At 43.9% G+C, this 230,686-nt stretch carries 223 protein-coding genes, 3 pseudogenes and 1 other annotated feature (2 of these 227 only partly in view); of the genes and pseudogenes, 34 read left to right on the top strand and 192 right to left on the bottom strand.

The features are described 5' to 3' along the window. The 8 genes from K4H96_RS02280 to K4H96_RS02315 all read right to left on the bottom strand — a co-directional run. Positions 1–498, bottom strand: partial view of a glycogen/starch/alpha-glucan phosphorylase gene (locus K4H96_RS02280; RefSeq protein ID WP_223337567.1) — the 5' portion only. The gene continues 1,899 nt to the left of window position 1, outside the view; the window shows 498 of its 2,397 coding nt (coding positions 1–498); the start codon lies at positions 496–498; its stop codon lies beyond the left edge, outside the window. Positions 499–710: 212 nt separating this feature from the next. Beyond that, positions 711–2,141: a glycogen synthase GlgA gene (gene glgA / locus K4H96_RS02285; protein ID WP_223337566.1), complete on the bottom strand. Its 1,431-nt coding sequence runs from the start codon at positions 2,139–2,141 to the stop codon at positions 711–713. Next, positions 2,138–3,277: a glucose-1-phosphate adenylyltransferase subunit GlgD gene (gene glgD, locus K4H96_RS02290; RefSeq protein ID WP_223337565.1), complete on the bottom strand. Its 1,140-nt coding sequence runs from the start codon at positions 3,275–3,277 to the stop codon at positions 2,138–2,140. Before glgD ends, glgA begins: the two co-directional genes overlap by 4 nt. Next, positions 3,267–4,409: a glucose-1-phosphate adenylyltransferase gene (locus K4H96_RS02295; protein WP_002912070.1), complete on the bottom strand. Its 1,143-nt coding sequence runs from the start codon at positions 4,407–4,409 to the stop codon at positions 3,267–3,269. Before K4H96_RS02295 ends, glgD begins: the two co-directional genes overlap by 11 nt. 6 nt (positions 4,410–4,415) lie before the next feature. After that, positions 4,416–6,326, bottom strand: a complete 1,911-nt coding sequence (gene glgB / locus K4H96_RS02300; protein ID WP_223337564.1) for a 1,4-alpha-glucan branching protein GlgB — start codon at positions 6,324–6,326, stop codon at positions 4,416–4,418. A 384-nt stretch (positions 6,327–6,710) separates the two neighbouring features. Continuing rightward, entirely contained in the window at positions 6,711–8,135 is a 1,425-nt protein-coding gene (locus K4H96_RS02305) for an NADP-dependent glyceraldehyde-3-phosphate dehydrogenase (RefSeq protein ID WP_223337563.1), read from the bottom strand. A 234-nt stretch (positions 8,136–8,369) separates the two neighbouring features. Next, a complete protein-coding gene (gene ptsP, locus K4H96_RS02310) occupies positions 8,370–10,103 on the bottom strand; it encodes a phosphoenolpyruvate--protein phosphotransferase (RefSeq protein ID WP_002900755.1) in 1,734 nt (577 codons plus the stop codon). A 1-nt stretch (position 10,104) separates the two neighbouring features. Next, positions 10,105–10,368 carry a phosphocarrier protein HPr gene (locus tag K4H96_RS02315; RefSeq protein ID WP_223337562.1) on the bottom strand — a complete coding sequence of 88 codons (264 nt, stop codon included), beginning with the start codon at positions 10,366–10,368 and terminating at the stop codon, positions 10,105–10,107. A 597-nt stretch (positions 10,369–10,965) separates the two neighbouring features. On the opposite strand from K4H96_RS02315, the gene nrdH reads away from it, so the two are divergent. The 3 genes from nrdH to nrdF all read left to right on the top strand — a co-directional run bounded on the left by nrdH (position 10,966) and on the right by nrdF (position 14,620). Continuing rightward, positions 10,966–11,184: a glutaredoxin-like protein NrdH gene (nrdH, locus tag K4H96_RS02320; RefSeq protein ID WP_002897920.1), complete on the top strand. Its 219-nt coding sequence runs from the start codon at positions 10,966–10,968 to the stop codon at positions 11,182–11,184. A gap of 160 nt (positions 11,185–11,344) precedes the next feature. Then, positions 11,345–13,504 carry a class 1b ribonucleoside-diphosphate reductase subunit alpha gene (gene nrdE / locus K4H96_RS02325; RefSeq protein WP_223314602.1) on the top strand — a complete coding sequence of 720 codons (2,160 nt, stop codon included), beginning with the start codon at positions 11,345–11,347 and terminating at the stop codon, positions 13,502–13,504. Positions 13,505–13,660: 156 nt separating this feature from the next. Continuing rightward, a complete protein-coding gene (gene nrdF, locus K4H96_RS02330; RefSeq protein ID WP_002896021.1) occupies positions 13,661–14,620 on the top strand; it encodes a class 1b ribonucleoside-diphosphate reductase subunit beta in 960 nt (319 codons plus the stop codon). Positions 14,621–14,676: 56 nt separating this feature from the next. Here the strand turns inward: nrdF and K4H96_RS02335 are convergent, their stop codons facing one another. The 23 genes from K4H96_RS02335 to nagB form a co-directional block, all read right to left on the bottom strand. Further along, positions 14,677–14,982 (bottom strand): hypothetical protein, encoded by a 306-nt coding sequence (locus K4H96_RS02335; protein ID WP_223337561.1) that lies wholly within the window; start codon positions 14,980–14,982, stop codon positions 14,677–14,679. Between the two features lie 76 nt (positions 14,983–15,058). Then, positions 15,059–15,676 carry a DUF6287 domain-containing protein gene (locus K4H96_RS02340; RefSeq protein ID WP_223337560.1) on the bottom strand — a complete coding sequence of 206 codons (618 nt, stop codon included), beginning with the start codon at positions 15,674–15,676 and terminating at the stop codon, positions 15,059–15,061. Positions 15,677–15,726: 50 nt separating this feature from the next. Further along, complete coding sequence (locus K4H96_RS02345) at positions 15,727–16,341, bottom strand: DUF6287 domain-containing protein (RefSeq protein ID WP_223337559.1); 615 nt, start codon at positions 16,339–16,341, stop codon at positions 15,727–15,729. A gap of 71 nt (positions 16,342–16,412) precedes the next feature. Continuing rightward, entirely contained in the window at positions 16,413–17,348 is a 936-nt protein-coding gene (locus tag K4H96_RS02350) for a helix-turn-helix domain-containing protein (protein ID WP_223337558.1), read from the bottom strand. Between the two features lie 352 nt (positions 17,349–17,700). Then, positions 17,701–18,618, bottom strand: a complete 918-nt coding sequence (locus K4H96_RS02355) for a diacylglycerol/lipid kinase family protein (RefSeq protein ID WP_223337557.1) — start codon at positions 18,616–18,618, stop codon at positions 17,701–17,703. Between the two features lie 161 nt (positions 18,619–18,779). Then, entirely contained in the window at positions 18,780–19,433 is a 654-nt protein-coding gene (locus K4H96_RS02360; protein WP_223337556.1) for a CPBP family intramembrane glutamic endopeptidase, read from the bottom strand. Positions 19,434–19,454: 21 nt separating this feature from the next. Further along, complete coding sequence (locus K4H96_RS02365) at positions 19,455–20,156, bottom strand: CPBP family intramembrane glutamic endopeptidase (RefSeq protein ID WP_223337555.1); 702 nt, start codon at positions 20,154–20,156, stop codon at positions 19,455–19,457. Next, positions 20,153–20,695 (bottom strand): DUF3267 domain-containing protein, encoded by a 543-nt coding sequence (locus K4H96_RS02370; protein WP_002912055.1) that lies wholly within the window; start codon positions 20,693–20,695, stop codon positions 20,153–20,155. Before K4H96_RS02370 ends, K4H96_RS02365 begins: the two co-directional genes overlap by 4 nt. A 28-nt stretch (positions 20,696–20,723) precedes the next feature. Then, on the bottom strand, positions 20,724–21,488 hold the full coding sequence (locus K4H96_RS02375; RefSeq protein WP_002912054.1) for a DUF3169 family protein: 765 nt from the start codon (positions 21,486–21,488) through the stop codon (positions 20,724–20,726). A gap of 97 nt (positions 21,489–21,585) precedes the next feature. Beyond that, a complete protein-coding gene (locus tag K4H96_RS12315; RefSeq protein ID WP_032913376.1) occupies positions 21,586–21,795 on the bottom strand; it encodes a helix-turn-helix transcriptional regulator in 210 nt (69 codons plus the stop codon). Positions 21,796–21,951: 156 nt separating this feature from the next. Beyond that, positions 21,952–23,094 (bottom strand): acetylornithine transaminase, encoded by a 1,143-nt coding sequence (locus tag K4H96_RS02385; RefSeq protein WP_223337554.1) that lies wholly within the window; start codon positions 23,092–23,094, stop codon positions 21,952–21,954. Between the two features lie 2 nt (positions 23,095–23,096). Next, positions 23,097–23,834: an acetylglutamate kinase gene (gene argB, locus K4H96_RS02390; RefSeq protein ID WP_002902681.1), complete on the bottom strand. Its 738-nt coding sequence runs from the start codon at positions 23,832–23,834 to the stop codon at positions 23,097–23,099. 11 nt (positions 23,835–23,845) lie between these two features. After that, positions 23,846–25,039, bottom strand: a complete 1,194-nt coding sequence (gene argJ, locus K4H96_RS02395; protein WP_002902680.1) for a bifunctional glutamate N-acetyltransferase/amino-acid acetyltransferase ArgJ — start codon at positions 25,037–25,039, stop codon at positions 23,846–23,848. Between the two features lie 17 nt (positions 25,040–25,056). Beyond that, the gene (gene argC, locus K4H96_RS02400) at positions 25,057–26,079 is read right to left on the bottom strand and encodes an N-acetyl-gamma-glutamyl-phosphate reductase (protein WP_002912050.1); all 1,023 of its coding nucleotides are present in this window, start codon (positions 26,077–26,079) and stop codon (positions 25,057–25,059) included. 241 nt (positions 26,080–26,320) lie between these two features. After that, on the bottom strand, positions 26,321–28,939 hold the full coding sequence (alaS, locus tag K4H96_RS02405; protein WP_223337553.1) for an alanine--tRNA ligase: 2,619 nt from the start codon (positions 28,937–28,939) through the stop codon (positions 26,321–26,323). Between the two features lie 38 nt (positions 28,940–28,977). Further along, positions 28,978–29,559 carry an LURP-one-related/scramblase family protein gene (locus K4H96_RS02410; protein WP_223337552.1) on the bottom strand — a complete coding sequence of 194 codons (582 nt, stop codon included), beginning with the start codon at positions 29,557–29,559 and terminating at the stop codon, positions 28,978–28,980. 140 nt (positions 29,560–29,699) lie between these two features. Then, the gene (prsA, locus tag K4H96_RS02415; RefSeq protein ID WP_223337551.1) at positions 29,700–30,707 is read right to left on the bottom strand and encodes a peptidylprolyl isomerase PrsA; all 1,008 of its coding nucleotides are present in this window, start codon (positions 30,705–30,707) and stop codon (positions 29,700–29,702) included. Between the two features lie 113 nt (positions 30,708–30,820). Beyond that, positions 30,821–31,504 (bottom strand): O-methyltransferase, encoded by a 684-nt coding sequence (locus K4H96_RS02420; RefSeq protein ID WP_223337550.1) that lies wholly within the window; start codon positions 31,502–31,504, stop codon positions 30,821–30,823. Position 31,505: 1 nt separating this feature from the next. Next, the gene (pepF, locus tag K4H96_RS02425; RefSeq protein WP_223337549.1) at positions 31,506–33,308 is read right to left on the bottom strand and encodes an oligoendopeptidase F; all 1,803 of its coding nucleotides are present in this window, start codon (positions 33,306–33,308) and stop codon (positions 31,506–31,508) included. A 34-nt stretch (positions 33,309–33,342) separates the two neighbouring features. Beyond that, on the bottom strand, positions 33,343–34,287 hold the full coding sequence (locus K4H96_RS02430) for a competence protein CoiA (protein WP_223337548.1): 945 nt from the start codon (positions 34,285–34,287) through the stop codon (positions 33,343–33,345). Between the two features lie 116 nt (positions 34,288–34,403). Continuing rightward, positions 34,404–35,573: an MFS transporter gene (locus K4H96_RS02435; RefSeq protein WP_223337547.1), complete on the bottom strand. Its 1,170-nt coding sequence runs from the start codon at positions 35,571–35,573 to the stop codon at positions 34,404–34,406. 94 nt (positions 35,574–35,667) lie between these two features. Beyond that, positions 35,668–37,023 (bottom strand): DUF1958 domain-containing protein, encoded by a 1,356-nt coding sequence (locus K4H96_RS02440; protein WP_023915963.1) that lies wholly within the window; start codon positions 37,021–37,023, stop codon positions 35,668–35,670. 149 nt (positions 37,024–37,172) lie between these two features. After that, positions 37,173–37,880: a glucosamine-6-phosphate deaminase gene (nagB, locus tag K4H96_RS02445; RefSeq protein ID WP_223337546.1), complete on the bottom strand. Its 708-nt coding sequence runs from the start codon at positions 37,878–37,880 to the stop codon at positions 37,173–37,175. 134 nt (positions 37,881–38,014) lie between these two features. Here nagB and K4H96_RS02450 point away from each other — a divergent pair, with 134 nt between their 5' ends. From K4H96_RS02450 to K4H96_RS02460, 3 genes are read left to right on the top strand one after another with little or no spacing between them, the layout of a single operon-like run. Continuing rightward, positions 38,015–38,194: a hypothetical protein gene (locus K4H96_RS02450; protein ID WP_002897949.1), complete on the top strand. Its 180-nt coding sequence runs from the start codon at positions 38,015–38,017 to the stop codon at positions 38,192–38,194. Between the two features lie 9 nt (positions 38,195–38,203). Further along, entirely contained in the window at positions 38,204–39,232 is a 1,029-nt protein-coding gene (gene queA, locus K4H96_RS02455) for a tRNA preQ1(34) S-adenosylmethionine ribosyltransferase-isomerase QueA (RefSeq protein ID WP_223337545.1), read from the top strand. A gap of 16 nt (positions 39,233–39,248) precedes the next feature. Beyond that, positions 39,249–39,719, top strand: coding sequence for an arginine repressor (locus K4H96_RS02460; protein WP_002917512.1), 471 nt, complete (start codon positions 39,249–39,251; stop codon positions 39,717–39,719). 138 nt (positions 39,720–39,857) lie between these two features. Here K4H96_RS02460 and K4H96_RS02465 read toward each other — a convergent pair whose 3' ends face one another. From K4H96_RS02465 to K4H96_RS02545, 17 genes are all read right to left on the bottom strand, one after another. Further along, a complete protein-coding gene (locus K4H96_RS02465) occupies positions 39,858–41,195 on the bottom strand; it encodes a dipeptidase (RefSeq protein WP_223337544.1) in 1,338 nt (445 codons plus the stop codon). Between the two features lie 21 nt (positions 41,196–41,216). After that, positions 41,217–42,728, bottom strand: a complete 1,512-nt coding sequence (locus tag K4H96_RS02470) for a YfcC family protein (protein ID WP_223337543.1) — start codon at positions 42,726–42,728, stop codon at positions 41,217–41,219. Between the two features lie 205 nt (positions 42,729–42,933). Next, complete coding sequence (arcC, locus tag K4H96_RS02475) at positions 42,934–43,881, bottom strand: carbamate kinase (protein ID WP_223337542.1); 948 nt, start codon at positions 43,879–43,881, stop codon at positions 42,934–42,936. 166 nt (positions 43,882–44,047) lie between these two features. Continuing rightward, positions 44,048–45,064, bottom strand: coding sequence for an ornithine carbamoyltransferase (argF, locus tag K4H96_RS02480; RefSeq protein WP_002925466.1), 1,017 nt, complete (start codon positions 45,062–45,064; stop codon positions 44,048–44,050). 50 nt (positions 45,065–45,114) lie between these two features. Continuing rightward, positions 45,115–46,344 carry an arginine deiminase gene (arcA, locus tag K4H96_RS02485; RefSeq protein WP_125356513.1) on the bottom strand — a complete coding sequence of 410 codons (1,230 nt, stop codon included), beginning with the start codon at positions 46,342–46,344 and terminating at the stop codon, positions 45,115–45,117. Positions 46,345–46,633: 289 nt separating this feature from the next. Beyond that, entirely contained in the window at positions 46,634–47,320 is a 687-nt protein-coding gene (locus K4H96_RS02490) for a Crp/Fnr family transcriptional regulator (protein ID WP_002912020.1), read from the bottom strand. Positions 47,321–47,367: 47 nt separating this feature from the next. Beyond that, positions 47,368–47,865: a DUF1648 domain-containing protein gene (locus tag K4H96_RS02495; protein WP_223337540.1), complete on the bottom strand. Its 498-nt coding sequence runs from the start codon at positions 47,863–47,865 to the stop codon at positions 47,368–47,370. After that, a complete protein-coding gene (locus K4H96_RS02500; RefSeq protein ID WP_223337539.1) occupies positions 47,852–48,133 on the bottom strand; it encodes an autorepressor SdpR family transcription factor in 282 nt (93 codons plus the stop codon). Before K4H96_RS02500 ends, K4H96_RS02495 begins: the two co-directional genes overlap by 14 nt. Continuing rightward, positions 48,111–48,899: a YhfC family intramembrane metalloprotease gene (locus K4H96_RS02505; RefSeq protein ID WP_223337538.1), complete on the bottom strand. Its 789-nt coding sequence runs from the start codon at positions 48,897–48,899 to the stop codon at positions 48,111–48,113. Before K4H96_RS02505 ends, K4H96_RS02500 begins: the two co-directional genes overlap by 23 nt. Positions 48,900–49,158: 259 nt before the next feature. Continuing rightward, positions 49,159–50,238, bottom strand: coding sequence for a serine hydrolase (locus K4H96_RS02510; RefSeq protein ID WP_317628000.1), 1,080 nt, complete (start codon positions 50,236–50,238; stop codon positions 49,159–49,161). A 135-nt stretch (positions 50,239–50,373) separates the two neighbouring features. Beyond that, positions 50,374–50,979, bottom strand: coding sequence for a superoxide dismutase SodA (gene sodA, locus K4H96_RS02515; protein ID WP_002896081.1), 606 nt, complete (start codon positions 50,977–50,979; stop codon positions 50,374–50,376). A 62-nt stretch (positions 50,980–51,041) separates the two neighbouring features. Beyond that, positions 51,042–52,088, bottom strand: a complete 1,047-nt coding sequence (gene holA, locus K4H96_RS02520; RefSeq protein ID WP_223337537.1) for a DNA polymerase III subunit delta — start codon at positions 52,086–52,088, stop codon at positions 51,042–51,044. 250 nt (positions 52,089–52,338) lie between these two features. Then, positions 52,339–53,475, bottom strand: coding sequence for a DUF805 domain-containing protein (locus K4H96_RS02525; protein ID WP_223337536.1), 1,137 nt, complete (start codon positions 53,473–53,475; stop codon positions 52,339–52,341). 130 nt (positions 53,476–53,605) lie between these two features. Further along, entirely contained in the window at positions 53,606–55,846 is a 2,241-nt protein-coding gene (locus K4H96_RS02530; protein WP_223337535.1) for a DNA internalization-related competence protein ComEC/Rec2, read from the bottom strand. Further along, positions 55,830–56,510: a helix-hairpin-helix domain-containing protein gene (locus K4H96_RS02535; RefSeq protein WP_223337534.1), complete on the bottom strand. Its 681-nt coding sequence runs from the start codon at positions 56,508–56,510 to the stop codon at positions 55,830–55,832. The genes K4H96_RS02530 and K4H96_RS02535 overlap by 17 nt, the downstream gene beginning before the upstream one ends. A 148-nt stretch (positions 56,511–56,658) precedes the next feature. Further along, positions 56,659–57,207 carry an HXXEE domain-containing protein gene (locus tag K4H96_RS02540; protein ID WP_223337533.1) on the bottom strand — a complete coding sequence of 183 codons (549 nt, stop codon included), beginning with the start codon at positions 57,205–57,207 and terminating at the stop codon, positions 56,659–56,661. A gap of 72 nt (positions 57,208–57,279) precedes the next feature. Continuing rightward, complete coding sequence (locus tag K4H96_RS02545; protein WP_223337532.1) at positions 57,280–58,020, bottom strand: lysophospholipid acyltransferase family protein; 741 nt, start codon at positions 58,018–58,020, stop codon at positions 57,280–57,282. Positions 58,021–58,177: 157 nt separating this feature from the next. Between K4H96_RS02545 and K4H96_RS02550 the strand changes: the two genes are divergently transcribed. From K4H96_RS02550 to K4H96_RS02565, 4 genes are all read left to right on the top strand, one after another. Continuing rightward, entirely contained in the window at positions 58,178–60,517 is a 2,340-nt protein-coding gene (locus K4H96_RS02550) for a cation-translocating P-type ATPase (RefSeq protein ID WP_125338231.1), read from the top strand. Positions 60,518–60,646: 129 nt separating this feature from the next. Then, positions 60,647–61,393: a tRNA1(Val) (adenine(37)-N6)-methyltransferase gene (locus K4H96_RS02555; protein ID WP_002900845.1), complete on the top strand. Its 747-nt coding sequence runs from the start codon at positions 60,647–60,649 to the stop codon at positions 61,391–61,393. Then, the gene (locus K4H96_RS02560; RefSeq protein ID WP_002900846.1) at positions 61,383–61,646 is read left to right on the top strand and encodes a GIY-YIG nuclease family protein; all 264 of its coding nucleotides are present in this window, start codon (positions 61,383–61,385) and stop codon (positions 61,644–61,646) included. The genes K4H96_RS02555 and K4H96_RS02560 overlap by 11 nt, the downstream gene beginning before the upstream one ends. After that, positions 61,639–62,505, top strand: coding sequence for a DapH/DapD/GlmU-related protein (locus K4H96_RS02565; RefSeq protein ID WP_002900847.1), 867 nt, complete (start codon positions 61,639–61,641; stop codon positions 62,503–62,505). The genes K4H96_RS02560 and K4H96_RS02565 overlap by 8 nt, the downstream gene beginning before the upstream one ends. Before the next feature lie 45 nt (positions 62,506–62,550). Here the strand turns inward: K4H96_RS02565 and K4H96_RS02570 are convergent, their stop codons facing one another. From K4H96_RS02570 to K4H96_RS02580, 3 genes are all read right to left on the bottom strand, one after another. Then, positions 62,551–63,084, bottom strand: coding sequence for an isoprenylcysteine carboxyl methyltransferase family protein (locus K4H96_RS02570; RefSeq protein WP_002896094.1), 534 nt, complete (start codon positions 63,082–63,084; stop codon positions 62,551–62,553). Between the two features lie 183 nt (positions 63,085–63,267). Beyond that, a complete protein-coding gene (locus K4H96_RS02575; RefSeq protein WP_002900848.1) occupies positions 63,268–64,014 on the bottom strand; it encodes a DeoR/GlpR family DNA-binding transcription regulator in 747 nt (248 codons plus the stop codon). Positions 64,015–64,399: 385 nt separating this feature from the next. Continuing rightward, positions 64,400–65,971, bottom strand: coding sequence for a DEAD/DEAH box helicase (locus K4H96_RS02580; RefSeq protein WP_002915658.1), 1,572 nt, complete (start codon positions 65,969–65,971; stop codon positions 64,400–64,402). Between the two features lie 357 nt (positions 65,972–66,328). On the opposite strand from K4H96_RS02580, the gene K4H96_RS02585 reads away from it, so the two are divergent. After that, positions 66,329–66,727 carry a hypothetical protein gene (locus K4H96_RS02585; protein ID WP_061589218.1) on the top strand — a complete coding sequence of 133 codons (399 nt, stop codon included), beginning with the start codon at positions 66,329–66,331 and terminating at the stop codon, positions 66,725–66,727. Positions 66,728–66,758: 31 nt separating this feature from the next. Here K4H96_RS02585 and icd read toward each other — a convergent pair whose 3' ends face one another. The 4 genes from icd to K4H96_RS02605 form a co-directional block, all read right to left on the bottom strand. After that, positions 66,759–67,970 (bottom strand): NADP-dependent isocitrate dehydrogenase, encoded by a 1,212-nt coding sequence (gene icd / locus K4H96_RS02590; RefSeq protein WP_223337531.1) that lies wholly within the window; start codon positions 67,968–67,970, stop codon positions 66,759–66,761. Next, on the bottom strand, positions 67,957–69,075 hold the full coding sequence (locus K4H96_RS02595; protein WP_223337530.1) for a citrate synthase: 1,119 nt from the start codon (positions 69,073–69,075) through the stop codon (positions 67,957–67,959). Before K4H96_RS02595 ends, icd begins: the two co-directional genes overlap by 14 nt. Before the next feature lie 2 nt (positions 69,076–69,077). Further along, the gene (acnA, locus tag K4H96_RS02600) at positions 69,078–71,741 is read right to left on the bottom strand and encodes an aconitate hydratase AcnA (protein WP_223337529.1); all 2,664 of its coding nucleotides are present in this window, start codon (positions 71,739–71,741) and stop codon (positions 69,078–69,080) included. A 211-nt stretch (positions 71,742–71,952) separates the two neighbouring features. Continuing rightward, a complete protein-coding gene (locus K4H96_RS02605) occupies positions 71,953–72,861 on the bottom strand; it encodes a magnesium transporter CorA family protein (RefSeq protein ID WP_223337528.1) in 909 nt (302 codons plus the stop codon). A 521-nt stretch (positions 72,862–73,382) separates the two neighbouring features. Here K4H96_RS02605 and K4H96_RS02610 point away from each other — a divergent pair. Continuing rightward, a pseudogene (locus tag K4H96_RS02610) lies at positions 73,383–73,799 on the top strand (hypothetical protein). A 138-nt stretch (positions 73,800–73,937) separates the two neighbouring features. Here K4H96_RS02610 and K4H96_RS02615 read toward each other — a convergent pair. The 28 genes from K4H96_RS02615 to K4H96_RS02745 all read right to left on the bottom strand — a co-directional run bounded on the left by K4H96_RS02615 (position 73,938) and on the right by K4H96_RS02745 (position 103,030). Next, a complete protein-coding gene (locus K4H96_RS02615) occupies positions 73,938–74,702 on the bottom strand; it encodes a CPBP family intramembrane glutamic endopeptidase (protein WP_227956340.1) in 765 nt (254 codons plus the stop codon). Between the two features lie 593 nt (positions 74,703–75,295). Continuing rightward, positions 75,296–76,840 carry a peptide chain release factor 3 gene (locus K4H96_RS02620; protein WP_002915665.1) on the bottom strand — a complete coding sequence of 515 codons (1,545 nt, stop codon included), beginning with the start codon at positions 76,838–76,840 and terminating at the stop codon, positions 75,296–75,298. Between the two features lie 529 nt (positions 76,841–77,369). Beyond that, a complete protein-coding gene (locus K4H96_RS02625) occupies positions 77,370–78,056 on the bottom strand; it encodes a YwaF family protein (RefSeq protein WP_223337527.1) in 687 nt (228 codons plus the stop codon). An 18-nt stretch (positions 78,057–78,074) separates the two neighbouring features. Continuing rightward, the gene (locus tag K4H96_RS02630) at positions 78,075–78,761 is read right to left on the bottom strand and encodes a YwaF family protein (RefSeq protein ID WP_223337526.1); all 687 of its coding nucleotides are present in this window, start codon (positions 78,759–78,761) and stop codon (positions 78,075–78,077) included. A 107-nt stretch (positions 78,762–78,868) separates the two neighbouring features. Continuing rightward, positions 78,869–79,480 (bottom strand): NUDIX hydrolase N-terminal domain-containing protein, encoded by a 612-nt coding sequence (locus K4H96_RS02635; protein ID WP_223337525.1) that lies wholly within the window; start codon positions 79,478–79,480, stop codon positions 78,869–78,871. Further along, entirely contained in the window at positions 79,470–80,840 is a 1,371-nt protein-coding gene (locus K4H96_RS02640; protein ID WP_223337524.1) for a UDP-N-acetylmuramoyl-tripeptide--D-alanyl-D-alanine ligase, read from the bottom strand. Before K4H96_RS02640 ends, K4H96_RS02635 begins: the two co-directional genes overlap by 11 nt. Before the next feature lie 75 nt (positions 80,841–80,915). Continuing rightward, positions 80,916–81,962: a D-alanine--D-alanine ligase gene (locus tag K4H96_RS02645; protein ID WP_223337523.1), complete on the bottom strand. Its 1,047-nt coding sequence runs from the start codon at positions 81,960–81,962 to the stop codon at positions 80,916–80,918. Positions 81,963–82,180: 218 nt separating this feature from the next. Further along, positions 82,181–82,777: a recombination mediator RecR gene (gene recR, locus K4H96_RS02650; RefSeq protein WP_223337522.1), complete on the bottom strand. Its 597-nt coding sequence runs from the start codon at positions 82,775–82,777 to the stop codon at positions 82,181–82,183. 103 nt (positions 82,778–82,880) lie between these two features. Then, positions 82,881–84,947, bottom strand: coding sequence for a penicillin-binding protein PBP2B (pbp2b, locus tag K4H96_RS02655; RefSeq protein ID WP_223337521.1), 2,067 nt, complete (start codon positions 84,945–84,947; stop codon positions 82,881–82,883). A gap of 209 nt (positions 84,948–85,156) precedes the next feature. Then, positions 85,157–85,849, bottom strand: coding sequence for a phosphoglycerate mutase (locus tag K4H96_RS02660; RefSeq protein WP_002898001.1), 693 nt, complete (start codon positions 85,847–85,849; stop codon positions 85,157–85,159). 149 nt (positions 85,850–85,998) lie between these two features. Next, positions 85,999–86,718, bottom strand: coding sequence for a hypothetical protein (locus tag K4H96_RS02665; RefSeq protein WP_223337589.1), 720 nt, complete (start codon positions 86,716–86,718; stop codon positions 85,999–86,001). Between the two features lie 495 nt (positions 86,719–87,213). Next, positions 87,214–87,657 (bottom strand): Fur family transcriptional regulator, encoded by a 444-nt coding sequence (locus K4H96_RS02670; protein ID WP_223337520.1) that lies wholly within the window; start codon positions 87,655–87,657, stop codon positions 87,214–87,216. Between the two features lie 205 nt (positions 87,658–87,862). Then, the gene (locus tag K4H96_RS02675; protein WP_002925541.1) at positions 87,863–88,183 is read right to left on the bottom strand and encodes a hypothetical protein; all 321 of its coding nucleotides are present in this window, start codon (positions 88,181–88,183) and stop codon (positions 87,863–87,865) included. Positions 88,184–88,401: 218 nt separating this feature from the next. Next, entirely contained in the window at positions 88,402–91,971 is a 3,570-nt protein-coding gene (locus K4H96_RS02680; protein ID WP_223337519.1) for an LPXTG-anchored SHIRT domain periscope protein, read from the bottom strand. A gap of 332 nt (positions 91,972–92,303) precedes the next feature. Continuing rightward, complete coding sequence (locus K4H96_RS02685) at positions 92,304–92,579, bottom strand: HU family DNA-binding protein (RefSeq protein WP_002896125.1); 276 nt, start codon at positions 92,577–92,579, stop codon at positions 92,304–92,306. 112 nt (positions 92,580–92,691) lie between these two features. Next, positions 92,692–93,525, bottom strand: a complete 834-nt coding sequence (locus K4H96_RS02690) for a DegV family protein (RefSeq protein ID WP_223337518.1) — start codon at positions 93,523–93,525, stop codon at positions 92,692–92,694. A 284-nt stretch (positions 93,526–93,809) separates the two neighbouring features. Further along, positions 93,810–94,538, bottom strand: coding sequence for a metallophosphoesterase (locus tag K4H96_RS02695; RefSeq protein WP_002915678.1), 729 nt, complete (start codon positions 94,536–94,538; stop codon positions 93,810–93,812). Between the two features lie 52 nt (positions 94,539–94,590). Further along, on the bottom strand, positions 94,591–96,249 hold the full coding sequence (gene recN / locus K4H96_RS02700; protein WP_223337517.1) for a DNA repair protein RecN: 1,659 nt from the start codon (positions 96,247–96,249) through the stop codon (positions 94,591–94,593). 8 nt (positions 96,250–96,257) lie between these two features. Next, complete coding sequence (locus K4H96_RS02705; RefSeq protein ID WP_223337516.1) at positions 96,258–96,689, bottom strand: arginine repressor; 432 nt, start codon at positions 96,687–96,689, stop codon at positions 96,258–96,260. Then, entirely contained in the window at positions 96,682–97,497 is an 816-nt protein-coding gene (locus tag K4H96_RS02710) for a TlyA family RNA methyltransferase (RefSeq protein WP_223337515.1), read from the bottom strand. Before K4H96_RS02710 ends, K4H96_RS02705 begins: the two co-directional genes overlap by 8 nt. Continuing rightward, on the bottom strand, positions 97,490–98,365 hold the full coding sequence (locus K4H96_RS02715; protein WP_223337514.1) for a polyprenyl synthetase family protein: 876 nt from the start codon (positions 98,363–98,365) through the stop codon (positions 97,490–97,492). Before K4H96_RS02715 ends, K4H96_RS02710 begins: the two co-directional genes overlap by 8 nt. Next, on the bottom strand, positions 98,362–98,574 hold the full coding sequence (locus K4H96_RS02720; protein WP_002896137.1) for an exodeoxyribonuclease VII small subunit: 213 nt from the start codon (positions 98,572–98,574) through the stop codon (positions 98,362–98,364). Before K4H96_RS02720 ends, K4H96_RS02715 begins: the two co-directional genes overlap by 4 nt. Then, positions 98,552–99,892: an exodeoxyribonuclease VII large subunit gene (xseA, locus tag K4H96_RS02725; RefSeq protein WP_223337513.1), complete on the bottom strand. Its 1,341-nt coding sequence runs from the start codon at positions 99,890–99,892 to the stop codon at positions 98,552–98,554. The genes K4H96_RS02720 and xseA overlap by 23 nt, the downstream gene beginning before the upstream one ends. Next, complete coding sequence (locus tag K4H96_RS12320) at positions 99,837–100,073, bottom strand: hypothetical protein (protein WP_002896141.1); 237 nt, start codon at positions 100,071–100,073, stop codon at positions 99,837–99,839. Before K4H96_RS12320 ends, xseA begins: the two co-directional genes overlap by 56 nt. After that, positions 100,049–100,891 (bottom strand): NAD(P)H-hydrate dehydratase, encoded by an 843-nt coding sequence (locus K4H96_RS02730; protein WP_002896142.1) that lies wholly within the window; start codon positions 100,889–100,891, stop codon positions 100,049–100,051. The genes K4H96_RS12320 and K4H96_RS02730 overlap by 25 nt, the downstream gene beginning before the upstream one ends. Positions 100,892–100,985: 94 nt before the next feature. Continuing rightward, positions 100,986–101,759 (bottom strand): HAD hydrolase family protein, encoded by a 774-nt coding sequence (locus K4H96_RS02735; protein WP_223337512.1) that lies wholly within the window; start codon positions 101,757–101,759, stop codon positions 100,986–100,988. Further along, positions 101,756–102,610: a bifunctional methylenetetrahydrofolate dehydrogenase/methenyltetrahydrofolate cyclohydrolase gene (locus K4H96_RS02740; RefSeq protein WP_002921925.1), complete on the bottom strand. Its 855-nt coding sequence runs from the start codon at positions 102,608–102,610 to the stop codon at positions 101,756–101,758. Before K4H96_RS02740 ends, K4H96_RS02735 begins: the two co-directional genes overlap by 4 nt. Before the next feature lie 189 nt (positions 102,611–102,799). Next, positions 102,800–103,030, bottom strand: a complete 231-nt coding sequence (locus K4H96_RS02745; protein ID WP_002896146.1) for a DUF1797 family protein — start codon at positions 103,028–103,030, stop codon at positions 102,800–102,802. A gap of 249 nt (positions 103,031–103,279) precedes the next feature. Between K4H96_RS02745 and K4H96_RS02750 the strand changes: the two genes are divergently transcribed. Next, on the top strand, positions 103,280–105,550 hold the full coding sequence (locus tag K4H96_RS02750) for an ATP-dependent Clp protease ATP-binding subunit (RefSeq protein ID WP_002902602.1): 2,271 nt from the start codon (positions 103,280–103,282) through the stop codon (positions 105,548–105,550). A gap of 48 nt (positions 105,551–105,598) precedes the next feature. Here K4H96_RS02750 and K4H96_RS02755 read toward each other — a convergent pair whose 3' ends face one another. Together K4H96_RS02755 and K4H96_RS02760 are read right to left on the bottom strand one after the other, a co-directional pair. Beyond that, on the bottom strand, positions 105,599–106,213 hold the full coding sequence (locus K4H96_RS02755; protein ID WP_223337511.1) for a GyrI-like domain-containing protein: 615 nt from the start codon (positions 106,211–106,213) through the stop codon (positions 105,599–105,601). Between the two features lie 59 nt (positions 106,214–106,272). Further along, positions 106,273–107,172 (bottom strand): helix-turn-helix transcriptional regulator, encoded by a 900-nt coding sequence (locus tag K4H96_RS02760; protein ID WP_223337510.1) that lies wholly within the window; start codon positions 107,170–107,172, stop codon positions 106,273–106,275. A 224-nt stretch (positions 107,173–107,396) separates the two neighbouring features. Between K4H96_RS02760 and K4H96_RS02765 the strand changes: the two genes are divergently transcribed. Both K4H96_RS02765 and K4H96_RS02770 read left to right on the top strand, forming a co-directional pair. Next, positions 107,397–107,846: an NUDIX hydrolase gene (locus K4H96_RS02765; RefSeq protein WP_223337509.1), complete on the top strand. Its 450-nt coding sequence runs from the start codon at positions 107,397–107,399 to the stop codon at positions 107,844–107,846. 67 nt (positions 107,847–107,913) lie between these two features. Then, on the top strand, positions 107,914–108,216 hold the full coding sequence (locus K4H96_RS02770; protein ID WP_002896152.1) for a DUF1827 family protein: 303 nt from the start codon (positions 107,914–107,916) through the stop codon (positions 108,214–108,216). Between the two features lie 26 nt (positions 108,217–108,242). Here K4H96_RS02770 and K4H96_RS02775 read toward each other — a convergent pair whose 3' ends face one another. Continuing rightward, positions 108,243–108,677, bottom strand: coding sequence for a GNAT family N-acetyltransferase (locus tag K4H96_RS02775; protein ID WP_223337508.1), 435 nt, complete (start codon positions 108,675–108,677; stop codon positions 108,243–108,245). A gap of 22 nt (positions 108,678–108,699) precedes the next feature. Between K4H96_RS02775 and K4H96_RS02780 the strand changes: the two genes are divergently transcribed. After that, on the top strand, positions 108,700–109,155 hold the full coding sequence (locus tag K4H96_RS02780; RefSeq protein ID WP_223337507.1) for a MarR family winged helix-turn-helix transcriptional regulator: 456 nt from the start codon (positions 108,700–108,702) through the stop codon (positions 109,153–109,155). 135 nt (positions 109,156–109,290) lie between these two features. Here the strand turns inward: K4H96_RS02780 and ileS are convergent, their stop codons facing one another. From ileS to typA, 13 genes are all read right to left on the bottom strand, one after another. Next, positions 109,291–112,083 carry an isoleucine--tRNA ligase gene (gene ileS / locus K4H96_RS02785; RefSeq protein WP_223337506.1) on the bottom strand — a complete coding sequence of 931 codons (2,793 nt, stop codon included), beginning with the start codon at positions 112,081–112,083 and terminating at the stop codon, positions 109,291–109,293. 284 nt (positions 112,084–112,367) lie between these two features. Beyond that, a complete protein-coding gene (locus tag K4H96_RS02790; RefSeq protein ID WP_002907042.1) occupies positions 112,368–113,162 on the bottom strand; it encodes a DivIVA domain-containing protein in 795 nt (264 codons plus the stop codon). 9 nt (positions 113,163–113,171) lie between these two features. Next, the gene (locus K4H96_RS02795; protein WP_223337505.1) at positions 113,172–113,957 is read right to left on the bottom strand and encodes a YlmH family RNA-binding protein; all 786 of its coding nucleotides are present in this window, start codon (positions 113,955–113,957) and stop codon (positions 113,172–113,174) included. After that, the gene (locus K4H96_RS02800) at positions 113,954–114,229 is read right to left on the bottom strand and encodes a YggT family protein (protein ID WP_002896162.1); all 276 of its coding nucleotides are present in this window, start codon (positions 114,227–114,229) and stop codon (positions 113,954–113,956) included. The genes K4H96_RS02795 and K4H96_RS02800 overlap by 4 nt, the downstream gene beginning before the upstream one ends. A 5-nt stretch (positions 114,230–114,234) precedes the next feature. Further along, the gene (locus tag K4H96_RS02805) at positions 114,235–114,822 is read right to left on the bottom strand and encodes a cell division protein SepF (RefSeq protein ID WP_002896164.1); all 588 of its coding nucleotides are present in this window, start codon (positions 114,820–114,822) and stop codon (positions 114,235–114,237) included. A 9-nt stretch (positions 114,823–114,831) separates the two neighbouring features. After that, positions 114,832–115,503: a YggS family pyridoxal phosphate-dependent enzyme gene (locus K4H96_RS02810; protein ID WP_223337504.1), complete on the bottom strand. Its 672-nt coding sequence runs from the start codon at positions 115,501–115,503 to the stop codon at positions 114,832–114,834. Between the two features lie 8 nt (positions 115,504–115,511). Next, positions 115,512–116,789, bottom strand: coding sequence for a cell division protein FtsZ (ftsZ, locus tag K4H96_RS02815; RefSeq protein WP_223337503.1), 1,278 nt, complete (start codon positions 116,787–116,789; stop codon positions 115,512–115,514). Between the two features lie 16 nt (positions 116,790–116,805). Then, positions 116,806–118,164: a cell division protein FtsA gene (ftsA, locus tag K4H96_RS02820; RefSeq protein WP_223337502.1), complete on the bottom strand. Its 1,359-nt coding sequence runs from the start codon at positions 118,162–118,164 to the stop codon at positions 116,806–116,808. A gap of 121 nt (positions 118,165–118,285) precedes the next feature. After that, positions 118,286–119,497, bottom strand: a complete 1,212-nt coding sequence (locus K4H96_RS02825) for a cell division protein FtsQ/DivIB (RefSeq protein ID WP_223337501.1) — start codon at positions 119,495–119,497, stop codon at positions 118,286–118,288. Continuing rightward, entirely contained in the window at positions 119,494–120,564 is a 1,071-nt protein-coding gene (locus tag K4H96_RS02830; protein ID WP_223337500.1) for a UDP-N-acetylglucosamine--N-acetylmuramyl-(pentapeptide) pyrophosphoryl-undecaprenol N-acetylglucosamine transferase, read from the bottom strand. Before K4H96_RS02830 ends, K4H96_RS02825 begins: the two co-directional genes overlap by 4 nt. Before the next feature lies 1 nt (position 120,565). Continuing rightward, positions 120,566–121,918, bottom strand: a complete 1,353-nt coding sequence (gene murD, locus K4H96_RS02835) for a UDP-N-acetylmuramoyl-L-alanine--D-glutamate ligase (protein ID WP_223337499.1) — start codon at positions 121,916–121,918, stop codon at positions 120,566–120,568. Positions 121,919–122,153: 235 nt separating this feature from the next. Continuing rightward, the gene (locus K4H96_RS02840; RefSeq protein ID WP_002898040.1) at positions 122,154–122,423 is read right to left on the bottom strand and encodes a DUF3165 family protein; all 270 of its coding nucleotides are present in this window, start codon (positions 122,421–122,423) and stop codon (positions 122,154–122,156) included. Between the two features lie 23 nt (positions 122,424–122,446). Then, positions 122,447–124,294: a translational GTPase TypA gene (gene typA / locus K4H96_RS02845; protein ID WP_032914933.1), complete on the bottom strand. Its 1,848-nt coding sequence runs from the start codon at positions 124,292–124,294 to the stop codon at positions 122,447–122,449. Positions 124,295–124,474: 180 nt separating this feature from the next. On the opposite strand from typA, the gene K4H96_RS02850 reads away from it, so the two are divergent. Then, on the top strand, positions 124,475–125,200 hold the full coding sequence (locus tag K4H96_RS02850) for a pseudouridine synthase (protein ID WP_223337498.1): 726 nt from the start codon (positions 124,475–124,477) through the stop codon (positions 125,198–125,200). 32 nt (positions 125,201–125,232) lie between these two features. Here the strand turns inward: K4H96_RS02850 and K4H96_RS02855 are convergent, their stop codons facing one another. The 4 genes from K4H96_RS02855 to K4H96_RS02870 all read right to left on the bottom strand — a co-directional run bounded on the left by K4H96_RS02855 (position 125,233) and on the right by K4H96_RS02870 (position 126,769). Continuing rightward, entirely contained in the window at positions 125,233–125,472 is a 240-nt protein-coding gene (locus K4H96_RS02855) for a DUF4190 domain-containing protein (protein ID WP_002896181.1), read from the bottom strand. 89 nt (positions 125,473–125,561) lie between these two features. Next, complete coding sequence (locus tag K4H96_RS02860; RefSeq protein ID WP_002900929.1) at positions 125,562–125,942, bottom strand: rhodanese-like domain-containing protein; 381 nt, start codon at positions 125,940–125,942, stop codon at positions 125,562–125,564. A gap of 1 nt (position 125,943) precedes the next feature. Beyond that, complete coding sequence (locus tag K4H96_RS02865) at positions 125,944–126,162, bottom strand: YqgQ family protein (protein ID WP_002898045.1); 219 nt, start codon at positions 126,160–126,162, stop codon at positions 125,944–125,946. A 91-nt stretch (positions 126,163–126,253) separates the two neighbouring features. Beyond that, positions 126,254–126,769 (bottom strand): Dps family protein, encoded by a 516-nt coding sequence (locus K4H96_RS02870; protein WP_125330616.1) that lies wholly within the window; start codon positions 126,767–126,769, stop codon positions 126,254–126,256. 166 nt (positions 126,770–126,935) lie between these two features. Here K4H96_RS02870 and K4H96_RS02875 point away from each other — a divergent pair, with 166 nt between their 5' ends. Then, positions 126,936–127,598 carry a prepilin peptidase gene (locus tag K4H96_RS02875; protein ID WP_223337497.1) on the top strand — a complete coding sequence of 221 codons (663 nt, stop codon included), beginning with the start codon at positions 126,936–126,938 and terminating at the stop codon, positions 127,596–127,598. Here the strand turns inward: K4H96_RS02875 and K4H96_RS02880 are convergent. Then, positions 127,592–128,041 (bottom strand): effector binding domain-containing protein, encoded by a 450-nt coding sequence (locus K4H96_RS02880; protein WP_223337496.1) that lies wholly within the window; start codon positions 128,039–128,041, stop codon positions 127,592–127,594. The two genes, K4H96_RS02875 and K4H96_RS02880, sit on opposite strands and share 7 nt — an antisense overlap. Before the next feature lie 78 nt (positions 128,042–128,119). On the opposite strand from K4H96_RS02880, the gene K4H96_RS02885 reads away from it, so the two are divergent. Further along, positions 128,120–129,019 carry a helix-turn-helix transcriptional regulator gene (locus K4H96_RS02885; protein ID WP_223337495.1) on the top strand — a complete coding sequence of 300 codons (900 nt, stop codon included), beginning with the start codon at positions 128,120–128,122 and terminating at the stop codon, positions 129,017–129,019. Between the two features lie 205 nt (positions 129,020–129,224). Here K4H96_RS02885 and trpA read toward each other — a convergent pair whose 3' ends face one another. The 15 genes from trpA to K4H96_RS02965 form a co-directional block, all read right to left on the bottom strand. Then, positions 129,225–130,004, bottom strand: a complete 780-nt coding sequence (trpA, locus tag K4H96_RS02895) for a tryptophan synthase subunit alpha (protein ID WP_223337494.1) — start codon at positions 130,002–130,004, stop codon at positions 129,225–129,227. Next, positions 129,997–131,220 carry a tryptophan synthase subunit beta gene (gene trpB, locus K4H96_RS02900; RefSeq protein WP_046165903.1) on the bottom strand — a complete coding sequence of 408 codons (1,224 nt, stop codon included), beginning with the start codon at positions 131,218–131,220 and terminating at the stop codon, positions 129,997–129,999. The genes trpA and trpB (K4H96_RS02900) overlap by 8 nt, the downstream gene beginning before the upstream one ends. Then, complete coding sequence (locus K4H96_RS02905) at positions 131,210–131,797, bottom strand: phosphoribosylanthranilate isomerase (protein ID WP_223337493.1); 588 nt, start codon at positions 131,795–131,797, stop codon at positions 131,210–131,212. Before K4H96_RS02905 ends, trpB (K4H96_RS02900) begins: the two co-directional genes overlap by 11 nt. Next, complete coding sequence (gene trpC / locus K4H96_RS02910; protein WP_223337492.1) at positions 131,784–132,551, bottom strand: indole-3-glycerol phosphate synthase TrpC; 768 nt, start codon at positions 132,549–132,551, stop codon at positions 131,784–131,786. The genes K4H96_RS02905 and trpC overlap by 14 nt, the downstream gene beginning before the upstream one ends. Further along, the gene (trpD, locus tag K4H96_RS02915) at positions 132,548–133,552 is read right to left on the bottom strand and encodes an anthranilate phosphoribosyltransferase (protein WP_223337491.1); all 1,005 of its coding nucleotides are present in this window, start codon (positions 133,550–133,552) and stop codon (positions 132,548–132,550) included. Before trpD ends, trpC begins: the two co-directional genes overlap by 4 nt. A 10-nt stretch (positions 133,553–133,562) precedes the next feature. Then, positions 133,563–134,126 carry an aminodeoxychorismate/anthranilate synthase component II gene (locus K4H96_RS02920; protein WP_223337490.1) on the bottom strand — a complete coding sequence of 188 codons (564 nt, stop codon included), beginning with the start codon at positions 134,124–134,126 and terminating at the stop codon, positions 133,563–133,565. After that, positions 134,123–135,481, bottom strand: a complete 1,359-nt coding sequence (trpE, locus tag K4H96_RS02925) for an anthranilate synthase component I (RefSeq protein ID WP_223337489.1) — start codon at positions 135,479–135,481, stop codon at positions 134,123–134,125. Before trpE ends, K4H96_RS02920 begins: the two co-directional genes overlap by 4 nt. Positions 135,482–135,882: 401 nt before the next feature. Next, on the bottom strand, positions 135,883–137,064 hold the full coding sequence (trpB, locus tag K4H96_RS02930; RefSeq protein WP_002900945.1) for a tryptophan synthase subunit beta: 1,182 nt from the start codon (positions 137,062–137,064) through the stop codon (positions 135,883–135,885). 61 nt (positions 137,065–137,125) lie between these two features. Continuing rightward, positions 137,126–137,355, bottom strand: a binding site (T-box leader). A 74-nt stretch (positions 137,356–137,429) separates the two neighbouring features. Beyond that, a complete protein-coding gene (locus K4H96_RS02935; protein WP_223337488.1) occupies positions 137,430–137,969 on the bottom strand; it encodes a VanZ family protein in 540 nt (179 codons plus the stop codon). Then, on the bottom strand, positions 137,956–139,044 hold the full coding sequence (rlmN, locus tag K4H96_RS02940; protein WP_223337487.1) for a 23S rRNA (adenine(2503)-C(2))-methyltransferase RlmN: 1,089 nt from the start codon (positions 139,042–139,044) through the stop codon (positions 137,956–137,958). The genes K4H96_RS02935 and rlmN overlap by 14 nt, the downstream gene beginning before the upstream one ends. Continuing rightward, positions 139,041–139,622: a YutD family protein gene (locus K4H96_RS02945; protein WP_223337486.1), complete on the bottom strand. Its 582-nt coding sequence runs from the start codon at positions 139,620–139,622 to the stop codon at positions 139,041–139,043. The genes rlmN and K4H96_RS02945 overlap by 4 nt, the downstream gene beginning before the upstream one ends. A gap of 181 nt (positions 139,623–139,803) precedes the next feature. Beyond that, positions 139,804–140,847, bottom strand: a complete 1,044-nt coding sequence (locus K4H96_RS02950; RefSeq protein WP_223337485.1) for a SepM family pheromone-processing serine protease — start codon at positions 140,845–140,847, stop codon at positions 139,804–139,806. Beyond that, positions 140,834–141,328, bottom strand: a complete 495-nt coding sequence (gene coaD, locus K4H96_RS02955) for a pantetheine-phosphate adenylyltransferase (RefSeq protein ID WP_002896217.1) — start codon at positions 141,326–141,328, stop codon at positions 140,834–140,836. Before coaD ends, K4H96_RS02950 begins: the two co-directional genes overlap by 14 nt. Next, the gene (gene rsmD, locus K4H96_RS02960) at positions 141,318–141,866 is read right to left on the bottom strand and encodes a 16S rRNA (guanine(966)-N(2))-methyltransferase RsmD (protein ID WP_002896218.1); all 549 of its coding nucleotides are present in this window, start codon (positions 141,864–141,866) and stop codon (positions 141,318–141,320) included. The genes coaD and rsmD overlap by 11 nt, the downstream gene beginning before the upstream one ends. A 69-nt stretch (positions 141,867–141,935) precedes the next feature. Beyond that, positions 141,936–142,424 (bottom strand): YcxB family protein, encoded by a 489-nt coding sequence (locus K4H96_RS02965; protein ID WP_223337484.1) that lies wholly within the window; start codon positions 142,422–142,424, stop codon positions 141,936–141,938. A gap of 142 nt (positions 142,425–142,566) precedes the next feature. On the opposite strand from K4H96_RS02965, the gene K4H96_RS02970 reads away from it, so the two are divergent. From K4H96_RS02970 to K4H96_RS02985, 4 genes are read left to right on the top strand one after another with little or no spacing between them, the layout of a single operon-like run. After that, positions 142,567–143,244 carry a helix-turn-helix domain-containing protein gene (locus K4H96_RS02970; RefSeq protein ID WP_223337483.1) on the top strand — a complete coding sequence of 226 codons (678 nt, stop codon included), beginning with the start codon at positions 142,567–142,569 and terminating at the stop codon, positions 143,242–143,244. A 4-nt stretch (positions 143,245–143,248) separates the two neighbouring features. Beyond that, the gene (locus K4H96_RS02975) at positions 143,249–144,664 is read left to right on the top strand and encodes a Y-family DNA polymerase (protein ID WP_011836626.1); all 1,416 of its coding nucleotides are present in this window, start codon (positions 143,249–143,251) and stop codon (positions 144,662–144,664) included. Then, entirely contained in the window at positions 144,661–145,035 is a 375-nt protein-coding gene (locus K4H96_RS02980; RefSeq protein ID WP_011836625.1) for a hypothetical protein, read from the top strand. Before K4H96_RS02975 ends, K4H96_RS02980 begins: the two co-directional genes overlap by 4 nt. After that, positions 145,013–145,306: a DUF5960 family protein gene (locus tag K4H96_RS02985; RefSeq protein WP_002910360.1), complete on the top strand. Its 294-nt coding sequence runs from the start codon at positions 145,013–145,015 to the stop codon at positions 145,304–145,306. The genes K4H96_RS02980 and K4H96_RS02985 overlap by 23 nt, the downstream gene beginning before the upstream one ends. A gap of 271 nt (positions 145,307–145,577) precedes the next feature. On the opposite strand, the gene K4H96_RS02990 is transcribed toward K4H96_RS02985, so the two are convergent. Together K4H96_RS02990 and K4H96_RS02995 are read right to left on the bottom strand one after the other, a co-directional pair. Continuing rightward, positions 145,578–147,056, bottom strand: coding sequence for a flotillin family protein (locus K4H96_RS02990; protein WP_125381900.1), 1,479 nt, complete (start codon positions 147,054–147,056; stop codon positions 145,578–145,580). A 104-nt stretch (positions 147,057–147,160) separates the two neighbouring features. Continuing rightward, positions 147,161–147,691 (bottom strand): YceD family protein, encoded by a 531-nt coding sequence (locus tag K4H96_RS02995; RefSeq protein WP_168956058.1) that lies wholly within the window; start codon positions 147,689–147,691, stop codon positions 147,161–147,163. A gap of 99 nt (positions 147,692–147,790) precedes the next feature. On the opposite strand from K4H96_RS02995, the gene K4H96_RS03000 reads away from it, so the two are divergent. After that, on the top strand, positions 147,791–148,660 hold the full coding sequence (locus tag K4H96_RS03000) for an Rgg/GadR/MutR family transcriptional regulator (RefSeq protein ID WP_223337482.1): 870 nt from the start codon (positions 147,791–147,793) through the stop codon (positions 148,658–148,660). Between the two features lie 351 nt (positions 148,661–149,011). Then, positions 149,012–150,253, top strand: coding sequence for an MFS transporter (locus tag K4H96_RS03005; RefSeq protein WP_223337481.1), 1,242 nt, complete (start codon positions 149,012–149,014; stop codon positions 150,251–150,253). A 129-nt stretch (positions 150,254–150,382) separates the two neighbouring features. On the opposite strand, the gene K4H96_RS03010 is transcribed toward K4H96_RS03005, so the two are convergent. From K4H96_RS03010 to K4H96_RS03025, 4 genes are all read right to left on the bottom strand, one after another. After that, positions 150,383–155,095 (bottom strand): glycoside hydrolase family 70 protein, encoded by a 4,713-nt coding sequence (locus K4H96_RS03010; protein WP_223337480.1) that lies wholly within the window; start codon positions 155,093–155,095, stop codon positions 150,383–150,385. Positions 155,096–155,164: 69 nt separating this feature from the next. Then, positions 155,165–156,046, bottom strand: a complete 882-nt coding sequence (locus tag K4H96_RS03015) for a helix-turn-helix domain-containing protein (protein WP_223337479.1) — start codon at positions 156,044–156,046, stop codon at positions 155,165–155,167. A gap of 460 nt (positions 156,047–156,506) precedes the next feature. After that, a complete protein-coding gene (gene htpX / locus K4H96_RS03020; RefSeq protein ID WP_011836621.1) occupies positions 156,507–157,403 on the bottom strand; it encodes a zinc metalloprotease HtpX in 897 nt (298 codons plus the stop codon). 1 nt (position 157,404) lies between these two features. Beyond that, positions 157,405–157,974, bottom strand: coding sequence for a LemA family protein (locus tag K4H96_RS03025; protein ID WP_002898080.1), 570 nt, complete (start codon positions 157,972–157,974; stop codon positions 157,405–157,407). Positions 157,975–158,127: 153 nt separating this feature from the next. Between K4H96_RS03025 and K4H96_RS03030 the strand changes: the two genes are divergently transcribed. The 5 genes from K4H96_RS03030 to rsmG all read left to right on the top strand — a co-directional run bounded on the left by K4H96_RS03030 (position 158,128) and on the right by rsmG (position 163,998). Beyond that, a complete protein-coding gene (locus K4H96_RS03030; RefSeq protein WP_011836620.1) occupies positions 158,128–158,745 on the top strand; it encodes a TetR/AcrR family transcriptional regulator in 618 nt (205 codons plus the stop codon). A gap of 62 nt (positions 158,746–158,807) precedes the next feature. Next, positions 158,808–160,091, top strand: a complete 1,284-nt coding sequence (locus K4H96_RS03035) for an MFS transporter (protein ID WP_011836619.1) — start codon at positions 158,808–158,810, stop codon at positions 160,089–160,091. Then, positions 160,066–162,402: an ABC transporter permease gene (locus K4H96_RS03040; RefSeq protein WP_223337478.1), complete on the top strand. Its 2,337-nt coding sequence runs from the start codon at positions 160,066–160,068 to the stop codon at positions 162,400–162,402. Before K4H96_RS03035 ends, K4H96_RS03040 begins: the two co-directional genes overlap by 26 nt. Positions 162,403–162,459: 57 nt before the next feature. After that, a complete protein-coding gene (locus K4H96_RS03045) occupies positions 162,460–163,203 on the top strand; it encodes an ABC transporter ATP-binding protein (protein WP_223337477.1) in 744 nt (247 codons plus the stop codon). Between the two features lie 81 nt (positions 163,204–163,284). After that, positions 163,285–163,998: a 16S rRNA (guanine(527)-N(7))-methyltransferase RsmG gene (gene rsmG / locus K4H96_RS03050; RefSeq protein ID WP_223337476.1), complete on the top strand. Its 714-nt coding sequence runs from the start codon at positions 163,285–163,287 to the stop codon at positions 163,996–163,998. A 33-nt stretch (positions 163,999–164,031) separates the two neighbouring features. Here rsmG and K4H96_RS03055 read toward each other — a convergent pair whose 3' ends face one another. The 32 genes from K4H96_RS03055 to K4H96_RS03210 form a co-directional block, all read right to left on the bottom strand. Further along, a complete protein-coding gene (locus tag K4H96_RS03055) occupies positions 164,032–164,493 on the bottom strand; it encodes a putative immunity protein (RefSeq protein ID WP_223337475.1) in 462 nt (153 codons plus the stop codon). A gap of 18 nt (positions 164,494–164,511) precedes the next feature. After that, on the bottom strand, positions 164,512–165,348 hold the full coding sequence (locus K4H96_RS03060; RefSeq protein ID WP_223337474.1) for an energy-coupling factor transporter transmembrane component T family protein: 837 nt from the start codon (positions 165,346–165,348) through the stop codon (positions 164,512–164,514). After that, positions 165,341–167,026, bottom strand: coding sequence for an ABC transporter ATP-binding protein (locus K4H96_RS03065; protein WP_223337473.1), 1,686 nt, complete (start codon positions 167,024–167,026; stop codon positions 165,341–165,343). The genes K4H96_RS03060 and K4H96_RS03065 overlap by 8 nt, the downstream gene beginning before the upstream one ends. Positions 167,027–167,035: 9 nt before the next feature. Beyond that, complete coding sequence (locus K4H96_RS03070) at positions 167,036–167,797, bottom strand: nucleoside phosphorylase (protein WP_002898090.1); 762 nt, start codon at positions 167,795–167,797, stop codon at positions 167,036–167,038. 220 nt (positions 167,798–168,017) lie between these two features. Beyond that, complete coding sequence (locus K4H96_RS03075; RefSeq protein WP_002898091.1) at positions 168,018–168,278, bottom strand: SemiSWEET family transporter; 261 nt, start codon at positions 168,276–168,278, stop codon at positions 168,018–168,020. Between the two features lie 181 nt (positions 168,279–168,459). Then, a complete protein-coding gene (locus K4H96_RS03080; protein WP_223337472.1) occupies positions 168,460–169,377 on the bottom strand; it encodes a DUF4299 family protein in 918 nt (305 codons plus the stop codon). A 293-nt stretch (positions 169,378–169,670) separates the two neighbouring features. After that, a complete protein-coding gene (locus K4H96_RS03085; RefSeq protein ID WP_223337471.1) occupies positions 169,671–170,030 on the bottom strand; it encodes a TfoX/Sxy family protein in 360 nt (119 codons plus the stop codon). A 9-nt stretch (positions 170,031–170,039) separates the two neighbouring features. Further along, a complete protein-coding gene (locus K4H96_RS03090) occupies positions 170,040–170,453 on the bottom strand; it encodes a VOC family protein (protein ID WP_223337470.1) in 414 nt (137 codons plus the stop codon). Between the two features lie 56 nt (positions 170,454–170,509). Further along, entirely contained in the window at positions 170,510–171,313 is an 804-nt protein-coding gene (locus tag K4H96_RS03095) for a helix-turn-helix transcriptional regulator (protein ID WP_223337469.1), read from the bottom strand. A gap of 157 nt (positions 171,314–171,470) precedes the next feature. Beyond that, on the bottom strand, positions 171,471–172,457 hold the full coding sequence (gene trhO / locus K4H96_RS03100) for an oxygen-dependent tRNA uridine(34) hydroxylase TrhO (protein ID WP_227956342.1): 987 nt from the start codon (positions 172,455–172,457) through the stop codon (positions 171,471–171,473). Positions 172,458–172,598: 141 nt separating this feature from the next. Beyond that, a complete protein-coding gene (locus K4H96_RS03105) occupies positions 172,599–173,087 on the bottom strand; it encodes a DUF6773 family protein (RefSeq protein ID WP_223337468.1) in 489 nt (162 codons plus the stop codon). A 14-nt stretch (positions 173,088–173,101) separates the two neighbouring features. Continuing rightward, positions 173,102–173,299, bottom strand: a complete 198-nt coding sequence (locus tag K4H96_RS03110) for a helix-turn-helix transcriptional regulator (RefSeq protein WP_002896268.1) — start codon at positions 173,297–173,299, stop codon at positions 173,102–173,104. Further along, positions 173,292–173,480, bottom strand: coding sequence for a potassium transporter (locus K4H96_RS03115; protein WP_223337467.1), 189 nt, complete (start codon positions 173,478–173,480; stop codon positions 173,292–173,294). Before K4H96_RS03115 ends, K4H96_RS03110 begins: the two co-directional genes overlap by 8 nt. Positions 173,481–173,615: 135 nt before the next feature. Continuing rightward, positions 173,616–174,158 (bottom strand): ECF-type riboflavin transporter substrate-binding protein, encoded by a 543-nt coding sequence (locus K4H96_RS03120; protein ID WP_002900998.1) that lies wholly within the window; start codon positions 174,156–174,158, stop codon positions 173,616–173,618. Between the two features lie 11 nt (positions 174,159–174,169). Further along, positions 174,170–175,015, bottom strand: a complete 846-nt coding sequence (locus tag K4H96_RS03125) for an SAM hydrolase/SAM-dependent halogenase family protein (RefSeq protein WP_002911906.1) — start codon at positions 175,013–175,015, stop codon at positions 174,170–174,172. Positions 175,016–175,046: 31 nt separating this feature from the next. Next, on the bottom strand, positions 175,047–175,640 hold the full coding sequence (locus K4H96_RS03130; RefSeq protein WP_223337466.1) for an MptD family putative ECF transporter S component: 594 nt from the start codon (positions 175,638–175,640) through the stop codon (positions 175,047–175,049). Between the two features lie 16 nt (positions 175,641–175,656). Beyond that, the gene (locus K4H96_RS03135; protein WP_223337465.1) at positions 175,657–177,039 is read right to left on the bottom strand and encodes a M20/M25/M40 family metallo-hydrolase; all 1,383 of its coding nucleotides are present in this window, start codon (positions 177,037–177,039) and stop codon (positions 175,657–175,659) included. Positions 177,040–177,155: 116 nt separating this feature from the next. Next, on the bottom strand, positions 177,156–177,983 hold the full coding sequence (locus K4H96_RS03140; RefSeq protein ID WP_126435842.1) for an amino acid ABC transporter substrate-binding protein: 828 nt from the start codon (positions 177,981–177,983) through the stop codon (positions 177,156–177,158). Positions 177,984–178,100: 117 nt separating this feature from the next. After that, a complete protein-coding gene (locus tag K4H96_RS03145) occupies positions 178,101–179,243 on the bottom strand; it encodes a M20 peptidase aminoacylase family protein (protein ID WP_223337464.1) in 1,143 nt (380 codons plus the stop codon). Positions 179,244–179,355: 112 nt separating this feature from the next. After that, positions 179,356–180,462, bottom strand: a complete 1,107-nt coding sequence (locus tag K4H96_RS03150; protein WP_317627999.1) for a DUF4352 domain-containing protein — start codon at positions 180,460–180,462, stop codon at positions 179,356–179,358. Between the two features lie 123 nt (positions 180,463–180,585). After that, a complete protein-coding gene (locus K4H96_RS03155) occupies positions 180,586–181,302 on the bottom strand; it encodes a YebC/PmpR family DNA-binding transcriptional regulator (RefSeq protein ID WP_002901009.1) in 717 nt (238 codons plus the stop codon). A gap of 268 nt (positions 181,303–181,570) precedes the next feature. Further along, entirely contained in the window at positions 181,571–181,936 is a 366-nt protein-coding gene (locus K4H96_RS03160) for a hypothetical protein (RefSeq protein ID WP_317628005.1), read from the bottom strand. A gap of 230 nt (positions 181,937–182,166) precedes the next feature. Further along, the gene (locus tag K4H96_RS03165) at positions 182,167–182,970 is read right to left on the bottom strand and encodes a DUF6612 family protein (protein WP_227956344.1); all 804 of its coding nucleotides are present in this window, start codon (positions 182,968–182,970) and stop codon (positions 182,167–182,169) included. Between the two features lie 206 nt (positions 182,971–183,176). Next, on the bottom strand, positions 183,177–184,271 hold the full coding sequence (locus K4H96_RS03170; RefSeq protein WP_223337460.1) for a nucleotidyltransferase: 1,095 nt from the start codon (positions 184,269–184,271) through the stop codon (positions 183,177–183,179). 1 nt (position 184,272) lies between these two features. After that, a complete protein-coding gene (locus K4H96_RS03175) occupies positions 184,273–185,007 on the bottom strand; it encodes a class I SAM-dependent DNA methyltransferase (RefSeq protein ID WP_223337459.1) in 735 nt (244 codons plus the stop codon). Between the two features lie 74 nt (positions 185,008–185,081). Continuing rightward, positions 185,082–185,447: a ribosome silencing factor gene (rsfS, locus tag K4H96_RS03180; protein WP_045772873.1), complete on the bottom strand. Its 366-nt coding sequence runs from the start codon at positions 185,445–185,447 to the stop codon at positions 185,082–185,084. Positions 185,448–185,456: 9 nt separating this feature from the next. Further along, positions 185,457–185,960: a cysteine hydrolase family protein gene (locus K4H96_RS03185; RefSeq protein WP_223337458.1), complete on the bottom strand. Its 504-nt coding sequence runs from the start codon at positions 185,958–185,960 to the stop codon at positions 185,457–185,459. Continuing rightward, the gene (gene yqeK / locus K4H96_RS03190; RefSeq protein WP_223337457.1) at positions 185,957–186,556 is read right to left on the bottom strand and encodes a bis(5'-nucleosyl)-tetraphosphatase (symmetrical) YqeK; all 600 of its coding nucleotides are present in this window, start codon (positions 186,554–186,556) and stop codon (positions 185,957–185,959) included. The genes K4H96_RS03185 and yqeK overlap by 4 nt, the downstream gene beginning before the upstream one ends. After that, positions 186,553–187,185, bottom strand: a complete 633-nt coding sequence (locus K4H96_RS03195; protein WP_125356153.1) for a nicotinate-nucleotide adenylyltransferase — start codon at positions 187,183–187,185, stop codon at positions 186,553–186,555. The genes yqeK and K4H96_RS03195 overlap by 4 nt, the downstream gene beginning before the upstream one ends. Before the next feature lie 28 nt (positions 187,186–187,213). After that, positions 187,214–187,525, bottom strand: coding sequence for a ribosome assembly RNA-binding protein YhbY (yhbY, locus tag K4H96_RS03200; RefSeq protein ID WP_002896287.1), 312 nt, complete (start codon positions 187,523–187,525; stop codon positions 187,214–187,216). 106 nt (positions 187,526–187,631) lie between these two features. Further along, positions 187,632–188,738 carry a ribosome biogenesis GTPase YqeH gene (yqeH, locus tag K4H96_RS03205; RefSeq protein ID WP_223337456.1) on the bottom strand — a complete coding sequence of 369 codons (1,107 nt, stop codon included), beginning with the start codon at positions 188,736–188,738 and terminating at the stop codon, positions 187,632–187,634. Positions 188,739–188,740: 2 nt separating this feature from the next. After that, entirely contained in the window at positions 188,741–189,268 is a 528-nt protein-coding gene (locus K4H96_RS03210; RefSeq protein ID WP_223337455.1) for a YqeG family HAD IIIA-type phosphatase, read from the bottom strand. A gap of 131 nt (positions 189,269–189,399) precedes the next feature. On the opposite strand from K4H96_RS03210, the gene K4H96_RS03215 reads away from it, so the two are divergent. After that, positions 189,400–190,026, top strand: a complete 627-nt coding sequence (locus tag K4H96_RS03215; RefSeq protein ID WP_011836599.1) for a TVP38/TMEM64 family protein — start codon at positions 189,400–189,402, stop codon at positions 190,024–190,026. A gap of 68 nt (positions 190,027–190,094) precedes the next feature. Next, positions 190,095–190,199 (top strand): annotated as a pseudogene (locus K4H96_RS03220) (transposase); the annotation flags it as partial. A 104-nt stretch (positions 190,200–190,303) separates the two neighbouring features. Here the strand turns inward: K4H96_RS03220 and K4H96_RS03225 are convergent. The 10 genes from K4H96_RS03225 to K4H96_RS03270 form a co-directional block, all read right to left on the bottom strand. After that, positions 190,304–191,350, bottom strand: coding sequence for a 2,3-butanediol dehydrogenase (locus tag K4H96_RS03225; protein ID WP_223337454.1), 1,047 nt, complete (start codon positions 191,348–191,350; stop codon positions 190,304–190,306). Positions 191,351–191,471: 121 nt separating this feature from the next. Beyond that, positions 191,472–191,828, bottom strand: a complete 357-nt coding sequence (locus tag K4H96_RS03230; protein WP_002907115.1) for a hypothetical protein — start codon at positions 191,826–191,828, stop codon at positions 191,472–191,474. Between the two features lie 93 nt (positions 191,829–191,921). After that, positions 191,922–193,355: an Asp-tRNA(Asn)/Glu-tRNA(Gln) amidotransferase subunit GatB gene (gene gatB, locus K4H96_RS03235; protein ID WP_002901040.1), complete on the bottom strand. Its 1,434-nt coding sequence runs from the start codon at positions 193,353–193,355 to the stop codon at positions 191,922–191,924. Continuing rightward, the gene (gatA, locus tag K4H96_RS03240; protein ID WP_223337453.1) at positions 193,355–194,821 is read right to left on the bottom strand and encodes an Asp-tRNA(Asn)/Glu-tRNA(Gln) amidotransferase subunit GatA; all 1,467 of its coding nucleotides are present in this window, start codon (positions 194,819–194,821) and stop codon (positions 193,355–193,357) included. The genes gatB and gatA overlap by 1 nt, the downstream gene beginning before the upstream one ends. Further along, on the bottom strand, positions 194,821–195,123 hold the full coding sequence (gene gatC, locus K4H96_RS03245; protein ID WP_223337452.1) for an Asp-tRNA(Asn)/Glu-tRNA(Gln) amidotransferase subunit GatC: 303 nt from the start codon (positions 195,121–195,123) through the stop codon (positions 194,821–194,823). Before gatC ends, gatA begins: the two co-directional genes overlap by 1 nt. 203 nt (positions 195,124–195,326) lie before the next feature. Then, on the bottom strand, positions 195,327–197,063 hold the full coding sequence (gene aspS / locus K4H96_RS03250) for an aspartate--tRNA ligase (protein WP_223337451.1): 1,737 nt from the start codon (positions 197,061–197,063) through the stop codon (positions 195,327–195,329). A gap of 312 nt (positions 197,064–197,375) precedes the next feature. Beyond that, positions 197,376–197,933, bottom strand: a complete 558-nt coding sequence (locus tag K4H96_RS03255) for a cysteine hydrolase family protein (protein WP_223337450.1) — start codon at positions 197,931–197,933, stop codon at positions 197,376–197,378. Continuing rightward, on the bottom strand, positions 197,933–198,721 hold the full coding sequence (gene codY / locus K4H96_RS03260) for a GTP-sensing pleiotropic transcriptional regulator CodY (RefSeq protein WP_002896308.1): 789 nt from the start codon (positions 198,719–198,721) through the stop codon (positions 197,933–197,935). The genes K4H96_RS03255 and codY overlap by 1 nt, the downstream gene beginning before the upstream one ends. 201 nt (positions 198,722–198,922) lie before the next feature. Continuing rightward, on the bottom strand, positions 198,923–201,499 hold the full coding sequence (locus K4H96_RS03265) for an SEC10/PgrA surface exclusion domain-containing protein (protein ID WP_223337449.1): 2,577 nt from the start codon (positions 201,497–201,499) through the stop codon (positions 198,923–198,925). 321 nt (positions 201,500–201,820) lie between these two features. Further along, the gene (locus K4H96_RS03270) at positions 201,821–203,035 is read right to left on the bottom strand and encodes a pyridoxal phosphate-dependent aminotransferase (protein ID WP_009659361.1); all 1,215 of its coding nucleotides are present in this window, start codon (positions 203,033–203,035) and stop codon (positions 201,821–201,823) included. A gap of 344 nt (positions 203,036–203,379) precedes the next feature. On the opposite strand from K4H96_RS03270, the gene K4H96_RS03275 reads away from it, so the two are divergent. Next, a complete protein-coding gene (locus tag K4H96_RS03275) occupies positions 203,380–203,832 on the top strand; it encodes a universal stress protein (RefSeq protein WP_002896311.1) in 453 nt (150 codons plus the stop codon). A 21-nt stretch (positions 203,833–203,853) separates the two neighbouring features. Here the strand turns inward: K4H96_RS03275 and K4H96_RS03280 are convergent, their stop codons facing one another. Then, the gene (locus K4H96_RS03280; protein WP_317628004.1) at positions 203,854–205,245 is read right to left on the bottom strand and encodes a Cof-type HAD-IIB family hydrolase; all 1,392 of its coding nucleotides are present in this window, start codon (positions 205,243–205,245) and stop codon (positions 203,854–203,856) included. Between the two features lie 180 nt (positions 205,246–205,425). Here K4H96_RS03280 and K4H96_RS03285 point away from each other — a divergent pair, with 180 nt between their 5' ends. Further along, positions 205,426–206,388 carry an asparaginase gene (locus K4H96_RS03285; RefSeq protein ID WP_223337447.1) on the top strand — a complete coding sequence of 321 codons (963 nt, stop codon included), beginning with the start codon at positions 205,426–205,428 and terminating at the stop codon, positions 206,386–206,388. A gap of 714 nt (positions 206,389–207,102) precedes the next feature. Here the strand turns inward: K4H96_RS03285 and recG are convergent. The 24 genes and pseudogenes from recG to K4H96_RS03405 all read right to left on the bottom strand — a co-directional run. Next, positions 207,103–209,118: an ATP-dependent DNA helicase RecG gene (gene recG / locus K4H96_RS03290; RefSeq protein WP_223337446.1), complete on the bottom strand. Its 2,016-nt coding sequence runs from the start codon at positions 209,116–209,118 to the stop codon at positions 207,103–207,105. A 105-nt stretch (positions 209,119–209,223) separates the two neighbouring features. Beyond that, positions 209,224–210,330: an alanine racemase gene (gene alr, locus K4H96_RS03295; protein ID WP_317628003.1), complete on the bottom strand. Its 1,107-nt coding sequence runs from the start codon at positions 210,328–210,330 to the stop codon at positions 209,224–209,226. Next, positions 210,320–210,682: a holo-ACP synthase gene (gene acpS, locus K4H96_RS03300; protein WP_002896329.1), complete on the bottom strand. Its 363-nt coding sequence runs from the start codon at positions 210,680–210,682 to the stop codon at positions 210,320–210,322. Before acpS ends, alr begins: the two co-directional genes overlap by 11 nt. A gap of 107 nt (positions 210,683–210,789) precedes the next feature. Beyond that, positions 210,790–211,821, bottom strand: coding sequence for a 3-deoxy-7-phosphoheptulonate synthase (locus K4H96_RS03305; protein WP_002907129.1), 1,032 nt, complete (start codon positions 211,819–211,821; stop codon positions 210,790–210,792). A 1-nt stretch (position 211,822) separates the two neighbouring features. After that, positions 211,823–212,854, bottom strand: a complete 1,032-nt coding sequence (locus K4H96_RS03310) for a 3-deoxy-7-phosphoheptulonate synthase (RefSeq protein ID WP_002901054.1) — start codon at positions 212,852–212,854, stop codon at positions 211,823–211,825. A gap of 21 nt (positions 212,855–212,875) precedes the next feature. Beyond that, positions 212,876–215,395 (bottom strand): preprotein translocase subunit SecA, encoded by a 2,520-nt coding sequence (gene secA, locus K4H96_RS03315; protein ID WP_223337444.1) that lies wholly within the window; start codon positions 215,393–215,395, stop codon positions 212,876–212,878. 290 nt (positions 215,396–215,685) lie between these two features. Then, positions 215,686–216,885, bottom strand: coding sequence for an acetate/propionate family kinase (locus K4H96_RS03320; protein ID WP_223337443.1), 1,200 nt, complete (start codon positions 216,883–216,885; stop codon positions 215,686–215,688). A gap of 133 nt (positions 216,886–217,018) precedes the next feature. Next, positions 217,019–217,732, bottom strand: a complete 714-nt coding sequence (locus tag K4H96_RS03325) for an MIP/aquaporin family protein (protein WP_125340462.1) — start codon at positions 217,730–217,732, stop codon at positions 217,019–217,021. 188 nt (positions 217,733–217,920) lie between these two features. Next, positions 217,921–218,454 (bottom strand): GlcG/HbpS family heme-binding protein, encoded by a 534-nt coding sequence (locus tag K4H96_RS03330; protein WP_223337442.1) that lies wholly within the window; start codon positions 218,452–218,454, stop codon positions 217,921–217,923. A gap of 58 nt (positions 218,455–218,512) precedes the next feature. Further along, positions 218,513–218,893, bottom strand: a complete 381-nt coding sequence (locus K4H96_RS03335) for a glycerol dehydratase reactivase beta/small subunit family protein (RefSeq protein WP_002910467.1) — start codon at positions 218,891–218,893, stop codon at positions 218,513–218,515. Next, complete coding sequence (locus tag K4H96_RS03340) at positions 218,874–220,730, bottom strand: diol dehydratase reactivase subunit alpha (RefSeq protein WP_223337441.1); 1,857 nt, start codon at positions 220,728–220,730, stop codon at positions 218,874–218,876. Before K4H96_RS03340 ends, K4H96_RS03335 begins: the two co-directional genes overlap by 20 nt. A 98-nt stretch (positions 220,731–220,828) precedes the next feature. Continuing rightward, on the bottom strand, positions 220,829–221,344 hold the full coding sequence (locus K4H96_RS03345) for a diol dehydratase small subunit (protein WP_002903911.1): 516 nt from the start codon (positions 221,342–221,344) through the stop codon (positions 220,829–220,831). A 30-nt stretch (positions 221,345–221,374) separates the two neighbouring features. Then, positions 221,375–222,043: a propanediol/glycerol family dehydratase medium subunit gene (locus K4H96_RS03350; protein WP_223337440.1), complete on the bottom strand. Its 669-nt coding sequence runs from the start codon at positions 222,041–222,043 to the stop codon at positions 221,375–221,377. Positions 222,044–222,054: 11 nt separating this feature from the next. Next, positions 222,055–223,716: a propanediol/glycerol family dehydratase large subunit gene (locus tag K4H96_RS03355; protein WP_002910470.1), complete on the bottom strand. Its 1,662-nt coding sequence runs from the start codon at positions 223,714–223,716 to the stop codon at positions 222,055–222,057. A 21-nt stretch (positions 223,717–223,737) separates the two neighbouring features. Continuing rightward, a pseudogene (gene pduB, locus K4H96_RS03360) lies at positions 223,738–224,448 on the bottom strand (propanediol utilization microcompartment protein PduB); the annotation flags it as partial. Between the two features lie 432 nt (positions 224,449–224,880). Then, positions 224,881–225,330 (bottom strand): cupin domain-containing protein, encoded by a 450-nt coding sequence (locus K4H96_RS03365; protein WP_223337438.1) that lies wholly within the window; start codon positions 225,328–225,330, stop codon positions 224,881–224,883. 17 nt (positions 225,331–225,347) lie between these two features. After that, entirely contained in the window at positions 225,348–226,442 is a 1,095-nt protein-coding gene (locus tag K4H96_RS03370; RefSeq protein ID WP_002896353.1) for an ethanolamine utilization protein EutH, read from the bottom strand. 16 nt (positions 226,443–226,458) lie between these two features. Beyond that, on the bottom strand, positions 226,459–226,740 hold the full coding sequence (locus K4H96_RS03375) for a EutN/CcmL family microcompartment protein (protein ID WP_002896356.1): 282 nt from the start codon (positions 226,738–226,740) through the stop codon (positions 226,459–226,461). Positions 226,741–226,754: 14 nt separating this feature from the next. After that, the gene (locus tag K4H96_RS03380) at positions 226,755–227,402 is read right to left on the bottom strand and encodes an ethanolamine utilization protein (RefSeq protein WP_223337437.1); all 648 of its coding nucleotides are present in this window, start codon (positions 227,400–227,402) and stop codon (positions 226,755–226,757) included. Positions 227,403–227,433: 31 nt separating this feature from the next. Then, entirely contained in the window at positions 227,434–228,060 is a 627-nt protein-coding gene (eutD, locus tag K4H96_RS03385) for an ethanolamine utilization phosphate acetyltransferase EutD (protein ID WP_002896361.1), read from the bottom strand. Positions 228,061–228,083: 23 nt separating this feature from the next. After that, positions 228,084–228,725 carry a hypothetical protein gene (locus tag K4H96_RS03390; protein ID WP_223337436.1) on the bottom strand — a complete coding sequence of 214 codons (642 nt, stop codon included), beginning with the start codon at positions 228,723–228,725 and terminating at the stop codon, positions 228,084–228,086. Between the two features lie 195 nt (positions 228,726–228,920). After that, positions 228,921–229,196, bottom strand: a complete 276-nt coding sequence (gene pduA, locus K4H96_RS03395) for a propanediol utilization microcompartment protein PduA (RefSeq protein WP_002896373.1) — start codon at positions 229,194–229,196, stop codon at positions 228,921–228,923. A 55-nt stretch (positions 229,197–229,251) separates the two neighbouring features. Then, complete coding sequence (pduA, locus tag K4H96_RS03400) at positions 229,252–229,533, bottom strand: propanediol utilization microcompartment protein PduA (RefSeq protein WP_002898203.1); 282 nt, start codon at positions 229,531–229,533, stop codon at positions 229,252–229,254. Positions 229,534–229,567: 34 nt separating this feature from the next. Further along, positions 229,568–230,686, bottom strand: partial view of an acetaldehyde dehydrogenase (acetylating) gene (locus tag K4H96_RS03405; protein ID WP_002901059.1) — the 3' portion only. Its footprint extends 360 nt past the window's final position; the window shows 1,119 of its 1,479 coding nt (coding positions 361–1,479); its start codon lies off the right edge, out of view — the gene reads right to left on this strand; the stop codon is at positions 229,568–229,570.

The raw sequence follows: 230,686 nt of genomic DNA on the forward strand, positions 1-230,686 counted from the left end.
ACTGCCAAACCAAGCATCAGGAATTTCTACCTGATAGCCATCTACGATGCGTTGCTTAAAGAGGCCATAGCGATAGCGAATCCCATTTCCAAATCCTGGATAGCCAGTGGTTGCCAGCGAGTCCATAAAGGCAGCCGCCAAGCGGCCCAGACCGCCATTCCCCAAGGCCATGTCATACTCAGCATTCTTAACATCTTCAAAGTCAACGCCCAAATCGGCAAAGCCTTCCTTAACCATATCGAGGATACCTAAGTTGAGCAGATTGGTTTCCAGCATGCGCCCTGGAAGAAACTCAATAGAAAAGTAATAAGCTGTCTTTTGCTGCTGCTCAATCAACTGATTGCGGCGCTCCAGCCAAAGGGGCGTGATATACTTGCGGACAGTGCTGGCCAAAGCCTGAAAAAGCTCCACTGAAGTCGCATCGGCAACCTTAATCAGCTGTCTTTCATGTAGAATATCCTTAAAATCTCGAATAAAACGTTCTTTTGTTAGTTCCATAGTGGATGGTTATCTCCCTTTCTTAATAGCGGGAAGCAGATTTAAACGTAGAAATACTTTTTTCAATCAAGATGGGAATAGCTCACTTCAGCCACAAGCAAAAACAGAGCTCCAACACAGTATGATAATATATAAAAATGTAATTCTCACGGAAATCCTCCCTTGTCCAATGGGCAAGAGAGGATTTGCTTATACTGATTCCAAAGTAAATGTTATAGGAGTGATTGATATAAATCACTGTATGCCTTGCTGGCTGTATCCCAAGAGAAGTCTCTCTCCATCGCCTGCTCTTGCAGAGATTTCCAAGCTTTCTTGTCATCGGCATAAAGCCTGAGTGCTTCCTTGAAGGTCCAAGTCAGCCAGTAGCCAGAAAAGTTATTGAAGCTAAAGCCAGTTCCCTGTCCTGTATAGGCATTGTAAGGCTCGACGGTATCACGCAGACCGCCCACTTCATGCACCAAAGGCAGGGTTCCGTAGCGCATAGCCATCATTTGTGACAGGCCACAAGGTTCGAAACGGCTTGGCATGAGGAAAATATCGCTGGCAGCGTAAATCTCCTGAGCCAAGGTCACATCAAAGAGGATGTTGGCTGAAAGCTTATTAGGATAGGCATGACCAAACCAAGCGAAAGCCTGCTCAAAAGCTGGATCGCCTGTTCCCAAGAGGATAATCTGCACATCTTCCTGGAGGAGATTATGCAGCTCTTCCACTACCAAGTCAAAGCCTTTCTGACGGGTCAGACGGGAAACAATCCCAACTACCGGCACATCGTCACGCACAGGCAGACCAACCCGTTCTTGCAAAGCCCGCTTGTTTTCTAGTTTACCAGATAAGTCAGATTTGTCAAAGTGATGGGCTAATAGCGGATCCGTTTCTGGATTATAGATATCTGTATCTATACCGTTGACAATTCCGACCAGCTTACCAGACTCCATCCGCAGGATTTGATCCAAATTACAGCCAAATTCTGGTGTACGGATTTCACCTGCATAGCTTGGTGATACAGTTGTCACTCGATCCGCATAGAGAATACCAGCCTTCATCCAGTTGAGACAGTCATTCCAACGCAGGGTTCCGTCTGCATAGCGCTCATAGCCCACTCCAAACAGTTCCCAAAGCATGCTGTCAGGGAATTGACCCTGGAACTCCAGATTATGGATGGTCAAGACAGTCTTGATATTCTGATATGCTTGAATCCAATGGTATTTTTCCTTAACCAAGAAAGGAATCATAGCTGTATGATAATCGTGAACATGCAGAACATCTGGAATGAAATCAATCCGCTCCATCAGCTCAACTGCTGCTAACTGGAAGTATGCAAAGCGCTCACCATCATCAAAATCCCCGTAAACATGGCCGCGGAAGAAATAATGCTGATTGTCAATAAAATAGAAGGACACACCGTTCAAGACCAGTCGCTTGACCCCAACATACTGACGACGCCAACCAACGCTGACTTCAAAATAGAAAAGGTCTTCCACTTGGTCGCCAAATTTGGCATGGGTCATGTCATAGTATGGCAGAATGACACCAACTTCATGGCCATCCTTGACCAGTGATTTGGGGAGAGCGCCGATAACGTCTCCCAAACCACCTGTCTTAGAAAATGGGGCTCCTTCTGCTGCTGCAAATAAAATCTTCATCGAATTATGTCCTCTGTAACTTTTTGGCCCTTCTTGACTACGATTGGGTCTTCTGCTGTTCCGCGAATCACCACTCCTTCGCCAATTTCAACACCCTTGTCCACAATCGCGTACTCGACAGTTGCATTTTCTCCAACTTTCACTCGAGGGAAGAGAACACTGTGTTTGACACTGCTTCCAGTCTTAATCTTGGTATTCCGTGAAATCACAGAATTGATGACCTCACCTTCCACAATACTTCCTGACGCAAACTGGGAGCGAGATACTTTTGAAGACTCAGCATAGTAAGTCGGCTCTTCATTCTTAACCTTGGTGTAAATCTTTTGGTTCGGACTGAAGAGAGAGTAGAATTTCTTACTTTCAAGCATATCGATATTGGATCTGTAGTAGGTCTCTACAGAATAGATATTCGCCAGATAGCCTGTATATTCGTAAGCAAATGCCCCTTCCTGAGTTGCTAAATCACGCAGGACATAGCGCAGCTTTTGCGGATGGTCTTTCTTAGCTTCTTCTTCCAGCTTTTCAATCAGCCATGGAGTATCCACTACAAAGATATCTGTAGACATATTGAAGAGCTCAGCATCTTCTCGGCCATCAAAGAGTTTATGCCCTCTGACATGGTCCGTTTCGCCAATATCTAGGACAGCATTCACATCTGAGATATTTTCCTTGTGCAATTTCTTGTAGACAACTGTAATCGGCTGCTCTGTTGTATTATGCAAGTGGAAAACTTGATTGAGGTCAATATTAACCAAGATATCACAGTTAAGTGCAACAGTTTGGTTGGAACCAGAACGTTTGAGGTAGGTCAAAAGCTGCTTATAGTATTCCTCACCGACTGTAGAGCTTTCTACACGAGTATTGTAGATTCCCAGGTAATAGTGGCTAAGCAAGGTAGACAGACCCCACTCACGACCAGAACGAATATGGTCAAAGACAGAGCTGATATTGTCCTGCTGGAAGATACCAAAGACACTGCGAATACCAGCATTGGCAAGGCTTGAAAGCGGGAAGTCAATCAAGCGATATTTCCCACCGAATGGCAAGCTGGCTACTGGACGATGATTTGTCAGAGTTGACATATCATGGAAGCCGACTGTGTTTCCTAAAATTGCTGAGTATTTATCAATCTTCATCTTTTGGTACCCCCACTTTCTCGTTGTATCCGACAACATATACTTCCTCTGTGCCATCAATCTCTACACCATCAGAGATGATAGCACCTTCGCCGATAATGGCCCGCTTGATCTTAGCGTCTTTGCCAATAACAGCTCCACTCATGATGACAGAGTCTTCAATGACTGCGCCCTTTTTGACTTGAGCACCAGTAGAAAGAATAGAGTGTTTTACTGTACCGTCAACGAAACATCCATCAACGACCAGCGAGTCTTCTACATGGGAATTTTCACTGATGAAGTTTGGCGGAGAAATCAAGTTGCGAGAATAAATCTTCCAGCGACGATTGCGGCTATCTAGAGCATTTTCTGGGCTGATGTATTCCATGTTGGCTTCCCAGAGAGACTCTACTGTACCAACGTCTTTCCAATAGCCTTCAAAATCATAAGCATAAACGCTTTCACCAGATTCAAGATAGTTAGGGATAACATTCTTACCAAAGTCAGACATATCCACATTACTCTTTTCAGCAGCTACCAGCATATTACGCAGACGTTGCCAGTCAAAGATATAAATCCCCATAGAAGCCTTGGTTGACTTAGGATGTTCTGGTTTTTCTTCAAATTCAACAATCCGATTATTAGCATCTGTATTCATGATACCAAAACGGCTGGCTTCTTTGAGAGGCACATCCAGAACGGCTACTGTCAGGCTGGCATTGTTGTCCTTGTGAGATTGAAGCATATCATCATAATCCATCTTATAGATATGGTCCCCAGACAAAATCAGGACATATTCAGGATTAATGCTGTCGATATAGTCAATATTTTGATAAATCGCATGGCTGGTACCTTCAAACCAGCGATTTCCTTCGCTCGCAGAATAAGGCTGAAGAATGGACACGCCTGAGTTAATACCATCGAGCCCCCAGCTAGAACCGTTTCCGATATGACTGTTCAGAGCTAGTGGTTGGTATTGAGTAATGACACCGACATTATGAATACCGGAGTTGGCACAGTTAGACAAGGCGAAGTCAATAATACGATAGCGGCCGCCAAACTGTACCGCAGGTTTTGCGATACTCTGTGTGAGCTTTCCAAGACGAGTTCCTTGCCCGCCGGCAAGAATCAAAGCTAGCATTTCATTCTTCATAGACTATTACTCCTTTGTGGAATCTTTTTTAACATTTTTACGAGCAATCCGACGCTTGATCTTCCAGATGCTGGCTCCAAGAGCTGGCAGTGTAAAGGTCAAGGTCTGTGGATAATCTTTCCAAAGTCCTTCTTGAGACTGAACTGTTTCGTTATGTCCCTTCCAAACACCTCCCCATTCTTCTAATTCAGTGTTCCATACTTCTTCATAAATGGCTTCCACTGGAACACCAATGGTAAAGTTCTTCCGCTCTACCGGCGCCATATTGAATACACAAACTAACATATCTCCTTTTTCCGTTTTACGAATGAAGGAGAGGACACTTTGATCGGTATTATCCGCATCTATGATTTCGATGCCATCGTAGCTCAGATCAATTTCCCAAAGCGGACGATTGTCTTTATAGAAGGCATTGAGTGCAGCAGTAAAGCCCTGCATCTTCTTGTTCATCTGATCGTCCAGATTCGACCATTCTAGTTGCTCTTCTGACTTCCATTCTAGGAACTGACCAAATTCTGAACCCATAAAGAGCAATTTCTTGCCCGGATGGCAGATTTGATAAGTCAGCAAGTTGCGGAGCCCTGCAAATTGATTGTAACGGTCACCCCACATCTTGTGCATGAGACTCTTCTTACCGTGAACCACTTCGTCGTGCGAGAATGGCAGGAGGAAGTTTTCAGAGAAAGCGTACATAAAGCTAAAGGTCACTAGATTAAAATCGTACTTACGATAAATCGGATCTTCTTCGTAGAAGCGAAGGATATCATTCATCCAGCCCATATTCCACTTGTAGTCAAATCCAAGACCACCCAGCTCTCTCATACCAGTAATCTTGGTCTCTGAGGAGCTTTCCTCTGCAATCATCATGACATCAGGATGAGCTAATTTGATAACCGTATTGAGGCGTTGCAGGAAGTAATAACCTTCATAGTTGCGATTGCCGCCATCTTTATTTGGCTGCCATGGACCGCTGTCATAGTCTAGATAGAGCATATTGCTGACAGCATCAACCCGAATCCCATCCAGATGGTAAAAATCAATCCAGAATTTAATGCTGGAAATCAAGAAAGACTGAACTTGATTTTTACCTAAATCAAAGTTGAGAGCACCCCAGCCATAGTTATGAGCCCGATCGTGATCCTGATACTCGAAAGTCGGTGTCCCATCATAGTAGGCCAGAGCATCATCATTAATAGTGAAATGACCTGGTACCCAGTCCACAATGACACCGATATTATTTAAGTGGCATTCTTCAACGAAGTCTTGAAATTCCTCAGGTGTGCCATAGGTATGCTCAAAGGCGAAGTAGCCCATAAGCTGATAGCCCCAGCTAAGCCCCAGCGGATGAGCCATAAGCGGCATGAATTCCACATGTGTGTAGTTCATCTCCACCAGATACGGAATCAAGTCTTCTTTTAACTGGGCAAAGCTATAAGGACTGCCGTCTTCATTGCGTTTCCAAGAGCCAGCATGCACTTCATAGATATTGACCGGCCGAGAGAAGAAGCCCCAACGCTTCCGGCGTGCCAGCCAAAGACCGTCTTTCCACTTCTTCTCAGGAATAGTGCGAATAACTGCTCCCGTGCCCGGACGCTCTTCCAGATAGATAGCCAGCGGATCAATTTTCAAAATTTCCTGACCACTGCTGCGCTTGATATTGTACTTGTAAATATCTCCTTCCTTAGGCAGTTCTGTGAAGACTTCCCAAACGCCCGCTTCATTTCGGACCATAGGGATCTGCTCTTCATACCAATTGGTGAAATCTCCAATCAAATGGACACTCTGAGCATTAGGCGCCCAAACGCGGAAAGAGTAGCCAGACTTGCCGTCCACTTCATCCTGATGCGCCCCTAGATAATGCTGTAAATGAAAGTTTTCACCTGTTGTAAAGGTTCTTAATGCTTCGTTCTTATCCATGCGATCACCTTTCTATTTGTAAGCGTTTTCTATAATACTATTCTACATTATTTTTATCTCTTTTTCAAGTAAATTTCAAATATCCTTACGGAAAATCACTAAAAACGAACATTAGCTAAAATTAGTAATAAATGAGAGAGAAAACACTGCATTTTGTGCCTCTAAGTATGTTTTTATTCCTTTTTCGCTAAATATAGAGCTGTCCAAAACAAGAAAAAGATGAAAATTTTCATAAAGATATAGACCAATATGTAAATTTACATTTTAAAATAATAAGCAATTAAACATATAAATGCTTGATTCTTTTCAAATGATTCGATAATCTTGTTCAATTTACAAGTTCATCAAGGTAAGAAAAAAGGCCGCACAAAGCCGCCTTTCTCATTATTTCACATCAAACACGATGGATTTCACTTGTGTCATCGCTTCGATACTGTAACGAATCCCTTGCACTCCTGCTCCAGATCCCTTAACACCAAGGAATGGGAAGTTATCTGGACCACGTTGGGTCTTATTATTGATGTGTACAGTACCCACTTCCAGTTTCTCAGCAATTTCAAATGCTTTAGGGAAATCATTTGTAAAGACTGAAGATTGAAGACCAAACTCTGACTGGTTACAGATCTGAATAGCCTCTTCAACGGAAGTCACACGAATAATCGGAAGAACAGGACCAAATGGCTCTTCCCAAGCTAATTTCATATCCAGTGTCACATGGTCAAACAAGGCAGGCCAGATGAGATTTGCTTCACGTTTGATTTCTGTCAAGGCTGACGCTCCTTTTTCTTGAGCATCTTCAATCAAGCCCCAGATGAAATCTGCTGATGCATGATCAATGACTGGTGTGATATCCGCATTATCAAAGGGATCACCAACCGTCAGTTTCTCTACCTCTGCCTGAAGTAGCGCCGCTAATTTATCTGCTACGCTCTCCATAACAATGACACGTTTAATAGCCGTACAGCGCTGACCGGAATAACTGTATGCCCCACCAACAATCTGCTTAGCTGCATGCTCCAAGTCAGCATCTTCTAGCACAACTGCAGCATCCTTACCACCCAATTCAAGCATAATTGGACGCATACCAGCCAACTTACCGATGCGTTCACCGATTGGAGTGGAGCCCGTAAAGTTAATGTAGTTTACTTCTTTATGCTCAATGATGTAGTCCCCGATTTCTGAACCGCGGCCAGTGATGGTATTGAAAACACCAGCAGGCAGACCAGCCTCAGCAAAAGCCTGGGCCAAGAGCAAACCAGAGATTGAACCTTGAGTAGGTGGCTTAAACATCACGACATTTCCGCCGATAAGGGCAGGAGCAATCTTAGAACCAGACAGGTTGACTGGGTAGTTAAATGGCGCAATAGCCAATACAACTCCTACAGGCTCACGACGGACCACAGCCAATTTTTTCTTGCTAGCAGCTTCAAAGCCACCGCCTTCCATAACCTGACCGTGAATACGAATCCCTTCTTCAGCTGCATAGCGAATCAAGTCTGCTGTCCGGACTACCTCTCCTACTGCCGCTTTGATACCCTTGGCAACTTCCTTTGCAAGGATTTCACCAATCTTCTCCTGATCGCGCTCTAAAATATCCGCAACCTTATGCAGATAAGCTGCACGTTCAACTGCTGAAAGAGCTCTCCAAGCTGGCAAAGCTGCACGAGCACTCGCCATCGCATTGTCTACCTCTGCCTGAGTCATGGCAGGAACAGTTCCTAAAATCTCATTGTTGATAGGAGATGAGATGGTGATTTTATTTTCAGAAACTTTCCACTCTCCATTTATATAGTTTTTATATTGTGTCACTTGTCCCCTCCAAAATGTTATTAAATATTATTTTACCAAATTTTCTGAAAATTTCAACCAAAAGTTATAAATTTAAAGAATTTTTTCACAATTAAGATAGATTATTAAATTTTGTTCATATTAGATCTGCTTATTTTCTGTTTTCTTTGATTTCAACTTTCTGCACAAACTTCACTATGCCCCTGAAGAAAACAAAAAAGACCAGGAAAATCTCCCTGATCTTAATTTTTCAGATTAATCGAAGTCCAGATATTCTTTTTCAAGCTCAAGAACTTCTTCCATCGTTGCACATTCAGTCAGTGCACGCTGAGCCAGTTCTTGCATCTTCTTCGTATCCAGCTTCTTCATGAGGCTACGAGTCCGAAGAACTGAAGTCGCACTCATAGAGAATTCATCCAAGCCCATACCTACGAGCAATGGCACCGCAGTTTGATCGCCGGCCATTTCTCCACACATACCTGCCCACTTGCCTTCAGCATGAGCTGCCTTGATAACATTGTTGATCAAGCGAAGGATAGATGGGTTGTAAGGTTGATAGAGGTAAGAGACTTGCTCATTCATCCGGTCAGCCGCCATAGTGTACTGGATCAAGTCGTTGGTACCGATAGAGAAGAAGTCTACTTCCTTGGCAAATTGATCCGCCAACATAGCTGCTGCTGGAATTTCAATCATGATACCCACTTGGATATTATCCGCTACTGCAACACCTTCAGCCTGCAATTTAGCTTTTTCTTCGTCATAAACCGCTTTAGCTTTGCGGAATTCTGTCAGAAGGGCTACCATTGGGAACATGATGCGCAATTGTCCATGTACAGATGCACGCAAGAGAGCGCGGATTTGTGTACGGAACATCGCATCGCCAGTTTCAGAGATAGAGATACGCAAAGCACGGAAACCAAGGAATGGGTTCATTTCATGTGGCATATCGAAGTAAGGAAGCTCCTTATCTCCACCAATGTCCATTGTACGAACAACTACTGGTTTTCCATTCATGCCTTCAAGCACAGCCTTGTATGCTTCATACTGCTCATCTTCTGTCGGGAAGTCTTGAGAATCCATATAAAGGAACTCAGTCCGGTAAAGACCAACTGCTTCTGCACCGTTAGCATTGACACCTTCAACGTCTTTTGGCGTACCGATATTGGCTGCCAATTCGAAATGCTTGCCATCTGCAGTCACAGTCTGAGCATCCTTAAGCAATTCCCATTCAGCTTTTTGCTTAGCATAAGCCTCACCAGCTGCTTTAAATGCTGCGATTTGCTCTTCAGTTGGGTTGATAATCACTTCACCAGTGATACCGTTAGCTGCAATCACATCGCCATCTTTTACAAGCTCAGTAATGTTATTAGTTCCCAATACTGCTGCGATTTCAAGCGTACGTGCCATGATAGCAGAGTGGCTTGTACGGCCGCCGATATTGGTTACAAAAGCTTTAACAAATTTCTTATCCAGCTGTGCTGTATCAGAAGGAGTCAAGTCATGAGCAATGACAACTGATTCTTCATTGATAGACGCTGGATTTGGCAATTTCTTGCCCAAAAGGTTAGCAAGAACACGCTTTGTCACGTCGCGGATATCTGCCGCACGTTCCTGCATATATGGATTGTCGTCCATGTTTTCAAAAAGAGTGATAAACATGTCCGTTACTTCTTTCAGACCAGCTTCTGCATTGGTCTTTTTCGCACGGATTGTTTCTTTGATTTGCCCAACCATTTCAGGGTCAGCAAGTACCATTAAGTGAGCGTCAAACACCTGAGCGGCTTCCTCACCAAGGCTATCTACTGCTTTCTCACGGATAACAGAAAGCTCGTTCTGTGAAGCTTCAAGAGCTGCATCCAAACGAGCCTCTTCTGCATTCGTATCTTCGACTGAAACAGTCTCAAATGATAAATCCGGTTGAACTAATAGATATGCCTTAGCAACGGCAACACCGTCAGATGCTGCAATTCCTTTAAGCATTTCTGTCATATTAAGCCAATCCTTCTTTTTCCATTGTTTCAGAGATTGCAACGATAGCATCGTCTGCATCTGCACCTTCAGCTGAGATCTTAACATCAGCTCCTTGGCCAACACCGAGACTCATAACACCCATGATAGATTTCAAGTTTACTGATTTACCTTTGTATTCAAGCGTGATGTCTGAAGCAAATTTGCTAGCAGTTTGAACCAACAAAGTTGCTGGACGTGCGTGAATACCTGTTTCTGCTACAATGTGGAAATCTTTAGAAGCCATAGTTAGACTCTCCTTTTAAATAATTCTTTTTGAGTTATTGTGATAACCCTTACAAGTTGATATTATATCACCTTTTGAAATCTTTTTCAAGAATTTTATAGCCCGCTTACAAAATATTTCTTAGGAAATGAAAACTCTTCTTATTATATTGAAGAGAGAATTTTCGAGCTAAATCCCACATTCCCAAAGCTTTATTCAAAAATGGCTTCCACCAAGTTTTTAATCATAAATTTCTTATTTTATAGAAACTAATTGTTATAAAATAAGAATATAAACTCCCCCTCCACTCCTCCTAGTGATTCCCTAAATTCTGTAACACAAGATATTGGATTTTGGTTTTTGGGAGGAAAATCTTCCAGTCATTTATCTAACATTTTAAGACTTGTTTAAGCATTGCTGCAACAGCATTTTGCTCCCTTTCTGCAATTTTTCACTTCTTTTCACCGCTTATACAAACACTATATATTGTATTGTAATCTATCCTATAACAAAATATCACACAATATTTAGTTCAAAACTATTGACATTCTATTTTCTTTTAGATATACTAGTTTCGTATTATTTAAAAGAAAAAACGAAAGTTTAGAGGAATTTTTAATGGTAACTATTTACTCAAAAAACAACTGCGTTCAGTGCAAAATGACCAAGCGCTTCTTAGATACTAATCATGTAGAATACCGCGAAATCAACTTGGATGAACAGCCAGAATTCATTGACCATGTCAAAGATCTTGGTTTCAATGCTGCTCCTGTGATTCAGACAGCAACTGAGGCATTTTCTGGTTTCCAACCTGGTAAATTGAAAAAACTGTCTTAATGTAGTTTATTTTGAGGGCAGCGCGCCTTGATTGGGAGATAAACTAAAAGACAGATTATCAGGGCAAACTGCAGCTCCTATGCTCATAGGGGCCGTTTCTTTTGTAAGGCGGATATTTTTCCGCTAGCTAATTATCTTATTTATATAGAAAAGGAAAAACATGGGACTCAAACATTTAGAGGATGTGACATACTTCCGACTCAACAACGAAATCAACCGTCCAGTTAATGGTCAGATTATGCTTCATAAAGATCAAGAAGCCTTAAAAGCTTTTTTTAAAGAAAACGTTGAGCCAAACACCAAGCAATTTTCTTCTATCACAGAAAAAATTAAATATTTAATAGAAGAAAACTATTTGGAAAAGGAATTTATTGAACTTTATTCTCCTGAATACATCGAGGAGTTGACTGCTTTTATCCATGCTCAAGATTTCAAGTTTAAATCTTTCATGGCTGCTTATAAGTTCTACAACCAGTATGCCCTGAAGACCAATGATGGTGAATACTATCTGGAAAGCATGGAAGATCGGGTACTCTTCAACGCCCTCTACTTTGCCAACGGAGATGAAGCCATTGCCAAGGATATTGCCAATGAAATTATCCACCAGCGCTACCAACCGGCTACACCAAGCTTCCTCAACGCTGGTCGGGCTCGTCGTGGTGAATTGGTTTCTTGCTTCCTCATCCAAGTAACAGATGATATGAACTCAATCGGTCGCTCCATCAACTCTGCCCTGCAATTGTCTCGTATCGGAGGCGGGGTCGGTATTTCCCTCAGCAATCTGCGGGAAGCCGGAGCACCTATCAAGGGCTATGAGGGAGCTGCATCTGGGGTTGTTCCTGTTATGAAACTCTTTGAGGACAGTTTCTCTTACTCTAACCAGCTGGGCCAACGTCAGGGAGCTGGGGTTGTTTACCTCAACGTCTTCCACCCAGATATCATCTCTTTCCTTTCTACCAAGAAAGAAAACGCCGACGAAAAAGTTCGGGTTAAAACCCTCTCACTCGGCGTTGTCATTCCGGATAAGTTCTACGAATTAGCACGCAAAAATGAAGAAATGTACCTCTTCAGCCCATACTCTGTTGAACGCGAGTATGGAGTGCCATTTGCCTACCTTGACATCACTGAAAAATACGATGAGTTGGTCGCTAATCCAAATATCACTAAGACCAAGATCAAGGCCCGTGATTTGGAAACAGAAATTTCCAAACTCCAACAAGAATCCGGCTATCCTTATGTCGTAAACATTGATACGGCCAACCGTTCAAATCCAATCGACGGTAAAATCGTCATGAGTAATCTTTGCTCTGAAATCCTGCAAGTACAAGAACCTAGCCTTTTGAATGATGCGCAAGAGTATCTTCACCTAGGAACAGATGTATCATGTAACTTAGGCTCTACTAACGTTGTCAACATGATGACTTCGCCTGACTTCGGAAAATCCATCCGAACTATGACACGCGCTTTGACCTTTGTCACAGACAGCTCGCACATCACAGCTGTGCCATCTATTGACAATGGTAACAGTCTGGCGCACACCTTTGGTCTGGGAGCTATGGGACTGCACAGCTACTTAGCTCAGCAGTTGATCGATTATGGATCTGCGGAAGCTGTAGAGTTCACTAGCATCTACTTCATGCTCATGAACTACTGGACCTTGGTTGAGTCTAACAATATCGCTCGCGAACGTGGCGTGACCTTCCACAACTTTGAAAAATCTGACTATGCCAACGGCACTTACTTTGACAAGTACCTGACGGGTGAATTTGTACCTAAGTCTGACCGTGTCAAAGAACTCTTCGCTGGCATCTTTATCCCATCTGCAGAGGATTGGGCAGAGTTGCGCGACAAGGTCAAGGCTGATGGCCTCTACCACCAAAACCGCCTAGCTGTCGCACCAAATGGCTCTATCAGCTATATCAATGATGTTTCTGCTTCAATTCACCCAATCACTCAACGGATCGAAGAACGTCAAGAAAAGAAAATCGGTAAGATCTACTATCCTGCTGCTGGTCTATCAACGGAGACTATTCCTTACTACACCAGTGCTTATGACATGGACATGCGCAAGGTTATCGATGTCTATGCAGCGGCAACTGAGCACGTGGACCAAGGTCTTTCCCTGACTCTCTTTATGCGCAGCGATATCCCTAAAGGCCTCTACGAATGGAAAAAAGAAAGCAAGCAGACAACCCGCGACCTTTCTATCCTGCGTAACTACGCCTTCAACAAGGGAATCAAGTCCATCTACTACGTCCGTACCTTTACTGATGATGGCGGCGAAGTAGGTGCCAACCAATGTGAAAGCTGTGTCATCTAACAAGAGATTTTAGAAAAAGAAAAGGAAATTCGACCATGTCACAATTTTACCTTCCTCATCATGAACAGGAAGGTAAAATTGTGAAGCATTGGGACAGTATCCAAGAAGGGATAGCTGATACCACATCAGGTCGTACCATCTACTAAAGGAGAAAGAATGCAAACTTACTACAAAGCCATTAACTGGAACGCTATCGAAGATGTCATCGATAAGTCCACCTGGGAAAAACTGACCGAGCAATTCTGGCTGGATACGCGGATTCCCCTGTCCAATGACCTGGATGACTGGAGAAAGCTGTCCCACAAGGAAAAGGATTTAGTCGGCAAGGTCTTCGGTGGCCTGACCCTGCTGGATACACTCCAGTCTGAATCTGGTGTGGATGCCCTGCGCAAGGATGTCCGCACTGCCCACGAAGAAGCTGTCTTCAACAACATCCAATTTATGGAGTCCGTTCACGCCAAGTCCTACTCTTCTATCTTTTCTACGCTCAACACCAAGTCAGAAATTGATGAAATCTTTGCCTGGACCAACACCAATCCATACCTGCAAAAGAAAGCTGAGATTATCAACGAAATTTACCTGAACGGTACAGCTCTGGAAAAGAAAATAGCCAGCGTTTTCTTGGAAACCTTCCTCTTCTACTCTGGTTTCTTCACTCCGCTCTACTATCTGGGGAATAACAAACTGGCTAACGTTGCTGAAATTATCAAGCTGATTATCCGTGACGAGTCTGTCCATGGAACCTATATCGGCTACAAGTTCCAGCTAGCCTTTAACGAACTACCAGAAGACGAGCAAGAAAAACTCAAAGAATGGATGTACGACCTGCTCTACACCCTCTATGAAAATGAAGAAGGCTACACTGAAAGCCTCTATGACACAGTCGGCTGGACCGAAGAGGTCAAGACCTTCCTGCGCTACAATGCCAACAAGGCTCTGATGAATCTGGGACAGGATCCCCTCTTCCCAGACTCAGCGGACGATGTCAATCCTATCGTCATGAACGGTATCTCAACTGGTACTTCCAACCATGACTTCTTCTCCCAAGTAGGTAACGGCTACCTACTAGGCGAAGTTGAAGCCATGCAGGATGACGACTATAATTACGGTTTATAAGACAAAAATCCCTCTTTCCAAAATATGGAAAGAGGGGTTTTTGATTGACTATTAATCTATTGATTATCGTAGATATATTCTTCCAGATGTTCTGCGACTGTAATCTCAACTCCAGCCTCAGATGTTAGATAAATCACGGTACAGTCATGAGCAGGGACAATAGGAAATAAAGAGGGCTTCATATTTTGATAAATTCTATACATCCGCCTTTGACTCGTTGGATTTTCCAGATAAAGCTTGCTGTCACCACCAGAAAAGTCAGCCGGCAGAAGAGCATAGTAAGCCACCAAAGCTCCATTTTCATCCAATACTCTAATCTTATTTAAGTCCTCAGCTATTTTTTTCATCATTAAAGTGGCCATTTCTTCCTCCCTTCATATTTTTATCCAAATAAAGGTGGAGCTGGAAACATCATCCCTAACCCCACCTATACAGTAACTAATTAGATACGCGATAATACGGATGCTGTGAAGCAGTGATAGCATCGCTGCCTAGTTGCAATTGTTCTTTTGGAGCAGGATTACCTGTCAAGGGCAATGCAGCACCTTCTGGAATAAAGAACAAGGGATCACTGCTACCAGAGCTATAGTACCCAAAAGATACGACATATTTATTATTATCAACTCTACCATTGTAAAAGGTATTATTGTCAATCACTTCGCCTGAACTTCGTTTGAGCACTGTTGAACCATTGCCATCAATAACAAATTGATCTCCCAAATCATTTTGCCAAGTGCCAGCCACACTAGAAAAATCTCCTGCAGCCAAAGCATTGACATCAATACCTGCTGCTGGAGTGGCTGGATCTTTCGTGTCAGACTTTGTTTCATTTTTAGGCTGAGCTTCAGAAGATGCTGACGCTACATCAGTTTCATCTTGGCTAGCTGATTGAATAGCTTTTGATTCAGACTTGACATCCGATTTAGAAGTTTGAACTGTTTGGCTAGAGCTGCTACTTTGAGATGTTTGCTTCTCCTGCTGTTTACCACAAGAAATAAGCAAGAAAACGGACGCAACAAGTGTTGTACTAGTAAGCAGAAATTTCGCATTTTTCATAAAGGGAACCTCCTCTAAGTTTCAAACATATAATAATCAAATAAAATTAGTTAATCAGCTACTCGATAATACGGATGCTGTGAAGCAGTGATAGCATCTTGTCCAACTCGAATCTGTGCTTTAGGATTCTCGTTTCCCGTATCAGGCAAAACCGCTCCTTCTGGAATTACTAAAAAGGTTGCGCTACTGCTACCAGCTGTATAAGCAAGAGTAGCTACATAACTACCATCGCTTACTTGACCTTTTAGTAAAGTATAATCGCTGGATTCTTTTCCATTCAGAGTATGAGAAACAACCCCTTGATTATTCAATACTATCGCATCCCCCAAATCATTTTGCCAAGTACCGGCTACACTCGAAAAATCTCCTGCTGCCAAAGCATTGACATCAACACCCGCTGCTGGAGTGGCTGGGTCTTTCGTGTCAGACTTTGTTTCATTTTTAGGCTGAGCTTCAGAAGATGCCGACGCTACATCGGTTTCATCTTGGCTAGCTGATTGAACAACTTTCGCTTCAGATTTGACATCTGATTTAGAAGTTTGAACTGTTTGACTAGAGCTACTACTTTGAGATAGCTTCTTGTCCTGCTGTTTGCTACAAGCACCAAGCAAGACAATAGAAGAAGCGAGCGCAGTCGCAAGAAACATTAATTTTGCATTTTTCATAAAAGGACCTCCTTTAGGTTTGCCTAATTATAACACGAAAGATTTTGCCAAAACAGGACATAGATGTCCTGTTAGCCTTGATGATAGATCTGAAGTTCTTTATTCCACTCCTCAGACATTTTTTTAGATAGAAAAGTATGACCTAACAATTTCGCCAGCGTCAGTCCCTCTTCGTAGTATTGTTGAGCCTTTTTCTCGTCCTTGTGTACGAAAAGCTCATATTCTCCCTCTAACATTCTTATCAGCGGTTTCTTTTGATAGTCCTCTGTCAATTCCATGATTATATTAAGTTTGTTGAGTGTATCTTTTGTATAAATGAACTCTTTTCGCTCGCACTCAATACCTGGGATTGTCAGTAGAGCATCTCGCATGAGAAAGAGATATTCATTTGGAATATAGTCAACTGATTGCAGTAATCGCCGAGCGATTCTTGTATATAACTCCTTATCAAACTTAGCTGACCGAATCTCCTCTTCATCTCCCACATAGATCTGATAGAGCTGGATGTAGAGTAAGTCATTCACGTCATAATGCTTTTTACTCTGCAAATCGTCCAAATGCTGGGCAAAGAGAGTCATTCCATACTTATGGAATTTCTCAGAAGTATAAGTATAAATCTTTGATTGCAAGATATCCATTACATTCTGCTCAGCTTCTGGCAAATCATCATAATAAACTTCAAAAATTTCATCTATGATATGCTCCAATTCGGACAAGACTTCAGTGTTGCCATAAGTGGTCGTGCGAATCAGCTTATACTTCAATCTCTGGTAATCAGCAGGTAGAGCTGCATTTTCTTTTTTACTTCCTGTCAAGGTTGCCAAATCGACCTCTAGACAAGAAGCAAGATATTCTAAAGTAGAGAGAGTCGGCTGAGAAATGCCTGACTCCAAACGGGTTAACTGCCGTATAGAAAACTTTGACTCATCACCACACAGTTGCTCCTTGGTCCAGCCCCTATTTAATCGAAGCTGTTTCAAATGCTGTCCAAATTCTTTTCCTTGCATCGTCAATTCCCCTCCCAAATAAATCAGGAAACTTTTGTTTATGTTATCATGTTATTCTAGATTTATTATAGCATAACTGGAAAGATTTTACTAATAAAATTCTAAAAAGATTACTTCCTTTTCTCAGTGATGAAATCTACCTAACTGTTGCAACAGTTAGGTAGAGCGGAGCTATTGAGACCTTAGGCTCAATAGCTAGTCATGGAACTCTGCAGGAGGTCGCTGACGTCCGCCATCACTTGAGAAAAGTATGTAAATCTAAAAATTAGCATATTACAAATATTAAAGGACCCCAAACTTAAAAGTTTGGAGTCCTTCTACCATATTCTTTTTTAAGCCTAAACACAAAAAACTAGCAATACACATTCAAGTGAGATGGCAAGACACGAATCGTCACAGGCAGTTGGTCGCCCTCATCTCCGTCAACGTTGACGCTGAGCTCTGCATTGTCATCAGCCAACTCAACTGTGATTTCCTTAAAGGTCAGATACTCGATATTATCACTTTCTTCTCCATTGCCTGAAATCAAATCTGGCACAGAAACCAAGGTGTCTAAGAGATTTTTATCCTTAAGGTACAAAAGGTGGAGCAAGCCGTCATTGACAGTGGCTTCAGGAAGAATGCTCTCGAAACCTCCGATTGAGTTGGTAGAGCCAATCAAGAGTGTGCTGCTCTTTATCGTACGCTCTTCTCCATCAATCTTCAAGTGAAATTCGTAAAAACTAGTATCCATCAACTGCTTGAAGCCAGAGATAAAGTAAGCAAACTTGCCCCATTTGGTCTTGTCTTCAGAATCTACATTGTTGATCGATTCAGGAATAGTTCCAATGGCAACTACATTCATAAAGTACTGGTCATTAATCTTGCCGATATCAAGCGGCTTGACTTTATTGATATCCAGATTCTGAATGGCTTCTTCAGCGTCTAGGGGAATGCCGAGAGCACGCGCCAAGTCATTGACCGTACCAAGTGGAAAGAAACCAAAGGTCGGACGATAGTCTAGTTCAGCTAGACCGCTGATTCCTTCATTGACTGTTCCATCGCCACCCATGACAAAGACGCTATCATAATGGTCTTCTGCGGCTTGCTTAGCAAAAGCTGCTGCATCTCCGCCTTTTTCAGTATGCTTGACCACTACCTCATCGAAACATTCTGCTAGCTTTTCTCTTGCCAAGTCTTCATAGGACTTGGCTTTTTCGCCTCCCGAGCTAGGGTTGACAATTAATAGGACTTTAGACATAAAGAAACCTCTTTTCATTTGATAGCTCATTATACCATCTGGAAAACACTTTCACAAGAATTTGAATCTGCTGGCTTTCGAAAGACCAGAACAGCAGTTTAGTATTTAAAATCCATTCCACAGAAAAACACTTCTGCCGTTAGACTTTTCTGCCTAACTTTAGAAGTGCTGTCTTATATTTAGTTTTTCTATTAAAAGAAGACAATAAGAACAAAGGCAATTAGGTTATTGGCCAGATGTAGGCCAATTGAGTAGCGCAGATCCTTCTTAGCCAAATAGCCTAGGCCAAAGATTGCCCCTAAGATGAAGTAAACGAGAAACTGGACAAGATTGCCCGGCATGTGCAGAAGAGAGAAAAAGCTGGCAGATACAGTTAAATAGAGCAGAATTTTCGCCAAGCTATTTTGGTCAGGAAAGAGAAACTTAGCCAAAAATCCTCGTGTCAGCAACTCCTCGAGAACAGGAGCAAAGATTACCATGTATAGGAATGCAAAGGCTGGCTGCTGCTGAATCAACTCTACAGCAGTGTTCTGATTGGCAGAAGATTCAATAGGAACGAGCTGCTGGAAGATGATAAAAGCAAGCAAGAGGACACTAGGAAGCCAGATAGAACTGGTCAGCTTGGTATTTTTGATTTCCAGTTTCAAATCTTTCTGGTACCATTTCCACATGGCAAAAGAATAGAGACTGGCAAGTATGACAAAAATCGGCAAAATCAATAGTTGAGAAGTTCCTCCTGTCAGAGAGCCTATGGTGAAGAGAACTATAGCGGAAAATATATAGAAATAGGCCAAGTGGACAAGTATATAAAGGCCAAAATTAGTAAAGAAAGTTTTTAATTTCATAGTGACTCCTTATAGTTTGCTTTACTGAAACATAGCTAGTAGCAGTATTATAGCCATAGGAAGATTGTTCAGGATATGAACCAACATGGAATCTTTTATATTCCCCCGACGAGCATAGGATAAATAAAGAACCAGTCCAAGTGCAAAATAAATTGGGAACTCTGTCAATTGAGTGATATGAGGCAGGGTGAAGACCACAGAAGTCACAATGGCAGACAAAACTTTTTGATTATTTTTGAAAAAGAAGGCAGTCCCAAAACCGCGGAAAATTAATTCTTCCATGATAGGAGCGATAAAAGCAATCGTTGCAACAAAGAGCAAGGCAAAGAAGATATGCTGCGAAGACATCATCCCCCCCAGCCCTTGTATAGCACTGTCATTACTAGTCTGGGAATTGCCGCTCAGGATAAGATTAAGATAAACACCGACAATAGCAGCCACTCTCGCAAGGAAAAAGAATAGAAAAGCAAAACCGATGTCCTTGCCAGACAGTTTGAATTTCTTCTTTTCTTCAGACACACGCTTCTGATATCGCCGCCATAAGATACGAAAAATCAGGAAAACTAAAATCAGATACAAGGCTACCAATAAGATTTCTGCATAAACAGGTAAACTCTTCCCGAGCCTTAAGAATAGCATCGGAGCAACATTTATAAGGAGGCTAAGAGCAATTAAGCCTATCCATTTTACAAGTCCTAAAGCAGTTGATTTGAAGTTGTTCATTTTGTACTCTCCTTTTGATAAATATTAATACCGACTTCCGTATCCTCAACAGCGATATCACCCTTATGCCGAAGAATAGCGACAGCCAGGAAAAAATCTCCTGCACAGCCGGCTGCATGGAAGCTAGCAAGAACGATATAAGAGGTCGCAGTCAGAATATGCAAGGCATAGATCAAGGTCAGGACTAGGCTAATCAGAAAGAAAGGTGCCAGGATGATGACGAGCATCCTTTTCCGACTGTAACGACTGCCTGGACTGGTCGCATAGGCCATGCCGCTTTTAAAACCAAACTTGACCTTGGTATTTTCATCCCCCAAGACCTTGAAGAAAAAGCCGTGAATCAGCTCATGGATGACCATTAGAACAAGGAGGTAGAGTAAGTCAAAAAAATGAAAAACTTCGCTACCCTTGCCATACATTAGAATAGCAATCCAAGTAAAGAGGGCTAGAAAAGGGAAGATCAGCAATACAGCCGTTATATTCAGAGCCAGATTGACCTTTTTATTAAGGATAAAATCAAGTTCTTTCAGTAGTTTCATAATTTCCGCCTTTCATCGGGAAATAAGCTTATTTGAAATATTTTCTTACCATTGGATAATACATAAGATTGATATAGATATGGATTACCACTAGGATGACAAAACCGGAAACGACATTGAGGGGTGTGAAGGCTCCCAGTATCCCTAAAATGACATAGAGGGCTGGCAGAAGTCTCTGATTTACATTGAAGAGAATGAGATAGCACTGTTCATAATTGGCTTGCAGCTCTGACTCATCATAAGAGAGGGCAAATTCTTTTATTTCCTCAGTAGTCGGAAAGGCTGATAGCTTATAGTGCCGCACCTTCTGAACCGTCTTTAAAAAGACAACTTGCAAAATAAAATAAAGAAAGGCAATCGCATAATCTATAAGACTCCACTGAAGCGGACTCTTATTATTAGTGATATTCCCGATAAAAACAACTCCAACTAAAATCGTAAAAAGAACGATAGCACTGCTGATATTAAAGACAATGCCCGCATATTCCAGATTTTTAAAGGTTAGCCGGTACCATTCATAATTCTTATCCTCATCTGCTTCTTTTTCATAAGCTTCATTGTATTTACGAGTCCGATAAATCAAGAAAAAGACCAATGGATAGAGGATGATAAGACTAGCCCGACCTAACTGGCGCAGCAGTTGAACAGTAAAAATTGTCGACCAACTGATGTTTTTTAGCAGACCTATTTCAGAAAACAAAACAGACAAGCCACCTATTAAAGCTCCAGCTAGCAAAATAAGGACATTATATAAAACTCTTTTCTGTTTAGATATACGTTTTTGCTCTTTCACGACTTCTTCTCCTTTATTTTTTTACAATAGATGATACAAGAATGCTGAGGCTGAAGGACTGTTTTAGCTCCTGTTGAAATGAATCTTAATTGGTTCTTCATTCTGCTTCCTCCACCAGCCGAAAGACATTCTCAATGTTTTCGTTGAAAATATGGGCAATCTTAAAGGCAATCACAATCGATGGGGTATATTCGCCTCTCTCTATAAGGCTGATTGTCTGCCTGGAAACACCGGCCAGCTTAGCCAGTTCTGTCTGGTTGAGACCGTCACGCGCCCTCAACTCCTTGAGTCGATTTCTAAGCTGCATCATAAACTCCTTATTTATTATTCTCCCTTGGATAAAATCATTGTAACAGATTCTTTTCTTTTTGACAAGTATCTTTGTCAAAAAAATAATAATCATTGTCAAAAATGCCTTTATCATAGACAAAAAAGAATCCAGCTCAAACTGAATCCTTTTCCTTTATTCATCTACTTCTGAAAATACTTCTTTTAAAATAGCAATACCCTGCTGGATTTCCTCCCTGCTGATAGTCAAAGGCGGCAGGAGACGGATAACATTCTCTCCGGCTGTCAGGATAATCAAGCCTTTCTGGCGAGCGGCTTCAACAAGCCTTGACAAACCGGCACTTGTTTCAATACCAATCATCATGCCCAGACCGCGAACAGCAGAAATCTTTGGATGATCCTTAAAAGCAAGCTGCAGCTGCTCCAGTAAGATGGCACTCTTAGACCTGACTTCTTCCATAAATCCCGTCTCTTTCATGATATGCAAGGTCTCCAAGGCAGTTGCCATGGCTAATTTATTGCCACCAAATGTGGAGCCGTGACTGCCCGGCCCAAAAGCGGGAGCCAAGCTTGATTTTCCTAATAGAGCACCAGCGGGCAGGCCATTGGCCAGACCCTTAGCCAGGGTCACAATATCCGGTATAATCCCATAGTGCTCAAAGGAATAAAGCTGACCAGTGCGCCCCATACCTGTCTGGACCTCATCGACAATCAGCAAAAGCCCCTCTTGTTGGCAAAAATCAGCCAAGTCTTTGACAAAAGCTGCTTCTGCTGGACGAACACCCGATTCTCCTTGGATCAATTCCAGCATGATAGCTGCCGTATCCTGATTGACCAAGTCTTCTACGCTGGCCAGATCATTGTAAACCGCATAGCTGAAATAAGGCACCCCATCACCAAATCCTTTCTTGATCTTATCCTGTCCTGTTGCGGCCATAGCACCAAAGGTCCGACCGTGAAAGGATTGCTGAAAGGTGATAATGCCTTGCTTGCCAGCAGCTTTGCGGGCTAGCTTAATAGCTGCTTCATTGGCTTCCGCTCCGCTATTGCAGAAAAAAGCTAAATAATCATAAGAACCTGCCAGTTCCTGAGCCACCTGCTCTTGCAGAGAGCTAAGATAGAGATTGGGACTGTGCCAGATGCGCCCTGCTTGCTGGATCAAAGCCTGCTGGACCTGCGGGTGAAAGCCAAGATTGGTTACGCCAATCCCCGATGAAAAGTCCAAATAAGCTTTTCCCTCATTGTCAATCAGATAGGAGCCCTCTGCTTTAACAAACTCAATGGGTGCCCTCTTGTAGTTTTCAAATAAATAAGTCATCGTTATCCCTCTGCTATCAAGGTGCCCGTCAAAAGATTGTCACCAATCAGAACCTGCCCGACACCGGAAAGCACAGTCTGGACAGCACTCTCAATCTTGGGAATCATACCACCCTTGATGACACCTGTCTGAATCTTCTTGGAAACCTGACTGGTCAGAAGCTGGGGCAGGACCTTTTTGTCCTCTAGAACTCCTTCTATATCTGTCATCAGGATTAGCTTCTCTGCCTGCAAGCTGCTAGCAACTGCCGCTGCTAGATAGTCTGCATTGATATTTAAGAGATCGCCAGCCGCATTTTCCCCCAGCGAAGCCAGCACTGGGACTATGTCCGCATCCAGCAGCTGCTCTAGATAAGCAGTTTGAATTGCTGTCACATCACCGACATAGCCATAGAGCTCTTTATCGATAAAATCTGCCGAAACTGTCTTTCCCAAATGAGAAACCAACTGAACGCTTTCAATATCTGAGTCGTTCAGTTCTTGTGTCAACGTCCGGCCGACTTGACCTAGCAAAGCCTGCTCAATGATGGGTAAGTCAGACTTAGCTGTCACCCGCAATCCCTTAACCTTGTGAGTAGGCAGCTGACGCTCTTTCATGAGTTGGTTAATGACCAGACCGCCCCCATGAACGACCACGATTTTCTTACCAGCTGCTATCCACTCTTGCATCTGCTTGATAAACTTATCAGACAGTTTTTGCGCAGCAACACCGCCAATTTTTATAACAATCACATCTTTCATTGCATTTCTCCTTAGGTTCTATAGAGGGCATTGATTTTCACATAATCATAGGATAAATCGCAGCCCCAGGCCTGAGCTTCAGCGTCCCCATCGTGTAGGTCAATGGTCAAGGTTAGCAGCTTTCCAGCCATGGCATCACTTGTTTCCTCGGGGTCAAAAGCCACAGGGCTAGAAGCCTGCATAACTGGAATCCCCTCAATCCAAATATCAATATTATCCACCGAGACATCTGCTCCCGCATAGCCGATAGCTGCTAAGATTCGGCCCCAATTTGGATCTTGACCAAAAATGGCAGTTTTAACCAAGCTAGAGCCAACAACACTCTTGGCAATCATACGGCCGCTCTGTTCATCCTTAGCGTGCCGCACATTAACTTCAATCAGCTTGGTTGCTCCTTCGCCATCCTTGGCAATTTTCTTAGCCAAGTCAGCCATAAGATAGCGGAGCATCTTAGAAAACTTTTCAAATTCTTCCGTATCTGGCAGAATTTCTTCATTTTGTCGGCAGCCATTTGCCATGACTAGCACCATGTCATTGGTCGATGTATCCCCATCCACCGTGATTTGGTTGAAAGTCGTCTCCACATGCTGACTGAGAGCTTTTTGCAAGGTAGCACTAGAAATATTGGCATCACAGGTGATAAAGGCCAGCATGGTCGCCATATTCGGATGAATCATGCCCGATCCCTTAGCCACTCCCGCCATAGTCACCAGGTCTGATCCAAACTCTTCTGTGACTACACAGGTCTTGGTACAAGTATCTGTCGTCAAGATAGCCTCAGCAAAATCTTCTGCCTTGCCGCTCACTAGAATCTGTGACAGGCCATTTTTCAGAGCATCCATTGGAAGCTGCTCGCCGATGACTCCTGTAGAAGCCAGACCAACCAAGTCAGGCTCAATCTTCAGCTTTTGGGCAGTCAAACGCTGCATTTCATAGGCGGCGTCCAGCCCCTGCTGGCCTGTACAGGAATTGGCAACACCAGAATTAACCACTATTGCCTGCAATTTCTGGCTCTTTTGAATTGATGCTTTGGTCACTAGAAGCGGAGCAGCAATGACCTTATTGGTCGTATAGACTCCTGCCACACTGGCCGGTACTTCTGATACAATCCAGCCAAAATCCAACTTCTTTTTCTTAAAGCCAGCGTGTAAACCGTCAGCTGAAAAGCCTAGCGGACTGGCAATCGTTCCATCAATAATCTTCATATCTAACCCTTTCTCATCTAGACATAGGACGGTTGACTGAGCAGGCCATCTGTTTCGGGAAAGCCCAGCATCAGATTCATATTTTGAACCGCCTGACCAGCAGCCCCCTTAATTAAGTTATCCAGCACAGCTACTACCGTTAAAATGTTTGTCACAGGATTATAGTCAAAACCAATATCTGTATAATTAGTACCGACAACCTGGTGCAGATTCGGCAGAGCTGCTTGAATACGGACAAAAGGCTTATCCTGATAGCATTCCTGGTAAATAGCAGCCAGCTCTTCTCGAGTCAAAGGTTCTTTCAACTTGCAATAAACTGTCGCCACGATACCACGATTGAGTGGAATGAGGGATGTTGAAAACTGAATCTGCTGCAATTTCTCATCAAAACGCTGCAACTGCTGCACAATCTCCGGAATATGCTGATGCTGATTCAGCTTGTAAGTCACATAATTGTCATGCACATGAACAAAATGGCTGGATGCAGCTGGATTTTTCCCTGCTCCAGTCAAGCCGCTCTTGGCATCGACAATAATGGAGTCCAGCTCAATAGCCCGAGCCTTCAGCAAGGGAATCAAGGCCAACTCTGTAACCGTCGCATAGCAGCCGGGATTAGCAATAAATCGCTTCCCTCTGATATCTGTAAACTCAGACAGCCCATAAATAAACGCTTTTTGAACATAGTCTTCAGCCGGCTCTTTCTGATACCATTTTTTATAAATATTCCCTGGCAAACGATGATCTCCTGATAGATCAATGACTGGAAATCCTGCTTCAACAAAGTCTTTTGACAAATCTTTAGCCACTCCGCTTGACGTTGCAAAGAAAACAAGATCTGCTCGTCGCATTATTTCCTGACTGTCGAAAGCTTCTATTTTCAGGTCGCAAATCCCCTTCAAATGAGGATAAAGCTCTGACACAGGAGCCTCTATATCTTGGCTGGCATGAAGGGAAACGACTTCTGCCTGCGGATGCTGCAGCAAAATACGGAGGAGTTCCATTCCTGAGTAACCAGTAATTCCTACAATCGAAATTCGCATATTTTTAAAACACCTCCGTATAAATATGCGTTTTATTTTACTCGCATATTTTCCCTTTGTCAAGTGTTTTCTGTATTTTTATGCAATATTTTTGAAAATATCATTATTTATTCTAAAACAATTCATAATTTATTGCCGAAAAACGACTTATTGACTTTTCATACAGAGAAGTAAGAGAGCTGAGAGCACAGAAAAAGGTCTGCCCAAAGAGCAGACCTTTTCATCTATCTGTTATCTCATATTACATCTTCTCAGCAACTGCTGCTAGCAGGGCTGGGATAGCTGATTGCTTGCTGCCACCGGCCATAGCCATGTCTGGCTTACCGCCGCCTCGACCATCTACAATCGGTGCCAATTCCTTAATCAGATTACCAGCATGGATGTCCTTGGTCTTGCTGGCTGCAAGAACATTGACCTTGTCACCAATTGCTGCGACCAGTATAAGAACATCTGAATAGTCCTTCTGCTTCCAAGTGTCCGCAAAGGTACGCAGGGCACCTGCATCAGAAACAGAGACCTGACTAGCAATAAAGCTATGTCCATTTGCTTCTTGAACATTCTTGAAGACTTCACCAGAGGCCGCTGCTGCTGCCTTTTCCTTGAGCTCTGCATTCTCTTTTTGCAGTTGACGCAGCTGCTCTTGCAGCGCTTCTACCTTGTGAGGTACTTCCTTGATTTGCGGTGCCTTGAGAGTCGCAGCGATAGCCTTGAGCGCCTCTTCTTCCTCACGGTAGGCTGTGAAAGCTTCCTTGCTGGTGACCGCCAAGATACGACGAGTTCCGGATCCGATCCCCTCTTCTTTGACAATCTTGAAAATACCGATTTCAGAAGTATTGCCTACGTGGGTTCCTCCGCAAAGCTCGACAGAGTAGTCGCCGATGGTTACGACGCGAACTTCTTTACCATATTTTTCGCCAAAGAGCGCCATGGCACCCATTCCCTTAGCCGTGTCAATATCTGTCTCTACTGTCTCTATAGCAAGGGCTTCCCAGATTTTCTCATTGACTTCTTGCTCGATAGCGCGCAGCTCTTCTGCAGTCACCGCTTGGAAGTGTGTAAAGTCAAAGCGCAGGAATTCTACTTCGTTCAGAGATCCTGCCTGGGTTGCATGGTTACCAAGAACATTGTGCAGGGCAGCATGCAGGAGGTGGGTTGCCGTGTGGTTTTTCATCACACGATGGCGACGACTGTGGTCAATTTCCAGTTTATAGCTTTGACCCAGAGCCAGAGGAGCCAAAACTTCTACAGTATGCAGTGGCTGACCATTTGGTGCCTTTTGCACGTCCGTAACTTGCGCTACCAGATTGCCTGCTCCATCAAAGATTTGACCGTGGTCAGCTACCTGACCACCCATTTCTGCATAGAATGGTGTTTCTGCAAAGATGAGGGCAGCTGTGCCTGTCTCAACTGACTCCACTGCTGCATCATCCGCCACGATAGCAAGGAGTTCAGCTGTCAACTCTTCTTTTTCGTAGTTAAAGGCACTCTCTACGGTGATGGCCTGCAGGGTTTCATTTTGCATGCCCATTGAGCCGCCCTTGACGACAGAAGCACGCGCCCGATCCTGCTGCTCTTTCATAGCCGCTTCAAAGCCAGCACGGTCCACAGTCATGCCTGCTTCTTCAGCAATTTCTTCAGTCAACTCCAGCGGGAAACCGTAAGTATCGTAGAGTTTGAAGGCATCTTGACCAGCAATAACAGTTTGTCCCTTAGCTTTCAAATCTGCCACAATTGTTTCTGCAAAGTGTTGACCAGAGTGCAGAGTACGAGCAAAAGATTCTTCCTCACTCTTGATAATCTTTTCGATAAAGTCTTGCTTTTCAAGAACTTCTGGGTAGTAGCTTTCCATAATCTTGCCCACTGTTGGAACCAGTTTGTAAAGGAAAGGCTCATTGATCCCCAGCTTTTGACCATGCATTGAAGCACGACGGAGTAGACGACGAAGGACATAGCCACGGCCTTCATTTCCAGGAAGAGCCCCATCACCAATGGCAAAGGAGAGCGAGCGGATATGGTCTGCGATAACCTTGAAACTCATATTGTCGCCATCTTGGTCATAGACCTTGCCAGACAGTTTTTCTACTTCGCGAATGATTGGCATAAAGAGGTCGGTCTCAAAGTTGGTCTTAGCTCCTTGGATAACAGCGACCAAACGCTCCAAACCAGCGCCCGTATCAATGTTCTTATGTGGCAATTCCTTGTACTCGCTACGAGGTATAGCAGGGTCTGCGTTAAATTGTGACAAAACGATATTCCAGATTTCGATATAGCGATCGTTTTCAATATCTTCTTCTAAGAGACGGACCCCAATATTTTCTGGATCAAAAGCCTCACCCCGGTCAAAGAAAATCTCTGTATCCGGCCCAGAAGGTCCCGCACCGATTTCCCAGAAATTATCTTCAATCGGAATCAAATGACTAGGCTCAACGCCCATAGCAATCCAGCGGTTGTAAGAGTCCTTGTCATCTGGATAGTAGGTCATGTAGAGCTTATCTTTAGGGAAATCAAACCACTCAGGGCTAGTCAAAAGCTCGTAAGCCCACTCAATCGCTTCATCACGGAAGTAATCACCGATAGAGAAGTTGCCCAGCATTTCAAACATGGTATGGTGGCGGGCAGTCTTTCCAACATTTTCAATATCGTTGGTCCGAATGGCCTTTTGAGCATTGGTAATCCGAGGATTCTCTGGAATAATGGTTCCGTCAAAGTATTTCTTGAGGGTTGCTACACCAGAGTTAATCCAGAGCAAGGTTGGATCGTTGACCGGCACCAAGCTGACAGATGGTTCTACTGCATGACCTTTAGTTGCCCAAAAATCTAGCCACATTTGACGAACCTGAGCACTTGACATTTGTTTCATTTATTTTTCTCCTTAATTTTTTTCTAAAAATAATTGCATTATGACGACGAACTTTCCAGCATTTCGACATAATCAATAGCGACACAGAGGGAAATCACCAAATCTGAATAAGTCTCATCATAGACACTCACCTGATAAGTAGAGGTTAGATGGAAAAGCTCCTTGGTAATCTCTGCAACGACTTGATTGCTGTCATCCAGCAGACGAAAGTTTAAATCCCAGATATTCCCTTCAACTCGTAGACCCAAATTATCAAATTTATATTTATCACGCAAAAAAGAGAATTTCTTACGGATATAAAAGCTATGCCCACTGCTGAGTTTGATCTCAAACTGGGGCAGGAGGGTTATAAGGGTCTTGGTAATCTGACTGACGATTTGTCCTTGACTATCATAGATAGTAAATGTCTTAGGAATCTGGAAGAAAGAGCCTTCCACTTGGTAATCCACATTTCCTCGATCGTCCTTGATATCAAAGCGTTCGCCGCCTAAGCGAAATTTCTGTTTGACAAGATAGGTTTTCATTACGTTACCTCCACAGTCAACATAAAAGACAAGCTCCTTGTCTGAAGGGCGAAAAACCGCGGTACCACCTTCATTCAATGAACTTGTCATTCTCATTTCGTATTCTATTTTTCAAGATGAGTAGCATGACTCTCCGTCTCAGATGGCTCGCAGCACCGCCAATTCTCTGAACTAAGAACTTGAAAAATCAATTCTCACCAGTCTTATTATACTTGCTTATTCTCTTTTCGTCAACCTTATCCTGCGGCTGAGGATGAAGCTTCTGCTGAACTGCTTTCAGCTGCTGAGCTAGACTCAGATGTCTTTGAGCTGCTGGCAGCACTTGATGAAGAAGTTGAAGAGCCTGTCGTTTCAATATACTGAGCAAAGATAGATTGGAAAGCACTGTCCTTAACCTTGATGTTGGCATCTTTCAGCTCTTTAGCCACGACGCTTTGGATGAAGCTAGTATCTTTTTCTTTTTGCGCAATGATAATCTTTTTCAGTTTATCTTTGTAGTCTTTCCAGTTAGAAGATTTCTCTGACTTCTTGACTAACTTAACAATATAGTAGCTTGCTGAGTACTGTGAATCTGGCACAGTCACAAGGTCTGAAACACCATTTTCTTCCAAAGCAAAAGCAGCTTTTTTGACAGCATCTGGAACATCAGTAGAGCCAGAGTCAAACTTGATTTCTCCGCCTTTTTCCTTAGTGGCAGCATCGGTAGAGTTTTCTTTAGCGATTTGACTGAAGTCTGCTCCTTCTGCTTTAGCTTTTTCGAGAACTTCCTTACCTTTGTCTTCGCTGTCAACCTTAATGATTTGAGCTGTTACTTCTGGCGTGTAGTTTTCAAAGGCAGCCTTGTAGTTTTCATCAGTCAGCTCTTTTTCAGCAGCCTTCTTAACAGCATGCTCTACCAGCATATTGGTGCGGATTTGCTCCTTGTAGGCATCTTCGGTCAAGCCGTTTTGAGCCAAGACTTGGGCAAAAGCTGTACCGTAAGCCGTTTTAGACTTTTCGAAAGCATCCTTAACGTCCTTGTCTTTGACATCTTTGCCGTATTTTTCTTCAAAGATGTCTTTGATAGCCATCTGCAGCAAGACCTGCTGAGCTGCACCATTGTTTTTCACTTGATCGTAGAACTCATTGACAGTAATCGTGTTTCCCTTCATGGTCACGATGTCCTTGCCTTCTGAGTTAGAGCATGCTGCTAATACAGCGACTGACAAGAGTGTCACAGCTCCTGCAAATATTTTTTTCTTCATTTTATATTGACTCCTTATTCTTAAAAGTTCATGTTTTCTATTGTAGCACAAATTTGAATTGATATCTTAAATTTTACTAAAAATTTTTGGAAATTAGGAAAAAATCATAGATGTCATTTTTTTCTAATCATAAGCAGCCCATCTCCTAACGGTAACAGACTCGCAGTCAAATCTGGATTGTCCAGAGTTGCGTCAAAAAGACTATGCAGTCCTCGGTAAATAGCCCGTTGGCCACGCTTAATGTCCTCAAAAGGCTTGGCAACATCGCCGCCTTGAAAGACATCATCAATGAGGATCAGGCCACCAGAATTAAGGCGCTTGAGGACCTGAGGCAAAAACACCACATACTTAGACTTAGCAGAGTCCATAAAGACAAGGTCGTAGGAATCCTCTAACGTCTCAAGTAAATCCACCGCATCGCCTTCCAGCAGGGTAATCTGCTGACGGCTGTCATACTTGGCAAAATTAGCCTTGGCAAGCTCAATCATCTCTGGATTGCGATCAATAGTCGTAATCTGGGCCTGAGGAGCATGTTCTGCCATCAAAAGGGCCGAAAAACCAATAGCCGTCCCGATTTCTAAAATCTTCTCTGGCTGGAGACTTTCGACTAGCAGGCGGAAGTAAGCTACTGTCTCATGGGGAATCACGGGCACATTTTCAGCTCTGGCGAAATCCTCCAGCTCCTTGAGGCCGCCAGTGACTGGCTGGAGACGCTGTCTCATAAAGTCTACGACTTCTTCTTTGACCACTGGCCGGCGCATATTGGGATTAGAGTTTTGATTATAAGTCTCGACCATCTTATGCCAGTCCCAACTTTTCTACCAAGGCTTCGAATTCATCCAAGCGACGCTCAAAGACAGCAAAAGCAGCATTTAGGTAGTCTTCTTTTTCCATGTCCACACCTGCTTTTTTGATGACATTGAGGGGATAGTCAGAATTCCCAGCTTTGAGATAGTCCAGATACTTATCCTTGTCTTCCTGACTGCCATGGACAATCTTTTCAGCCAAGGCAGAAGCCGCTGAAAATCCTGTCGAATATTGGAAAACATAGTAATCATAGTAGAAATGCGGAATCCGTGCCCATTCGTACTGAATCTGTGGATTATCTTCTTTCTTCAGACCATAGTATTTTTCGTTCAAGTCAGCGTAGAGCTCATTGAAAAACTCGCTGGTCAAAACTTGACCTTCTTGGTCAGCCTTGTGGATAGCGTGCTCAAACTCCGCAAACTGGGTTTGACGGAAGACCGTACCTCTAAAGCCATCCAAGAAGTGATTGAGGATAGCAAAGCGGGTTGCATCATCTTCTACTTCTTCCAAGAGCTTCTCTGTCAGGATATTTTCATTAGTCGTCGAAGCAATCTCAGCTAGGAAGATAGAATAATCCCCGTAAACATAAGGCTGTGTTTCACGAGTATAGCTGGAATGCATACTGTGGCCTGTCTCGTGCACCAAGGTAAAGAGATTGTCCAGCGTATCCTGCCAGTTGAGCAACATAAAGGCATTGGTGTCATAAGAACCGCCAGAATATGCCCCTGAGCGCTTGCCTTGATTTTCATGAACATCAATCCAGCGCTCTGAGAAAGCTGTCTTCACTCGGCTCAGATAATCCTCACCCAGAATAGCCAGAACTTCCTCAGACTTAGCCAAGGCTTCCTCATAAGTGAACTTGTAGTCTGTCTCTGACAAAGGTGTGTACATATCATACATCTTCAAATCAGAAATGCCTAAAATCTTCGCTCGTAAAGCGATATAACGCTGCAAAAGAGGCAAATGCTTATTGACAGCTGAAACTAGGCTGTCATAAACACTTTCTGGAATAAAGTCAGCTGACAAAGCCGCTTCACGGGCAGATGAGAACTTGCGGACTTTCGCATTGTAATTGTGAACCTTGACATTGGTCTGCAAAGTCTTAGCATAGGTATGCTGATACTGCTCGTAGACGCTGTAGAGAGCCTCGTAAGCTTCCTTGCGGACCTCTCGGTTCTTAGACTCGACCAAGGTGATATAGTTACCGTGGCTGAGCTGAACTTCATTTCCATCTTCGTCATGCACCATCGGAAAGACGATGTCTGCATTATCCAAGATAGCAAAGGTTTCGCCCGCTGCACCAAAAATTTCACCAGCACCGGCCAATAGCTCCTCTTCACGCTGTGTTAGGATGTGGGCTTTCTTTTTCAAAAGCTTGTCAAAATAATGCTGATACTGCTGCAAGGCTGGCTGCTCAGCCAAGAAAGCTTGGTACTGCTCTTCTGTAATCGCCATAAATTCTGGCTCATAGAAAGCAAAGCTTTGACCAAAGTCGCTGTAAAGAGTCATGCCTTTAGCCTGATACTCTTGGTACTTAGCCACACGTGTATCCTGGTCATTCTTCATGTGAGCATAAGAATAAAGCTTTTCAATACGACGCATCAAGTCCAACTGGATTTCAGTCGTTGTTAAGAGACTATCCGCTGAATCCAGCAAATGCCCAGCCAGACCAGCTGCTTTCTTCACTTCTTCTGAAACCTGCGCCAACTCCGCTTCAAAGGCTTCATCTGTTGGGAAAATGGTACTCAAATCCCAAGTATATTTTTCTTCAATTTCATTTCTTTGTTTTGCCATAAAAAATCCTCCGACTCCCCTATTCTATCACAAATCAACGTAAAATCCTTGTATAAAAAGCCGGTGAATAAACAATTTGCAGATTTTTTTGCTGGAGATTGACATAATAATTCTCAAACTGCTGGTAATAGTCAGTCAGGTCGGTAGTTATCTGACAGAAGGAAGCAGCTTGTATTGGCCGAACCTGCGGATAGAAATCCTCTGCTGACTTAGTCAGGAGATTATCGCCAACCTGATAGAGTTGGGCCTGCAGCCGCATCCATCTAGGCTGCTGGTAATAAAGCTGACGGCGTATATAATTGCAGATCTGCAGATCTTGCTGGGCCAGAAAACTGTTCAACTCCTGCTTTTGAAAGGGCAAACGCAAAATATCCAAAAGACGGCCGTGACCAAAGGGAAAGGTCTTGGTCTTGTGCTGGACTTTTCCATGCAGATCTTCGTGAATCAGGTATTTGAGACGCAGAACTCGCTTTTCTTGATCCAGCTCCCAAAGATGAAAGCCCATATTTTTACTAAAATAGAGAAAATCCTTCTGCAGGCGAGTTAGGGAATCCTTGAGCCAAAGTTTTCGCCCCAAAAGCCAGAGAACCTGATAACCATGCTGGCGGTAAGAAAGCGTCCGTTCCTGCAACCGTTCTATACTTAGGGGACTGCACTGGACTTCAAGCGCCAGTTTTTCATCAACCAGTAGATCAGCAATCTGCTGCAGAGCAGGCAAAAAAGCCTCCACCTCAACTTCTTCTGTCTGGATAGCCCAGCGAAAAAGCTCCGCCTTAAGGTTCAGGTGCTCAGCGCTCTCATTTTCCCTATAAAAACGACACTCTTCTAGCGAAATATGCGCAAAATGCGGCTGCATAACTTTCCCTTTTTTAAAACAGACTGCCCCTGAACAAGCTGGGCAGACGAAATCGGCTCCTTTCTCAATCTTCTCCTCCAGTGCATTACACAAAAGCCCCTTATGATTTCGCGCCACAAACATATCCTAGCCCCCTCTAAAATTTCTCTCATTTACTAAAATATTCGCAAAAAGAAAAGAGAAAAGATCTACATCATCAAAAAACGAGTCGAGAGAACATCTCTCCGACTCGTTTTTCATTATCCAAATAATTGGTTTCCTTTTCGTTCTGGCAATTTTAGAAAGAGGGCCAGGAGACAGACTAAGCAGATAATAGCTGCTAGAAAGAGGTTCATTCCTTCGTAGCCCCAACTGTCCAAAAAGTGACCCGCAAGATTTTGAATGAGAATGGTTCCTAGACTGCGGGCTGTCTGGACCAAAGCAATGGCTGTAACTAGGTATTTTTCATCGACCAAGCTGGCTACGATTTTTAGGGTCACCATAATCAAAACCATGCCCGTCACGTGCTTGGAAAAAAGAGTCATCCCGATTTTCGAAATCAAACCTAGATCCAAGGCATAAACGCTGTACTGGAGAAAGATGATTCCCAAACAGATATAAAGAAGCTTCTTCATCGAAATTTTGTCCATAAAAAGATAGGAATAAAAGATGAAAGGCGCTTCAACCAGAACTGATAAGGCAACGACAGTCGAAGCCATATCCACCTCTAAGCCACTATGCTGTAGCATGGCAGGGATATAGGTATGACCAGTATTCCCCACTCCAGAGTAAAGGGCGACCAAAAGTAAGTAAAAGAGATAGGTTTTGTTGGTCAAGAGTTTCCCCAGACCTGTCTGCTTGCGGGTATTCCTGCTTTCTAGGGCTGCTCGGTCGTGCTTGGGCTGGATTCCCAAAAGTCCTATGCTGCTGATAAGCATCATGCCAATAAAGACTGGGAAAATAGCCTGTGGTGCGACTCTTTGATAGATTAGTCCTGCTAGCTGAGAGCCTAAGGCATAGCCAATGGTTCCCCAAATCCGAATCTTACCATAAGTATAAGGACTTTGAGCCGCAAGAACATCCATGACTGGATTGACCCCGTTAACCAGCATGAGGACCAGACTATACCAGACCAGTAACTGCCAAAGCTGAGTCGCTTTCATGAAAAATACAGCCCCAACCATCATAACTAGAAAGCTAAAAAGGAAGATCTTTTTAATCCCCAAAGCATCGCTGAGAATCCCAAACAGCGACTGAGCCAACATGGAAGCAAAGAAGGAAGCTGACACTACCATAGATACTTGGGCATTAGAATAGCCTAAGTCCTGCATATAGACTGATATCAGAGTCGAAAAAAGAGAATAGGCTAGAAAGAAAAAATTAAAGAGTAAAAAATGAGCTAGATAGCTGTTGTGAAACTTTTTTAGCATGAAAATCTCCTTAAAACAGAAAGAAAACTCAGCAAAAGAACTGAGTTTTAGCTTGGAAAGTCATTCCGTTCGTATGTGACAGAGGACATTCCCTTTATTCAACATCTGTATTTCTACGACGTTCCTGCTTTGCAGCCTTGCGTTTTTGGCGACTGTGGTATTCAAAGTACAGAATAATCAACAGGATGCCAACAGGCAACAGAATTAACATCTTATCGCTGAAGAACACACCATACCAAGGCTTGCTTTCCGACTTGCTGCCAGTCACATTTTCAATAGCCTGAGCAACTGGATTCTCAACTTTCTCGACTTTCATTTCATCAGAGATCTTGCTAGACAAGGTCTTCAAGCCATTTTCAGCCTTGAGAACATTGTTTTCAACCTTGACTTTAGGCTCGGTTCCCTTTTTAACAGTAGCGTAGAAATCCTCAGGCAGCTTATACTTCTGTCCATCAATCTCCTGCTCACCCTTGGATAAGAGTTTTTTGTACTCATAATCCGCATAAGCCTTCTCAATCAAAGCATTACCAAAAGGATGGCGATAATACTCACCGTCTTGGTCAGACCAGTCACCGACTCCCATAATCACAGCAATCATGCGCTGATCGCCACGCTTAATGGTCGCGATATAGTTGAAAGCACCGTTAGGACTAGAGCCTGTCTTCATACCATCTACGCCCTTGAGTGCGTATTTAGCACCCGGCAGGGAGTAATTATAGGTTTCAAAGGTCTCCTCGTAAGGAGTTCCAGCTTTAACCGTAACCTTGGCTTTATTAGTATAGTTTAGAATCTCAGGATGGTGATTGACAAAATTGTAAGCCAGAATCGCCAAATCACGGGCTGTTGTCTGATTGCTGGCATAATTATCGTAGTTTTGAGGGTTATAATAGCCCTTAAAAGAAACCGCTGCTGCACCGCTGGCATTGAACCACTTGGTATTCGTCATGCCCAGCTCTTGAGCCTTGGCATTCATCCGATCCAAGAAAGCATCTGGATCATTATCCGATAAATAATTGGCCAGCATGACGGTTGTCGCATTGGATGAAGGCACGATTGTCATGGTAATCAGCTCAGATACGGTATAGTCCACACCAGCAACAATTTTATTATTAGAAATTTCATAAATATTAGCGGTGGCCTGATCCTGAGGTGTAGCTGTAATGACCGTCTTTTCGCTGATTTTTCCTTCCTTAATCGCTTCAAAGACCAAGTAAAGCGTCATGAGCTTACTCATACTTGCGGGATCACGCACCTCATCGACATTATCCTCCCAGACAACATCACCTGTACTGCCGTCAATAACGAGAGAAGACTTGGGACGATTAATCGCCTGAACATTATCATGCGGATACATCTTTTTAGCCATATCCACCAATTCATCAGCCCTAGCAGCTAACGGCGCTAACGAGGTCAGGAACACAATTCCCAATAACAAAAGCTTTTTCTTCACAGGATCCTCCAAAGAACAATTATACCTATCTAGTATATCATATTTTACGCAAAGTCAACCATAAATCTAAAAATCCTACCTAAAAAATAGATAGGAAATTAAGAGACTTTTATCTGGCAAAGCCAGTTTTATAGCACAACATCAAAATCTTAGTGTTTTAACAGGCTAAGCGCTTCCTTATCAGCGATAATCACAACATCTGGATGCTTCTGGAGAGCACTGCCTGGCAGCTCCTCCGTCACTTCCCCCTCAACAGTCCCTGCTATGGCCTTGGCCTTAGCAGAACCATAAGCAAAGAGGATGATGGACTTAGCATTTAGGATATTGCCAATTCCCATGGAAATAGCCTGAGTCGGAACATCCTCCATCTTGTCGAAGAATCGAGCATTTGACTGAATGGTGGACGGTGTCAAATTCACTAAGTGAGTCTGACTGTCAAAACTAGTTCCCGGCTCATTAAAGCCGATATGGCCATTCGTACCAATTCCCAAAATCTGCAAATCAGCCGGATGCTCTGCAAGAAGCTGATTGTAGCGCGCCACTTCTGCTTCTAAATCTTTCGCTGCGCCATTAGGCAGGAAGCTTTCTTTAAAAGGCTTTTGGTTAAAGAGGTGCTTATTCATGAAATAGCGATAAGACTGAGGATCGTCCTCCTGCAAACCAACATATTCATCCAGATTGACACTGAACATCTCTGAAAAATCAAGGTCGCTCTCAACGATCTGCTTGTAAAATCCTTCAGGGCTACTGCCTGTAGCTAAGCCTAAAGTTTTTGCCCCCTGAGCCAGCTTTTCTTTGAGCAGCTCGAGAGCCACTTTGCCACCTTCTACTTGGTTTTCCACTTGAATAATTTTCATTTTTTACCTCCACTTCTTTTCTTAATTTCATTATATGGTATAGACCAATTTTTGTCAAGAAAAAGTCTGTAAAATAGACATACTTTTTAGTCATGCTCGCTTCCTTTTGCAGCAAATCGTGTTATAATAGAGACATGTTTTTACTGATTGTTTTATTGATTTTATTTTTAGTCGGAGTCTTACTCTGCAGCCTGAGTTTCCTCATGAAAAAACAACCAGGCTGGCAGATTGTAAGTTTGATTTTGGGCGGCTTACTTACAGCTAGTCCCTTTCTACTCGCTGCCTATCTACTCTGGCTGATGAAAACAATATAAGGAGATACAATGAATACCGCTGATTTTGATTTTGACTTGCCTGAAGAGCTGATTGCTCAGACACCTTTGGAGAAAAGGGATGCTTCCCGCTTGCTAGTGGTTGATAAAGAAACGGGAGCCTTCTCCGACCAGCACTTTGACCAGATTATTGATCAGCTCCAGCCCGGCGATGCCCTAGTCATGAATAATACGCGTGTCCTTCCTGCCCGCCTTTATGGTATCAAACCTGAGACAGGAGGCCATGTCGAGCTGCTGCTACTCAAAAATACTCAGGGAGATGACTGGGAAGTGCTAGCTAAGCCAGCCAAGCGCCTCAGAGTAGGTGCTCAGATTTCCTTTGGTGATGGACGCCTAACTGCTACTGTGATAGAAGAGCTTGAGCACGGCGGCCGAATTGTGCGCTTTGGCTACGAAGGGATTTTCCTAGAAGTCTTGGAAAGTTTGGGAGAAATGCCGCTGCCGCCTTATATCCACGAAAAACTGGCAGACCGCGAACGCTACCAGACTGTTTACGCTAAAGAAAACGGCTCTGCCGCTGCGCCAACTGCTGGACTTCATTTCACAGAAGAGCTATTGGAACAGATTTCTGCCAAGGGAGTCAAACTGGTCTATCTCACCCTTCATGTCGGACTGGGAACTTTCCGACCGGTTTCTGTAGACAGCTTAGATGATCACGAGATGCACTCCGAGTTTTACAGTCTGTCCGAGGAAGCTGCCCAGACACTCCGTCAGGTTAAGGCTAATGGCGGACGTGTCATTGCAGTCGGAACGACATCTATCCGCACCTTGGAGACAATTGGAAGTAAATTTCAGGGTCAGATTCAGGCTGACTCTGGCTGGACCAATATTTTTATCAAGCCGGGATACGATTGGAAGGTCGTTGATGCTTTTTCAACCAACTTCCACCTGCCCAAGTCAACTCTGGTCATGTTAGTCTCTGCCTTTGCCGGACGTTCCTTAACGCTTGAAGCTTATGAGCACGCTATTGCTGAGCGCTATCGCTTCTTCAGCTTTGGTGATGCCATGTTTATCAAATAACTATAGGTGAAAATTTATGAATAAAATTGAAAGCAGACACCGTCTTATTCGCTCCTTAATCATGGAGAAAAAAATCCATACCCAGCAAGAACTCCAGGAGCATTTGGAAGCAAACGGCGTCATTGTAACCCAGTCCACTCTTTCACGAGATATGAAAGCACTCAATCTGGTCAAGGTCAGTGAGAACGATACTTCCTACTATATCATCAACAGCATTGCACCATCCCGTTGGGAAAAACGCCTTCGTTTCTATATGGAGGATGCTTTGGTCATGCTGCGGCCAGTTAAAAATCAAGTCGTCATGAAAACCCTGCCTGGGTTGGCCCAGTCTTTCGGTGCAATCTTAGACGCCTTAGAGCTGCCGCAGATTGTTGCGACTGTCTGTGGTGATGACGTCTGTCTGATTATCTGCGAGGATGATCAAGGGGCCCTTGACTGCTTTGAGAAGCTCAAAGAATTCACCCCACCATTCTTCTTTAGTAAATAAAAGCTGAGACAACATTGCCTCAGTTTTTTCTATTTACCATTTTTCCTCAATGAAACCCATTAGTAAATCAGCAATCCATACTTGACCAGAGCAATGCAGTATAAATAAGATTTGAAGATAGTTTCAAAAAGTCAGCATTTAAGGTGTTGTAGCCAAACGATAAACGGCTTCCGCGTAAATATCCATGGCCCGATATAGATCATCTAAGCGCAATCGTTCATTGACCTGATGCTCTGTCTGATCAGCTCCCGGAAAGAGAGCGCCGAAGGCAACACAGTTAGGCATCGTACGAGCAAAGGTCGCTCCGCCAGAAGACATAGCTGGACTGTTGTCTCCTGTTTTCTCCTGATAAATTGCCATCAGGGTGCTGACCAACTCACTGTCCAATGGTACATAGAGCGGAGCCAAGTAATCAAACTCCTGATAGGTCAGCTCGTATTGACTGGCTATTTCTGCCAGCTTTTCAACCAACTTGTCCTTGTCTGCCAAGACCGGAATCCGCATGTCAATCCGAATCTCAGAGCGGTCAGAGGTTAAAGTCAGGCCGGCAACATTAAAGGAAAGAAAGCCCGACTGTTCGTCAGACACAGGCCCAAAGAGATGGCTGCCTGTCGCATCTTCACCAACCGCCTGAGCCAGAAAGACAAGAGCCGGATGCGAATCCAGGGGCTGCAAGACCTTAGCTAGGCGAATAATGGCGTTAATTCCTCGGGCAGCATCCTTGGCGTGCTTAGGCAAGCCGATAACCGTTACTTCTTCTGCCGTTCGCTCATATTCATAGCCTAAATCTTCCAGCCCTGTGACGACTGACTCTAGTAGGCTGCCTGAATAGGAAGCCTTGGCAGGAACGACATTAAAAGCTTGACCAGCTTCGAGCTCTAAAGTATCAGAGCCAGGTCCTTCTAGCTTAAGCTGCAGAAGCCCCTTCTCAGCATATGTCAAAGGGAAGGAAGAGTCTGGTGCAAAGCCAAGTGTAGCCTGCTCTTCTAGCTGGTTGTATCTACCCATACAACGCCAAAGTGTCTCCTCATCTGTACCAAAGATAAAGCGAACCCGCTTTTTAAATTCCACTCCGCTATCCAGCAATGCTTTTACAGCATAAAGAGCGGCCATGGAAGGTCCCTTGTCGTCCTGCACCCCACGACCAAAAATCCAGCCATCTTTGACAGTGGCTTCAAAAGGCGGCGTCTGCCAGTCCGACTCATCACCTGATGGAACAACATCCAAATGACAGAGAACGGCCAGGAGCTGCGCTCCATGACCGATTTCTGCATATCCGTAATAACCTTTAGGGTCGAGGTAGGTTGTAAAACCTAGCTCCCGACAGATTTCTAAAGTTTTTTCTAGGACATCCTGGATAGCTTGTCCAAAAGGTGTTCCATTTTGACCTTCCTTCAGTACTGAAGGATAAGAAACGATTGTTTTCAAAGATTCAAGAAAATCTTCTTTAACTTCTTCCGTTATAAAATTTTTCATGGAATCACCTCAGCTTCTAGCTTATAGGAACGGTAAGAAAGTTCCTAGGAGTAAGAGACCAATACTAATCGCAATGATAGCTACAATCAGCTTACCGATAAATTTCCACCAAGTGCCGATATTGATACGTCCAAGTGCCAAAGCCCCCATAACGATACCAGAAGTTGGAGCAACCAGGTTCAGCACACCTGAAGCAGACTGGTAAGCTGTGATGATCAAGCTTGCCTTGACATTGACAAATTCTCCCAAAGGAGCCATGATTCCCATAGTCGCACTGGCCAGACCAGATGATGATGGGATAAGGAAGGACATTGGCAGGTAGAAAATGTAGGTCAAGACGATAAATACTTGTGATGACAGACCACTGAGTCCTTGTTTACCCCAGTTGAGGATAGTATCTGTAATCATACCGTCATTCATGATAACTTGGATACCACGAGCGATTGCTACGATCAGGGCTACGCTAAGCAGGTCAGCTGCACCGTTCATAAAGGCAGAGATAATCTTGTCTTCCTTGAGACCGTAAACAGCGCCAATCAAGATTCCCATGAAGGCAAAGAGCATAGCTCCTTCTGGGAAGTACCAAGTACCCAGTGCAGAAGTAGATGAACCAACAATCTTACCAAGAACTGGAAGACCAGTCAGCCAGGCATTGATGTCCTTAAAGATAGTAATACCGAGACCTGTCCAAGGAATGAAACTTAATACCATAAGGACAAATGTCAAAATGAACAATACTAAGACAATTCTTTGCTTTTTGCTCAGTGTTGACTCAACAGATGAAGAAGTTTCAACGTTGAAGTGTTTCAAATCTTCTTCGCGAGTGCTGTAAACCAGTGACTTGGTCGGATCCTTTTGAATTTTATCTGCATAGCGATAAACAAACCAAGTACTGAGAGCTGTCATGACAAACAAGAAGATGAGACGGAGAGCAATCCCTTCACCGGTACTAACACCAGCAGTCGCTGAAGCGATACCTGTTGCAAATGGATTTAGTGTGGAAGCCAAACATCCGATTTGCGAACCCAGCAGGATAATAGCCACCCCGGTCAGACTGTCAAAACCAACCGCCATCATCACCGGCACCAAAAGCGGATAGAAGGCCATGGTTTCCTCACCCATACCATAGGTAGTACCACCGAGGGCAAAGAGAGGCATCAAGACAACAATCAGCATCTTTTCGCGACCCTTGTACTTCTTAACGATAGAGGCAATTCCCACATCCAAAGCGCCAGTTTCATTGACAACACCAAGGAAACCACCGACCATGAGGATGAAGAAGGCAACATCTATCGCAGCAGTAGTTTCCTTAATCAAGGATCCTTCTTCTGGATGCGTACCCAGCATAGCACGAATCGGTGCCATCAGGACATCCCAAATCCCTTGTGGATTTTGTGGCTGAGGCTGATAAACACCTTTTACAAAAGCCCCAGCCGGGATAATCCAAGTCAGCACTGCCATAATGGCAATGATTATCAACAATACGGTGTAAGATGAAGGCATCTTAAACCCTTTTTTTGTTTTTTCACTCATTTGTATTCCCTCCTAAAAATTTTTTAACGAGGTTACGAACCTGCATTCCCCTGTATGAGCAAACAAGAAAACGCTTACTTTGTTTTTATTTTACCATATTAACATTGAAAAAGCCAGTGTTTTTGAAAATAATCAAAGATTTTCAGGAAAAGACTTGCAGCAGCGACAGAGTTCAGTTGCTGTTGTCTTGCAGTCAGTTCTATGTCTAGCCTTTTTCAATAATCGTGCCGCTTTCAGACTCAATCAGAGCACCAAGATTTTCCAGAGATGTGATAACTGCTTTACCTTCTGGACGGCCATTGACAAAGGCAATAGCTGCTTCTACTTTTGGAAGCATGCTGCCTGGTGCAAATTGTTCTTGCTTGATGTATTCTTCCAACTGAGCAACATTCACATGCTCCAATTTTGCTTGGTCTGGTTTGTTGTAGTTAACAAAGACATAGTCTACACCCGTCAAGACGATGAAAAGGTCTGCATCAACCAACTCTGCCAAGCGCTGAGAAGCAAAGTCCTTGTCAATAACGGCTTCAACACCAGTAAGATGGCCATTGTCTTCCTTGATGACAGGAATCCCGCCGCCACCCGCAGCCACTACTACTTGACCTTGATTCAAAAGCGTACGAATCGTTTCAATTTCCTTGATGTCCACTGGTTTTGGTGAAGCAACGACCTTGCGCCAACCGCGGCCAGCATCCTCTTTGAAAGTCGCTCCGCTCTTTTCAGCTTCCGCTTTTGCTTCTTCCTCTGAGTAGAAGGGACCGATTGGCTTGCTGAGGTTGACAAAAGCTGGATCGTTCTTATCTACCACTACTTGCGTCACAACAGAAGCGACATTCTTTTCGATACCTTCATCCAAGAGAGCATTTTGCAAAGCATTCTGCAGCCAAAACCCAATGCTTCCTTCTGTCATAGCCACAAGAGAGTCTAGTGGGAAAGCAGGATTCTTCTCAGAGTTCGCTGCCAACTGTTGCAGCAGCAAATTCCCTACCTGTGGACCATTTCCATGGGTAATGATAAGATCATCCCCGTTTTTAATCAATTTCACCAAGTGTTTTGCAGTTTCCGCCAAGGCTTGCTGCTGTGCATTCGCTGATGGGTCAGATGAAAGGATGGCATTTCCTCCCAAGGCTACAACGATTTTACGATTTGACATTAAATTCTCCTTAAATGCGCTTCAATGAATGCGCTTCCAATTTATTTTAGTAGATTTTTTAATTTTCAATAAGAAAATGAGCTTTCCTTATCATATAAAAGAGGGCCGGACTAAAGCTATTAGTCGCAGCCCTCATAGCTGTTGGTAGACGGTTTCTTATGTAAGATTATACTTTTGGAATGTAGAGGTTTCCAAGAGTTGCAGCCATAACCGCTTTGATTGTGTGCATACGGTTTTCTGCTTGGTCAAAATGACGAGCATATTTGCTGCGGAAGACTTCGTCTGTTACTTCCATTTCCTCTACGCCAAATTTTTCAGCAACATCTTTACCATAAACAGTATTTGTGTCATGGAAAGCAGGCAAGCAGTGCAAGAAAATCAAGTCTTCGTTATCAGCTTTCTTCACCAAATCCATGTTTACTTGGTATGGTTTCAAAAGAGCGACACGTTCTGCAAACTTGTCTTCTTCACCCATAGATACCCAAACGTCTGTGTAAAGAACATCAGCACCTTTAACTGCTTCATCAGCATCTTCTGTAATCAGCACACGAGCGCCGCTTTCTTTAGCAAAACCTTCTGCCAATTCAACGATTTCTTTTTCTGGGAAGAGTTCTTTTGGTGAGAAGATGTGAACGTTAACGCCAAGGATAGCTCCTGTTACCAGCAAGCTGTTGGCAACGTTGTTACGTCCATCACCACAGTATACCAATGTCAAGCCTTCCAGACGGCCAAAGTTTTCTTGAACAGTCAAGTAGTCAGCCAACATTTGAGTTGGATGCCATTCGTCTGTCAGACCATTCCATACTGGAACACCTGAGAATTCTGCCAATTCTTCTACCATGCGTTGGCTGAAGCCGCGGAATTCAATCCCGTCAAACATACGGCCCAAAACTTTAGCAGTATCTTCTGTAGATTCTTTCTTGCCAAGCTGGATATCGTTAGCACCAAGGTATTCTGGATGTGCCCCTAGGTCAATAGCTGCTGTTGTAAAAGCTGCACGAGTACGAGTAGATGTTTTTTCAAACAAGAGAGCGATATTCTTGCCAGCAAGATAGTGGTGTTGAATATTGCGTTTTTTCAAATCTTTCAAGTGAGCTGAAAGACCGATAAGGTATTCTAACTCAGCACGGCTAAAGTCTTTTTCTGCTAAGAAGCTACGTCCTTGGAATACTGAATGTGTCATTCTATTATTTCCTCTTTCTATTCTTTATGTATTTGTTAGCACTTGTATGCTTAAATTTCTTCACGTTCAAACGGCATAGACATACAGCGTGGTCCACCACGACCGCGAACCAATTCACTTCCGCGGATCTTAATCAAACGCAAGCCGTATTCTTCCAAAATCTTGTTAGTAACTGTATTGCGGTCATACACCACTACCACACCAGGTGCGATGGTCAAGGTGTTAGAACCGTCATTCCATTGCTCACGCGCAGCAGCTACGATATTGCCACCGCCACAGCGAATCAGATGAACTTTTTCCACACCAAGGTTTTCTGCCAAGATTTCTGCCAAATCACCTTTTTCTTCAACAATCTTAAGTTTGTCATCAACATAAGTTACAGAGTAAACGCGAAGATCGCCTTCGATTTCTGGGTGAATCGTGAATTTGTCATAGTCAACCATAGTGAAGACAGTATCCAAGTGCATGAACTTACGGTTGTTGGCAAATTCAAAGGCCAAAACTTTCTTGAAGCCAACATTTTTCTTGAAGATATTGACCAAGAGCTTTTCGATAGAAGCTGCGTCTGTACGTTGTGAAATACCAACTGCCAGCACATCTTTTGAAAGAACCAGTTCGTCCCCACCTTCGATACGTGTGTCTTCTTCACGGTTGTAAACCAAATCTACTTTTCCACCATATACTGGGTGGTATTTGAAGATGTATTTACCGTAGAGAGTTTCACGATTACGAGTATCTGCATACATGTGATTAAGCGATACAGCATTACCAATTGTAGCAAATGGGTCACGTGTGAAGTAAAGGTTTGGCATTGGATCAATAGCGAATGGATAATCAGATTCCACCAAGTCCGTCAAGCCTTTTGCTTCTTCAGGAATTTCTGGCAATTCAACTTTTTGAACTCCTGCCATCGTTTTTTCAACCAACTCTCGGTTATCTTTGATACCACGGAGCAGCTCACGAATAGCCTTCTTGGTTTCACGTCCGCGAATATTGGCTTCTTCCAGATATTCTTCGATGAATTGCTCGCGGATTTCTGGAGAAGTCAGTGACTCAGCAGCCAGCTGCTCAAGATAGAGCACCTCAACTCCTTCATTACGAAGCGCTTGAGCAAAGTTATCATGTTCTTTTTGTGCATCTTCTAAGAAAGGAATATCGTCAAAAAGAAGACGTTCTAAGTAGTCCGGCTGCAAGTTTTCTAACTCCTTGCCAGGACGGTGCAACATAACTTTTTTCAGTTTTCCAATTTCTGAGAAAACACGAATTGGATGTGTAGACATCTACTATCCTCCTTTTTCTTTGCGGTTTAGGTTTTTCTAAGCCCGTTTACATGTACTATTCTAGCATTTAATGCTACCGCTTTCAAGAAAAAAACCACATTACAAATGCCAAATCCTTTGCTTTTTTCTATTTTTATTTTTATAATATTCTTCTTTAAAGCGTTTTCTTTGAATATTTTACGCATTATATTATTTTTGTGAATATTTATTTTTTGAAATAAAATTAGTACACGGTTAATATTAGAATATTTTGAATTTATTAAGCAAAAAAGAAGCTAATCAGAACCGATTAGCTTCCAGCAAGGTATTTCATGAAATACTCTTTCTCTTTAAAAGTTAATTTTTTATGTTGGTATTCAATCCGACCTTCATCTAAGAGCTTTTTCAGAACTTGATTGACCGTTTCCCGAGTTGTGGCTCCTAGCTTAGCCAGTTCTTTCATGCTGATAGGAAAGGGCAGGCTATCTCCTACCTTGCACAAATCCATGCAGAGCAGAGACAAGGACTGAACCACACGCTCGCTGGCACTGGCTGCTACAACATTGCGCAAACGAAGTTCCTGAAATTCCAGAATTTGCGACAGCCGCTTGGTAATAAACAAAAGCTGATCCACACTCTTCTTAGAATATTCTTCAAATAAATCAATAGGAATGGAGAAATATTCGACATTGGTGACAGCGCTGGCTGTATAATGGTAGCACTCATCAAAAAACATACCTCCATAGGGGAAAACACTGTTTTTCTTGACATAATCCATATAAGAAAATGTGTCCGTCGAATCATATTGCTCAATCCTCACATAACCTTGAGACAAGAGGAAAAGACGCTCACGCCGGTCTCCTGCAAAAAAGATAATTTGCCCTTTTGGAATCTTGCGATACTGAATCTCCACAGCTAATTTATCGAAAAGCTCCACTGGCAGATTGACAAAGGCAGGGTGCTGCCGGATAAATTGATAATGCTCCTTGGTAATCATGATAACCCTTTTATTTGATACTTGATACCATTATAGCATAAATCCGCTTACAAATAGAAAATGCTGACTATAAAAGTAAGAAATCCTAACAAAACAAAGAGGTGTGCCCATTTTCTATTCATGGCATTTCTATCAGCTTGTACTTTTTTGGGCAAGTAATTGCCTACAATTATGAAAACCAAAGCAACTAGCATAGTTGCTATTTTACGCACATCAAAACTCTCATTTAAGCCCCGATAAATGGTAGCTAGATACAGCGAAACAAAGGTAAAAGGAAATATCCAGCGAATAAGGTGCTTAAAGGTTCTATTTAAGATATCTTTGGCAATGGTTATCCAGTAAATCATAACTTCTAGTAGCATCATGACAATTGGAAAAGCCGAAACTACTAAAAACTTAGGTAAAAAAGCATTTCCTTTTCCAAATAAGTCAAAGTGAATAGCCAAGTTTTCTGGTAATGTTTGATAGACCCAGATGGCATATAAAACTGGCAAGAGCATGACGCCAAGCGCCCAACCTAATTCTTGAAAACTATTTTTTTTCATTTTCTTTTCCTCCTCCAAGAGATTGAAACCAGGCAAGAATTTCTTCAAAAACAGTGACATCTAAGCTGTAATAAATAAAGTTCTTCTGCTTTTCTTCTATGAGCAGACCGGCTTTCTTTAGCTGAGAGAGGTGGTAGGATACCGTCGCAGGCGTCAGCTCAAAAGCTTGAGCAATTTCCCCAGCAGACTTCGGACCATGCTTGAGCATTTCCAGAATCCCCCTTCGAACTGGGTCAGCTAGAGCTTTAAGCGTTTGACTGATCCCCATGATTGAACCTTTCCTTCAGGTAAACTTTCAAGATTTTCTTGGTCAGAAAGACTAGCGCCACTACCTCTACCAAGAGCAGAGCTTCAACAGCCAGTGGCGGAAGAAAGCCTACCTGAGCCAGAGCAGGCGCTAAGTCAATCAGGGCGTGAAGTCCCAGAGCGGCTAAAAAATACACTGGAGCCTTCTCCTTGACCGCTTTCCAAACCCAGAAGGTCAGAAGGATTTGAATGAGAATAGCCAAGATCCGTTCAAAAGCCAAAAGATAGATGCTGCCAGCGTTCATGGAACGGACATTGTCAATAATTGCTTGAGGAATTTGAGCCAGCGTCTGAGCATTCCCCTGAGTCACTACTTGAGCTATAACCCAAAAGTTTAAGAGACTGACAATACCAACAAACAGAGCCTCAATACCACCATGCCCCAAGCCATAGGCTATACCATCCCTAAAGGTCAGTGGGCGCTTCTTTTGCAACCAGTAAAAGATGACCCAGCGGGCTGTTTCTTCAAAAATAGCTGCCGCAGCAATAGCATAAAGAACGTATAGCCAAGGATTTTCCGTCTGCAAAGCGATAGTTCCATCAGCCTGAGGTTGTAAGACGATACGGTGCAAGATATTTTCCAGAACCTGACTAGACAGATAAAAGCCAACTCCCCCTAAAAGGAAAACTAGCAGAGAAATGTGCTTGGTCTTTTTAAAATAAACCAAAGGAACAAGGACTGTCCCTAAAATCAGCAGCATAGCAATCAAGATATGAATGGAAATCATCGTTTTTTCTCCTAAACTGTTTTGGTTTTTTTCTAAATAGATTATACATCTTTCCTTTCTTTCTGTCAAATCTATTTCGAATTTTTTCTAAATAGCTTTTATAAAAAATTGCTCAGTGACTAATTAAACAGAGCAGAATGAAGTAATTAGAACATCTTCTAAATAGATTGTAACACTTCTCTTTCAAAAAAGCAAGAGGTATTTTGGTTTTTTTCTAAATAGCTATCAAAAAATCTAGCCTGTCTAGACTAGATTGCTCTTAGTTCATATTAACCCGATGCCATTCATTGATGACGTAGGCTAACTGACCAACTTGCTCAATTCCGACACCACTGATCTCATCACTGGCCTCGGTGCTACCACCTAAATAAGCCGTATAGAGAGCTATAATATAGGGCTTCTCTTCCATAACTAATGCATCCACATTGAGCGCCTCACGAACATATCCAGGCTTTTGATAGATGGTAATGTCACGCAGATAGCGCTTATAGTATTCACCTGGGAAGGATTTGCCTATATAATAAAGGATATCCTTGTACTTTTCCTGATTTTTAGACAAATACTCAAGGACCTGAATATAGTAGTCCGTCGTGGTCTTATTATTCTCCCGGCTGATCGTCTTAATATCAGCCTTGGACTGACCGTAGCGACTAAACATATCATAGGCCTTTTCCATGCCGCCTAGACGCTCTGCTAAAGCGTAGGCTGGAGTATTTTCAGAATAAACCAAAGAATATTCCTGCATATCTGAAATACTCATTGCACCATTAAAAGCTCCGACATAGTTATCATGCTCGCCCCTATATTCATAGTTTGTATTGGTAATATCAAACCGCTCGTCCATAGAAAGTTTGCCGGCAGCAACCTCATCTACTACCAGCATATTGAGAGGGAGCTTGTAGGTCGATCCCGCAGTCATAGGCTGGGTATCATTCATTGCAAAGGTCTTGCCAGTCGTCAAATCCTTATATGAAAATGCAACCTGGGAGGGTTCAATTCCCATTTCAGTCATATAAGCCTGAATGACCTGAGTCAAATCCAAATTTGCATAGTCAAATCGAAGTCCTAAAGCATCCATAGTCGGGCCGTCCGCCTCCATGACCTTCTGCTTCTCCTCTGGACTTTTTTCAACTGGCTTGGGCTTTTCTTCAACTGGTTTGGAATCAGGCTTGACTTTCTCCTCCTCCTGTTCTTGCTCGCCAGACTTTGCAAGTTGGGCAGCCTCTTGTGTTTTCTTTTCAATAGCCTTATTTCGTTGGGTTATAAAAAGGAAGATGAAGCCCAGCAGACAAAGACAAGAAAGGACAGCTACGATAATCGTTACAATTTTTTTACTCAAAACATTTCTCCTAGCATTTGTATTATAAAAAATTATGAGGAAAATAACAAGTGAAATCCAGAAAAAAGGCATTTTAAGCATCAAAAAAGGCAAATCATTAATCGATTCGCCTTTTTATCTATTGAAACTGCCTGTTTATTTAGCAGCAGCGTAAAGTTCGTCAACCTTTTTCCAATTAATAACTGAGAAGAAAGCTTGAATGTAGTTCGGACGAAGATTGCGGTATTTCACATAGTAAGCATGTTCCCAAACATCCAGTCCCAAGATTGGAGTTTTACCTTCTGAAATAGGAGTATCCTGATTTGCTGTTGAAGTTACTTCCAACTTGCCTTCTTTGTTGACAACCAACCAAGCCCAGCCAGAACCAAAACGAGTTGTAGCCGCTGCAGTAAAAGCTGCTTTAAAGTCTTCAAATGATCCAAAAGTAGCTTCAATATCTGCTGCCAACTCTGCAGATGGTGATGTTTCTGCTGGTGTCATCAATTCCCAGAAAAGAGCGTGGTTAAGATGTCCACCACCGTTGTTGATGACTGCCTGACGGATATCAGCTGGAATAGACTCCACATCAGCCAATAATTTTTCCAAGTCTTCACCGATTTCAGGATGTTTTTCAAGCGCAGCATTAACATTCGTTACATAGGTATTGTGGTGCTTGTCATGATGCAAGTGCATTGTTTCTTCATCAATGTAAGGCTCTAACGCATCGTAAGCGTAAGGAAGATCAGGTAAGATAATTGCCATTTGATAGACCTCTTTTTCTATATGATTATAAAAATGATAACGCAATCATTAGAATTTTTCAACTATTTTGCTTGTAACTCACCCGTCGCAATCTTGAGCAGAGCCAAATCAAACAGGTAATCTTTATCATACAGCCCCGACTTAATCTGGTAGTCTGTTTCGATTAGACAGGCCATAGTCTTTTTAAGAAAGGCTAAACTCAGTGAACGAGCATCCTTTAAAGCAAACTTGACTTGATAAGGATTGACCTTGCGACCTAGATAATCGGACAAATCAGACACAATCTGACTCTCAGCTCTTCCATTTTCTGCTAAAACCTTAACCTGCGTAAAGATACGAAACTGCCCCAGCATAATGGCAATAAGCTTGATTTCATCCTCACCTTGAAGAGTCAAATCTCGCATCAAGCTTCTGGCCTCATCAATCTTCTGCTGTAAAATCAGCTGGGTCAGATCAAAAATATTATCCTGAAGGGTCTTGGGAATGGCCTCGGCAATGTCTTCTAAACCAATCTGACCGGACTCTTTATATCCTTTCAGAAAGGCTAAATTTTTACTAACTTCACTGAACTGAAAACCTGATTTCAGCAGCAACTGGTCGAAAGCTGTCGGAGCAAATTGTAATCCTTCTGTCTGCGCTTCCTTGCTGAAATAAGCCCGCAGATCTGCTTCCTTGAGTTCTGCAGCCTCAAAAATTTTCCCGTCCCGTTTCAGCAGTTTGACCAGACGGCGCTTGCTATCCAATTTGCCTTCTGCAAAGATAACCAGACGAGTTGTATCCGCTGGATTTTCCAGATAATTTTCAAAAGATTTGAGTTCTTCATCAGTCAGATAGCGCTTCTTGGCTGTTGTCAAATCAGCAAAATGGTCCAAAATTACGATTTTTTCATCCGCAAAAAAAGGCAGACTGACCAAGTCCAACTCCACATCCTGATAGTTTGCTTCTTTCATATCAAAAATAGCAGTGTTCAAATCGCCCGGTTGAAACTGAATCTGGCGGAGAAACTGCTCCTTCAACAACTCAAACTGACCCAAGTCATCTCCAGCCAAAATGGTCAAAGCAGGAAGGTTGCTTGGCGTGATTTTTTTAATTTCCTCAATAGCTAACACAGAAAGTCTCCCCTACTTTATATTTCTTGTCAATTTTTTTCATGTATTGATTGTAACAAAAAAGAGTCGGAAAGTCTGTTATTTTCTTTGCAAACAAAATCTAATTTTTGAATAGATCTGCTATATAAATAGAAACTGTTACTAGCTTCATTTTTCTTTGTTCTAAAAAACTATCAATGTCCAGTTCTGTTCAAGATTTTCTACGAGCGATAGAACAAAAAGAGCTGGAAAAATTCCAACTCTTCTTTGTTTATTCTTGGTTTTCAGTTGCATCCTCTACACTGTTTTCAGCTGGTATAGAAGCTTGCTCCTCTTGAACTGATGAAACAAAAGGATTATCCTGAACAGGTGCTTGAGTTCCAAAATCCTGAGGTGTTGACTGCTCAGGTGTTTCAGCAGTAAATGGATTTTGAACTGGTTCTGCTTGCTCCACTGCCTGACTTTGATCAGAAACAGGTTGTTGTGGCTGTTGACCAAATTGCTGATCTTGGAAACCACCTTGCTGTGGTTGTTGGCCAAATGGTTGGTTTTGGACTGGTTGCTGTGGTTGTTGACCAAACTGCTGGCCTTGGAAACCACCTTGTTGTGGTTGTTGGCCAAATGGTTGATTTTGAACAGGTTGTTGTGGTTGTTGACCAAATGATTGGTTTTGGACTGGTTGCTGTGGTTGTTGACCAAATTGTTGTCCTTGGAAATCACCTTGCTGTGACTGTTGGCCAAACTGTTGATTTTGAACAGGTTGTTGTGACTGACCAAACTGTTGTCCTTGGAAACCGCCTTGTTGTGATTGCTGACCAAACTGTTGTCCTTGGAAACCACCTTGTTGTGGTTGTTTTTCATAGTTTAAACCTTGATTGTATGACTGTTGGCCAAACTGTTGTCCTTGGAAGTTTTGCTGGCCATATTGCTGACCGTATGAATTTCCAACCATTTCAGGCTTAGATCCTTGACAAAGCAAAACAATCAAAGCAATAAAACATGGAAAAGATACTATTCCTGCAATAATATTTAGACCAGGAATAAGGATTGCAATGGACGGACCAATAGCCAAAAATAGGAAAGCCCAATGATAACCAGCATCCCGTAGACGGCGAACTATAATTGCCATGCTAGGAACTAAGATAGCTAAATAATAAATCAGTAGGATAAACCAAAAAATGACAGCAAATCCTGCCCCAGCCAAGAATCCTGATGGATCTGGTTCATATCCATAAGCTGCGTCCTGAGCTATAGAAAAAATACTTCCTAGTGCAGAAACCCAGATAATGATAAACAATGGTACGATAATAATCATGTGACACAAAAATGCCCACCAGTAGTCTGACCGACTGGAACGACCTGAAAAATCGGCATAGTGTGTCCAGAATTTTTTATATGCAGCAAACATAGAATTCTCCTCTATAATTTTTTTATCCCCATTATCTTATCACAAATGCATAAATAAATCAATATGACTTCCTGACTGAAGCTAAATGGACATGAGAAAAAAGTATCAGTTGGCATCTTTAACGCAGCTATCAACGAACCGTTTCAATCCTCCAGGAATTCCAACCAGTAAACCGAATGGCCCCCTGCTGGTCAGTTCGATAGATGGCTGTATTAAACTTCTCAAATCTTTGCAAAGTTTCCTGATGCGGATGTCGATAACGATTATTCTGGCCGGCTGATATTAAGGCAAGCTTCGGCTGAATTTGCTCTAAAAACTCTGGACTGGAAGATCCTTTGGAACCATGGTGTCCTGCTTTTAAGACATCTGCTGTCAGCTGAGGGAAGCGCTGCAGCAGTTCGGTTTCTCCTTGCTTTTCCAAATCACCTGTAAACAAAAATTTTGTCTGAAAGAACTCCCCATAGAGTACAATCGAATCATCATTTCCACCGTCGCCTGTTCCACTAGGATAGAGAACCTGCAAAGCTGAGTCAAATACCGGAATCTCATCTCCTACTTCTACGACATGGACAGAAGTTTCTATCTGATCCAGCTTTTGAACAAAATCAGGCTGAGTCAGACTTCCTTTGGAAACGTAGATTTCCTTGATAGAAAAATGCTTGGCCACCTCTAGCATATCGCCCATGTGGTCGGTATCGGTATGAGTCAAGACCAATACATCCAGACTAGCAACACCACGACTTTTGAGATAGGGAATTACGGTCTTTTCTGCATTGGATGAAGTCTGTCGCTCCTGCCAAGCCTCTTTCTTTCCTATCTCGACTCGCCCTCCTACATCAATCAAAACCGTCCTGCCTCGCCAGTCCCTGAGAAAAATGCTATCTCCCTGACCAATATCCACTACTGTGATCTCGTTTTGCAGCGGATGCTTTGTTAGAAAAAATAAGAGAAGAGTAAGCAAACTAAAAGATAAAAGCCAGCTTTTCTTTCTCCGAAAGTCATAGATTAAAGCCAAAACCAAAAGCAGAGCGAACAGTAACCAGAGGTTGGGCTTTCCAAAAATCAAAGGGCGCGGAGCAAAATCAGCTACCCAACGAATCACATCTTCAAGTAACTCAAAGAAGAAATTGACTTGAGTGATTTTTAAAAGTGGTGACAAAATAAAAATGAGGGTTAAGCCTGGCAGCATCAGCAGGTCAAAGAGTAGTGAAAATAAAAAAGTTAAAATCACGGACCAAGGCTGAAATTCAGAAAAATAGTAGATTAGTATAGGCAAAATCCCCAATGAAATAGTCAGACTTTCCGCTAAAAGCTTACGAATCGGCGGTAACTTTTCAAAATCCATCATAGAAATCAAAAAGGCATAGGCGCAGGACAAGACACCGCCTGCTGTCAGAAGAAAATTGGGCATGATGATAAAGAGAATCATCAGTGTCAGAGCAAAATTATCTAATCTGGTCAATCCTTGCTGGACCAACAATTTCTGAACTAAGCTTCTGACGACAGAAACAGAAAAGCCCGTCAGTCCAGCATAGATAAATGAAAGAGGCAGCTGCAAGGCGTTTACTGTCTCCCTCTTCATCCCCAAACGTAGAAGAATCCTGCGAAAACCATCCAAAAAGAAACCTACCTGCATACCAGACAAGGCAAACAAGTGGATGATACCCAAGCTAGAATACAGATTGCTCATTTCCGCAAACTCCGTATCCAAGTCACCAAACAAGAGTCCAGTCATATAATGACTCATCGGGCTGGGAAAATTACTTCGAATATAGACCAGCGCTTTTCTGCGCCAGACAGACAGCCAATCCAGTGGATTCAGGCTGGAAATTGGTCTTAGTGACTGAATCTTATTGATTTTTAAGGTACGATAAATCCCCTGACTCTTTAAATAAGCCTGATAGTCAAAGCCCGAAAAATTTCGTTGTTGCTGGGCCTGTTCAAACTCTCCTTCAATATCAAGTACGACCAAATCTGTCAAATGCTGAAAAGCTTTCTTTTCACTGGCTGATTTGATCTTGTAGAAGACCTGATAAAGCCGACCGTCCGTTCGCCCTCGAAAGGATAGGGAATCTCCATTGACTTTGATCGTATCCGGCAAAACTTGAACCGAGCTAGCTGAAGGAGGTTCCTGCCTAAAGGCCTGCTCTGCCATTTCCCGACGAAGCAAGAAAAAGAGGACAAAAAGGGACAGGAACGCCAAGGCAGCTAGACTTTTTTTGAGAGGATAGCTGAAAAAGAGACGAAGCAGAAGGGCACCCAGCCCAAAATAAGCCAAAGAACTTCCAGAATAGACTGCAAAATAGGCCCATACAAGGATGAAAGCCAGATAGATAGGGGTGAGGGGTAGCTTTTTAATCCACTGTGACATATTCTTTCAGCTTTTCTAAGGTCTTATCTCCAATCCCTGACACTTTTTTCAGATCATCTACTGACTTGAAGCGGCCATTGCTTTCGCGGTAGGCTATGATGTCAGAAGCCCGCTTCTGTCCGATGCCTGAAATAGTCTGCAATTCAGCCTCTGTCGCCGTATTTAGATTGACCTTTTCCGACTTTCCACCACTGGCACCAGCAGAATCAGAAGCTCCTGCTTGATGCTGGCCAGTCTGTGTGACATCAGCTCCTTCTTCACCAATCTTTGCCACATAGATTACTGCTTCATCCGTTAATTTTTGCGCCTGATTGATGGACTTAGCTTCGGCATCTGCTGTCAATCCGCCAGCTTTTTGGATGGCTTCATGGACTCTCGCTCCCGCTCTCAGCTCATAGACACCAGGATTCTTAACTGCTCCCTTAATATCCACAGTGACCTGATCGCTTTCCTCTTCGTCCGCCTTAGCCTTAGAAAGAACTTTTTCACTCTCTTCATCAGCTGAGCTGGATGAGGAAGTTATTTCTTGACTCAAGGCGGCCACCTGATTTTGCGGTTGGTGATTTCCTTTGATGAGGAAAAAGCCACCTAGCACAGCGCCAACTACTACCAGACCGACAAAGAGCTTGTATTCTTTTAGCTTTTCAATGATTTCTTCAAGCATATTTTTCTCCTTTGTCTTTTTATTCGTAAAAGATTGCAAAAAAATAAAACAAGCCGAGAATATTTTTAGCTTGTCATATTTTAAAATCTTTATTTTGCAAGTAGTCGTATAGATAGAAGGAGCATTGATGAAAATAGGAGCTGTAATATCAGTCTGCTTTGCTTATCCTGTATATCCAAGCTTCTAACTTTTGAGCTCTGCTATGTAAAAAAGCCAGATTTGCCAAAAGAAAAGCCATCACTAGCGCGCTTAGAATCAGAAGCAGCGGCCAAGAAACTGACTGCTGACATAGATAAAGGATAAAGACTAAGATGAGTATAGGAAAAGTCGTCAAAGCTGTGAAGCCGCCCGGTACCCAGCGACGAAAGCGAAACACTTGCATGATATGGCCTAGCAGATGGAGGGTATGACAGAAGCCAATAGCCAAAGCTAGCTCGGGAATGCGAAATAGAATGGCAAGCAACAAAAGGATAAAGGCCAGCAGAAATTCCTCCGCAATCATCAGAGCTATACTTTCAGCAGAAAGATAACTTCCTCTTCTGGCAATAAACATCTCCTTTTGATAGTCTTGATGTTCTTGATTCTGAGAAATCCAAGGCCGAATCAGGATAATCTCATCAAACTCGTGCAGCATAAACAGTGATAAGGTTACAAAAGATAAAAAAGCAAGAGACATAGCATCCTCCTTATAAAACATACCAACATTATAACTCACTTGCATAAAAAAATCAGCTCCCAAGCAAGATTGCTCAGCAAGCTGATTAGTCTCTTATTTTCTGTGCTTATCCGGATCCCAGACAAAGCTAGCAAAAAAGCTGAAAATGATGGTCAAAATTCCAATCAAAATAGCAGGAATAAAGACAAAGGCACGTAAAATCCGTAAGAAGATATTGCCTTTCTTTTGTGTCTGGTAAAGGGCCACTTCAGCATCCAGACGATCAAACTCCGAATGAATACGGCGAGCTACTTCCTCAACTCCCTCATCATTCATCTTCTTAATGTCTGAAATATCAATTGGATTACCAAAATTCATGTCCACGCGCTCTCCAGCTGCCAAGCCTTTGAGGCTCATGGGACCAGCATAGACTACTGGCATGATACGGACCTTAGCCATCTTAGCAATCACTGCTACTCCTCCCTTGACATCCGTAGAATGGCGGCTTCCGCTTGGGAACATAATCAGAGAACGATTGCTCTTTTTCAGCATATTAACAGGGTACTTGATAGCTGACGGACCAGGATTTTCCCGGTCGATAGGAAAAGCACCACACATGCGAATCCACCAGCCGAACACGCGATTTTCAAAAAGCTGTTTCTTGGCCATGAAAATGAACTGCTTAGGCTTGGTCGCAAAAGCCATGTAAACTGGATCCCACCATGTCCGGTGAGGGGCAACCAAGATATAATTTTCATCTTTTGAAGGAATCTTTTCTTTATTGTGGTAATGCGCATTGCCGTTTAAGGTCCACAGGATAAAAATCACTAAACCTCGCAAATAAGTATAAAACATAAACTCTCCTTATTTCAAACTGTGATTGTACTTGAAATTTATTACATCCTTTCCCATTATACCCTATACCCTTATAGTCTGCAATATTTTTCTAAACTTTGGCTGTAACAGCTGATTCTGATAGCCATTTCCATAAAAAAATGGTATCATTAATCTCATGAATAAGAAAGAATTAATTGGTTTAAACCAAACCCAAGTAGATGAAAAGATTTCGCAGGGCTTAACCAACGATTTTACAAGTGACACCAGCACCAGTAACTGGCAAATCGTTAAGCGGAATGTTTTCACCCTTTTTAATGCCCTTAACTTTGTTATTGCTCTAGCCTTGGTCTCTGTCCAAGCCTGGAGCAATCTGGTCTTCTTCGCTGTTATCAGCTTTAATGCTGTCACTGGTATTATTACGGAACTGCGAGCCAAACACATGATTGACAAGCTCAATCTGGTCAGCCGAGAGCTGGTCACAGTCATCCGCGCCGGCCAGGAAGTCAAGATTCAGCCAGAAGAAATTGTACTGGGTGACCTGATCAAGCTGTCAGCCGGCGAGCAAATTCCCAGTGATGCCCGTGTAGTAGAGGGTGTTGCCGAGGCCAATGAAGCCATGCTGACAGGTGAGAGTGACTTGGTTCTCAAGGAAGAAGGCGCTGAGTTGCTGTCTGGTAGCTTTCTGGCTAGTGGGCAGATCTATGCTGAGGTGCACCATGTCGGCGCAGATAACTATGCCAACAAGCTTATGACTGAGGCTAAAACCCTCAAGCCTATCAACTCGCGCATTCTTTACAATCTTGCGAAAATTTCCCGCTTTACTGGAAAAATCATCATTCCTTTCGGATTGGCTCTCTTCTTTGAAGCCTTGATGATAAAGGGACTGCCTGTCAAGAACTCTGTCATTACCAGCTCGACAGCTCTTTTGGGTATGCTACCTAAGGGAATCGCTCTGCTGACAGTCACGTCACTCCTGACAGCTGTCATCAAGCTAGGTATGCGCAAGGTTCTTGTTCAGGAAATGTATTCTGTTGAAACTCTGGCCCGGGTGGATACTCTCTGCCTGGACAAGACCGGTACAATTACCCAAGGTAAGATGACTGTTGAAGCCTTGCATAGTCTGTCAGATAAGTTTTCTGATGAGACCGTCGGTCAAATCTTAGCTGCCTATATCCAAACCAGCGAGGATAATAACCCAACAGCCCAGGCTATCCGCAAGGGCTACGGCCATCTGGACCATGCCTATACTAGCGACAATGTCATCCCATTTTCTAGTGACCGAAAATGGGGCGCTATGCATTTATCCAGTGTCGGAACTATCTTTCTGGGGGCACCCGAAATGCTGCTGGACAGCAATCCTGCAGCGGTTGGAGAGGCTCAAAAACGCGGTTCACGGGTTTTAGTACTAGCCCACAGCGACCAAGTGCTAAACAAACACAGTATCCAACTGCCTGAAGATATGACCGCTCTGGCTGTCCTGGAAATCACTGACCCTATTCGTGAGGGAGCAGCCGAGACACTGGACTACCTGCGCTCTCAGGATGTTGATTTGAAAATCATCTCTGGCGACAATCCTGTGACCGTTTCCCATATCGCAAGCCAGGCTGGATTTGCCAACTACGACAGCTACATCGACTGCTCTAAAATCAGCGACCAAGAACTGATTGAGCAAGCTGAAGAAACGGCCATCTTTGGCCGTGTTTCTCCCCATCAGAAGAAGCTGCTCATCCAGACTCTTAAGGCCGCTGGTCGGACAACAGCCATGACGGGAGATGGGGTTAATGATATCTTGGCCTTGCGTGAAGCAGACTGTTCCATCGTCATGGCCGAAGGCGACCCCGCAACTCGGCAAATTGCCAACTTGGTCCTTCTTAACTCCGACTTTAACGATGTCCCTGAGATTCTTTTTGAAGGCCGCCGAGTTGTTAACAATATCGGCCGGATTGCTCCGATTTTCTTCATCAAGACCATATACTCCTTTATCCTGGCTATCATCTGTATCGCCAGTATCCTGCTAGGAAAATCTGAATACCTCTTGATTTTCCCATTCATTCCGATTCAAATCACCTTGATTGACCAGTTTGTCGAAGGTTTCCCACCCTTTGTCCTCACCTTTGAGCGCAATATTAAGCCGGTTGAAAAGCACTTCCTCAAACGCTCCCTGCAGCTGGCTCTGCCAAGCTCCCTCATGATTGTCTTCAGCGTGCTATTTGTCCGCATCTGGGGCAGCAGCCATGGCTGGAGTGACATAGAAATGTCCACCCTGACCTACTACTTGCTAGGCAGCATCAGCTTCCTGTCCGTCATTAGGGCCTGTCTGCCACTCAACCTCTGGCGCAGCCTGCTCATTATCTTTTCTGTCTTTGGCTTCTATCTATCAGCCTTTGTCCTGCAGCACCTTTTGGAAATTGCAACGCTGACAGCCGCAACTTTGCCAGTCTATCTGATTCTCATGGTCATTTTCGGACTTGTCTTTGTTGCCTGCACCATTAAGCAGAAATACAGATTTGATTAAGGACTAGCTAAAATAGAATCAGCATTTAAGCTCATGGAAACATGCGAGAATCCTCGCATGTTTTTTTGATTGTGCAAAAACTTCCCATATCCCTTTGGAATCCTTGCTAAATCATGCTATAATTGACTTATGAACGAAGCAAAACTAAAAGACGGAGAACGCGTCAACCAGCTCTTTTCGACAGATGTCAAGATTATTCAAAATAGTGAGGTCTTTAGCTATTCGGTAGATAGCGTACTTCTTTCCCGCTTTCCTAAGTTGCCTCAGCGGGGGTTGATTGTCGATCTCTGTGCTGGAAACGGCGCTGTCGGACTTTTTGCCAGCACTCGGACCAAGGCCAAGATTCTAGCAGTCGAGATCCAGGAACGTCTGGCTGATATGGCCGAGCGCTCCATTGAGCTCAATGATTTGACTCAGCAAATGCAGGTCATTCAGGACGATCTGAAAAATCTAGGACGCTATATCACTGGCAGCAAGGTTGATATGATTCTCTGCAATCCTCCATATTTCAAAGTGGACAAGCAATCCAATCTCAATGAAAGCCAGCACTACCTTTTAGCCCGCCATGAAATCTCAACAAATCTGGAAGAGATTTGCAAGATTGCCCAGCGAGTCCTCAAATCCAACGGTCGTCTTGCTATGGTCCATCGACCAGAACGCTTTTTAGATATTTTAGATACCATGCAAGCCCATAACCTGGCTCCCAAGCGCATCCAGTTTGTCTATCCAAAGCTGGGCAAAGAGGCCAATATGCTGCTTATCGAAGCAATTAAAGATGGTTCCAGCGACGGTCTAAAAATCCTGCCTCCTCTCTTTATTCACAATCAGGACGGCAGCTACACTCCGGAGATTCACGAGATTTACTATGGAAAATAAAGCATATATGTACGTGCTTGAATGCGGGGACGGCTCCCTCTATACCGGCTACACAACGAATGTCCAAGCCCGACTCAAAAAACATCAAGCTGGCAAAGGAGCCAAATACACTCGCGCTCGCCTGCCAGTTATCTTACTTTACCAAGAAGAACACCCTAGCAAGCCGGCTGCCATGTCGGCTGAAGCCCTCTTTAAAAAGAAAACTAGACAAGCCAAACTGGCTTACATCAAAGAAAGGACTCAAAATGCCTGAAATCCAGTTTAAAGGCGACTTTCATCATATCGAAATTTCCCCAGACAGCCAGCTCGATATCGGTCAAGATGTCATCTTCCAATCTTTTACCAGCCTCAATGTAGCAAGTGGCGCACAACTCAAGCTAGGAACCCGGGTTTTCTTCAATGACCATTGCACTGTCCGCTGTCAGCACTCTATCGAAATCGGCAAGGACACCATGTTTGGTGATGGCGTCCGTATTTTTGACCACAATCATCAGTATTCTAATTACCATATCGAGAAGATTGATTATAGTGTTGCGCCAGTCAAGATTGGAGCTAACTGCTGGATTGGGGCCAATACTGTGATTCTCAAAGGTGTGACCATTGGCGATAATGTCATCATTGGAGCCAACAGCTTGATTTTCCAGGATATTCCCAGCAACTCTATCGCCATGAGCAAGGAAGAGCTTATCATTAAGGAGCGTCCACAGGGCAATTTCCATGCCTTCACGCTGACAGCTTCTGATACCTTGGAACAATTGGCTTATTTAGCAGAAAATCTGCCAGAATTAGAATTTCACATAGCTGCTAAGACCAATATTTCTCCTTACTTAGCCAGCTTTAATGACTATCCCAATATCAACCTCTACACCAATATCCACCAGGATGACTTTATTGAAGACTTGCTCGATAGGGCGGATATTTACTTGGATATCAATCACTGGGGAGAGGTAGACCAGATTGTCCAAAGGGCTATCAGCAAGGGGAAGCCAGTTTTAGCTTTCCGTCAAACTGCCCACCAGCCTGAAGAAAATACTTTACTTTTCGAATCGGACCAACCCCAACAAATGGCTAATGAAATACGAAAATTATTGAAAGAAAAGTCTAGGACATAAAGATCCTAGACTTTTCTTTTGCAGTCGATATGTATTTTATTAACTTTATTCACCAGCAATTCCATTTGGAATGATAACTTCCTTGAGTAACTGCTCTTCTTCTTTGATACGGACATAGAGGGTGATACAGTAGAGCGGGAAGAGGATGAAAAGAGCAAAGTAGGCATGACTGAGCAGGGCCAAGCCCACCAATTCTGGTACAACATTCAGGAAATAATTAGGGTGTTTGACATTGCGAAAGAGCCAGTGGTCAACAAACTTATGATCCTTAACCAGCATAAGCTTGATGGTCCAAACTGGTCCCAAGAGCTTGGCAACAAGGTAGAGCATAAACATAGAAAAGAGTAACAAGACAGCTCCCAGTAGGCTCACAAAGTCAAAAGCTGGCTTCTTCAGCAGCAATTCCAGAAAGCAAACCGCATAAAAAAGCATGTGCAGGTACTTCATGATATTTGAGTTTTTCACCCCGTACTCCATGCCTCCCTTGGCCAGAATATCCTGCTCATTCTGAGAGGATTTCCTCAAAAACACCAAACGAAAAAGCGACACAGCCACAAAAATCACTATATTGATTGTCATAAGACCTCCTAAAATTTAATAATACATTTTATTATATAAGGAATTCTGCAGCAAAGTCAAGACTGTTGTTTACAAAATGAGATAAAGATATAAAAAAGCTGCGACTAGAATTTCTAGACAAAATCCCAGTCACAACCTCTATAAAATATTTATTTGAAGCAAGTTTCTCTCACCGGTCAGACATCACAAAATTTCAATATAGGTGCTGTATTTTTCCTTGACTTTCGGAGCGATATTGTCGTCCGTCACAACTGCACTGAGGTTGTCCAGCCGGTAAAAAGAATAGAAAGAATAGCTGTCAAACTTGCTGTTATCGGCTACAATGTATTTGCTGATGGCATTGTTAAGGATAATCGCGTCGCCGTTGCCTTCCTCTTCATTGCTGGTCGTAACATTATGACCGTCAATACCATTCGCCCCAATAAAGGCCTTAGAAACCTTGATTTCTTTCAAAAGATTATTGGCAAACTGACCGACAAAGGTTTGAGTCTTAGCCCGATAGCGTCCGCCAATCAGAATTAAATCTAAATTGGCTCTTTCTTTTAACTTTTCAAAAATTGGTAGCGAATTGGTGACGATGCTGATATTTTTGCCATCCAAATAGTCTCCTATAAAATCCGTTGTGGTGCCTGACCCAATAAAGACCGTATCCCCGTCAACAATCAAATCCGCACATTTACGGGCAATCTGCTTCTTCTCCTCAACATTCAGCATTTGCTTTTCTGAGTGAGAAATCTCGTTGAGAGCATTCTTGACCTTCTTATGGGCTCCACCATGAACACGGGTCAGCATGCCCTGCTTCTCCAAATCAATCAAATCCCGACGGATGGTCATATCCGTGACACCCAGCATTTCCTTGAGGTTTTTAACAGCAACCACACCTGTTTGATCCAGTTCTTGCAGAATGATTCTATGTCTACTTTCTTTCATTTTACATTCTCCTTTTACTCCTGAATTTCTTACAGACTCACCTTCACCTTATTATACAACAGTTCCAGCATATAAACAAAGATTTGTGAATTTTTTTATTTTAAATAGCTAATATGTTGAATTTTGATGTCGAAATTAGTTGAAATACTTTGAATCCTGTTCTATAGCAAAAACACCAGAAACAGTTCAAAGCAGAAATAAGGAGGCTATAATTTACTTTGATAAACAGGACTGCTTCAATCAGCATGATTAAGGAAACTACATTGGCTCATACTTATATTTCTGCAGGACTGAGAATAAGAAGATTTATTGAACAAACGAAAAGAGAGAACTTGCATTCTCTCTCGACGCTAAAATTGTCGCCAACTCTAATTAATAATCTGCCTTATTTATCACCCTTGTTACGGATAACAAAGCCGGTTTTCTTCTCGCTAGAAGTATTGCGAGGTTTCTTGTGATCCTTGCGGTAGCGATTTTCTTTGTCAAAACGCTCGTCTTTGCGACCTTTCTTAAATTGGTCACGACGACCACCTCGGTCACGGCGATTGTCATTGCTGCGACGATTGCTATTTCCGCCACGACTGCCCTTGCCTTTTCCGCCAAAGCCGCCGCCAGACGGTTTAAATGGCAATGGTTTTTCACGGGCAATTTCTACTTCAGGAAGGGCATCTGGATCCTGCACCGTCAAGCTGAGGATATACATAGCCAGCTCTTCTGGGCTGAATTCTGCTGCCAGCTTGCGGGCATCCTTGCCAAATTTCTCAAAGTTAGAACGGATGCTTTCATCCGCAAAATCGCGTTCAATCTTCTTAAGAGCAACTTTTTTCTTAGCTTGGAAAGCTTCTTCTGCAGTCGCAGGCTTGAGGCCTTTCATGCGCTTCTTAGTCAGATTTTCGATAATCTGCAAATAGCCCATTTCATTTGGCGCTACGAAAGTAATAGACTGACCTGACTTACCAGCACGACCAGTCCGACCAATCCGGTGAACATAACTTTCTGGATCCTGCGGAATGTCATAGTTGTAGACGTGGGTCACACCAGAAATGTCCAATCCACGTGCGGCCACATCTGTCGCCACCAAGACATCCAAATTTCCGTTTTTAAAGTCGCGCAGAACGCGGAGGCGCTTGCCTTGGTCCAAATCACCATGGATACCCTCTGCTCGGAAACCGCGGATTTTCAGACCGCGAGTCAGCTCATCCACCCGGCGCTTGGTCCGACCAAAGACGATTGATAGCTCAGGCTGCTCCACATCCATCAGGCGGGTCATGGTATCAAATTTTTCATTTTCTTTGACACGGATATAATACTGGTCTACAAGCTCCGTCGTCAGCTCTTTAGCAGCAATCTTGACATGCTCAGGCTCCTTCATAAACTTGACACCGATGCGCTTGATAGCATCCGGCATGGTCGCTGAAAAGAGCAAGGTCTGACGCTCTTCTGGCACACGGGAAATGATAGACTCAATGTCTTCCAAAAAGCCCATGTTAAGCATTTCGTCCGCTTCGTCCAAGATTAAGGTTTCAATCTGATTCAGCTTAAGAGCCTTGCGTTTGATTAAATCCAAGAGACGACCAGGTGTTCCTACGACGATATGAGCACCAGACTTGAGAGCCTTGATTTGCTTTTCGATGCTGGAGCCACCGTAGACAGAACGCACCTTGACACCCTTGCTGCGGCCAAAACGGAAAAGCTCTTCCTGACTCTGCACAGCCAATTCACGGGTTGGAGCAATAATCAAAGCCTGCACAGCAGGATTATCTGTATCAATCTTCTCCAGAGTTGGGAAGCCAAAGGCCGCTGTCTTTCCTGTCCCTGTCTGGGCCTGACCAATGACATCCTTACCTGCCATAGCAAGTGGAATTGTCTGCTCTTGAATAGGGCTTGCTTCTACAAAGCCAGCTTTTTCAATCTCTGCTAGTAATTCAGTAGATAAATGTAATTCATTAAATTTCAATGTTCTTCTTCTTTCTAAAGGCGGTGCGAAGCCACCTTATAAGGCTTTTGATACTCAACTATCGAAACATAGCAAGTGCTTTTCCCTTGCTAAATCTCGATTTTCTGAGAGTATTCGCTCTTCTCTTCATAAATATGGTCTCTCAAGTCTAGGCACTAAAAAAGCGCCGACTCGGTCGCTAGTTCCCACTGAATAGAAAAACTGTATTTCTGCAACTAATCTAGTATACCACAAAAGTACCTAAAAAGATAGGACTTGCCTGTAAAATATTTTATTAGAGATTTCTTTTGTAAAAAATGAAAACTTGAAAATCATTTTCAAAAACATTATAATCTACAAAGAAGAAAGGAGACAGGTATGAATAAATTTTTACGAGTGATTTTCATTTTACTAATCTTAGCTATGCTGGGCGCAGCTACAATCCAGATTTTCCAGCCCCAGCTCTTGGGCAATGAGTCCATCTATGGTCTAGCTCCCTACTGGCAGCGGGAAATTGGTTTCTGGAATCTGGCTATTCTGCCTTTAGTCATTGCCGCCAACATAAAGTATGATTGGTTCTATCTGCGTATGACCTTGCTAGCACTGATTCTGGGTGGGCTGGGCTTTGGCACCAACCATCTGCTAGGCTATCTGGAAAAGGCGAATCAAGCCAACCTACTGGGATGGATTGAAAATTATCTGCTAGTCTTCTGCTGGATCATCGGCTGGGGACTGGAATATCGAAAAAGACAAAAAAGTGATGAAGAGACCGTCTAGATAGGCAGTTTCCTCATCGCTTTTTTCTTCATTATGGACACTTTTCTATATTAGCTACTAGCTCCTCAGCAAATTGACTAGTGGTCAAGGCTGGCACTCCTTCCAGCTGACTGGCAAAATCGCCTGTCACTTTTTGCTCAAAGAGAGCCTTCTCAATAGCCTTAGTCAGGAGATGAGATGCCTCCGACCAACCAATGTAATCAAAGAGCATGACCCCTGATAAGATAAGAGAACATGGATTAGCCTTATTTTGACCCGCTATATCTGGCGCCGTTCCATGAGTTGCTTCAAACATAGCATGACCAGTCTCGTAATTAATATTGGCTCCTGGCGCAATACCGATTCCGCCCACCTGAGCAGCCAAGGCATCGCTGGCATAGTCACCATTTAGATTGGTCAAAGCGACAACGTCGAATTTCTCTGGATAGAGCAGAATCTGCTGCAGAAAATTATCCGCTATGACGTCCTGAATGACTAATTTTCCAGCAGCAAGCTCGTTCGCATACTCTCTTTGAGCTAGTTCATAGCCCCATTTCCGAAAACCGCCCTCTGTAAATTTCTGGATATTGCCCTTGTGAACCAGAGTGACACGCCTTAGTCCTTTGGCTAGTGCATAGTCAATAGCTGCCCGTATCAGCCGCTCACTGCCCTGCTTAGAGATAGGCTTGATCCCAATAGCAGAGCTTTCTGGGAAGCGAATCTTGTCAACCTGCATATCCTTCTGCAGGAAATCGATAACCTTTTTGACGGCAACCGTTCCACTCTCCCACTCAATTCCTGCATAGATATCTTCTGTATTTTCCCTAAAAATTGTAATGTCAGTCTTCTCTGGGTGCTTGAGCGGACTGGGAACTCCCTTGAAATAACGAACCGGCCGCAGGCAGGCGTAAAGATCCAATTCCTGTCTCAGGGCCACATTCAAGGAACGAACCCCTTCTCCGACTGGGGTTTCTAGCGGCCCCTTAATAGCCACCAGATGACTCTTAATCGTTGCCAGCGTTTCATCCGGTAGCCAGTCACCCGTCAGGTCTGCTGCTTTTTTCCCAGCCAGAACTTCCTTCCAAACAACCTTTCTCTGGCCGCCATAAGCCTTTTCCACTGCCTTATCAAAAACCAGCTGGGCATTTTCCCAGATATCCACTCCAATCCCGTCACCTTGGATGTAAGGAATAATAGGGGAATCCGGCACCTGCAACCGCCCTTTCTCAAACAAAATCTTATCTGCCATTTTATCTCCTTCCAATGGGAAGATACTCCAAACCTTGAGCACCAATATAGTTAGAACGTGGCCGAATCAGCTTATTGTTCTTGCGCTGTTCCTGAATATGGGCAATCCAGCCAGCCACCCGACTCATGGCAAAAATCAGGGTATAGATACTGCTGTCAATGCCTAACACATGGTAAACTGTAGCCGAATAAAAATCGACATTCGGTATCAGGTGCTTGGTATGCTTCATATAGGCTTCAATTTCCTCCGAAAGCTGATACCAGACCTCGTCCTTGGTTCCCTGTGTCAAGTCCTTGGCCATTTGACGCAGGTATTTTTCACGCGGATCTTGGGTCTTGTAAACTCGATGACCAAAGCCCATAATCTTCTCGTGAGAGGCCAGCTTACGGTCTAGGTAGGCTTGGCAATCCCCTTCCTCTCTGATCTCTTTCAGCATATCAAAAACACATTCATTAGCGCCGCCATGAAGGGAGCCCTTGAGCGCTCCAACGGCTGCTGTCACGCAGGAATAAATATCGGTCAAGGTTGAGGCACATACACGAGCCGCAAAGGTTGAAGCATTGAGTTCATGGTCTGCATGGAGCACCATGGCGCAGTTAAAAGCCTTGACTTCAAGCTCACTCGCCTCTTGTCCTTTGAGCATATAAAGGAAATTAGCCGCAAATCCCAAATCCTCCCGCGGCTCGATTGGTGTCTGACCCGACCTCAGTCTGGCAAAAGCCGCAATAATGGTCGGCATCTTTGCCATAAGTTGGATGCTCTGCTCATAGGTTGCCTCAAGAGACGCTTCCTCAGCATGGACATTATAAACGCCCAAAAGACTTACCGTTGAGCGCAAGACACTCATGGGATGAAGGTGCTTGCGGGACTGGATAAGGATGCACTGCTCCACTGCATCGCTAATAGCATAATTAGCTCGCAGATCTTCTTCAAAATGCTTGAGCTCAATCTGAGTCGGCAAATGCAAATGCCAGAGCAGATAAATCACCTCTTCAAAACTCGCATGGTGCTCTACCAATTCAGAAATATTGTAGCCTGCATAAGACAAAGAATCATCCACAATCTGGCTAATCCGAGTATCACAGGCAATGGTATCTTTCAAACCGTCCGTCTGACTCATGCTCACACCTCCTCTAATTTCTTTCTAACGACCATGGGCAAAATCCCTCCATTTTCATAGTAACGGATATCCGCCTCTGCATCAAAGCGCAGCCGAGCTTGAAAAGCTATTTCTTCAGAACCCTTTCGAGCTACCACATCAACTAGCTGGCCAACTTGCGGGTTCTGTGGCAGATTAATATCGAAAGTCTCCTTACCTGTTAAGCCTAGACTAGCTGCATTTTCACCCTCTAGATACTGCAGAGGAAGAATCCCCATCATGACCAGATTAGACCGATGAATACGCTCAAAACTCTCTGCCAGCACCACCTTGACACCCAAAAGATTAGCCCCCTTAGCTGCCCAATCACGGCTGGACCCCATACCGTAGTCTTTACCAGCTAGGACAATGGTATCAATTTGCTCTTCCTTGTAGCGCATGGCCGCCTCATAAATGGATAGCAACTCTCCTTTATAATCTGTGTAACCACCAATTTTTCCATCTGCCAGTTCATTTTTAATCCGAATATTGGCAAAAGTCCCCCGCATCATGACCTCATGATTGCCCCGACGGCTGCCATAGGAATTAAACTCTTGGTAATCCACTCCATGCTCCATCAAATAGGAAGCTGCTGGGCTGTTTCTGGCAATATTTCCTGCTGGGGAGATATGGTCTGTCGTCACCGTATCCCCAAATTTTGCCAGCACTGCAAGATTTTTCAGTGGCTGAATGACTAAATCATCAGCTAAACCATCAAAATAAGGTGGATTTTGGATATAGGTAGAAGCCTGATTCCACTGATAATTTTGAGAAGAGGCTGTCGGAATCTGATTCCATTTTTCATTGTCGTCAAACACATGGGCATATTCTTTTTCAAAAAGCTGTCGCGTCACATATTTTTGAACATAATCAGCAACCAAGTCATGCTCCGGCATCAAATCCATTAAATAGACTGGCTGCCCTTTTTGATCATAACCCAACGGCTCACTAGTCAGATCGATATTGGTATTTCCAGCCAGAGCATAGGCAACTACCAAGGGCGGACTAGCTAGGAAATTGGCCTTGACCAATGGATTGATCCGTCCTTCAAAATTCCGATTTCCTGAAAGAACAGCACTAGCCAGCAAGTCAGTATCCATAATCACTTGAGCCACTTCCGGTCGGAGATTTCCTGAATTTCCAATACAAGTGGTGCAGCCATAGCCGACAAGATTGAAACCAAGCTGATCCAGATAGGTCTGAAGACCACTCTTCTTGAGATAGCCTGTAACCACCTTGCTGCCAGGAGCCAAAGAAGTCTTGACAGTCTTTGAAACGCGTAAGCCTTTTTCTACTGCGTTCTTGGCTAAAAGCCCTGCCGCTATCAAGACATAGGGATTAGATGTATTGGTACAGCTAGTAATGGCAGCGATAGCCACATGGCCCGTCTTAATCTTCTCCTCATGATCAGAAAATTGAACCACTGCTGACTTTTCCAGCTCGCTCTCATCTAGACCAAAGCCTCGGACCCCCGCTTCTCTGACTAGACTAGCTTGAAACTCCTCTTTAGCAGCTGTTAATTCAATCAAATCTTGGGGTCGCTTGGGGCCTGAAATACTCGGAACAATGCGAGACAAATCAATTTCGACTACCTTGGTATAGTTCGGCTCAACCTTTTCATCATAGAAGAGGTGATTTTTTTGAGCATAGAGACGGGTCAGCTCGATATGATTTTCTGACCGATTGGTCAGACGCATGTAATTGAGCGTTTCCTCATCAATCGGAAAATACCCACAGGTAGCTCCGTATTCCGGCGCCATATTAGCCACTGTTGCCCGGTCAGCCAGACTTAGATTAGACAAACCAGGTCCAAAGAACTCAACAAATTTGCCAACAACATTTTCCTGCCGCAAGATTTGCGTGACCTTTAGAGCCAAATCCGTCGCTGTCGCAATCTTAGGCAGCTTGCCCAAGAGACGAACACCAATCACCTCAGGAACTGGGAAATAAGAAGCCTCACCTAACATGGCAGCCTCGGCCTCAATCCCACCGACTCCCCAGCCCAGAACACCAATCCCATTGATCATGGTCGTATGACTATCCGTCCCAAACATACTGTCTGGATAGAGTTGGCCCTCCTTTTCAATAATGACATCACTGAGAAATTCGATATTGACCTGATGGATAATCCCGGTAGCAGGGGGAACCGCACGATAATTATCAAATGATTTTTCTGCCCACTTGAGAAATTCGTAGCGCTCATTATTGCGGACAAACTCTTGGTTCATATTGGCCTCCAGAGCTGTGTCACAGCCATAAAAGTCCACCTGAACACTGTGGTCAATAACTAAATCAACCGGAATCTCTGGATTAATCTGATCGGCCTGACCTCCCTGCCAGACAATAGCATCGCGCATACTAGCCAAATCCACCACGACAGGAACACCTGTAAAATCCTGGAGAATGACTCGACTAGGCTTAAAAGGAACTTCTCCGCTTGGTGATTTAGCTTGATAATGTATCAAAGAGATAATGTTATCTTTTGTTACGTCAATACCATCTTCCTTACGGAGAACACTTTCTAATAATATTCGTATAGAATAAGGAAGTCCTTCTATATCCCCTCCTAGTAGAGCAGAGGCTTTATCAAGGTCTATATATTGGTATAATTTGCCTTTGTAATTTAAATTGCTTAGGTATTCTGCCATATTTCTACCCCTCACTTATTTTAAATTGTTTTATATTATACTTTATTATGAAATTTTATGCAATAAAAATTATAATTTTTATGTTATATTTTATTACATAAAACAACAGTTTTTTAAATATAGGCAAACTGTACTAATGATTATTTTTCCCAAGCACGAAAAAACAAGCACCATTCTCGGTACTTGTTATAGGTAAAATAATTTCAAATGCTTACTTCTTATTGGCTAACCATTTAAGAAGCTTGGTTAGAAGTCCCCAGATGATTAGACTAATGACAACAATATAAATCCAGGCGTTTTTATCATTAGACAAGGGCAGAGGAACATTCATACCAAAGAAGCCCGTAATAACTGCAAGTACTGCCAGAAGGACCGAAATAATGGTCAAGACCGTCAAATTGTCATTCAGATTGTTATTCAGGATATTATTGTAGGAGCCAGAAAGCTGACTGAGAACTTGAGCAATCAGATCGGTCATGGAGACGAGCTGACGAGCCTCAATCATAGCATCCTCAAACTGCTCAGTTTCTAATTCATCAAAACGTCGGTAAATGCCATGACTTTTGATATGCTCTAGGAGCATGCGATTCTGCTTTGCTGCAGCAACTAGATAGACCATAGAAGTTTCCAAGTCGGACAGGGCAAATAGGTGTTTTTTGGTAGTGGTCTGACGCAGGAGAGCATTAATCTCATCCTTACGCTTGTCCATCCGCTCAACAACCGGATAGTAAGAATTGGAGATTAACTCTAGACTAGCAAAGAGAAACTTATAGACCGATACTGGCTCATGACGCTCAGTATAAGACTTCATCATATCCACAACATAGGCATTGTCTTGGTTGCTGATCGTAATGAGCCGTCTCTGTTGCACCACAAAGGTCATAGGAATCGTCTCATAATGTTCCTTATCTGTCGCCAGATTAAGGACATTGTAGATAAAGACAACCGTTCCATTCTCACGATTGTAGTCCATGTGAGCCCGCTCGTTCTTATCGAGTGCATACTCGATGGTCTCTTTATCAATTTCATAATCCTGATAAATCCGGGCATTCTTTTTAAAACTATCTGAGTCAATGTTGATCCAGACAGACTGATCTTTTAGTTTTCTTTCCAGAAACATGGAGCTCCTTTCTACGAGATAGAATGATTCTCTAATAAACTATCCCCCAACTTCCTAAACTGTTCTTGCAAGTAAATATGCAATGTCAAGGCACAAAACCAAGCAAATTAACTGCCTCGCCTGATAAGATTAGTCAAGCGGCTAGCAAGGGGCCAACTGAACTCGGCCTTAGTAACTTTAGTTTGTTATACAATCATAACAATCCCATTCACTACGACACGAAAAGGCGAAAACGAACTTTTTTCGCCGATGAGTTAGCAAAGCTGTTAGCTAGTCCACCTAATTGCGGCTAGCATCCAATATAGGGAATCGCTTCCCATTGTATCTGCTGCAATATCTCAATAGGAATCGCATACTACTCCTCAAACAGAACTGCAACTTACCTAGTATATCACAAAAGTATATAAAAAGATAGAACTTGAATATAAAATCTTTTCTCTTTAACACTCATTTTGAAACAAAACGAAAAATTGAAAATCACTTTTAAAATAGTTGAAATTGATAGGAAAAGGAGGCGAACTATGAATAAATTTTTACGTGCTATATTTATTTTGGTTATTCTAACTATGCTGAGCGCTGCAATCATCCAAATTTTTCTACCTCACCTTTTAGGCGAGAAATCAGCTTATGGTCTATCTATTCATTGGCAGCGAGAAATCGGCTTTTGGAATCTAGCCATTTTACCCTTGCTATTAGCAGTCAAGCTCAAGTATGACTGATTTTACCTACAGATGACCCTACTAACACTGATACTAGGAGGACTAGGTTTTGGTACAAACCATTTAATGGGTTATCTAGAGCGAGCCAATCAAGCTAATTTGGTGGGCTGGATTGAGAATTATCTGCTCGTGCTTTTGTGGATAATTGGATTAAGCATTGAAATGAAAAAAGAAAGAAAAGCGCCCAAGAGACTTCTCCTGATTAGAGAAATCTCCTAGTCGCTTTGGGTGTTTTTATTAGCAATCCGTTTCAAAACTTTAGTGAGAACTAACGCAAAACAGCTTTAGCTAAAGTAATGGAATGTTGTAGCATTTTATTTAATTGTTTAAGTTAGACAAACTGGAATTTGTCGCTCTTTAAAGAACTGACACATCCGTTACCTTTTTATTTTGCTCTCTAATCGAAAGAACAGTTGCCATTACTATAATAATTATTTTACAAGCATAAAATATATTTTGATTACCACCTACTGCTAATTGTGAGAAAACATTTATTACCGAATGTGTCATCACACATATCCACAAACTGTTTGTCTTTATAAATAATGCGGACAAAATAAAGCAATTAGTCAACAATCCAAGCAAAAATCCAAATGCCTGTACCTGTGGCAATGTGCCTTCAATGTAGAAATAAGAAAAATGCCATATTCCCCATGGAACAAAAGTAAATAAAGTTGAACTAATATAACTATGGCGTTCCATCATAATTGGTTGAAAAACATATCTCCACCCTACTTCTTCAATTCCACCAAAAAGGATTGCTTTAAGAAATAAGATAATAGGAATATACCACGTATTAAACGCTAATTCCCCATCAAATGCAACATAGCAAAAATCCAAAAACAAGAACACAATAACGAATAAATAACTGCCTCTGTTTTGCTTTATAGCGAAAAAATCCTTTAATATTTTCTTCGTACTGTACTTTTTGTATCTAACTGCAATAATAGTTCCCCATAGAGCAGATGAAACGCCACCTATTCCAATAACAACTATTCCCATTAGCGTTGTATAATCTACAACCATACCCAAATGACGCAATACAAAAMCTATAATAGATATCAGCCATATTTGACCTAGGGTCCCTAGTAAATAAAGGATGATCGCTTTTTTTCGACTCATAAATTTCCCCTAAATTTTAATTTACCCATTTCTATCTTTTAACTGATTTAGTTGCAATATAGGTTTTAATATTCAGTTCATGAAACCTACCAGAGCCATTCGTATCTTCATATATATCAAGTAAAGTGAGCCCTACCTTCAACCGTCCACCTATCTGCTCTGTTATATTGGAAGTGAATTGCATTCCTGCATTTTCTTTAATCATATATTCTTTAGCCGMCTTGTCTTTTAATGGATTAAAAGGCATTTTTCATATAATTTCTTTTTCCTCATTATCCACATATAGTTGACTTCATTAATAATATTCCTTCTATTAATTACAACATAAAATCAAACAAATAGAGTCAAATTACTCGACAAAATTAGTAAGATAGCTAGACAATCACCATAGCGATTGCCATCAACTGATTAGCAACTTTTGATTCAGATTCAGTCAATGAATCAGCCTAAATCAGGCAAACAATGCGTTACGACACGGAGTTTGGCAAATCGATTTTATTTGCCAAACGCAGTTAGTAAGGTACTTAGCCATGGTCCCATAGGACATGGCGTAGATTGCTTAGACTACTATGTAGCCAAGCAATCTTAGTACGTTACATCTTCTCTTCCAATTTAACATCTGGATACTTGTCCGCGAACCAGCGCAAGGCAAAGTCGTTTTCAAATAGAAAGACTGGCTGATCAAAGCGGTCTTTAGCTAGGATGTTACGGCTAGAAGACATACGCTCGTCCAAGTCATCTGGTGAAATCCAGCGGACAGTCTTTTTGCCCATAGGATTCATGACCACTTCAGCATTGTATTCATTTTCCATGCGGTGCTTGAAGACCTCAAACTGGAGCTGACCGACAGCGCCCAGCATGTACTCGCCTGTCTGGTAGTTGGTATAAAGCTGGATGGCTCCCTCTTGTACCAGCTGCTCAATCCCCTTATGGAAGGATTTTTGTTTCATGACATTCTTAGCTGAAACTTTCATAAAGATCTCTGGAGTAAAGGTTGGCAGAGGTTCAAATTCAAACTTATTCTTGCCTACAGTCAGGGTGTCACCGACCTGATAAGTCCCTGTATCATAAACCCCGATAATATCACCAGCCACAGCATTGGTCACATTCTCACGACTCTCAGCCATAAACTGGGTAACATTAGATAGCTTGGCAGACTTGCCAGTGCGAGGCAGGTTGACACTCATACCGCGCTCGAACTCGCCAGAAACGATACGGACAAAGGCGATACGGTCGCGGTGGCGCGGGTCCATATTAGCCTGAATTTTAAAGACAAAGCCTGAAAAGTCTGGGCTGAGTGGCTCGACTACCTCGCCATCAGTCTTCTTATGGCCATGCGGTTCCGGAGCAAACTTAAGGAAGGTTTCCAGGAAAGTCTGGACGCCAAAGTTGGTCAGGGCTGAGCCAAAGAAAACAGGTGTCAGCTTGCCAGCCAAAATTGCTTCTTCTGAGAATTCATTTCCAGCTTCGCTCAAGAGCTCAATATCTTCTTTGACCTGCTCATAAAAAGGATTGGAAGCAAAAAGTTGGTCACCTTCTGCCAGAGTTGCAAAGCGCTCCTCACCCTTATAAAGCTCCAGCCGCTCATTGTAGAGGTCATAAAGACCTTCAAAGCTCTTCCCCATCCCAATCGGCCAATTCATCGGGTAGCTGGCAATACCCAAAATCTCTTCCAGTTCTTCTAGCAAGTCCAAGGGCTCGCGACCGTCACGATCCAGCTTGTTCATAAAAGTGAAGACTGGAATGCCACGATGCTTGACAACCTCAAAGAGCTTCTTGGTCTGGGCCTCAATACCCTTAGCAGAGTCAATAACCATAACCGCAGCATCCACCGCCATCAAGGTCCGATAAGTATCTTCTGAGAAGTCCTCGTGCCCTGGTGTATCCAGGATATTGACCCGCTTGCCATCGTAGTCAAACTGCATGACAGAGGAAGTCACTGAAATCCCCCGCTGTTTCTCGATATCCATCCAGTCAGACTTGGCAAAATTACCCGTCTTTTTCCCCTTGACCGTCCCAGCTTCACGAATCTCGCCTCCGAAGTAGAGCAACTGCTCCGTGATGGTCGTCTTCCCCGCGTCCGGGTGGGAGATAATGGCAAAGGTCCGGCGTTTCTTAATTTCTTCTTGTAAAGTCATCTTCTTCTCTTTCTTTCATTTAGGATAATGGCGAATCTTAGTATTTGTTTTTTATTTTACATCGAAGTATTTCAATCCTTTCAACCTACCTATTATAGCGGATTTAGCGCTTTTTTTCAATTATCTAAAGAAGATAAAAATCGCCCTTTCGAGCGATTCTATTCTCCTATGTCAATGAAATTTCCTTTAAACCCTGACAATGGCACAAATTGCAAAGATTTAGTTCAAACCCAGTAAACAGAGCAGGCACTTTTCTGGTTTCCAACTCTTCTTTCTCTTCAGCTGTCATGGAAAAAATGGCCTTATTCCGTTTCAAGAGATAGAGGACAAAGTCTCCTTCCCTTTGTCCGTTAGCTTTAAGAAATCCCAAAATTTGAAGCATTTCATTTCACGAACAAAGCGTCTAGCTCGACCAGCTCAAAGAGTTGATAGACAAACAGTTCATTTGTTACTAGAAGCAAGACAAGTCATGATAAAACTGAAAACTCCTGCCATATTAACTTGACAGGAGCTATGAATTTGAATTGAATTAACTGCGGATCAGACTTAACTGCTTTTTCCACCGTTTCTTAAATAATATATCAAAGAGAACCAGAGCCAGAGAAAGGATGACCGACACAAGAAGGTACTTTATCCATAGGGGGGCATTAGGGATGAAAGGCGGACTTTTTAGCAGACCGTAATTACCTCCGGTCACTTGATTAACGCCGACTAGGAAAAGATTGAGCCCAAAGGTGTAAGCTACAATCATGTATTTCTTGAGCAGGCTCTTGTCGTAGTGATTCATCAGATAAATCAAGGAATTAACCAAGAGAGCATAGTGGCCAATTAGGAAAGAGAAGCTGGTAATGTGCGGGAAATCATAGGGGTCAAAAACTGGATAGCCCAAGGCAAAGACCGCTCCGCTGGCTCCTAAAAGAGCAAAATACTGCTTACTGCGCCATTTGTCTGGCAAAAAGACCACCGCAAACATAGCCAGGCGGCAATGATAAAAGGGTAGACTATTGGTAAAGGGAATCCGAAAACCAAAATACCAGCTATAAAGCATCAGCAGCTGAGCAATCTGAATCCACTTAAAAGCCTTGACAAAACGCGGATTATCATGGTATTTGAGCGAGCTCCAAATAGACAGCAAGACCAGAGCAATCATCACAGCATACCATAAAATCGAGATAGGCGGTGCCACCGTTTTTGTCGTAGTTAAAAAATCTTTCATAAATCCTCCATGAGATGATTAGGTTAGAGTGACTGTCTTGGTCTGCTCCACGCGCTTAAAAATTTCAGAAACCAGGCAGACTGCTACACTTAAGACGATTGAGACAAGCAGATAATTGAGCAGGAGCCCGTGATTGCCAACAAGCGGCGGATCTGTAAGAAATCCATAAGAACCCTTTGTCAACATATTGATAACAAGCAAAAAAGCATTCATCATAAAGGTCGTCCACACCACTCGCTGCCAGCTCATAGAGAAAGTATGATAATATCTGAAAAGATAAATCAAACAATTTCCCAAAAGCGCTAGATGACCGATGATAAAGGACAAAATAGTGATATGGGGAAAAGGGTAAGGATCAAAAATCGGATAAATAAAGGCTACAATAGAGCCAAAAGTCCCCAAAAGTGCAAAATAAAATTTATACACTGAACGATTAGGCAGAAACAGCAAGGCAAACATAGCCAGGCGGCAATGATAAAAAGGCAGACTCTCAGACAGCGGGGCAGCAGTCAGCATATACCAAGAATAGAGGCCTATAAGTTGGCAAGCTTGCATACCGACAAATAGCTGCTGGTAAGGCTTCCGATTGTAGTAGCGATAGGAAAGCCAGATAATCGCAAAGACCAGCCCCAAAAGAACAAAATACCAAAGTCCCAGTTGAGGCGGTTCGGTTTTATAGGTTGTAAACATATCTCTTATTCCCATCTCCTAGGCTCCCATTCTAATATAAGGTTTGAACAAGGCTGAGTTTGCCTGTTTTTGCAATAATCTCTAGCTTTTTCAGACAAAAAGTATACCAGAAACTTACTTAACTAATCCAAATACTGTTCTCTATCTCCTTGATAAATCTCCCAAAGGATTTCCAACTGTTCTTTTGTCGTCCGCTTAGAAGATAATTCTGGTAAAGATTGGATATCAAAGAAAGCTAAGTCTTCTATTTCTGTATTAGGCTGAAAATCTCCATCCTCTATCTGACACTCGAAGACCAGTTTAGCATATTGCTTACTCTGAAATTGAAATTTATTAGTATCAAAAATTGCAAGCAGACGAGAAACAGAAACATTAAATCCCGTTTCTTCTTGGACTTCCTTGACGATATTTTCCTTAGGAGATAGGCCGACTTCACAAAAGCCGCCTGGTAAAGCCCAAGTTTTCTCATTTTTACCCTTGACCAAACAGACTTTTCCGTCTCGAACCAGTACAGCTCGGACATCAATCAAGGGAGTGGCATAAAAGTCTGTTGGGCGCAACAGCTCTGCCAATTCTTTCCCATCCAAATCTGACCAATCAGCCAGGAGGTGTCCCAAAAGCTGACGGAGTTCTAAGTAACGCTCTCGATCAAATTCATCACGACTAAATGCTAGACCTGTCTCTGTAATAGAAAGGAGACGTTGAATGGTTTTTGCAGCTTCTTTAGTTTCCATCTTCCAAATCCTCTACCAGCTTAGCCAGATTCATGGAATTGCTGCCTTTGAGAAGGATTTGGTCGGCAGGAGTCAGCTTCTCTCTGACAGCTTTGGTCAGCTGTTCAAACTGGTCTTTCTCGTCATTTTTGATAAAGTAATGGACCTTGCCTAGCGGGTAAATCTCCTTGGCATAGTCATAGAGAGCTTCCATGTCCTGTCCATAAAGGAAAAGGTCGGTCACAATTTCTGGATTGAGACTGGTAATCATCGAGCCATGCATGGACTTAGAGTCCGCTCCCAGCTCTTTCATATCCGCCAGCACTGCCAATTTTCGTCCGCCTGGATTAGCCGGAATGGTCGAGAAAGTCTCCAGAATCAAGCGCATGGCTGTTGGATTGGCATTGTAGACATCCGATAGGATATCTGCGCCATTGGAAGCTTTCTTCCACTCCGTTCGATTGCGGGTCAGCTCCAGCTCAGAAAAGGCTTGAGCAATTGCCGCCTCAGATACACCCTCCTGCAGAGCTGCATAGGCCGCAATCATGGCGTTGGTCGCATTGTACTTACCGGTCACAGGCAGGTCAATCCTTTGCTCTAAAAAGTTGCATTCAAAGCTCAAGCTGTCCTTGCGCTCTTCCAGACGCTTCAGGAAGATATCCGAATCAGGACCAAAGCGAACTAGTTTGCAGTCTACTGGCAGAAATTCATTGACAATCTTATCCGCCGGAACAATCAAGAGACCATCTTTTCTCAAACCGTCCGCAATCTGCATCTTGCCTTGGGCAATTTCAGCTCGGCTGCCGAAAAATTCCAGATGGGCTTCTCCAACCAGAGTTACAATGCCTGTCTTAGGTTTGGCAAGTTCAGACAGGAGATGGATATCGCCCAAGTGGTCCTGCCCCATTTCTAAGACAAGTTTCTCTGTGTCCTCAGGCATGTGAAGAACCGTGTAAGGCAGACCGATTTCGTTATTGTAATTACCTTGTGTCTTATAGGTCTTGTAGCTGGTTGCTAGTAGCTGAGCCAGCATATCCTTAGTCGTCGTTTTACCGTTGGAGCCTGTCACCGCCAGCACATCCACCTGCATCTTTTCCAGATAATACTGGGCCAAGCGCTGAAAGGCCGTCAGGACATCATCGACCAAGATATAAGCCCCCTCTGCCACTGGATGCTCAGATAAGGTGGCAGCAGCACCCTGAGCAAAGGCTGTTGGGATAAAGTCATGGCCATCACGCGCCCCCTTGAGTGGCACAAAAAGGTCACCCGACTCAATCAAGCGGCTGTCAAACTCAGCATTTCTAAGCGCAACATTTTCAAACTGAGTCACATCATTTTTCGCAGACAGGACTTCTGCAATTTCATATAAATCTAATATCATACTTCTTCCTCGTTTTTCGGTTTGCTCACAAAAAGAAAGGACCGAAAATTTTCAGCCCCTCTATTATATCATATTTTAGAGAAGATGCGCCTCTCTCTTAGCAAATGCCTCTTCAGCTAGACCAACTAACTTCTCAATCAAGTCAGGATAAGCCAGCCCCATATTTTCCCAAAGCAATGGATACATAGACCACTGGGTAAAACCTGGCATGGTATTGAGCTCATTAAGGAAGACCTGACCATCTTCTGCATAGAAGAAATCACAGCGGGACAGCCCCAGACCGCCCAGAGCTCGGAAAGCGGCCTCTGCATTTTGACGCATCAGGCTCACCACTTCATCTGGAATCTTGGCCGGAATGTCCATGGTAATCTTATTATCAATGTATTTGGCTTCGTAGTCATAAAAAGCCACGTCCTTGACCACTTCTCCAGGCAGGGTACTCTTGACGTCAACATTGCCCAGAAGTCCAACCTCAATCTCGCGAGCCGTCACTCCTTGTTCAACCAGTACCCGGCTGTCGTATTTGAAAGCCAGGTCCAGAGAAGCACGCAGTTCTGCTTGGTTCTCCGATTTAGAAATGCCGACACTAGAGCCCATATTGGAAGGTTTGGTGAAGACTGGATAGGTCAATTTCTCCTCGATTTCTTGAATCTTTTGCTCTAGATCCTCTCCATCAACCAGCGCTACATAAGGCACTTGGGCAATGCCTGCCGATTCCAGCACTCGCTTGGTCGTAATTTTATCCATGGCTAGGCTAGAAGACAAAATATTACAGCCGACATAAGGCATTTTGAGCACTTCTAGGAAGCCTTGAATAGAGCCATCTTCGCCCATGGGACCATGCAGGACCGGAAAGACCACTGCTCCATCTTCGTAAATATCGCTGGGCTTGATCTTCTGAGACATATCAACTGTGGCATTGGTCATCAGCTTCTCATCAGCCGCTGGCTTTGCTTCAAATTCCTGAGTTTGGATAAAATCTCCATCCTTGGTGATGAAGTAAGTCTTCACCGAGAATCTATCATAATTGACAGCCCGCATGACGCTCTCAGCTGATAAAACCGAAACTTCCCGCTCTGCACTGCGTCCGCCATACAATAAAATCAATCTTTGTTTTGCCATGATTTTTCCTATCATTTTCTAAAAATAGTACGATTTACAAAAGCTGCCAGCTCGCAATAAAACAACCTAAAAAGCTTGATTTTACATCTACCTAGCTAGTCAAGTCCTCCAAGCAGAAGCTTCTGTATCAGTCCGTTTTAGTATATCACAATTCCCAGCATTTTTGAACAGAAAAAAGGACTCTTCCAGCCAGCTAGAGCCAGAAAAATCCTTGACGTTTATAATTCCGTCCGATTTTCGATAGCGCGAATTAGCGTAACCTCGTCCGCATATTCAATGTCGGAGCCAACCGCCAAACCACGCGCTAGGCGAGTCACCTTAATCCCAGCGGGCTTCAGAACCCGTGAGATGTACATGGAGGTCGCTTCGCCATCCGCAGTCGCATTGGTTGCGACGATAACCTCCGTCACTTCACTATCCATCAAACGAGTAATCAGACTCTTGAGATTGATATCGTCCGGTCCAACGCCATTCATAGGTGAAATCAAGCCGTGCAGGACATGATAAAGTCCGCGGTATTCCTGTATATTTTCCATGGCTGATACATCTCGGCTGTCCTCAACAATCAAAATAGTCGATTGATCGCGCGACTGGTCTTGGCAGATTGCACAAGGGTCTTCGTCCGTCAGGTTGCCGCAGACAGAGCAGTAGCTCAGCTCACGCTTAGCAGCCAGCAGATTCTTGGCAAATTCATTGACATCGTCATCACTCATGCCAATGGTGTAAAAAGCCAGTCGAGTGGCTGTTTTGATGCCAATGCCGGGCAGCTTTGAAAAACTGTCAATCAGCTTGGCAATAGGGGTTGGGTAAAGCATAAAATCCTTTCTCTATTCTCAAAAAATCTCCTCAAACCAGATTGCTTCACTTGAGCACTGACAGCTTTAGCTTTCTCCGTTTGCTGATGATTTTCATTGAGCACTAATTCATAGGGTGTTGTTGGTTGTAAAGATTGATAATATCGCGAGTGATACTGTGGCTGACAGTAGAAGATAGGTTCGTATTGTGAGGGAACACCACCGCCACCGCAATCTGCGGCTTCTCACTCGGTGCATAAGACACGACATTGGTATTGATGGCTTCTTTCTTGCCCTTGTCCACAAAGGTCTCAGCCGTACCAGTCTTGGCACTGATTGGCACGCTCTCTCCCTGAGAAATGGTCCGACCAGTCGTAAAGCCGCTGCTGCCATGAACCACTTGATAGAAGCCTTGCTTGATAATGCTCATATCCTCGTCAGAGATATTGACCTGGTTCAGCTCCTTGGTATCAATTTTCTGCACCAAATCACCGAGTCCTCCTTGGTCACTGTTGCCGTAAATGCCTTCAACGATATGCGGAGCCACACGCTTACCATTATTAGCTACTGTTGAGGCATACTGAGCCAGCTGAAGCGTTGTATAGTTGTCAAACTGGCCGAACGAATTGGTCAGATAGTTAGCAAAGGTAAACTTATCTGGAAGATAACCTGTGGACTCATTTGGCAAATCAATCCCTGTCGAAGTTCCCAGACCATACTCTGCAAAGGTCGAGCGCAGCTTTTTCATGGACGGATCCAGCTCATCAAAATCCAGTTTCATATCCGCAGAATAAGGCGTTCCCATCATCTTCAGCGCTACCTGCACCATATAGGTATTGGAAGAGTATTCCAAGGCCTCTTGGGCTGTGATAGCACGTGAACCATACTGGGTAAACCAAGAGGTGATGCTGTCCGTACCGCCAAAGCTAATCGGTTGGTCTGTCAGGACTTGGTTGCCGCTAATGGCATTATTCTCCCAGCCCGAGGTCAATGTTGCAGCCTTGACAACAGATCCCGGAACAAAGACATTAGTCATGGTCCCCAGAGCATCGATTGAGCTTTCTCCTGTTTCCAGGTCGTGCCGGATGCCTGCCATAGCCAAGACGGCGCCAGTATTGGGATCCATAGCTACGGCATAGACACCCTCAGAGTAAGTCGCATTGCCACTAGCCAACTCCGCATTAAAGGCATTTTTGAGAATGTCCTCCACTCCCTGCTGGAAGCTCAAGTCTACCGTCAGCTTGAGATTGTCACCCTTACTACCGTCAGAGATATTTTCCACACTCTCCATATTACCATTTTTATCTAGATGAATCTCCTTCTCAGCTCGCTTGCCTTGCAGAACTGACTCATACTGCTTTTCCAGATAGGAGGTCCCCACCCGGTCATTGAGAGAGTAGCCTTTTTTCAGATAATCATCCACTTCCTCAGCCGGAAGTCCAGTCTTTTCTGTCGAGATATTACCCACGATAGAAGCCAGCGAGGTATCCAAGACCTTGCGGTCCCAGCCCGTTGAGACACTGATACCTGGCAGCTCTTTGCTGCTGGAAGCCAGTACAGCTACCTGCTCTGTTGTTAGCGCATCTGTCTGGATGGTCCCCGTCGCAAAGTTGGAAATCGCATTCATCTGACTAAAGAGAACGATGGCCTTCTTTTCCTCATCCGTATAGCCCAGCTGCTTAGGGTCAATGCTCTCAGCTGCCGCCTTATAGATTTTGGACTCAGGCAGGCGGTTGCCATCTGTATCAAATTTCTTGTCCTTGGGTAGCTTTTCCACTACTTCCTGATAGACTGCGCTGTCCGCCAAATAATAGTCCACCTCTTGGCGGTCTGTCACCTCTGTATCGCTGACACCGACATAGGTCAGGAGCTTTTGAGCTGTCGCTCGAATCTCTCCAGCCGTCAGACGATTATCCCGTGTATAGGTCACCACCTGCTTGGTCGTATTTTCCACCAGGGGCTTGCCAGTAGCATCATAAATCTGCCCACGCACTGAGCTAGTGGTAATCTTGGTCTTGCTGGCCTTGGCCAACTTATCTGTATAAAAGTCCTGATTGACCACCTGCATATAGCCCAGACGAGCAATCAAGGCTAAAAACAAAAGCATCACGATTCCAAACAGCAGATAAAGCCTTCTGGTGATGGAATGACTGTCAAATTTTCTCTTCTTCCTTGCCATCTTCTCTCTCATTCTAGTAAAAGTTCTGACCTTTATTTTACCATAAATCCAGCTAGATGAATGTTTCAAAACTGATAGAAAATCTGAAAATATGGACGAGTTAAGAGGAAAGCTGCCAAACTACTGAACCTAAAAGACTTGCTGACAAGGCTTCCAGCAAGCCTCATTTTTCCTCTCTGGAAAAGCAAAGAACCTGAGAATAATCTCAGATTCCTTTAAGCTTATTTTCCAAGGTAGTATTCTTTTACTACGTTCAATTTTTCGTCAAATTCGAATACCAATGGTGGGAAGTTTGGAATTTCCACGTCCATGATTTCATCGTCAGACAATTGTTTGATGTGCTTCACAAGAGCACGGATAGAGTTTCCGTGTGCACCTACAAAGACATTTTTGCCATCTTTCAAAGCTGGAGCAATCTTGTCTTCCCAGAATGGAAGGGCACGCTCAAGTGTCACTTTCAAGTTTTCAGCATCTGGAATAACTGAGTCGTCCAGTGAAGCATAACGACGGTCAGTGTGTGCTGAGTGCTCATCATCGCGATCCATGTTTGGAGGCAATACATCGTATGAACGACGCCAGATATGCACTTGCTCATCACCAAATTGCTCAGCTGCTTCTGCCTTGTTTTTACCAGTCAGACCGCCATAGTGACGCTCGTTCAAACGCCATGATTTTTCAACTGGTACCCAAAGCTGATCAGCTGCTTCCAAAGCAAGGTTAGTTGTCTTAATCGCACGCTTCAATACTGAAGTGTAAGCTTGGTCAAACTCGATACCAGCTTCTTTAATCAGTTTACCAGCGTCGATTGCTTGCTGTGTACCTTTTTCAGACAAGTCAACATCAGCCCAACCAGTGAAAAGGTTCGCTTTGTTCCATTCAGACTCACCGTGGCGAGCAAAAACTAATTTTACCATTAGATGGATTCTCCTTTTATTTTCCGAGGAAACCCCCGTTTATCTATTCTATTTTACAAAATTTTCGCCTAAAAAGCTAGCCTATTTCGTCAAATCAGACCTTTTTCAACAAGAAAGCGCTTTTGTATTTCCGAGCAGAAACCTTTGCCCTAACACCCACCAGATAGATAAACCTCGTTGGCTTCCTTAAGCCACCAAGTCCGCCGCCTGTCTATCAACTGATAAATAAGCAGTAAGGCAGATACAATCCATATGGAGAGCATATTGACAAAGATGAAAAGTTCTACACCCTTAGCATGCTGGGCCGAAGTTAGCTGAATTTGCTTGACAATCAACGATTCTCCTTCCATTTCGTAAAACTTAGGCATATAAGCACTTAATAAGATGATAACAAAGATAAAGAGAGTAAGCTGAACTGGCCAAGAATAAAGAATTTTATGAAAATGCTCAATCCTCAAAGAGAAGGTAAAAAATCGCTTAACACGCTCTCTTGCTACAAAAAGGATAAATAAGGGAATGTAGCCAAAAAGTGTCACACTAAATAAGGTGGGATTATGAGAACTAGAAGGAATAAATCTACTAAATCCATAGTCGCCTGTCCATAGAAACCAGCCACCTATAACCTGTGGCAACCAATAAGATAGAATGATAACGAGCAGTGTCGAAGCAATTCCAATTTTGACACTCCATACTCGCTTCACTTTTTGATAAATCAGAAAAAGACGTGAGCGATCCACACTTTTTTGAGGAAGATTTCCCTTTATTAGCTTGCCGCAAGAAGGACAAATGGGATAGCCAGCTTCCTCTTCAAAGAGAAGATGACGGCATTCCAAAAGAGGCGATTCATCACTGTCTGACAACTCATCCAGCCATTTCTTTCTCTACCAGAACATAAGACCTCCTAAAAATCTACCCTACCCACAAAGTAATACACCTTAAAGATTTCGATACTACAGACTTATGACGAATTTACCTATATTGTAAATCCTTCAGAACTCTTTGAATCTCTTTGTACAAGGCTTTATTCTGCTTTCATTATATCAAAAGAGAATTGGCCTGTAAAATAATAGCATAAGTATATAAGGGGTTGTGCTCAAAATATCTGATCTTGCTAAGTGCTGTACTTGACTAGGTATCAACATCTCTAAGCTCAGAGGATATCCTTGTCCTGCGAACATGCCTTGCTAAAACACATAGAAAAAGGCTAAGAGACATAAATTCTAGCCTTTTTTTTATTAGAAATAGAATCTTGACGCAGTAGCTGATTGCTCAAGTACTGCTTTGAAGTTGCAGATTGAATTTGCGAAGCGAGTCACAACCTTGTTCGTCTTTAGACTCCAAAAAGCTGCTAATCATCCTCGCAGTCACACCCCTTCTTGCTGGCATTGGGGGCATAGGCCATAGACAGTCGTTTGGCTTTGGGTGATGTGGTAGCCAGTCTGCACTTCAGCCTCATGCTTCACATCTGGAAGTTCCAGCTCCATATCAGCGATACGGCCGCATTTTTCACAGATGACATTGAGATGCTGATGGCCCATAAAGTCAAAGTAGGTCGTCGTATCATTGCGAACCTTGAGCTCAGCGACAAAACCCTCATCAATCAGAACCTTGAGATTATTATAAACTGTTGCCAGACTCATATTAGGAAAATTGGGCTTCAAGTCCTGATATATCATTTCAGCGCTAGGATGGTCGTGACTTTGGATAATATAGTCAATTACCGCCTTCCGCGTTTCTGTAATACGCACGCCCTTGGCGCGCAAATGGCCAATTACTTGGTCAAAATCATGCTGATGTTCTTGTTTCATTATTTACTCCGTTATAGCCTCTCATCTAAGTCATTACCATTATACCATGACTAGGCTTACTTGGCTATTAAGAATGATTGTAAATAAGCTAAAAAGAAAAAAAGCAGGACAGAACTAACCAAAGTTCAGCATCCTGCTTCTGCATGATTGCTTATCCATTTAAGGCAATGCAAGCTTTAAACTAGTATTTTTTTCAATCCTCGCTCTATGCTTGGAATCTCTTCAAGCTTGCTAAATAAAGGGAACCGCCTATGATAGAAAGAATAGCACCAATCCAGCCCAAGAAGTCATTAAAGGTAAAAATTCCACCTACAATCATCAAGATAGAGCCTGCTGGTCCCACACGATTGTCATCCTTATAGTAGACAATACCAGTAATCCCCAAAGCTAGGATTGCAATTTTAAGGATGTCAAATACACCTAGCATAAAATAAATAACCCAAATGAAGAAAGGCCACAAAAGTAGAATAATACCACCAATAAGTCCAACAAGTCCATTTACGAGTGCTAATGTTTTTGTCTTCATCAACAGTCTCCTTTGTATAATTTTTTGCTAAAATAGTTTACCATATTTGCTAGAAAAATACAAGCTCATTTTTAATTTTATAAAAAATTCAAGCATTTGACTGCTTATAATGCTTATCTTTCCCTGAAAAATAAAAAGCCTGCTATTCCCAACAAAAGTTGAGACAACAGACTTTTCATATATTCTAGATTTTCAAAGCTTTTTACTGAAGCTTAATCTTAGTCACGCTGACGTTTGGTCAAGCCAACTGCTCCTCCAAGAGTCAAGAACCCAAGAATTAGCATCCAGATAGATGTATCTTGGCCGGTCTTAGGCAGAATTCGTTTCTTGCCAATCTCTTTAACTTGAGCATCTACAAGCAAGCGATTGGTTACATTCATACCTTCAACTTGATTGCTGTAGCCATCCACTTCGTCCTCGCGGACGCTATAGATGATTTCTTTCCCATCCTTGAAGCGTGGCAAGTTTTCAAAGCTGTATTTCCAGCCCATCGCCTCATCAACAGTTACGCTGATGCCTGTATCCTGTCCATCTGCAAGCAAGTGAACAAGGACACTCTGTGGTCGGCGACCTGCACCGTTATCATTATCAATCCAGATCACACTGCCAGTAAGCGTAGTTGAGTCAGCTGCAAAAGTCCAAGTACCGATAAAGTGCGCATCCGCTCCATTGATGGTCTCTTCGTTCTTATCGTATGACTTGAAGGTCCAAGTGCCGTCTGCGGTCTTCACTTCTGTCTTGACTGGCTGGGTTGGAATGGCCTTAGTGCCATCTGCCAAATCAGGCTTGTCGGCTGGAAGCAAGGATTTCACTTCCTGAGGCAATTCCTTACTTGCTGAGCCACTAACGAATTCGTGGGTCGCCTTGTAAGTTGGTGCCGGACTAGATTTTGCCACAAACGTCCAAGTTCCAACAAATTTAGCATCTGCACCATTAATAGTTGCTTCGTTCTTGTCATATGATTGGAAGCTCCATGTGCCATCTGCTGTCTTCACTTCCGTTTTGACTGGCTGTGTTGGAGTAGCTTTCGTACCGTCGGCCAAATCAGATTTATCGTTTGGAAGCAAGGATTTCACTTCCTGTGGCAATTCCTTACCTGCTGTGCCGCTGACAAATTCATGTATAGCCTTATAGGTTGACGCTGAACTAGGCTTCGCCACAAACGTCCAAGTGCCAACAAATTTAGCGTCTGCACCATTAATGGTTGCTTCGTTCTTGTCATATGACTGGAAGCTCCAGCTACCATCAGATGTTTCAACTTCTGTCTTGACTGGTTGCGTTGGAGTGGTCTTAGTGCCGTCTGCCAAATCAGATTTATCGCTTGGAAGCAAAGCTTTCACTTCTTGGGGCAATTCCTTACCTGCTGTACCACTAACGAACTCGTGTGTCGCCTTATAGGTTGGAGCTGGAGTAAAGTCCCAGGTACCAACAAAGTGAGCGTCCGCTCCATTGACAGTCTCTTCAGCCTTGTCATAAGACTTAAAGGTCCAAGTACCGTCTGCTACCTTCACTTCTGTCTTCGCTGGTTGTGTTGGAGTTGTCTTAGTGCCATCTGCTAAATCAGGCTTGTCGGATGGAAGCAAGGATTTCGCTTCTTGGGGCAGTTCCTTACCTGCTGTTCCACTAACGAACTCGTGGGTCGCCTTATAAGTTGGATTTGGGGTGAAGTCCCAAGTGCCGACGAACTTCACATCTGACCCATTGATGGTCTCTTCGTTCTTATCGTATGACTTGAAGGTCCAAGTACCGTCGGCGGTCTGCACTTCCGTCTTAGTTGGCTGGGTTGGAGTGGCCTTAGTGCCATCTGCTAAATCAGGCTTGTCGGATGGAAGCAAGGATTTCACTTCTTGGGGCAATTCCTTACCTGCTATTCCACTAACGAACTCGTGTGTCGCCTTATAAGTTGGCGCTGGAGTAAAGTCCCATGTTCCAACAAAGTGTGCATCCGCTCCATTAATCGTCTCTTCTGCCTTGTCGTAAGACTTGAAGGTCCAAGTACCATCAGCGGTCTTCACTTCTGTCTTAGTTGGCTGTGTCGGGGTGGTCTTAGTACCATCTGCTAAATCAGGTTTGTCGGCTGGAAGCAAGGATTTCACTTCTTGGGGCAGTTCCTTACCTGCTGTACCACTGACGAACTCATGGGTCGCCTTATAAGTTGGCGCTGGTGTAAAGGTCCAAGTGCCGACAAAGTGAGCATCCGCTCCGTTGATCGTCTCTTCTGCCTTGTCGTAAGACTTAAAGGTCCAAGTGCCATCGGCGGTCTGCACTTCCGTCTTAGCCAGTTGTGTCGGCGTGGCCTTAGTGCCATTCTCCAGATTCTTTTCTGTTTCTGGTGTTAGGTCTTTGATTTCCTGCGGGAGTTCCTTACCAGCAGTGCCACTGACAAATTCATGTTTCTTTTCATAGAGCAAGTCAGTAGTAACTTGATTAGATGGTGCTGAAAGATTATCTACTTTTAAAGTCACGGTATTTGCAATCGTTGCAGCACCCTTTTCTGCTACCTTTTGATTGGTTGCAGTCTTGTACGTAATGACAATATCCTGAGAAGAATTTGCTTTAACATACTCAGGTGTCATCTTGACCGTAACGGTCTGGCCTTTCTTTTCAATCGTGTAATCACGACCTTCCTGCAAGGCATTACCGCCAGCCTCAACCTTGAGCTCCTTGTAATCCAGACGCTCGTTAAAGGTTTCAGTCATCTCAATAGTAGTCGGGGTAGCCAAAATATCCTTACCAGGAACTGGAATCTTGAAGGTTCCCTTATAAGTCACCTCTTGACCTTCCTTAGCTGGAATCTTAACTGGATCCACTTCTAAGACAGGCTTGGGATCAACTTTTTCAATATAAAGACCAAAGACTGCCGAGCAAGCTTCTGTTGATAAATAACCGAAATTCAATGTGTTATCTGCAGAACGAACGGCCAAACCAGAGATGTTGTTTTCATTAGCAGCACCGCTAGTTGAAGTCGTTGCTTCCCAAATTGTCCGACCGCTCTGATCTGTTTGATTCAAAGCATTGGCATTGTTCATCAAGCGCTTATCAACAGCATTTTTATAATCATTAATATAGAAAGACTCTTTTAGACCAAAGCCGTCAACTACATCAATGTCAGTCGGTTTCATAACCAACTTCAAATCTGTATCCGAACCATCCGCATAGCGTAGCTCTGCTGTAACATCAGCCTCCACCCAGAAAGCTTTGTTCATAATGTTATTATGGGCAGCATCCACATATGGGATATTCCCAATCTCAAAAGCGCTTCTTTCCCACAACTCTGAAATAGAGAAAAATTCAACTGCATTTTTTTGAGCATCATTCATCTGAGCTTCTGCTGTAGATGAGTTCAGATAGTGGAGTGTTACCTTATTAAAAGTCAGATAGGCATCTACTTGTTTTCCATAAGCTGTTCCCACATTAGAAAACTTAAGAGAAAGCGGCTTATTAAAGACCTGATCTGCTTTTTGAGACTTGTCTACCTTGATGGTAAAATTTTCCATTTCTCCAGGATAAACCGCTCCCAGATACTCATAGTTTGGATTAGTCAGATGAACCTGTTCAATCGCCTCTGACTTAGAAAGAACACTGACATTGTTAACATTCAAGTCAAACTTATGAATATTCAACTTGGACAAATCCGTTCCATCCTTCAGCTCCTCCAAGGCAGACAATGTCTGCATGGGGAGTAGAAAGATTGAAAAAAGCACGACAAACAATCCCATCAGCAGGCGAAATTTGCTGCCATAAGGATTAACAGGGCGCAGTGAGCCCTGAAGTGGTTTCCATTTCATTTCTTACCTCCTAAACTTTTTCAATGATCTCGCAATCATTACACAAAAAGAAATGCTCCCTTCATTTTATCATAAACACCTATGATTTAAAAGCACTTTTGCTAAAATTTTAAACTTTTTATTTTAAGTCTTTAAAAATGTTTATCTCTTATCATTTTCTTTTGTTTAGAGACAATTTCCTTCACTTCTTTGCAAAATAAAAACTCCAAGGAAGTTCATAAATTAACTTTCCCGAAAAGCCAACTTTCTTTGCTAAACTCAAGAAATGAGAGCAAAAAGAAAAACCTGACATACTCGCCAGAGGCAAGTGTATCAGGCTTTATTAACCAAAATTATTTTACAGCGTCTTTAAGAGCTTTACCTGCTTTGAAAGCTGGTACTTTAGAAGCTGCGATTTTGATTTCTTTACCAGTTTGTGGGTTGCGGCCTTTACGTGCTGCACGCTCACGAACTTCAAAGTTACCAAAACCGATAAGTTGAACTTTTTCACCTTTTGAAAGGTACTCAGTTACAGCTGCGAATACAGCGTCAACTGCTGCTGCTGAATCTTTTTTAGTCAATTCTGTAGCTTCTGCTACTTTTGCGATCAAATCTTGTTTGTTAGCCATTTAACAAATCCTCCAAATTTTTTCTGGGTTAATAACCCTAACAAATATTATCATATCTAAAAAAAGCATTCAGGTCAAGTACTAAACCGCTATTTTCTAAATTATTATGGTTTTATTCGTAACGAATCAGCACAGCCCAAGCATTTTCCCCAGTATGTGTCTGAATAATGGACCCTGTTTCCAGCACTGAAATAGGTTTCTTGACATACAGCTGTAAACTTTCCTTCATTTCCTGGGCCAATTCTGGACCGCCAGCATAGGAAATTCCAATCTCAGCCACTTGCTTGTTTTGTAGACTTGCTGTCAAATCATCCAGCCATTTCTTAAAGGTCTTAGCTCCCCTCCCCTTGACAATGGGCTCCAGCTGATGGTCCTTCATTTGCATGATGACCCGGATATTCAGCAAGGAGCTAATCAGACCAGAAACTCGACCAATGCGGCCTCCTTTAACCAGATTTTCTAAGGTAGAGAGACCGATATAGAGTTCTGTCTTTTCCTTTAATTCTTCAATTTTAGCTAGAATCTCCTCTAGGCTAGCTCCTTCTTTGGCCAGTTTAGCTGCTTCAGTGACCTGGAACTTCATAGCCTGATCAGTGAAAGAACTGTCAACAACCGTCACATCAGCATTAGCCAAAGTCGCTCCCTGACGGGCTGCTTCGACAGTCCCTGACAAGGCATGAGACATGTGAATGGAGATAATCTGTGCTCCATCCTCTCCCAAGCGGTCAAAAACATCAGCAAAGACTCCGACAGGCGGTTGGCTGGTTTTAGGAAGATTGCGACTAGACTGCATAAGACGAAGGAACTCACCTTCCGCTAGGTCTGCATCCGAATAGACCACCCCGTCCACCATAACAGAGAGAGGCACAATTGTAATGTCTAATTCCTTAGCAACCTCCGGTTCAATGGTTACAGATGAGTCAGTTACGATTTTTATTTTTGTCATAGATTTCCTACTCTGTATCTAAATTTTAACTTGTTATTACACTACATTATACCAAATTTTTATGGTTTTGTGGGGGAATATTCGCTAAAATCATAGTTCGGTCCAAGCGTTTCCTAAATTTAATCTGCTTGTTTTAGTTTTTTAATCTTTTTGCGCTTCTTTAAAAATAGATGAAAAAGTGTTTACATGCCGCTTTTTTTAGCTTTATTGGGGAAAATTTTGGGAAAAAGCTGGTTTTCAAAGAGAAACTCAGCAAAAAAAGATTGGATTTTCCCAATCTTTTTTCAGTCTTCAGCTACCAAACCATCATTTTTTATAGCATACTGCTCTATAATGCCATTATGGCCAAAGAGAACTCCATGGAGGACTCCTCCATAGACAGCTCCGCCATCCATTCCAATCTTGCCATCCTCAGTCATCCATAGTTGCTTAGTACCTGGCGCTTCATGCAAGAGGTAAAATGTCGGTGTATGGCCAAAGACAATCGTTTTGCCAGTCTGATTGCTGCCTTCGTGAAAAGGAGCACGAATCCAAACCTTTTGATAATCACTGGTTTCTCGCCAGTCTTTCAGCTCCAAATCTAGACCAGCATGAACAAAAATGTACTGTTCCGTCTCCAATAGGAAAGGCATCTGGCGAATAAAATCTACTAAATTGGCCGTCTCCGTCTTGACACGTTCCGCGTCTGCTACTCCATCTACAGGAGCATTAAGAGGTCGGCCTAAAAGCGAATTAATCGTCGTATCTCCGCCATTGCGTCGGTAGTGGTCATAAGACTTTTCAGGATTATCCAGCCAGGTCAGAAACATATACTCATGATTGCCAGAAAGACAGATAGCTCCTTTCTGATCCACTAAATCCTTGACCCGCTCCAAAACCGCTCGGCTGTCCTCGCCACGATCTATCAAGTCCCCTAGAAAGACTAGTTGGCTGCGACCGTCCCAATGCTGGATCAGCTCATCCAGCATACCAGCCTTGCCATGGACATCACCGATTGCAAAATGTTCTGTCATACTCGTCACCTCCTAAAGGAGACCGAAACACTAGTGTCTCAGTCTCGATTGTTTATTTCTTTAATAATTCTCTGGCTTGAGTCAAAGCAGCCTCCGTCACATCTTCGCCAGCCAGCATCTTAGCAACTTCCTGAACACGCTCGTCAGCCGTCAGCAAGCGAACCGTTGAGACGGTTGAATTCTCATCCGAAATCTTCTCAATAAAGAACTGATAATCGGCAATCGCAATAACCTGCGGCAAATGGGAAATAGCCAAGACTTGGCCGTTGGAGCCAATCTTGTGAATCTTCTGAGCAATAGCTTGGGCCACTCGACCAGAAACGCCCGTATCCACTTCGTCAAAGACAATGCTGGTCTTGCCTTCCTTACGAGAAAAGGCAGACTTGATAGCCAACATGAGACGGGAGAGCTCCCCGCCAGACGCAACCTTCACCAAAGGTTTGAAATCCTCGCCCGGATTTGCTGAGATGTAAAACTCTACTTGTTCATTGCCTTCACGGTTGAACTTGCCCTTACTGAACTGCACTTTAAAGCGCGCCTTTTCCATGTAGAGGTCCTGCAGCTCTTGCTTGATTTCCGCTTCCAGCTGGGCTGCTAGGCCGTGACGGGCCTGACTTAGCTCCTGAGCTAGCTCTACCAGCTCTCTCTCCAAGACCTTCAGCTCTCGGTCCATATCCTCTGAGGACAAGTTACTTCCAGTTAAAAGGCTGTATTCTTTAGAAATCTGAGCAAAGTAATCCAGCACATCATCTACTTGTCCGCCGTATTTACGCGTGATGCTGTTAATCAAGTCTAGGCGACTCTCCACCTGCAGCAGCCGTTCTCCGTCAAAGTCCAGTCCATCTAAAATATCCTCTAGGCGCTTGCTGACATCTTCTAAGACATAATAAGTCTCTGACAAGCTGCCTGAAAGCTCCTTGTAGGCTGGATCGTAATCCTCGATAGACTCAAGGTCATTCATAGCTGAGCGGACATTGGTCAGACTGGAAAAATCTTCATTATCCAGCATGGTATAGGCGTTCGTCAGCGTATCTGCAATGAGCTTGTGGTTGAGCAAGCGGTCCCGCTCCTGATGCAGGGCAGTATCTTCACCGCTTTTGAGGGCTGCGCTCTCAATCTCCGCCATCTGAAACTCCAGCATCTCAATCCTGGCCTTATGCTCCTGCTGATTTTTCTGCAAAGTCAGGACTTGCTTGCGCAGGCTTCGATAGCGGTCAAAGGTTTCCTGATAGCGACCCTTGAGATGCAAAAAGTCTGCTGTTCCAAACTCATCTAGCATGGCAATATGAAGCTGAGGTCTCATCAATTCTTCCTGATCATGCTGGCCATGGATATCCACCAAATGCTGGCCGACAGCCTTTAGAACAGACAGATTAACCATCTGGCCATTGATACGGCTGACACTGCGGCCGTTTTGCAGAATTTCTCGACGGATAATCAGCTCGTCGGTCAACTCCCAGCCCTGCTCCTCAAAAATCTCTCGCAAAGCTCTGCTATTTTCCAGCGAAAAAAGTCCCTCTATCTCAGCTTTGGGTGCCCCATGACGAATAACATCCGTCGTAGCACGGCTGCCCAGCATCATGTTCATCGCGTCAATAATAATAGACTTGCCGGCTCCGGTTTCCCCGGTCAAAACCGTCATTCCTTGCTCAAAATTAAGGGATATCTCCTCAATAATGGCAAAATTTTTAATCGAAATTTCTAATAACATAGGCTTTCCTACCAATGGTGAATGATGGTTGCAACCTTTGCAGCCGCTTCCTCTGTCATCATAACCATCAAAATACTGTCGTTGTCTGCCAAGATACTGAAAATATCTTCAGCAAATTTATTTCTAAGATGGCGCTTGACCAGTGCTGTGCTCCCCGGTACCAGACTGAGATTGATCATATTTCCCAAAACCTGACAGGACAGGATGTTATTTTCGGCCAAGCCCAGACTGCTGGTCATGGTCTTAGGTAGCTCGTAGATATAAGTGTTGTCCTTGAGCGGTATCTTGACAATGCCCAGCTCCTTGATATCCCTAGAGACCGTAGCCTGCGTCGCTGTAATCCCAGACTCCCTGAGATGTTCTACAATTTCCTCCTGTGTGCCAATGTCATAGTCACTGACAAAGCGTCTAATCTTTTCTAATCTATCCTTCTTATTCATCCTTAAATTCCTTGTGTGCTGCCTCTACAACAGCTGTCATCATAGCTGAATCAAGAGGCTGCGGCTCTATGCTTTTTTCTAAATAGGCCAGAAATTCCACATTGCCCTGACCGCCCTGAATAGGTGAAAAATCCAGTCCCCTGACAGAAAAGCCAGCCTCCATCATAAATGCTGTGACCTTTTCCAGAACTGCCAGATGGACCTTTTTATCCTTGATAATCCCTTTTTTCCCAATCTGCTCGCGTCCCGCTTCAAACTGGGGCTTGATCAAGGCGACCACTAGGCCATCCTGAGCCAAAATCTCACGCAGAGCTGGCAAAATCAACCTCAGCGATATAAAGCTAACATCAATACTAGCAAAGCTCGGCTCCTGCTCAAAGTCAGTCCTTTGGGCATAGCGAAAATTAAACTGCTCCATGCTGACAACCCGTTCATCCTGTCTGAGCTTCCAAGCCAGCTGATTAGTACCGACATCCACTGCATAGACCAGCTTAGCTCCGTGCTGCAGCATGACATCTGTAAAACCGCCGGTCGAAGCTCCGATATCTAGGGTCACTCGGTCAGTGACCGAAATATCAAACACTTGCAAAGCCTTTTCTAGCTTGAGGCCGCCTCGGCTGACATATCTGAGTTTTTCGCCTTTTAAGCGCAGCTCTGTGGCTGCATCAATCTTTTCACCAGGCTTGTCAAAGCGCTGGCCATTGGCTGCAGCAATAACCAGTCCAGCCATTACACCACGCTTAGCCTGCTCTCTGGTCTCAAAGAGCCCTTGTCTGTAGGCCAGCACATCTACTCTTTCCTTAGCCATTCAATCTCAAACTTTCTATTATCTTTTGAATTTCTCCGCCTGAAAACTCTGTCTTTTCTTCCAAGTCTTTCAGAATGTCCACAGCTTCATCAAGGGTCTGATTGAAAAAGTTCTTAGCCCCATCCAGTCCTAGAAAGGCTGGATAAGTCGACTTGGCCGCAGCTAAATCTTTCTGCGGGGTTTTACCCAGCTCTTCAAAGCTGGCTGTCACATCCAAAATATCATCCCGCACTTGAAAGGCCAAGCCCAAGAGTTCTCCAATCCTACGAAGCTTGTCTTGAACAGACTGCTGAGCCTGAACAATCAAACCAGCTGCGACAAAAGGATAGGTCAGTAGCTTACCCGTCTTATTGGCATGGATGATTTTTAAATCTTCTAAACTAATTGCTTGGCCTTCGCCTTGCATATCCAGAACTTGTCCTGCGACCATACCAAAGCTCCCTGCTGCCAGAGACAACTCAGAAATCAAGTCCACCTTGACCTGACTAGGCAGCTCGGCCCTTGCCAATAGTCCATAGGGGTCCAAAAAGAGAGAATCACCTGCTAAAATAGCCATATCCTCTCCAAACTTCTTATGGCTAGTCAGGCGGCCGCGACGATAGTCGTCATCATCCATAGCTGGCAAATCATCATGGATAAGACTGCCAGTATGAATCATCTCAAGAGCCGCCGCGACCTGATAGTGGGCCTCAGCCAGCTCTAGGCCAAAAGCTTGAATCAACTCCAATAGCAATAAGGGACGAATCCGCTTGCCGCCTGCCTGCACCGAGTACAAAATAACTTCAGACAAATCTGGCGAAACTTGCTGAGATTTATAAAAATCTTCAATCGTCAGACCGATTTTTTCCAGTTTCTCGTTTCTTGTCATTCCATTTCCGTTTCTGTGCCGTCTGCCTGCATGACCTTAACTAAGGTCTTTTCAGCCTTGTCCAGACTAGCCTGGAGTTCCTTTGAAAGCTTCATCCCCTTTTGAAATTCCGCAATCGCCTCTTCTAGCGCTACGTCACCATTTTCCAGCTTTTGGACAATGACTTCCAAGTCTGCTAAATTTTCTTCAAATTTCTTTTCTTTGGACATGTTTTACCTCTACTTCCAGCTGCCCATCCCGCATAAGCAGGGTCAGCTCATCTTTTTCTTCAATGCCTGCACTTGACTCGACAACCTTTTGATTCTTTTGGACAATAGCATAGCCACGCGCCACGATTCGACTGGTATCCAGCATAAGCAAGGCCTCGGACAATCTCCTGACTTGAGCTACCTTATTATCATAAATGACTGCCATGTTGCTGCGCAGCAAACGCTCCAGCTGGGCAGTCTGCTCTTGAAAACGCTGAATGCGACTGAGCGGATTCAATGCTTCCAAACGATGCTGCAAGATTTTGACCCGCTGTTGCTCTTCACTATAATATTCGCGAATTTTTTGCTTCAGTCGCAGGTTGAGCTGGTCTAACTTCTGCAGATGACCATCATAGAGCCGCTCTGGCTGTCGGAAGATAACCGACTGAGTCAGTTTATTCAGGCGCTCGCGATAATAGCTCAGGCGATTGGAAATCGCTCGTGACATGCGGTTTTCCTGCTGCTGCAGGTGTCCCAGCAGGTCCAGCTTGGTGACCGGTGTTGCCAGTTCAGCCGCAGCCGTCGGAGTCGCAGCCCTGCGATCTGCTACAAAGTCCGCCAAAGTTGTATCAGTCTCATGGCCGACACTAGAAATAATAGGAATCCGAGACTCAAAAATAGCCCGAACTGTTTCCTCTTCGTTGAAAGCCCAGAGATCTTCGATAGAACCGCCACCTCGGCCAATAATCAGTACATCCAAATCCGACCGCTCATTGGCCAGTCTGATGTGGTCAGCAACCTGAGCTGCAGCACCATCTCCCTGCACTTTTGTCGGATAAAGGACAATCTCCACTCCCGGAAAGCGACGGCTGACCGTAGTGATAATGTCTCGGATGACCGCTCCGCTGGGACTGGTTACGACGCCGATTTTCTTAGGAATCTGGGGCAAGGCTTGCTTGAATTTATCTTGAAAAAGCCCTTCTTCTCCCAGTTTTTTCTTGAGCTGTTCAAACTGGATAGCCAAGGCACCGATACCATCCGGCTCTGCCTTTTCAATGATAATAGAATAGGAACCGCTGGGCTCATAGAGCTGCACCCGGCCGATGACATTGATTTTCATGCCTTCTTCCAGCTCAAAGCCTAGCTTCTGGTAGACACCAGACCAAATCGTGACCTGAATGACGGCCTTCTCATCTTTCAATGAAAAATACTGATGATTAGGACGCCGGCGGAAATTGGACACTTGGCCAGTCAGATAGACCCGCTCCAAATAAGGATCCCGCTCAAACTTCATCTTCAGATACTTGGTCAAGGTCGAAACCGACAAATACTCTGGCATGTCCTTTTCCTTTCATTTCTAGTTTTTCCGTAACTTTTATTATAACAAAAAACTGCATAAAAAACCGATTACAAAGTCTAAAAATCCCCTGAAAAGCTAGAAAAAAACTGGGCTTCCACAAAAGAAACCCAGCTGACTTAAAACCTAAGAAAAAGTCTACTGACTCATCTCCTTCATCCACCTTGGAATAGCTCTGCTGATTGCCGTTGGTAGGACGACATAAGCTTCCTGACCCAATTTATCTGCGATAAGGGAATGAAGAAGGGTTGCAGCCGCCACTCGCTCAAAGAGACTGCTTGACTTAAACTGACCCGCAAATGCGGCAATCATACCGGCCAGCGTATCCCCCATTCCACCAGTTGCCTGATAAGGTCCGCCTACTGTCAACTCAAAGACTTGCTCTTGTCCGCTTTGATAGATGGTCGTTCCATGCTTTTTCTGCACGACAATACTGCCCAAAGGTAGCTGATTGACCGCCACCTGATTGGCTGCCGCTGTCTGATCTGACAAGTTCAAACCCGATAACCCCTCCCACTCCTTTTGATGAGGGGTAAAAACTGTTTGGGCTTTTGGAAATGGCAAAGCTGCTTTGCTAAAGAGTGAGATGGCTCCGCCATCCACAATGAGAATCTGCTGTTCTGCCACAGTCTGGACAACACTTTGTAGGATATCTAGACCTAGTTGATTCTCTGCTAGGCCTGGACCAATCAAGACTAAATCTGATTTAGCCAACTGCTCTGTCAATCGGTCTTGCTCCTCTATGTCAAAGGCCATGGCCTCCGGTAAATGACTGTGCAGAGGGGCGATATTTTCTCTGTCTGTAGCAACAGTCACCAGACCGGCCCCACTATTGACTGCTGCCAAAGCTGCCATGATAATGGCGCCCCCATAAGGATAGGTCCCCCCAATCAATAAGAGACGGCCGTAGTCACCCTTGTGACTATCCAAGGGACGTTCCCTAATGACCCTTTTTAAAACATTTTCAGCATTTTTTACCATGATATTCTCCTAAACCAACTTTATCCTGCACTTCAAACCTATCTTCATTATACACCAAAAGGCACCTAAACAGATGCCTCGTATCATAAGAAAGTTATTTTTCCCGAAAATCTGCAAATTTTTGTAAGATTCTTGCTGCGACTGCCTTGGGTAAATTTTCCTGAAAGGCAACCTGCTCATCCGCATAATCGCTCAAGCCTGGGAAATCCCCAACCTGCACAGCGTAGAGAGAATTCTTAAAGAGCTGGATATCATTTTGATCATTACCAAAAGCTACATAATCCGAACCGCAGAGTTCCTTTACAGTTGAAGCCTTATTGGTTTCAGCCGGGTTGACATAAAAACATTTCTCATGTTCATGATAGTCTAGACTTAGATTGGGCAAGTTTGCAAAACGAGCCTGTACATCATCTAAGAGCTGCTCGTGATTCCCCATGTAAATAACGACCTTAATAGGATGCTGGAGTTCAGTCAGTTCCAGCCGTCTTGCCCGCTTGAGAGGATCCACACTGGCAATAAAAGGAATTTTTTCTAAAATCTGGCCGCTGTAGTCAAAAGTATTATCAACGAAAAAAGGCAAATTATAGGTCAAACAAGTATCTAAAATGGCTTGATAACTTGACTGATGCAGCTGACGCTCAAACATCAGCTGTCCATCTTGATAAGCCACTCCGCCGTTCAGGCCAATCACAATCTGCTGGCTCAATTCCGGACCTAATAGTCCCAGACAATCCCGATAGGAGCGCGCCGAAGCAAACAGAACTTCATGCCCAAACTGAGGAGCCGTCAGCAGAACCTGCTTAATCTCCTCATCAATCGTCATATAATCAAAGGACAAGGTCCCATCCAAATCAAAAACAAATTTCATGATTCAAGACTCCGTTTAAAGGCTTGGTAGGTCTGCTCCATCAGCATGGTAATGGTCATAGGCCCAACACCTCCAGGTACAGGGGTAATCAGACTGGCAAGTTCAGACACTTCATCAAACTTAACATCGCCAATCAGCTTGCCATTTTCATCTCGGTTCATACCGACGTCAATGACAACAGCTCCTTCCTTGACAAAGTCCTTGGTCACAAAATGTCCACGTCCGATAGCCACCACCAAAATATCTGCCCGCTTAGCAGTCTTGGCTAGATTGTGGGTCCGCGAATGTGTTAGAGTAACCGTCGCATTCTTAGCCAAAAGCAGCTGAGCCATGGGCTTACCAACAATATTACTCCGCCCGATGACGACCGCTCGCTTGCCTTCCAATTCAACGCCATATTCATGGAACATTGCCATAATGCCTGCAGGAGTAGCCGGAATCATAACCGGATGGCCGCTCCATAGCTTGCCCATATTAAGCGGATGAAAACCATCAACATCCTTGTCTGGATCAATAGCCAGCAGCACAGCTTCATCATCGATATGCTCAGGCAAGGGCAGCTGGACCAAAATCCCATGCCAGTCAGGATTTTGATTATAGGTTTCAATCAAGCTCAAGAGCTCTTCCTGGCTGGTCTCTTCTGGCAGACGTTCTACCTTACTCCGAAAGCCAGCAGCCAAGGCTGAGCGCTCTTTATTACGTACGTAGATTTGACTGGCTGGATTATTTCCCACCACAATCACTACCAAGCCCGGTACCTGACCTGTCTTTTCTTTGAGGCGAGCCGTTTTTTCGGCTAATTTTTTCTGAAGCTTCTCTGCCAAACCTCTACCATCAATAATCTGGGCCATGTCATTCTCATTTCTTTTTCATTATCTTTTTCATTATACCAAAAAAATCTGGGCCCAGCCTATAACTTTTTCTTATACAAGGTTATAAGACGAGGATTCATTGGCAGCTAGTGGTAAAATTTTCAGACCTACTAAATCTTTTTCAAAACAAGATAAAAAGGGTAAAAATAAAAAGCAGCTAAGTGCTTTTTAATAGAGTAATTCATAAATTTCCATTGCAATCAAATCGATGCTGTCGAAAGTATAGGTCTCACGCGCTGCAACATCACGCAAGGTGAAGACAGAGCCGTTTTCTTCGTCGTAACTATAAGCTACTTCTGCTACAACCACTCCTTCACGCTCAAAATTACGTTTCAAATTTCCGCCATCCTTAGCCATAGCTTCTAAGCGGTTGATAATTCTAACTAAATGTGATTCCATTTTGTTTCTCCTATTTACTTAGTTCCCTCTTATTTTACCATAAATAGCGACTGAAATACCACTAAAAGCCAATTTTTTGTAATTTTTCAAGAATTTGTTTTCATTCTGCTCGGTCTAAGGGAGGATTTTGTAGTAAATTCTTGCAAAGTTCAAGAATACTGATATAATGAAATTATAAAACTTTGACTATTTTTGACCTTTAATTATTTCTATAAATAGCTTGCACACTAAAAGAAAAGAGGTATCTGCATGCTTTGTCAAAATTGTAAAATCAACGAATCTACGATTCACCTTTATACTAATGTAAACGGCCATAAACAGCAGGTGGATTTGTGCCAAAACTGCTACCAAATCATGAAAACAGACCCCGAACATTCCTTGTTCGGTGGAATTGCTAATGCCAACAATCACGGAACAGATCCTATCGATGACTTCTTTAACAGCCTCAGCAATTTCCAACAGCCTCAGGAACCAACTACTCCTCCTACCCAATCTGGCGGAGCCTATGGAGGCGGTGGCGGCTACGGTTCCAATCCTAGCAAGGGTGGTCAGCCTCAGCCAAGTCCGCAAAAGCCAAAAGGCCTGCTGGAAGAGTTTGGTATCAACGTGACTGAGTTGGCTCGCCGAGGCGAGATTGATCCTGTTATTGGCCGTGATGAAGAAATCGTCCGTGTCATTGAAATCCTCAACCGCCGCACCAAAAACAATCCTGTTCTCATAGGAGAGCCAGGAGTCGGAAAAACAGCCGTGGTGGAAGGCTTGGCCCAGAAAATTGTCGATGGTGATGTGCCTCATAAACTCCAAGGCAAGGAAGTTATCCGCCTAGACGTTGTCAGTTTAGTACAGGGAACTGGTATCCGTGGCCAATTTGAGGAGAGAATGCAGAAGCTTATAGATGAGATTCGTTCTCGTCAGGATGTCATTCTCTTCATTGATGAAATCCATGAAATTGTCGGAGCAGGATCTGCTGGCGATGGCAATATGGACGCTGGGAACATCCTCAAACCAGCTCTGGCTCGCGGAGAACTCCAGATGGTTGGAGCAACCACCCTCAACGAATACCGTATCATCGAGAAGGATGCTGCACTTGAGCGCCGTATGCAGCCAGTTAAGGTAGATGAGCCGACGGTAGAGGAAACGATTACCATCCTCAAAGGGATTCAGAAAAAATACGAAGACTACCATCACGTCAAGTACACAGATGCGGCCATTGAAGCTGCTGCACTTCTCTCCAACCGCTACATCCAAGATCGCTTCTTGCCAGACAAGGCTATTGACCTCTTGGATGAGGCAGGATCCAAGATGAATCTGACCCTCAACTTTGTTGATCCCAAGGTCATTGACCAACGTTTGATTGAGGCTGAAAACCTCAAGGCTCAGGCAACTCGTGACGAAGATTTCGAGAAAGCAGCTTACTTCCGTGATCAGATTGCCAAGTACAAGGAACTCCAGCAGACAAGTGTGCTAGATAAGGATACTCCGATTATCAGCGAGAAAACGATTGAGCACATCGTAGAGCAAAAGACCAATATCCCAGTTGGCGACCTCAAAGAAAAAGAACAGTCTCAACTAGTCAATCTCGCCAGCGACCTAAAGGCCCATGTCATTGGCCAAGACGATGCAGTGGATAAGATTGCAAAGGCCATCCGCCGCAACCGAGTCGGACTAGGAAGTCCTAATCGCCCAATCGGCAGCTTCCTCTTTGTCGGACCAACTGGTGTCGGTAAGACTGAGCTATCTAAGCAACTAGCCATTGAGCTCTTTGGCTCGGCTGATAGCATGATTCGCTTTGATATGAGTGAATACATGGAAAAACACAGCGTGGCCAAGCTAGTCGGTGCTCCTCCGGGCTATGTCGGCTATGATGAAGCTGGTCAATTGACTGAGCGCGTCCGCCGCAATCCCTACTCACTCATTCTGCTAGATGAGGTGGAAAAGGCCCATCCCGATGTTATGCACATGTTCCTGCAGGTTCTAGATGATGGTCGCCTGACTGATGGCCAAGGCCGAACTGTCAGCTTCAAGGACACCATTATCATCATGACATCCAATGCTGGAACTGGCAAAGCTGAAGCCAGCGTTGGCTTTGGAGCAGCGCGTGAAGGCCGCACCAACTCCGTCTTAGGTGAATTGGGCAACTTCTTCAGTCCTGAGTTTATGAACCGCTTTGACGGCATTATCGAATTCCAGGCGCTCAGCAAGGACAATCTGCTGCAAATCGTCAACCTTATGTTGGACGATGTCAATCAACGTTTGGCAACCAACGACATTCATCTGGATGTTACGGAGAAGGTCAAGGAAAAATTGGTTGACCTGGGCTACGATCCAAAAATGGGGGCTCGCCCACTGCGCCGTACCATTCAGGACCATATCGAAGATGCTATTACTGACTTCTATCTGGAAAATCCAAGCGAAAAAGATCTCAAAGCTATTATGACCAGCAATGGCAAGATTCTCATCAAGTCAGCCAAGAAAACTGAAAGCACAGAGTCCGTTCATTCATCACAAGAAGAAAAATAATTGTCGACAAAATAGAGCAGAAAACACTTAGTTTTCTGCTCTATTTCTTTATTGATTTTTCTGAACCTTGTAGCGCAGAATTGTTTTCAGCTTGCTAGGGTCTGTCCGATTCAGATTATTGAGGTAGATTTCTCTATGAGTGTTTGAAACCCGTGTCAGCTGGTGACTCTGGCAAAAGGCATCCATTTTAGCGAAGGATTGAGGTTCTTCGTCAAAAGAACCAAGATGCAGCATGGCGATACACGCTCCTTCCGTCATTTCTTCAAAACGAATCTCGTCATAGAGAGGATTAGGCTTTTTGACACGGACTTGTTCTAGGGCCTTTATCACCATCTCTCTAGTGATAAAGTCTGGCTGGCCAATCATAATAGTATAAATCAATTCTTCTTTAATGAGTTCTCCTGCTTGCTCTTGCTGCCAAAGTCCTTCCAAGGGATAGACTGTAAAATCAGTAAATTCTTGCTCGGCCGCTGTCTTTTTATAGTTTACCTTGATAGCATAGGCTAAACTGTACAGAGCACCAACTCGTTCCGAAAAGTCAGCAGCATTAGGATTGCCCTTGCCGTCAATCATGATAAAAGACTGGGCAGGAACATCTATAAGACAGGGTTTAGACTTGATTTGATAGATTTCTCGATTGGCTTTTCTCCATTCATATTTCATGAGAGAGTCCTCCTTTCTTTACTACAAACAGTATAGCAAAGAAAAGCTGACAACCTCTGTCAGCTTTTATAAATATCGGCAATAGCTTTTAACTTTTCTTTGAATTCTTCCCGTAACCGAGGCGGCTCTAGGATTTCAACTCCATCCAAAAAGGATAGCAAGTAGGTATAAAGACTATCGTGACTCGGCAAAAGGGTTTCGACATAAAGGCTCCCATCAGTCTCCTCTATCTCTGCTTCTGAAAACTCCTCGTACACCCGAAAGGCATGCTTCCGGTCAAATTTCAAGAGGACTTTTACAGTATCTCCTAGCCACTCCTCGGGGCTAAATTTCTCATCCAAGACTCTCTGCTTAAATCGTTCCTCTAACATCTGACAGTCTCTCATTCTGCTGAGTTTAAAAAAGCGCGGAGCTTGTCTTAAGCGACAAAAGCCAGCAACATACCAGTTTTGGCTTTTAAATACTAACTTCAGCGCCTCTATCTTGCGCTGCTCTCTTTCTCCACGCCCATTCAAATAAGAAAAAGACAAGACTCTTCTTTGCAAGATTGCCTGCTTAATAGTATCAAACAGTTCTTTCTGATCTGCTTTTTTGCGCCAATCAGTGAAATCCACCTCCAGCCATGAAGTTGCCTGAACTTGAAACAATGACTGCAACTTAGACAGGGTCTCTACTTGCTCGCCATCTGTTAAAATCTGCAAGCCTTGAAGAGCAGCTAATAGCTCATCCCTCTCAGACTCTGAAAATAAGGCCTTGTCTAAGACAAAATCCTTCATCAGAAAAATACCCCCGCCCTTGCCTGGGCTGCAATAGATAGGGATTCCTGCCAAACTCAGCTTGTCCACATCTCGATAGATGGTCCGAATGGATACTTCAAATAGTGAGGCCAATTCGGGAGCTGTTGTGCGGCCCTGCTCTAAAAGAAGATATAGGATTTTAAAAAGTCTGCTTTCTGTCATAAAACCACCTCGCTACTATTATAACAATTTCTTCAATAAATGTTTTCCTATTCCCATAAAGAAGAGATTTTTTAATATTCAAAGGAAAGAATTTATTATTTGAAGGGGATTTCTTTCAAGGACTATCATTCTTTTTCTGTCCAATAAACCGAGTAAATTCTTGACAGCTGGCCCTTAGTCCATTATGATAGATAGTAAACTGACTAGAGATTGAGGATATTAGAATGACAAATCCAACCTTTGGTGAAAAGGAAGCAAATGTAGAATATGTGATCCGCTACGGAGTCTATGCCGTTATCCCAGACGAAAAGAAAGAAAAGATTATTTTGGTCCAGGCGCCTAATGGAGCTTGGTTTCTGCCCGGTGGAGAGATTGAAGAAGGCGAAAACCATCAGACTGCGCTTGAACGCGAGCTGATGGAAGAACTTGGATTCACAGCCCAGCTTGGACGCTATCTTGGACAGGCTGATGAATATTTTTACTCTCGCCACCGCGACACCCATTTCTACAACCCGGCCTACCTGTATGAGGTCACCTCTTTCCAAGAAGTCCAAAAACCGCTGGAAGATTTCAACCAGCTTGCCTGGTTCCCAGTCGAAGAAGCTATTGAAACACTAAAACGCGGCAGCCATAAATGGGGTATCCAAGCCTGGAAAAATACACTTAAAGCTTAAAGAAATCATTCACAATTCATAGCAAACATGTTATAATAATAGCAGGTATAAAGCAGGAGGAAATCGTATGAAGCTTATTAATACAACAAACAGTCATGCTGACCTTGTCAAAAGCCAATTGGAAAGCACCGATGCGATATTAGTCGAAGTTTATTCTGCTGGAAACAGCGATGTTGTTTTTACACAAGCTCCTCTTCACTATGAAATTTTGATTTCAAACATGCACCGTGCTGTACGCGAACAGGAAATCGAAAAAATCAGAGAATTTTTCTTGAAGAGAAAAATTGATGCAAATGCTATTGATAGAGCTGCTATCCGCACGATTTACGCTAATAATCTAATCGAAATTTCCATTCCTGTGAAACAGTAAAAACTAAGGCAATCGCCTTAGTTTTTTTATTGTTTATAGATCATGGTAATGTGAGGTGTCGATTCAAAAATAAAGGGTTGGCCAACTGATTTGAAGCCATACTTTTCATAGAGAGCAGCCACCTGAACCTGAGCCTCTATTTCAATTTCCTTTCCTGGCCATTTCTCAGCACATAATTGCAAGATTTCTCTGATAAGCTGTCCTCCTAAGCCCTGTCCTCGTGCAGACTGAGCTGTGACTACTCGACCAAAGACCAAATGCTCTCCCTCTTCAAAGACACGGGCATAAGCATCAATTTCCCCTTGTTTATTAGCATGGTAAACATGCTCGGCTTCTAGGTCCTTCTCATCCAGTTCATGATAGATGCGCCCCTGCTCCACCACAAAGGTGTCAATGCGCAATTTTAAGATTTGATAAAATTCTATCGGGGTCAACTCTGTTAATTTTTTCCTATACCACATACTTGTTTCCTCTAACTTTTTAATGTATAATAAGTGCAAATGCAACTATCAAGGAGTTCCTATGGATTACCGTCAACTTTTCCGACAAATGGGATTTATTTCCAGACAAGCTATTATGAAAATGAATCAAAAAGCCAGTAACTACGGCCTAGACAATAATTTATTTCTACTGCTCATTCGCATCGTCGAAAATGAAGGTCTCAGCCAATCACAACTGGCAGAGCTGGTGCAGATTGACAAGACTACGCTCAGCCGATCTCTAGGAAAGCTGGAAGATAGAGGCTTGATTATCAAGAAGACCAAAGCTCAAAATAAGAAGTTCAAAGAGCTCTATCCTAGCAGTCAGGCTCTCAAACTCTACGACCAACTGATTGGTTTTGAAAATACCTATGCCAGTCAGGCTCTGCAGCAACTGACTTCCTCTGAGCTCTTTCAGCTCCAAAACATTTTGGCTAAAATAAGCACTCCTAAGTTATAAGTAGTATAACAGAAAATAGTTGCAAATGCAACTGTGTGTTTTTGCTAATTTGGTTTTAAATTAACAAATTTTCAAATCGATCTATCTAAAAAATGGCTTACCTCTAAAGGGCAAAGCCATTTTTTATTTTAAAACTTACTTGACCTCAAAGCCTTCTGCGACAGCCTGAGCAAAGTTTTCTTCTAAAATTTTTGCACAGTGGTCACAGACAAGGGCTTGATAGCTGCGCTCTTTAACTGTTGTATCAATGCGGCGGCAGCGATCACAGACTTGCCCCTGCGCATGCTCTACAACAAAAGCTACATCTTCAAAGACTAGAGCGCCTTCTGGAGCAGGTCCTTCAGCAATCGTCAATTGAGAAACGATAAGAAGCTGAGCCACATCACTGTTAACTGCTTCCAGCAAGGTCTTGATGACTTCATTCGGATAGACAGTCAGGTGTGCTTCCAACGATTTCCCGATAACCTTCTCATTGCGGGCTTCTTCCAAGGCTTTCTGAGCCTGACTGCGGAAGTCCATAAAGGCAGACCAAGTATCCAAGATTTCTTCTTGATTTGGGAAAATCTGAGCTTCTGGCAATTCGGATAACTGAACAAATTCTTCCTCTTCATGCTCTAGGTAAGACCAAATCTCTTCTGCCGTGTGAGGCAGGATTGGTGTCAACAGCTTGGTAATCTTGACCAAAATGTCATAGAAAACAGTCTGCATCTGACGGCGTTCTAATGATTTAGTGGCTTCGATATAGACGACATCTTTGGCAAAGTCCAGATAGAAAGCGGACAAGTCAACAGTCACAAAGTTGACAATCGCTTTATAAATAGTCAGAAACTCAAAGTCCGCGTAAGCCTTGCGAATAGTCTCTACTAATTGATTGAAGCGGATCGTCATGTACTTATCAACAGAGCGAAGTTCTTCGTAAGCTACGGCATCCTCAGCTGGATTAAAGTCAGAGGTATTGGCAATCAAGAAACGCAAGGTATTCCGAATCTTACGGTAGGTTTCAGAAACTTGGCTCAAGATATCCATAGAGATGCGAACGTCGTTGCTAGAATCAACACTGGTTACCCAGAGACGCAAGATTTCCGCACCAAATTGTTTTTCTACATCGCTTGGAGCAATGGTATTTCCAAGTGATTTAGACATCTTTTCACCCTTACCATCTAAGGCAAATCCTTGTGACAAGATTTGTTTGTAAGGAGCTACGCCATGGTTGGCAACTGATGTGATAAGAGATGAGTTGAACCAACCTCGGTATTGGTCTGAACCTTCTAGATAAAGATCAGCTGGGTAAGTTAATTCCGGACGGTTGACCACTACACCATTCCATGATGAGCCTGAGTCAAACCAAACGTCCATGATGTCCGTTTCCTTGGTAAATTCGCCGTTTGGAGAACCTGGATGAGTAAACCCTTCTGGTAAGAGGTCTTTGGCTTCACGTTTCCACCAGACGATAGAGCCATGCTCCTCAAAGAGTTGAGCTACGTGTTCGATGGTTTCGGCCGTCATGATTGGTGTTCCGTCTTCGGCATAGAAGATTGGCAACGGCACACCCCAAGCCCGCTGACGAGAGATAACCCAGTCACCACGGTCACGAATCATGTTATAGAGACGTACTTTACCCCATTCAGAATGGAATTTAACCTTTTCAATTTCATCTAAAATTTCTTGACGGAATTTAGAAACAGATGCAAACCACTGTGGTACTGCCCGCCAGATAATTGGCTTCTTAGTACGCCAGTCAAATGGGTAGGAATGAGAGATTTCTTCCTGAGCAAGGAGCAAGTCCCCAAGCTTTTCAATAACTGTTGGCGCAACTTTGTCATAGAACTGGCCTGCAAAGTCAGGACCAGCATTTTCCATCATGATACCGCGCTCGTTGACTGTGACAAATACTTCCAAGCCGTTAGCTACACCGACATTATAGTCGTCCTCACCAAAACCAGGCGCTGTATGGACAATACCAGTACCAGAGTCAGTCGTAACGTGGTCACCAAGGATAACAAGTTCATCTACAGCGGTATCCCATGGGTGAACTGTCACGATGTGGTTTAATTCTTGACCACGATATGTAGCTAAAACTTGAACATCGACCCAGCCAAATTTCTCAGACAAACTATTCAATAATTCTGAAGCAACCACAAACTTACGAGATTCACCAGCTGGTTGTACGACTACGTAATCAATATCTGCTCCAACTGTCAATCCGCGAGAGGCTGTAATGGTAAATGGAGTTGTTGTCCATACGACGATGTAAGTATCGGAGTCCAATACCCCTTTACCATCTTTGACGCGGTTAGCATAGTAGAGAGAGGTGGAAACCAAATCATGGTATTCAATTTCTGCTTCAGCCAAAGCTGACTCAGATGACCATGACCAGTAAACTGGCTTAGCACCACGGTAGATATAGCCTTTTTTAGCCATTTCGCCAAAGACACGGATTTGAGCCGCTTCATAGTCAGGAGTCAAAGTCACATAAGGATTATCCCAGTCACCAGAAACACCCAAACGCTTGAAGTCTTCTTTTTGCTTTTCGACTTGGCTCAGGGCATAGTCCCGACACATGTTGAGGTACTCAACCAAGTCCAGTTCTTTACGCTTAACGCCTTGCTTTGCCAATACCTGCTCGATTGGGAGACCATGCGTATCCCAGCCTGGAATGTAAGGCGCATAGTAGCCAGCCATAGATTTTGAGCGAACAATGATATCTTTGGAAATCTTATTCATAGCATGGCCGACGTGAATATTGCCGTTAGCGTAAGGAGGGCCATCATGCAAGATAAAGTGCGGCTTGCCTTCATTCAGTTCCTGACGGCGTTGATAAAGCTTAGCTTGATCCCATTCTTTCTGCCAGATTGGTTCTTTATTTGGCAGGCCAGCCCGCATAGGAAAAGCAGTTTTCCCAAGATTGAGTGTTTCTTTCAGTTTCATTCTATTCCTCTTTATTTTTAAAATTACAAATTAAAAACCGCAAACTTCTCCAAAAAGGACGAAAATTCGCGGTACCACCTTTGTTTAGGCAAGACGATAGCATGATGCTCCTCTTACCCCTCTTTGTCCGTAACGTGGACTGCCGTCTCATCCTACTGATTTCAGACGAAAGTTCTGTAAAATGATAACCCAAGCAAGATGGACTGCAGATCTCTCACCATCATCTGCTCGCTGAAAGTATTTTTGCTTGGCCTGTGTTTTTACAATCTTAGCTTGTTTAAAAATTATAAAATATTTACTGGAACTTTTTGTTCCCCATTTGTATCATCATCGTGATGATCAGCTTCTGAGTTTTCCTCAGCTGCGTGAGCTTCTATATCTTCATCGCTGAGCGGAGAAAAAGCTTGGGTCGCAGCTAATTCACGGTTAGCAGCTTCAATGCGCTCTTGCAACTCAGCCATTTCCTCTGGAGAAAATTGACGTGTAACATCTACTTCTTCCTCGCGGACAACTGCTTCTTCTCCCAGAACCTCAGATACAACTTCCTTGAAGGCTTCATCGCTGGTTTGCAGATAAGTAGCTGTCGGACGAAGGATTTCTTCCCATTCAGACGAATCCACAATGCTGAGTTGGCTCTCAATGGTTGACTTCAAACGTTGATGGAAAACACGTGTTTTGTTTTTCAGTTCTTCTGTTTCAATGGCTACTTTCTTAGCATTGTCAGCCGCCTGACGTAAAATTTCATCAGCCTTGTACTTAGCTCCATCCAACAAATGCTGCGCATCCTGCTCTGCCTGACGGACAATATTTGTAGATCTCTCATTGGCAGCAACCTTAACGCGCTCAGCCGTATCTTGAGCAATCAAAACAGACTGGCTGAGAGAGTCTTTCATCTCATCAAAATATGTCAGACGCTCTTCAAGATTGCGAATTTTTGCTTCTTTTTCGTGGTTTTCACGAACCAAGTCCTCATAATCGCGGACAACGATGTCAAGGAATTCATCTACCTCTTCAACATCATAGCCTCTAAACTTGGTTCCAAAGGATTTATCTTTAATTTCTAACGCTGTAAGTGTCATAGTTCCTCCTCATTTACTAGCTAATAATTCAACGGTTAACTTATGTTTTCCATTCTTGGAAAGGCCATTTTCTCTTAAAACCTTAAATCTTCCAAATCGTCTAACGCTAATCAAGTCTTCAAGCCCGACCTGCTGGCTGGGATTGTCATTAACAGCATAGTTCATTTTCACATGCTTACCAGAAATCAGCTGAGCAGCCTGGTTCCTTGATAACTTAAAGGTGCTGGCTACCAACTTGTCCAAGCGAAGACTAGATGCCAAAATTTCTCTGGTGACAGCCTGCTTCTGCTCTTTCAGCAGCTCTGCAAAGGAAACTTCCTTTAGTTTGACAGGCATCTTTGCAATTTTAGAGACATGATCAATAAAATACTGGGCCAGTCTCTTATCTACAAAGAGCTGAGCACGGTCTCCAACTACAAGAATATCGCCAAAGGTCCGTCTTTCAATCCCTAAATGATTGAGCAAGGTTCCCATAATCTGCGAATGACTGATTTTATAAAATTTGCTTGCATAGGAAATTTCCAGCAAGCTCAATTCAAAATCATCCATATTCAGTTGGTAATAAGAAGGCGCCACAAGAACTCTTGCCAGTTCACTTGGAAAATAATCCGAACTAGCAAAGACTTGCACATCATATTGCTTGCCAATATTCTTCAGGATTGAGACCTGATGGGGATTCAGAAAAGACGTTGTTTCAAACGCATAGGTATCTTGAACCCGCTGAAGCAGCTCCAGACCCCTATCAATAAACTCTCGATCCTCATGCGAAAAGTGTTGATATAAATCTTTCATCATAATAACATTAGTAAAACGCTTATTAAATAAAAGACCACACGATTTAAAAGGTTTAAAGCCAGAATTGCAACCCAAACGGTAAAGTCCAGCCCTGCAAACTGCAAGGGAAGACGGCGGAAAAGTTTTAAATACGGTTCTACAATTCGTGTTAAAAACTCTCCGAATTTGGTTTGATAGGCTCCTGGAAACCAAGACAGAAGTGCATAGACAATCAAGGCAATGCTATAAAGATCGAAAAGATTAGAGATGGCACGAATTACAAAATATAACATATCTCTTATCTACTGCGCTTCATATCAAAGTCGAATTCGCTGATTTCAACATCGTTTGGCAGGCGGATATCTTCCACATTTACCACTACATTAATCGGAGTCAGCAAATACATAGTGCTTGCAACTTTTTTCAAATTTCCAGCCAAAACATAACGAGCACCGTCTAGGTAGTCTAAACAACGTCGAGCCTGTACCTCAGTCATATACTGGAAATCAATCAGAATGCTTTCATTGGCCAAAAGCAGGTCAACAATTTCAGTCGCTTCCTCATATCTCCTCGGATAACGAACATCAATCGTAATCTTCTCATCCGCATTTGCACGGTGCTGAGCCAATTCCTGCTGACGTGCATGCAGTCTGGTAATATTCTCTGTCGAAGATTTCTGTTGTGGCTGTGGTTTAGGCTGTGGCTTGGCCGCAGCAACCGGACGAGGAGCTGGCTTGCTCTCTCTGACTGGCTTAGGCTGAACCAATTCAGGCTTCTGCTTAACAGGCGCTGCAGGTCTGCTGACAGTCTGCTCCTGAACCTCAGTCTCATCTCCATCTTCTGTAAAATAATCTATAAATTTATCAAATCTATCTTTTAATGACATATTTCTTTCCTATTTAAAAAATGCTGTACCGATTCTGACATAGGTCGAGCCATGGGCAATTGCTTCTGGATAATCACGGCTCATTCCCATGCTTAATTCAGAAAAGGGCATATTATTTAACTGTTTCTTTTTTAATTCTTTTTGTAGTTGATGAGCCTTTTCAAAAATTTGGTTCAGCTCCTCATGACTAGCTTCAAACGGAGCCATAGCCATCAATCCCACAATTTGAACATTTTCTAATTTTTCAAGTTCAGGCAGGACAACTTCAAGTTCTTCAATCAAAAAGCCATGCTTGCTCTCTTCTTTAGAAATATTCACCTGCAGGAAACATTTAATCACATGTTCAGCTCGTTTGTCAATCTCCTTGGCCAATTTTACAGAATCTAAAGCGTGAAAGTAATCAACATAGTTAATCACATCCTTGACTTTTCTCCTCTGCAAACTGCCGATCAGGTGCCATGTCAGATTCTCATCTTTCAGAGCATGGTATTTATCTAGAAATTTATCTACCCGATTTTCTCCGATATGCTGAATACCTGTACGAACAAGCTCCTGAGTTGTTTCGCAGTCAACATATTTGGTAACTGCAATGATATTTACTGAATCTTTCAAACGCTGGGCTTGCTCCGCCGCTTGAGCGACGGATTGAAAGACCAACTCTTTATTATTCTGCAAATTCATGATTTAGATTAACGATTTCTGAAGAATGGAGGTGTTTCCAATTCATCATCATCTTCATTAGTTTCTGCATAGCGCTCCACGCGGGCTGAGGAACTTGGTTCTGCCTGACGAACAATCGCTTCGCGACGAAGATCCCAATCACCAAAGGCTGAACCTTTAGGTGTATCCGTTCTTTGACGGCTTGGAGCAGGAATATCAACCGTTTCGGTCATATCAAAGTTTCGTTCAAACTGTCCTGAGCGAACTTCGCGATTTGGCTCAACTTGCTGCGGACGGCTTGGACTAGTAGGTTGTGGAGTCTGACGAATGCCGCTGACCTTTTCAACCTTGTCCTGACGAACACCAGTAGCTACAACAGTCACGCGGATTTCATCCTTCATAGACTCATCAATAGCAGTACCGAGCCAGATATTCACGCCATGGCCTGCTGCTTGGTTGACTATTTCTGAAGCTTCTTCAGCTTCAATCAAAGTCATATCTAAGCCACCAGTAACGTTGACAATTACGTCCTCTGCACCATCAATGGTTGTTTCCAAAAGAGGTGAGTAGATAGCTTTACGAGCAGCTTCGATGACACGTTCTTCACCGCTACCAACACCAATTCCCATCAAAGCATTACCCTTGTCTGCCATAACTGTTTTCACGTCGGCAAAGTCAAGGTTAATCAGTCCTGGGCTGGTAATCAAGTCGGTAATCCCTTGGACACCTTGGCGAAGAACATTATCAGCTTCACTGAGTGCTTCAAGGAGCGGAGTCTTCTTATCTACAATTTCAAGCAAGTTGTTATTTGAGATAATCAAGAGTGTATCTACATGCTCGCGAAGTTCGTTAATTCCTTCTACTGCAAAGGTTCCACGCTTGCTTCCTTCAAAACCGAAAGGACGTGTAACTACAGCAACAGTCAGAGCACCAACATTTTTTGCAATACGAGCAATCACTGGAGCAGCACCTGTTCCAGATCCACCACCCATACCAGCAGTGATGAAGACCATATCTGCTCCTTGCAGAGCTTCGGTCAGGACTTCTTCACTTTCTTCAGCAGCCTTACGGCCTACTTGAGGCTGACCTCCGGCACCAAGTCCGCGAGTCAGCTTAGGACCAAGCTGAATAACTGTTTCAGCTTTGGCACTGCTAAGAGCTTGAACATCTGTATTTGCTGCGATGAATTCAACACCAGCAACACCTTCATCAATCATTCGGTTGATGGCGTTACCGCCACCTCCACCGACACCAATAACTTTAATTACTGCACCTTGTGCGGCAGCAGCGTCAAATGAAAATGTCATATTCTCTGTATTCTCCTTAATCAAACATTTTGCCAATTAGGTTGCGCATCCGATCTGTAATACCGGTTTTTGGTTCTTGGTTTGGCACATCAGCACTGGCAACTGGAACTTCTTGAATCGGCTCCTCAGGAATCTCATCAGCTGGTTGAGGTTCAAAACGTGGTACTGACTGAGCAGGACGTTCAAAGGATACAGGTCGATGGCGCAGTTGCTCATCACCATGAACAGCAACCTGAGCCAACATATCCACATCTGTTAAGTTTCCAGCATACTCTGACAGACTGATAACATGTGCAAAGGCTGGATTGCGAATGCCGATTTGATTTGGCACATAAAGCTTGACATTCACGCCAAACACTTCCTGAGCCAGCTCAACTACTCCTGGAAGAATAGCTGCTCCACCAATAATCACAATGCCACCTGGCAACTCGAGGAGATGCCTTCTATCCAAATCGCGTTTGATTTGCTCAAAAATGTGTTGGATACGAGCAGAAATAATTTCAGCCAGATACTTTTCAGTTACTTCAACCGGCTCAATCTCTCCAATCACTTCTACTTGGAAAGACTCTGTCCCAGCTTCAGGAACATAAGCAGAACCATAGTTAAACTTGAGACTTTCAGCTAACTTTTGCGAAGTCTTCAAAACCTTGGAGATGTCCTTGGTTACGTAGTCGCCACCTTCTTGGTATATATTCGTATATTGAAGCTCTTGACCTTTAACAGAAGCCACTGTAGTTTGACCGCCACCCATATCAATAACAGTTGCGCCAAACTCACGTTCCCCTTCGTTCAAGATTGACTTAGTCATAGCCAATGGGGAGATAATAACGTTCTCAAGCTGAACTCCCGCGCGCTCCACTGTCTTGCGGAGGTTGTGGAGAATAGTCCGTGGTCCAGTGTAGAGAAGTCCACGCATTTCTAAGCGAATCCCCATCATACCGCGTGGGTCACGAATCCCTTGGAAACCATCCACTACAAACTCTTCTGGGATGAAAGTAATCACTTCGCGGTCAGGAGTCATACTCTTAGTCAGAGCAGATCTAACAACATTCTCTACATCTGTATCTGTGATTTCCTTAGAATCACTAGTCACAGGAATCATACCCTGAGTAGGCTCAATCTGTAAGAGATTAGCCGGAAGTCCGACGTTAACTAAACCAATTGAAATGCCTGCCTTTTCTTCTGCTTGAGAAATAGCTGTCTTAATGGCAGCAGCAGCAGCCTCAATATCAACAATAATTCCATCTTTAACGCCAGCGCTTTTTGCATTGCTGACCCCAATAACATTCATTTCATCGTTGATGTGCTCTGCCACCAACACTTTAATTGAGCTAGTTCCTATATCTAATCCAGTAAAAAAGCCGTCTCTAGCCATTACACCAGTCCTCTCTATCTTCCATGTTTCCGGTCTATACTAATAACGCTAAAAATTAGAGTTACCCAAGCTTTATTATAACATAAAGAAACTGAAAATGCGCAGTTTTTCTACATATAATTTAGCGATTTTCGGTATTTACCGGGTTTTCTGTCGAATTTTGCGGCTCTGCAGGTTCTTCTTCCTGACTTTCTGTCACCTGCCCAGCCGCTTGCTCTGTTTGCTGTCCAGTCGGGTCCTCTTCTGTTTTCTGCTTTTCTTCGTCAGAAGAAGACGGCTCGTTTTGAGCTCCTTCAACATAACTAAAAATCCCTGCTTCCATATCTACAACACTAGGTACCCCCTCTTCCAGCTGCGATTGGATTCCCTTGTAATATGGCAGTTTTTTGGCAATATGTGAAATTGGTACCAAAATTTTATTGCCATCATGCATGGTCAGCGTAACCAAGTCCGGTGTCACCTTGCTTGGAGTCAACTGAACTGTCTTAATATTTTTCTTGATCGAAGCCGGTACCTTTTCAATTTGAAGGGCAAATTCCTTAATCAATTTTTTATCTGAAAACTCTATCGAAATATGGGTTTCCGGCATAGAATCTACAGCAGTCGGGTCCGAAATAATCTCCCCATTTGTCAGAATAGGATAATACTGGCCACCCTCATGCAGATAGGCCAGAACTCCGTACTCCTTGACCTTTACCTGAAAAGTAATCGGAAACTGATAAGCCATCTCTAGGTTGTTAATCCAAGGACTAGACGCTTTCATATTGCGGATATGATTGCCGCCATTGATAAAGGTTGTTAAAGTATAGTCTTTCTCATCAATCTTACTGCTTTTGAGCAGGTCTTCCTGACTGACCATTTGATTCCCTGAAAATTTGATAGTCTTCATGGTCGCCAGTGGTGTCAAAAAATAAACTGACATGATAAAAATCAAGCCACTGCCCAGCAAAACCGGCAGTGCTCGATAAATATGAACCCTTGAAATATGCACCTTAGCAGCTTCTTTTTCTGCCTTTTTCTGAAGTTTCTCCAGTTTTTTGCGCTCTTTCTCGCTCAATTCAGTCTCTAGCTCAGGTTCGGATGAGTCATCTTCCAAATATTCTGTTTCTTCCTCTTCATAGGATGAGTCATCTTCTTCCGTCTCTTCAGCTATTTCTCCGCCTTCGATTGAGTTCCCAGCTTCAGCTTCTTTTGCTTCCTCTTTTTCCAGCTCCTTTTGTTTACTGGCCTCTTCCTGAGCCTTCTTTTCAAGATATTCTTTATTTCGTTTCTGCCATTCAGAGAGGTGCTCACTTACCTCTTCCTTTGGCTCATCATTGTTTTTCTTGCTCATTTCTTTCCCTTGTCAATATCCGCTTTCAATAAAGCATAAAATTCATCTACAGACTTGATTTCCTGAGAATTTTTCATAGCTTGATGATAAGAAGCTTGGTTCGCCAAAAGGTCATCAAGGGCTGTCTGTAAATTGCTCATATCCAGCTGTTCCTCCGCCAATTGCTTAGCATATCCCTTTTTCACAAAATAATCCGCATTTTCAATCTGATCGCCGCGGCTGGCTTCGCGTCCCAGAGGAACGATAATATGAAGCTTAGCCATGGCCAAGAGCTCAAAGATTGTATTGGAACCGCCACGAGTAACCACTACATCTGCCAAGTCCATCAAAGGCTGGTAGAGGTCAGTCACATAGGCTCTGCGAAAGAGACGGTCAGACAGAACATCCAAACTTGCATCGCCTGTCAGATTGATAATGTTATAACGCTCGGTCAGCGCAGCTTGATTCTGGCTAACAAAATCATTAAAGACCTTAGCTCCAGCAGAACCACCGACAAAAAGCAGGGTTGGCAGCTCTTTATCAAAATACTGACGAATTTCTTCTAGTTCCTGCGGTAGGACTGATTCTTGGTTACCGACCTTGGTCACAGCTCCTACATGCTCAATCTTGGTCAGACTGGAACTTTGCTCAAAGGTCGCATACATCTTGGTCGCACACTTATAGGCGATTTTATTGGCTAGGCCAATGGATAAATCCGACTCATGAACATAGACAGGAACTCCTGACAATCGGGCTGCAATCACGGGTGGAACAGACACAAAGCCTCCCTTAGAAAAGAGCGCCTGCGGCCGCACCTTGAGCATGATGCCAAGCGACTGGAAAATGCCCCAAACAACCTTAAAGCCATCCAGCAGATTCTGCCATGAAAAATAGCGACGAAGCTTGCCCGTAGCTACCGAATGGAAGGTCACGTCAAGTCCTGACTTTTGGATTTCCTGGTACTCAATACCATGCTTATCACCAATATAGTGGACCTGCCAGCCTTCTTTGATAAATTTTGGAATCAGGAGAAGATTGAGGGTTACATGCCCAACCGTTCCTCCGCCTGTAAATACAATCTTTTTCATCTTAACCTTTTAATTCTTCAAATGCAGCGAGAAATTCTTCGCCGCGGACTTCAAAATTACTATACATATCCCAGCTGGCATTGGCAGGACTGAGCAAGACAATGTCTCCTGGCTCCGCTTGAGCAAAGGCCTTGTGAGCTGCATCCCGGACATCAGTCGCATCCAGATAAGAAACACCTGCCAGATCAGCTGCCCTCTTTACACGCGCAGCTGATTGTCCTAAGATCACCATTTTCTTGAGCCCTTTGAGGTCAGGCACTAACTCGTCAAATTCATTGCCTCGGTCCAAGCCGCCTGCAATCAGAATCACCTTGCTATTGTCAAAACCAGATAGGGCTTTCTGGGTTGCCAAGATATTGGTAGACTTACTGTCGTTGTAAAAGGCAACCTCATTTACCTGCCCCACATACTGGAGACGGTGCTTAACACCCCCAAAAGCTGACAAGACTTCTTTAATCGTCTGATTGTCAATACCACGAAGCTTGGCTACTGCAATCGTAGCCAGAGCATTTTCGACATTATGACTGCCAGGGACGCCGATTTCAGCCGCCTGCATAATCGCTTCTCCACGGAAGGTCAAGACATCACCCTCTAAATAGGCACCATCCACCTTTTCAGTTGTTGAAAAAGGGACAACAGTAGCCTGAGTATGGCTAGCCATTTCCTTGGCCCAGTCCTGATTGAAATTCAAAACCAAATAATCATCAGCTGTCATGTTTTTCTGGATATTCCACTTGGCAGCTGCATATTCCTCAACAGAGCCGTGATAATCCAAATGAGTCGGCATGAGGTTGGTAATAACAGCGATTTGCGGATGAAAATCTTCAATCCCCATCAACTGGAAGGAAGACAGTTCCATGACCAATGTATCTTTGCTGCTGGCTGTTTGGGCTACCTGACTAGCAGGAAAGCCGATATTACCAGACAAGAGACCATTTTGACCGCCAGCCGTCAAGACTTGCGCAATCATGGTTGTGGTTGTCGTCTTGCCATTTGAACCCGTAATACCAACAATCGGTGCTTCAGAAATCAGATAAGCTAACTCGACTTCTGTAATGACTGGAATCTTCTTCTCCAGAGCCCGAACGACCATGGCATTGTCATAGGGAATACCTGGATTTTTCACCATCAGTTCAAAGTCTTCGTCCAATAACTCCAAAGGATGGCCTCCTGTCACCACTTTTATACCTTCTTCTAGCAAAGATTGAGCAGCAGGATTTTCCTCAAAAGGTTTACCGTCGTTAACTGTCACGATGGCTCCTAATTTATCTAAAAGGCGAGCAGCTGACTCACCCGACTTGGCCAATCCCAGAACCAAGACCTTCTTATTGGCAAAATTTGCTATTTTTTTCATAAGCAACCTCTTCCATTCATACTTCATTCTATTTTACCTTTTTTTGTGAAAATAAAAAAGACATAGGAGTCTTTTATTTTCGACTGTTAGCAAGTTTTGAAAAAAATGATATGTTTTCATCAATTTGAAATATTTTGTAACATAAGCCTATTGTTTTTGTAAAAAATAATTCAACAAAAGAAAAAGAACAAGAGCTTAAAACGTCTATCCGACCTTCTAAGTTCTTGCTCATTTATTATTCTTCATCAAAATTCTTTTTTGATTTTTTAGGCGGCTTGAGACGATTAATATCCCGCAAAGCCAAGACGGTCACTACGGATAGACCGAAACCTACAAAATATTCAGCCGGCAACTGGAAAATTTTAAAAATGCCTAAGCCAAATAAGATAATTAAGGCCACAATCAGTAAAACCATGGTCACAGCATTAACAGTCCCTTTAATACTGGATGGAACAGCAAAAATGTAGAAAAAGAGGATTAAAATCCCAATGATAAGATAAACCATCTTGCTGCTCCTTTCCCTTTTGCTTATTCAGCTGCAGCTGATTTTTTCTTTTTATTGGCTTTTTCGCGTTCTTGTTTGTTCAAAATTTGCTTACGCAGACGAATAGATTCTGGCGTTACTTCCATGTACTCATCGTCATTCAAGAATTCCAAAGATTCTTCCAAAGTCAGGATACGAGGCGTCTTGATAACTGCTGTCTGGTCCTTGGTTGCAGAACGAACGTTGGTCATCTGCTTAGCTTTGGTGATATTAACAGTTAAGTCATTCTCACGAGAGTTTTCACCGATGATCATTCCTTCGTAAACCTCAGTACCTGGGTTGACAAAGATAGTTCCGCGCTCTTCGATAGACATGATAGAGTAGGTCGTTGCCTTACCAGCATCGATAGATACTAGAGCACCACGGTGACGGCCTCCGATTTCACCTGGGATGAGTGGCAAGTATTGATCAAAGGTATGGTTCATGATACCGTAACCACGAGTCATAGATAAGAACTCAGTAGAGTACCCGATCAAACCACGCGCTGGAACGAGGAAGACCAAACGAGTTTGACCATTACCAGTTGAAATCATATCCAACATTTCACCCTTACGTTCAGAAAGGCTTTGGATGACAGATCCTTGGTATTCTTCTGGAGTATCAATTTGGACGCGCTCAAATGGCTCACATTTGACACCGTCAATTTCTTTCACGATAACTTCTGGACGAGATACTTGAAGCTCATAGCCTTCACGACGCATTGTTTCGATCAGAATTGACAAGTGCAATTCGCCACGACCTGAAACTGTCCACTTATCTGGTGAATCTGTTGGATCAACACGAAGGGATACGTCTGTTTGCAGTTCAGCTTGCAGGCGTTCTTCAACCTTACGAGACGTTACCCATTTCCCTTCACGGCCAGCAAAAGGTGAGTTGTTGACCAAGAAAGTCATTTGAAGCGTTGGCTCATCGATGTGAAGGATTGGAAGAGGTTCAATGGCATCTGTTGGTGTAATTGTTTCACCAACAAAGATATCTTCCATACCGGATACGGCAATCAAGTCACCCGCTTTAGCTTCTTGGATTTCACGACGTTCCAAGCCAAAGAAACCAAAGAGTTTTGTGACACGGAAGTTCTTCGTTGTTCCGTCTAGTTTAGAAAGGGTAACTTGGTCCCCAACCTTAACAGTACCACGGAAGACACGCCCGATACCGATACGACCTACGAAGTCATTGTAGTCCAAGAGTGAGACTTGGAACTGCAAAGGCTCATCTGAGTTGTCCACTGGAGCAGGGATATGGTCGATAATGGTATCAAAGATTGGTGCCATTGTTTTTTCTTGATCAGCTGGATCGTCTGACAATGAAGAAGTTCCGTTGATAGCTGAAGCATAAACAACTGGGAAATCAAGCTGGTCATCGTCTGCACCAAGCTCAATGAAGAGCTCCAATACTTCGTCTACTACTTCTGCTGGACGAGCTGATGGTTTGTCGATTTTATTTACAACAACAATTGGAACTAGGTCTTGTTCCAGGGCTTTTTTCAATACGAAACGAGTTTGTGGCATGGTTCCTTCGTAGGCATCTACCACCAAAACAACACCGTCAACCATTTTCATGATACGCTCAACTTCTCCACCAAAGTCCGCGTGTCCTGGTGTATCCATGATGTTGATACGAGTTCCGTTGTAAGCAACGGCTGTATTTTTAGCAAGGATGGTAATACCGCGCTCTTTTTCGATATCGTTTGAGTCCATAGCACGCTCTGCCAACTCTGTACGAGCATCAAGAGTTTCAGACTGCTTCAATAATTCATCAACGAGGGTTGTTTTCCCGTGGTCAACGTGGGCGATAATCGCAATGTTACGGATATCTTCTCTTAATTTTGTCATTTTTTCCTCTGAATTTTTAAATTTTATTTCTAACTGAACAATTATACCACAGACGCAGGCAAAAAACACGGCTTTGATAAGTGTAAATGTTTTCATTAAAAAATATGGGAGCTCCATGAGTATTTGCATTTCCCATCCTGAAAATTTATGATATGATTTAGAAAAAAATAAGGAAAACAGATGCGCCTCGACCAACTGCTGGCTGCTAATCATATCAGCCGAAAAAAGATGAAACAAAACCTTTTACAAAGACAGATTTTAGTGGATGGTAAGCCCGCCTACAAACTCAGCCAAAACGTTGATACTGGCTTGCAGCAGATTACTTTTCAAGGCAAACATGTCAGCGGCCCTGCCCACCGTTACTACATGCTGAATAAACCTGCAGGTGCGGTCACTGCCAATCACGACGCTGAAAAATTGACTGTCCTGGATTTGCTGGACAAGGAGATAGAGAAAGAAAATCTTTACTCTATTGGACGACTGGATAGAGATACCGAAGGACTTCTTCTGATTACCGACAATGGTCCTCTAGGATTTCAGCTGCTGCACCCTCAATACCACGTTGAAAAAACTTACTTTGTAGAAGTCAATGGACCTTTAACCTCTCAGGATAAAATTGCCTTTCAAGAAGGCATTCGCTTCTTAGATGGCACCGTCTGTCAGTCCGCCCATCTTTCTATCCTCTCTACCAGCTCCAGTCTGAGCCGTGCTACCGTCAGGATTTCTGAGGGGAAATTCCACCAGATTAAAAAGATGTTTCTGGCAGTTGGTGTCAAGGTCACCTATCTCAAGCGAATTCAATTCGGAGATTTTACATTAGACCCAGATCTAGCAAAAGGCGATTACCGTGCTTTGAACCAAGAAGAATTAGGGATTATTAAAAAACATTTAGAGAAAAGTCGGTAAAACAAAAAAGCTTTAAAAATAAAGCTTTTTTGTTAGTAGCCTGCTCCGTTCATAAGTACCATGACATTTAGAATCCAAACAATTACGGAAATTACAATCCCTACGATACCCAGAATTTTTTCTGTTTTATAGTCTAATTTAGACTCTTTTTGATGTGAATTAGCCAACACCAAACCGATAATACCCAAAATAAGACCTACCAATGGAATGAAAAAACCAAAGATGATAGATAGGATACCTAAAACAAGAGAGGATTTTTTCTTTTCTTGCATGTTCTAAAAACTCCTTAAAATTAATATTAATTTATTATAACATAAGAAACCAGCTTTGTATATATAATGCGACAAATTTTTGATTTATGTTAACTAGCCTTCACCTTGCCGTTCCAAGAATCCAACCCATAAGAAAGAATATAGATCTCTTTAAATCCTTGTTTTTTCAGATACAGAGCCGCATTGGTCACGCGCTGACCACGACTATTTTCATAGAGGAGAACAGCCTTGTCCTTGCGAAGTGCACCGACACTATCCTTGAGCTGCTGAGATGGAATATTGCGAGCGCCTAAGATATGCTTCCGGTGAAAATCAGATGGATCCCGCAGATCAACCAACTGCCCTTGGCGAATCAAGTCTTCAAATTCCCCGTTATCCACGATTTTTGCTGCCTGACGAAGGCGCAGATAATTAAAGCCCATCCAGCCAATTATTCCCAAAAGTACCGCCCACAAAATCCAAATTGTCATCTCAAGTCTCCTTTTTCTTTTCTAAATATTCTAACTCTAAGCGATGTTCTCGGCGCAAGACTGCCTCCGCCTCAAAATAAGCTAGCTTATCCATTAGACCAGCGTCGTAAATTCTCTTCAGCTCGATTTTCATCATTTCAATATCATAAAGACGTTTGCCCATATAGATAATGATTCCGAAACTTTTAAGAAATTGCTGAACATCATACAGGGTTTTCATGAGCTATATTTTATCAGATTTTCCAGCGCTTTTCAAGATGAAAAAACAGAAAGGAAAGCCTGTTTCCTTTCTGTTTGGCATGGATAACTTTTTATAAACCTGGTGCTTGGCCAATTTCAGCTGTCAGCATCCAGATAGTCTTTTCAAGGTCAGCCTTAGCACCGACAAAGATATCATTGGTTACATCGTCCCCTTCTTCGTCTGTTACATCCAAAGCTTCTTGGTAAAGCCCTGTCAGATAACGGAAAATCTCAATCACACGCGCCAGGCTTTCTTCTACATCCTTGCTGAATTCACCAGCTTTTTCTTCAATCTTGCTGTGTTGGATAAACTCGGTCAACGTAGAATAAGGCTTGCCTCCTAGTGTAATCAAGCGCTCGCTGACTTCATCCAAAGTTGTATCCAAAGTTTCCATGTATTCATCCATTTTTGGATGCCAAACCATGAAGCCTGCGCCACGCATATACCAGTGAACTTGGTGAAGAGCGATATGAGCTGTATAAAGATCTGCCACTACTTGATTAAGAATAGCCTTAGTCTTTGGCAAAGCCTTTTGATTGCTGAAAGTTGCTACGTCAGTTGCTGCACCATTTTTTACTTGTGTCATTGTATCTACCTCGTTTTTATTTATAATGATTCTAATCTTTTTAGATTATGGTTTAATTATAATGCTTCTAAATAAGAAAGTCAAGACAAAAGATTCAAAAAAAGACTTTATTAGAAAAGTTGCAAAATTTCAGAATTTTTCTGTTTAAATTTACGAATAAATAAGTATGATTCATCTATACTTATTTATTATTGGCACTGTCTTTGCCTCATTCCTAGGCTTGGTTATCGACCGCTTCCCAGAGCAGTCTATCATCACTCCCGCTAGCCATTGCAATGTCTGCGGGAAAAGATTGGCACCGCGTGATTTGATTCCTATTTTTTCTCAAGTCATGAACCGTCTTCGTTGCCGCTTCTGTGGAGACAAGATTCCCTTACGCTATTTATTTTTTGAATTTATATTAGGCAGTCTTTTTCTGGCAACTTCGCTTGGTACGATTTCCATCAGTCAACTTCTACTGCTCACTATGGGCTTGATCCTAGCCATCTACGATCAAAGAGAGCAGCAATACCCTTTGATGGTCTGGCTGTTTTTTCAGCTTTTGCTGCTGATGACAGCAGGCGTCAACCTTCTCATGCTCTTCTTTTTAGCCTTAGGACTTCTAGCCTTCTTTTATAATCTTCGTATTGGAGCTGGTGACTTTCTTTTTCTTGCTTCCTGCTCAGCCATTTTCAGTCTGACGGAAATTCTCATCCTTATCCAAATCGCTAGCTTCTCTGGCCTCGCCTGTTTCTGCTTTAAAAAAACAAAAGACAGGCTAGCATTTGTACCCTGTCTTTTGTTTGGTGTGGTAGTGATTATTTTCTATAAATCCCTACTCTTTTACTGAACTGGAACCCAAAGCTCAACTTCTGCATCCATAGGATTCCCATTTAAAAGTATTTCTAAGATAATTCCATCTTGGTAAAGGGAACTGCTTTCTTTCTCAAAAAAGTTATTCTCCAATTGGTCAAACAGGAGTCTTGATTTATCACCACTGGCTGAGCTTACTAAATAATCTTTCTCTGGGACGAGAATGCTTTCGTAGCCTGCCACAGCATTCTTTGCCGCAACTCCTGCATAGTATTGAATACCATCTTTATGAGGAACAATCAAGGCATAGCCTTTTTTATCTAGAGAATGGGGCATCAATTTCTCCAGCATTCCTTCTTTAAATAACTGAGCATAGAACGCCGTCTTCTCTTTAGAATAGTGCTGTTCATGAACCGTAGTTCCTTCTATCAAAATACTCCTGCCAATCAGGGTAAACGATGGTTTGGTTTGATGTTTCATTATATGAACTCCTTTCTTTATGGTATAATCATAACAAAAATAATATGACATCTATCTGTCATATTTAAGGAGAAAATCATGAAAATTGACCGTCAAATGGGAATCATTTCTCATTTAGTAAATCAACGAAAAACAACAGCTAAAGAACTATCAGAACTTTTTAAAGTCAGCACCCGAACTATTATGAGAGATATTGATGATTTATCTCTTGCAGGCATTCCTCTCTATGTAATGAAAGGAAAAAACGGAGGAATTTTTCTTATGGAAGACTTTCAAACTGATAAACCTCCCTTGACTCAATCCGAACGACTTTCAATCGAATCCGGTTTAAAAAGTCGCTATCAAGTATTGGAAGATACCTCTACTTTCAATGCTATATTGAAATTAAATGCTACCAATACATACTCTGATTTCGAAATTGATTTGTCTCTATCTCAAGGGAACTTGGAAATACGAACTTTGATTTTTAAGTTATTGGAAGCTATCAGAGGTAGAGTAAAAATAAAATTTTCCTATATTAATTCACAAGGACTGGTGAGTCAAAAAAATTGTGAGCCTTACCGTATTGTCTATAAGGACCGGATTTGGTATATGGATGCCTACGATACTGATAAAGCGCGTTTTTCTGTTTTTAAAGTTGCTAGAATTAGTGAACTTACTCTCTCTGATACTTTTTCAAAAAGACATTTTACACCACTTCCCTATGATGGTGGTACATGGATGAATGAAAACAAAGTACCTGTCATCCTACATGTCCAGAAAATTGTCCTTGATCGATTTGTGGAACTCTTAGGCTATAATGCCATAAAACCTATTAATAGCAATATTTACGAGATTACTTATCCTTTAAACGACAATGATTGGGGATACAATACCTTGCTTGCTTTTGGAAAATACATCACTGTTATATCTCCTAAGCATTTCTTGAAACATTTCACCAGCTATATAGATACCATTCATAAGCAATATCCAAACTAATATTCAATCAACATCAAAAATCAAACATTTCTTAAAAATGAATTATACGAAACTTACTTTTTTATGGTGATAAAATTCAAGAACATGGGTCAGGCTCTAGTTCTTATCCAAATCGCTAGTTTCTCTGGCCTCGCCTGTTTCTGCTTTAAAAAGAAAAAAGACAGGCTAGCATTTGTACCTTGTCTTTTGTTTGGTGTGGTGGTTCTTATTTCTTATAAGCTGCTGCTTCTTGGATAAAGCCTGCTATACTGGCGTCCTTTTCATGAAGAGCTTTGACAATCTTAGATCCGACAATGACTCCATCTGAGACTTGATTGAAACGTTCAACATCCTCTAAAGTTGAAACGCCAAAGCCCGTCAGTACTGGAATTTCTGCAATGTCGTGGAGTTTGTTCAAATGCTGGTCCAAATCATTGCGGTAACTTCCGCTCTTACCCGTCACACCGTTAATGGCTACAGCGTAGATAAAACCTTCTGCGTCCTTGATCAGCTCCTGCTGACGTTCTAGTCCAGTCGTTAGACTCACTAAAGGAACTAGAGCGATATCTGAATCTTCCAGCAGAGGCAGAATAAAGTTCCTATGCTCGTAGGGCAGATCCGGAATAATCAATCCTTTAACCGGTGTCCTAGCCAAATCCTTGACAAAATCTTTGAGCCCGTACTGGAAAATAGGATTAAAGTAGGTCATGATGATGAGAGGCAGCTGAGTGTCCAAATTCTGCAAGCTTGCCACTAAAGACTTGGTCGAAGTATGGTGACCCAGGCTCCTCAGACCAGCTTCTTCAATAACCGGCCCATCTGCAACAGGATCTGAAAACGGCAGACCGATTTCAATGGCTGACACGCCCAAGTTTTCCAAAAATGAGATAGTTTCCGGCAAACCTGCTAAACCTTTCTCGTGATCACCAGCCATGATATAAGGAAGGAAAATTCCCTTGCCTGCTTTTTTGATGGTTTCTAAATGCTGAGTGAGTGTTTTAGTCATGGGCACCTCCTTTTTGAGCCGCTTCACTTTCCAAGCGTTCCTTTACCTGAACGACATCCTTATCACCACGGCCGGATAGGCAGACGATCATTGATTTATCTGGTCCCAGCTCCTTAGCCAGCTTAACTGCGTAAGCAATAGCGTGACTAGACTCTAGAGCAGGGATAATCCCTTCGATACGAGACAGGAGCTGAAAGGCTTCCAAAGCTTCTTCATCCGTTACTGGAACATAAGTGGCGCGCTGGATAGCATTAAAATGAGAATGTTCAGGACCGATGCCCGGATAGTCTAGCCCAGCAGAGATAGAGAAAGCTTCCAGAATCTGGCCTTGCTCATCCTGCAAGACATCCATCAAGGCACCGTGCAAAACACCCGGCCGGCCCTTGGTTAAGGTCGCAGCGTGTTCATCTGTATCCACGCCCCGCCCAGCTGCTTCTGTTCCATACATAGCCACTGTACTATCATCTACAAAGGGATAAAAGAGCCCAATAGCATTGGAGCCACCGCCAACACAGGCTACTAAAGCATCTGGCAAGGCACCTGCATTTTGCTCAGCAAACTGACGCTTGGCCTCACGCCCAATCACACTCTGATAGTCGCGGACAATCTCTGGGAAGGGATGGGGCCCCAAGGCTGAGCCCATAATATAGTGAGTATCATCGACCTGAGCCACCCAAGCTCGCAAGGCAGCATTGACTGCATCCTTGAGGACTCGAGAGCCATCGGTCACAGACTCTACCTTGGCTCCCAGAAGTTCCATACGAAAGACATTGAGGGCTTGGCGCTTGACATCTTCTTCACCCATGTAGATAGTACAGTCCATGTTGAAAAGGGCTGCAGCTGTGGCGGTGGCTACTCCGTGTTGGCCCGCACCAGTCTCCGCAATAATTTTCTTCTTGCCCATTCGCTTGGCTAATAGAACCTGACCTAGGGCATTATTGATTTTATGTGCCCCGGTATGGTTGAGGTCTTCCCGCTTCAGATAAATCTTAGCACCGCCAGCATAGGCTGTCAGATTTTTTGCAAAATAGAGAGGATTCTCCCGCCCTACATACTGCTTCAGCAACTCGTCCAGCTCAGCCTGAAAGGCTGGGTCTTTTTTACTCTCACGGTAGGCTTTATCCAGCTCCAAAACTGCTGTCATCAGTGTTTCGGGAACAAAGCGCCCACCAAACTCACCGTAAAATCCTTCTTGATTGGGTTGATTATATGCCATGTTTCACTCTTTCTATAAATTCTTTTATCTTTTCTAAGTCCTTCTGGCCGTCAGTCTCAACACCGCTTGAGACATCAACTGCGTAAGGAGCGAAGTGCTGAATCGCTTCTCGGACATTTCCTGCATTCAAACCACCGGCGATAAAGAAGGGCTGGTGGATTTGACCTTTATCAAAAGCTTGCCAGTCAAAGGTCTGACCACTACCGGCAAGAGGGGCATCAAAGAGCAGGTAGTCCGCTTGTTGGCTGACTCCTTTTAACGCTCCCTTGACCTGATAAGCTCGAATAACCGACCGGCCGATCTGAGTCAGAAGATCTTCATTAAAATCGCCATGAATCTGCACCAAATCCAGATCTGCCACCGAAATAGCTTCCTGCAACTCTATCAAGCTCGGAGAGACGAAAACTCCTACCTTTCGGACAGTAGATGGCACCAAGGCAGCTAGCTTCTGAGCTTGCTCCAAGCTAACCCTCCGACGGCTCTCAGCAAAGACAAAGCCAATGTAATCCGCACCAGCCTGGCATGCCGTTTCCACAGCGCTAGCCGTTGATAAGCCGCAAATCTTAACCTTTGTCAATTTTCAGCTCCTTGATTTTTTCTGCCACATCCTCAGCCTGCATCAGGGCTGTTCCGACTAAAACCGCATGGAAATAAGGAGCTACTAGCTCAGCATCTTCCTTGCTGAAAATAGCGGACTCAGATACGTAAACCCTGTCATCTTTGAAATGGGCAGATAGCTGGAGACTGGTATTGATATCTGTCTCAAAAGTAACTAAATTGCGATTATTGACACCGATTATCTGTGCTCCTATTCTATGGGCAATTTCCAGCTCCGCCAGATTATGGGTTTCGACCAGAACTTCCAAGCCTAAACCTGTCGCAAAATCATAGAGTTCTTGCAGCCGCTTTTCAGACAAGGCAGCCACAATCAGAAGAATAACTGTCGCTCCTGCATTACGAGCGCGAACAATCTGCTTTTCATCAATAATAAAGTCCTTATTGAGGGTCGGAATGGTCACTTGACTGGAAATCTCTCTCAGGTAATCCAGATGTCCTTTGAAGAAAATCTCATCTGTCAGGACCGAAATCATGGCTGCACCGCATCGTTCATAGGTGCGAGCCTGCTCCACAATATCCACACCGAGATTAATATCTCCCAGACTGGGGCTGGCTTTTTTGACTTCAGCAATCAGCTGCAGCTCTTGAGGACGGCTTTTAAGATAATCATAGAGGGAATAGGTCGAGCGCAGAGGTTGCAGCTCCTCATAAGACATAGCCGCCACTTCCTGCTCTTTTTGCTTTAGAATGGTTGGGAGAAATTCTTTGCTCATTTTTGATACTCCTGTAGTTGCTTGAGTTTTTCATAGGCTGCCCCACTGGCAATCACTTGGCGAGCCAAAGCTATTCCTTCTTCTATGCTATCTGATTTCCCATTAGCGTAGAATCCCATTCCCGCATTCAGAACTGTCGTTTCCAGATAGGGGCTGGCTTGATTTTGCAGGACAGATAGCAGAATTTCTGCATTTTCCTTGGCATTGCCTCCACGAATCGCTTCAAGAGGTATCTCTTTCATGCCAATATCTGACGGCAGAAAGCTGTGCAGGCTGATTTGCCCATTTTCCAGCAGAGCATACTGGGTACGACCATGAAGACCCGCCTCGTCAAGACCATCCGGCCCCGACACGACTACTGCACGCTTACGGCCCATATTTTTCAAGACCTCTGCCGTGCTCTCTAGCATATCTGGTCGGCTAGTCCCCAAAAGCTGAGTTTCTAGACTCATGGGATGGATGAGCGGACCAGTTAGATTCATGATAGTGGGAATGCCAAGGCTAAGACGGGCTGGCATGATGTATTTCATGGCTGGGTGCATATTCTTTGCAAAGAGAAAGACGATACCTGTCTGCTCAAAAACCTTGCCCAAGCTAGCAGCGTCCAAGTCTAGATTGATACCCAGAGCTTCTAACACATCAGCTGAGCCTGACTTAGAAGAAATGGAGCGATTGCCGTGCTTGGCCATCTTAATCCCGCCACCTGCCAGTATAAAAGCTGCCGTAGTCGAAATATTGAAGCTGAAAGACTTGTCTCCACCGGTACCGCAATTGTCCATGGCAGTGCGAATAGTGGTCGGAATCTGCTTAGCATGGCCTCGCATTACCTGAGCCAAAGCAGTTCGTTCCTCAATTGTCTCCCCCTTCATCTTAAGCCCCAGCAAGAAAGCTACAATTTGAGACTCTGTCACCCGTCCGGTGACAATACGCTCAATCACATCTGTCATCTCAGCGCTGCTTAAATCCTTAAAATCAGCTAGTTTTGCAATAATTTCTTTCATATCGTTTCCTCTATTTTACTAAGTCAATGAAATTCTTGATAGACGACAAGCCGTCCGGCGTGCCAATACTTTCTGGATGATACTGAAAACCATAAATAGGCAGACTCCTGTGCTGGATAGCCATGATCGAGTTATCATCAGCCGCCCGAGCCGTCACTTCAAAATCCTCCGGCATCTCTTCGATTAAAATCGAATGATAGCGCATGACCGGCTGCCCATCCTCTATCCCTCGATAGATAGGAGAATTCCCCTCAAAGCGCAGAATGCTTTGCTTGCCGTGCATGACTTTGGGAGCCAAACCTAGCTTGCCGCCAAATACTTCTGCAATGGCTTGGTGCCCCAAGCAAATCCCCAAAATCGGCTTTTTACCAGCAAAATCACGGATAACTTCCTCCATCCGTCCTGCATCTGCTGGCCAGCCTGGACCTGGAGACAGCACCAAGGCATCCGCTTCTTCTGCCGCTTGATAAAGGCCTGCATCATCATTTCGCAAGACTTTAACTTCTGCGAAATTGCCGATATACTGGGCTAGATTGTAAGTAAAAGAATCATAATTATCAATCAATAAAATCATTGCATCTCTCCTATCTTGGTCATTGATTTGGCCTTGTTGATGGTTTCTTGGTATTCATTAGTAGGGATCGAATCATAAACAATACCCGCTCCAGCTTGAACATAAGCTCTGCCGTTTTTCAAAATCATGGTCCTTATAGCAATAGCAAAATCCATATCCCCTGTCGCAGACAGATAGCCAATAGCCCCCGCATAAACACCACGTTTTTCCTGCTCCAGCTCATAAATCCGTTTCATGGCTCGAATCTTAGGCGCGCCCGAGACGGTACCGGCCGGCAGGGTGGACTTGAGCGCATCCATGGCTGTCAGTTGGGGCAGAAGCTGACCACGGACCACGCTGGTCAGATGCATGACATAGCGGAAATACTCTACCTCCATGTACTTAGTGACTTCCACGCTGTTATTTTGGGCAATTTTACCGATATCATTACGCCCTAAATCAACTAACATACGATGCTCAGCCACTTCCTTCTCGTCAGCCAGCAGCTCCTTCGCCAAGGCTTTATCCTCTCTCTCATCCTTCCCGCGCGGCCTGGTCCCAGCGATAGGATTGGTCGTAACCTGACCCTGCTTGACAGACACCAGACTTTCTGGGCTGGCTCCGATAATCTGATAATCCCCGAAATCATAGAAGTAGAGATAGTTGGAAGGGTTGGTCACACGCAGATTGCGATAGTAATCCAGGGGTCTACCAGAATACTCTGCTGAAAACCGCTGACTGAGCACACATTGGAACATGTCTCCCTGCCGAATCAAGCTACGCGCTTCTTCCACCATTTTTTCAAAAGCGGTCTGCTCGATGTGACTCTGGAAGTTCAAACTGGACAGTTCCAGTGGTGAAAATTCATCTACCGCTGGCTGCGCCAGCTCAACCATAATCCTCTCCAGACTAGCAGCTAAATCAGCTTCGCTTCTATCACTGTAGAGGGCCTCCTCAAGGATATAGACCTTGTCTTTTTTATGGTCAAAAACCATGTAACTCTCATAGACGAAAAAGTGCATGTCCGGCGTCCCAATCACATCAGCTGGAATTTGACCAATCTCCTCATAGAGGGAAATCATATCGTAGCCAACAAAACCGATGGCTCCACCACCAAAAGGCAAGTCTGAATGATGATTTTTCTTTACTGCCAACTCATGCAGATAGTCCAAGGGATCTGCCTTGATTACTTGCCCATTCTTTGTTAGCTGGCCATTTTCATAGCGGACTTCAAAGACTGGATTATAGGCTAGGATAGAAAAGCGGGCTGTCTCGCTATCTCTCGGAATACTTTCCAAAATCACCTTGTGGTCGCCCTGAATCCGCATGTAAGCCAGAATCGGCGATAAAATATCAGCTGGTAAAATCTTTTGCATAATGTTTCTTTCTATTTAATCAGAAGCGTTTAAGGAGGAGTAATTTGCTAGCCATGACTGCATTCACAAGAACAGATAGCACCTGTCCACGGTCATAACTTGCTCCAAAACTACAGAAAAACGCCCGCACAGTTCATCCTGTGAGGGCGTATCATCGCGGTGCCACCTCAGTTATGGAGTTTTCAAGCTCCACATCTCATTTACCTATTTGCAGTCATTTAGATCCCTTTTAGCACAAGGCAGCATACTATTTTACAGCAAAGTAAGCTAACAAAGTGATAAAAGTTCAACTAAAGGACTAAATGTTGACTCCAGCAGCCCATTTCATAACTTCTCCTGCCTGTTTACAGCACCACAGACTCTCTGAAAGGAGAGATGTTACTACTCTTCTGCTGGGTATTTTATTTTCGTTTTTCTAGATAGTCGGCAATGGCTGCCACATCCTTATCTCCACGACCAGATACGTTGATAACAATGATTTGGTCAGATGACAGTTGCGGAGCTCGCTTGATGGCTTCAGCAATGGCGTGAGAACTTTCGATTGCCGGCAAAATTCCTTCCTTTTGTGTCAAGAGAAGCAAAGCATCCACAGCTTCATCATCTGTCGCTGCCACGTATTCTACTCGACCAGAATCTTTAAAGAAAGCATGTTCAGGACCAACTCCAGGATAGTCCAAGCCTGCTGAAATCGAGTAAACCGGCGCTATCTGCCCATCTTCAGCAAAGACAGCGTAAGTCTTCATACCATCCACTACTCCGACACTTCCCTTGGTCATGGTAGCTGCGTGCTGGTCTGTATCAAGACCACGCCCGGCTGCTTCAACACCAACCAGCTTGACTTCTTCATCCGCCACATACTGGGAGAATGCACCGATAGCATTGGAGCCACCGCCTACACAGGCAATGACATAGTCTGGCAAGCGGCCTTCCTTGTCCAAAATCTGACGGCGAGATTCTTCACTAATCACCTTTTGGAACTCATGGACAATCGTTGGATAGGGGTGAGGACCGACAGCTGACCCCAAGACATAGAAGGCTTCCAAATCATTCATCCAAGCCCCAAAGGCCGCATCCACAGCATCCTTGAGAGTTTTGGTGCCTGTTTCCACTGCATGAACAGTCGCTCCCATCATTTCCATGCGAAAGACATTGAGGCGCTGGCGTTCTACATCCTCTGCACCCATGTAAACATCGCACTTCATACCAAACTTAGCTGCAGCTGCCGCAGTTGCCACACCATGCTGACCAGCTCCAGTTTCAGCGATGACTCGGGTCTTGCCCATGCGCTTAGCTAGAAGAATCTGCCCCAAAACATTATTGAGCTTATGGGAGCCCAGATGATTGAGATCTTCCCGCTTCAGATAAATCTTAGCTCCGCCCAGGTGCTGGGTCAGACTTTCTGCATAGTAGAGCGGGGTTTCCCGACCTGAATAATCCGCCAAATAATGTCGGTATTCATTTAAAAATTCTGGATCATCCTTATACTTCTCAAAAGTCGCTTCCAATTCATCCAGCAAGGCTTGGATAGGCTCCGGTACAAAGGAGCCGCCGAATTGTCCAAAATATCCTTTAGTTTCTGTCATATTAATTGCCTCATTTCTTTATTTTCAAGCAAAACAAAAGCCCACACACAGAAAAAATCTGTGTGAGGGCGTATAATCGCGGTGCCACCTCAATTATGGAGCAAAGTATAGACTGCCTCCATATCTCTGTCTTGTCTAACAACAAGCTGCACTGTAAGGTGTGCTCACCGAATTTTTATTGCTTCAAATTCATTTTTTGCATCAGCCCACTTCATAACCTTCCACTGCCTGTTTCCACCAACCACAGGCTCCCTGAAAGTAGAAAAAATTATTACTTTTCTGATGATTTATTTTATTATAGGCCTTTCCCTTTTTCTTGTCAAGAAAAAATTTAATTTTTCTCCTAAATCCGAACCTTTTCTTCACTAATCTATCTTGAAAGCGTCGCCTTGACGATTTTTCCAGATTTTTTGACCAAGCTGAAATGCCCACCAAGCCAGATATCCACCCAAAGTATTAGTCCAGAGATCATCAATCTCAAAAACTCGATTGGCGTTGATAAGAAGGTCCAGCAGAATCTGAGTCACTTCGATAGACAGACTAATCCCAAAGCTCAGCCATACAACCTTCTTGGTCTTCCGCAATTTCGGAAAGAGGTAAAGCAATTGAAAAATTAAGGGCGACAGCAAGAAGATATTGGCTAGATTTTGGATAAAGACCTTGATCAGCTGGATCCAAGAAGTAATCTCTCCAATATTGACAAAGGAATTAAAAGGGATTAACAAAACCACTATTCGACCAAAATACTGGATCCCCGGCGTTTCCATTCCCGGCTCTGGAACTTGAGGAATAGAGCACAGAATGCAAAGCATCAAGAAATAGAGCCAGCTTCCCCCTACCAGCAATCTCCGTCCCTTAGCAGTCAGCTCACCGTCTGAAGTCAGATAGTTCTTAAGGCTGAACATTTTCTACCAATGCTTTCTCGCGATCACGCTTCATGGTATTAGAACGCAGCTGACCGCAGGCTGCATCAATATCCGTTCCATGTTCCTGACGAACCACACAGTTGACTCCGTTTTTCTTGAGGGTATCGTAGAAGGCCATCACGCGCTCTTTGGGACTGCGGCTGTATTGGTCGTGCTCGCTAACTGGGTTGTAAGGAATGAGATTGACATAAGACAGTTTCTTAATGTTCTTAAGGAGCTCAGCCAGCTCCCTGGCCTGCTCTACCCCGTCATTTACTTCATTGAGCATGATGTACTCAAAGGTCACCCGGCGGTTGGTCGTCTCAATATAGTATTCGATAGCTGCAAAAAGCTTTTCGATAGGGAAGGACCGGTTAATCCGCATGATACTGGTACGTAGATCATTATTCGGGGCATGAAGGGATACAGCTAGATTGACCTGCACACCTTCATTGGCAAAGTCACGAATCTTATGCGCCAGTCCTGAAGTCGAAACCGTGATATGGCGGGCACCGATAGCCAAACCTTTGTCATCATTGACCGTCCGGACAAACTTGAGCACATTGTCATAATTGTCAAAAGGCTCGCCAATTCCCATAACCACGATGTGGCTGACCCGCTCATCCTGACCACGCTCATCAAAATACTTCTGAACCAGCATAATCTGAGCTATAATCTCACCGTTATTGAGGTCGCGTTGCTTTTTAATTAAGCCAGAAGCACAGAAGGTGCAGCCGATATTGCAGCCAACTTGGGTAGTCACACAGACTGAAAGTCCATAGTGCTGGCGCATGAGCACCGTCTCAATCAGCATACCGTCCGGCAGCTCAAAGAGGTACTTGACCGTACCGTCAGCAGACTCTTGGACGATACGCTGTTTAAGCGGATTGACGGCAAACTGATCATTTAGCTTGGCAATCAAGTCCTTGGACAGATTAGTCATCTCTTCAAAAGACTGAACCCGTTTACGGTAGAGCCACTCCCAAATCTGGGCGGCCCGAAATTTCTTTTCTCCCTGAGCTTCCGCCCATTCAATCATTTCCTGACGCGTTAAGCTATAAATAGATGGTTTCATTTTTCTCCTTTATTCTGACGAATTACAAAATGGCGATTGCTGTCTTTTTGCTTTTTCTGCCTATCTTGCTGGGAATTGTTACGAGAGCGCTTATTGTCTCTTTTAGAACGGCTGTCTCGGTCTCGCTCGCTTCTGCGATTACGGTTGTTCCCAGAACGGCTGTTGCGAGAACGTTTTGACCGCCCCTCTGACTCTTTCTTGCCATGCGATTTTTTATCAAAGGAAGCGCGCTGAGGATTTGGATTTTCCAAGACAAAATAAGCACAGCCGTAGCTGCAGTACTCTAGCAAATAGTCTTCTAAGCGGCTAATCTTCTCATCGCTTTCATTAGCCCGCTCGTCCTTGTAAAAACCGCGCAGTCGTAGCTGCTCATTGCCCCAATCGCCGACAATATAGTCAAACTTAGTGAGAATTTCTGAAAAACGCTGATGAAAAGCAGTCAAGTCAAAGCCTTCCTTATAGTTCTCAATCAATTCAAACTCGAATTTTTCTGCAACAATCTTGCTGTCAATCTGTTTAAACTCCGGTCCTGGGAATTTATTATAATTATACAATTCAGGTGAAATATCTTTACGCATACTCTTCCTTTAACAATCTTGGATAGTTTATCTACAACACTTTATTTTATCATAAATCAGCCAGTATTTCGCGGACTTTTCATCAAAAATACCTTTCTGAAAAAAGTCAGACGATTTAAAGTAGAAAAGGCCAGCTGATTTTGTCTGTTTCATAAGAAAAACCTTAGCAAAAGCTAAGATCTTACTTGTTCTTTTTCAGATAGTCAATGGCGTCCTGCAGCGTTTTAACTGGAACAATTTTCATATCCGTTTTAATCTTCTTGGCTGTCTCCAGAGCCGTTTGGTAGTTGTTTTTCCCATTAGGCGAAAGCTTCTTCTCTTCCTCTGTCAGTTCATTGTTCGGCGCAAAGAAGATATCTGCTCCGCTTTGGGCCGCTGAAACAACTTTCTTATCAATTCCGCCGATTTCGCCAACTTCGCCTTCACGGCTGATGCTGCCGGTCCCTGCAATATCGCGGCCGTCACGAAGGGTCGGATCAGCCAACTGGGTATAAATAGCGAGACTGAACATGAGACCAGCACTAGGACCGCCGATACCCTCAGTTGAAAATGTAATCGGAATATTACTGCTGACTTCCGTCCGGTCTATCAGACTAATCCCAATCCCGTTCTTACCGTTCTCCAACTTGATAACCTTACCAGTTGCCGATTTCTCCTGACCATCTTCTTGGAAAGTCACCTTGATTTTATCCCCAAGCTTCTGCGAGTTGACATACTTGACCAGTTCCTCAGAGCTTTCAAATGTCTTATCATTGACACCAGTTACCGTATCAGCAATATTGAGAATTCCCTTGAAGGTTGAGTTATCTGCCACCTGCAGGACATAAACCCCTAGATAGTCCATTTTAATCTCTTTACCAGCTGTCGTCAACCCCTGATATTTGGCCATATTTTGCGATGTTTCCATGTAAAACTGGTTGATCCGATTGAACTCCTCATCCGTGGAGCCACCCGTCATATCCTTGGCGGAATAAATATCTGTAAAAGGAGTCAGCCAAGCATAGACCAGATGAGCAAAAGTTGCCTGCTCTACTCCGACCGTCACAAAGTTATAAGAACCTGCTTCCTTGTCGGCCTTATTATCAACTATCAAGACCTGACGAACATCCTCGGCACCACCAGGAACTTCTATATAATAAGGCAGACGAACGTAAAGAGCTGCTATAAAAAAGGCAATAGTGACGCCAATGACCGTCGGCAATATAAACTTCTTAATTCTTTTCATTGTTGATTCTTTCTAATTCTTTGATTACACTTTGGGGCACATAGGCCGCGATATCCTGCTGAAAAGCAATCAGCTCACGAATACGTGATGAACTGATATGCTGATAGACTGGTTTGCTGAGCAAGAAAATCGTCTCCATTTCTCCTGCCAATTCCTGATTGAAAAAGTTCATATTGGCTTCATAGTCTAGATCTTGACTGTTACGGAGACCGCGCACAAAGGCTTGGGTTCCTAGTCTTCTGGCCACTGTCACTGCTAGCTCATTCTGAGAAGTGATTACCTCGACATTATCCAAATGCTGCAGAGCTTCTTTGACCATCCGCTCTCTGGACTCAATTGTAAAAAAACCTGACTTTTCCCGGTTATAGAAAATCCCTACATAGAGCTTATCAAAGAGCCTGCTGGCCCGCTCAATCAGGTCCACATGGCCCTTGGTCATCGGGTCAAAAGACCCTGTGAATAGTCCTATTTTATCTGACATACACCGTCACCTTTGAAATTCCATATATCTTCTGTTTCCAAATGCCTAGCCCTGCGATTTCTTCCGGCAATTTCACTTCCTTATCTGTCTCACAGACTACCAGGACATCTTGACTCAAGAGCTGGCGCTCCTCTAGCTTCTCAAGGTCCTCCACAATCTGCTCCTTGGCATAAGGCGGGTCCAAGAGAACCAAGTCAAAAGACCCTGTCAACATTTCCAAGGCTCGGCCAGACTCCATCTTGAGCAAGTCAAAACGTTCCGGCTCCTTGGTCATCTGAATATTCTCTGAAATGATAGCCTGAGCTCTGCGATCCTTTTCGACTAAGACAGCTTCCTCCATGCCTCGCGAAATAGCTTCAATGGCCAAACTTCCGCTCCCAGCATAAAGATCCAGCACCCGACCGCCGTCAAAATAGGGACCAATCATATTAAAAATTGCCCCCTTGACCTTATCGGTCGTAGGTCTAGTCGTCTTGCCGTCCAAAGTTTTGAGGGACCTACCCCCGTATTTACCTGCAACAACTCTCATAAAAAACATTATAACACACATCGCACAAGAGGCCAATTTTTTGAAAACTTGACAGATAAAAAACAGAAGTCCCCCAAATTAGAGACTTCTGCTTTCTTTTAGTTTTAGTAAAAAATCAATTAATTCAGGCTGGCAGTCTGCCTTATCCAAGATCAGTCCCATTGACCGACCAACCATAATATAAAAAGTTTCTGGCTTGTCTATAATCGCCATAATATCTTGGTAGTCAAATCTGGCATTGTTATTCCGATTAACGACACGAAAGTCTGTCTCATAGAAGCTAAACTCCTGCTCTATATCATGCCAGAGGAGGTTGCCTCTATAAAACTTTTTAATATGTCGATTCATGGACAGATAGTAAAGAAAAGGAAGGACAGCCACAGTAACAAGAAAAGCTACGCCTGGCAAAGGTTCCCCGATAAAAAAACAGATTGCACCGCATATCAGCACCACTATCTCAGGGAGAATCAGTGAGAAGATTCCATTCTTTTTATACCAAAAATTGGTCCAAGCGAAACGGCGATAAGCTTCTTCTGTCATGATCGTTTTTGCTGTCATAGGAAACATCTCTCTACCTCCTGATTATATTCCTTCCTACAGTTTACCACACTCTTGCTGGAAATAACAATATTCAATAAAGAACTTGCTTTTCTCGATTTCATCTGGTATACTGTGTGTAACTTTTAAAACGTTACATAGGAGGTGTGATATGTTTTCGCATGAAAAATTAAAAAAACGCCGGCTGGAACTTAATCTGACTCAGTCTTCCATTTACCAAGAGCTTGGGATTTCCAGAAAGACTTACTCTGCTTGGGAAAATGGTCTGGCAGAACCCCACGCAAAAAATCTCAGGAGGTTGGCCACCTGTCTCAAGGTCCAAGAGAACTACTTTGTGGATGAGACCAGCGCGCTCTACACCTACCCTTTACTAACTCTACCACATAAAAAAGAAGTAGACCAACTCGCTAGTCGGCTCTTAGAGAGACAGCGTAAGATTAGCTCCCTTACAGCCTATAAGGTTCTATCCGTTGAGCTGGCTGCAGGTCTCGGTCACAGCTACTATGACAATGAAACAGACTACGAAACTGTCTACTTTGATCAAGATATCCAGCACGACTTTGCATCCTGGGTCTCTGGGGATTCTATGGAGCCTAAGTATCCCAATGGCTCTGTTGCCCTTATGAAACAGACGGGATTCGACTACGATGGGGCAGTCTATGCTCTCATGTGGAATGGCAAGACCTATATCAAAAAAGTCTACCGCGAAGCTGAAGGTCTACGTTTAGAGTCTATCAATCCTGACTACGAGGATCTCTTTGCTCCCTACGAAGACCAGCCTAGCATTGTTGGTATCGTAGTTGGACATTTTCTGCCGATTGAGGTATAAAACTATGGTCCTATTTGATTATTCACGCGAGCCTCGTTCAGACATCGCTTTTGTGGATATGAAAAGTTTTTATGCCTCTTGCGAATGCATTTCCCTCGGCCTTGACCCTTTAAAAACCTCGCTCTGTGTCATGAGCCGAATTGAAAATTCCGCTGGACTGATACTAGCTGCCACCCCTCTCTTTAAAAAGAATTTCGGCAGCCAGAATGTCAGCCGAAGCTATAATCTTCCTTTTGATGTCCACACCCGTAAGTTCAACTATGCTGCTGCCCGCAAGCAGGGACTACCGATTACAGCAGATTATATACGCTTTATCGAAGACGCTGCTCAAAAGACCTTACTGGTCCCACCTCGGATGAACTACTACATCCAGAAAAACATGGAAATCCAAAAGATTTTCCAGGATTTTGCAGCTCCCGATGACATTTTCCCCTACTCAATCGATGAGGGCTTCCTAGATTTGACAAGCTCTATCAACTACTTCATTCCCGATCAGACGCTGGACCGCAGGACCAAGCTGGACCTGCTGGCTGCCCGCATTCAACAGGCTATCTGGAAGAAGACTGGGATTTATGCATCTATCGGTCTGAGCAACGCCAATCCACTTCTCGCCAAGCTAGCCTTAGACATTGAAGCCAAACACACAAAAAAGATGCGGGTCAACTGGTCCTATGAGGATGTTCCCAGAAAGGTTTGGACTATTCCGACAATGACTGATTTTTGGGGCATCGGCTACCGAACAGCCACCCGTCTTAAGAAGCTGGGAATTCACTCCATTTATGATTTGGCTCACTTTAATCCCGATATTCTCAAAAAAGAAATGGGAGTCCTGGGCCTGCAGCTTTGGTTTCACGCTCACGGCATTGATGAAAGCAATGTTCACAAGCCTTATCAGGTCAAGTCACACGGCCTAGGGAATTCGCAAATTCTCCCCCGAGATTATAGACAGCAGGCAGAGATTGAGCTCGTTTTCCGAGAAATGGCTGAGCAGGTCGCCATTCGGCTCAGACGCTCTGGTAAGAAATGCCAGCGTGTCTCCATCTATGCCCGTTACTCCAAGCAGGAGCTCCTGCCCTCCATTCATACACAGAAAAAAATTGAGCCCACTAACAACAGTGACCGATTGGCTCAAATCGTCGTTCAGCTTTTTCGTTCCAAATATCAGGGCGGGGCTATCCGCCAGATTGGCGTTTTTTACAGTGATTTTGTCGATCAAGGTTATGGTCTGATTTCTCTCTTTGACGATCCCCTGCAAATTCAAAAAGAAGAGGAGCTCCAACAGACGATTGACCGCATCAGAGATCGCTTCGGCTTCGCCTCTCTGCTTAAGGGAAATGCCTTGCTGGGCTCCTCCCGTGCCATCGCTCGAAGCAAGCTGACAGGTGGCCATTCGGCTGGAGGGCTGGAGGGCTTATCATGACCGACCGCTCCTACCTCCCCTATCAGTCAGCTCGTGACTTTCAGGATCGGGGCATGGCTAAGTGGGCTGGCTTTTTCCTCTCTGAGCACAGCACTGCTTTGGCCAAAAAAGAACTAGATATGAGCCAATTGCCCCAACTTGATAGACAGGAAAAATTCCAGTTACTCAACCAAGCCTACAGTCATCAAGTTCCCATCAGAATCACCTTTCTTAATCAGGGAAAGCTGACCGACATTACTGCTACCGTCTTTCAGCTGGACTGCAAGCAGGTCCTCCTGCAGGAAGGTGACCATTACAAAGGCCTTGCTATCCATCAGATTCTTTCGATACAAGCTTCAGGAGGCGCAGATGACCACTCAAAATGTACATGAGGAACTTCAATTTGACTATTTTTCCCAGAATTACTATCAATTTCAAGAGGATTTTTATCAATTTTCCAATCTTCCCCAGCCTCTGATGGTCATGGAAGATGACATCCTACTCCACATGGCCAGCCGCCAAGCCACTTATTTCAAACTCTCCAAGACCAAAAGCTTGGACAAGAAGGACCATTACTTCCACTTTACCGTCAGTCGTCCAGACCAAGCAAAACGACTCTGTATCTACCACTATCAAGGCCAAACAGAAGATATAAATCAATAAGCTCCCAAACTCAGTCTGGGAGCTTATTATATGGAGTTGGCCATCTACTAGAATCTTCTCAATTATTTATTGCTTTAAGTCAAGCAAATAACACTAAAGATTTGAGACAGCTATATTATATTTGAGGTCAATCTGAACCCGAGAAGCACCATTCTTTTTAGGTTATACACCTAGTTTATTTGTATAACTTAATTTCAGATTAAAAACACCCCAAAAGTTAGATTTTCTGTCTAACTTTTGGGGTGCGGGTCATAGCAATTTGCCTTTTCTTTTATTTTTTGTCGGTGTCAAGATTTGCAGCTTCAATAACAGGTTGCTCATCTTGTTTTAGCTTGTTAACAGTCATATTAACACCAAGAGCTCCTGCTAGGAGTTGACGGATGTCAAAGCCTGCACCTTGCGACACTTGGTCAATACTCTGCATGATATCACCAACCATCTTAGAAGCATTGCCTTCACCATACATAGTAATTTTGTCCACCTTAGTAAGCGGCTCTGCTACAGCACGGGCAATTTCTGGCAGTTTGTCTACAATCATCTCAGTAATCGCAGCTTCCTGCATCTTCTTCATGGCTTCTGCTTTTTTATCCAAACCTTGAGCTTCAGCTTCTAGCTTAAGACGAATAGCTTCAGCTTCAGCACGTCCCTTTGCTTCAATGGCTTCAGCTTCTTGCAGTTGCGCAAATTTCTCAGCCTCGGCTTGGGCCTTGCGGGCTTCGGCTTCTTTTTGTGTTTCAAAGAGTTCCGCCTCGGCTTGACGTTGACGCTCAATCAATTGTGCTTCCGCTGCTTGTTGACGAGAGTATTTCTCCGCTTCAGCCTGTTTGCGGATGTTAGCATCCAGTTCTTGCTCCCGAACCTTAACTTCGCGTTCCTTGACTTCAGCCTCTTTCTCTTGCTTCATGATATTAGCTTCAGCAGCCACACGTTCTTGCTCGCGACGCTGCACCTCTGCCTCAATCCCTTTAGCTGCATCAGCCTTAGCTTGCGCAATATCCGCTTCCTGCTTGAGGGCTGCTTGCTTCAGTTTCAACTCATTTTGCTTTTGAGCGATTTCTAAGTCAGCGGCTACGCGCTTGTCGTTAGCCAATTTGTCTTGCTCAGCTTCTACTTCCTTGCGCTCACGTTCAGCTTTAGCCTTTGCAATTAGGGCATCTTTTTTGATGGTTTCGACATTTTCGATACCGAGATTATCAATCACACCACCTTCGTCAGAGAAAGACTGAACGGTAAAGGCAATGACTTCTAATCCCATCTTAGCCAGATCCGGAGCTACGTTGTCCTGAACTTTTGAGGCAAATTCCTGACGGTCATTGACCATCTTACGAAGCTCCATCTGACCAATTACTTCCCGAAGATTTCCTTCCAAGACATCTTGAACAGAGTTAGAAATATCTGTTGTATTCCAATTAAGGAAGTTTTCTGCTGCACGAGCAATCATTTCATCGGTCGTTCCGATTTTCAGCTTAACAGCTGCATCAGCACGTACATTGATAAAGTCAAGAGTCGGTACTGCTTCAGATGTGCGAACATCTGTTGAGAACTGCTCAATATCCAAATAGGAGCGCTGCTCTACAAAAGGAATCATAAATCCAGCTTTACCGCGAAGGTGACGCTGTTTACGAAGACCTGTAATTACAACTACTTCGTTAGGGCGTGCGTTAACATAGCCTTTCACTAAAAGTACAACAAGTACAACCAAACCAATAATTACTGGAATCAACCAGGTTGGAAAGAAAAATGTATCCATTAAATCTCCTTCTATAAGACAATTTTCATTGTCTATTTTCTTTTTATACTTAGTATAACAAATTATTTCAAATTCTCAAATTATTTTCAAAATTTTTACAAGAATTATTCATCAAAAAGTCCTTGCAAACCAGCGAAAGGATTGTTCTTCTCTTTTTGAGCTTCCTGGGCAGCGGCGAATTCTTCTTCTGTCATAACCTGCCAGTCCTGACCTGACAGAAAGCCTTGGCCAGCTTCTTCCTCAGCTGTTAGAATTTTCAGCGGGATATTCATCAGGATATTATCAGCTACACTCTCGGCTACATTAATCTCGCCATTTTCAATCGGCAGCACCAAGTCCTGATCAATCATATCCTGTGATGCAGCCTGGCCTTCCTCCATGAAAATTTCGTTGACTAGATAAGACTCCTTGAGTTCTACTGGCTCCATACTACGACTGGACGTCAAGGTAATGGTATAAGACAGGTCATAATCTAGAAAATAGAGGCCATCTTCATATTGAACCTTTCCTTTGGCTAAAATATCCTGAACATCTAAAATCTCAGGATTGCGTTCTTTTAACTCCTCTGCCAAGTCCAGCTTTTTCTCAAAGGCTAGTCCATCTGGATTCTTCCGAATTTCTTGAATATGCAACATAAGTTCCTCTTTGTTTTTTTCTTTATATTATATCATGTTTGAGCACTTCGATGTTATTGAAAATTATTTTGTTATAATAAAATTCAAGGAGGGAAGAAAATGAAACATCTAGGACAGGTTTTTAGATTTTTTCGAGAGGCAAGGCACATCTCTTTATCCGAAGCGACTGGCGGAGAATTTTCAAAATCTATGCTCTCTCGCTTTGAAAATGGGCAGAGCGAACTTTCGGCACAGAAATTTTTTAGCGCTCTCAGCGCCATTCACACGGAAACGGAAGAATTTACCGTTGCAGCCGGCATCCAGGATCATCATTCTCGCAAGGAACTCTTAAGCCAAATTCAAGACCTGTTGCAAGCCAATCAGCTTGACCTCTTAGAAAAACTTTATCTGAAAAAAGAAAAAGTCACTCAAAAAAGCAAGCGCGCTAATGATTGGGTTGAACGCCTGATTGTAAAGGCCTATCTCTGTGCCCTTAAGGAGTCAGAGAAGGCCAGCCCAGACGAGCTGGATTTCCTGCATGATTACCTCTTTTCAGTTGATATTTGGGGGCGCTACGAACTCAATCTCTTCTCTATCTGTACCCCGGTTTTATCTCTAGACTTGTTTTCCCAATACACCAAAGAAATCCTCTCAAGAAAGGATTTTGCTACCTTATTTGCCAACAACCGCAACACCCTGCACACTACCTTTCTTAATGGCTATCTTCTGGCCATCAGTCAGGAAAATATCACTCAGGCAGACTATTTCCAACAAGTCATTGAGCGACACTTTTATGAAGAAAATGAGACTTACTTTCGAATTGTCTATCTCTTTGCTCAGGGAGAGTTAGCTTGTTTGAAAGGGCAAAAAGAAGAAGGGCTTTCGCAAATGAAGCAAGCTGTCGATATTTTCCGAATCTTGAACTGTCAGCATAGCGCTGACTACTATCAAGAAGCTCTTGATACTGCTTTTCAAAAATATAGCAAATAATGCAAATTTCCGCTTTTAAGCTCAGCGATTTTGAGTTGGAAAGTGGTTTTTTTGTTCCTACTCAAGCTCCACCTTTCTGATTTAAAAGTTTCTACCCGAAAATCGTTGAATATATGCAACATTTCCTGCAGATTGGATTTTCTATTTTATACTAAAAGCAGAAAGAGCTAGCGCAAGTCACTTTTAGAATTTTACCACTTACTTACGAGACCTGACCAGTTGCCGAAAAGCCCTTGTTTTTGGCTTTAAACGGTCTATAATAGTCATCAGAAAGAGAAAAAACAAAAGCCAGATTACAGATGCACCCAATCAGCTTTTAGACAATCTTGCAGTTTAGAAAAGGAATCTACGATGAAATTATTCTTTAAAAATGGGGTCTATACCTCACTCAGCCTTTCCCGAATCTTCAACACCTTGGGAGCTTCTATTTTCAATATTGTTTTTGTGGTATTTGCTTCCAGCATGCCCAATCCCAAGTTTGCTATTGCTGTGGCTAATTTTATCGTCCTGGTTCCGACATTCTTTACTATCTTTGCTGGTATCAAAGCCGACAAGACCATCCATAAAGCTCGTTGGCTGATTCATTTTGGTTATCTTCAAGCCCTGCTCTTTGTCCTTGTCGCCTTCATGACTCGCTCCAGCTCTTATCTAGCCTTTTCAGCCGTCTGCTTGATGAATATTCTTTCAGATATCATCAGCGATTACCGTAGCGGCCTGCAAATGCCGATTTTGAAAAAGAATGTTCCAGAGAAAGACCTTATGGAAGCCTTCTCTTTTACCCAGCTTATCAGCTTTCTCTGCAGCCTGGCCGGACAAGCTTTGGGAGTTTGGCTCTTAACGATCAGCCAGCAAGACTTTTTCTTAGTTGCTTTAGTTAACGCTGTGACCTTTCTCCTATCCTCCACCATCCTCTACCTAGTCCGTCGCAGATTGACCCATGACCCAGTGGCAATTTCTGAGAGAAAGGCTCCTCTGAAAGAAGAATTGAAGAAAATGTACACATCGTCCAAGCTCATTTTTGAGCAGGAAGGTTCTAACAATTTTCTCAAACTGCTGGCTCAAATCCTGATTGTCAACGCTATGGCAGGTTCTCTTATAGCTCTTTATAATCTCTACTTGCTGGACAATCCCATCTTCCAGCTGTCCTTTAGTCAGTCTCTCTTGGTTCTTCAGACCACTCTTGTCCTAGCCATAATCGCAGCCAGCCTGACGCCAAACGATTACTTTAGCCTTCTCTCTCTAAATCAACTAACCCTCTGGGCTGCTCTCACAATGATTCTGCTTGCTGTCAGCAATTTCTTGCATCTGCCTGTTTTCGTCGGCATTGCTTTTGGATTTTTACTAGCTTATATCTCCGGTAAGATCAATCCCAAAATCAACACCCTCTTACTGAGCAAATTGCCTTCTGATGTTCTCGCTCAGACTTCCAGCTTTCTGAGTCTGCTCTTTTCTTTCTCTGTTCCCTTTGGTACCATGGTCTTTAGCAGCCTAGCCCTCTGGAATATGAACGCTAGCTGGCTCATCTTCAGCATTATCGGTGTGATTGCTCTGCTCCTATCTATCGAAAAAAAGAAAGATGTTAAAGAAAGATGATAGATCAATTTTGTTTTTATATTTGTTCTCCTAAAAGACAGCAAAAACGATAACTTCCAAACAAGAAGTTATCGTTTTTGTGTATTAGAAAGCTAAAGATTAAGTTTCATTTAGCCTATTCTATTGCTATTAGTTCCAGCCGAAGCGTCTGCCTCTACCATTGCGGTCAAAGTACATCCAACTTCCATCTTCCAGCTGAATCCATTTATTGCGCGCCATTTCTCCTGAATTGGTATCAAAGTAACGGTTAGCACCATTGACATAGACAATCTTACCTTTGACTTGCTTGCCATTTTGGTCGAAGTAAAGGGTTTGTTGGCCAATCTGCTGCAAACCTGTCACTGCTTTACCAGACTGATCGAAGTAGTACCATTCGTTCTTGGCACCTTCAACAAACTTGTTGGCTGCCATTTCGCCTGAATTGGCATCGAAGTAACGGATAGATTTATCGGCCAGAGTTACTAGCTGTCCTTTGACTTGCTTACCATTTTGGTCGAAGTAAAGGGTTTGTTGACCAATCTTCTGAAGACCTGTCACTGCTTTACCAGACTGATCAAAGTAATACCATTCGTTCTTGGCACCTTCTGCAAACTTGCCGACTGCCATTTCTCCTGAATTAGCATCGAAGTAACGGATCGTTTTATCAGCCAGAGTTACTACTTTACCTTTGACTTGCTTGCCATCTTGGTCAAAGTAAAGGGTTTGTTGGCCAATCTTCTGAAGACCTGTCACTGCTTTACCAGCCTGATCAAAGTAATACCATTCGTTCTTGGCACCTTCCGCAAACTTACCGACTGCCATTTCTCCGGAGTTGGCATCGAAGTAACGGATACTCTTGTCTGCAAGTGTCACGATTTTACCCTTGACTTGCTTGCCATCTTGGTCGAAGTAAAGTGTTTGCTGGCCAAGTTTTTGAAGACCTGTTACTGCAACACCATCTGCTCCGAAATAGTACCAGTCACTTGGATTATCACCTTGGGCAAAGCGGTTAGCAGCAGCATTACCTGAATCCTTATCAAAGTAACGCAGTTTACCATCTTTGGCACGCGCAATCTTGCCCTTGACTTGGTAGCCATTTTGGTCGAAGAATTGCTGATTGCCGCCCATGGTTACCAGGCCTCTAGCCATGACACCCTTGGCATCAAAGTAACGCCAGTTTTGGCCATCAGTAGTGTAGTAACGGTTGAGAACTTGGGCACCAGTCTTATCATAGTAGTACTGATTGCCGTTTTCATCTTCACGGAGAGAGTCACGCAGCTGAATACCATTCTTGAGGAAATAAACTTGCTTGCCATCAATTTCATGAGCACCCGTTGCTAGGTAACCTCGTTTATCGAAGTAATACCAATTTCCATTTTCATCTTGGATAAAGGAATTTCTAGCTTGATAGCCACTAGTTGAATAGTACTTAGTACCACTAGCATCACTAACAAATCCTGTGTAGGCATTCTTATTAACTAATTGTTTAGGCAGTACCATCTCACCATTCTTGTTGTTGAGATATTCGTTGCTAGCCCAGTCTTTAAGGACATAGTAAGCACCACGACCCAAGATATTGGTACCGTTGAAGTGTTTAGCAGACCACTTGGTAATCTTCTCATCAGTCGTCATCTTTTGACCGTTGGAAATCTGTACTCGTTCAAAGATTTCTGGATATTTAGCTTTGAGTTCATCCAAGAAGACTCCACCATACTTGCCTTGATAGTCTGTACCATTCGTTTTAGTATTGGCAACGTAAAGATTTTCCTTGATTTCTGCGCCTTCACGGTAGGTTCCGTAGTTGTTGACACGAGTTGCTGTTACCACTTCCTTGCCTGGCAGGTTGTAGATTTGGTCTGGCACCCAGTCCGCAATGGCTTGGATATTGACACTGTGAAGAGCACGGAGAGCATTGAGCAGGTCATCTAAAGAACCATATTTATTGTTCTTGCTCATAGCCATATCATAGCGGTCTTCAAATGCATAACCATTCTGGATGATAGAATCTAGGAAAGTACCGTCTTGGCTAGATACATACTGAGGCGGCAGCTCAAATGAAGTCACTCCCCATTCCTTGAAGAGGTTGACATTTTTAGCAATGACTTTATTGGTATACTGGTCATCGCGAGTTGCAAAGTCTTGGAAGTTAGAGAAGCCTTCATAAATCAGCTGAGAATCAAGGGCTGCGCTAGATTCGTAAACCTGACCGCTGGCATTTTTCTTCTTGCTGGCTGCTACACGAGCATCCTGATCTGCCTTGGCACCAACTGGTACCCAAACAGCCAGATAACCAGAAACTTGGACATTGCTGTAACCTGCGATATCATTCATATCAAAGGTCAAAATACCATTGGCATCTGTCTTCTTCCAGAGGGATTGTGGTACTTCTTCGTCAGTTAAATAGCGGGAAATACCATCTTTGGTCGTCAAGAGCACAGGACGGTAGTATTGATTCTTATGGGCTGCTCCCATATTGACTTGCAGTTTATCCCATTCGTTAAGTTTCAGATTCGGATTATTAGAAGCAATAACTGCCATCCCTTGGGTACGAGTTTCTGTTGTTCCTTCATCTGTTGCTTCGTTAGCACCAGTACCGTAACGAACAGAGGTTAAAATACCATTGTAAGACCATTTATCAGCCTCACGAGGGACACCCATATAGGTGACTTTCATGTCCTGTCCGCCAGCTACATACTTAATACGAGCACGCAACAGGGCATCGATAGCATCGTGGTAAGGAGATTTTTTCTCCATATATTGACCGTCATCTGTATAGAGATCACCATAGTAGACCCGAGTGATGGAGTCTTTGTTGGAGAGCATGAGAGCATGAGCAGTTGGGATATTGAACTGCGTATACTTCTTGTCGGCCTTGCGCATATCTTCGTTGTAGATCTTGAAGGCTTGCTTGAGCTCATCCATGGTAAAGGTCAAACCATCCGTGTTTGGATTGATATTTTCTCGGATGATATCGGCAATAACGGTTTGCACTTCACTATCATGAGCCCGAACAAAGATATAGTTGGCCATCCGTTCGCCATTTTTCTTTTCAGTAGAACGGTCATTCAGACTATTCGTAATCGTTGGCTCTACACCACTACGGATAGAAAGCTTACGCATGAACGAATAAAGCAAGGATAGACGAAGCTTATTATCAATCGGTAATTGTGCACCCTTGGTGTCTTTGTTGTAGTCAGGGTCGTTGTCAGACCAAGCTTCCAAGATAGACAGATGCTTGATGGCTTCTTCTTCACTTTCTCCAACCTTGTAGCGAGACTTGAAGTAATCAGAAGCAATTTGGAGCAAGTCCGCATTGACATTGTCTACCGCATCGACACGGACTCCGTCAAAGTTAGCAGTCGGATCATTGGCTACGATGCTTCCGAAGTTCATCATAAAGTGCAGCCAGTTGAGTTGCTCAGCCTGAACAGCTGGATTAGAGTTGTCAAAGTCGTTGGCTAGCAGGAACTCATAACCGCCAGTTGACTTGTCAATGAAGTACTTAGGTGTGCCAGTTTGGTTGGTAGGGGTGCGGTTCAGGATGCGGTACTTAGAATTAGCATGAGAAGTCTTATCACTATTGGTATAAAGCAGAGCTCCGCCTTGCAAGTGGTCCTTATTAGTACCAGTTGTTTCAGACTCTGTCTTGATATTCCAGTTTGGCTGAGTTTTGACAAATGCGCCCATCAGTGTTCTCAGCCATTTAGTATCACCTTCTTTACCGATTCTTTCTTCAATTTTGCGCTGAACCTGCTGAGAAGCACCTGTCAGGATAGCTTGTTCCACTTTGTTTTCAAAAGCTCCTGCTCCCAAACCTTGCTGGTTCATATAGTTGAGATAGCTAACCTGCGTTTGCTTATCAGGCCACCAAGCCATTAAAAGCGGACGCAAGTCAGTCTCTGTAGATGGAGTCCATGTTTTTCCATCCTTGAGGATAGCTTTTGGACGATACCAAGTATCCGCTGTCAGGTAGCCGTCAACTGTCTCAATATCCTTTTCCGTAGTGCCATGGAAGGCATTCATTCTGCTAAATTCATTGTTGAGGCTGCTAGTACCTTGCTGGAATTGATACTCAGCTGAATCAATCAGTGCTCCAGTCTCTGCATCGAAATAAAGAATTTTTCCATTGAGCTCAACAGCGAAATTCTTTTTAACTGTACCGTCGTCCTGAACATAGTATTTCTTGCCATCAATGGTCTTGATGTGAGATAAGACATCATCATCATGCTCAGCATTAAAAGGTGCTGCTTGAGCTTGAGCGGCCACCATTCTTTCAGCAATCGCTCCCTGTCTTTGAGCTGGTTCTGGCAAGCGATCTTTCTTTGCAATCTTTGGATTTGCAACAATCTTGTCTGTAACAGTCTTCTTTGCTTGTTTGTCAGCAGTTGCTGGACTTGCTTGTCTATCCTGAGCAATTGCTGCAGTTTTAGCAGTTTCTGATGTTGCATTAGCTGCTTTTGCTTCTTCAGCAACGACCGCTTTTTCTGTAGTTGCTGCTTCTGCTACTGCCGGCTTAGCTGGCTCTTGAGCATCTGTTTGAGCTGTTGCTTCCGTATTTGCTGCAGTTTCAACAGTTTTTTCACTGGCTACAGCAGCATCAGTCACCTTGTCTGCAGAAGTTGCTTTTTCTGCTTCCAACTGAGAAGCTGAGTGAGCTTGTACTTGAACTGGCTGCCCTGAGCCACTATCCTGAGCTGCAGTTGGTTCTTGAACTGCCACCTGCTTAACATCATCAGCGCGGACAAGACCTGCTTCGAGACCAAGTACTTTTGGTGCTACGATAAGTGCTAAGGTAGTCACACCGATGGCTACCCAGTTCTTCTTAACTTTATGCATCTTATAATGAATTTTTTTCTCCATCATAAAGCCTCCTTCTGAATTTGGTATAAAGTTATACTCTTATTCTAGTATATTTTTAGAAATGAGTCTATTTTATTTGCACATCTGCAACTGCGAAAGGCAAATCCTTTCAAACTGAGCTTTGAGCTTCTGGGCAACACCGAAAGAATCTAAAAATTCCAAGAAAGATAAGCACTCCTCAATATCACTCAGAGCATAGCTATTCCCAACCTTGTAGGAATAAAGAGCCCTATGATACTTAATCAGCATCCGATCATAAAGATCTGTCTCAGGGATTTTAGAATGGTCAAGATAATTGAGGAATCTCATAGCAACTAGCAAATGATTACTCTCTATGCAGACGCTGATAACATTAAGCAGCATCTTGATAATACGCCGGCGATTCTCCGGTAGATTATTATAAAACTGGGTGCGGTTAATCATCTCACTAGCAAAGGTCTCCAGTGTTTCCAAGGTCAATAGATCCACACTATTAGTAAAGAGCCATAGCTCATAACGCCCCCACTCCTCAACGGAAAAGAGATAATCGGTCAGAAATTCTATATCTTTCTTGCTAATCTGAAAATCTGGACTGCAGGAAGACAAGACTGCTCTAACAACAATTGTATTAAGCCTATAGTTCTTCTTCTCAGGGAACTTTTCAGCCAAAGCTTCTGAGCTAGCCAAAATACTTTGGAGTTTGACAACATTGTTTTCCTGATAAGCATCAGCTACTTTTTTTGAGAAAAGCACATCATCTGCCTCAATGTAGTTATGGTAAACATACTGAAATTCGTCTAGAGAAACAGCCATATTCTTCAAGCAGCAATAGAAAGAATCAAGCGTGATACCACTGACTCCCCGCTCAAAACGAGACAGCTGAGCCACTGAAATATCTCCGGCTGCCGCCTCTTTAAGAGACATGTTTTTTGATTCTCTAATGACTTTGAAAATTTTTCCAAATGTTTTCAACATATTGAGCCCTCGGTTTCATATATGCAATAAAATTTTTTACTAAATTTAATATACTAGTAATATATTTCGAATATGTTACAAAAAAATTACTTTATATTTCCAAATAATACAAATAGATTAATTTGAAAGATAGGAATACTCAATATAGTGATTTTTTCTGAAAGTTTTATTGTTTTCAAGAAAATATTGATTTTATAAGATTCTCAGAAGGGTTCAACCTGACAACTTGAAAACACTGGCTTTTTTAAATCTAGCCTCCTTACTTATACAAAAATAAACTTGGATAATCTAAGTTTTATAAACAACTGAAATGAAACTGTAACAAAATCTAAACGATTATTTTTTAGACATGAATGAAAGGAAGTAAAATGAAAAGGACTTAGCCCTGTCCAATGCAGAACTAAATCCTTTTACTGGTTATTTATCTAACTTTTGGGAATAATTTAAGTTTCCTCTGGTTTTACATATGTCTCAAGCGCTCCACCCGCTCTGAGATAGGAGGGTGCGTATAGAAGAGTTTCTTCAGTCCGCCTTCTTTTTTAGGATCGCTTATATAGAGAGCTGCACTGGCATCATCGACATGATGCTCCATAGGCTCGCTGCGATCCAGCTTGAGTAGGGCATTGATCATCCCTTGCGGATTGCGGGTCAGCTCTACACTGGAAGCATCAGCCAGAAACTCCCGCTGACGAGAAATGGCCAACTGCACCAAGGTAGCTGCCAGAGGAGCTAAAACGATAGCAATCAATGATACGATAAGGAGAATAATTCCCAAACCACTATCGTTATCTCGATCATTACTACTGCGCCGTCCGCCACCAAACCACATCATACGACCAGCTAGGCTAGACAACATGGTAATAGCACTGGCCAAAGCTACAGCAATCGTTGAAATTCTGATATCATAATTTCGAATATGACTGACTTCATGGCCAATCACTCCCTCAAGCTCCTCACGATTCATGATTTGCAAGATACCTGTAGTTGCTGCAACAGCTGCATTTTCAGGCTTAGAGCCAGTCGCAAAAGCATTGGGAGAGGGATCCTCTACGATATAGACACGTGGCATAGGAATCTGAGCGACCATGGCCATATCTTGAACAATATGATAGAGTTCAGGTGCTTCCTGCTCAGAGACCTCGCGAGCTCCGTTCATAGCCATGACCACTTCTGTAGACTGAAAAATCATCACTCCGGCATAAATCGCTCCGATGATCAAGGCTAGCAAGACACCACCAACAGCAGAGCGCAGCCAGAGATAGCCAATAGCTGCTCCAAGGAGAGCCAAGAGTCCGAAAAAAGCGATAAGGAGGAGCCAAGTCCTCCTTTTATTGCTGGCAATTTGATCAAATAGCATCTTAGTCACCTAGTCCAGTGCTGCCAAAGTCAACTTTTGGTACAGCCTTTTCTTCTTCTGGTGTCTTGAGGAAGTCAGCAGCTTTAAAGCCAAAGATTCCTGCAACAATATTGCTTGGGAATGTTTCCAACTTGACATTGTAGTTGCTAGTTACTGAATTATAAAGCTGACGAGAATAAGCAATTTTATTTTCAGTATTGGTCAGTTCTTCCTGCAACTTCAGATAATTGGTGTTAGCTTTCAGATCTGGATAGCTTTCAGCTACTGCAAAGATTCCAGAAATCTGACGAGAAAGGGCGTCGCTGGCTTGCATGGCTTCGGCTGGTGAAGCAGCTGAAGCTACCTGGTTGCGCAGTTGTGTTACCTTTTCCAAGGTTGCCTGCTCATACTTGCCATAGCCTTTGACCGTTTCCAAGAGGTTAGGAATCAAGTCATTACGGCGTTTGAGCTGCACATCGATCTGACTCCAAGCTTCCTGAGTCTGCATGCGGCTTTTAACCAAGGTATTGTAAGCACCAACAACGAAGAATGCTAAAACCGCGACAATAATAAGAATAATAATAAAAGTCATGATATACTCCTTCAATTTTGATTAGACTTATTATATCAAAAAATAGAGGAACTGTCTTTATTCTTGACATTGATTTAGAAAAGATGTACGATAAAGGAAAGAATAAACCGACTGTCGGTCTAATAAAATTTTACTAATAAAAAGGATGCAAGCATGGCTAATAAAAAAGACTTTATCTTAGATACCGCACAAAAGCTTTTTATGGAGCAAGGCTTTGACCAGACCTCTATCTCCCAGATTTTAGAAGCGACTCAAATCGCCCGTGGTACTCTCTACTATTACTTTTCTTCTAAGGAAGAAATTATGGATGCCATCATTGAGCGAACTATTGAACAAGCATTTACGGCTTCTCAAGCCTTTGCCAACAATCGTGAACTAACTGTCCTAGAGCGCTTGTTTGGCAGCATGGCTGCTCTGAATCTTAATCATCAAGAGGGAGAGGAAGTGCTGCTGCATCTCAACCAGCCACAAAATGCGCTCCTGCACGAAAAGACCAATCAAATTCTTCTTGAACGAGCACCCCAGATTCTACTTCCCATCATCCAAGACGGTATCACTGCTGGAGATATGAGGACCGACTATCCCTACGAAAGCTTGGAAATGATTCTTACCTATTCCCTGCAAGCTTTTGGCAGCAGTTTTCAGGCACTACCTCCAGAAAAACAGCAGCAAAAACTACAAGCTTTTCTCTATCTTTTAGAAACTCTTTTTCACAGCCGGCAAGGCTACTTCAATCCCTTTCTATCTTTGATTCAGACTCAAAGCAGCTAGACAGCTAAGCACTAGATTCACTATTTACAATTACTTGACATTGCAAACATAAGGAGGCAACTATGAAACAATCAGGCTTTAGACTCTTTTTATTGATTTGGATTGGAAGCCTCATCTCGGAAATCGGCTCTGGTATGACTTCTTTCGCTTTAGGAGTTTATATCTTCCAGCTGACCGGTTTGGTTTCTGTTTCTTCTTTTGTTACCCTTTGTGCTTTTCTGCCTGGTCTTTTGGTTACTCCTCTAGCTGGAATTCTGGCCGATCGCTATGACCGAAGATTGCTGATGGCTCTGGGAGATGGTCTGTCAGGCTTAGGAGTTCTCTGGATTTACTTTAGTCTGAAGAATCCTGCTTTGATTTTTATCTGTATCGGAGCTGCCATTAGTTCGCTCTTTTCAGCCTTGGTCAATCCAGCCTTTCGAGCTACGATTTCCGACTTGCTGCCTGAGGACCAATTATCAAAAGCAACTGGTTTGTCCCAGATTAATGGCATTGCACGTTATCTGATTTCACCAGCCTTGGCTGGAATGATTTTGGCGAGTGGACATATCAGCACGATTCTGTTGCTGGATTTTTCAACTATTTTCGTGACGGTAGCCTGCACCTTGCTCGCTCGTAGGGCCATTCATTCGCAAGTTTATAGCAGTGATAGTCGTTTCTGGGCTGATTTCCTTAAAGGTTTTCAAATCGTCTATGGAAAAAAAGGCATCTGGATTTTAGTCCTAGCTGGAACAGGCTTTTCCTTCTTTCTGGGAACTGTCCAAATCCTGCTTTCTCCCTTAGTGCTGGCTTTCGCAGATGCCAAAACAGCCGGTTGGGTTATGACCATCTCCAGCAGTGGTATGCTGATAGGAGGCTTGGTTCTGGGGATATTTGCTATCAAAAAACACTTCCACTGTATGCTCTGTCTCTCACTATTTCTACTGGGATTCTTCATGGTTGGGCTGGGAATGAAAGAAAATTTCATCTGGATTTGCAGCTTTGGCTTTCTCCTCTTTGCTGCCCTGCCTTTCGCCAATACAGCCATTGACTATCTAGTCCGCATCAATATTAACAAAGCCGACCAAGGCAAGGTCTGGGGGACCATCGGGATTATTTCTCAGCTGGGCTATGTGCTAGCTTATGCCGGCATGGGTTGGGTCGCGGACACTCTTTTCAAGCCCTCGCTAACTTACTTTGGCTGGCTGGCAAATTCTGTCGGAAAAATCATCGGTGTTGGAGGAGGCAGAGGCTACGGTCTGCTCTTTATCCTATCCGGTATCTCTATCAGCATCGGTGCTTATCTGCTCTCCCGAGCACGTTCAGTAAAGGAGCTGGAATATGTTTCAACGCTTGATAAAAAATGATTTAAAAGAAAACAAAGTCAGCATGCTAGTCATTGGACTTTTCCTGCTTCTGACTCTGACTCTGAGCTTTGCAGCCACTCGCCTGACCGTCAGTCTGACTAGCTCGATTGAGCGCTTTGTAGAAACAGCTAAAAGTCCTCACCTGCTACAGATGCACAGCGGAAGCGTTGACCAAGAACGCCTGCAAAACTTCGTCCAGCAGCATCCAGAAATTGCCTCTTGGCAGCTGACAGACTTTGTCAATGTGGAAGGATCAGCCATCCGCATCAATGAGAAAAACTCACTTCAGGACAGCTCCCAGGATAATGGCTTTTCCAGTCAGAACCAAAACTTTGACTTTCTGCTGGATCAGAATAACCGGCCTGCCCAGCCTCAGCCAGGGCAAGTTTATATCCCCCTTTATTATTACAATAGCGGAAAAATCAAAATCGGCGACCAAATAAGGGTCGGCAAGCTACGGCTAACTGTCCAGGGCTTTATCCGAGATGCCCAGATGAATGCTGGCCTAGTCTCCTCCAAGCGCTTCCTCATCTCGCCGACTGATTTGCAGACTCTGAAAAAAGAAGCAGTTGCATCTAATGAGAACCTGATTGCCTTTCGAGTGAATAAGCTTAGTCAGATCTCAGCTGTCGAGCAAGCCTATAAAAATGCCGAGCTTGAGTCCAACGGGCCGCCTATGATTACCTATCCGACTATCAAGATGATTAACGGCTTCAATGATGCTCTAGTCATCCTAGTCATGGGGCTACTGGTTATGGCCATCATTGGCATCACCTTTCTCTGCATGCGCTTTGCCCTCTTGACCAAGATTCAAGAAGACCTGCAGCAGATTGCCGTTATGAAGGTGATGGGACTGCCCCAAAGCTTTATCAGCAGGGTCTACCTGACCAAGTATTATTTCTGTCTGTCTCTAGCAACCATCGCAGGCTGGGGGCTGTCCTTTCTTCTGAGTGGTCCTTTTAAAAAGCAGATGGCACTGTCTATGGGGCAAAGTCCGACGCCCTTCTATAGCTATCTTTTGGAAGCGCTAGTGGCTCTACTGCTCTGTCTCTTAGTCTTCTGGCTGACTGCCCGACCTCTCAGCTCCTTTAAGAAAATGACACCCGGCCAAGCTTTAAGATTAGCTTCTTCCAACAGTCTGACCGAGACTCGTTCTACTCCGAAAATGGGCTTACCGACTATCCCCTTCTTAGACAGACCCTATTTCGCCCTAAAAACGATTCTGAATCATAAAAAACTCTATTTGACTATCTTGTTCATTGTCAGTTTGATTAGCCTGCTTATCCTGCTGCCAGCCAGTCTCTACAGCACTGTGATGGACAAGAATTTCATTCAGTATCTGGGAGCTGGTCAGGCAGATGTGTTGGTTGATATTTCTCAGACTGAAGACATTGATACCAAGGCTGCCCAGCTTCTGAAAGAACTGCAGGCAGACAAGGATATCGCAGAGATTAATCAGTACCTGAGCCAGAATTTCTCCTATCAAGACCAGCAAGGTCAGACCCAGCAGTTGCGGGTAACTCTGGGAAACCATGCGGGATTTCCAGTCAAATACAGCCAAGGCCGCTATCCTAAAAACGAGCATGAAATTGCCCTCTCCAAGCTTAAGGCAGAAGAGCTCAAGCTAAAAGTAGGGGACAGCTTGACCTTGACGGTAGACGGTCAAGCCAGAAAACTAAAAGTAGTCGGTATCTACTCAGACCTGACCTACGGCAGCAAGACCGCCAAGGCTGTCTTTGTGACAAAGCAAGCGCAAACGCTCAATAGTCTGACGACCATCCGCCTTAAAGATGCTAGCAACAAAGCTCAAAAAATCAACGAATGGAAAAAACGCTATTCCAACTATAAATTAACCGACGTAAAAGACTTTTTCCATCAAACTTTTGATGACACTCTAGCCATGCTCCGCCTGATTCAGACCAGCGTTTTCTGGACAGGGCTCGGCATTGTCTTCATCCTAATGACTCTCTTTGTCTATATGATTTTCACCAAGGACCAAGCTGACTTGGCACTTTATCGGATGCTTGGATTTGGCAGTGAACGACTCAGGAGCCACTACCTGCTCGCTGTCTGCTTCATCTTAATGCTGGCTCTGGCAATAGCCAACCTGCTGCTCCTTAGTCTGGGGCAAGAAGTCTGCAGTCTGCTGCTCAGCAACTTCGGTATCAGCAAACTCCAGCTCATCATCAATAAGTCCCTTACTTTTCTATGGACACCGCTGGCTCTGCTTCTTAGCGGACTTACAGCAGCACACATCAGTCTCCGAGCTCTGAACAAGCTGGAAATTGGACGCTATCTCAAGGAATATTGACCTTAAGCAGATAGCTTTCGAGCACTTAGCATTTATTTTACATCCGAGGAGAAGCCTATGTTATTAGAAGCACATAACCTCAGCAAAAGCTATCAGGAAAATCAGGAGCCCATTCTTCGTGATTTATCGCTAAAGATTGAAAGTGGCCAATTCATCGCCATCATGGGGCCGTCTGGCTGCGGGAAATCCACTCTTCTCAATCTTCTGTCCACCATTGACAGACCTGACCAAGGGCAGATTCTTTACCAGGAACAGGACTTGCTAGCTATGAAAGATAAGGACTTAGACCGCCTTCGCAGAGAGGCTTTCGGCTTTGTCTTCCAGCAGGCAACCTTCCTGAAAAATCTCAATATCCTAGACAATATTTGCCTACCGAGTATTATTGGTAAGAAAAGCAGCGAGCGAAAGGCAGCCTATGAACGAGCCAAGGAGTTAATGGCTCTGACTGGGATCAAGGACATTGCCCAGCGCTCTATCCATCAGGTATCGGGCGGCCAGCTCCAGCGAGCCGGCATCTGCCGGGCTCTCATGAACCAGCCTCGAATTATTTTTGCTGACGAGCCGACAGGAGCGCTCAACTCTCAGGCCGGCCGTCAAGCTATGGAGCTCATGCAGCACTTCCACCAGCAGGGCGCAAGTATTCTCCTAGTGACGCATGATGCCAGCGTGGCTACCTATACAGACAAGGTCCTGCTCATTTTAGATGGCAAGATAAAAAAAGAAGTTCTATTTGACCAAACCGCTAATCAGGATGAGCGGCGCCAGCTGCTCTTGGCGGAGCTCAATCAGATTGGCATATAAGACAAGAGACCCTTTGGCAGAATGCTGGGGTCTCCTTTTTATGATATAATAAGATGAATATTGACAAACAAGGATGAAACTATGACACCGCAAGAATTTTACCAGCTATTGAGCCAGCAGGGAATCGAGCTGACCGACCGCCAGAAAGACCAGTTTGAGCGTTATTTTGAACTCTTGGTCGAATGGAATGAAAAAATCAATCTGACAGCTATCACCGAGAAAAATGAAGTCTATCTCAAGCATTTCTATGATTCAATTGCCCCTGTTTTGCAAGGCCTGATTGATAATCAAGAACTCAAGCTGCTAGACATCGGTGCCGGGGCCGGCTTTCCTAGCCTCCCTATGAAAATCATCTTCCCTCAGCTGGATGTGACCATCATTGACTCGCTCAACAAACGAATCAACTTCCTCAAACTGCTGGCAGAGGAGCTCGGGCTGGACAAGGTTCACTTCTACCATGGCCGCGCAGAAGACTTTGCTCAGGCCAAGGCCTTTCGGGCACAATTTGACCTAGTCACTGCCCGTGCAGTCGCTCGCATGCAGGTCCTGTCTGAATTGACCATTCCCTACCTGAAAGTGGGTGGCAAGCTTCTGGCGCTCAAGGCTTCCAATGCTCCAGAAGAACTGGAAGAAGCCAAAAATGCCCTCAACTTACTCTTTAGCAAGGTCCAAGACAACCTCAGCTATGCCCTACCAAACGGCGACCCCCGCTTTATCACAGTGGTAGAAAAGAAGAAAGAAACCCCCAATAAATACCCCCGCAAAGCCGGCATGCCAAACAAAAGACCATTATGAAAAGAAAAAATCAGGCTAGGATTGCCTGATTTTTTATGTCATCTTCAATAATTCAATTTGCTTCAGCCGTTCTTTTTTAACAGCTTCAAAATCACCTGGATACATCTTGTTTATCAAGGTAATAGCAAAATCTGTTGCCCAAAGGCCATGATATTTAACATGGGGACTAGCCACAAGCTGAGCCATCGTTCGATAGAATCTAACTTTAACTACATCTTCTTCCTTTTTTGCTAAACGTGAAATCTCAAAGCTCAGATTTCTAGCAGCATGATAAGAACTCTCCCCAGCTAACCAGTCATCCATAGCGATAAGAGCCTGTTTCATCTCTTTTGTAAATGCAAAAGCAGTTAGCTCCGAAAGATGAGCAGCATACACTTGGCAAAATCGAACTACTTCTTGGTGTGTTTTTTCTTCATAAACTTTAATAAAGGCTTTCTTCAAGTCTGGCGCATCCTCTATTTTCCCCAAAGGTCTTTGATAAGCATAAATATCCATATTTTACTTTCCTCCATCCTACCTCCACGGATTGTAAAAGCGACCGTGATTGACTGCGAAGAGGGCAAAGCAAAGCAATAGAAAAGCGACTGCCATTGTCAGCACCAGCATATCTCGTTTGCTTAGAGCTTGATAGGTATACCAAGTCCGTTTTTTATTCTTGCCGAAACGGCGCAGCTCCATGGCCGTGGCAATGGTATTGATGCGCTCTAGTGAGCTGAAAATCAGCGGAATGATAATCTGCAAATTTCCCTTCACGCGCTGAGACAGTTTGGCTTTCTTGGATAATTCCTGACCACGCGCTTCCTGAGACATCCGGATCAGGAAAAATTCTTCCTGCAAATCTGGAATATAGCGGAGCGTCAGACTGACCGCGTAAGCAATTTTATAGGAAATACCAAGCTGATGAAGGCTGGAAGCAAACTGACTGGGATGGGTTGTCATGAGGAAAATCACTGCCAGAGGTATAGTAGAAACATACTTGAGCAGGAGATTAAAGAGGTAGAACAGCTCCTGAGCTGTTAGATTATAAGCTCCCCATCCGGTCCAGAGGACATCTTTGGCTCCATAGATATCAACACCATACTCAGGCGCGAAAAGATAGACCATCACTAAGTTAAGAGCAGCAAAGGATGCCGCAAAGACTAAAACAAATGAAATATCACGGATGCGGATACGGGACAGTCGAAAGAGGCAGAGGGACAGCAGGGCTAGCCCCAGCAAAAAGCGGGTATCATAGCTGATCATAGCTGCTACTGATACCAGAACGAAGAACAGCATCTTGCTGGCACCGGACAGGCCATGAAGAAACGTCTCACCTGCATGGTAGCCGATTAATTTTCGCTGATTAAGCATGCTTGTCCTCCTTTTCTCGCATATAAAACTCGGTCAAAGCCAGAGGGTCGGCACCAATCCTCTCAGCCAGAGCAAAGATTGACGTTTCCTTTAGATGAGCCGCCGCAATCAACTCTTGATCTGTCAGCACCTGCGCAGGCGCCTTATCAGCTAAAATATGACCATCCACCACAACCACTGCCCGATCTGAATAATCCAGCATCAGCTGCATATCGTGCGTAATCATGATAATGGTATGTCCCTGCTGGTTAAGCTCGTCCAGAAAGTCCATCATCTCGGTATAATGGCGTTGGTCCTGGCCAGCTGTCGGTTCATCCAAGAGGATAATCTCCGGATTCAGCACCAAGATAGACGCAATGGTCACCCGCTTCTTCTGGCCGAAAGACAGGGCCGAAATCGGCCAACTGCGAAATTCATAGAGTCCACAGGTCTTGAGAGCCGCATGGACACGCTCTTCGATTTCCGCTTCTGTCAGTCCGCGCAAGCGCAAGCCTAGGGCCACTTCATCAAAAATCATGGCTGCCGAAATCATCTGATTGGGATTCTGCAGAACATAGCCAATTCGCTCAGCCCGCTCCTTAATGGAGTCTCCCTTGATGTCCTGACCTTTCCAGCTATAGTTCCCCTCAGTCTCGATAAACTGACAGAGGGCCTTGGCCAGGGTTGACTTACCAGCTCCATTTTTACCAACGATGGCTATCCGCTCTCCCTTGAAAATCTTCAGGCTGATATCCTGCAAAATAGGCTTGCCGCCGCTCTGGTAAGCAAAGGAAACATGTTCCAATTCCAGCAAGGGCTCCTGAGACTCTTTATCAGAGTCAGACCAGTCTCTGCCCTCAAAGGTCACATCTGCCAGCTGCAGCTGATCCAAGCGGGACAATCCTTCTGCCTTTTCTACATCAAAGCCTAGCTGGCGTAGAGTGGTAATGTAGAGCGGCTCGCGGATTCCATTTTCAGCCAGCAGCTGGGTCCTGAGCAGCTCATCCGGCTGTCCGTCAAAGAGAATGCGTCCGTCATTGACCAGCACCAAGCGGTCTACTGGCCGGTAGAGAACATCTTCTAAACGATGCTCGATAATCAGAGTCGTTGTTCCCGTATCTCGATGAAGCTGGTCAATCAAATCAATGGTATCCTGACCCGACTTGGGATCCAGATTGGCCAAGGGCTCGTCAAAGAGCAGAATGGGACTCTCGTCAATCAAAACCCCTGCCAGACTGACGCGCTGCTTTTGACCGCCTGATAGATCCTGGGGCCGATGCTGCAAAAGCTCTGATAAATCCAGCTTCTCTGACCAGGTTTTGACTTTTTCGCGCATAAGCGACAGCTCCATCACGTCATTTTCCAGCGCAAAGGCCAAATCTTCTGCTACGCTAAGCCCGATAAACTGGCCATCCGTGTCCTGCAAAACCGTGCTGACAAGATTAGACTTATCATAAATGCTGGATTCAAAGGCTGGCTGCCCCTTAATCAAGAGCTGACCACTGGCCTCACCTTTATAAATGTTGGGGATAATTCCATTGAGGCACTGGCCCAGCGTTGACTTGCCAGAGCCAGACGGACCGACAATCAGAACCTTCTCTCCCTCGTAAATAGTCAGATTGATCTGCTTGAGGGTCGGCTCAGACTGGGCCTGATATTGAAAGCTAAAGTCTTCAAATTGGATAATTGGTTTTTTCATCTTATTTCTCTATAGTGCCAGAGCGATCTGAATCGCTAGATTGGCAATCTTATCTTTTTCGTCCAAGTCTGCATGATTGGCTAGGTTGCGCATATCCCAAGCTTCCTCAGACAAGTGATCGGCTGCATAAAAGAACTGGCAGACGGTTATCTCTCGAAAAGCTGCCAAGGCCGCTACAGCTGAGCATTCCATATCCACACAGATCGCTCCCTCGGCCTTTCTCTGGCGGAGTTTAGCTGGTGTCTCACGGTAAATGCCGTCTGTCGTCCAGACCTTGCCCTTGCTGTGGGAAATGCCGCGCTCGTCCAGAAAAGCCGTCAGAAAATCTTTCAAGCCAAGATTGACTTCCTGCTCACGGCTAGCCGGCTGGTAGTGATAGCTAGTTCCCTCATCACGCAGGGCCTCCGTCGGGATAATGACAGACGTTTCCTTAATCTCCTCATCCAAGATACCGCAAGTACCGAAAAGTACCAGCTTCTTCATGCCAAAAGCAATCAAGTCTTCCAGAATAGCCACACAGGCCGAAGCTCCAACAGGTGCATTGAAGAGAGCCAGTTCCCATCCATCCACGAAAACACGATAGATAGGAATTTCAATATTAGCCATGCTAGTCGTCGTAATCAGCTCGTGTTCAAAATCCGCCAACATCCGCGCAAAAGTCTCTCTGGCAAAGCAGGAAACAGCCGTCTCCGGAAAACCTTCTATGGATTCATTCAAATCTTCTGGGTTAATGATGGCCTTGCGACTTTGGTCAAATTCTTCAAGTATCATAGGCTTGCTCTCTTTTCCCTTTCTTCCTGATGAAACAGCCAGCAGAACTCTACTGACTTCATCTTACCATTGTATCATAAAAAGGCGGTCTGCTGAACGCTGCCTGCATATTTTCTACATAGCAAAAGCCATAGGCAGGCTCTATAGCTACAAGTGAAGTGAGTTCTTTGTACAATGATTTTCCAACAAAAAAAGACTGGGAACAACTCCCAATCTTATCTTACATAAGGGCTGTAGCAGCAGTAATCAAGCCAAATACGATGCCCGGCATATTAGCTGCAGCCAAAGGAATGTCTCGCTTCTCTTTAAATAGACCATAAATGACCCAGAGAGTACAGTTTAGAGCAGCTACTGAAGGCTGGATAAAGTCACCCTTGTTGCCAGCTAGATTATTCATAATCTGTGGGATATAGGAAACATACATCATAACAGACATAAAAGTAGCCACCCAGCCCAAGATTAGCATGTGTTTTTCTTTCATTTCGTTCTCCTTTTTATAAAACTGACCTCTATTCTATAGCTTCTCTCTGAAATTTTCAAGATATTTTCAACAATGTCATCAAAAAGAAAAGAGTCACAAAATTGTGAGAACTGCTGACAGCCCTAAAAAAGCCGCCTTTTGGCAGCTCTGTTGAGATTCAAAAAGTAAATTTTCCTAACCTTTAAAACTTCGGTTCTCCATCGGGAAGTTGATCCAAAATGGCTTCCAGTTCCAGCCGATTGAGTGGCTGAATCCGGATCTGACTAGAATCCAGATAAGTGAGATAAGTCTCTGGAATCTTCTCCAAAAAAGCTTTTAAATCCTTTGTTGTCAGATATTTATAGCCCTGCGGACTGCTGGCATCCTCTATCAGGATATGAAGATGCCATTCCATATCTTGACTAGCACCGCTCTCAATCATCTCTTTAATCAGGTAACCCTTGGGCATGGGCTGAGTCGGAAGGACTGTGTCCACTCCTTCTGCCAGAACATAAGAGCCCAGATATTTCCCACCCTGATCCTTATAATACTTAGGAGTAGAAAATTGACTCTGAACCTGCTGCATCTCGGCCATCTGCCTGCCAAACTCCTCCACAGGATCTTCAGCTTTGAATAGTTCCAGAAGTTTTTCCTGCGACATGTACAAATCATGAGCATAGCCTTCGAAAACATGCATAGGCGCAGCTGCAACTCTGGCATCGTTCAGGCCATAGAGAATATCCGCTTCAAAATCAATATTAAAAATCCCGTCAGCAGTGTAAGTATTGCCGTATTCATCAACAATATCCTGCTTCATCTTCTGAGCCAAACGACTCATGAAGAGAATGGCCCCTTTCCAGTCACCCACCGTTGATGGTGTCAAGACGCGGACCTGGTAGGTTTCCCGGTCTGACAGATAATAAACTTCAAACCCACGGCCTGCCCCTTCCCAGTAGACAGCCAGAAAAGTTCCGAACTGATCCAAGGATTGATAAGCCTTATCGCCCTCGAGGCCTATGACCTCAAGCCCTTCTACTAAGGAAACCAGAGACAAGGGTGTTTCGACCGCCTTATAGCTAAACAAGCCCTTTCGGTTCTGAATGTAAAAAGAAATACTCATACCATGCTCCTTTCTAACGACAAAAGCCTTTCAAAAAGCGAGAAAATGCAAAATCAAAACTCAATACTGGTACAAACTAGCTTTTCTCCAAGACTTTTAAAGATAAACTTCATTCGCAAAACGGACTCTGGTATTAGTATAACATTTTTGGAAGAAAAAGACGAAAAAACCTGTATCCATGAAGATACTTTTCGATTGAAAGCTTCATCAATACAGATTCTAAGAATATATTTGAATTTCATAAAAAGACAATGAATAAACTTCTAAGAAAACCAAACTCATCTGAGCACTTCTCATTTTTTATTCTGCTGCGTCAGCTCCTGATTGTAGGACAAGGCTAGCTTGATCCAGTAAGACAGTTCTTTTTGTCCTTCGCCATCTAAATCAATATAGCCATGATAAAGCCTACCCTTCATTAAAGTCACGCTAGCACCATTTTTAGGCAGAACCTGCTTTTCCATTTCCTTACCGATGCGTACCATGACAAGCTCTTGACCTCTCGAACTAACAGTAACGGTCATCTTACCTCGGACCATAAAAGCCAAACCACCAAACATCTTCTTCTCTTCTACCTCTTCTTCAAAAACATGAGGGGAAAGATCAGTAGCTAAAATGGTACGGACTTGCTGGGCTAAGGATTCACTATAAGCCATCCTCCTACCTCATTTCATCACATCCCAGCCGATACCAAAACGGTCAATCAAGCGGCCATAAAACTCTGCGAAAGCTTGTTCCTCTAAAGGATAGAGAATTTGTCCACCTTCAGCAAGCTTAGCAAAGAGCTCATCGGCTTCTTCTCTACTATCTGGACTCAGAACCAACCATTGATGGGGCTGATGATTGCTAGGAATAGATAGGTCATTAAAAACACCTACATCCTCACCATTCAGGGTTAAGTTTTCCGTATCTAAGGCAATCCAGGCAAGCTTATCCCGTTTTTCTGCAGGAAGGTTTGCTGGATCCATCATCTCACTGGCTCGTACAAGTCCCTTTATCTCTGTCTGAAAAAGATCTGCATAAAAACGAAAAGCTTCTTCGGCCTGACCATTAAAACTTAAAAACACGTCTAATTTCATTATTGTTCCTCCAATTTTTTATAGCTGAGAATAAATCTCTATTATCAGTTTATCAATTAGGATAAAAATTTTCTTATTCTCAATTGCGCTTGTTTAGCTAGGGAACGCATAATTAAAACCGGAAGATTAACTGTAATAGGTGGATCGCTGGGCAAGGGCCTGCGCATGCTGATTTCCTCTTGATAGATGCTATCGCCCGAAAAAGCGAGAGGCTCATCGCTGCCCCAGCGAAAGTTATGCTTCAAGACATAGTTTTTAGTTAGGCATAAATCCTCCAGCAATTCACAGGCCAAAAGATAGTAGCGACCATCGGGTACATTTTCAAAAGTAAACCGTCTCTCCTGACTCAGTGCTACTCCGATAACTGGCTCTTCTTTCGGTATGCGGGTTTTAAAAAGCCCGACACAGCTAATGCGTGGTTTATACCCCTCAGGATAAGATAGCGCCACGGTCAAGCGATTGCCACTTTTACAGTCGGGATCCTGATGCAACAAAGCTCCCTTCTCATCCAACTGTTTGACTATAAAATCATAAGCCTTGGTTGATTCCTGATAATATTTTTTAGGCGAAAGTCCAGTATGCCGCTTAAAAGTATTGGAAAAACTACCTAGACTATCATAACCAGCTTCCATAGAGGTCTCGGTTACATTTTGCCGGCCTTCTACAATCTCCTGAATTCCTTTTTCCATCTTAAGAGCTTCCATATATTGCTTGATAGAAAAGCCCATCTTTTTCTTGAAAGTTCTGGATAGATGGGAAGGACTATAATGGAAATACTGAGACAAATCAGTCAGACTCAGCTCTTCATCTGCATGCTGACGCAGATACGCTGCCACTTCTTCCATGATAGCTTTAGACATAGACTTGCTCCTTTCCCATTTATTTAAGCCCATTATATCACATCAAAAAGAAAGGACAAAAAATCAGAACCTGAATAAAGAAAAGCTAAGCTGCAAATAAATAATAAAAAAACTTTAGACACTTGAAACATCTAAAGTTTTTATCTTCACGATTAAATTACTGAGCTACCAGTGTTTCCAAGCTTTCTCCAATAGCAGCCAAACGCTCCACCACTTCTGCCTGGCTCAAGCCATTTTCAGCCACATAGCGGTTACGAGGGTGAACACGGCATTCGTGAGAACAGCCACGGAGGTACTTGTCTTCATTTTCTTCTGAAGTCAGGATGCGGCGGTTACACTCTGGATTGCCACAGTTGACATAGCGCTCGCAAGGAGTACCGTCAAACCAGTCTTTCCCAATCACGACTGGATCAACATGGTTGATATCAACGGAGATACGCTCATCAAAGACATACATCTTGCCGTCCCAAAGTTCACCTTGAACTTCTGGATCCTTGCCGTAAGTCGCGATACCACCATGAAGCTGACCGACATCCTTGTATCCTTCACGGACCATCCAGCCTGAGAATTTCTCACAGCGAACACCACCGGTACAGTAAACAACCACGCGCTTGTCCATGAACTTCTCTTTGTTATCACGAACCCATTGCGGCAATTCACGGAAGTTGCGGATGTCTGGACGGATAGCACCGCGGAAATGACCCAGATCGTACTCATAGTCGTTACGAGTGTCTAAGACAACAGTGTCTTCGTCCAAGAGCGCTTCCTTAAATTCCTTAGGTGATAGGTAAGCTCCTGTCGTCTCTAGTGGGTTGATGTCATTATCAAAATCATTGTCTTCCAAACCCAAGTGAACAATTTCTTTCTTGTAGCGAACAAACATTTTCTTGAAGGCTTGCTCATTTTCTTCGTCAATCTTGAACCAAAGGTCTTCCATGCCCGGAAGGCTGTGCACATAATCCATGTATTTTTGAGTGGTTTCATAATCACCAGAAACCGTTCCGTTGATTCCCTCATCTGCCACCAAGATACGGCCTTTCAGACCGATAGATTTACAAAAGGCCAGATGATCAGCTGCAAATTTCTCAGCATTCTCAATCGGAACATATTTKTAATAAAGTAGGACGCGAATATCTTTTGCCATAAGATTTCAACTCTCTTTTCTCTATAAAATTTTCTGAATTTTTTAATTCATCTATTTATTATAACGCGAGAAGAAAAGCTGGGCAAAATATTTGTTTGAAAAATAGCAGAGCTGGAAAGTTTAAGCGAGAAGGACAAGTTATCACTCTTCTTCCAATTGATCCAAATACTTCTCAAAGCGCTTTTTCTGCCATTTATTTATATACTCCAAGAAAATATTGACCAGCAGCATAAAGGGAAAGTGAATGACAAACGTAATAAAAATAACAAATAGAAACATGGGGTGAAAAACACTGTTATGATAAATAACATGATTCAGTTGGAAATTCTGGCAGGCAATCAAAAGAGTTAGAGACCCCGTCCAAGCTACTATACCCCAAATAGTCAGACTGAAACTATTGTAATAATTGGCTCCCAGATACTGAGCCCGAAAGAAGAAATATAAGCAGGCGATAATGATCAAAACCAAGAAGGGCTGATAGTTAATGGCTCTAGCATTCATAGCTACAGAACCAGCATATAAGGCTAAACCACCATACAAGAAGAGACTAAAAGCCTCCATACCAGCCTTATTAACCAGCTGCTCTTCCCGCTCGTCCAAGATCTGTCGTTTAATAAGTTTAATTTTCATGACTAGTCCTTTCTCTATTCAATCCAAAACAATTGATCCAGCGTCTTATTGAGACATTTGCAAATCGCTAAGCATAAACTGAGACTGGGATTGTACTTACCTGCCTCAATCAGGCCAATGGTCTGGCGGGTCACTCCGATAGCATCTGCCAAGTCCCCCTGGGTCATATCATGCTCAGCTCGTGCCATTTTTAGTCTAAGATTTTTAGCCATGGTCGCCATCCTCTCTGTCCCTGTCTCCCTTCTTCTGCCCGCCTATAGCATAGGATGAACAGGCAAAGGTGACACTGCTAAAAGCAAGGACGATAAAGGTTTGATTTTTCTGAGTCCAGCCTACAAAGAAAAAAATTCCAGCCGCTGCAAGCCAGACCAGCGACGGCTTTTTCTTATCCATCTCCGCTCTCCTTTCATCTTTATAACTCTATTATACAATATATTTTAAATAATGCAATATATAAATTACATTTTATCTTTTATTTTGTACAAAAAAAGACTGGGAATTCTCCCAATCTTTCAATTTTTGGTGTAATCAATCCTTTTTCAGACTTCCTGCGCGAGTGCGGGTGCGAGCGTAAGCAGTCAGCAAGACTGTACCGATGACTGCTACTGTCGCAGAATTCACCAGAATTGCTACAATACTTTGAGCAATGACCTTATTGACCGGCTCACCAGATACAATCACGTCACCAATCGGGCCGATTAGCCAAGCGATTGCATTAGCTCCAAACTGAATCAAGTTAAAGCGGATAATATCCTTGACTTCAAATTTTCCTTCTTCCACTTGGAAGAATTTTCTAAAGAAGCCAACTAATAGACCGAAGACTCCGCTACCGGCAATCCAGAACCACCAAAGTCCGCCACCACTCATAGCGTCTTTAATGGCGTGGCCAATGAAGCCCATCAAGAAACCAACGATTGGTCCAAAGATGACGCTAAAAAGGGCTTGCAGAGGGTATTGGAGCTGGATGCTGGTATTGGGTACAGGCGTTGGGATATTGATCATTCCGATGACCACGAATAGGGCTGCTCCAATTCCTGTTGCGACTACGTTTCTGATTGTATTATTTTTCATGTTCTTCTTCCTTAATTCTCAATTCTCTTGATTTCAATATGCCACTGGGCACCGACGCCAACATTGTAGGCCTTAGCAAAGGAACCTTGGTTAATCGCTAAGCCAACCCGATAGAGGGAGTTGATATAGAGGATAGGCTGGCCGATGCGGACATCCGCAAAGGACTTGCCATAGGTTACTTGGTTTTGATAAACCAGCATGTCATTATTGTAAATAGTAACTTCAAAGCGGTCGCCAAATTCTGGTTTCAAGGTGCAGAATTCCTCGCGGGTGATAGAGGTCCAGAGAGAACCAAAGCGGACATCCAGGATATCAATAGCTCCGCTGACATAATTATCCGCAAGCGTGGTCTCTACTACCTGAATTTCGACAATGTCTTCAACTTTAAGCTCTGGTCCAACCTCTTCAAAACTGATATGACCGCTGGCTAGCTTAGCACCTGTATAGGCATAGACATCACGGCCGTGGAAAGTGTAGGAATGCTCCGTATCCTTACGGCGATTTTCCACCTCAGAAATTTCCCGAATGGCCTCAATGCCGACATGCTTCTTGATGAAAGACAAGGTGCCATTGTCAGGCGTGACGATGTACTGGCCCTTTTTAGTCTTGGCTACCACACTCTTACGCTTGGAGCCAACGCCCGGATCCACTACTGACACAAAAGTCGTTCCTGCTGGCCAATAATTAACTGTCTGAAAGAGACGATAGCTTCCCTCAAAGATATTGTAGGGGGTGATATCGTGAGTCAGATGATGAATTTTCAGAGTGGGCGACTCTTCTAGCGCTACTCCTATCATGGCTGACACAGCTCCATCTACCAGACCAAAGTCCGACTGGAGTACAAGTAAATTGTTCATGTTTTCTCCTTAGTTATATTTTCGATGATATTTAGACCGAAGCTGACTTGGAATGTCTCGCTTTAAGGATTTTCCTTCCTAACAGAGCTCCAAGTAAAGCGCCCAGTAAAATGCTGGCTACAAACCAGAGGACTAAGCTGGGTTCCGGCTTAAGCATGACTTGCTCGATGTAAGCCTGAGTCTTTCCTCTGGCAAGAAGACTAGCTTCGTACTGCTTGGGAGCTAGCCACATTAGGAAAATAGGACCCGCTGTGCTAAAGCTGAAAACCATAAAAGCCAGCAAGCTTCTAACAGTCTTTTGATAGCTGCCTGACCGAGCTATAAGATCCGCTAAAATACCACAAATCAAACCCGGTAGAAAGGCTCCAAAGCCATGTCGACTAAGCAGAAAGAAGAGACCTAGCAGACAGCCTAAGCCGCTGATCAGACCGAAGGTCTTTATTTTCTCTGTATAGAAGATAAACAGAACACCGCCAAAGAAAGCTGTAAAAGCCGGAGCGTAAAACATATTGCCTGAGCGGTCAAATAGAAGCCCAACCAAGACGCCTAAGATCATGGCTAGGAAATAAAAGAGGTAAAAGAAGCCAGCCTGCTTCAGTTTGTCTTTTCTTATAGAGTATAGCATAAGCCTTCCTTTCCCGCTAGTCAGCTCGACGGTAACTGCCAATCAAGTCTTGAATGAGCTCTATGTGCGTATAGTAGTCAGCAATTTTCACATTCTCATCTCCGCCATGGTCCCGGCTGTTGGCATTGCCAAGTCCAAAAGCCGCCATAGGAACCTCCAAGGCTTCATAAACAGTGTGCATCGGACCAGTTCCGGCTGAAGTCGGCAGTACAGAGACGCCCTCTTGGTAATAATCTTTAGCCAGCTCGATAAGATTGAGAATGGAAGGCGCACTCATGTCGCTGCGATAGCTCATTTCTCCCAAGGTATAGGTCAGCTCAACTGCCGGATAGCCATTTTTATCCAGCTGCTGACGAATCTTGTCCAAAACATCTTGTGGCTCCAGACCAGGCACCAGACGAACTTCCATCTTGGCTTGAGCATCTGAAGGCAAAATGGTTTTAACCCCTTGGCCTTGATAGCCTGATCCAAAACCTTCAATATTCAGCGAAGGCTCAAAGTAAAAGCGACGGAGGAATTCCTTCCGCTCGTCCAATAGAACTGGCAATTTTAAACCATAGACATGACTCAACTCTTCAGGAGTTCGCAGGGCATATTCCTCAATCAGAGCCAGCTCCCGTTCATTTGGCTCTTGAATCTGCTCATGAATGCCTTCGACTAAGATGCGGCCATCTGGACTTCGCAAGCTGGATAGAGCATTGAGCAAATACCAAGAAGCTGAATTGATAACCCCGCCGAAGCTAGAATGAATGTCTACATCTGCACTTTTGACCGTCATATCAAAGGTAACAATTCCCTTATTACCACCTGAGATTTCCAGCTGACCTAGATTGTTGCGGCTGCCTTGCTCCCAGACCAGCAAATCTGCTCCTCGCAGGCGTTTGCGATGCTTGACCAGATATTTATCCAAGTCTGTCGAAGCAGACTCTTCCGCCCCTTCCATCATAAAGATGATATTGACCGGCAAATCACCGTGCTCTCGAATATACTTGCGAACAGCCGTCAGACGAGCAGTAATATGCCCCTTGTCATCATCCACTCCTCGCCCATACATAACCCCGTAATGAACTGACAGCGTAAAAGGATCATTGGTCCAAGGCTGGTCATCATCTGCCGGCACTGTATCGTAGTGGTTGTAGAAAATAATGGTCTTAGCAACAGGATTTGAAGAAAGAAACTCCGCCAAAACAAATGGAGCAGTATAGCTATCGTCAATCATGACCTTGGCACCTGCAGCTGTAAAAATCTCTCCCAAATAGTTGGCTACTTCCTGCAGGCCAACCTGCTGGGCAAAGATTGATTTTTTAGAGATCAAGGTCCGCAGCACTTCAAAATAGTGCTGGGCAACCTCGTCGTTTTCAAATTTCTTGATTTGTTCGGTCTCAGTTGAGAAAGGCATACATTACTCCTATTAACAGCAGATAAAGGGCTGGGGAAATAAGCTTCCCCGCCCTTATCGTATTTCTTGTATCAAAGTCTAGCCAGCCAAATGCAGACCGAACTTGATGGGATTTCTTACTTGATGTCTTTTGCATCTGGCAGGTAAGAACCGCCAAAGAATTCTTGTGATAGTTTTTCAAGCGTACCATCCTCATAGAGTTCCTTGATTCGCTTGTTGACAAATTTTTGCAGGTCTTCCTGACCGCTTGCAATAATCGGATAGACATAAGGCTGCTGGTCGCTTGGAAGCTCAATCACTTCCAGATTTTTCAAGCCTTGGTCTTTGATAATAGACTCTACAGTTATGCGCTCAAAAACCTTATAGTCCGTACGGCCGTCATTCAGATTGGCCAAGATTTGCTGAATGGTTCCGTCCGTATAATTGATTTTTGTCGGATTATCGCTATGTTCCTTGTTGTAATCCTCTAGTTGCTGAGCTGTTGAAGTCCCCTGAACAACCTCAGTAGACTTGCCGCCAATGTCATCCAGCGATTTAATCCCCTCACCTTTACGGACAACTAAAACTGTTGGATTTTTCGCATATGGACTAGCATAGAGATATTTGTTAGCCCGTTCTTCGGAATAGCTGATATTATTGGCACCAATCTGGTAGCGGTCGCTGTCCAGACCTGAGAAAATAGAAGCCCACTTGGTCTTATTGAAATTGACTTCATACTTATCTGAGTCCTTAAAGATAGCGCGAAGGACTTCGATATCGTATCCAGTCAGTTTACCATCTTTATCCTCGTATGAAAATGGTTTGGTCGTTCCCACTGTTCCGACTTCTACCTTTATTTTCTCTGTTTTCTTCTCACTTGATGATGAGCAAGCCACCAAGGCACCAATAGCCAAGGCACTGACAGCCGCCAGAGAGAAGTATTTCAAGGTTTTCTTCAGGTTCATATTTCGAATTCCTCCTAAAAAGTCTTTCTTTATCATATCAAATAAGGAGAAACTTGACCATTATATATTTTTTATGGAGGTGATAGCTTTTCTTTATCAGCTTTGAGGCAACTATCTCTAGACTTTCTGCTTATAGTACTGCAGGAGAAAGAGGGCACTTTCGACATAGTAAGGAACGGAAACTTTGAAGGCTTCGTCGTCAATGACCATGCTGTCGTGATGGAGGTCAGGAGCATTTTCTGTCCCATTTGAGCCGATAAAGGCAAAGACGCCTGGAAGCTTCTCCTGATAAAAGGCAAAATCCTCTCCAGCCGAGGATGGATTGGCTGGCAGAACCTCGGCTAGATTCTGTGAGTGCTCATAGAGCAGCTCAGCCAATTCGGGATCATTATAGGTCACTGGAGGAGTATGGTCCCAAGAAATCCTGACTTGAGCTCCAAAATTCTCCGCTGTATTCTCTACCATTCGGATAAAGTCTTCCTTGAGGCGCTGCTGCAAGGTCGGATTGAAGCTGCGAATGGTTCCTTCAAAAAAGCCCAACTGCGGCAGTACATTCCAGGTCGCTCCCGCTTCTATATGAGTTACGGACAAGACAGCTGCTTCAAAAGGAGACACAGTGCGGGCCACTAGAGCCTGCAGATTTTGAATCATACTGGTTAAGGTCAATACTGTATCAACCCCCAAATCCGGTCTAGCCGCATGGCTGCTGACACCTTCTACTTCAACCTTGAACTTCTCAACCCCAGCCATCATGGCTCCAGCTTTAAGTGCCAGCTGCCCCGCCTTAAGCTGGGGCATATTGTGAAAGCCGATAATCGCAGACACATCGTCCAGCAAACCAGTCGCAAGTACCTGACTGGCTCCCAGAGAAGTTTCCTCAGCCGGCTGGAAAATTAGACGAACCGTCCCTCTCAAATCTCCTTCCATAGCCTTGAGCAGCTCCGCTGCCCCCAAAAGGCTGGTCTGATGAAAATCATGGCCGCAAGCGTGCATAACGCCTGCATTCTGACTGGCGTAAGGCAGACCTGTCTGCTCCAAAATAGGCAGAGCATCGATATCAGCCCTCAGGGCAATAATCGGCTTGCCAGAGCCAACCTCGGCAACCAAGCCCGTTTTCAGACCGGATTCTAAAATCCTAATCTCTAAATCTTCCAGATAGCTTCTTAGGAAAGCTGTCGTTTCAAATTCCTGCCCAGACAGTTCTGGATGCTGATGAAGATAATGCCGCGTTTGCATCAGTTTATCATAAAATTTTTTCATGGCAGACTCCTTTACTCGAATACACCTATCTACCATCCAGTATAGCACAAAGCAAGACGAGGGCACAAAAATAGAGAGCAAATAATCAATAATCAGCCCTCTAATTTTGCTATTATGAGATATCGCCTTCGAAAGAAATGACAATGGATTCATAAGAAAAATCACGCTCCAAGACCCATTTGCCATCTGTCTTGACAAATTTCAGCTGATAATCTCGTTCTGGGGTGAGAAGCGGCCGTGAGTCCAATCCAGCCATCATGTCATCAGCATAATTCTTATCTTGTGCTTTATAGAATTCCGAAAGATTCGCATACTCAGAACGATGCTTATCAGAAAACTCTTTACTGTAGTTCAGGATGGTTTTGCTTAGACTGACCGTTCTCGGTTTAATCTTGATCACTATCTCATTCGGCATGTACTGGGCTACTGTATAAGAAATTTCGGAGCGTTTTGCATTATTTTCCACATAGGCATCGATAAAGGTATTGACTTCCTTATCAGTAAAGGGATAGTCATGCAATTTACGTTTAAAGTCTTCAGCAAAAGCTGCTCTAAAGTCATTTTTATCTTGCTCCAAATTACCGCCTAAGACAAAATCTTCCTTGCCCTTGGATGACTTTGCCTTGTCTTTGCTTTTGGCGTCTCCACCTAAGAAAACATCATTCAGATAATCAGAAGCTAATTTCTTTGACTCTTCGACTTGATCAGGATAGCTAGAAGGATCAACATTTAGCTTGATTTCTTCTGTTTTCTCATCAGCATCATAAGTTTTCTTCTCATAGTGCAGCTCATATTTTTTATCCTTTTCAACCTTAAATACAAGATAACCAGAAAGAGTCTTTCCCTTAGCTAAATCTTCATATTTCAGTATTTTAAAGTTTTCTGCATCATCATAAACTCCGACCGGCTGGATTTTCTCACCTTCTGAATCATAAAAGCCAATGTCTGAAGAGGAAATCATGATTTTTTCATCCGTTTTATTCTTAATTTCCAATGACAAAGCTAAGTATTTTGAATCAGCGGCCCCATTGCTTGGCAAAATAAACTGGCCTTCCTTAATCTTGACCTCTACTTGCCCATTGCTGGCTGCTTTCTTGTCTTTCTTCTCCTGACTTTGCTTACTTGGAATATCCTGATTTGAAGTCGGAAGCAAGGCACAGGCTGTTAAGCTCATTCCTGCTAGAAGTAAGGTCGCGTATTGAAATACTTTTTTCATCATTGTCTCCTTAATAACTTAATAATATGACCTTTCTATTTTACCATACTTATCTTGACTGGTAAATACAGTTTGAGACTTCTCATCACAGAAAAACCTGTAGCTCCAACTACAGGTCAAGTATCTTTAGAATCCATCTACATTCGTATAGATTTTTTGGACATCTTCGTCGTCTTCTAAAACGCTATAAAGTTTTTCAAAGGTTTCGAGGTCCTCACCAGTCAACTCTACTTCAGACTGAGGAATCATTTCCAGCTCGGTTACTTGGAATTCTTGAATGCCAGATTCACGCAGAGCCACGATAGCCTTGTGAAGGTCAGTTGGCGCTGTATAGACAGTGATGCTTCCTTCTTCTGCTTCAACATCATCAACATCCACATCCGCTTCCAGCAGCTGTTCAAAGACACTGTCAGCGTCGTCCCCAGCAAAGACAATCACTCCTTTATTATCAAAAAGATAAGATACAGAGCCGCTAGCTCCCATATTACCGCCATTTTTCCCAAAGGCTGCACGAACATTGGCTGCAGTTCGATTGACATTTGAAGTCAGAGTATCAACAATCAGCATAGAACCGTTTGGCCCAAATCCTTCATAGCGGCCTTCAGTAAAGGTTTCGTCGGTGTTTCCTTTTGCCTTATCAATAGCTTTGTCAATAACATGCTTCGGCACCTGAGCCTGCTTAGCTCGGTCAATAACGAATTTCAAAGCTGTGTTAGACTCTGGATCTGGATCACCTTTTTTAGCTGCTACATAGATTTCTACACCAAACTTAGCATATACTTTTGAGTTCGCGCCGTCTTTGGCCGTTTTCTTTGCCACAATATTGGCCCATTTACGTCCCATTGGAGATTCTCCTTTTGATAAATTACATTTTTAATCTTTCTTATTATAACACAGGGAATCAGAAAAATCACTAAGAAAAAATGATTGTTCCTAGAAGATTCTGGTTGGTTTCTTCAACTTCTACTAGGCTAAAATCGAGACAAAATTGATTTCTGTTTTCAATTCCATAAAAAATCCAGTCGCTAAAAGAGCAACTGGACGGTACATTCTATTTCCCGAAACCGGCAGGTCTGTCATAACGGACCTTTACCGAAATCCATCAAAAATATCACTGATAATTTTTCACAATAGATAAATCCGGTTTGCACCTGCTTAAACAGGCAAAAACATCCTCTATTCTGCCATCTAAAAACGTGACATCTACTCGAACGGACTTGCCATTATAAGGCTTGACATATAAGTAGTCTCTACGATAGCGCCTGACCCCCAGTCGAAAAGAAGGCTGCCCATCAGAAGTTCTGCCCCAAGTCGGCCGGTAAAAGATGCTTTCCAATTGATCCCAAGCAAAGCTATGCTCTTTCAAGAAAGCACCTCGCACGCTCAAGCCCCATTCTGTTCCCGCAAGAACAAAGCACTTTTTACTCAGCTTGCGCCCCGCATGGACTATTGCAAAGATTTCGACTATAGCAGTCATGAAAAAAGCAAGTATAAAAGGCAAACTGAACGTGCGTATTCCTGCTCCAGGCATGGCTTTATCAATTGAAAACAGGAGCAAGCAAGCTAAAGCGCCGAAAATGATGCCTGAGACTAAGAAGACAGAGGCCAAGATGACTATGGTCAAATAGAGTCCTCTACGATAGCGAAAAGAAAACAATAAAGGCATGGCTTTTCCTTTCTTTCTCAGCTAATAGTTTTGCTTATGCTTTACTGAGGCGCCTTAAACTCATCTTCCTCTACCTTATTCCAGTCAGAATATTGAGTATCTGTTTGAACATCCATACTACCTTTTTCACCTTTATAAGATAAACCTAGCTTAAATTCTTTTAAGAATAAGGTCTTTTTATCCAAGCGTACTTCTAACTTCTTATCCATATCTGCCTGAGTAACACCTGACAGCTCTAGTTTGAATTCTTCACCAAAAAGTCCTAGCAAATCAGCATTTTTGCTACTTAATTTAAAGATATATTCATCGCCGCTTWCCTTTACAGTGACATCATCAGCCATTTGATAAAAGCCGTCCATAAGTTTGAAATAATCGGGCTGAACATAATAATCTGCTCCGCTTCCCATTTCTTGCTTAGACCATGTTCCATTTTTAGAAGAACGAGTATACAAAAGTTTATCCTCTCCGCCTGGCATAATCGCTTCTTGATAACTCTCCTGACCGCTCTCTTTTCCATCTATGATTAAATGCCCCTTGGCCAGATCATCAGTGCTTTTATCATAGAGAAGGTCTCCGCTCATCGTTTGAGTTTTATTGGAACCATCTACAGTGATAGATAATTTCACCTTCATTTTCATTGAAGTTAGATCTTCATTCGCAGTTTCTGCTTTCTCCAAGAGTTCTTCAATATCGTCAGAAGAAGTATTCTTTTGGCTCTCACGGGAGCTATTCTCAGTCCCACCCTGATTCTTTTGAGAATGCTTCTGCCCAATCAAGCTACAAGCCCCTAAACTAAGCGTAAGCAAGGCTGTAAGGGCCATAAAGGTAATCTTTTTGAATTTCATGAGTCTTCCTCCTTTGAGACATGGATATAAAAGATAATCATTCAATCAAGCCCAGCAAAGTTTTATTAACCAAATGTTAGCTTTCATACCTACAGTCAAACCTCTAAAAAGCAAATCATGCTCCTTAGTTAAAACAAGTTTATTTGTTTATTATACCATTTTTTATTTACTATAGAAAACAAAGCAAAAAGACTGAATATTCAGCCTTACTTGTCTTTCATAATCGGAACCCGTCCAAAATTTTGTTCCATAAGTGCAGGATTGCCTAGTTGATAGACCTTATCAGCCTGCTGGGTTAGACTATCCCATGGCTCCTTGCCGATACGGCTGACCAATTCAACTTTTCCTTTAAGCTGGGACAAATGCTGGCGCCCCTGCTCGGAAAAGCCTAAAATATGAACACCTGACGGAAGTTCTTCTTGCCTAGCTCCGACTAGGATATAGGTCAGCAGACGCCGGACCCGAGCCTTGGTATAGCGCTTGGTCGCCACCTGTTCAACTAGCTCTTCTATGGTCTCACTGCTTTTCAAGGCCACTCTAATCCTGACGGCCAATTCCTGATTGACCTGATAAAAGTTTGTCAAATCCGGACAGGTCACTATCTGGTAACGGAGATAAGGAAAGAGGTCCGACCAGATCACCTTGGGAGCCGTTTCAAGCAAGTGATGGGCTGGAGTGAATTTTTTGAGAAAGTCTGGCTGGTCCAGATTCTGACGAAGGGCAGTTGCGGAAGCAAATTCCTGATTAGCTGACAAGGAATGATAGCCGGCTCCCTGACGTTGAATCGGGCGCAGTTTTATAGCCTTTCCCGCCACAGCTTTGGCATAGGCCAAGCCTAAGATATGATTGGGCGTAGAGCCTGAGAAATTGAGCCCTGCAAATTCCTGCCACATGGCCTGAGTCTTCTGGGGATAGGATAGGGAATCAAGCAGGCTAGACAGGTAAGCTTCCATCTGCTCTGCCTTTTCGCCATAGACCCTCGAAATACTCTCATAGTCCAACACTTCCTCGGTTCCAAAAGTCAGCTGTTCGATACCTAGCCTCTCTAAGATGTCTACTGCTCCCTTAGCGAAAAAGTCCGCCGCCTGGACACTGACTAAGAAAGGCAACTCAAGGACCAGATCCGCTCCAGCTTCCAAAGCCATCTGTGCCCGAGTCCACTTGTCCGCGATAGCCGGCTCGCCTCGCTGAACAAAATTGCCGCTCATAGCGATAATTTTCAGACCAGAAGCCTGCTCCAGCAGATATTTGTGCCCATTATGAAAAGGATTAAACTCTGCGATAATACCGGTAACTGTCATCTCATTTCTCCGCTACAAAGAACCAGCGAGCGCTCTTGTCAGTTGGATTCTTGTCCTCAAAGTCCGCGTAAACCTTGACATTCTTAAAGCCAGCCTGCTCCAACAAGATATCATAGGTCAGAATCTCATAGGTCCGCTCCTCATGCACCTCATCATGGCGCGTGAAGCGCCCATCCTCGTCTTGGACAAAGAAGGTCAGCTCATGCACGATAGAATGAGGCGGTTCGTCCGCATAAGAATCCCATACCATAGCAAAGGTTTCAGCATTTTCATGATAAGAATAGTCTGGAAAAACCTCGTCAATCTGGTAAATCGAGTGCACGTCAAAGATAAAGCGGCCGCCCTCATTTAGATGTTGGTAGACTTGAGTGAAAACCTGACCGACATCGACTTCGTCCTCCATATAGCAAATGGAGTCTGAGTAACAAGTCACCAAATCAAACTGACCGACGCCGCTCAAATCCAGCATATTGCCCTGGATAAAGGGAATGTCCAAACCGGCCTCTCTGCTGCGCTTCTCTGCCAAATCCAGCATTTCCTGACTCAGGTCCAACCCTGTCACCTCAAAACCAGCCTGCTTAAAATAAATAGACTGAATGCCCGTACCGCAGGCCAACTCCAGCAGCTTTTTCTTATCCTTGGGAAAATGACGCAGGCTGAAATCTGTCCACTTCTCATACAAAGAATCATCCATAATCGCATCGTAAACCGACGCGAAGGTTTCATAAGTTGCCATACTTTTCCTTTCAAAAATAGCCCAGCCAGCAGGCTGACTGAGCCGAATTCTGCTTTCTGCCTAAGGGCAAAAAATCACTTGTTTTTTTCTTCCAATAAGGCTGCAACATCCACACCAGTTGCTTCGTGCCAGAGTTTTTCCAGATTGTAATGCGCCCGCATTTCCTCTGAAAAGACATGGACGACCACGCCGCCCAAGTCTAAGAGCACCCAGCCGCCAGCTGCGTCTCCCTCAACATGGCCAGCAGAAACACCTGCTTCAGCAGCTTTCTCACGGATATTTTCAGCTACTGCATCCAGCTGACGACTGTTCATAGAGCTGACGATGACAAAGTAATCTGTTACAGTAGTCAGACCTTGCAAATCCAAAGCTACAATATCTTCTGCACGCTTTTCATCGGCCGCCTTCACGACCAGTTCCAATAATTCTTGTTCTTTCATAGTTCCTCTTTAATTAAAAATGTTTTTGTAATCTCGAACATCCGCAAAACGTCCGTCCCAAATTTTTTGGTAAAAAGTATTTATTTTTTCTGCCGAAGCCTCTTCTCCATCAAAAGTTGTAAAAGCACCTTCTGGAATGACAAGTTTATAATTAAATTCAAATCCAACTTTAACTGATGCATCTACACAATATTCTGTCTGCATTCCACATAAAACTAGACGACCAATATCTTCTTTATCCAAGTAATCCTTCAAACCTGTCTCTTTAAATATACTATTATACTTCTTCTGAAAGACCTTTTCATCTGACTTCCGATTTAAGAGTGGAGACAACTGCCAATCTTCCAATGCACTGTCTTCTGGATTTTCCATATGCTGAATATAGATAATTTCGACACCTTTACTCCTAGCCTGATGCTGCAGAAAGGAAATTTTATCCATCATTTTATCAGACTGAAAACCTGTTTCCACTAAGATATTTTGTACATCTATAATGATTAGAGCTGTTTTCATTCTTCTATTTCCTTCAAATATCCTACAAAGGCATTGTAAGTCTCCAAAGTTTGCGGATAGATGGGCATCCCTTTGTGAGCCAAGTGCTCCACAGTCCTTGCTGTTTCATAGGCCACAGCCTGATTGAGTGACCGCTGAGCCAGCTCTCTAGCCTTGTCCACTCCCGGAAAGTCACGGTTGTGCTCAATGTAGTCGGCGACATAGACGACCTTGTCCAGCTCAGACATGGTGCCACTGCCCACTGTATGAACCTCGATGGCTCGCAGAATATCAGCGCCTTTCACACCTAAATCTTCCTGAATCTTGTAAATGCCCACCATGCCATGCCAGACATTATTGCCCCAGTTTTTCAGATCAGGATCCAGCTGGTATTTGTCAATCAAGACTAGAAATTCCTCATCCGAGACCTTCTTAGCATAGTCGTGTAGGAGACCTGCCAGACCCGCTTTTTCGACGTCAAGACCGAAGCGCTCCGCTAATTCTCGGGCAGCCTTTTCCACACCTAGACAATGCCGCAGGCGCTTCTCGGGCATGACTGTTTCCATCTTAGCCAGCAAGGCCTCACGGCTTATACTGATATAGCTTTCATAGGTCATAGGTAAAGCCCTTCTTTCTCAATATAATCTAAGACTGGCTGAGGCAGCAAGAAATTAGGAGTCCGTCCCTGAGCCAGAAAATCCCGCACCATGCTGGAGGAAATATCCATAAGCGGTACATCTACCCAGATGACAGGGTAAGAAGTCCCCGCCTTGTAGCGCGGCCGCTGAACACCGACAAACTGAACCAGCTCAACCAGCTCATCAATCCGATACCACTTGGGTAGGTAGTCCACCATATCCGCACCGATGATAAAATAATAGTCCGTATCTGGATGCTGTTCTGTCAGTAGCTTCATGGTGTCGTAGCTGTAAGAAATTCCCTTGCGCTCCAGCTCAATGGTTTCAATCCCTAGTCCTTCAATGCCCTCAATAGCCAGCTCCAGCATTTTCAGCCGATGCTGCTCATCAATAGTTTCTTTCTTATCCACATGGGGCGGCTCGTACTCTGGCATGAGCAGAACCTGATCCAAGCCCAACTGTTGCCGGACCTGATCCGCCACGACCAAATGAGCATTGTGGACAGGATTGAAATTTCCACCTAAAATGCCAATCTGCTTGCGTTTTTTATCTTTAACTTCTGGTTCTAAATCCACCTTGGTAAAGGGGGTCAGTAATTCAATAGCCATAGGCTGACATCTCCACAGAAATTTTTCCTTAAATTTGCTTGACTTTAACAGAGAGTTTGCGATTTTCTTTCTTGCTGGATTGCTTGTAGAGGATTAAGATCCGGCCAATCTTCTGCACCGTATCCACTCCGATTTCCTCTTCTAGAATCTCAGCAACTTCATGGATATTCTCATCTGTATTCTGCAAGAGCGTAACCTTGATTAATTCTCGTGCATCCAGTGCCTGACGGACGCTGGTTTTGATTTGGTCATTGAGTCCATTTTTCCCAATCTGAATGATAGGTTTGAGACTGTGTGCCTGACTGTTGAGAAAGGCGCGTTGTTTTGATGTTAGTGTCATGTTCTTCTATAAGGCTTGAGACAGTTAGGACCTGCTTCTCTCCCCACTGCTCACGGCCTTTCCCTTTCTTATTAAAGGAGATTTATTCCCCTTGGTTTCTTGAGTATTAAATAATAGCTTTCCGAGTGACAACCGCCACACCCTCTGGCGCCCAACCAGCTACTCGGGCAGGACCACTGACGCGAATCCAGCCCAAACCTGAGAAGACGATATCTGTCTTGTCCTTGATGGTAAATTCATGCTTGACCAAGGCTGGAAATTCTTTCTTTTCCTTGCCAACTGGCGGCACCAAAAGACTGCCGACATGTTTGTCATAAAATTCGCTAGCACCTTGCAACTTGGTACGGTGGAGCTTAAGCTCATTGTCAAAATAAGCTGTGAAGCCTTGCTTGTCTCCCGCCACAAAGTCAAAGCGACCCAAACCACCCAAAAAGAGGGTTTGCTCTGGATTGAGCTGGTAGGTTTTGGGTTTGATTTCCTTTTTGGGACTGACGTATTTGAGATTCTTAGCAGAAAGATAGTGAGCCATCTGGTGACGATGGATGATACCTGGCGTATCATAGATATGACTGCCATCCGCCAAAGGAATCTCAATTTTATCCAGAGTCGTACCTGGGAAGCGAGAAGTCGTAATAATATCCTTATCTCCCGTGATTTCCTGAATAATCGCGTTAATCAAAGTAGACTTGCCCACATTGGTCACACCGACCACATACACATCACGTCCCTTGCGGCAATGCTCAATCTTGTCAATCAAGTCCTTGATGGCCTGCTTGTTCTGAGCAGAGGTCAGGACCACATCAACTGGACGCAAACCTTCTTCATGAGCTCGCTCCGTCAGCCATTGGGTCACCTTGCTATCCTTGACCGACTTAGGCAGAATGTCCTTTTTATTCCCAACCAAGAGAACATCGTTTCCAGCAACAAAGCGAGGCAGGCCAGGGATGACCGAGCCATTAAAGTCAAAAATATCGACAACATTGACGACCAAAGCGTCGCTATCTCCAACTTCGTGGAGAAGCCGCAGAAAGTCATCATCCGTCAGCTGAACATCGCTGATTTCATTATAATGACGCAGGCGGAAACAGCGCTGACAATAGAGTTCACCTGTCTCTAAGCCTTTTTCTAGAGCTGACTGAGGCGTGTAACCTAGCTTGCCCTTATCTTCTGTCTGAATAGGGACTCCGCAGCCGATACAGAGAAGTTCTTCCATGCTTAAATTCCTTTTTTATATTGAATTGGACCGTATTTTTCAGTAATTTTCTTGAGCACGCGGCGTTCACGCGCCCGATTGATCTGAGTCTTGATAGAGTCATTCTCGACCAGTGGCTTCACCAAAATCGAACGAATCCCGGCCCGATGAGCAGCCCGAATATCCGTCATGAGCTGGTCGCCCACCATCACCACTTCATTTTTTTCAAAATGAAAAAGCTTGAGCGCCCGGTCAATTCCCCAAGTGAAGGGTTTCATGGCCCAGTAGACATAGTCAATGTCAAACTTTTCAACAGCCCGCTTGACCCGTTTTTGGTTATTATTGGACACCACGATAATCCGAATGCCCGCGTCCCGCAAATCATGGAGCCACTTCTTCATCTCTGGAGTCCCGTCAGGATTATTCCAAGCAATCAGGGTATTATCCAAATCCACCAAAACCGCTTTGATCCCCTGTCTTTTCAAACTCTCTACTGTTAAATCGTAAACTGCCTCGACCGCAAAGTCCGGCATATAATCTTCAATCGCCACATCTCTCTCCAAAAATTCGTATTCTCATTATTATAGCATAAAATGGGCTTTTTGGCACTTACAGCCTCAAAGATTACAAAAAGGGCAAAAGATGATATAGTAGTGATAGTATAAATGTTCTGGAGGTTTGTATGGCAGAAAAAAACAGGCAGATGCAGGCTGTTTCCCCTCTTTTGCAAAAGATTATCAACTGGTCGTCCGCCATTGGCGCTCTAGGAACGGTGGCCTTTTGTCTTTGGGCCTATTTCGCTGGTGTCCTCCAGTCCAAGGAAACTCTCTCAGCCTTTATTCAGCAGGCAGGTATCTGGGGGCCACCTCTCTTTATCTTCCTGCAGATTCTGCAGACGGTCGTGCCCATTATCCCTGGCGCCCTGACTTCAGTCGCTGGTGTTTTCATCTACGGCCATATCGTCGGTACCATTTATAACTATATCGGTATTGTCATTGGCTGCGCCATTATATTTCACCTAGCTCGCACCTACGGTCCGGCTTTTGTCCAGTCTGTCGTCAGCAAGCGTACTTATGATAAATATATCAGCTGGCTGGATAAGGGCAATCGCTTTGAGCGCTTCTTTATTTTCATGATGATTTGGCCCATCAGTCCAGCCGACTTTCTCTGTATGCTGGCCGCCCTGACCAAGATGACTTTCAAAAAGTACATGCTGATTATCCTTCTCTGCAAGCCTATCACTCTCGTCATCTATACCTACGGATTGACCTATATCATTGATTTTTTCTGGAAAATGGTCTCCAAATAAAAAGAAGTTGAATTGCACCGCACCCCAAAAGTTAGACAGAAAAAATCTAACTTTTGGGGTGTTTTTAAATGAAACTAACTTATGAGGATAAAGTTCGAATCTATGAACTAAGAAAACAAGGAATCAGCTTAAAGCGACTTTCAGAAAAATATGGAATGAACCTTTCAAAACTTTTGACATTACAAACCTTTTTCTATATCTTTGCTTATTACAGCACAAATCATAAAGAAAAATCAGCCAGTTTTGACTGATTTTCATCTCATGATTAAGCAAAGATTTATTCTGGCGACACCAAAATCTTGATCTGCGCCTTGTCCTGAGTCAGCTCGATAAAGCCTTCTTGCACAATATCCTCCAACTTAATCTTCTTAGTCACAAGCTTGTCAGCAGAGAAATAACCCTGCTCCATCAGTTCCAGCACCTTAGGGAAAATATGCCGATAGGCGATAATACCCTTGAGCGTTTTTTCTTGAATGGCAAATTCATTAGGATTGATGCTGGCTTCTCGCTCCCAAATAGAAACTACCATACATTCTCCAGCCTTGTGAACAGCAGCCAAAGCTTGTCCCAGCACAACCGGCACCCCAGTCACTTCATAAGACACATCTGCCCCGCTACCAGTTAAACGATGAATAGCAGCTACCACGTCTTCGCCTTCTTCTGGTCGCACAATAATCGCCCCAAGCTCCTCTGCCTTGGCTTGACGTTCTGGAGATAATTCAACTCCATAAATCTTAGAGGCACCGGCTGCCCGCAAAGCCTCAATAATCAAGAGTCCGATTGGTCCCAAACCGAAGACAACTGCTGTATCGCCTGTCTTAAGAGCCGACTGACGGACCGCGTAAACAGCCACAGCAGCTGGTTCTGTCAAGGTCGCCTGCTCATAGCTAAGGCTGTCTGGAACTTTGTGAACAATGTCTCCGTCCAAAACACAGTATTTGGCAAAACCGCCGTCTGCCGCCAGACCAACAAAGTTTAGATTAGGGTCCAGATTATAGTCACCGACAAGATTATGCTTAGCTAAAATGGGCTCAACTGTTACCCGATCGCCAACTTCGACCCGTGTCACAGCACTGCCGACCTCAAGAATTTCCCCAGCAAACTCATGTCCCAAAGTTACAGGCGCTTTCTGGCCAGAGTAGACGTGCTCTGTTTCTGTCGGAATAAAAATCGGTCCGTCCAGATATTCATGCAAGTCAGTTCCACAAATTCCTGTATACTTGACCGCAATTTTGACCTGATGCGGTTGGACTTCCGGTACATCCACTTCTTCAATACGGACATCTTTAGCGCCATACCAACGCGCAGCATTCATTTTTGCCATAAACATACCTCGCTTTATAATTTGTTAGTTTTATTGTAAACCCTTTCAGAAATCTTGTCAAAAGATTAACTACATTTTCAAAAAATAGCATACAAAAAACCAGCATCAGCTGGTCTTAGACTTATTCTGCAATTCTAGCCGTGTAAAAAGGCAGAAGGAAGAGGAAACTAATACAAAGAATCAGGAGAATCACACGGAGCCATCCGCCAAATAGAAGCGCAACCACTAAAGTTACTAAATAAACGGAAAAATTAGTAAAATTAGTTTCAATCAGCAAGGTTTGGCCTGCTTTAACTGTCACTGGCTTGGTTTTCATAGGAGCAGATCCCGCACGGACTTCTGCTTCATTAGCCGCAATTGGAAAAACAACCTCTTCTCCGTTTTTGATTGCGCCAACTTTCTGACCATCGATAAAGACTGGAAACTTACCAATAATCCCTACAAAACCTGTCTCGCGTTTGATTTTAATTTCTGACATAAAAGACTCCTTTGTTTTTTTAATTATTTTAACATAACTAATGGCTAAAGAAAAGATAAAAAACCAGCCTCATGACTGGTTTTTTACTGATTTCTAAAGTTTCTCCAACTCTTCATTGAGCAGTTTTTGTGCTACTTGTGGGTTGGCTTGACCCTTGGTAGCCTTCATAAGCTGACCAATCAGTGACTTGGCCGCATTCTTATTGCCGCCCTTATAGTCATTGATAGCTTTTTCGTTGTTTGCAAATACTTCTTGGATTATTGGAAGAAGCTGGGCAGGGTCTGAGATTTGGATCAGTCCTGCTTTTTGCACATACTCTTTTGCAGAGCCACCGTTTTTAGCTAGATGAACAAAGACCTTCTTAGCAATCTTAGAAGAAATCGTTCCGTCTGCAATCAGAGCAATCATCTCAGTCAGGTTCTCAGGTGTCAGCTCAATCTCAGAGATGGTCTTGCCTTCGGCATTGAGGTATTGAGCCACTTCTCCTTGGAGCCAGTTAGAGACAGCCTTAGCGTCACCACCTGCTGCAAGAGCTGCTTCAAAGAAGTCTGACACAGCCTTGGTCGCTGTCAACTGCTTGGCATCATAGTCAGACAGACCGTAATCGCCCACATACTTAGCCCGGCGTTCTTTTGGAAAGGCTGGCAGACTGCTGCGTACTTGCTCAATCCAAGCATCTTCAATCTCAAAGATAGGTAGATCAGGCTCTGGGAAGTAACGGTAGTCCGCTGAACCTTCCTTCACCCGCATGAGCAAGGTTTCGCCAGTCGCTTCGTCATAACGACGGGTTTCCTGACGGATTTGACCACCGCTGCGTAGGATTTCTGCTTGGCGTTTTTCCTCAAATGCCAGACCCTTGCGGACAAAGTTGAAGGAGTTAAGGTTTTTCAGCTCAGTCTTAGTGCCAAATTCTTCCTGGCCGTAAGGACGGATGGAAATATTGGCATCGACCCGCATGGAGCCCTCTTCCATCTTGACATCCGAAATACCCGTGTACTGAATGATTTCCTTGAGGGCAGTCAGATAGGCATAAGCTTCTTCTGGACTGCGCATATCCGCTTCAGACACAATCTCAATCAGAGGCACCCCTTGACGGTTGAGGTCCACATAAGAGTAGCCATCGCTGCCGTGGGTATTCTTTCCGGCATCTTCTTCCAAGTGAGCCCGCTCGATACGGATTTTCTTGGTCGTGCCATCTTCTAGCTCAATCTCAATCCAGCCATTGTAGCCAATCGGCTCATCAAACTGAGAAATTTGATAGGCTTTTGGATTGTCCGGATAGAAGTAATTCTTGCGGTCAAAGTGCATCTTTTGGTGAATGTCCATGTTCAAAGCCAGAGCAGCCTTGATACCATAGTCGATAACACCTTTATTCATAACAGGCAAAACACCAGGGAAAGACCAGTCAATGATATTGGTGTTGGCATTAGGATCTTCACCGAAGTGAGCTGGAGCCGGTGAGAAAATTTTTGAATTGGTCTTCAATTCAACATGGACTTCCAGTCCGATAACTGTTTCAAAGTTCATTATTTTTCACCTCCAAAGATAACTGGCTGCTGTTTGTGGTAGTCAGTCGTCGCTTCAAATGCTGCGGCTGCCTGATAGATGGTCGCTTCATCGAAGTGGTTCCCAATCAGCTGCAGGCCGACAGGAAGACCGTCTGCAAAGCCAGCTGGGATTGAAATGCCCGGCAGACCAGCCAGATTGACTGGAATGGTCAAAAGGTCAGCCAAATACATGGCCACAGGATCTTGGTTTTGGCTACCCAAGTCATAAGCAACCGTTGGTGCAGTTGGACCTAAGATCAAGTCGTATTTTTCAAAAACCTTAGCAAAATCTTGCATAATCAAGGTCCGAACCTGACCAGCTTTCTTGAAGTAGGCGTCGTAGTAACCAGATGACAAGCTGAAAGTTCCCAGCATGATGCGGCGTTTTACCTCTTCACCAAAGCCTTCGCTGCGGGATTTGACATAGACATCTTCTAGATTTTCAATGCCTTCTGCGCGGTAGCCATAGCGAATACCGTCAAAACGCTGCAGGTTAGAGCTGGCCTCAGAGGAAGCAATAATATAGTAAACAGCCACGCCGTACTTGCTGTGAGGCAGGCTGACCTCTTCAACAATAGCTCCTAGACTTTCCAAGTGCTTCGCAGCTGCTAAAATCGTTTCCTTGACCTTGCTGTCAATTCCCTCACCCATGTATTCCTTAGGCAGGGCAATCTTCATCCCCTTGATGTCTTGGCCAATCTTGCTGGTAAAGTCTGGCACTGCTTCTTGTGATGATGTAGAATCCTTAGAATCATTACCAGAAATAACATTCAAGAGCTGAGCATTTTCCTTAACTGTCTGAGAGAAAGGCCCAATCTGGTCTAAAGAAGATCCAAAAGCAATGAGCCCAAAACGGGAAACCCGACCGTAGGTTGGCTTGAGGCCGACTACACCGTTAAAGGAAGCGGGCTGACGAATGGAGCCACCCGTATCTGACCCCAGTGACAGACGAACCTGACCAGAGGCAACAGCTGTCGCTGAACCACCAGATGATCCACCAGGAACCTTGCTGCTGTCCCAAGCATTCTTAGTCGTCTTAAAGTAAGAGTTTTCGCTGGAGCCCCCCATGGCGAACTCGTCCATGTTGGTCTTACCAACGATAATCATGTCCTTACCGTAAAGCTTCTCCACGCTAGTCGCATCGAAAATCGGCTTGTAATTGTAGAGTATCTTAGAAGCAGCCGTCGTCAAAATCCCCTTGGTTGAGATATTATCCTTGACTGCCAGCGGAATTCCGCTCATAAGATTGTCCGCATCAATGCCCTTGGCGTCTAGAGCCGCAGCCTGAGCTAAAGCCTCCTCTTCGCTGACAGTAATGAAGCTGTCCACAGTCGCTTCACGTTCTTTGATGTCTGCTAAAGTTGCCTGAGTTAACTCTACTGCAGAAATTTCTTTCTTGACCAACAAATCGTGCAGCTCTTCAATAGTCTTGTGATTAAAAGTCATTAGGCATCTCCTCCGTCATCTAGGATGGCAGGCACTTTGATGTAGCCCCGCTCTTTTTCAGGTACATTTTGGAAAAACTCTTCCCGATTCCAGCCTGGCTGTGCCACATCTTCTCTCATATAGTTGATATTGGCAGCTACATTGGAAGTGAAAGGCACACCCTCCGTGTCCACTTCATTGAGCAATTCGACCATATCGACAATCTTGGTTAAGGTCGTCGCAAACTCAGCCGTTTCTTCTGGTGAAAAAGCCAGTTTTGACAGCTTAGCAACGTGACTTACTTCTTCTTGAGTAATCTTCATCTCTGATTCCTTTCATAAGATATGTGAGCTTTAGCGACTGAAAATAACAATTTCTAGATGATATCTTTATTTCCAAGCTTCAGCTCACCTTTACTTTGACAAGCTAGGGACGCTGATTTATTTGCCATCCGCTAGCTCTTTTCTTCAGCTTCTTCCTGCCATTCTTCAGGAATTCGCATCATTTCATTTTACCATATTTCAGGCTAATTCTTCAATTCCAAATGCAGTTCTTTGAGCTGTCTTAGATCCACCAAACTTGGACTTTCCAACATAGGATCAAAGCCAGTACCATTTTTCGGAAAAGCGATGACTTGGCGGATATTTTCTTCCCCAGCCAAAATCATAACCAAGCGATCCAAGCCTAGAGCCAAGCCGCCGTGTGGTGGGAAGCCGTATTCTAAGGCTTCCAGGAAGAAACCAAAGTCCCGCTCATAGTCTTCCCGGCTCATGCCCAATAGCTCAAACATCGCTTCCTGAGCCTTCCTGTCATGAATCCGTAGACTCCCACCGCCGATTTCATAGCCATTCAAGACGATGTCGTAAGCGTGACTGCGGAATTGATCTGGCTCCTGTCCATCTTCAAAGATTCCCTGTGTGAAAGGATGGTGCATGGCTTGATATCGGTTTTGGTCTTCATTCCACTCCAGCAGCGGCCAATCCACAACCCAGAGGAAATGAAGCAGACTCGGGTCAATCAAATCCAAAGCCTTTGCGACTTCTATGCGCAGATGTCCCAAAGCTTCCTGAGCCCGACGCTTTTTAGCCATGACCAGCAGGATGAGGTCTCCATCCTTGGCTTCAAAACGTGTCAGTAACTCCTGGCTTTCAGCTTCAAAGGTGCTAGCCAAATCCCCAACTAACTGGCCATTTTCAACCTTTAGACCGGCAAAACGACTGCAGCCAAACTCCTTCATTTCCTGATAGTAGTGACTCAGCTGTTTCTTGCTAAAAGCACTAGCTGCATCTGGCACACAGATTCCCATCACTTCCTCTTGGTTATCCAAGGCTTTCTTGATAAGAAGCGAATCATTGGACTGGCACAAATCCGTCAAATTCTTCAACTCCAGACCAAAGCGTGTATCTGGCTTATCAGATCCGAAGCGGCTCATAGCTTCTTCATAGCTGATAGTCGGAAAATCTTCCTTCAACTCTAAACCATGAGTTTTCTTGACAACAGCCTTGAGCATAGCTTCAACCAAAGCTCGGATTTCTTCCTCACTGGCAAAACTCAGCTCCAAATCCACCTGGGTAAACTCTGGCTGACGATCCCCCCGCAAGTCTTCGTCACGGAAACAACGAACAATCTGATAGTAGCGCTCGAGGCCAGCCCCCATCAGCAATTGCTTGAGCATCTGTGGACTCTGTGGCAAGGCGTAGAACTGATTTTTAAAGACCCGGCTAGGCACCAAGAAATCCCTAGCCCCTTCAGGTGTTGACTTGGTCAGATAAGGCGTCTCCACTTCCAAAAAGTCCAAACCATTCAAATATTCCCGAATGGTTGAGGTGACCTGGTGACGAAGTTTGAGGTTATGTGTCATCTTCTCACGGCGCAAGTCCAGGTAGCGGTATTTCTGACGCAGGTCTTCCCCTGTATGAGCATGTTGGTCCAGCTCAAAAGGCAGGGCCTTACTGCTAGCAATAACCTCAATCTTCTCTGCCCTCAGCTCAACCTGACCAGACTTGATGGACTTATTGACAAAGCGCTCTTCCCGCTGAACTACTTGCCCAGTCACTGCGATGACATCCTCTTTGCTAATGTCTTCCAGCTTAGCAAAATCTTCAATCTCACCGCCAACGAAGACCTGAAGCAAGCCCTCGCGGTCCCGCAACTCAATAAAGGCTAGTTTGCCGTGATTGCGGATATTGGCCACCCAGCCAGTCGCGGTCATGGTCTGTCCGACTTGCTCTAAACCATAGTTTCCGATAAAAATTTCTTTCATGTTCTTTCCCTTTCAGATCAATTAGTAACTCTCCTCTCTTGTTCAGGATATCTGAAGCATTCTAACATCAGCTTCAATTATCCTGTTACAAAAGAAAAGGGCTTTCGTCTCTAAAACAGACGAAAGCCGTGGTACCACTGTTATTCGCCGCCCTAAAAGGCAACCTCTGAGCTCGTAACGTGAGCGACGTTTGTGCTTAATCACACAAAAGATTACGAAACATGTTCTTCGTTTTTTGCTTTCTTGGTGCTGCTCTCAGCTATCAGCACTCTCTGTGCAAGTCAGCAAGCCTACTCTGCTTCTCTTTTACTCTTAAATTGTATCTATTATAGTCGAACCCAGGACATTTTGCAAGTGGTTTAAGGCAAATTTGTGATTTTCCTCTGACAGAGAAGCCACAGCCGGCTCTACCACCTGAATCTGATAACCAAGATTATAGGCATCAATCGCTGTATGCAAGACACAAATATCCGTCAAGACTCCCGTCAAAATGACCGTATCTACCTTTCTTTCCCGCAGGCGGATATCTAAATCCGTACCGGAAAAGGCAGAATAATGGCGTTTATCCATCCAAAAGACCCGAGAGTCTGCTTGATGCTTCTCATAAAAATCAGCCAAAGGACCATAAAGATTGCGACCGCTGGTCCCTTTGATATTGTGAGGCGGAAACAGCTTGCTTTCTGGGTGAAAGGCATCATTCTCATCATGGGCATCAATAGCAAAGAAGATATAATCGCCTCGGTCAAAAGCTACCTCAGTTACTTGAGCAATGGCTTCAGAAATTGCCTGTGCTGGTGCTCCTGCTGTCAACTTGCCCTCATCTGCGACAAAATCAACTGTATAATCAATGGAAATCAGTGCTTTAGCCATTAGTAGTCCCTCTTTTTAATTTCATCAAAGACATCCGGAATCAGAACTTTCAGATAAGTTCCCTTCATTCCCAGTGAGCGGCTTTCAATAATCCCAGCACTCTCCAGCTTGCGCAAGGCATTGACAATCACTGAGCGGGTAATCCCGATACGGTCAGCAATGACAGATGCAGTCAGCTGGCCTTCATTGCCATTCAGCTCGCCCAAAATTGCTGAAACAGCTCTCAGTTCTGAGTAAGACAGAGTATTGACTGCCATGGTCACTGCCGTCCGGCGGCGGATATTTTTCTCATCCTCTTCCCGCTGGAAGTTAAGCAGCTGGATACCAACCACTGTACTGGCAATCTCAACCAAAATCAGATCATCGTCCGCAAATTCCTTGTCATTTCGCCAGATAATCAATGAGCCTAAACGAATCCCTGAAACATGGATGGGAGCAATAGTAGTCAGGCCATCTGGAAAATCATCCTTGGTCTCTACCGGAAAAATCGTCAAATCATGCGTAACCGGCAGATTAGCCTCCGTTTCATAGACCAGATTGGCTTCTTGGACATACTCCTCTGGGAAATTCTTATCTTGGAAAAAAGCTTCTACACGGTCATTATTGGTCTTGTAGCGCATGAAATAGCCTAGAAGACGTCCCTTGCTATTGATAATGCAGGCATTGCAGTGGATAATATCAGCCAACTGACGCGTAATAGCATTATAGGGCAAATCTTCCTGCATCTGCTCTTCCGAGCGCTTCAGAATAGACGTAATTTTTCGTGTTTTTTCTAGTAAATCAGCCATATTTTTACCTCATATTTATTAGCTTCATTGTAACATAAAAGCAGTGAAATTTCAATAATTATCTGAAAATTTTTTATTGAAAAACAATTACATACAATTCTATAAAATAAAGAATTTTTCAAGTATATGACTTGATATATCAAGTCATATTAAACAAAAAACAGTCAAGAATTTGACTGTTTTTGATTGATTTTGTTCTTTCTAATCAAGAGAACGTTTCTTGTAGAACAATTTCATAGCCATGAGCAGAAGCATTTGGCCTGCAAGAATAAGCCAAGAAGAATGTTCCCCTGTCTTAGGTAAGGCATGACCTGAAGCAGCTGCCTGTTTATGATTTACAGGGCTAGCATTTCCAGTAGTTCCAAGAGCTGTATGCTGAGGATCTCCTACTTGTCCAGTAAGCGGAGAGCGAGCGAAACGCTCCTCTGTGTGAGCCAAAACAGATTGGTAATAACGAATATCTTCTTCCTTGTTTTGCTCAGCATAAGTTTGAGCTAGCAAGTCGTATGTTGCCTTAGCTTGTGCTTGAACTGCAGTTAAAACTGCTACTTTTGCTTCTTGATCTGTTTGGGCTGTAAGAGCTGCTTGGTAAGCAGCCTGAGCTGCGGCTAGTTTAGTTTTAGCTTGTTCCAAGTTTTCTTCTGCATTTTCAAGATTTGACAATGACTCTTTAGCCATTTGCAAAGCTGCTTCAGCATCTGTAACAGCTTTTTCAAGAGTAGTCTTTCTTTCTTTTGCTGCATTCAAAGCTGCGTCTAGCTGAGTCAACTTATCTGATTCAGTTTTTAGAGCTTCTTGAGCTGCGGCAACTGTCGTTTGAACAGCAGTCAGAGCTGCTTGGGCCTGAGTTAATTTGTCCGCTTTAGTCTTGTCATCCAAGTTTGAGTTTTGCAGGGCCGCTTCTGCTGCTGCCAAAGCTGCTTGATCAGCTGCCAACTTCTCTTGAGCTGCGGCAAGAGCTGCTTGAGCCTGAGCTGTTGCTGATTGGCCTGCTTGAGCTTGGGCCTGAGCCAGTTGCTGATTAGCTTGCTCTAAAGCTGCAGCTCTCCGATTATAAGTAGACTGGGCAACTCCCTTAGATGCCAGAGCCAGTTGATTGGCCTTGAAGGCAGCGTCATAGGCAGTTTGAGCCTTAGCTACTTCCTGCGGATCTATTTTTGCTGTTGCAGCTTTGCCTGTAATCGGGCTGGCATTGAAGTTCTTTTTGCTAGCATATTTGACCTGATCTTCTGACACCATGGTGAAATGAGCCATAGTGATGTCGCTTTCCATTGAGAAATCAACTCCCAGATAGTTTTTCTGGCGACCAGTATTGAGACCAGAGATTGATGTAGCATGCAGCCATTCATAGCCATTAAACATGAATTCAACAACAGAATCATAGATTCGTCTCTTCATTTCAGCCACACTCATTTGGCCAGCTTTTTCTCTCCAGATATAAGCGTTTTCATAATACTGTAGACCTTTGCTCTCTTGCTCAGCACTTGTAGTCATTAAACCATATTCACGCGCTACGCGGTTAATTGCTTTAGCATCGTGATGGTATTTCTCCATCAAATCCCAGTTCCAGTTGTCTTTGCGGTATTCTGTCGCCACCTTATCAGCGAAATCAATTGAAGACGGTGTCACAACCACTTCACCAGTTCCCATCTGAGTACGCAGTTGGTTGATGAGTTCTGAAGCAAACTGTGAAAGTTCCTGACGAACATTCTGTGGAATATTGTTGGTATCAATCAAAGCTTTGCTATCTGTAGGATCTGCTACATAACGATTGAGAGCCTTAGCACTGGCATTCAGTGCAGCCAGTCTATTTTGAATCTCATTAGTTTTTTGCTCTGATAAATTCGGTGCGATTAGCTCTCTCAAGGCTGCAATGTATTCCGGCGTCATTGACACACGGTTTTTATTGCTAGAAGCTTCAGTAGTAATTTTTCCAGCTTGAGCCTTTTGCAAAGCCTGTTGAGCTTGGTTCAGATCTGACTGAGTCTTCTCAGCTGCAGCAGTTTTTTCCTGCAAGTTCTTTTGAGAAGCATCACGAGCCGTCTTAGCCTGAGTCTGGTTGGTCTGAGCTTTTGCAACCTCAGCCTGCTTCTGACTGTCAGTCTGACGAGCTGTAGCTACTTTTGCTTGAGCTGTTTCAACAGCAGACTGGTCAGCTGCCACCTTGTCTTGGGCTGCTTTCACATTTTTTTCTGCTTTAGCTGTAGCGTCCCCACTTAGGTTGGCCTGAGCTTCCTTCACGTCATTTTGAGCTTTAGCAAGGCGTCCTTCTTGAGTTTTCGCTTGCTCTTGAGCTTCTTTAGTCTTGGCTGCCTGGGCATCGCGCTCAGCTTCAGCCGTCTTAGTTGCTTGATCAGCTTTAGCCAGTTCTGACTTGTTGCTGTCCACTTGAGCTTTTTGATTGCTCTCTTCTTGCTTAGCTGTTTCAATAGCTTCCGGACCAGCTTTATCAGCTGCCTCCTGTGCCCGGTTAGCTTCAGCTTGTGCTTGCTCGACCTGGCTTTGAGCCGCAGCAGTATTTGCCTGAGCTTGAGCCAAATCAGCTTTCCCTTGTGCAACATTGCTGTCGGCTTCTTGTACAAGAGCCTGAGCAGCGTCTACCTGTTCTTTCGAAACAGATTCATCCTTCTGTGTGTTTTCCGCCTGTGGTTGGCTTTGACTAACGGGCGCATCAGAATAAGACTGATTATCAACTAATTGATCAGCCTGAACTCCTTCTGCGAGCACCAAAGACAATGCCGCTGCACTGACAGAAAAAGCACTAAGTGTCTTTTTCATTGTCAATATAATCTCCTCCACTTTTTCATCATTGTTAAAAACATTGACAAACACATTCTACCATGTTTGTCTTCTGGAAGGAAGACGCTAACACATTTTTTTAAGTATTTTTGGACAGATACATAAAAAATGTTGGACAAATTCCTAAAAAATGTCGGTAAAACCGCCTATAATTTTTACCAATTGACTCCAAATTCAATTTCCAGAGCATCTTATTTTTTTTATTTTTGCAATTCAAAGACAGCCATCGGGATAAAAAATATGTAAAATAGATAAGGAAAAGGCCGGAATATTTTCCAGCCTTTTTGTAGCATCCGCTTATTAACGGCGATATTGGCGCAAGAAGCGCGTCATTTTTTCTTGGATTTGAGCTAGCTCATCTACTCGAGGCAGATAAACGATGCGGAAATGATCTGGATCCTTCCAGTTAAAGCCTCGTCCATGGACAAGAAGGACTTTTTCCTGCTTGAGGAAATTGAGCACAAACTGCTCATCATCGTCGATATGATACATGTTCCGGTCAATTTTCGGGAAAATATAGAGACCAGCTTTAGGCTTAACAGCTGACAGTCCTGGAATATCCTGAATAGCCTGATAGATGAAATTACGCTGCTCATAGATACGGCCACCCGGCAAAAGCAGTTCATCCACAGACTGATGACCGCCAAGTGAGGTTTGGACGACTTGCTGAGCCAAGACATTGGAGCACAGGCGCATGTTGGAGAGCATGTTCAATCCTTCGATATAACCCTTAACATGATGTTTAGGACCAGATAGCACCATCCAGCCAACACGGAAGCCTGCGATTCGGTGCGACTTGGAAAGACCATTCATGCTGACACAGAAGATATCAGGAGCTAGACTAGCTACAGACGTATGGACATTGCCGTCCATCACCATGCGGTCATAAATTTCATCCGCAAAGATAATGAGATTATTTTGGCGAGCAATTTCCACAATTTCCAGCAGCAGTTCCTTAGGATAAAGTGCTCCTGTTGGATTGTTAGGGTTGATGATAATGATAGCCTTGGTATTAGATGTGATTTTTGACTTGATGTCGTCAATATCTGGATACCATTCTGCCTGCTCATCACAGACATAGTGAACAGCATTCCCACCAGCCAGACTGACTGCAGCCGTCCAGAGTGGGTAGTCTGGCATTGGTACCAGCACCTCATCTCCGTCATCCAGCAATCCTTGCATGGACATGACAATCAGCTCACTGACACCATTTCCCAGATAAATGTCATCAATATCTACATTAGGAAAATTCTTAAGCTGGCAATACTGCATAATGGCCTTACGGGCTGAAAAAATTCCCTTGGAGTCAGAGTAACCCTCACTGTCACGCGCATTCATAATCAAATCATGAATGACCTCATCTGGAGCGGTAAAACCAAATTCAGCCGGATTCCCTGTATTGAGGCGGAGAATCTTTTCGCCATTGGCCCGCATGCGCATAGCTTCATCCAAAACTGGACCACGAATATCATAGGCAACATGTTCCAGCTTGCTGGACTTGTCAAATTCTTTCATTCTTATTTTTCCTCTATTCATCAGAATGTTATCATTATACCACCAGAAAAAGCGATTGACAACAAAAAAATAAGCTCACTTTTCATCTAATTAAAAAGAGAATTATAGGACAAAAAGCCCCATTCTTTTTCTAATCCCTCAAAGTAAAGGAATCTTTTTCTGCTTGCAATTTTCTGACAGCATTTCCATTTTATCTTTACTTTTTTTCTGAAAAGGGTTACAATAGAAACAAGAAAATAGTTGCAAATCACTCGGACGCTATGGACTGATTGATTTTTGTTCAGCCCAATCATTCTTTAAATGATGCGACGTCCTTTGCCGACCATTTTAGAGGAGGTAGCTCTATGACTCAGAAATATGAAAACATTATGGTTGCTGTAGATGGTTCTCACGAATCCGAACTAGCTTTTGAAAAAGGTGTTAACGTAGCTCTCCGAAACGGCTCTCGTCTCACTATCGCCCATGTCATTGACACTCGGGCTTTGCAAAGTGTCTCAACCTTTGATGCAGATGTTTACGAGGACTTACAGGAAGATGCTAAAAAGCTGACAGCTGAGCTGAAAGAAAAGGCTCAAAAATCCGGTATCAAGTATGTTGACATTGTCATTGAGATGGGCAATCCCAAGACTCTCTTGGCAACAGATATCCCAGAAGAGCACAAGGTAGATCTGATTATGGTCGGTGCTACCGGTCTCAATGCCTTTGAACGGCTGCTAGTCGGCTCTTCATCTGAATATATCCTGCGCCACGCCAAGGTTGACTTGCTGGTGGTCAGAGACCCAGAAAAGACTTTATAAAAACTAGAGCAGTTACCTGCTCTAGTTTTCTTCTTTCTGCTCTAAGGTACGCTGGTAGGCCTGAATCTGTCGTTCCAGTTCTTCTTTAATAGCTCCTTCGGGCGCGTATTTTTCTTCCCAGTCATCTGGTTTGAGGATTTTATGGGTGACGGGGTCAAAGTGAGCTTTTCCGTCTGGGAAAATTTTGCCCATATTGGCCCGATGGACAATATCGAACAGCTGCTCTGGATCTACTCCCATCAGGACAAAACTGCCATAAGTGAAGTATAGAGTATCAATCAGGGCATCTACCTGACCGACTAGAGAAACCTCAGCCTGACTCTTGGAGCGAACCTTGTCAGCAGCCTTGTCAAGCGCTTGATGGAGATAGGCTACAGAACTGTCAAAGTCTTCCTCTGAGTTACTAGCAGCTCGCAGAAACTCAACCAACTCTTCTAGCTTAAAGCCTGCCCGATAGCGAGCGTCCTGAGGCGACCAAGCAATCGGCTCTTCCTGAGTACTTTCATCCATGACACTATGGAACTCTTTAACTTTATTAAAGTGATGGTCGCTACTGGTAAAGACCTTTTCCCTCGCTAGGATGCCAAAATGCTCCAGAGCCTTATGAATCCCATCCTGACTATTGCTGCTAGTTGTATGCTTGGCCACTTCCTTGACCGAGCTGGTTCCATTTCCCATTGCAATAGAGAGACCAACTCCTGATAGCATTTCCAAGTCATTGTCAGAGTCGCCGAAGGCCATGACCTGATGAATGTCAAAGCCATATTCCTTGCCGACTCTGCGAATCCCCTCTAGCTTAGATGTGTCTTTATTGATAATATCAACCGCATAGGGGCTACTGCGGGTAAATTTCAAATCAGGGAAGTCTGCTTCAATCTTACGGCTTTCTTCTGGACTGGCCAAAATCAAAGCTTGGTAAATCGACTCCTGAATCAGCTGCAGGAGATCCTTTTCATGCTGGGGCAGGGCCTTACTGATGACTTTATTAAAACCGTGACTGACTGTTCGCGCCATTCTCTTAGGGATGAAGCGGCTAGTCCACTGGGAGAAAGGGCTCATGCCGAAGGACATAATCTTGGAGCCCAGCATAGCCTCAGCCGTCCCCAAGGAAATTTCTTTCCGATGCTTCTTAGCATAGGCGATTAAATCCCGTAAACTCTGCTTGTCAATGGGACTGGCAGAAATCACCCTATCTCTTGAAAAAATATACTGGCCATTATAGGTCACAGCAAAGTCTAAGTCCAATTGCTCCATAAAAGGTTTGACAAAGAAAGGACCGCGGCCTGTTGCCAAACCGACCAATATTCCTTGCTCCTTTAAACTCTGAATAGCCTTTTCTGTAGATTTCAAAACCGTTCGACTGTCATTGACCAGTGTCCCATCAATATCAAAAAAGACGGCCTTTACTTCCATTGATTTTCTCATTCTTTCCTTTTATGATACAATAAATTATAACACAAAAATGACCTACAATCACATGAATTGCAGAAAAGAAAAGCTGGAGTAATATCCATGCAACAGAAATGAAAACTCTATGAAAACATAATGTGAGTTTTCAACTCTGCATTATGACTACAAGGAGAAAAAGGATTTATGACAAAAAAAATCTTGGTCCTGCATACAGGAGGAACCATTTCCATGCAGGCTGACGGCTCTGGGGCTGTCGTCACCAACGCTGATAACCCTATGAACCATGTGACAGTTCCGCTTGAGGGGATTGAGACGGAAGTCATTGACTTTTTTAATATTCCTAGTCCTCATATCACGCCCCAGCACATGCTCAAGCTCTACCAGAAAATCAAAGCCAGTGCTGACCAATTTGACGGAGTGGTCATTACTCATGGGACAGACACTTTAGAAGAGACGGCTTACTTTCTGGATACTATGCAGCTGCCAAAGATTCCGGTCGTTCTGACCGGGGCTATGCGCAGTTCCAATGAGCTGGGGAGTGACGGAGTCTATAACTACCTGACAGCCCTGCGGGTGGCTAGCGATGAAAAAGCCAGTGATAAAGGCGTGCTTGTCGTGATGAATGACGAGGCACATGCTGCCAAGTATGTAACCAAAACCCACACGACCAATGTCAGCACCTTTCAGACGCCTACTCACGGACCGCTTGGTTTGATTATGAAGCAGGAAATTCTCTATTTTAAGACAGCGGAGCCTCGGGTCCGCTTTGACTTGAACAGCATTTCTGGTCTGGTGCCCATCATTCCAGCTTATGCTGGTATGAAGACAGAGCTTCTGGACATGCTGGATTTAGACAAGATAGACGGCCTCATCATAGAGGCATTCGGTGCTGGCAATCTTCCCAAAGAAGTGGCGGACAAACTGGCTGATATAATAACAGCCGGACTGCCAGTTGCTCTGGTCTCTCGCTGTTTTAACGGAATTGCTGAGCCAGTCTATGCTTATGAAGGAGGCGGCGTCCAGCTGCACCAGGCTGGTATCTTCTTCGTCAAAGAGCTCAATGCCCAAAAAGCCAGAATCAAACTGCTCATCGCCCTGAATGCTGGACTCAAAGGTCAAGAACTCCGAGATTATATGGAAGGCTGAGAAAAAAATCCCTATTTATTTTCTTTAAATCAAAAAGTGCTAAGTTTGCTTAGCACTTTTTTGACTCATTCATATTCTAACACTGGGAAAACTTCATTGAATCGCTGGCCTTAGAAGATAACCTCAAACAGAGACTCTAGAATTTCAAAAATATAATCACTTACCATAGGTCACCTCCATTTTCTGAGTTTGCTTAAATGTCTTCGGATAGTGGACTTTGATTGTAACTTTCATAGCTTTTACCTCGCTTATCATTCATTCTTTAAGAGCAAAAACGAAACTCTTGGAGTGTTTRRCTTCAAGTTTGGYSWCTAATCTTTTTGTTCTTACTTKGATATAAGGATACAKCCCTAAACTTAAGAWTMTCTTATAGATTTCTTAGGGAAAGCTTATAGTCAAAGAARTCCGGCARCAATCCYTATCTACTATTTGAAACGAACAARTCTTTTCAATTAAATACMAAAAAACTTCACCGATTGGGTGAAGCTTGTGATTTGTTAGGAGATTTATGATGAAAAAATTCTAAATTATTCTTATTCTTTGAGTGGCTCATACCTCGCAAGTCTTCTAGTCTTCAAGCTTTGGTTACAGGATTTTAAGGGATGTTTACATAGTCATTGGTCCTACCTCTTTCTTTGATTTGACAATAGTATAATCCCTCAAACTTAAAGCCTACTTATAAATATCTTGCAGGAAACTTAATTCAAAGAACCTTTAATCTAGGTAATCTCGCTTGTCCAAATGAAGAGCAATCAAGTGCCAATTAGAATCTGTCCGCCAGTTCGGATCAGCTGTAATCTGGCTGGCAACCTTTCTGGCTTCTTCTAAAATCGGATAATCTTCCACGATGTCTGCCACTTGAAACTCAGGAATACCAGACTGCCGAGTGCCAAAGATTTCTCCAGAGCCTCGCATTTTCAGATCCTCCTCAGCCAGCAGGAAACCGTCGGTCGTCTCAGTCATGATTTTCATGCGGCGCTTGCCCGACTCCGTCTTGGGATTGGCAACAAGGACGGCATAAGACTGCTTGCTCCCTCGGCCGACACGGCCTCTTAGCTGATGAAGCTGGCTGAGTCCAAAGCGGTCCGCATCCATGATGACCATCACAGTAGCATTGGGGACGTTGACTCCGACCTCAATGACCGTGGTGGAAACCAGAATGTCAGTCCGTCCTTCCTTGAAGTCCTGCATAATCGCCTCTTTTTCCTCGCTCTTCATCTTGCCATGAAGCAGAGCCACTTGGGCTTGCTGACCAAAATAGGCTGTCAGTTCTTCTTCTAGGGCAATGGCATTCTTAAGATCCAGCGCCTCAGATTCCTCAATCAAGGGAGAAATAAAGTAGACCTGAGCCCCCTTGTGGAGCTCTTTTTTTAGCCAGTCGAGGACGACTTCCAGCTGCTCATGCTTGACCCAGCGAGTGATGATAGGCTTGCGTCCTGCCGGCATCTGGTCAATAATGGACACATCCATATCACCAAAAGCTGTAATGGCAAGGGTTCTGGGAATTGGTGTCGCCGTCATCATGAGGACATCAGGATTGTCTCCCTTTTCCCGTAAAATCCGGCGCTGCTCCACCCCAAAGCGATGCTGCTCGTCAATAATGACCAAGCCCAACGCATGGTAACGGACTCCTTCCTGAATCAGGGCATGGGTTCCGACAATCATGTCTACCCGACCCTTTTCAATCGCTGCCAAGGTTTCTCGGCGTTCAGCTGCTTTCATTCCCCCAGTAAGCAGGGCCAGCTTCAATTCTGGAAATAGCTGAGCTAGGCTGTCAAAATGCTGCTCAGCCAAAATTTCTGTTGGAACCATCAGAGCTGACTGAAAGCCAGCTGTATAAACAGCATACATAGCTAGACCAGCGACTACTGTCTTTCCGCTTCCCACATCCCCCTGCAGCAGGCGATTCATGTGGCCAGGCGATCGCAAATCCTGCAAAATCTCTGTCAGACTGCGCTCCTGAGCTGAAGTCAGTTCAAAAGGTAAGCTCTTCTTTTTCTCGGCCACAGCATCCAACTGCCAATCAATTTTTAATCCATTGCTGACAGCCTTGGTTTCTCTCTTTAAGACCTGCAGCTGCATTTGAAAATAAAAGAGTTCTTCAAATTTAACCCGCCGAAGAGCCTGCTTGTAGTCCGCTAAGTCCTTTGGAAAATGCATAGCCCGCACAGCCTCCACTCTGCTCACTAGCTGGTAGCGTTCCAGCAGGGGCTGGGGCAGATTTTCCTCTAAGAGCAAGTCCAAACCTTGGTCAAAGGCAGTCTTAATCAGCTTGACCAAACTAGCCTGACTAATTCCCTGAGCCAGCCGATAGACAGGCTGCAAGTCGTCCTCTACCTGAGCCAGCAGTTTCATACCAGTCAGACTGGCTTTGGCTTTGTCCCACTTTCCAAAGACGGCTAAATTAGCTCCAACTTCAATCTTGTCTGCCAGATAAGGCTGGTTAAAGAAATTAACTGCCAGAGCGACTTCTCCCTGCTTGATGGTAAAGCGCAGGCGATTGCGTTTGTAGCCGTAATACTGGACATTGGCCGGGGTTACGACCTGACCAGAAACAACCGCTTTTTCTCCATCCTCCAAGTCTAGGACATTTTTACTCTTAAAATCCTCATAACGAAAAGGAAAATAAAGCAGCAAATCCTGCAAGGTCTCTAGACCCAGCTTGGCAAATTTTTCTGCTGATTTCGGTCCCACACCAGGCAGAACCGTCAAGGGTTGGTGTAAATTCATAATTCCTCTTTCAGTTCTGATACTGTTGCGATGCTGGCATCACAGACAGGGTGACCAAGCTAGAGCATTCTCAAATACTTCAAGCGGTTCCCTGCATTAATCTTCTTAGTCTTTATAGACCCTCGGTACACGGTCGCTAATCAAGCAAACCACCTCATAGTTAATGGTGCCACGCTTTTCTGCCACATCTGTCACCGTAATGGTCTCCGCTCCGCTATTTCCAATCAACACAACCGGCGTGCCAAGGGGATAAGCCTGAGGCAGGCGCACTGTAATTTGGTCCATGGAAACGCGGCCAACAATAGGACAACGCTGACCATCAATCAAGACATCAAAACCCTGCATATCCCGTGTCCAGCCATCCGCATAACCCAAAGGAATGGTTCCAATCCACTCTTGAGACTTGCTGGTGTAGGTGGCTCCATAGCCAACATCTGCTCCAGCCTCTACTTCCTTGACATGTACCAATTCTGAGACCAGCGACAAAGCCAGCTTGAATTCATAAGGAAGTTCTAAGACTCTTCCGCTGGGGTTGAGGCCATAAATGATGTCACCCAGCCGGACCGCATTTAGGACGGTCTCGCTATGCCAGAGAGAAGTAGCGGAATTACTAGCGTGAACGAGAGGAGGTACATTGTCCAGCTCAGATAAAATCTGATGAAAACGAGTCAGCTGGGCTTCGAACTTATGGTGCTCCGCTTCATCTGCCGTTGCAAAGTGGGTGAAAATCCCCTCTGCGACAGCCCCAGCAGCCTGCAAGCGATGGATTGCCTCCTGAGCTTCCTGACTATCTCGAAAACCAATCCGCCCCATACCAGAGTCAATCTTGATATGAAAATTCAATCCAGTCAAGTCTTCTTCAGCATCTAAGGCTAGATCCAGCCACTCCAGACTGGCTACGGTCAGAGAGACCTTTCCCTTTCTAGCCAGCGGAAGCGCAGCCAGATCTGACACTCCTAGCACCAGAATTTTTTTGCCAATACCAGCTGAGCGCAGCTCCAAGGCTTCATCAATATTAGACACACAAAATCCATCTACAAGGGGCTCAATGTGCCTAGAAACCTCAATAGCTCCGTGGCCATAAGCATTGGCCTTGACGACAGCCCACTTCTCTGTCGTCTGAGGCAGATGGGCACTTAGTTGTCTAATATTAAAAGCAATGGCAGCTAAATCAATCACTGCCTTGCTAGGTCTATGCAGACTAGCTTTCATCATTTTCCTCCAAAATAACGCTGGCTGTAACTAGGCCAGCAGCATGGCTGAGCGAAATCCAAACCTTGCCAGTAAAAGGTGACCGGCTAAAATAAGGTGCTCCCTGACGGTCGTTTAAAATCTCCAAATCTTGAAACCTGAGCTTACCAATACCAGTTCCCCAAGCTTTAGAGAAAGCTTCCTTGGCAGCCCAACGACCAGCTAGAAATTCGATTTTCCGCTTGCCGGATAACTCCTCAAAACGAGAAAGCTCAGCCTCTGTCAGCACCTTCTTTGCAAAGCGGGCATTTTTCAGATAGGCTCGCTCAATGGCAGCCAACTCTTCTATGTCAATTCCGTGTCCTTTTATCATATCATTCTCTGGAAAGGCGACAAAACTCAGCTGGGACGCCAGCTGAGTTTGTCTTCACCCGACAGTTAGTCCTCTTTACAGGTCAAGACTGTCCCTTTCAATTTTCCTTATTTATCTAAAGTGTTGTAAATTTCTTCAATAAGCTGAACTGTATTGTCCCAGCCTAGACAAGGGTCAGTGATAGATTTACCAAAGGCTTCTGGCTCATTTTGCCGGCCGTCTTCCAGATAAGACTCAATCATAAAACCACGAACCGCTCTCTTAATCTTTTCGTTCCAATCCCGATTCAGCAAGGTCTGACGTACAATCCTAATCTGTTCCAGATATTGTTTGCCGGAGTTATCGTGATTGGTATCGATGACAATGAAAGGATTCTCCAAGCCCATCTTTTCATAGTAGGAAATGGCATCCAGCATATTTTCATAGTAGAAATTTGGAATGTTCTTACCGTATTCATTGGTAGCCCCACGCAGAATAACATGAGCCAAAGGATTCCCAGAGGTTTCTACTTCCTGACCATGAAAAAGGAAAGTCTGCTTATTTTGTGCTGCATAGACAGCATTAAACATAACCCCCAGATTGCCAGAAGTTGGATTTTTCATGCCGACCGGAGCGTCAATCCCAGACGCTACAAAGCGATGCTCCTGGTCTTCAACTGAGCGAGCTCCCACAGCATGATAGCTGACCAAGTCGTCTACCAGCACAAGATTGGACGGATAGAGCATCTCATCAGCCGTCGTCAGACCAGTCTCTGTAATGACACGGTAGTGCAGCTGACGAACAGCCTGCAAACCATTGATAAGACTAGGAGCTTTAGAAGTATCTGGCTGGTGAACCAAGCCCTTATAGCCATCCCCATTGGTCCGCGGCTTAGCAGTATAGACGCGCATGACGATAAAAATCTTATCTGCGACCTTCTTCTGCAGCTCTGACAAACGGCGGGCATACTCCAGCACAGCCTCTTCATTGTCCGATGAGCAAGGACCAATCACCAAGAGAATACGCTCGTCTTCCCCACTGAGAATCTCAGCTAGTTCTTGATCTCGCTTATTTTTATGAGCCAAGGCCTGACCAGTCAGTCTGGTTCTGGATTTAATCTGCTCAATGTCAATCTTCTGACCTTTTTCAATAAATGCCATACTATTTTCCTAATGTATCATAAATTTCACGAACCAGCTGTTCTGTATTAGCCCAGCCCAGACAAGGGTCAGTAATGGACTTGCCAAAGACTTCTGGCTCGTCCTGACGGCCGTCTTCCAGGTAAGACTCAATCATAAAGCCTCGTACTGTAGCCTTAATCTTTTCATTCCAGTCTCGGTTAATCAGAGTCTGGCGAACGATACGAACCTGTTCCAGATACTGCTTACCAGAGTTATCATGATTGGTGTCAATGATGATAAAGGGATTTTCTAAGCCCATTTTTTCATACTGGGCAATAGTATCCAGCAGGTTATCATAATAGTAGTTGGGAATGTTCTTACCGTATTCATTCAGAGCACCACGCAAGATGGCATGCGCCAAAGGGTTGCCAGACGTTTCAACTTCCTTACCAGCGAATAGGAAACTCTGCTTGTTCTGAGCTGCATAGATGCCGTTAAACATGACATTGAGATTACCAGAAGTCGGATTTTTCAAGCCAGTCGGCAGATCCGCTCCACTAGCTACAAAGCGATGCTGCTGGTCTTCGACCGAGCGAGCTCCTACAGCCATGTAAGAAATCAAATCATCTACCAGAGGCAAGTTTTCTGGATAGAGCATCTCATCAGCTGTGGTCATGCCTGTCTCGGAAATAACCCGATAGTGCAGATTGCGGACTGCCTTGATGCCGTTAATCAGACTTGGAGCGGCAGTCGCATTGGGCTGATGAATAAGCCCTTTGTAGCCATCTCCGTTCGTCCGAGGCTTGGCAGTATAAACCCGCATGACCATGAAAATGCGGTCTTTTACTTCTTCTTGGAGAGCAGATAGACGCTTGGCATACTCTAGCACCGCTTCTTCATTATCTGAAGAGCAGGGACCGATAACCAAGAGAATGCGGTCATCTTGACCACGCAGAATGGCTTCCAACTCTCGGTCACGCTTTTCCTTGCGAGCTAACATGTCGCCTTCTAGCTTAGCAAGTTGGCGAACTTCTGCCACATCAATGGGTTGACTAGTTGCTTTAAAGGTCATCTATTCTCCTTCTTTTATGTTTTACTTTTTGCGGCCGTGGCAGTTCTTGAACTTCTTGCCAGAACCACATGGACAAGGGTCATTTCTCTTCACATTAGACAGGTTCACATTCTCAGGCATATTTGGCGCCTTGGCAGAGATATTGCGGGTAGCTGTTGTACTAATAGCCCGCTCTGTCCGCGGACGCTCTTGCTCATGAATCTGCGCTTTCATCATCAGACGAGTCACATCAAACTCAATAGAACCAATCATGTCGTTGAACATACGGAAGCTTTCTGCTTGGTATTCGACAACTGGGTTGTTTTGTGCATAGCCACGCAGTCCAACAGCATTGCGCAGCTGGTCAAGGGCGTCGATATGGTCAGTCCACTTGCTGTCCACCACGCGCAGAATCAAGACCTTCTGGAATTCACGCACAGCTTCTTCGTCTCGCAGCTTAGCAATCTGACTATCATAGACTTCCAATGCACGTTCAAACAGATAATCTTTGATTTCTTGGTCAGATTTGCCTTCCAAATCGCTGTCTGAAATAGAATCTTCTGAAACCAAGTTATACTTAGCAAAGTTTAAAATCGCTTCAATCTTATCATCCTGATCAGAGTGGCTGCTGCCATCAACGATACGGTTGATCGTCCGCTTAATCATAGCATGGATTTCAGGACTGAGGTCACGGTCAGCAGTAATAACATCATGGCGCTCAGCATAAATAATTTCCCGTTGCTCACGCATCACGTCATCATATTGCAAGACTTGTTTCCGCGTATCGTAGTTATTTCCTTCGACACGCTTCTGAGCTGCCTCTACCTGACGGGTCAGCATGCCAGACTTGATAACAGAATCTTCGTCACTAAGATTCATTCGATCCAAGAGGGCTTTAATGCGCTCTGAGCCAAAGCGACGCATCAGCTCATCTTCCAGTGACAGGTAGAATTGTGACTCACCTGGATCACCCTGACGGCCTGAACGTCCGCGCAGCTGATTGTCAATCCGGCGGCTTTCATGGCGCTCTGTACCGATAACGCAGAGTCCCCCCAGTTCGCGAACACCTTCACCCAACTTGATGTCGGTTCCCCGTCCGGCCATATTGGTCGCAATAGTAACCGCACCACGTTGGCCGGCGTTCATGATAATTTGTGCTTCTTTATAGTGGTTTTTTGCATTAAGAACTTCATGAGGAACCCCAGCTTCTACCAATTTCTTAGAAATATAATCACTGGTTTCAACCGCAACGGTACCGACCAGAACTGGCTGGCCTTTTTCATGACGCTCTTTAACATCCTGAACAACTGCCTTAAACTTAGAATCAATACTTGGGTAGAGCAGGTCAGAATGGTCAATACGTGCTACCGGACGGTTGGTTGGAATTGGAATAACACGAATGTTGTATGTTTCACGGAACTCTTCTTCCTCTGTCTTAGCTGTACCTGTCATACCGGACAACTTCTTATACATACGGAAGAGGTTCTGATAAGTGATAGAAGCAGAAGTCTTTGTTTCTTCCTGAATCGGTACACCTTCTTTGGCTTCAATCGCTTGGTGGAGACCGTCAGAGTAACGGCGGCCTTCCATTGTCCGACCGGTAAACTGATCGACAATCAGAATTTCCTGATCTTCACTAACCACATAGTCAATGTCAAGCAGCATAATGTAGTTAGCTCGCAGAGCATTGTCGATAAAGTGAGTCAGAGCAACATTTTCAATATCGTAGAGATTGTCCAGCTTGAAGTAGCTTTCTGCCTTGTCAATACCTGAGTCAGACAGACCAATCGTCTTAGACTGAACATCGATGATGTAGTCGTCCTTATCCAGAGATTTGACATAGTGGTCAGCCATATGATAAAGCTGGTTGGTATCTGAAGAAACCGGTCCGGATACGATCAATGGTGTCCGAGCTTCGTCAATCAGGATTGAGTCCACCTCATCGACCAAGGCATAGTTGAGTGGGCGCTGTACCATGTTTTCAGCGCGGACTACCATGTTATCACGCAGGTAGTCAAAGCCGATCTCAGCATTGGTTGAATAGGTAATGTCGCAAGCATATGCCTCTTTCTTCTCAGATGGAGACTTAGCTGCCAGATTGATACCGACAGAAAGGCCAAGCCAAGAGTAGAGTTCACCCATTTCAGTCGCATCACGCTCAGTCAGATATTCGTTGACTGTGACAACATGCACACCTTTTCCTGCAAGGGAATTTAGGTAAACTGGCATTGTCGCTGTCAGGGTTTTTCCTTCACCAGTACGCATCTCTGGAACGTCACCATGATGGAGAACGATCCCCCCCATAACCTGTACCTTATAAGGGAAAAGACCCAACACACGCTTAGCTCCTTCACGGACAACCGCAAAAGCTTCAGATAAGAGCTGATCTAAAGTTTCACCATCAGCATAGCGTTTCTTGAATTCTTCTGTTTTTGCCTGAAGTTCTTCATCAGACAAGGCCGCCATTTCGTCTTCATAAGCCAAGACCTTATCAGCCATTTTTTCTAATTTTCTTAATTCACCTTTATCATTTTCAATGATAGTCTTTAAAATATTCGCCATTTTTTTCCTTACTATATAATAATCTTTCTGATTTTTAGAATGTTCTTTTCATTATAGCATGTTTTCCTATATCTTTCAAGAATGAAAAAAGCAAAAAAGCTCCATCAGACTGTGCTTATAAAACTGGGAGATGATAAGATATCTAAGCTAAAAAAGAAAAGGCAGAGGTCTTGCTCTGTCTTTTCAAATACGAATATTACAAGGATAAACTAGTCTTTTTTTTCTTCTTGATAAAGAAAGCTGTTCCTGATAAGATCTATCACTCCTTGAACATTCTACCGCTCTTTTGGCTACTTAAAATCCAGCAAGCGCATGGTGTCTTGGGCAATCATCAATTCTTCATTGGTTGGAAGAATGAGAATTTTAGCCTGAGACTGGGAATTTTGAATAAAGAGCTGTCCTTGCTCGTTAGCTGCCTGATTTAAAGAAAGTCCTAAGCAATTGAGCTTTTGAACGACCAAGCTGCGGATCAAGGCTGAATTCTCCCCGATTCCAGCAGTGAAAACCAATGCGTCAAGCCCATCTAAATCTGTGATGTAGCTTGCAATGGTCTGAGCGATGCGGTTGACAAACATATTGACTGCTAGACTGGCTTTTTCATCGCCTCTGTCACAAGCTTCCAGAACATCTCTTAAATCATTGCTGAGCTGGGAGATTGCTAGCAGACCGGATTCCTTATTGAGGACATCACTTAATTGCTGAGCTGATAATTTTTCCTGTTCTAGCAAAAAAGGGAGAATCATAGGGTCAATATCACCTGAGCGGGACCCCATCATCAGACCAGCTAAGGGGGTGAATCCCATCGAAGTATTGACAGACTGACCATTTTTAATGGCGCAAATACTAGCACCATTGCCCAAATGGCAGTTGATAATCTTCAAATGCTCAGCAGCCTCTCCTTGCCCTTCCCAAATCTCCTTTATCTTTTGAGCAATATACTTGTGACTCGTTCCATGGAAACCATACTTCCTCAAACCGTATTTATGATAGTAATCCCAGGAAAGAGGATAGAGATAATAAGCTTCTGAAAGGCTTTGGTGAAAGGCTGTATCAAACACAACCACTTGTCCTGTCTCCGGCAAGGCCTTTTGGAAAGCTCGAATCCCTACCAAGTTGACAGGATTATGGCTAGGAGCTAGGAAGGACAGCTTCTCAATGATGGATAACACTTGCTCATCTATCAAAGCAGAATCATCAAAGGATTCTCCACCATGGGCTACGCGATGACCGACTCCATCAATCTCGTCCAGAGAAGCAATCAGCTTCCGCTCCAAAAGAAAGTTCAGCAAGTAATCCACGGCAAATTGATGCGAAGGAATAGCCAGCAGTTCCTTTTCTTTTTGACCTTCAAATTCAATCTTAAAAATGCCTTCCTTTAAGCCAATCTTTTCAAAAATTCCTTTCACCAAAAGGTTTTCATCAGGCATACTGAGCAGTTGAAATTTTAATGACGAACTGCCCGCATTAATCGCAAAAATTTTTTTAGACATATTTTTCTCCTGAGCAATGAAAACAGTGATTTTTTCAAATAACGTTTTTTGAAAACTGAAATTTTCCATTGCTACTTGTTAGATAAATAAGCTAGCTTCAACTGGTCGGCTAGCTTATTTACTATTTTATATATTACATAGCATTGACTGCCAAGACAGCCAAGACAGCGCCGATAGTCGGTCCTACAATTGGCACCCAAGCATAAGCCCAGTTTGCATCTCCTTTATTCGGAACTGGCAAGAGGGCATAAGCAAGGCGCGGACCGAAGTCCCGAGCTGGGTTGAGGGCAAAACCTGTCGTCGAACCCAAAGACAAGCCAACCGCCATAATGAGGAAGCCAACTAAGAGTGGAGTGAGTCCAGGCGTGATTTCGCCGTGCGTTATCATCAAAAGTGCAAAGATGAAGAAGAAAGTCGCAACGATCTCGCTGAGCAAATTAAATGCTGGATTCTGGATGGCTGGTCCAGTAGCAAATACGCCAACTGAGTTGCCTTCTTCTGCCTTGGTTTCTTTGAAATGGGGATAATAGAAGAGCACTACAATAGCCGCTCCGACAAAAGCCCCTAGAATCTGAGCGATGATATAGCCCACCACTTGTTCCCAAGGGAAGATGCCACCCACCGCAAAGGCAATAGTGACAGCTGGGTTAAGGTGACCGCCAGTATTATAAAATCCTGCCGTATAGACACCCAAGGTCACTGCCAAGCCCCAGCCAAATACAACGGTAAACCAATTGGGAGCGAAACCTTTTGCAAGACTCTTATTAAGACTAATAGACGCTCCGATTCCATTCCCAAAAACCATCAGAACCATGGTGCCTAAAAATTCACCTAGATATTTTTCCATACTCCATACTCCTTCATTTCGAAATACTTTATACTCTCTCCTCTATATTGCTTCTACAGCGCAATATAGATCCTAAGAAAGCATAAGAGAAATGTGCTCGTAAAATAGGAGAAAAACCCTAGCTCCAAAGCATAGATTGCAAGTGGTATTCTCTCCTCTGATATTATTTAATTAGCTAGATTGCTTCTCTACAGTCCTACAGCATACTCAGCAATGGATTGGTCTTCTTCAGAACTTCCTCCGCTGACGCCGATACCGCCAATCATCTCTGACTGGCAATAAATAGGAATGCCACCTGCTAAACTAACGACCTTATTGTCAGTCATCGTTTCCAGCTGGTAGAGCCACTGGCCAGGCTGAGTTAAAGGTGCTAAATCCTTGGACTGCATCCTCATGCCAACAGCTGTGTAAGCTTTCTTATAAGCCATATCGTTACTCACTAACAAGGCATTTTCCATACGATAGGCCATCACGACTTGTGCTGCAGGATCAACCACCGTTATCACGACAGCTAGTCCTAGCTCTTCAGCCTTGCGTCTGGCCCTTGTTACCAATTCCCAGGCATCCTGATAGATATTTGTGAAAAGAACAGGCTCTTTATCCAGTAAGGTTTGGCATCTGGCAAGGACTTTTTGAATAATGCTGTCCTGCAATTCTGAGTTTCCTTTCCAGCTTGATAGTTCTGGACTGCTGAGCTCGTCTTTCTCTCTATCTCTAGCCATCCATTTCACCTCTTTTCAGTAGTTGATACGGACATCTTTTTGAATCGATCGGAACAAGTCAAAAAGATGCTTCTAACAGGTCAGATTTTTTAAACGGGACTCCCTTGACCAAACGCGCTGCATTTGAGCCAAACAGGCGCAAGACGTGGTCAGGTATAGCGGAATAATCTTTGATACGATAGATAAATTTTTCAAGCGGCAAGTTACGATAATGGAGGACTGCATCTCGCCCGTCACAGGCAATCCCTACTAAAAGCTGGGATTGAGTTGCAGCCACATGCGCTAGTGACACAGGATCGCTAAGTTCATCTGGACTGACTAGGCTAAAAGGGATACCTTCCTCTTCGATACCGTAGCCGATTTGTGCCACCTTATCCGCAGGAGCATTGTCCGTAGCTATAAGCCTAATGGTGGGCTTTCTAGTATAAGCTAATTCCATAGTCGGCCCCCCATTTCTCTCTGACATAGGTCAAAATCAGTCCGGTCGCTACTGCATTTCGAGGCCCTACCAAGCCACGCACATTACCTCGACCAGCTACAATGGCATTCTGAGAGAGGGCTTCGGTCACTAGCTGAGGTATTTCAAAGTCCAAAGCTGAGCCGCCTACGATGACAACGAAAGGAATGTCTCGAATATTCTGAGTAGGACTGACACGCTTGAGAGCCCGAACTGCATTGGTAACAAAGACCCTTTCCTTGGCAGACTGCCGAACAAGTTTGATTTTCTCAATAGAGTAGTCTCCGTCATCAATAGGAACAAATTCATCATTTTCCTTGACGATGACGACTCTGGCAAACAAATCTCCAGACAGCGGCTTGTCAAAAAATTGAACAGTGCCGTCTTCATGCCGGATATGGAAAAGACTTTCTACCTTAGCCAAAGGATATCGTTTGATGTCCTCTGCCAGATGATGATTTTCCAGTCCCAACTCCGAATTGATCAGCATGGTTACCATATCACCGGCACCGGCTAGATGGACAGCCAAGATTTGACCCCTGCTATCGATAATGGAAGCATCTGTCGAGCCTGCTCCTAAGTCCAAAATAGCCAAGGGGCGATCCGTCCCTGGTGTAGTCAGAGCCCCGAGGATAGCTGATTCAGCTTCTGCTCCACCGATTTCTACGGTAATACCCAGCTCTCGTTCGACTTCTTGGGCAATGATGGACATTTGCAGCTTGTCAGAATTTACCATAGAGGCAATGCCTACAGCCTGCTCCATAGAAAATTCTCCTGCCACACCACCGCGCACAGAAATCGGAGCAAAAGTATTAACGGCCAGTAAGTCACGGATATAAATGTCGGAAGGCTCTTTCTCAGTCAAGTCAGCCATGGTTTGGCGCACCTTCTCCAGCATGCCTCCAACATTGGTTCCCGCTTCTCCGACAACATTGCTAATCTCGCCAGCATAGACAATTTTCTCCATAATCTCATCGGCGCCCTTGGAAATATCCACCTTTAAGGTATGCTCCTTGCCGATAATTTGGATACTACCTGCTGGAATCGTCCGAGCCTGAACGTCGCCTGCTGGTGTCTTAATCACGACAGCTGAGCGGTTGCCAATGAGGGCACGGGCAATGGGAACGATGCTTTTCGTCTCTTCTGCACTCAAGCCGAAGACCGTCGCAATGCCGTAGGGATTGGATAATTGGGAAATCACCTTTCCTTGCTCTACCACTTCAACAGCAGCTTGCATGCCCAAAGGAACCTTGTCGATAAAGAGAATCTCATCCACGATTGGAATCTTCTGGCTAATGCGGTTGTTGACCAGAACCCCATCATCCGCCTGCAAAATGGCAGCGGTAATCTGATAGCCCTTGGCTAGATAGGCATTGATCAGCTGGGCAACCAAGTCAAAATCAATAATCTTCGGCACTACCACGATGTATTTCCCATCAATCGGATGATGAACCAAGTCGAGAATATCCACTGTCAGTCCAATCCCCAATCCCAGACCGCCAGGAGTACGGGGATTATGACCTATCATGGTAGACTCAGTAATGACCGTCTCTGTGATGGTTTCCATGGCAACATCGCCGATAACAGGCGTCGCTTCATTGATCCGAATCAAATCAACTTGTCCCAACTCAAGCGGTGTTTGCTCCATCAATTTCCTCAGAGATTGATAAATTCCATGGACGTTTTCCTTGGTCCCCTTGATACCTGTTGTATCCGCAATGGCTGAGGCAAGAAAGTGAATGCTTCCATCATCTTGCACTTCAGCTAAGGCAGACTCGGTCGAGGAATTTCCTATGTCTACTCCAATGATTCGTTTCACATTTTCACCTCCACCAAGAGTAGGCTATTTTGAATAGTATTTATAAAAGTAGTGATAATAATCTTCTTCCAACCCAAAATAGCCTTGGTAAAACCGAATTAGTTGTCGCCTTTCAACTTCTTGCGGCGCTCATAATTTTCAGCGGCTTCTCTGACAAAGCCCGCACAGATAACAGCTCCATATTGGTTTTCCAATTCATTGGCAATATCCAATAATTCCTGTTTGGAAGACCGGTAAGGGCGCAGGGCATTGTAGATTTCCAGCACACGCGCATCCGGAACCTTGGTCAGTTCCGCAGCCCGAGAAAAGTTATACTGGATTGCTTCGCGGCCGGCATTCTTAGCAATTTCACCTTGCTTGATCAAAATCTCTGGCTTAATCCGCAAATCCTCTGCAGTTACATAGCCAGACAAGATATTTTCCAGTGTAATATCTTCGAATTTCTTATCCTGACCAACCTTTATCCAGTCTGGGTGTTTTTTAGAAATAGGATAATCAGCCGCTGTCGCTTCATCAGAACTGACAGGACGATTGGCTGCTCCTTGATTAGTTGAGCCGCTGTCGCTTAGCTCGGCTAATATTTGTTTTACTAATGTTTCTACTGATTCACTCATTCTGATTTCTCCTTGTAGACATCATATGCATCAAATCACCTGACATTCATCAGCTGGTTTTCCTCTTTTAACCAGTTTCGTTTCCTTGATATGCAGCAAGGCTGAGTAGGCCTGGTACTTAGGACGAGCCATTTGGTCGTTAAGGGTTGGCACCGGATTTGGTGTTTCACCCTTGGCATACTTAGCAGCATTTTTACCAATCAAACGATAGGTTTCAGGAGTTAACAAAGGTGCCTGCGGGAAGAGTTCCAGATTACTGAGCGGTGGCAAATCACGTTGGTGAATAACCGTTGTTCCCTTAGACTGAACACCGATAGAAATGCCAGAACCAGACAAGTGGTCTCCTTCTACCGCTACAAAGGCAACGTCAGAAGAACGATAGACCTTGACAATGCGAGCCTTGAGCCCTTCTTCTTCGATACCAGCCACCAGCTGACGCAGTACTTCCGTATGAGGAATGTCCACCATCGTCTTCACCTGCTGTTCTCCAAAGGCAGGTCCAACTGCAATAACGACTTCATCCGTTGACTGGCTAGGTTTAGCCACACCAACTGTACGGATGACAGCTTTTTCATTGGACACAGGCTTTGTGACAGGCTTTTCGCTTGTTTCAGCAGCTGTTTCGTTGCTATTGACGCTCATCTCTTTCATCACTTCTGCAATAATGGAGCGCAGTAAAGTTTCATTTATCTCTGTCATCTTAGCTCCTCCTATACATCACGCGGGTCAATCGCTTTAGGAATGTCTTTGACTTTTTCCCATTCTTCGCCGACCAGACGATGGCCTGTACCGACACCAACATAGTCATTCGGTGAATTCACCGCTGAAATAACATTCCAATCCCGATCAAAGATAGCAGATGTTTGCAGGAAATCCCCTGCTACACGTTGCTTGAACAAATTGAGCAACTCATTGGCAACTTCTGGGAAGCCATTATTAGCCAAGGCTTTGATCAAATCAGCCCCTTGAACTCCGCGTTCTAAAATACCTTGAGCAGCCTTGATGTCTTCAACCTTATCCCGCTCTGGCATATCTTTAGAACCATGAGCATAGGTCGCTGCTTCGACTTCTTCGTCGGTAATCGGCGGCAGGCCCAAGCCTTTGAAAAGAGCTTGCATAACGCGTGCTGCCTTGTTCCGAACCTTGACAACTTCCTCTTCACGTACAGGACGAAGACCACCGTCTACCCGCAGGTCACGTTGCAAGACATTGTAGTCGTCAAAATCTTCCGCATCCCAGTTAGATCCGGCAAACATATTGTCATAGTTTGGTGTAGCAGAGTAGCCAGAGTTGATAAAGTCTGTACCTGGCGCAAACTGCATCAAAGTCCGAACAGAGCGACGTAAGTCTGAGTGAGTAAAGGTTTGGTCATTTGATGAAGCACATTCCAAATCCAGCATGCTGGCAATCAAGTTTTCAGCAACGACCGCCCGAATACCACTCGGAACAGCTGCTGGAATACCGATACAGCTTACTGATCCATTCTGAGTTCCTTGAACCCCAGCTGCTTTTGTTACATAGAGACAGCGAGCTTCCAGATAGAGCATGGACTTGCCTTCGGCTTGTCCCATCTGCACTTCAGACCCTGTACCAGAAGTGAAGCGCATCTTAAGTCCACGAGAGGCATAGGCTGAAGCCAGAAAGGCCTTAGACCAAGGTGTATCATCTCCATCAGTGAAGACATCTTCTGTACCATAAACAGAGATGGTCTCAGCATAGGCTGTAAAGCCACGCATCCCAAATTCTAGTTCTGTCGCTTCTTCCAAGGAGCACTGAGTCAGTACTCCAGGACGGCCCACTTGGGAGCCAATCATCAGAGACAGGGCATTAAAAGGAGCGTAACGCACTACGGCAACCGTTGTTTCCTGCTCTGCAAAACCACGCAGAGCTCCTTCAGCTGCATCTGCTGCAATCTGCACTGGATTATCATTGACATTAGTGACGTGGGCTTGAGTAGCGGTTTGCTTACGGGTCCGCATCTTTTGCAGACACATCATAATTTCCACGACATTCATCTGATTGACCACTTCAATGATTTTAGCCGGAGTCATGGCCTTGGTTAGCTTAATGATTTCTGTCCGAGGTACATTCGGCGTCAATATTTTATTGGCAATCTCTCTTGAATCCATCTGAATAACTTCTTCAGCTCGGCTCAGGTCAATCCCATAATTGGCAATGAATTGGTCAATCAGGTCAAATTCTTCTTTTGGTTTGCCGTCTAACTCAACCACTTTCCCATTTTGAATTTTGATACTGGGTTTAGGGTCATTGGGACTTTCCATAGCCACCAAACCTTCTTCAACCCATTCTTTTACAAATCCATCTTGGTTGATAGGGCGTTTGCTTAATACTTCAAAACGTTTGGATCTCATACCGTTTCCTCCCTCTCACTCTTAAATGTAAGATGGCTGTGAGTTAGTTGGCTCGTCACCCATACTACCTAAAAGTGCCAGTCCAACTTCACGCGCTGAGATAACTGATTGTCTAACTGCTCCAGAATCCCCACTGATAAAGAGGATAGCTTCGTTTGAGTGGCTGGTACCACCATTTCCTGGAGAAGCATAGCCGACAACAGTAACGTTGGCAGCCTTAACAGCTGTATCCGCCATAACAACACCAATAGCTGCAGGTGCTCCGACAATCAAGCCAAAAGCACGGCCGTATTCAGCACCAAAGGCAGTCTGGCAAGCATAGCTAGCACGCGCAGTATATTGGAGTTCAATATGCCCTGCATCATTAGCATAAACATCGCCAAAGGTTCGATCCACTTCCTCCAAGGTTACTTCCACAGCTCGTCTGACATCTGATACATCTTCACCACCGAAGATAATCAAACTTCCGTGTCCAGCACCTCCCTTGGTATCACGAGGCAGTTCGATTTTAACAATTTCTGTATTGGTTGCTTTGACCGCTTCATCAGCAGCCATGATATGAGGACCCGCACCGGTACGAGCACCGACTACACCAATTGAGCGATAGCTCTTTTCTAGCTTCATAGCATCCAGCACCTGCTGGTCCACATTGGCAATGACAAGTCCAATTGTATCGCCTATCGGATTAACACCGACAAATTCTGTAATATTGCATTTTTTTTCCATAAGACAGCTCCTTTCGCTGACATATTTTTTGAAGCGCTTACAATTTTAAGGAATAAGTAAATCAGATAAGAGGAGCACTGTAGACATACGCCCCTTTCTGATTTTATTTTTTTACTTTTTTGGGGTCAAAAGAATAGATTATTCTAAGGTTTTCTGTTAGAATGAATATGGTCGTTTTTTATAAAGGAAAAAATTCTGCATTCTCAAAAAGAGCCTAACCAACTTTTTAGGAATGCCAAGCTAAGCCTACAAGAAATATACTTGACAGGCCTTTCCCTTCAGAAATAACAATCGCAGAGACAGATAACAGATGATAAACTTTTCGCAGGGTTGCTCATCTTCTATCTGTTTTTTTATTTTCCATCATTACAGAATGGCAGGACAGCAGGCCGCTGTCCTGCCATTCTAGTAAATCTGATAGTTCAATCTTCCAACAAACTAGCCTTGCCAGTCAGCCGGATAGGTCACATAGATAAAGCGGGCCTTATCTCTGACAGAAAACTGAATGTCGCTGCCTTTAGGGATAAAGAGTACTTCGCCAGGGCCAGCTGTCATGACTTCGTCACCAACGATAATATCAAGACGCCCTTCAATAACATAGTCAACTTCATCATAGTCCAGATGCCAAGGGAAAGTTGTCTTTTCCATGGTCATCAGACCCAAGCCTAATCTTGGACTCTCATCTAAGGTCAGCAAGTCTCGTGTATAAACTTGATGGCTCGCATCACCTGTATCCAAACGATCTTCTGGACGAACATCCAGACCAGGCAGGGCGATAGAAGCTACGCCTGCCTTGCTGACTTTCTTCCCACCATCTTTATTGGCTAATTCTTCCAATAAAATCTTACGAACCAATGTTTCTAGGTCAGAACGATTAATATCTGCCATACTTCATACCTCCAAGTCTAAGCTTCCTTCTTCGTTAAGAAGAAAGCCAGTAATACCGCTGTGATACCGCCGACAAATTTACCAATCATCATCGGCACAATCATTTCCGGTTTTTGACCGGCTGTGAAGCCTAGGTGATCTCCGATAACAAAGGAAGCAGATACAGCAAAGGCTACGTTGATAATCTTACCGCGTTTGTCCATATCCTTCATCATCTGGAACATGGCAATGTTATTAGCCAGAGAAGCTACCAAACCAGCTGCACCAACTTCGTTCATTCCCAGGGATTTTCCGATAGCAGAAAGCGGTTTGTTGGCTACCTTGGTAAAGACAGCTACCAGACCAAAGGCTCCAGCCAAGGTCACGGCAATCGTTCCGACAACTTCAAAGGCTTCCTTCAGTGTCTCAGCACCTTTTGGATAGAGGCTGATGAGCCATTCATTACCAGTCAGGAGCTGAGCTGCACCAAAAGCCAAACCAAGCGTTGCCAAGATAACAATAATCTGACCAAACACTTCAAAACCTTTAATCATGGCATTAGGTGCCAAAAGCAATCCTATGAAAATAAGAGCAGATACAATGATAATCGGGATAAGATTGACAACCAAGGTTCCAAAAGGCAGACCTGGCACGAAAATTCCTCCGAGAAGACAGCCAATCGGAACAGTTACCAAACCGTATAGGATTCCGCGAGCCAAAAGCGGACGGTCATCTTTTTCGATAATACCCAAGGCAACTGGAATCGTAAAGACGATGGTTGGCCCCATCATAGAGCCCAGTACAAAGGCAGCAAAATTTCCTACCGCTGGATCCTGAGCCAGACTGAGAGCCAGAGGAGCTCCTCCCATATCATTGGCAATGAAGGTTGTCGCAAAGATAGACGGGTCAGCGCCCACCAAGCCATACAAAGGCACGACAATTGGTTTCAAGACATCCGCCAAGAGGGGAGCGATTACCATAATCCCAGCCATAGAAAGAGCCAAAGCTCCCATAGCCATGATACCTTCTTCAAATTTTTCACTTAGTCCTAGTTTGCCACCGATACATTTATCCACTGCACCGATCAGCATGAATAGAACCATGATATAAATGATAATTTCATTGATACTCATAACATTACCTTAGTTTCTAATATTCTTCATCACTGTGATAGTCAACCTTGTCAATGATAGCCACAACGACCATATCTACAGGGATATTTGTCTTATTTAGGCTCATCCGGGCGGAACTGCCAGTGGTTACCATTACTTGGTCTCCTTCGCCTGCACCGATGCAGTCGGCCACAATAAGCAGAGCTGGGTCACTTTGATGTTCATTTAGCTGCCGTTCGACCACTAAAAATTTCAAACCATTTAAATTTTCGTCTTTTCTAGTCGCCCAAAGGCTACCTTTTACTTTACCAACAAACATCTCTACCCACTCCTTTATTCTATGATTTCTATTTTTTGACGTTTTAGATAATCTCTCGCCAAGGCTGTCACAATCATTCCTTTTTCTATTTTAAAGCTTCCGCTTTCAGGCAAGCCCATCTCTCTCAGCCTCTTCTCTGTCAGCAAAACCGGCTTTCCTAGCGCCTTAGTCTTCTGGCTGACTTCTTCTGCCACCGCCCGTTTCACTTCCGGGCGAGGCTCTTCAGCCTGATCGCTTTCTAGGAGTGCTAAGAGTTGGCCTTCTTTATAAAATTGCAGACCGTAGCGAATCAGCTTTTCTCGCTGTCCCTGCAGTTCCTGATACAAGTACACTTTAGAAGATTGCTTGTACTGTTGAATAGCAAAGGCGTTGTCTGATACGAGGACTTTTTTGCCTTTCAAAAGACTCTTTAAAATGACTGCTTCCTCCACCGCTAAAGGGCAAAGGGATGAGAGTCTTAGAAAAGCATCAAAACCAAGTGACTCAACAACAATAATCTCTGCTGTGCAAGAATCTTTTACAACTTGAAAGCCTTCCCCTTCTAATAAGTCAGGAATCTTATCGCCTCCAATGACGTATACTGAGGGTTTCTGAGGCTTTTTCTTCAACTTTTCCATCAGGCGGTCTGTAATCAAATCTACTAAATGATCTAGATTTTCCATTCTTTACCTACCTTTTATTTGCTCATACGACTTATTTTTTAATAATCCGTCCGCGTGTTCCTTTTTTGAAACCACAGGCATTGGCTTCATCGTAGTCAATATGCATATAAGTCGCAAATTTAGGACTAACACGGATGACCACATCATCAAATATCAGCGGACGAGCTCCTTCTACTCTGACTTGTACAATCTCGTGATTTTTTACATTCAGACGTTCGGCATCTTCCGGTGTCATATGAACATGACGCTTAGCTACAATCAGGCCCTTATCCAGACAAACTGCCTTGTCTCCATGAGCCAAGATAACACCCGGTGTTCCTTCAATATCGCCACTTTCGCGAATGGGTGCCTTGGTACCCAGCTGCAAACAGTCTGTCAGGGAAACTTCTACCTGAGAATGTTTGCGAACAGGTCCCAGAATAACCACATTGTGAAAAGCGCCTTTTGGACCGACAACTGTCAGTCTTTCTTGACTAGCGAACTGGCCTGGCTGTGATAGGTCTTTTGCTTTTGTTAATTGATAGTTGGGACCAAACAAGGCTTCCAAATCTTCCTGACTCAAATGGACATGACGTCCGCTCGCTTCTACCTCAAATGACCCCTGCAATTCTTCCTGAACTTTATCAATTACTTTATTTACCAAATTTTCTAAAGTCATTGCTGTTCTTCTTTCTCTTGTTATTAGCTTGCTATCAACCAGAGCAAGACTTCAATTGATTTTAATAATTGAGAAACCTTACAAGCAAATTGATCTCTGTCACCATCAGCAGCCTGCTCCAATTCTTTGCGCAGGAGGGTCGTTTCGATATATGTTTCATAGCAATTCAGCTGCCAAGTCGGCTCTTGATAACTCATCATAACCGTTTCTTGATCGAGCTGTCGACTGACCCGAATGGCCTGCAATTCTGCATTGCTAGGCAGGTCTGTCTGGTAATCAGAAATATCATCCAGAATATGATGGCCGACGATTTGTTCTACTATGTTCAATAGTTGGCCAACTTGCTCACACTTTTCATCCTGAAAAGCCTGATGCAATTCTCTCTGGTTCTTCAAAAAGCAAGTATAAAGTTTAGTCAGTCTAAATAGTCGTGGATACACAGCAGAGTCCTCAAGGTTTGTAATCGGCACCCTGATAGCATCAGCAGCTGAGGCTGTTTTCCCTTTGGTCTGACCTGAACAGACAATTCGAATATGGTGATCATTGAGAAAACCTCTGGCTGCTGGCGTCAGTTTTTCATCTTTGTTTAATTCAAAGACACCGTTATCAGCGAGAACGGATTCTCTATAAAGCTTTCTGATCTTAGCTTCTGTAAAAACTGACATGTATTCACATCCTTCTACTCCGTTGATACTCTGTGAAAATCAATCTGATACTCTCTGAAAATCAACATTTCTGTCTAGTATCGGGCTGCTGCCCATAAGCTTCATTTTCACTGAGTATTCTATTTACCTCAGGGCCTGTATCAGGCCTAAACGCTACAATACAGGCCCTTTCAGCAAATATTTATCTGTCCCAGATTATTTGGGCAGAATGACTTCCACTTCAGCATGTGGACGTGGAATTACGTGAACTGAAATCAATTCACCAACATTTTCAGCTGCAGCTGCTCCAGCATCTGTTGCAGCTTTGACTGCGCCGACATCACCACGAACCATTACAGTTACCAAACCAGCACCGACTTGTTCTTTACCAATCAAAGTTACGTTAGCGGCTTTGACCATTGCATCAGCTGCTTCGATTGCGCCGACGAGTCCTTTTGTTTCTACCATTCCTAATGCATTTGCGTTTGCCATGTTTATTTCCTCCGATTATTTTCTTGTTTTTAATTTTATCCGAAAGTCTGTAATCTTATTCTTGATGAGGCAAGATTACTTCTACTTCTGCGTGTGGACGTGGGATTACGTGAACTGAAATCAATTCACCAACATTTTCAGCTGCAGCTGCTCCAGCATCTGTCGCTGCTTTGACTGCGCCGACATCACCACGAACCAAGACTGTTACCAATCCAGCGCCGACTTGTTCTTTACCAACTAAAGTTACGTTAGCGGCTTTGACCATTGCATCAGCTGCTTCGATTGCGCCGACAAGTCCTCTTGTTTCTACCATTCCTAATGCATTTGCGTTTGCCATGATTGTATCCTCCAATTATAATGTTTAATATTGACTATTTTAGTTTTTCCAATACGCGTTGAACCAACAAGGTTACCAGTTCTTCTTCGTTTGATCCGTCAACTGCTACTGCTTTTGGTTCTTCCACTGCCATATTTTCTGCTTGTCGCAGGTCTGACAGTTCTGATGTACCGTAAGCTACACGACGGATATTGAAGAGATTGAGCGGGCTGACATTATCAGATGTCGCGCTGCCACCCACAGCTCCACAACCCAAAGTAAAGGCTGGGAAAAGACCAGTCGTTGCACCGACACCACCTAGAGCTGCTGGCGTATTGATCAGCAGACGAGATACTGGTTTTTTCAGTGCAAATTCACGAATAATTTCTTCGTTTTGACTATGAATAGCAAGAGTGTGGCCTGCACCTTCGTGATGCAAGATCTTAATGCTCAGCTCACAAGCTTCCAACCAGTCCTTGACAGTGTAGAAACCTAAGACTGGAGCCAGTTTTTCCATAGAATATGGATACTGCTTGCCGACGCCTGTTTCTTCTGCAATCAAGACCCGAGCATCAGCTGGAACTGAAATACCAGCTAACTCAGCAATCACTTGCGGTGTTTTACCAACCATTTTCGGATTCATCGCGCCACTCGGCTGGATAATGAAGGATCCTAGTTTCTTAGCATCTTCTGCTGGAACAAAGTAAGCACCTTGTTTCTTGAACTCTGCTACAACTTTTTCCTTCATATCTTCTTCGACGATGATAGACTGCTCAGATGCACAAATCACACCATTGTCAAAGGTTTTAGAATCCAAAATCTGACGAACTGCTTTTGGCACATCTGCTGTTCTTTCGATGAAGGCTGGACCATTACCAGGACCTACACCGATTGCTGGTGTACCAGATGAGTAAGCTGCTTTGACCATGGCATTTCCGCCAGTCGCCAAAATCAGATTTGTATCCTTGTGTCGCATCAACTCATTTGTAGCTGCGATGGATACCCGATGAATCGCACTGATAGCTCCATCCGGACATCCAGCTGATTTAGCAGCTTTCTTGATGATTTCCACTGTTTCCTCAATACACTTAAGAGCATTTGGGTGAGGAGAGAAGACGATACTGTTTCCTGCCTTCAAAGCGATCAAAGCCTTATACATAACCGTTGAGGTCGG

Origin of the sequence: Streptococcus sanguinis, from assembly GCF_020729765.1 — a bacterium.
GTDB lineage: Bacteria > Bacillota > Bacilli > Lactobacillales > Streptococcaceae > Streptococcus > Streptococcus sanguinis_Q.

Coding starts and splice junctions, on each gene's coding strand:
- K4H96_RS02450 (WP_002897949.1), top strand. CDS start 38,015: ATGTTTTTACTGATTGTTTTATTGATTTTATTTTTAGTCGGAGTCTTA.
- gatC (WP_223337452.1), bottom strand. CDS start 195,123: ATGAAGATTACTCAAGAAGAAGTAAGTCACGTTGCTAAGCTGTCAAAA.
- argC (WP_002912050.1), bottom strand. CDS start 26,079: ATGCGAATTTCGATTGTAGGAATTACTGGTTACTCAGGAATGGAACTC.
- K4H96_RS03230 (WP_002907115.1), bottom strand. CDS start 191,828: ATGTCAGAAATTAAAATCAAACGCGAGACAGGTTTTGTAGGGATTATT.
- yhbY (WP_002896287.1), bottom strand. CDS start 187,525: ATGACACTAACATCAAAACAACGCGCCTTTCTCAACAGTCAGGCACAC.
- K4H96_RS03130 (WP_223337466.1), bottom strand. CDS start 175,640: ATGCTATACTCTATAAGAAAAGACAAACTGAAGCAGGCTGGCTTCTTT.
- ptsP (WP_002900755.1), bottom strand. CDS start 10,103: ATGACAGAAATGCTTAAAGGAATTGCAGCATCTGACGGTGTTGCCGTT.
- K4H96_RS02715 (WP_223337514.1), bottom strand. CDS start 98,365: ATGACAAGAAACGAGAAACTGGAAAAAATCGGTCTGACGATTGAAGAT.
- yqeK (WP_223337457.1), bottom strand. CDS start 186,556: ATGACCTATGAAAGCTATATCAGTATAAGCCGTGAGGCCTTGCTGGCT.
- K4H96_RS03070 (WP_002898090.1), bottom strand. CDS start 167,797: ATGATACTTGAAGAATTTGACCAAAGTCGCAAGGCCATCATTAACCCA.
- K4H96_RS02685 (WP_002896125.1), bottom strand. CDS start 92,579: ATGGCTAACAAACAAGATTTGATCGCAAAAGTAGCAGAAGCTACAGAA.
- K4H96_RS02525 (WP_223337536.1), bottom strand. CDS start 53,475: ATGTTTGCTGCATATAAAAAATTCTGGACACACTATGCCGATTTTTCA.
- K4H96_RS03195 (WP_125356153.1), bottom strand. CDS start 187,185: ATGGCTATTGAATTACTGACCCCCTTTACCAAGGTGGATTTAGAACCA.
- alr (WP_317628003.1), bottom strand. CDS start 210,330: ATGAAAGCTAGTCTGCATAGACCTAGCAAGGCAGTGATTGATTTAGCT.
- K4H96_RS02675 (WP_002925541.1), bottom strand. CDS start 88,183: ATGAAGACAAAAACATTAGCACTCGTAAATGGACTTGTTGGACTTATT.
- K4H96_RS02780 (WP_223337507.1), top strand. CDS start 108,700: ATGTATAATAAGTGCAAATGCAACTATCAAGGAGTTCCTATGGATTAC.
- xseA (WP_223337513.1), bottom strand. CDS start 99,892: ATGCCAGAGTATTTGTCGGTTTCGACCTTGACCAAGTATCTGAAGATG.
- codY (WP_002896308.1), bottom strand. CDS start 198,721: ATGGCTGATTTACTAGAAAAAACACGAAAAATTACGTCTATTCTGAAG.
- K4H96_RS02755 (WP_223337511.1), bottom strand. CDS start 106,213: ATGAAATATGAATGGAGAAAAGCCAATCGAGAAATCTATCAAATCAAG.
- K4H96_RS03005 (WP_223337481.1), top strand. CDS start 149,012: ATGAAATTATTCTTTAAAAATGGGGTCTATACCTCACTCAGCCTTTCC.
- K4H96_RS02540 (WP_223337533.1), bottom strand. CDS start 57,207: ATGTTTTATAAGGAGGATGCTATGTCTCTTGCTTTTTTATCTTTTGTA.
- K4H96_RS03275 (WP_002896311.1), top strand. CDS start 203,380: ATGACTCAGAAATATGAAAACATTATGGTTGCTGTAGATGGTTCTCAC.
- K4H96_RS12315 (WP_032913376.1), bottom strand. CDS start 21,795: ATGCAGCTTAGAAATCGACTCAAGGAGTTGAGGGCGCGTGACGGTCTC.
- K4H96_RS03335 (WP_002910467.1), bottom strand. CDS start 218,893: ATGGAATTAGCTTATACTAGAAAGCCCACCATTAGGCTTATAGCTACG.
- K4H96_RS02660 (WP_002898001.1), bottom strand. CDS start 85,849: ATGGTAAAATTAGTTTTTGCTCGCCACGGTGAGTCTGAATGGAACAAA.
- K4H96_RS02585 (WP_061589218.1), top strand. CDS start 66,329: ATGAATAAATTTTTACGAGTGATTTTCATTTTACTAATCTTAGCTATG.
- glgD (WP_223337565.1), bottom strand. CDS start 3,277: ATGAAGATTGATAAATACTCAGCAATTTTAGGAAACACAGTCGGCTTC.
- K4H96_RS03105 (WP_223337468.1), bottom strand. CDS start 173,087: ATGAAAATTAAACTTATTAAACGACAGATCTTGGACGAGCGGGAAGAG.
- K4H96_RS02880 (WP_223337496.1), bottom strand. CDS start 128,041: ATGAAACATCAAACCAAACCATCGTTTACCCTGATTGGCAGGAGTATT.
- K4H96_RS02775 (WP_223337508.1), bottom strand. CDS start 108,677: ATGTGGTATAGGAAAAAATTAACAGAGTTGACCCCGATAGAATTTTAT.
- K4H96_RS02840 (WP_002898040.1), bottom strand. CDS start 122,423: ATGGTTTATCTTATCATTGGGATTTTAATCCTCTTTTTCTACATTTTT.
- K4H96_RS02795 (WP_223337505.1), bottom strand. CDS start 113,957: ATGATGAAAGATTTATATCAACACTTTTCGCATGAGGATCGAGAGTTT.
- gatA (WP_223337453.1), bottom strand. CDS start 194,821: ATGACTTTTAATCACAAGACTATTGAAGAGCTGCACGATTTGTTGGTC.
- K4H96_RS03225 (WP_223337454.1), bottom strand. CDS start 191,350: ATGGCAAAAATGAATGCTGCGCGTTGGTATGGCGCTAAAGATGTCCGT.
- K4H96_RS03145 (WP_223337464.1), bottom strand. CDS start 179,243: ATGAAAAAATTTTATGATAAACTGATGCAAACGCGGCATTATCTTCAT.
- arcC (WP_223337542.1), bottom strand. CDS start 43,881: ATGTCAAATCGTAAAATCGTTGTAGCCTTGGGAGGAAATGCCATCCTT.
- K4H96_RS02920 (WP_223337490.1), bottom strand. CDS start 134,126: ATGATTTTATTGATTGATAATTATGATTCTTTTACTTACAATCTAGCC.
- pepF (WP_223337549.1), bottom strand. CDS start 33,308: ATGGCAAAACAAAGAAATGAAATTGAAGAAAAATATACTTGGGATTTG.
- K4H96_RS02965 (WP_223337484.1), bottom strand. CDS start 142,424: ATGTTTCCTATGACAGCAAAAACGATCATGACAGAAGAAGCTTATCGC.
- K4H96_RS02435 (WP_223337547.1), bottom strand. CDS start 35,573: ATGCTAAAAAAGTTTCACAACAGCTATCTAGCTCATTTTTTACTCTTT.
- K4H96_RS02765 (WP_223337509.1), top strand. CDS start 107,397: ATGACAAATCCAACCTTTGGTGAAAAGGAAGCAAATGTAGAATATGTG.
- K4H96_RS02705 (WP_223337516.1), bottom strand. CDS start 96,689: ATGAATAAGAAGGATAGATTAGAAAAGATTAGACGCTTTGTCAGTGAC.
- K4H96_RS02550 (WP_125338231.1), top strand. CDS start 58,178: ATGAATAAGAAAGAATTAATTGGTTTAAACCAAACCCAAGTAGATGAA.
- K4H96_RS03380 (WP_223337437.1), bottom strand. CDS start 227,402: ATGGAAAATCTAGATCATTTAGTAGATTTGATTACAGACCGCCTGATG.
- coaD (WP_002896217.1), bottom strand. CDS start 141,328: ATGTCAGATAAAATAGGACTATTCACAGGGTCTTTTGACCCGATGACC.
- K4H96_RS03110 (WP_002896268.1), bottom strand. CDS start 173,299: ATGGCTAAAAATCTTAGACTAAAAATGGCACGAGCTGAGCATGATATG.
- K4H96_RS02680 (WP_223337519.1), bottom strand. CDS start 91,971: ATGAAATGGAAACCACTTCAGGGCTCACTGCGCCCTGTTAATCCTTAT.
- K4H96_RS02575 (WP_002900848.1), bottom strand. CDS start 64,014: ATGAAAGAAAGTAGACATAGAATCATTCTGCAAGAACTGGATCAAACA.
- K4H96_RS03065 (WP_223337473.1), bottom strand. CDS start 167,026: ATGAAAAAACCAATTATCCAATTTGAAGACTTTAGCTTTCAATATCAG.
- K4H96_RS02740 (WP_002921925.1), bottom strand. CDS start 102,610: ATGGCCCAGATTATTGATGGTAGAGGTTTGGCAGAGAAGCTTCAGAAA.
- K4H96_RS02750 (WP_002902602.1), top strand. CDS start 103,280: ATGCTTTGTCAAAATTGTAAAATCAACGAATCTACGATTCACCTTTAT.
- K4H96_RS03040 (WP_223337478.1), top strand. CDS start 160,066: ATGTTTCAACGCTTGATAAAAAATGATTTAAAAGAAAACAAAGTCAGC.
- nagB (WP_223337546.1), bottom strand. CDS start 37,880: ATGAAAATTATTCAAGTGGAAAACCAAGTAGAAGGTGGCAAAGTGGCT.
- K4H96_RS02885 (WP_223337495.1), top strand. CDS start 128,120: ATGAAAATTGACCGTCAAATGGGAATCATTTCTCATTTAGTAAATCAA.
- K4H96_RS02810 (WP_223337504.1), bottom strand. CDS start 115,503: ATGAATTTGCAGAATAATAAAGAGTTGGTCTTTCAATCCGTCGCTCAA.
- K4H96_RS03025 (WP_002898080.1), bottom strand. CDS start 157,974: ATGACTTTTATTATTATTCTTATTATTGTCGCGGTTTTAGCATTCTTC.
- K4H96_RS02985 (WP_002910360.1), top strand. CDS start 145,013: ATGACCACTCAAAATGTACATGAGGAACTTCAATTTGACTATTTTTCC.
- K4H96_RS02335 (WP_223337561.1), bottom strand. CDS start 14,982: ATGGCCACTTTAATGATGAAAAAAATAGCTGAGGACTTAAATAAGATT.
- nrdH (WP_002897920.1), top strand. CDS start 10,966: ATGGTAACTATTTACTCAAAAAACAACTGCGTTCAGTGCAAAATGACC.
- K4H96_RS02545 (WP_223337532.1), bottom strand. CDS start 58,020: ATGTTTTATACTTATTTGCGAGGTTTAGTGATTTTTATCCTGTGGACC.
- K4H96_RS02980 (WP_011836625.1), top strand. CDS start 144,661: ATGACCGACCGCTCCTACCTCCCCTATCAGTCAGCTCGTGACTTTCAG.
- K4H96_RS02645 (WP_223337523.1), bottom strand. CDS start 81,962: ATGGCAAAACAAAGATTGATTTTATTGTATGGCGGACGCAGTGCAGAG.
- K4H96_RS02695 (WP_002915678.1), bottom strand. CDS start 94,538: ATGACAGAACATTTTGCAATCGGTGATGTCCATGGCAAGGCTGGTATG.
- arcA (WP_125356513.1), bottom strand. CDS start 46,344: ATGTCTACACATCCAATTCGTGTTTTCTCAGAAATTGGAAAACTGAAA.
- K4H96_RS02360 (WP_223337556.1), bottom strand. CDS start 19,433: ATGAAATTAAAAACTTTCTTTACTAATTTTGGCCTTTATATACTTGTC.
- K4H96_RS03280 (WP_317628004.1), bottom strand. CDS start 205,245: ATGGAAGTAAAGGCCGTCTTTTTTGATATTGATGGGACACTGGTCAAT.
- K4H96_RS02690 (WP_223337518.1), bottom strand. CDS start 93,525: ATGACAAAAATAAAAATCGTAACTGACTCATCTGTAACCATTGAACCG.
- argJ (WP_002902680.1), bottom strand. CDS start 25,039: ATGAAGATTATTGATGGAACGATTGCCAGTCCGCTAGGCTTTTCAGCT.
- K4H96_RS03270 (WP_009659361.1), bottom strand. CDS start 203,035: ATGAAAGAATTTGACAAGTCCAGCAAGCTGGAACATGTTGCCTATGAT.
- K4H96_RS03185 (WP_223337458.1), bottom strand. CDS start 185,960: ATGAAAACAGCTCTAATCATTATAGATGTACAAAATATCTTAGTGGAA.
- K4H96_RS02420 (WP_223337550.1), bottom strand. CDS start 31,504: ATGGTCGAGACTTATAATCAAAACTCTAATCCCAATATGCGCCGGCCA.
- K4H96_RS03320 (WP_223337443.1), bottom strand. CDS start 216,885: ATGTCTAAAAAAATTTTTGCGATTAATGCGGGCAGTTCGTCATTAAAA.
- sodA (WP_002896081.1), bottom strand. CDS start 50,979: ATGGCAATTATCTTACCTGATCTTCCTTACGCTTACGATGCGTTAGAG.
- K4H96_RS03330 (WP_223337442.1), bottom strand. CDS start 218,454: ATGGCTAGAGATAGAGAGAAAGACGAGCTCAGCAGTCCAGAACTATCA.
- murD (WP_223337499.1), bottom strand. CDS start 121,918: ATGAAAAAAATAGCAAATTTTGCCAATAAGAAGGTCTTGGTTCTGGGA.
- K4H96_RS02745 (WP_002896146.1), bottom strand. CDS start 103,030: ATGGAATCACATTTAGTTAGAATTATCAACCGCTTAGAAGCTATGGCT.
- K4H96_RS02995 (WP_168956058.1), bottom strand. CDS start 147,691: ATGTTGCATATTCAAGAAATTCGGAAGAATCCAGATGGACTAGCCTTT.
- K4H96_RS02875 (WP_223337497.1), top strand. CDS start 126,936: ATGATTCATCTATACTTATTTATTATTGGCACTGTCTTTGCCTCATTC.
- K4H96_RS03080 (WP_223337472.1), bottom strand. CDS start 169,377: ATGAGTATTTCTTTTTACATTCAGAACCGAAAGGGCTTGTTTAGCTAT.
- K4H96_RS02315 (WP_223337562.1), bottom strand. CDS start 10,368: ATGGCTTCTAAAGATTTCCACATTGTAGCAGAAACAGGTATTCACGCA.
- K4H96_RS02370 (WP_002912055.1), bottom strand. CDS start 20,695: ATGAAACTACTGAAAGAACTTGATTTTATCCTTAATAAAAAGGTCAAT.
- K4H96_RS03355 (WP_002910470.1), bottom strand. CDS start 223,716: ATGAGATCCAAACGTTTTGAAGTATTAAGCAAACGCCCTATCAACCAA.
- K4H96_RS03075 (WP_002898091.1), bottom strand. CDS start 168,278: ATGAAAGAAAAACACATGCTAATCTTGGGCTGGGTGGCTACTTTTATG.
- K4H96_RS02570 (WP_002896094.1), bottom strand. CDS start 63,084: ATGACAATCAATATAGTGATTTTTGTGGCTGTGTCGCTTTTTCGTTTG.
- K4H96_RS03150 (WP_317627999.1), bottom strand. CDS start 180,462: ATGATGAAAAAAGTATTTCAATACGCGACCTTACTTCTAGCAGGAATG.
- K4H96_RS02565 (WP_002900847.1), top strand. CDS start 61,639: ATGCCTGAAATCCAGTTTAAAGGCGACTTTCATCATATCGAAATTTCC.
- K4H96_RS03015 (WP_223337479.1), bottom strand. CDS start 156,046: ATGTTGAAAACATTTGGAAAAATTTTCAAAGTCATTAGAGAATCAAAA.
- K4H96_RS03305 (WP_002907129.1), bottom strand. CDS start 211,821: ATGGCATTTATTGAAAAAGGTCAGAAGATTGACATTGAGCAGATTAAA.
- K4H96_RS03370 (WP_002896353.1), bottom strand. CDS start 226,442: ATGAGTATCAATGAAATTATCATTTATATCATGGTTCTATTCATGCTG.
- K4H96_RS02935 (WP_223337488.1), bottom strand. CDS start 137,969: ATGTTCAGCCTTAAGAACTATCTGACTTCAGACGGTGAGCTGACTGCT.
- K4H96_RS02295 (WP_002912070.1), bottom strand. CDS start 4,409: ATGAAGAATGAAATGCTAGCTTTGATTCTTGCCGGCGGGCAAGGAACT.
- typA (WP_032914933.1), bottom strand. CDS start 124,294: ATGACAAAATTAAGAGAAGATATCCGTAACATTGCGATTATCGCCCAC.
- K4H96_RS03155 (WP_002901009.1), bottom strand. CDS start 181,302: ATGGGACGTAAATGGGCCAATATTGTGGCAAAGAAAACGGCCAAAGAC.
- nrdF (WP_002896021.1), top strand. CDS start 13,661: ATGCAAACTTACTACAAAGCCATTAACTGGAACGCTATCGAAGATGTC.
- K4H96_RS02365 (WP_223337555.1), bottom strand. CDS start 20,156: ATGAACAACTTCAAATCAACTGCTTTAGGACTTGTAAAATGGATAGGC.
- prsA (WP_223337551.1), bottom strand. CDS start 30,707: ATGAAGAAAAAAATATTTGCAGGAGCTGTGACACTCTTGTCAGTCGCT.
- K4H96_RS02730 (WP_002896142.1), bottom strand. CDS start 100,891: ATGGTAAAAAATGCTGAAAATGTTTTAAAAAGGGTCATTAGGGAACGT.
- rsfS (WP_045772873.1), bottom strand. CDS start 185,447: ATGAAAGAACAAGAATTATTGGAACTGGTCGTGAAGGCGGCCGATGAA.
- K4H96_RS03285 (WP_223337447.1), top strand. CDS start 205,426: ATGACAAAAAAAATCTTGGTCCTGCATACAGGAGGAACCATTTCCATG.
- K4H96_RS02950 (WP_223337485.1), bottom strand. CDS start 140,847: ATGAAAAGAATTAAGAAGTTTATATTGCCGACGGTCATTGGCGTCACT.
- K4H96_RS02970 (WP_223337483.1), top strand. CDS start 142,567: ATGTTTTCGCATGAAAAATTAAAAAAACGCCGGCTGGAACTTAATCTG.
- recG (WP_223337446.1), bottom strand. CDS start 209,118: ATGAATTTACACCAACCCTTGACGGTTCTGCCTGGTGTGGGACCGAAA.
- K4H96_RS03095 (WP_223337469.1), bottom strand. CDS start 171,313: ATGTCTAAAGCTATCATGGAAGAAGTGGCAGCGTATCTGCGTCAGCAT.
- htpX (WP_011836621.1), bottom strand. CDS start 157,403: ATGCTATTTGATCAAATTGCCAGCAATAAAAGGAGGACTTGGCTCCTC.
- K4H96_RS03000 (WP_223337482.1), top strand. CDS start 147,791: ATGAAACATCTAGGACAGGTTTTTAGATTTTTTCGAGAGGCAAGGCAC.
- K4H96_RS03310 (WP_002901054.1), bottom strand. CDS start 212,854: ATGACCTTTAAAGCAACTAGTCAACCCATTGATGTGGCAGAAGTTCGC.
- queA (WP_223337545.1), top strand. CDS start 38,204: ATGAATACCGCTGATTTTGATTTTGACTTGCCTGAAGAGCTGATTGCT.
- K4H96_RS02355 (WP_223337557.1), bottom strand. CDS start 18,618: ATGAGCTATCAAATGAAAAGAGGTTTCTTTATGTCTAAAGTCCTATTA.
- K4H96_RS02625 (WP_223337527.1), bottom strand. CDS start 78,056: ATGAAAGATTTTTTAACTACGACAAAAACGGTGGCACCGCCTATCTCG.
- rsmD (WP_002896218.1), bottom strand. CDS start 141,866: ATGTTTTTTATGAGAGTTGTTGCAGGTAAATACGGGGGTAGGTCCCTC.
- trpB (WP_002900945.1), bottom strand. CDS start 137,064: ATGACAGAAACTAAAGGATATTTTGGACAATTCGGCGGCTCCTTTGTA.
- K4H96_RS02975 (WP_011836626.1), top strand. CDS start 143,249: ATGGTCCTATTTGATTATTCACGCGAGCCTCGTTCAGACATCGCTTTT.
- pduA (WP_002898203.1), bottom strand. CDS start 229,533: ATGGCAAACGCAAATGCATTAGGAATGGTAGAAACAAGAGGACTTGTC.
- K4H96_RS03175 (WP_223337459.1), bottom strand. CDS start 185,007: ATGGCAACTTATGAAACCTTCGCGTCGGTTTACGATGCGATTATGGAT.
- K4H96_RS03045 (WP_223337477.1), top strand. CDS start 162,460: ATGTTATTAGAAGCACATAACCTCAGCAAAAGCTATCAGGAAAATCAG.
- K4H96_RS03135 (WP_223337465.1), bottom strand. CDS start 177,039: ATGCCTTTCTCAACTGAGACCGAACAAATCAAGAAATTTGAAAACGAC.
- K4H96_RS03115 (WP_223337467.1), bottom strand. CDS start 173,480: ATGGATAAGAAAAAGCCGTCGCTGGTCTGGCTTGCAGCGGCTGGAATT.
- pduA (WP_002896373.1), bottom strand. CDS start 229,196: ATGGCAAACGCAAATGCATTAGGAATGGTAGAAACAAAAGGACTCGTC.
- K4H96_RS02735 (WP_223337512.1), bottom strand. CDS start 101,759: ATGAAATTTGTTTTTGATTTGGATGGGACCTTGTCCTTTGATTATATG.
- K4H96_RS02535 (WP_223337534.1), bottom strand. CDS start 56,510: ATGCTTGAAGAAATCATTGAAAAGCTAAAAGAATACAAGCTCTTTGTC.
- K4H96_RS03085 (WP_223337471.1), bottom strand. CDS start 170,030: ATGGCTTATAGTGAATCCTTAGCCCAGCAAGTCCGTACCATTTTAGCT.
- K4H96_RS03035 (WP_011836619.1), top strand. CDS start 158,808: ATGAAACAATCAGGCTTTAGACTCTTTTTATTGATTTGGATTGGAAGC.
- pbp2b (WP_223337521.1), bottom strand. CDS start 84,947: ATGAGAGAGAAGATGGCAAGGAAGAAGAGAAAATTTGACAGTCATTCC.
- acnA (WP_223337529.1), bottom strand. CDS start 71,741: ATGGCAGAATACCTAAGCAATTTAAATTACAAAGGCAAATTATACCAA.
- K4H96_RS03125 (WP_002911906.1), bottom strand. CDS start 175,015: ATGAACAATTTACTTGTACTCCAGTCGGACTTTGGTCTGGTAGATGGA.
- K4H96_RS03390 (WP_223337436.1), bottom strand. CDS start 228,725: ATGTCAGTTTTTACAGAAGCTAAGATCAGAAAGCTTTATAGAGAATCC.
- K4H96_RS03255 (WP_223337450.1), bottom strand. CDS start 197,933: ATGGCTAAAGCACTGATTTCCATTGATTATACAGTTGATTTTGTCGCA.
- K4H96_RS02410 (WP_223337552.1), bottom strand. CDS start 29,559: ATGAGAATGACAAGTTCATTGAATGAAGGTGGTACCGCGGTTTTTCGC.
- K4H96_RS03090 (WP_223337470.1), bottom strand. CDS start 170,453: ATGAAATTAGACGTGTTTTTAAGTTTTAATGGTCAGGCCGAAGAAGCT.
- K4H96_RS02870 (WP_125330616.1), bottom strand. CDS start 126,769: ATGACACAAGTAAAAAATGGTGCAGCAACTGACGTAGCAACTTTCAGC.
- K4H96_RS02640 (WP_223337524.1), bottom strand. CDS start 80,840: ATGATATTAGATTTATATGAAATTGCAGAAGTCCTGTCTGCGAAAAAT.
- trpA (WP_223337494.1), bottom strand. CDS start 130,004: ATGACTAAAACACTCACTCAGCATTTAGAAACCATCAAAAAAGCAGGC.
- K4H96_RS02470 (WP_223337543.1), bottom strand. CDS start 42,728: ATGAGTGAAAAAACAAAAAAAGGGTTTAAGATGCCTTCATCTTACACC.
- K4H96_RS02340 (WP_223337560.1), bottom strand. CDS start 15,676: ATGAAAAATGCGAAATTTCTGCTTACTAGTACAACACTTGTTGCGTCC.
- argB (WP_002902681.1), bottom strand. CDS start 23,834: ATGAAAGATGTGATTGTTATAAAAATTGGCGGTGTTGCTGCGCAAAAA.
- K4H96_RS03055 (WP_223337475.1), bottom strand. CDS start 164,493: ATGGATATTTATGCTTATCAAAGACCTTTGGGGAAAATAGAGGATGCG.
- aspS (WP_223337451.1), bottom strand. CDS start 197,063: ATGAAAGAAATTTTTATCGGAAACTATGGTTTAGAGCAAGTCGGACAG.
- recR (WP_223337522.1), bottom strand. CDS start 82,777: ATGCTTTACCCAACCCCTATTGCCAAGCTGATTGACAGTTTTTCAAAG.
- K4H96_RS03120 (WP_002900998.1), bottom strand. CDS start 174,158: ATGAAAAATAATACAATCAGAAACGTAGTCGCAACAGGAATTGGAGCA.
- K4H96_RS02800 (WP_002896162.1), bottom strand. CDS start 114,229: ATGTTATATTTTGTAATTCGTGCCATCTCTAATCTTTTCGATCTTTAT.
- K4H96_RS02805 (WP_002896164.1), bottom strand. CDS start 114,822: ATGTCATTAAAAGATAGATTTGATAAATTTATAGATTATTTTACAGAA.
- K4H96_RS02770 (WP_002896152.1), top strand. CDS start 107,914: ATGAAGCTTATTAATACAACAAACAGTCATGCTGACCTTGTCAAAAGC.
- ileS (WP_223337506.1), bottom strand. CDS start 112,083: ATGAAACTGAAAGAAACACTCAATCTTGGGAAAACTGCTTTTCCTATG.
- trpE (WP_223337489.1), bottom strand. CDS start 135,481: ATGCAAAAGATTTTACCAGCTGATATTTTATCGCCGATTCTGGCTTAC.
- alaS (WP_223337553.1), bottom strand. CDS start 28,939: ATGAAACAAATGTCAAGTGCTCAGGTTCGTCAAATGTGGCTAGATTTT.
- K4H96_RS02830 (WP_223337500.1), bottom strand. CDS start 120,564: ATGAAAAAGATTGTATTTACAGGCGGAGGAACGGTTGGGCATGTAACC.
- K4H96_RS02855 (WP_002896181.1), bottom strand. CDS start 125,472: ATGCAAGAAAAGAAAAAATCCTCTCTTGTTTTAGGTATCCTATCTATC.
- K4H96_RS03010 (WP_223337480.1), bottom strand. CDS start 155,095: ATGATGGAGAAAAAAATTCATTATAAGATGCATAAAGTTAAGAAGAAC.
- K4H96_RS02345 (WP_223337559.1), bottom strand. CDS start 16,341: ATGAAAAATGCAAAATTAATGTTTCTTGCGACTGCGCTCGCTTCTTCT.
- trpC (WP_223337492.1), bottom strand. CDS start 132,551: ATGAGCAAAGAATTTCTCCCAACCATTCTAAAGCAAAAAGAGCAGGAA.
- K4H96_RS02790 (WP_002907042.1), bottom strand. CDS start 113,162: ATGACACTTACAGCGTTAGAAATTAAAGATAAATCCTTTGGAACCAAG.
- glgB (WP_223337564.1), bottom strand. CDS start 6,326: ATGGATAAGAACGAAGCATTAAGAACCTTTACAACAGGTGAAAACTTT.
- nrdE (WP_223314602.1), top strand. CDS start 11,345: ATGGGACTCAAACATTTAGAGGATGTGACATACTTCCGACTCAACAAC.
- K4H96_RS02825 (WP_223337501.1), bottom strand. CDS start 119,497: ATGAGCAAGAAAAACAATGATGAGCCAAAGGAAGAGGTAAGTGAGCAC.
- K4H96_RS02460 (WP_002917512.1), top strand. CDS start 39,249: ATGAATAAAATTGAAAGCAGACACCGTCTTATTCGCTCCTTAATCATG.
- K4H96_RS03325 (WP_125340462.1), bottom strand. CDS start 217,732: ATGGAAAAATATCTAGGTGAATTTTTAGGCACCATGGTTCTGATGGTT.
- K4H96_RS02630 (WP_223337526.1), bottom strand. CDS start 78,761: ATGGGAATAAGAGATATGTTTACAACCTATAAAACCGAACCGCCTCAA.
- acpS (WP_002896329.1), bottom strand. CDS start 210,682: ATGATAAAAGGACACGGAATTGACATAGAAGAGTTGGCTGCCATTGAG.
- rsmG (WP_223337476.1), top strand. CDS start 163,285: ATGACACCGCAAGAATTTTACCAGCTATTGAGCCAGCAGGGAATCGAG.
- K4H96_RS02505 (WP_223337538.1), bottom strand. CDS start 48,899: ATGATTTCCATTCATATCTTGATTGCTATGCTGCTGATTTTAGGGACA.
- yqeH (WP_223337456.1), bottom strand. CDS start 188,738: ATGGAAGAACTTCTCTGTATCGGCTGCGGAGTCCCTATTCAGACAGAA.
- ftsZ (WP_223337503.1), bottom strand. CDS start 116,789: ATGACATTTTCATTTGACGCTGCTGCCGCACAAGGTGCAGTAATTAAA.
- K4H96_RS02465 (WP_223337544.1), bottom strand. CDS start 41,195: ATGAAAAATTTTATAACGGAAGAAGTTAAAGAAGATTTTCTTGAATCT.
- trpD (WP_223337491.1), bottom strand. CDS start 133,552: ATGAAAGAAATTATTGCAAAACTAGCTGATTTTAAGGATTTAAGCAGC.
- K4H96_RS02495 (WP_223337540.1), bottom strand. CDS start 47,865: ATGAAAAAAAATAGTTTTCAAGAATTAGGTTGGGCGCTTGGCGTCATG.
- K4H96_RS02865 (WP_002898045.1), bottom strand. CDS start 126,162: ATGAAAACCCTGTATGATGTTCAGCAATTTCTTAAAAGTTTCGGAATC.
- K4H96_RS02385 (WP_223337554.1), bottom strand. CDS start 23,094: ATGACTTATTTATTTGAAAACTACAAGAGGGCACCCATTGAGTTTGTT.
- K4H96_RS02560 (WP_002900846.1), top strand. CDS start 61,383: ATGGAAAATAAAGCATATATGTACGTGCTTGAATGCGGGGACGGCTCC.
- K4H96_RS02350 (WP_223337558.1), bottom strand. CDS start 17,348: ATGCAAGGAAAAGAATTTGGACAGCATTTGAAACAGCTTCGATTAAAT.
- K4H96_RS03265 (WP_223337449.1), bottom strand. CDS start 201,499: ATGAAAAAGACACTTAGTGCTTTTTCTGTCAGTGCAGCGGCATTGTCT.
- K4H96_RS03350 (WP_223337440.1), bottom strand. CDS start 222,043: ATGACAGAGATAAATGAAACTTTACTGCGCTCCATTATTGCAGAAGTG.
- K4H96_RS03170 (WP_223337460.1), bottom strand. CDS start 184,271: ATGACAGTTACCGGTATTATCGCAGAGTTTAATCCTTTTCATAATGGG.
- K4H96_RS03140 (WP_126435842.1), bottom strand. CDS start 177,983: ATGAACCTGAAGAAAACCTTGAAATACTTCTCTCTGGCGGCTGTCAGT.
- eutD (WP_002896361.1), bottom strand. CDS start 228,060: ATGACTTTAGAAAATTTGGTAAATAAAGTAATTGATAAAGTTCAGGAA.
- K4H96_RS03060 (WP_223337474.1), bottom strand. CDS start 165,348: ATGCTTAATCAGCGAAAATTAATCGGCTACCATGCAGGTGAGACGTTT.
- K4H96_RS02710 (WP_223337515.1), bottom strand. CDS start 97,497: ATGGCTAAGGAAAGAGTAGATGTGCTGGCCTACAGACAAGGGCTCTTT.
- recN (WP_223337517.1), bottom strand. CDS start 96,249: ATGTTATTAGAAATTTCGATTAAAAATTTTGCCATTATTGAGGAGATA.
- K4H96_RS02605 (WP_223337528.1), bottom strand. CDS start 72,861: ATGTTTCTGGAAAGAAAACTAAAAGATCAGTCTGTCTGGATCAACATT.
- K4H96_RS02635 (WP_223337525.1), bottom strand. CDS start 79,480: ATGGAAACTAAAGAAGCTGCAAAAACCATTCAACGTCTCCTTTCTATT.
- K4H96_RS02720 (WP_002896137.1), bottom strand. CDS start 98,574: ATGTCCAAAGAAAAGAAATTTGAAGAAAATTTAGCAGACTTGGAAGTC.
- K4H96_RS02555 (WP_002900845.1), top strand. CDS start 60,647: ATGAACGAAGCAAAACTAAAAGACGGAGAACGCGTCAACCAGCTCTTT.
- K4H96_RS03160 (WP_317628005.1), bottom strand. CDS start 181,936: ATGACTGCTATAGTCGAAATCTTTGCAATAGTCCATGCGGGGCGCAAG.
- K4H96_RS02850 (WP_223337498.1), top strand. CDS start 124,475: ATGCGCCTCGACCAACTGCTGGCTGCTAATCATATCAGCCGAAAAAAG.
- K4H96_RS03215 (WP_011836599.1), top strand. CDS start 189,400: ATGGCAGAAAAAAACAGGCAGATGCAGGCTGTTTCCCCTCTTTTGCAA.
- K4H96_RS02990 (WP_125381900.1), bottom strand. CDS start 147,056: ATGGATACATTTTTCTTTCCAACCTGGTTGATTCCAGTAATTATTGGT.
- K4H96_RS02620 (WP_002915665.1), bottom strand. CDS start 76,840: ATGACTTTACAAGAAGAAATTAAGAAACGCCGGACCTTTGCCATTATC.
- K4H96_RS02530 (WP_223337535.1), bottom strand. CDS start 55,846: ATGTCACAGTGGATTAAAAAGCTACCCCTCACCCCTATCTATCTGGCT.
- K4H96_RS02860 (WP_002900929.1), bottom strand. CDS start 125,942: ATGACAATTTGGATTTTGTGGGCGGTACTTTTGGGAATAATTGGCTGG.
- K4H96_RS02430 (WP_223337548.1), bottom strand. CDS start 34,287: ATGTTTGTGGCGCGAAATCATAAGGGGCTTTTGTGTAATGCACTGGAG.
- K4H96_RS02595 (WP_223337530.1), bottom strand. CDS start 69,075: ATGAGTCAGACGGACGGTTTGAAAGATACCATTGCCTGTGATACTCGG.
- K4H96_RS02490 (WP_002912020.1), bottom strand. CDS start 47,320: ATGATTACCAAGGAGCATTATCAATTTATCCGGCAGCACCCTGCCTTT.
- rlmN (WP_223337487.1), bottom strand. CDS start 139,044: ATGAAACCATCTATTTATAGCTTAACGCGTCAGGAAATGATTGAATGG.
- glgA (WP_223337566.1), bottom strand. CDS start 2,141: ATGAAGATTTTATTTGCAGCAGCAGAAGGAGCCCCATTTTCTAAGACA.
- trpB (WP_046165903.1), bottom strand. CDS start 131,220: ATGGCATATAATCAACCCAATCAAGAAGGATTTTACGGTGAGTTTGGT.
- K4H96_RS02670 (WP_223337520.1), bottom strand. CDS start 87,657: ATGAAACAAGAACATCAGCATGATTTTGACCAAGTAATTGGCCATTTG.
- K4H96_RS03030 (WP_011836620.1), top strand. CDS start 158,128: ATGGCTAATAAAAAAGACTTTATCTTAGATACCGCACAAAAGCTTTTT.
- argF (WP_002925466.1), bottom strand. CDS start 45,064: ATGACACATTCAGTATTCCAAGGACGTAGCTTCTTAGCAGAAAAAGAC.
- gatB (WP_002901040.1), bottom strand. CDS start 193,355: ATGAACTTTGAAACAGTTATCGGACTGGAAGTCCATGTTGAATTGAAG.
- K4H96_RS03375 (WP_002896356.1), bottom strand. CDS start 226,740: ATGTTTGTTGGTAAAGTAAAAGGTAGCCTTTGGGCGACTAGAAAAGAC.
- K4H96_RS02760 (WP_223337510.1), bottom strand. CDS start 107,172: ATGACAGAAAGCAGACTTTTTAAAATCCTATATCTTCTTTTAGAGCAG.
- K4H96_RS02945 (WP_223337486.1), bottom strand. CDS start 139,622: ATGCGTAAAGATATTTCACCTGAATTGTATAATTATAATAAATTCCCA.
- K4H96_RS02500 (WP_223337539.1), bottom strand. CDS start 48,133: ATGGGGATCAGTCAAACGCTTAAAGCTCTAGCTGACCCAGTTCGAAGG.
- K4H96_RS03365 (WP_223337438.1), bottom strand. CDS start 225,330: ATGGCAGATATTAATCGTTCTGACCTAGAAACATTGGTTCGTAAGATT.
- secA (WP_223337444.1), bottom strand. CDS start 215,395: ATGGCGAATATTTTAAAGACTATCATTGAAAATGATAAAGGTGAATTA.
- K4H96_RS03345 (WP_002903911.1), bottom strand. CDS start 221,344: ATGAGTGAATCAGTAGAAACATTAGTAAAACAAATATTAGCCGAGCTA.
- ftsA (WP_223337502.1), bottom strand. CDS start 118,164: ATGGCTAGAGACGGCTTTTTTACTGGATTAGATATAGGAACTAGCTCA.